This is a genomic window from Spirillospora sp. CA-128828 (genome assembly GCF_050945415.1).
Lineage (GTDB): Bacteria > Actinomycetota > Actinomycetes > Streptosporangiales > Streptosporangiaceae > Spirillospora.
This window is the reverse complement of the sequence record NZ_CP191986.1, coordinates 659,389-887,962: the sequence shown is the minus strand read 5'-3', so window position 1 is coordinate 887,962 and position 228,574 is coordinate 659,389. Positions and strand designations below refer to the sequence as shown.

Sequence of the window (228,574 nt, the reverse complement as noted above, 5' to 3'; positions counted from 1 at the left end):
TCTGGCCGCCCACGTAGACCCTGAGCGTGCTGCCCTTCTCGGCCGGCGGGATCACGTCGTGCCGCAGATGGCCGATGAGGTCCGCGGTCTGCTTGGACTGCGGCGAGGTCTTCGGGATCACCTGGACGATGCCGACCTTGGCGCCGGGCTTGGCCGGCATCGCGACGGCGGCGGCGACGCCCTCCGTGCGGGAGACCTGCCCCGCCAGGTTCCGCAGGGCCTGCTGATCGGACGCGGCGGGCGTCTCGGCGACGAGCTGGAGCGGTCCGTTGAAGCCCGGCCCGAAGCCGTCCGCCAGCATGTCATAGGCCTTGCGGGTGGTCGACGAGGACGGGTCGTTGCCGGCGTCGGAGGAGCCCAGCCGCAGCGAGAGCACCGGCAGGGAGAGGACGGCGATCAGCGCCAGCGAGATGACCGAGAGGATCACCGGGCGCCGTTCGACGACCCCGGCCCAGCGTGCCCAGACCCCCGGCCGGTTCGAACCGCCCGCGGCGTGCGCACGGCGCTCGCGACGGCTCAGCGCCCGCATCCCGATGAAGCCGAGCATCGCGGGCAGCAGTGTGACCGCCGCCAGGACGGTGCAGACGACGGTGACCGCCGAGGCCACCGCCATGCCGTTGAGGAAGCTCATGCCGAGCACGAACAGGCCGAGCAGAGCGATCACGACGGTGCCGCCCGCGAACAGCACCGCGCGGCCGGAGGTGTCGATGGCCTTGACGACTGACGACTCCACGTCCATGCCGGACTTCAGGTTCGAGCGGTGCCGGGTGACGATGAACAGCGCGTAGTCGATGCCGACGCCGAGACCGATCAGCGCGCCGAGGATCGGGCCGATCTCGCCGATGCTCATGACATGGGTCAGCAGCGTGACGGTCAGCAGGCCGGTGCCGACGCCGGCGATCGCGGTGCCGATCGGCAGCAGCATCGCGAACAGTGAGCCGAACGCCACGAACAGCACCACCGCGGCGGCGAGGATGCCGACGAGTTCGCTGCTGCTCGTCCCGGGTTGCTGCAACTGCCCGATCGGGTCGCCGCCGAGCTCGACCTTCAGGCCGTCGCCGCGGGCCGCCTCGGCGGTGTCGACGAACTTCTGGAGATTCGCCTTGTCCAGCTCGTTGGCCTGCTTGGTGAAGTCCACCGAGGCGTACGCCGTGTGCCCGTCCGCGCTGATCTGCCGCGCGCCCTGCGCACTGTACGGGCTGGTGATCCCGCCCACGTCGGGCATCTTCGCGAGCTCGCCGAGGGTCGCGGTCATCTTGTTCTTGACGGCGGGGGCCCGGACGTCGCCGGTCGACCGCCACACCACGCTCGCGTTCGCGCCGGACTGGGCGGGCATCGTCGCCTTCAGCAGGTCGAGCGCCTTGGTCGACTCGGTGCCGGGCAGGGAGAAGCTGTTGCTGGTCTTGGAGCCGGCGGCGGTCGAGGCGACGCCCAGACCGGCGAGCAACGCCACCCAGAGCAGGACGACGAGGAGCCGGTGGCGATAGCACCAGCGGGCGAGGGCGGACAAGGGGACTCCTCACGGGCGATGCGACAAGATGCCTTCCAGCCTTGTGCGCCCTGACCGCCGACTTGTCCGCCTCACGAACGGTTTCGGGCGTACCGCGATCGCGGTACCCGCCTGCGCGCCCTACGCCACAGGAGGTGAACCGGGACGGACGAGGCCCGTCTCATAGGCGAGCATGACGAGCTGGGCCCGGTCGTGCGCGTCGAGCTTGGCCTGCGTCCGGTTCACATGGGTCTTCGCGGTCTGCGGGCTGATCCCCAGGCGCTCGGCGATCTGATCGTTGCCGAGCCCGGCCGCCACCAGGATGAGGATCTCCCGTTCCCGCTCGGTGAGCGCCGCCACCCGCTCGGCGACGGCGCCCACGTCCTGGGCGGGCCCCCGCAGGAACCGGCCGATCAGCGCGCGCGTCGCGCCGGGGGACAGCAGCGCCTCACCCCGGGCGACCAGGCGGATCGCCTGCTGCAGCTCCGTCGGCTCGACGCCCTTGCCCAGGAACCCGCTGGCCCCGCCGCGCAGCGCGGCGAACACGTACTCGTCGATCTCGAACGTGGTCAGCACCAGGACCCGGACGTCCGGCAGCGCGGAGGTGATCTGCCGGGTGGCGGTGAGGCCGTCCGAGCCGGGCATCCGGATGTCCATCAGCACGACGTCGGCCCTGGCGGCGAGCCGGACCGCCTCCCGTCCGTCGGACGCCTCGCCCACCACCTCCATGTCGGGCGCGGCCTCCACCAGGACCTTGAAACCGGCCCTGACCAGCGCCTGGTCGTCGACGAGCAGTACCTTGATCGTCACGTCCCCGTCCCCTCGTGCGGCAGGAGGACGCGGACCTCGAACCGGCCGTCGGCGAGGCCCGCCGCGAACGTCCCGCCGAGGGCGTGGGCGCGTTCCCGCATGCCGAGCAGCCCGTGGCCGCCCTCCCCGAGTTCCACCGGATCGAGACCGCTGGAGGACCCTGGCCACGCCGCGGGATCGGCCGGGTTGCGAACGTGGATCCGCAGCGCGGACGGCAGGTATTGAAGTTCCAAGTCCGCGTACGGGCGGGACGCGTGCCTGCTCGCGTTCGTCAGTGCCTCCTGGACGACCCGGTACGCCGTGAGCCCCAGTGCCACGGGCAGGTCCACGGGCGTCCCGGAGACCTTCTGGTCGACGATCAGGCCGGCCGCGGTGAAGCCCGCGATCAGGTCGGGCAGCCCGTCCAGCCCGGGGGACGGCTCGACGGCCGCCTCGTCCGGGTCGTCCGGCTGGCGCAGCAGCCCGATCGTGGTGCGGACCTCCTCCAATGACGACCGGGCGGCCCGCCGGATGTGCGCCAGGGACTCCCTGGCCTGGTCGGGTTCCGTCTCCATCATGTGGGCCGCCACCCCCGCCTGCACGTTGATGAGCGCGATGTGGTGGGCCAGGACGTCGTGCAACTCCCGGGCGATCCGCAGCCGCTCGTCGATGACCCGGCGGCGCGCCTCCTCCTCCCGCGTCCGCTCGGCCCGCCGCGCCCGCTCCTCGACCGCTGCGACGTAGGCGCGCCGGTTGCGGACCGCGATCCCCACCGCCACGGCGAACGCGCTCTGCGCGGTCAGCGCGATGATCTCCGGGCCCAGCCACCCCCGGTTGCCGAACACCACGCTCATCCCGGTCAGCAGCGCCGCCACGGCGGCGGCCTCCAGCACCGCCTCGCGCCGCGGCCGCCTCAGCGCGCACGTGTACATCGCGATCATCGTGGCCAGCATCAGCGGACTCTTCTGCCCACCGGACACGACATAGGCGGCCATCCCGGAGGCGGTCACGGCGAGCACCGTCACCGGCCAGCGCCGCCGGAAGGCCAGCGAGGCGCAGATCACGGCCCCGACGATCGCGCCCCGGACCGTCAGCGGCTCGGTGTCGCCGTTCTCGTCCAGGACCGGCACCAGCAGCGAGATCCCGAACACGACAACCGCCAGCAGCGCGTCCGTGGCCGGCGGACTCAAGCGCCCGCGAGATGTTCGAGTCAACGCTCACCTCCAGGTGATCGGCCCCGCCGACGTCGCGGCCCCTGACCACCCCGGGCAGGTACCTCTCCACCGGAGCGTCCAGTCGCACTCGGCCCTCACCTGCCAGCTGGAGCACGATGGTCGCGACGAAGGCCTTGGTCGTGGAGCCTATTCGCACGAGTCCGTTCGCCGGCATGGGGCGTCCGGTCCGCAGGTCGCCGGTTCCGCTTCGCAGGGTGATGGACTCGGCGCCGGTGACGGACCGGCCGCGGCTGCCACAAAGGACTGCCGGACGTCCATGCGCTGCGTCACACTGCGTCCTGGGGGCATCTAAAGAACATCTATGTCTGCTAGAAAGTCTGCGATGTCTCCGAGCCCAACGACGGGTGAAAGATGGAACCGCTGCGCCCTGGCGATCCCCTGCGGATCGGCCCCTACCGACTGGAAGCCCGGCTAGGTGCGGGCGGCATGGGTCAGGTGTTCCTGGGAACCTCCCCCGGCGCCCGCCGTGTCGCGGTCAAGGTCATTCACGCCGAGCACGCCGAGGACGATCGGTTCCGGCGGCGGTTCGCCCGCGAGGTCGAGGCCGCGCGCCGGGTCGGCGGGTTCCACACCGCGCAGGTCGTGGACGCCGACCCCGAGGCCGTATCGCCCTGGTTGGTCACCGCGTACATCGCCGGGCCGTCCCTCCAGCAGGCGGTCGCCGAGCGCGGGGCGCTCGATCCCGACGCGGTCCGGGCGCTCGCCGCGGGGCTGGCCGAGGGCCTGGCCGCGATCCACGCGTGCGGGCTGGTCCACCGCGACCTCAAGCCCGGCAACGTCATCATGGCGGCGGACGGGCCCCGGATCATCGACTTCGGTGTTGCCCGTGCGACCGACGCGACCGTGTTGACCTCCCACAATGTGGTCGTCGGCACCTACGCCTACATGTCGCCGGAGCAAGTGCTGGGCGAGGTGTCCGCGCCGCCCGGCGACGTGTTCTCGCTCGGCTGCGTGCTCGCCTACGCCGCGACCGGTTCCGGCCCCTTCGACGCCCCCACCATCCCCGCGATCGTGCACCGCGTTCTGCACGAAGAGCCGGACCTGTCCGGGCTGCCCGACGACCTGCGCAACCTCATCGCCGCGTGCCTCGCCAAGGACTACACGAAGCGCCCCACCGTGGACACCCTCACGACCGCGCCGCAGAGCATCGTCGCCCCGGCTCCGGGACCGGCCCGCATGCTCCCGCCGGAAGACGCCGTCGACACACACGCCAACGCCACACTCGTCGCGACCCGGCGGCAGGACGGCCCGGCTGTCGCGCCGGCCGGCCAGCCCCACGTCGGCCGCCGGGCGCTGCTCATCGGAGCGGCGGTCGCCGCCGTGGGCGTTCCGGCCGCGTTCCTCCTGACCCGGGGGGACGGGGAGCAGAAGGCCACCGCGCCGCCCGCGGCGCCACCTCGCCCGAACGGCCTGGCCTCCCCGAGCGGTTCACTCAGCGCCGAAGGCGTCAAGAACCTCAGCGAGATCGCCATCACCGGCGACGGCCGGACCCTCGCCGCCGGCGGCCTGGACGCCACGATCACGCTGTGGGACCTCTCCACCGGGCGGGTCCTGCGCACGATCGACAAGACGGGCTGGGTGAGCGCGCTGGCGTTCAGCCCGGACGGCAGGTCCCTGGCCAGTTCCGCCAGCAGCGCCGGCGTCCTGCTCATCTGGGACGCCGCCACGGGCCGGATCAAGGTGAACGTGCGGACCGGCCAGTTCGGGTTGAACTCGGTGGCCTACAGCCCGGACGGCCGCATGATCGCGGGCGTCAACCCCGACGCCCGGCTGTTCGACGCCGCCGGCGGCCGCACCCAGGCGACGTTCGACCTCGGCCACAGCGGGGTCAACGCGGTCGCCTACAGCCCGGACGGCAAGATCGTCGCGGTCGGGGTGGACGGCTACTACAAGAAGTCCCCTGGGAACACCGTCCAGCTCCTCGACGGCCGGACGCTGCGCAAGCTCGGCCAGCTCGTCGGCCACACCGAGAACGTGACCGGCGTGGCGTTCAGCCCGGACGGCAAGCGGGTGGCCAGTAGTGGTGCGGACCAGACCGTCCGGATCTGGGACGTCGCCACCCGCCGCGCGGTGCGCGTCATCAGGGCCGGCGAAGCGACGGTGAAGGACGCGAAATTCTCCCCGGACGGCTCGACCGTTCTCGGTGCCTGCTCCGACCGGACCGTGCGGATATGGAACACCGCCACCGGCGCGCTCACCGCGACGCTCGTCGGCCACTCCCAGGCCGTCGAGAGGATCGTCCTCACCCCGGACGGCCGAACCGTGGCAGGCGTGGGCGGCAGCAAGCCCGACGGCACCGTGACGCTCTGGAAGGTCTGACCAGTGGATCCGCTGCGCGATGACGACCCCCGACAGGTGGGCCCTTACCGGCTGGGGGGCCGGTTGGGCGCGGGAGGCATGGGCGAGGTGTTCCTCGGGATCTCGCCGGGCGGACGCAGGGTCGCGGTGAAGGTCGTCCGCGCCCAGTACGCCGCTGACCCGGAGTTCCGCCGGCGGTTCGCCCGCGAGATCGAGGCCGCCCGCAAGGTCGGCGGATTTCACACCGCGCAGGTCGTCGACGCCGACCCCGAAGCCGAGTCTCCCTGGATGGTGACCGCGTTCGTCCCCGGCCCTTCCTTGCGGCAGGTCGTGCTGCGCCAGGGGCCGCTCGCGCCGGGCGCGGTACGCGAACTGGGCGCGGGGCTGGCCGAAGGACTGGCCGCGATCCACGCGTGCGGGCTGGTCCACCGCGACCTCAAGCCCGGCAACGTCATCATGGCCCCGGACGGCCCCCGGGTCATCGACTTCGGCATCGCCCGCGCGGCGGACGCGACCGCGCTGACCTCGGCCGGGGCGGTCGTCGGCACGTTCTCCTTCATGTCCCCGGAGCAGGTGCGGGCCGATGTCACCGGCCCGGCGAGCGATGTGTTCTCGCTCGGCTGCGTGCTCGCCTACGCCGCGCTCGGACACGGCCCGTTCGACGCGACGACCATCCCGGCGATCGTCCGCAAGATCGTTGGTGCGCCGCCCGACCTGGCCGGCCTCACCGCCGACCAGCAGCTGCGCGACCTGATCGTCCGCTGCCTGGAGAAGGACGCCGCGCGACGCCCGTCCGTCAAAGACGTGCTGGCCGGGCTCGCCGCCGATCCCCCGCGCCGGTTCCACCGCCGGGCCGTCCTGCTGGGCGGGGCGGCCGTCGCGGCGACCGCCGCCGTCACCGTCCCGTCGGTCCTGCTGTGGCCCTCGGACGCTCCCGCCGCCAGGCGGCGGAACGCCCCGAAGACCCCGATCGGGGTGCCCACCGCCTTCACCCTGCCGAGTTCGGAGGTCGCGGTGTCGGACCTGGCGTTCTCTCCCGACGGCAGGACCCTGTGGGGCGCGGGATTCGCGTCGATCCTGCGCTGGGACCTGGCCACCGCGCAGGTCACCTCGCACGAGATCGAGGACACCAAGACCTATCGGCGGCCCATGGTCTTCAGCCCGGACGGCAAGACCCTCGCCACCGGCGCCGAGGACGGGGCCGTCCACCTCTGGGACGTGGCGTCCGGGCGGGTCCGCAAGTCCTTCACCAAGGCGCGCGGTGTCCAGGCGCTCAGGTTCGGTCCCAACGGCCGGTCACTTGCCATCAGCAGCGGAAACGGATCGCCGTACGTCCAGATCTGGGACGCCGTCACCGACAAGTCCGTCTCGATGAACATCGACTACACCGCCAACGCGCTGGCGTTCTCGCCGGACGGAAAGACACTGGCCGGCGCCCGGTACCTGTCCGGGCGCTACACCCTCTGGGACGTCTCGGACGGCAAGGGTGTCGAGGTCTCGTCCGACGGCAGCGAGATCCCCTGCCTCGCCTTCAGCCCGGACGGGAGGACCGCCGCGGTCTCCAACGGCAGCTACTGGGGGATCGAGCTCCGAAGCGCGACCGACGGCCGGCTCCACGCCACCCTCAAAGGCCTCCAGGGCGAGGTCCGGGCCCTGGCGTTCAGCCCGGACGGCGACACCCTGGTCAGCGCCGACGAGAAGAACATCCGGCTCTGGCACGTCCCGACACGGCGCAACACCGCGGCGCTTCCCGGTGACTCCGACCAGGACCAGACCGTGACGTTCGCCCCCAACGGGCAGAGCTTCGCCACCACGAGCGGAGCCGGAACGACCCGGTTCTGGACCTTTCGCTAGCCCACCAGGCCGGCTCGTCCCCGGAACGCCGGATCAGGCCACGGAAGGTCCGGTTTCTGGAAGGCTGGGGACCGGTCTGCCGGAGAACCTGGCGGGCCTGTTGGACGCCTGCCTTTCCAAGACCTCCCAGAACCGGCCTGGCATCACCGAACTGCTCGACCGGCTGACCGCACCGGCCGAGGACGCCACGCGATGGCTCCCACCCGAGGTCACCGTGATGATCACAAAGCTGGAGCAGGACGTCCGGTCCGCGGCCCCGTCGCCGTCGGACGTCGAGCAACCACCCGCGCGGCACGGCACATGATGCGGCGCCGACACCGACGGCCTTCGTTTCGCCGGCATCGGTCCGCCTGAGGGAAGGGCGGGCGTGCTCGACCTCGCCCTTCCCTCTCTAGCGAGGACGTCCTACATCTTTTGCAGGAGTGCCCGCATCTTGGCGATTTCGGCGGACTGCGAGGAGACGATGCCGTCGGCCATGGCCTTGGCCATGGGGAACTCGCCGGAGGCCTGTTCGGTCTTGGCCATCGTCACGGCGCCCTGGTGATGCTTGATCATCATCTCCAGGAAGGACTTGTCGAACGCCTGGCCCTTGGCGGACTCCAGCTCCTTCATGTCCTTCTCGCTCATCATGCCGTCCATGCCGCCATGGTCCATGCCTCCATGGTTCATGGAGCCCATCCCCGGCGAGGGCGTGGACGCGCCCCAGGAGGTCAGCCAGCCCGTCAGCTGCTGGATCTCGGGGTCCTGGGCCTTCTTGATGTCGGAGGCGAGCCGCTTCACCTCGGCCGAGGAGGCCCGGGTGGCGGCGAGGCCGGCCATCTCGATCGCCTGGCGGTGATGCGGGATCATCATCTGGGCGAACATGACGTCCTGGTCGTTGTGCGCTTGCGCGCCCGAGGACGGAGACGCACTGGCCGACATTGAGTGACCGGACATCGAGCCGGAGTCGTTGTCGTCACCGCACGCGGCCAGAGAGATCGCGAGTGCAGGAACGATGGCAAGCGTGACTACACGCTTCATGGTTGGTTGGAACCTTTCGTGGTGAGGGTGTGTTCAGGGCCGTTGGCGCACACGGAATGCGCCGAGGGCCTGTCACAGCCTCAGCACGCTCAGCCGGTGGAGGGACGGTCTCGGCGGCGGCCGGCCGACGAGCAGAATCCGTGTCCTGGTCAGGATCTGCACGACCACCGCGGTCGGCTTCAGCCCGCTCAGGGCTACGGCCGTCATGACGAGCAGCAGCATCGTCAGGATCGCCAGGCAGATCCCACCGCCGGGGTGATCATTGTGGTGGTCGCCGCCGGGCTGGTCGTCGCCTGCAGCCCGGTGGTTCGCCGCCGCCGTCGGTGCCGGGTCATGGTGGCCGGCGCTCATGGACGTCAGCGGGACGCCGGTCATCTCCGTCGGGCTCGGCGACGCCTGGAAGCCGTGCATCGCGAGCACGCAGAAGAGCAGAAGCAGACCGGACGGCAGCTTCGAGAATCCTCTGCGCGGACACCGCTCCGGCACCTGCTTCAGTCCTCCCACCTGCTCGGTCGATGCGGTCAGGCGACTCTGACCCCGCCGGCGAAGGGGCGTCCGGCAATCGGGGCGATCTTGACGACGTCGCCGGTCTGCGGCGCGTGGACCATCTTGCCATTGCCGATGTACATGCCCATGTGGTGCAGGTCGCTGTAGAAGAACACCAGGTCTCCGGGCTTGAGCTGGCTCATGCTCACGCGGGTCCCGGCGTTGTACTGGCTGCCGGTGTAGTGGCCGAGGCCGATGCCGACCTGGGCGTAGGCGTACAGGGTCAGTCCGGAGCAGTCGAAGCCCTTGATGTTGGCGCCCTGCGCGGTTCCATAGGAGGGGCCCGACGCGTTGCCACCGCCCCAGGAGTAGGGGACGCCGAGCTGGCTCAGGGCCGCCCGGACGGCACCCATGGCCTTGGCCGAGGCGCCCCCGGCATCCACATTGGGAACGGGCCCGCCGTTGACGCGACCGGCAGGGCCGGTCCCCAGTTTGGCCTCGACCTTCTTCAGCTTGGCCTGGAGTTCGCGGCGCTTCTTCTTCGCCTCGTCGGTGATCTGACGGACCTGGTTCGCGCGCGCTTCGGCCGACTTGCGGGCGCGTTCGGCGGACTGCATCGTCTGCAGCAGCTGGGCGACGCGGCCGCCGTCCTGGCGGGCGAAGTAGTTCAGTGTGGCCGAGCGGTCCAGGATCGCCTGCGGGTCATCGGCGGATGCGAAGGCGGCCGCCGGGTCGGACGGCCCGTTCTTGTAGCTGTCCGCCGCGACCTTGACCATGCGGGCGCGGGCCTCTTCCAGCGCCTTCTTCTGGCGGGCGGCATTGCCCTCGGCCACCTTGGCCGCGCGCTGCGCCTGCCGCAGGCGCTCCCGCAGCCCGTTGTACTGCTCGCTGAGCTTTTCCGTCTCGTCGGCGAGCTTCTTCTGCTGCGCGGTCAGCTCTTTGCGGGTGGGCTTGGGCTCCGCCCAGGCGGGGGCGGCGGGCAGAAGTCCCGCGAAGAGGGCCACCGATGCCGTCAATGCCGTGATCCGGCGGCGGGCCGGCGTGCGTTCTCCGGCAGCTCGTCGCGGCATGAAGTGTCCTCTCCAGTGACGCCCACGGGGCGCGGCCATCGCCGTCCCCGGCGGGAACGTCACGCGATGCCTCCTACGGAGCGTAGGAGATCATGACCTCATACGCCACCCAAGTGGACGATTCGGCTCATTCGCCCCGGTGGCCTCAGCAGACGGTGGACAACTCGGCGATCGCCATGGCGACCACGGCAAGAGGTGTCGCGACCGCCGCCATGACGAAGACGGAGGCGGTCATCCGCAGCACCTTGCGCGGCTTCGCCGGCTCGGCCGACTCCAGCCGCCGCACGCGTTGCACCAGCGCCGCCGGGCCCGATCCGCCCGTCGCCCCCAGAGCTCCGGCCGCGCCCGGCGCCGCCGCAAGCCGGCGCAGGGCGTCCACCAGTGGCCGCCTCCCCCAGGCCCGCGCCGCGGCGTCGTCGGCGGCCATCTCCAGCAGCAGCGGCAGCCTCGCCCTGGCCCGCCGGACGGTCGGCGGCCACGGCAGCAGTGCGTGCGCCAGATCGAGCATCAGCAGCAGCGCGTGGTGCCGCTGGCGCAGATGGGCTCGCTCATGCGCCAGGACCGCCCCGAACTCGGCGGGGCTGAGCGCGTCCTGCGCCCCGGTGCTGACCACGATCGCGCGCCGCCGCGCGGGCAGCGAGTAGGCCACCGGGACGGGATGGTCGAGGACCAGCACATCGGCGTGCCGCCCGTCCTGCCTGGCGACCAGGCGCAGCATCTCCCAGTGCCGGCGCCGATGCCGGACGGCCCGGACGAGCCGGGGCAGGCCGCGGGCCAGCCGGGAACCGCAGGCCGTCAGCAGCACCAGGCTCGCGGCGGCCGCCATGATGATCGCCAGATCCCCATGGTGGGGCAGGCAGTCGCGCAGCCACTCCAGAAACCCGTGGCCGGGCCCCGGCGGAGAGAGCAGCGCGATCGCGACCACCCCGCCGCCGGCGATGAAGGTGCCGGCGAGAGCGGCCATCCAGCAGGCGATGGCGATCCCGGGGACGGCGGCGGAACGCTGCGACCGGTCCAGGACGGGTCCGGCCAGGCACCCGAGCAACAGCGCCGACGCGATCAGCCCGGCCACCAGGAAGATCACGTCTCGCCCTCGTCGGACGCCCGCCGGCGCAAGGCGTCCAGCAGATGGCGGGCGTCCTCGGCGGGAACGCTTTCGGCGAACCTGGCAAGGATGGCGCCGTGGTCGGACGTCTCCGTCAGCGCGTCCAGCATCAACTCGACCGCGTACTCCTCACGGGCACGGGTGGGGCTGTAGCGGAAGGCGATCCCGTCCTGGGTGCGCTGCAGCAGACCCTTCTGCGCCAGACGTTCGGCCACGGTCTGCACGGTGTTGTAGGCCAGCGTCTTGTCGGCATTCTCGTTCAGCTTCGACAGAAGCTCGCGAATCCGAAGCGGGCCAGGCGCCGCCCACAGCACGTCCATGATGGAACGCTCAAGCGATCCGCCCAAGCCGGCCACACGCCACCTCCGTCCTTGCCCACATTGTGCCGGAGAGCCGGCGCACCACGGGAAACAGGACAACTCCGGCACCCTGGTGTCAGTGGTGGTACTGGTGAACCACGGCGTGCCCCTTGCCCCGGCCGATCATCCAGCGATTGACCGGCGTGGTGACCACGAAGGCGACGGCGAAGGCGACCGTGAGCGCTCCCCAGAACAGCGGATCCCCCAGACCGGCCTCCATCGCGCCCGGGATCACCATCATGCTCGCATTGTCCAAGACCTCCATGACCGCGATCGACACGGTGTCCGCCGCCAGCGCCACACCGAAGGCCGCCCGCAGCGACAACCCCGCCTTCAGGACGCCGCGCATGGTCAACGCGTACCCGAACACGAACGCCAGGATCACCGCCGCGACGATCGTCGCCATGTTCGACCACCCCATCGCCGTCCCGATCACCATGCCGAGCACCTCGCCTATGGCGCACCCGGTCAGGCAGTGCAGCGTCGCCTGCGCCGCCATCGCCCAGGACACCGGCCCGGCATGCCCGTGCGCGCCATGCCCGCCCTCATGGTGTTCATGTTCGCCGTGCCCCACGGCGGTGTGCTGATCGGATCCATGGCCGTCATGTGGGGTCATTCGATGCCTCCGCGACTCTCAACGATCAGGGCGAGTACATCCTACAAATTGTAGGAGGTCGCCACTCGCGCCTCGGGGGGCCGCGGCCAGCGGCCCCCCGAAGCTCGCGAGCGGAGACGCGCCACGGATGGAGCGACCGCGAGATCGCCGAGGTCATCGGCTCGGCACCGGAAGGTGCCCGTGCGGCTAGCCGGTCTGGATCGACGATGCTCCCGATTCGGAGAGCCCGGCCTGCGCCGGCTGCCCGGTGTGGCGGCCGTGCCGGCGCAGGGATCCGGAGAGCGGCGACAGCCGGTAGGTCAGCAGGTAGACCACGGCGGCGGCGGCACCGCCGATGTAGTAGGACACGTCGCCGAGGCCCGGGTGGGCGTGGGCGATCGGGCCGGTCCAGGCGTTGGACGTCCAGAACGGCAGGGACGCCGCGCAGCCGATGAACCAGGCGAGGAAGCCCCACTCCACGGTGCGCGAGCGGTCGTACAGCTCCTTGATCTTGTGGACTCGGCCGGCGAGGAAGTAGTCGAGGAAGACGACGGTCACCCAGGGCGCGATGAGGTAGCCGGACGCGACGAGGAAGTCGTGGAACTTGGCGTAGATGTCGCCGCTCAGCCACAGCGAGAGCACCATCGTCAGGACGGTGGCGATGACCGCGGCGGTCCTGCGCGAGACCGGGGCCCGCAGCGTGAGCAGTGAGATCGCGCCGCCGTACAGGTTGAGGCCGTTCACCGGGAACGTCGAGACGACGATGGTGAGCATCGCCAGCGGGGCGAAGTCGCCGGTCAGGTGCTTGACCGATTCGATGACGCCGGCCTGGCCGACGGCGCTGGCGACCAGCGCCCCGACGGCGCCGAGCCAGAAGATCGCGCAGAAGTTGCCCGCCGCGGTGTTGAGTCGGACCCGCCGTCCGGACGTGCTCGCGGGCAGGTAGCGGGAGTAGTCGGAGGCGAAGGGCGCCCAGGCCAGCAAGAAGGAGAAGAAGTATCCGGCGGAGGTGATCCAGCCGCCGGTCGTACCGACGAAGAACGGCGCGTGCGGATCGGAGTGCGTGGTCCAGTGCGCCTTGGTCAGCGCCACCACCGTGATGGACAGGAACAGCACGCCCAGCAGGACGCTGCCGATCCGGTTCACGAAGTGGATCATGTTGTACCCGAACACGACGAGCAGGCCCTGGAGCACCGAGATGGCGACGATCCCGACCGAGGACGGGACCCCGAGCAGCTCGTGGAGGGCCTGCGCGCCGATGATCGTGTTGACCACGGCCCAGCCGACGGCGGCGAAGACGTTGACGATCGCCACGGGCGGATAGTTGCCGTAGTACCCGAGCGGTCCCCTGGCCTGCACCTGCTGCGGCAGGCCGAGCCGGGTGCCCATGGCGGCGAGCACGCCCATGAGCAGGGCGCCCGCCGCGGTGCCGGCGGCGATGGCCAGCAGCGCCTCGGGCAGTGAGAGGCCGAAGTAGATCGGCCAGAACCCGAGCAGGAGCAGCGGCAGGGTCAGGTTCCCCCCGAACCACGTGAAGAACTGTGAGCTGGGCCTGCCGTGCCGTTCGCTGTCGGGGATGTGGTCGACGCCGTACGGCTCGACCTTGGCGATGGCGTCGCGGTAGCCGCGGTCCCCGGTCTCGGCAGCAGAGTCGATGTGGGCCATGGGGCGCTCCGTATCTCTACCGGCTTGCATGGTAGAGATGAGCGTCGGGCTCCATCAGGGTGATGTCAATAGCTGAGTGAGAATCGGCTGCAGATGATCTACCTGAGGAAACATCATGACATCGAAGGCTCTTGACGACTCCAGTGAAGCCGACCTACCTTCTTGTACCATGCAAGAGCCTCTCAAAGCGGCTGAGTCCGGTCGGCGGGCGCGGTCCAACGGCGGTGTCAGCATTCAGGCCGGTGTCGCCGACGAGCTTCGCCGGAGGATCACCATGGGCGACCTCACCCCGGGGGTGAGTCTGTCCGAGGTGGCCCTCGCCGAGGAGTTCGGCGTGAGCCGCACACCGATCCGCGAGGCGCTCAAGCAGCTCCAGACGGAGGGGCTCGTCGAGATCCGGCCGCGGGTGGGGACCTTCGTGTCCGCCCCGTCCCGCCGCGAGATCACCGAGCTGTTCCAGATGAAGGAGCTGCTGGAGGCCGCCGCGGCGCGCCTGCTGGCGTTCCGCGGCCAGGTGCCCGAGCTCGATCTGCTGCGCGCCAGCGTGCGCGCGTCGGACGCGGCGGTCGCCGCGGGCGACACGGAGCGCTACGCGGAGCTGGTGCACGAGTTCCACGAGCTGCTCATCAAGGGCGCCGACAACGGCAAGCTCGAAGCGCACTACCGCACCTTGATGAACCAGCTGGCCTACCACCGCCTGGTGCGCACGTCCCTGGCCCAGCCGAGGCGCCTGGCCAACTCCAACGCCGAGCACCACCGCGTCCTTGAGTACATCGAGGCCAAGGACGGCGACGGCGCCGAGCGCGTGATGCGCGAACACGTCCGGGCGAGCCACCAGGCGCTCGTGGCCGGCATCGACGACCGGGACCGCTCCGGCGGGGACGGAGAGGAAAGGTGACCCCCATGCGTTTCTCGATCTTCCACAACCTCGGCGCGCCGGGCCGGCTGGACGAGTACGACCAGGTCATGAACGAGGCGCGGGAGTTCGCGTGCGCCGCGGACGAGGCCGGGTTCTGGTCGATCTGGTACACCGAGCACCACTTCGGCCACGAGGGGATCGAGATCACGCCGAACCCCGTGCTGATGGGGACGGACATCGCCGCCCGGACGAGCCGGATCCGGATCGGGCAGGCGGCCAACATCGCGACCTTCTGGCATCCCCTGCGGCTGGCGGAGGACATCGCGATGCTGGACCGGCTGTCGGGCGGACGGGTGGAGGTCGGCGTCGGCCGGGGCCTGTACGGGCGGGAGGCGCTGAACCTGAACGCGCTGGCCGACCCGCGCGACGAGGAGCAGAACCGGGCGCTGTTCGAGGAGACCCTCGACATCATGCGGCGGGCCTGGAGCGGGGAGTTCTTCGACCACAAGGGCAGGTTCTACGAGTTCCCGGCCCCCGGTGTCAGGTGGAGCAACCCGCTGTCCCCGTCCACCCCGGACTTCACCCGGGACGGCGTGATCACGAAGATGGCGGTCACCCCGTCGCCGCTGCAGTCGCCGCTGCCGCTCTGGCAGGTGATCGACTCGCCGCGCTCGATCCGCTGGGCGGCCGAGCGCGGCGTCCAGGGCATGTTCTGGCTTCCGCCGGTCTCGGCGCTGAAGGAGCGCTTCGAGCTGTACCGCGATGTCGCGAGCGAGGCGTCCGGTCGTGAGTACGCGCTCGGAGAAGGCATCGGGCTGGTCCGCGACGTGTACGTCGCCGACACGATGGAGCAGGCCCGGCGGGAGTTCGAGGAGGCGGTGATGACCTCCTACCGCTGGATCATGCACTGGCGGGGCCTGCGCAACCTCATGAACGCCGGTGAAGAGCTCACCGACGAGCACGAGCTGTCGTTCGACTTCCTGTTCCCGCGCAACATGCTCGTCGGCACTCCCGAGTACGTCGCCGACAAGATCGCCGAGCTGCGCGACGAGGTCGGCCTCCGGCACCTGCTGCTGTGGACGACCCATCCGGGGCTGCCGCACCGCGACGCCATGCGGAGCCTGGAGCTGTTCTCCGAGAAGGTCATGCCGCAGTTCTCCGGCCCGCAGGGCGGCTGACGTGGCACCGCTCATCCGCAAGATCGTCGTGATGACCGAGGACGTCGTCGCCGAACTCGGCCGCCCGGTCGACCACGTCGCCAGGCGCGCCGTCGCGGCCGCGGTCATCCGCAACCCCTGGCACGGCCGCGGGTACGTCGCGGACCTGCAGCCCGAGGTCCGCGAGGTGGCCCCCCTTCTCGCCCGGGAGCTGACCGCCCGGCTGGTCGAGGCGCTCGGCGGCGCCGGCGAGGTCGAGGCGTTCGGCAAGGCCGCCATCGTCGGCGTCGACGGCGAGGCCGAGCACGGCTCCGCGCTCATCCACACGCCGTACTTCGGCGACCTCCTCCGCGACGCCGTGGACGGCACCTCGATCATCGTCTTCTCCGAGCAGCGGGCCGCGCCGGGCGCGCCGCTCACCGTCCCGCTGTGGCACAAGAACGCGAGCGCCACCCGCTCGCACTACCAGACCGTGGAGGTCCGGGTCGGCGACGCCCCACGGCCCGGCGAGATCGTCGTCGTCGCGGCCGCGTCGTCCGGCGCGCGGCCCAACGCGCGCATCGGCGACCGCACCACGGACCCCGCCGTCGAGATCATCGAGTTGGAGGCCGCCGCGCCATGAACGTCCGGAAGATCGTCACGTTCGTCGAGGAGATCCACGCCGAGGGCGGGGCCGACGTCCGGCCCGCCGCCCGCACCGCCGTCGTCCTCGCGGTCATCGAGAACCCCTGGTCGGGCGGGGAGTTCGTCGACGACCTGGCCCCGCTGATCGACAAGGTGGCGCCCGAGCTGGGCGCCCTGCTCGCCCCGCGGGTCGTCGAGGCGCTCGGCGCGCCCGTCGAGGCCTACGGGAAGGCCGCGATCGTCGGGCTGGACGGCGAGATCGAGCACGGCTCGGCGCTGATCCACACGCTGAAGTTCGGCGACCACTTCCGCAAGGCGGCGGGCGCCACGACACTGCTGCCCGCGGTCGAGAAGCGCGCTCCGGCGGGGACCGTGTTCGACATCCCGCTCAAGCACGTCACCGACGCGACCACCCGGTCGCACCACCAGACCGTGGAGGCGCGGGTCGCCGACGCACCGCGCGCCGACGAGATCGTCATCGGCCTGGCCGCCGCCGCCCAGGGACGGCCGCAGGCGCGGCTGGCACCGCTGTCGACCGAGCAGTGACCGCTCACCGGACGGCCGGGGACGGCCCGGACCTCGTGCTGATCCACGGCGTCGGGCTCGACCGGACGATGTGGGACCGGTGCCTGCCGGAGCTCGCCCGGCGGCACCGCGTCACGGCCGTCGACCTGCGCGGCCACGGCCGCTCGCCCCGGGCCGAGCCTGGCACCACCTTGGCGGACCTGGCCGCGGACGTCGCCGACATGACGGCCGGGCCGGCCCACGTGGTCGGCTTCTCCCTCGGTGCCCTGGTCGCTCAGGAACTCGCGCTCGCCCTTCCCGGCCGCGTGCGCAGCCTCACCCTGGTCAGCTCGGTCGCCCGCCGCGGGCCGGAGGAGGCCGCGGCGGTCCGCGCCCGGCTCGAACGGGCCGCCGCCGACTTCGACGGCTCGGCCCGCGCGGCGGTGGACCGCTGGTTCTCCGCCGAATGGTCGGCCCGGGAGCCGGAACTGCGCGAGCGGGTGCTGACGACCCTTCTCTCCAACGACCGGACGTCCTACCTGGCCTGTTACGAGATCTTCGGCACCGCCGACCGGCTGCTGTGGCCCCGCCTCGGCGGAGTCGCCGCACCCACCCTGGCCGTCACCGGATCGGACGACCCCGGTTCGACGCCCGCCATGACCCGCCGGCTGGCCTCGGCGATCTCCGGTGCCCGATCCCTCATCATCCCCGGAGCACGGCACCTGCTGCCGCTGGAGCGGCCCGCCGAGCTCTCCCACGCGATCGAGAACCATGTCAGGAGCGCCAGTGCCGACATCCGCCATGACCGATCTTCCGCGGCACCAGCACCACATCGGCGGTGAACAGGTCGCCCCGGAGAGCGGCGGGTACTTTCCGAGCTTCAATCCCGCGACCGGCCGCCCCTGGTACGAGGCCGCCGCCGGATCCGCCGCCGATGTGGACCGCGCCGTGCGCGCCGCCCGCGCGGCGTTCGACGATCCGCGCTGGCGGGGACTGACCGCCACCCGGCGGGGCCGCCTGCTGCGCCGCCTCGGCGACCTGATCGTCGAGAACGCCGAGGAGCTCGCCCGCTGCGAGACGCTGGACAACGGCAAGCTGCTCCGCGAGATGCGCGGGCAGCTCGCCGTGCTGCCGGAGTACTTCTACTACTTCGCCGGGATCGCCGACAAGGTGGGCGGCGAGGTGCTGCACACCATGGATCCGGCGATCTTCAACTACACGCGGCGGGAACCGGTCGGCGTGGTCGGCGCGATCACGCCGTGGAACTCCCCGCTTCTGCTGACGTCCATGAAGCTCGCCCCCGCGCTGGCGACCGGGAACACCGTCGTCGTCAAGCCGTCCGAGCACACCTCCGCGTCCCTGCTGCGGATGGTCGCGCTGCTGGACGAGGCCGGCTTCCCGCCCGGAGTGGTCAACGTGGTCACCGGGCACGGGCACACCGCCGGCGCGGCGCTGGTCGAACACCCCGGCATCGACAAGATCGCGTTCACCGGCAGCACCGCGACCGGGCAGGCCATCGCGAGCGTCGCCGGGTCACGGCTGGCGCGGGTGAGCCTTGAGCTCGGCGGCAAGTCCCCGAACATCGTCTTCCCGGACGCCGACCCGCGCAGCGCGGCGATGGGGATCGTCGCGGGGATCTTCGCGGCCGGGGGCCAGACCTGCGTCGCCGGGTCCCGCGCCTTCCTGCACGAGGATGTCCACGACGAGGTGCTGAGCCTGGTCACCGAACGGGCCGCCGCGATCCGGCTGGGCGATCCGCTGGACGACACCACCGAGCTCGGCCCGCTGGCGCTGCGCGAGCAGCTGGAGAAGGTCCGCCACTACGTCGCGCTCGGCCAGGAGGAGGGCGGCAAGGTCGTCCTGGGCGCCGCCGAACCCGAAGGACTCGGCGACGGCTGGTACTACCGGCCGACCATCTTCACCGACACCGGCAACGAGATGCGGATCTGCCAGGAGGAGATCTTCGGGCCCGTGCTGACCGTCATGCGCTTCCGGGACGAGGAGGAGGCCGTCGCCCTCGCCAACGCCACCCCGTACGGGCTGGCCGCCGGCGTCTGGACCCGCGATCTGGCCCGCGCCCACCGCATGGCGGCCGCGATCGACGCGGGCACGGTGTGGGTCAACACCTACCGCGCCATGTCGCCGCTGTCCCCGCTCGGCGGCTTCAAGCAGAGCGGACTCGGCAAGGAGAACGGGTCCGAGGTCATCCACGAGTACACCCGCGTCAAGAGCGTCTGGATCAACACCAGCGACGAGCCCATGGCCGACCCCTTCATCATGCGCTGACCGCACGGAGAGATCATGAACCCCATCGATGACCGCAAGCGGCGGATCGCCGACGTCTGGCACCGGACCTGGAACGACGGCCGGGTCGACGCCCTCGACGAACTCCTCGCACCCGGATACGTGCGCCACACGCAGTCGGGGGACCAGGACGCTGCGAGTTTCAAAGACTCCATCACCATGGTCAAGAAGGCGTTCCCCGGCCTGAGCACGGTCATCGACGACATGGTCGGCGAGAACGACAAGACGGTGATGCGCTGGCACAGCGTGGGCACCCACCAGGGGGAGTTCCTCGACGTGCCGCCCACCGAGCGCGAGGTCACCGTCTCGGGGATCACCATCGCGCGTTTCGACGGAGCCCGCATCGCCGAGGAGTGGGTCACCTGGGATCCGCGCGATCTCCTCACCACCCTCGGCATCCTCACCCTCCGGGACATCACATGAACAACGCCGTGAACACCGCACCGTCCGCCGTCGACGCCGACCAACTGCGCGCGTTCCACCGCAAGTTCGTCACGGGCGTGACCATCGTGACCACCATCGACCGCGGCGCACCCCGCGGCCTCGCGGTCAACGCGTTCTCCAGCGTCTCGCTCGAACCGGCGCTGATCCTCGTGTGCGTGGCCAAGACGTCGTCCACCTACGAACCGCTGTTCCGTGCGGAACGGTTCGCGGTGAACCTGCTGGCGAGCGACCAGGCCGGTGTCGCCCGGCACTTCGCGACCAAGAACCCCGACAAGTTCCGCGACGTGGCCTGGCACACCGGCGAGAACGGCTGCCCCATCCTCGACGGCGCCTGCGCCAGCATCGAGGCCGAGGTCCGTGAACGCGTCCGCGCCGCCACGCACACCATCTTCATCGGCCGGGTCCTCACGGCGGCCTGCGCGGACGCGGCGCCGCTGGTGTACATGGGGTCCGACTTCCACGACGGCGCGCACCTCAAGCCGATCCCGCGTCCGGCCCCATAAAACGAGAACCCCCGGTCGGACAGCGAAACGCTGCCCGACCGGGAGTCCATTACTGCTCAGGTTCCGCACACCGCGCGGAACCTTCTGCGCCTCCGCCTATCAGGCGGCGCGCATGCTGACGGCCTCGACAACCTGCTCCGCCGTGTTGACGACGGACAGGAGCTTGAGGTCGTTCTCGGAGATCTTGCCTGCCCTCACGAGGCCGTGGATGTCGGACATCCAGGAGTCCCAGAAGTAGTCCCCGACCAGCACGATCGGCCTACGGCCGATCGTCTTGGTCTTGACCTGGGTCAGGGCCTCGAAGAGTTCGTCGAGCGTTCCGAACCCTCCCGGCGTGACGACGATGGCCTGCGCGCACCGGACCAGGAAGAACTTCCTGGTGAAGAGTTCCTTGAACACCACCTCGATGTCGAGATAGCGGTTCATTTGCTGCTCGTTCGGCAGCACGACTCCCAGGCCGACCGACAGGCCGCCTTGGGACCTGGCGCCACGGTTGGCAGCCTCCATTGCGCCGGGTCCACCGCCCGTCATGACCGCGAACCCGGCCGTGACCAGCTGGGCACCGATGTCGACGCCGAGCTGGTACTCATCCGAGCCGGGCACGGTTTGGGCGCTGCCGAACACGGTGACCAGCCGCTGGACGCCGTTGAGGGCGGTGAAGCCCTCCCGGAACTCCGCCGCGACTGCCTGGATCCAGGCTTCGTCGAGGCCGAGCAGGTGAGCGCCCTCCTCCCCTGCTGAACCGGGGGGGTGAATCACTTTTGTCATCGTTGAACCTCATCTTGCTCGCTTACGACACCCGAGGCATCGCAAGGGCACCCGGCCATCGGGTGCCACTCATGATCGTCCGCTTACGCCGACCGCTCGCCACCGTCCGTGACCGATGAGTTTCGCGGCGGACCGTGACCGGGCGTGCGCGATCCGCGATCCGCCCGGCCGGCCGTCGTGCCTTTTGAAGTCGTGTCAGTGCGAGCAGGGGCGGGCCCGGCTGACCGTGCTCGGCAACCGGTCCTTCTCGCGTTGCGTGAAAGCTCGGTCTCCTTCTTCGCACAGCCGTGCGAACCACTCGTCCGGATCGAATCGCAGGGACCGCACGGACCCGACGGGTGCGTCCAGCTCCAGGTAGGAGAGCTCGTCGCCGTGCAACCAGCTCCACCGCCCGACGAGGCCGGGCACGGTGACGGTCGCGACCAGTTCGGCCTGCTCCCAGCGCCAAAACTGGATCTTGCCGCTGACGTCACCGAGCAGCAGCATCGGGCCCGCGAAGCCGACCACGTTCAGCGCCTGGCTCGGGATGGACGGCAGAGCGCGGGACGTGTCCACGTCCCACACCTCCACCTCACCGCGCGCCCGGGACACCGCGGCCAGCCGGGTGCCGTCGGCGTTCAACGCGATCGCCTGCGAGCCGCCCGCCTTCACTTCGCCCTTGAGGCGCACGATCCGGCTCCGCTTGCCGACGTCCCAGATGTCCACGCCGGCCTCCGTGTCGGCGACGATCTGACCCGGGTGGCCTGGCCGGGCGTGAATGCCCACCTGGTCGTTCGACCCTTCGTCCAGCTGAATCGGGCCGGCCACCGATCGGCCGGTGTCCAGGTTCCACCGGGTGAGCACGCCGTCCTGCAGGAAGGCCGCCTCGTCATCGGAGAGCGCGACGACCTCCGAGCGGCTGGTCGCGGGGGCGTCGCGTACCCGGATCTCTCGCTCCACGCTCAGATCCGGAACCCGGTAGATCCGCAGTTCGCCCCCGGCACCGCTGAGCGCGCGATCGCCGCTCGGGGTGAACACCAGGTTCGGTTCATGATGCTTTCCGGGTACCTCGGCCAGCCGCCGCCCGGTGACGGCGTCGGTAAGGACCAGATCGTCGTTCTCCCGTGCGCTCAGCCATCGGCGATGCTCGGGGTCGAACGCGGGAGCGGTGACGAACGGGGATTTCTTCCCTTCGTCGGGTGGGTCCGGTTTCGCGGCCCGTGCCTGCGCGAAGGTGTCGCCGTTGTGCACCACCATGGTCAGGCCGCCGCCGGCGTCCAGCATTCCGACCGCTCCCACGGTCTCCGACTCAGAGGGCAGCGGCGCACGGATCGTGTAGCGCCTGCCGGTCGGCCAATGCAGAAAGGTGTACATGCCAACACCGGACGTGCCGCAGGAGCCCACGACGCAAAGAAACTGGCCCGTGGCGTCCGTCATGAACGGAGTCCCGCCGTTGCATGGTGGTGGGGCCGGGGACGGCGTGCGGTCGGCGCCCGTTCGCGCGTCGCGGATGCGCAGGCCGGCGGGCTCGCAGACGGCTATGTCCGAGCCGGCGCCAAGGGTGATCGACCCCTTCGGGAAGTCACGCAGTTTCTCGCCGGTGACTCTGTCGCGCACCACGACCTCACTGGACCCGAGGGCGCCCGTCTGGGTCACCACTGCGTCTCCGCCTCGGAGAGGGACGGCGTCGTTGAGGGACGTCTTCGAACCGATCGCGGTCGGCAGCGGCCGGCGCTTCCGGACGTCCCACACCTCGACCCGCTTCAGGTCGATGTTCTCGGCGAGGTACCGGCCGTCCGCGTCGAACCGCAGCGTGGCCGGCGGGTCGCCGGACCCCCGCTGCCGCAACGGGAACGGGCCGGCGCGGTCGGCGATCGTCCACAGCAGCACCGCGCCGTCGAAGGTACTGATCGCGAGCGACCCGCCGTCCGGGCTCACCGCGAACGAGGCCGCCTCCTCCGTCGTCGGAACCCATCGCCGCGACCGCTCCGGCGGGCCGTCCCACACCACGACCCGGTGCTCCCCACCGCCGACCAGCGCCGCCCGGACGCGGCCGTCCGTGCTGGCCTGCGACCGGCTGAGCGGGCCGCCCTCCTCCGGAGGGTAGATCCGCTCGGCGAAGCGCCACTTGAGGTACTGAGCCAGCAACGCCTCATATGCACCTGAATTGCCCGGCTTCTCCCGCCATGCCGCCAGAGCGAACTGCAATGCCGACGACGGATGGTCGTCCACCGCCCTCTGCGCCTCCTGGGCGAGCAGCGTGGCGTTGGCGTCGTGGAGCTGCCCGGCGAGTTCGTCGCTGCGCTGCACCACCACGACGGACAGGACGCTCGTGGCCAGCGCCAGCGCGGCGACCAACGCGGTCACCGCGCGCCAGCGCCGGACACCCCGAAGCCGGTGCCTGCGGCTGGCGACGACGTACTCCCGCTCGGCGGCGGTCAGATCCTCGGGGCCTGCTGCCAGCCACTGCTCCGCGGTCGCCAGCGGAGCGCCGCGCAGCAGACCGCCGGAGTCCTTGTCGGACGCCTGCCACTGGCCGAGCGTGACCCGAAGCTGCTCCTGCCAGGTGCGGAACTCCTGCGCGGCCACCAGCCAGTCGTGCAACCGTCGCCATGCGTGGACGAGCGCCTCGTGGGCGAGCGCGACGACCTCGGGCTGGCCGACGTCCTGGCGGATCACGACCAGGCGGCTGTATCCCAGCTCCGCGGCCGGCTCGCGGAGCTCCGGCGGCAGCCGGTCCAGGCGGGCCGGCGCGAACCGGAACGAGCCGTCCTCGCCGGGCCGGGCGAGCTGCACCAGCAGCCGCCGGGCCAGCGGCTGCCGGGCGGCGGGCAGCCGTCCGGTGTAGAACTCCTCGGCGTACGCGGCCAGAGCACCGCCGACGCCGCCCATCTCGTCGTACGCCTCGTGGGTGAGCAGCCCGCCGCGCCGTGACTCCCACAGCCGGGTCAGCGCGAACTCCACCAGCGGCAGCTGGCCGGGCGCGCCCTCCGCGTCCCCCACGATCCGCTCGACCAGCCCGGGCTCGAACTCCACGTGACCCGTCGCGGCCAGGGGTTCGGCGATCGCGGCGCGCAGCTCCGCCGGGCCCATGGCGCGCACGTACACCGTGGACTCCTCCAGGACCGCGGCCAGCTCGGCGGTGAGCACCTCGTCGACGCCTGCCGAGCGCATGGTGAACACCGCGCGCAGCGCCGGGGGCCGGCCGGGTCGGCGGGGCGCCGCGTGCACCAGCTCGGCCACGAGGTCGAACAGCTCCCGGGCCGCGGCCGGATCCGTCCCCGCGAGCTCCTCGAACTGGTCGACGCAGAGCACCAGCTCGCCGACCTCCTCGGCGATCGGGTCGGCGAGCAGCGCCAGGTCGCCGTCCCGGTCGTCGAGCCGGTCGTGCCGGCCCGGTCCCAGCACCGTGCGCAGCGCGTTCATCAGCAGCGCCCGCGGTGAGACCCCGGCGATCGGACGGAACACCGCCAACGCCGCCTCCTCCCGCCGCAGCACCGGCCAGAGCCCCGCGCGCACCAGCGACGACTTCCCGCTCCCCGACGCGCCGGCGACCACGACGACCGGCCGGTGCGCGACCAGACGGGTCAGCCGGGCGATCTCCCGGTCGCGGCCGTGGAAGACCTCGGCGTCCTCCTCGCGGAACGGCTGAAGCCCGCGGTACGGGCACTGGGCCGAGTCGTCCTCGGGCGACACCGGCACGGGGCGCGGCTCCTGAAAGCCGGGGACCAGCTCGGCGAGCTCGTCGAGCAGGCGGGCGATGTCGCGGTCGTCGTTCCGGTGGTGCAGACGCAGGTACTGGCATCGGGCCAGGCGGGCGATGTTCAGCGGCAGGTCGGACTCGTCCAGCCGCGGTACCCGGTCGAGGAGCACCGGGATGACCCGCAGCCCGTGCTTCAGCGCCGCGATGATCTCCCGGTTCACCCAGTCGTCCGGGTCGTCGATGCGCGGCCGCCCGGCCCGGTCGGTGATCGCCGGCCAGCGCGTGCCGATCACGGCCAGCAGCACGTCGCACTCGCGCAGCCGGGCCTCGATCCGCTCGGCGAAGTCCTCGCCGAGGCGGATCGACTTGCTGGCCAGGAAGACGTTGTGCGCGCCGAACCGGGTGGCGAGCTCCCGTGCGATCAGCGTCGCGGCCCAGTCCCCGTCACCGGTGCGGTAGTTGACGAACACCCCGCCCAAGTCATCCCTTTCGCCGTGGTCACCGAACGGGCACGTGCAACGCCGCGGCCAGCCTCGGTTGCAGCTCCCGCACCGGCGCGTGGTCACGCCATCTGGTCAGCGTCCGCGAGAGCCGCCTCAGGTCGACCCGGATGGTGGCCGAGTCCACCAGCTCGATGTCGTCCAGCACCAGGCCGACCAGGTGGCAGGCGTGGTCGAGCTCGCCGGCCGCGGCGTGCGCGAGCGCCCGCCGCGCCCCGAACCGGGCCCTGGCCCGCTCGGCGCCGGCCGGCATGCGGGGCACCTGGTCGTCCAGGATCTGCGCGGCCATGGCCGGACGGCCCAGGTCGTACAGGCACCAGCCGGTGACGACCGGACCCATGTCGGCCACGCTGGCCGGGCCGAGGGCGAGGCCGCCGTCCTGCCCGGTCGACTGTGCCCGGTCCAGCAGCGCGGCCGCCCGGTCCAGTGCCCGGTGGCACCGCCGGTCGTCGCCGGCCAGCGCGTGTCCCTGCGCCTCGCGCAGCGCCGCCAGGCCGCGCACCCGGGGCGACACCCTGGTGTCGGCCTGCGCCAGGCCAGCCAGCTCGACGGTCTGCGCCGCGTCCTCCTGCAGCATGGCGACCAGCGCTGTGCGAACCAGGCCATGCGCGGCGAACTCGTGGTCGCCCGCGGCTTCCGCCATGCTCACCGCGGTGCGGGTCCACCATGTGGCCGCCTGGTCGTGTCCGGCCTCCTGCGCCATCCACCCGGTGAACTCGGCATAGCGGGCGGCGAGCAAGAGCAGCCGGTTCCGCGCCGGGGGCCGGGCGGCGGCGGCCAACTCCCGCAGGGTGTGGGTCTGCGCGATCAGGCTGGGCAGTACCGCGGCCGGGCTCATCGTCCGGCCGAGCCGGCGATGCAGCTCGAACATGGCCGCGAACGTGTCGTACGTGGGTTCCTGCCGCATGGCGGCCGACCCGCCGGACGGGTTCACCTCCAGCGTGAGCAGCGCGGCGGCCCCGGTGGACAGCGCCGCCCTGCGGCTCATCGGCGCGAACCAGCCGGGACCCCGCGGTGCCAGGCTCATCACCCAGGCCTCGTCCTCGGCCGTCTGGTCGCCGGGCGGCGCGACGCCGGACGTCGCGTTCTCGGGAGACGCGGGTCCGACCAGCTCACTGAGACGTCCGCCGGTGCCGAGTGCCGCGTCACAGCGCCGGGCCAGGTCCACACCGGGCGGCTTCCGCCCGGTCTCGATCTTGCTCAGGTAGCCCTTGCTGTAGTGAACGATCCGGGCCAGCCCGCCGAGCGAGAGGCCGGCGGCCAGCCGGGCCCGCCGTAACTCAGCGCCGAACGGTCTCGGTTGGTCGCCCATGCCATGCTCACCTCAGGTGTTGCCCGTTGCCTCTTCGCCGGGTCTACGGTCAACCCCTCCCGTCGCGCCCCGAGCGCCGTGCATCCTCGGCTCAGACCCGAACATGTGGATATTACATATGGACGAAGCGATCCAGTAAATGGTTTGTAACGACCTACGGGGATCTGACTCTACGAAGCCGGACGTGATCAGCGAAAAACGCTTTCGGGGGCGATGTGGAAACTCGTAACGGGGAATCGGGCGCCGTGTTCAGCGCCGTGCTACCGCTCGGGGACGGTCCGTCGCCGGACCATGCCAGGACGCCGGAGGAATTCATGGTCCGGCTCCGCCAGCTCAGGGAATGGACCGGCCTCAGCTATCGCGAACTGGAGACGCGCAGCAGGAACATGGGGGCCTTCGTGCCGCGCAGCACGCTCGCCTCGGCGCTCAGGCGGAACGCACTCCCGCGCCAGGAGTTCGTGGTCACCGTGGTGCGGGCCTGCGGCCTCGACCCGGTTCCCTGGGCACGGGCCCGCAGGCGGCTCGCCGTCCGTCTCGCGACGTCCGGGCATCCGGCGGAACCGGCTCCCGCGCAGCACGGCCCGGCGCCGCATCAGCTTCCGCCGTCCCCGGCCGTTCTGGTGGGGCGCGACGAGGAACTGGGGCGGCTCGTCCGGATGCTCACCACGACGCCCGTCACGGTGGTCAGCGGGCAGCCGGGGGTCGGCAAGTCCGCGGCGGCCCTACGCGCCGCCCACCGGATCGCCCATCTGTTCCCGGACGGGCAGCTCTACGTCGACCTGCGGAAAGAGACCCCGGGCGCCGAGCCGCCGGGCCCGGCGGAGATCGCGGCCCTGCTGCTGCGGAGTCTCGGGACCGAAGGCTCGCAGGTGCCCGCGGACGCCGGGGAGGCGGCCGGGCGGCTGCGCACGATGCTGTCCGGCCGCCGCGTGCTGATCCTGCTGGACGACGTCGCCTCGGCCGCGCAGGTCCGGCCGCTGGTGCCGTGCGGCGGGCAGAGCACGGCGATCCTGACGTCCAGGACACCGCTGACCTCGCTGGACTGTGCCGGACACATGCGGCTCCGTCCGCTCTCGCGCGATGCGGCGATGGAGGCGCTGGAGCGGTTCCTCGGCGCGGAGCGCGTCCAGGCCGAGCCGGAGGCGGTGCGGACGCTGGCGGACCTGTGCGATCGCCTTCCACTGGGACTGCGGATCGCGGCGGCGCGGCTGGCCGCCCGCCCCGAATGGCCGGTGCGCGTCCTGGCCGAGCGGCTGGCCGACGAACGGCGCCGGCTCGACGAGTTCCGGGTGGACGACATGGATGTGCGGGCGAGCCTGGCCCTCAGCTTCGAGGATCTGGCCGGGAGCGCCGACGAGCAGAACCGGCTCGCGGTGTGCGTGCTCGGCGTCGTCGCGGCGCTGCCCGCGGGGCAGGTGCGGCTGGGTGAGGCCGCGGCGCTGCTCGACATGCCCCAGGACACCGCGGAGCGAGCGCTCGAACGGCTGGTGGACGCCAATCTGGTGGAGAGCAGCACGCCGGGAAGCTACCGCGTTCCCGACCTGGTGCGGCTCTTCGCACTGGAACGCAGAACGAATTGACTGTTTCCCCTCGCGAATAAAGCCGCCTGAGGCCAACCGCTGGGGGCAGGCGGTCACCGGGTGTCTCCGGCCGGTCGTGCCGGTCGGGTGGCGCGCCGGGGGGTCCAGGGCAGTGGCAGATCGTCGCCGTCCTGGCGGGGCACCACATGCAGGTGAAGGTGGAACACCGTCTGGGTCGCGGCGGCACCCCTGCTGGTGATGACGTTCGCGGCGGGCAGGCGTCCCGCCAGCTGCGCGGCCGCCGCCATGGCCTGTGCGGACACCGCCGGGTCGGTGCCGACATCGGTGACGTGGACCCGGGGGACGACCAGCACGTGCCCGGGAGTGACCGGATGGCGGGGCAGGATGGCGATCGCCTCCGGCCACCGGCCGACGACCGAGGCCGGGGCACGGCCCGCGATGATCTCGCAGAACACGCAGTCCCTTGCCCCGTGCGGGCTCGGGGTGCCGGCCGGGTCGCGGATGATGTCCATGGGGGTGCCTCCTGCCGTCGCCAGGACCTGGACAAAAGCCTCCAGGCGGTACTGGCTACCTACCCCCGGTACGCCCGCCCGGAAAGCGCGAGGCCCCTGGTGGTCGAGGCGGGCGCCCGCCTCGGCCACCAGGGGCCTTCTGCGATCACGTCGTCGGGCTGGTGGATTCAGCCCGGTGATCTGGAGTCTTCACCATGACCCCGTTCGGGGCCGGTCCGTCGGCCGGCCCCGGACGTGGCAGGATCAGCCGCCCGCCGTCCAGCGGTACGCGCCGTTCCGGTAGCCGCGGACGTTGGCGTACGGGTAGTAGTTCTTGCCGTTCCCCGTGTAGTAGAACTTGACCTGGGCGTAGGACGTCGCGTAGGACCAGTTACTGGCGTGGGTCAACGACTTGTGGACCCACTTCCTCGGCACGAACTTGTACTTGTTGTAGGTGTAGTACTTGAAGGTCGCCTTGGCGTAGGTGACACGGCTGCCGTTGTAGCACCAGTAGAGCTTGTTGCCCACGTAGCCGACCCAGGCGCCGTTGGAGAACTTGTAGCCCTGGTACCGCGTGTAGGAGCGGCAGTAGGTCGCCGCAGCGATGGCCTGCTGGTCCTTGGCCGTCACGCCGCCCGACTTGTTGGCCTCGGCGACGAGGTCCTTCTTGGAAATAAGCCCCTGGGAGACGGCGGACGCCTCCTTGAAGGGGGCGGCCGGCTTGGCCTGCGCCTGCGCGGCCGGGCCCGCAGCGAACAGGCCGGCGGCCAGTGCTCCGGTGAGGACGGTCACAGATGCGACACGCCGCATGTGTTCCTCCATGCTTGGAATGGGGGGAGCGCGCGGGCACCGGAAGGCTGCCGGTACCACTCGCGCCTTTTCTCGCTCAGTGTGATGCCTGTGACCCTCGGTTGGTTCCGGGTACAGGGATGTTTTTTTGTGTTCTCTGTAACAGGAGTTCTGATCAGACGCACAATGGGCGTTTTTTCGCGATGTTTTGCGCCGTGAGTCCCATTTGTCCGAATCTAGAGTCGGTGCTGGTCAGGAGCACGCGGAGGAAGGATTCGCAGGATCGCGTTCAGGGCGGCTTCGACGGCGTGGTCCGGCGGGGTCGCGTAGCCGACGACCAGACCGTCCTCGGGCGGGAACGGCGCGTCGGGGTGGCGGAACGACGACAGGCCGTCCAAGGCGATGCCGGCACGGGTGGCGGCATCGACGGTGGTCGCCTCGGTGCCGGCGGGAAGGCGCAGGACGGCGTGCAGCCCGGCAGCGATCCCCGTCACATGGACGTGCGGCGCGTGTTCGGCCAACGCGGTGACGAACCGGTCGCGCCGGGCGCGGTACCGCTGCCGCATGCGGCGGACGTGCCGGTCGTAGGAGCCGGAGGCGAGGAAGTCGGCCAGGGTCAGCTGGTCCAGCACGCCCGCCCACGCCTCGCGCTCGCCCTTGGCGGCCAGCACGCCGTCCACGAGATGGTCGGGCAGGACCATCCAGCCGAGCCGGACGGCCGGGGAAAGGCTCTTGCTGACGGAGCCGATGTAGATCACCCGGTCGGGGTCCAGGCCCTGCAACGCGCCTATCGGACGGCGGTCGTAGCGGAACTCGCCGTCGTAGTCGTCTTCGAGGACGAGCCCATCTGATGACCGCGCCCAGTCGACGGCGGCCGTCCGGCGGCGCGCGGGGAGGGGCCCTCCCGTCGGGAACTGGTGCGCGGGTGTCAGGAGCACCGCGCGTTCCCGGCCGGTCAGTTCGTCGACGCGTGCACCGTCGCCGTCCACGGTGAGCGGCCGGGTGCGGATGCCGGCCTGCGACAGCAGCCCCCGGTGGAACGCCAGGCCGTAGCCCTCCACGGCGAGCGGGCCGCGCAGCACCCGGCCGCCGAACAACAGCCGCAGGGCATGCGCGAATCCGGAGCAGACCACGATGCGCCCCGGAGCGGTCCGGACGCCGCGGGTGCGGGCCAGGTACTCGGCGAGCGCGTGGCGCAGTTCGGGTCTGCCGCGTGGATCCCCCGGGCCGAACGCCTCGTTCGGCGCGGCGGTGACCGCCCGGCGCGCCGACGCCAGCCAGGAGGCGCGCGGAAAGGACGACGCGTCCGGCTGCCCCTGCCGGAGATTGTGCACCGGCCGGCCTGTCTTTGCGGGGCGTCGTCCGCCCACAGGAGACGGCTCCAGTCGTGGGGAGCGGCGCGGCAGGGAGGGCTCCACGCGGTCCGCCACCCGGGTCCCCGAGCCCTGGAGTGCGGTCAGCCAGCCCTCGGCGACGAGTTCGGCGTAGGCGTCGGCGACGGTGTTGCGGGCCAGGCCGAGGTCGGCCGCCAGCGACCGGTAGGGCGGCAGCCTGCTGCCCGGGGCCAGCCGCCCGGACCGGACGGCCTCGCGCAGCGCCCGCGTCAGGGCGGCGCGGCGTCCGCCCTTGCCGGTCAGCTCCAGGTGCAGGTCAGCGCCGATCCGCTCCGCCAAATTGACCCAGCTTTTCGCCATGGAATTGCACCCTACCGCGGGTCTTTTCTCCTCCTAGCTTCGTGTGCAGGGCCCCGCGCTGTGCGCCGCCTGACTCGACTCGGAAGAGAAGGATCATCATGAACGCTCTGCGATCCGCCGTCCGCGGCGACGTCCTGCTGCCCGGGGAGCCCGGCTTCGAGGCGTCCCGCCGTCCCTGGAACCTCGCCGTCGACCAGCCGGTGGCGGCGGTCGTCGAGGCCGCCGACGCCGATGACGTCGCCGCCCTCGTCCGGTATGCCCGCTCCGCCGGACTGGGCGTCGCCACCCAGCCCAACGGGCACGGCGCCACCGGGCGCACCGACGGCACCATCCTGCTGCGCACCCGGCGGCTGGACGAGGTGCGGATCGACCCCGCCGCCCGCCGTGCCCGCGTCGGTGCGGGAGTACCGTCCGGACGCCTCCAGGCCGCCGCCGCACCGCACGGCCTGACCGGGCTGCCCGGCAGCTCCCCCATCGTCAGCGTCACCGGCGTCGCCCTCGGCGGCGGGCTGAGCTGGTTCGGGCGAGCCCACGGCTGGGTCGCCGACAGCGTCACCGCCATGGACATCGTGGACGCCGATGGACGGCGGCGGCGCATCACCGTCGGCACCGACCCCGACCTGTTCTGGGCCCTGCGCGGCGGAGGCGGCGACTTCGCGATCGTGACCTCGCTCGAACTCGCCCTGCACCCGGCACCGCACCTGTACGGCGGCCGGATGCTGTGGCCCGCCGAGCACACCGCCCGCGTCATGGACGCCTACCGCCAGATCACCGCGGAGGCCCCTGACGAGCTCACCGTCTGGCTGGACCTGCTCCATTTCCCCGGCTCTGACCCGATGGTCGCCGTGGACGCCACCTACCTCGGCGACGAGCACCGCGCACGCAATCTGCTCAGCCCTCTCGACCGTGTTCCTCATCCGCTGTCCGACAGCAGGCGGACCATGACGGTCGCCGAGCTCGGCACCATCACCGCCGAGCCCACCGACCCCGGTGCCGGTTCCTCACGCGCCGAACTGCTGACCGACCTGGACGACGCCACGGCCAAGTCGTTGTCGGCCGACCCGATCGCGCCCTTGCTGAGCGTGCAGATCCGTCACCTGGGCGGGGCGTTCACCCGGCCGTCCGACTCCCCGCACGGTCCGCTGACCGAGCCCTACGCGCTCTACATGTTCGGCATCCCGTCCGACCCGGCCGCGGCCGAGGCGGTCGACGCCAGGCAACGCGCCCTCAGCGGTTCCGTCGCGGTGAGCGGCCGCAAGCCCTTCACCTTCCTCAACCCCGCCGAAACCGTGGCGGACGCCTTCGCCCCCGCCACGGTGAACCGCTTGCGGCGCATCAAGGACCACCACGACCCGCACAACGTCTTCCGCAGCAACTTCCCCGTCCACGCCTGAACGTCGCTCAGCAGACGGGTTCGAGAGCCATGTCGGTCGTTTCCGAGGGAGCGCCGGCCGCCGCGGGCTCTTCGGCGGGCTTCGTCCGCTTCGGCAGCAGGAGGGCGGTCGCGACCATCACGAGGGCCAGCGCGGCGCTGATGACGAACGCCAGCCGCATGCCGTCGAGCTGGGCGACCGTCCGGGTGACTCCGTCGGCGATCCGGCTTTCGGCCCGGCCGGCCATCACGGTCACCACCAGCGCCGTGCCGAAGGCCGCGGCGACCTGCTGGAGAGTGCCCAGCATCGAGCTGCCATGGGAGTACAGCCGGGACGGCAGGGCGCCGAGGCCGTGGGTGAACACCGGGGTGAACGTCGCGGCCAGCGAGACCATGAGCAGCGCGTGCAGGCCGAGCACCTGCCAGTACGGCATCGTCGTCGAGACCTGAGTGAAGCCGGCCAGGGCGAGCACGATGCCGATCGACCCGGGAATGATCAGTGCCCGGGCGCCGAGGCGATCGAAGAGCCGTCCGACGACCGGTCCGAGCAGCCCCATCGCCAGCCCGCCGGGCATCACGAGCAGGCCGGTCTGCAGCGGGCTGAGGCCCCGCAGGCTCTGCAGGTAGATCGGCAGCAGGATCATCGAGCCCATCATCGCCATGAACCCGAGCGACATCAGCAGCAGGGACAGGGCGTAGGCGGGGTGCCGCAGGACGCGCAGGTCCAGGAGCGGAACGTCGCGGCGCTGCAGCCGGAGCTGGCGGACCGCGAACACCGCGATCATGACGAGCCCGGTCAGGACGATCGCCGCGGGCACCGCCGTCCCGCCCCCGCCGAAGCGGCTCAGCCCGTACACCAGGGAGCCGAAGCCGGCGGCCGCGGCGACGACGCTGAACCAGTCGATGGAGCCGGGCTGCGGCTCCCCCACGTTCTCCAGCCGGGCCAGGCCCCGCCAGGTGACCAGGGCCGCGACCGGCAGCACGGCCGCGAACAGGAACCGCCACGAGCCGAGTTGCAGGATCAGCCCCGAGACGGCCGGGCCCATCGCGGGCGCGACCGAGATCGCCATGGTCACGTTGCCCATCACGCGGCCCCGGTCGTGCTCGGGCACGACGGTCATCAGGGTCGTCATCAGCAGCGGCATCATGACGGCCGTCCCGGACGCCTGGACGATCCGGGCGACCAGCAGGACCTCGAAGACCGGCGCGACCGTGGCCAGCGCGGTCCCGGCGAGGAAGACGCCCATCGCGGTGGCGTAGGCGCGCCGGGTGCTGACCCGCTGGAGGAACCAGCCGGTCACCGGGATCACCGCGGCCATGGTCAGCATGAACGCCGTGGAGAGCCACTGCGCCGCCTGCTCGGTGACGTTCATGTCCGTCATCAGCCGCGGGATCGCGTTGATCATGATCGTCTCGTTGAGGATGACCACGAACGTCGCGAGCACCAGCAGCCGGATCACCGCGGGCGTCCGGCCGGCCTTGGGGGCTCGTCCGGTCGGCGCGTTCTCAAGGTCGGGGGGCGGGAGTTCGCGGCTCGGCGTCCGGTCTGCGGGCTCATGTGTGGTCGTCATGCCGGATTAGACCGGCTTCGCCGCCGGAACTCATCGCTCTCGCCCGGCGCCTTGCCGCGAACCGCACGGCGGCGCGTCCTACCAGCCCGACAACGAACATGACCGCTCCCGCCGCAACGGACTGCCAGGGGAGGGTGGCGACCAGGACCAGGCAGCCGGTGACACCGAGCACGTTGAGCCAGCGCGGCCAGCGGCGCTGGCCGGACGGCTGCGTGAACGCCGCGGCGTTGGCGATCGCGTAGTAGATCAGCACCCCGAACGACGAGAAGCCGATGACGCCGCGCAGATCGACCGTGGCCACGAGAGTGCTGACGACGACGGCGAGGGCGATCTCGGCATGGTGCGGCACCCGGTGCCGGGGGTGGACAGCGGCCAGCCAGGCGGGCAGATCGTGATGACGGGCCATGGCCAGGCCGGTGCGGCCGATACCGGCGATGAGTGCCAGTAGCGCGCCGAGAGCGGCCAAGGCGGCGCCCACCCGCACCACCGGGGACAGGACGCCCGCACCGGCGTCCTGCACCGCGGTGGTCAGCGGAGCGGAGGCGGTGGCGAGCCGGTCCGGCCCGGCGGCCAGCAGCGCCGCCACCCCAACCACCACGTAGACGCCGACGGCGAGCAGCAGCGCCATGGGAATGGCGCGGGGAATGGTGCGATCGGGCTCGCGGACCTCCTCGCCCATGGTGGCGATGCGGGCGTACCCGGCGAACGCGAAGAACAGCAGCCCGGCGGCCTGCAGGATGCCGTAGGCGCCGCCCGTGCCGAGGGCGGACCAGCCGCCGAGGTTCGCCGTACCGGCGTCGCCTCCCAAGGCGATCCCGGCGACCAGCACGGACAGGACGGTCAGGCTGGTGGCGACCAGGACGCGGGTCAGCAGGACGGTCCGGGTCACACCCCGGTAGTTGAGCGCGGTCAGGGCCAGCACGCCCGCGACCGCCGCGGCGCGCTGCGCCCACCACGGCCCGGGGACCGCGTAGGAGGCGAAGGTGAGCGCCATCGCCGCGCAGGAGGCGGTCTTGCCGGCCACGAACCCCCACCCGGCCAGGAAGCCCCACCAGTGCCCGAGCCGCTCGCGGCCGTAGACATAGGTACCGCCCGAGGTCGGATACACCGCCGCCAGCTGCGCCGACGCGGTGGCGTTGCAGTAGGCGATCAGCGCCGCGAGGGCGAGCCCGATCAGCAACCCGGTCCCGGCCGCGCGGGCGGCGGGGCCGAACACGGCGAACACGCCGGCCCCGATCATCGACCCCAGCCCGATGACCACCGCGTCGCCGGTGCCCAGCCGGCGCGCCAGGCGGCCTGCTCCCGGTACGGACACCATCGCTCCAATTTCCATCAAGCCGTTTTGATGTATCGTGGGCGGTATGGCACCGCCGGGTCAAGCCCCGCCGTTCGTCCGCCTGGGCGCCCATCCGCTGCGCTGGCGGCTGCTGACCGAGTTGGCCGCCGGCGACCACCGCGTGCGCGAGCTCACGGCCCTGGTCGACGAACCACAGAACCTGGTCTCCTACCATCTGCGGGTCCTGCGCCAAGGCGGGCTGGTCACCGTGCGGCGAAGCAGCTTCGACGCCCGCGACAGCTACTACCACCTGGACCTGGACCGCTGCGCGCAGGCGCTCACCGCCGCCGGCACCGCCTTGCACCCCGCGCTGCGCCCCACCCTGCACCCGGGCCCGCCACCACCGCCGGTCCCCCCTACCGGACGATCGGCTCGGCTCCGCGTCCTGTTCACCTGCACCGGGAACAGTGCCCGCTCACCGATCGCCGAAGCCCTGCTGACCCGGCGCGGCGGCGGCCACGTCGAGGCGGCCAGCGCCGGAAGCCACCCCAAACAGGAAATCCACCCCCATGCCGTCCGGGTTCTGCGCGAGCGCTACGGCATCGAGATCGCCGATCGGCGACCGCGGCACCTGGACACCGTGACCGGCCGCCGCTTCGACTACGTGATCAGCCTGTGCGACAAGGTCCGCGAGGTCTGCCCGGAGTTCCCCGGCCACCCCCGGCTGGTCCACTGGAGCATCGCCGACCCGTCCGCCCCCGGAGACGCCGGCGAAGACGCCGGCGAAGACGGCTACGCGGTCTTCTGCCGCACCGCCGCCGAAATCGACACCCGCGTCCGCCATCTGCTCGCCGCTCTCGTTCACCCACAGGAGGTGCGACCATGACCGCAACCGACGAACTCGCCAGCGTCCGATACCTCGTCGACGACGTCCAGGCAGCAGTCGACTTCTATACGGGCCATCTCGGATTCACCGTGCGCAGCAACGTCGCGCCCGCCTTCGCGGACGTGGTCCGCGGACCACTGCGGCTGCTGCTGTCCGGGCCGGCCAGCTCCGGCGCCCGCGCGACCCCGGCCGACTCCGCGACCGCGGGCCGCAACCGCATCCACATCATCGTCGGGGACCTCGATGACGAGATCGGCCGGCTGAGCGCGGCCGGGTTGTCCTTCCGCGGTGATCCGGTCAGCGGTCCCGGCGGGCGGCAGATCCTGCTCACCGACCCCGCCGGCAACCTCATCGAGCTGTTCCAGCCCGCCCGGCCGACGGAATGATCAACAAACCGGGGTGACCGTCCGACACCGCTGTTAGCCTCCCCCAGGTGAAGATCGCCGCCATTGAACAGACCCTGCGCGTGGACCCCGGCGACCTCGCGTCGTGGCTCGCCTACGGTGACCGGCTCCTGGAGCAGGGCGACGCCCGGGGCACACTGATCCGTCTCGAACAGCGCCGCGACCGCCTCCGGCCCGCCGACCGCGCGGCCGTGGAGAGCGATATCGCGGCGCTGGTCGCTGAACATCGGCAGGGGTGGGACGCGGCGCTGCCGCCGGGTGCGACCGTCCTCGAACGCCGGTACGGGTTCGCGACGAAGGTGGCCGTCGAATGGTCCGACGCCGCCCCCGTGCAGATCGAGCAGGCTCTGCGGGGGCCCTTCGTGACCGGACTGCGGATCACGCCTCCGCCGAGCGAAGGTGACGACGACTACGTGTACTGGGAGGACGACCTCGACGACGACGGCGAGCCGAACCCGGCCAGGTCCGTCGACACGGGCGGGCTCGCGACGCTCGACCTCGGCCGGCTCACCGAACTCGACCTGTCGTACCTGCGCATCGGCGCGCTCGGCGCCAAGACCCTCGCCGTCTCGGCGTACCTGCGCGCCGAGGCCGGTGACGTCAAGACCGCCGGGTCCCGCCTCGAATCGCTCGATCTGCGGTACTCGCGCGTCGGCAACACCGGCCTGGCGGCCCTCGCGGCGTCCCCGGCCTTCTCCGGCGTGCGCCGCCTGCACCTGCAGCGAAACGTGATCACCGAGAAGGGGATGCCCTCGCTGCACCGGTTCGAGAACCTGACCGAGCTCGACCTGCGCTACAACGAGATCGGCACGGACGGGGCGCGGGCACTGCTCGCGGCGCCGTTCGCCGGCGCGCTCAAGCGGCTGTACCTGTACCGCGAGGACGTCGGCGGCGACGGCGCGGCGCTGCTCGCCCAGGCCCCCCAGCTCCCGCCCGCACTGCGCAGCTATTGGAGAAGCGCATGAGCATCGAACTCCGCGACCGGTTCTTCGCCCTGTCGACCGGCCACGCCCCCGCCGAGGAGGTCGCCCGGTACCGCGCGCAGGTCGACGCGACCGACACCGAACCCGCGGCGACGGTCGACGGGCTCGCGGTCTCCTGGCATCCGACGGCGCGGTTCAAGCAGGTGCGTTTCGTTGACGCGGAACACATCGAGGGCGAGGCGCGGGACCTGTTCGCCCGGCCCGTCGAGACCATGCCGGATCTCGCCGCCGTCTTCGCCGACCCGCGCGAACTGTCGTTCCGGACGTTCGAGAACATCCTCCCGCTCGACCGGCTCTTCTCCGACGTCCCGCTGGACCTCGAACTCACCGGATGCGAGGAGTTCGCGAAGGGCGCGTACACGCTTTCGCTCGGGCTTCCGGCCCCCGCCCGGTCCCGCCTTGAGGACCTGGACTCCCTGAACCTCTACGTCCCGCCGCTCAATGCCTCGTCGCGCGGCGGTGAACGCTTCATCTTCCATTCGGGCCTGCTCGCGGAGGCGCTGACCACGGCGGTGCGCAAGGCGATGCCGGAAGCGCTGCTCGACGGCTTCTCCCACGTGAACCCCGTCTTCCGCTGCAACCGTTTCGAGCCCGACGACGCCAATTTCCATCCGCACCTCGACACGCCCTACTACGACGCCGCGCGGAACCACGTCTCCCGTTACACCGTCCTGCTCTATCTCACCGGCGGCGAGGGTGAGCCCGCGCTCGACCTCGCGGACGGCGGCGCGCTCACCGCGATCGAGCCCTTCACCTGCGTGGTCTTCGACCAGCGGTACGAGCACGAGGGCGCCCCCTACCGCGACGGCCGCAAGGTGTTCCTGCGCACCGAGCTGATCTTCACCGACACCGGGCTCGGGCACGATCCGGAGATCGGCGCGCTGTTCGGCAAGGCCTGCTACTGGACGGGCGAGAGCGTCTTCGCCCCCGAACTCGCCCGGCACGCCGACGCCTACTACAACCGGGTCGCGGCCGCGCACTGGAACGGCCTGGCTCCGGCGTCCGGCAGCGAGCCGTTCGTCCACAAGCGGTTCCGCGGTGTGGACTACGTCGCGAACGGCTATGACTTCTGGTTCGCCAAAGACGGCGGGCTATCGCCGACCGAATGCGCCGCGATCACGCTGCTCGACTATTTCAACTGCAAGGTCGGTGGCGCCGCCTTCCGGTCCCTCTGCGATTCGGAGGTGATCGAGGCCGACGGCACGGACTGGATCCCGGCGTTCCTCAAGGGCAAGAGCGGCGAGTCGCCGGTCGTGCCGTTCGACAAGTCCATGCTGTTCCCGGAGCCGGAGCAGCCCAACACCGACGAACTGCCCGACTGCGCCTGCGGGATCTGCAGCGGCGACGTCCTCGGGCCTCACTTCGACACGACGCGCAACGGCGACGTCATCAAGCAGTACACCCACGCTCAGGACGCCGCGAAGGCGGACATCATGCCCGCACCGATCCTGATGCTCGGCGAGGAGGTGCTTCTCGACCCGGACATGTTCGTCGTCGAGGGCAACCGCATCCACGTTCTCGGCAAGGAATCGCCGGCGCCGGTGAACTTCGCCGCCTGCCAGGGCGGGCCGCCCTTTCCCTCGGCCAAGACCTTCATCGCCACCGCGGCCACCGTCGACGCGGCGCACTTCCTCGTCCCGCCGATCCTGTTCGCCGAGTCCGGCGGCTGCCACCACCTGACGTTCGACTTCTTCCGCAACTCCTGGATGGTGGACCACGAGCAGTCCACCGTGTCCGTCCCGATGATCCGCCGGTTCGACATCGAGGCGGACCTCGACGAGGACTGGGAGGACGACGTCTGCGGTTGCTACTGCGATTGCGAGTGCGACTGCGAGGAGGACGACTGCGTCTGCGGCACCGACTGCGAGTGCGATTGCGAGTGCGCCGATGAAAAGGACGAGGAGGACGAGCGCGAAGAGGAGGTCTCCGGCTCCTAACGGCGCACGGACAACTCGGCCATCCGGGCCAGGGCGGCCACCCAGAAGCGCTGACGCTCCGGGGTCTGCCCGACGACGTACGTGGCCCGCAGCTTCGGCGGCAGGTAGGGCAGCAGCCGGGCCACGAGGTCGAGATGCCGTTCGAGCTGGGACACCTCGGCGTTGGAGAACACCTGGTGGACCAGGTCGGTGTCGTCGGTGCCCTCGGCGGACGTCTCGGCCGCGGCCGCCAGCCGCGCCTCCCAGCTCGCGCGGTTCCTGGCGATCTCGACCAGGCCGATGTTCTTCCGGCCGGCCAGCCGCGCCTCCAGCGCGGACAGCGGCACCGGGGCGTACTCGCCGTCACCGAGATAGATCAGGCCCGGCTCCAGCGGCATGTCCGCCTCGTGCAGCTTGATCAGCCGCTCCAGGGTGCGCTTGGTGACCCAGTCGCGGCCCTCGTCGTCGATGTCGTTCTTCCACCACTCCAGGACCGTCTCGGCCGTCTCCCCGTAGGTCGAGATCAGCCACTCGTTGGCCGGGATGTCGTCCGGGCGCACCTCGTAGCTGATCGTGAAGCGGCTGGCCTGCGCCACGTTGTTCGCGGCGACGAGCAGCTTGCGGCCCAGGTGGTAGGGCGGGTTCTGCAGCGCCACCTGGGCGCGGAGGTTCGGGATCCGGCGCCCGGCGAGCGTCCATTCCTGGGTGACCTCCATCAGCTTGGCGAAGGTCGCCTTGTCCTTCGGCCGGTTGTACTCGTCCCAGACCAGCACCTTGGGCTCCGGGTCGAGCAGCGACCGGGCGAGCATGGCGCTCAGCGAGCCGTCCGGGGCGGGCACCGGCACGCACAGGTCCTCGACGTTGGTCACCGGCAGCGAGAAGTAGACGGGGGCGCGTCCGGTCTCCTCCCGGGCGATCTGCTTGGTGATCTCCGTCTTGCCGCATCCCGGCGGCCCCTGGAGCAGCACGGCCCAGCGGTGGGTCATCGCGGCCCGCAGGATGCGGCGGACGGGGTCGGTGACGGTGGCCGGGTTGCTCGCCCCGACCGCCGCGGCGATGGCGTCCAGCACGTCCGCCGTCCGGTCCCGGCCCGGCTCGCCGTCCTTGCCCTCCTCGGTCAGCGAGAGCCGGGCGCCGTTCAGCAGCGGCAGCCCCCAGGCGAGCGGGAACCCGGCGCGGGCGCAGTCGAGCACGTGCTGCAGAGTGCGCGGGGAGAGCAGGTAGCGCAGCCGCGGGCTCAGCGAGGCCCACTCCCGGAACACCTCGCGCAGATCCCAGTCGGGGAACCGCGCGGCGAGCGCCTGCCGCCAAGCGGTGTCGTTCGGGCCCAGCCGGATGGTGACCATCCGGTCCAGGATCGCCAGGTCGGAGCGGCGGACGCTGGTCTCGGCCAGCGACTCGTTGTCGGTGAGGAACACCCCGACGCAGCCCAGCTCCCGCAGGTCGTACTCGCCCAGCGTCCAGTTGCAGGCGATCTGCATCAGCTGCGACTGCACGGTGCTGCCCGCCTGCAGCGAGTCGTCGATGAGCAGGACGAACGGCCTGCCCGGGACGAGCTGCCGCATGACGAGCTGGCGCAGCACCAGCTCGCCGCTGTGGTCGTCGCGCACCGGGGCGTTGACGAGCAGGTCGTCGGGGGTGAGGTTGGCCGCGGGGACGACGACCAGGGTCGTGCCGGGGAACCGCTTCGGCACGTACGACACGAACGTGGACGTCTTGCCGATCCCGTGCTCGCCGAAGATCTGCCCGGTCTGGCCGGTGGCGACCATCGCGTCGATGAACTTCTCCAGCTTGGCGGTGGGGCCGTCGTCCTGCGGGTCCGGGTAGGTCGCGGTCGGCCGCCACCGCCGGCCCGCGATCCGCTCCGCCTCGGACGGCTCGGCCTCGGACGGCTCCGTAACGGTCACTGCTGCTCTCTCCTCGATCATCGTCCGGACGTGACGCGGTGGCAGGCCATCGGGGGGTCGTGCCGGTCCGGCCAGTCGTCGCCGCCGTCGGTGATGAGCCAGATCCACCGGTCGGGGTCGGCGGGGGTGACGTGCGGCGCGTACCCGTCGGTCACCATGATGATCGCATCGGGCTCCACCGCCAACGGCTTTCCGCCCACCTCGGCCCGGCCCTCGGCGTAGTCGACGACGTTCTGGAAGTTGGTCCCTCCCCCGCCCACCACCCGCTCCCCGGGCACGAACGGCGTCACGACCCCGTCGAAGCTCAGCCAGTGGCTCTCCACCCCGTCGGTCTGCCCGACCAGGGTGGTGAGCCATTCGACCACGGAGTCCGGCATCGACCCGGACGTGTCGAACGCGATGAGCACCACCTTCGTCCGCTCCGGCCCGCGCCGGGTCAGCATCGGGTCGTGGCCGAGCGCCAGCAGGATCGCGCCGTGCTTCTTCGGGTAGATCAGCCGGTCGCTCTCGCTCAGCTTCGAGGCGAGCACGTCGACGAGCCACCGCTGCCACCAGTCGACGCGGCGGGTCTTCGGAGTGGTGCCGCGCAGCTTCTCCAGGCCGAGTGTGCCCCAGAGCCGGCTCAGCCGCTCGCCGCCGTCGGCCGTCCGGTCGGCCAGGTCGAGCAGCTCGGCACGCGCCGCCGGGTCGCCACGGAGCGCCGCCTGCATGACCTGACGCAGCACCTCGTCCCCCAGCCGCTCCACGGTCTCGGGGTCGAGCGGCACGCCCGGCCGGTCGTCCGCGTCACCGCCCAGGTGGATGCAGAACCTCGGCGTGGGCTCGTTGAACGCCTTCATCCGCCGCAACTCGCCGTATACGGTCAGGTCGGTGTAGATGAACTCGTCGTACGGCAGCGGGGACAGCCCTTGCCCCTGCAGATCCTCCCGGTACTGCTCGTAGACCTTCGTGGGGTCGACGCCGACCGGCTCCCGGGCGCCCTTGCCGCCGTCCGACGGGACCGTGGGCAGGCCGGACCACCGCAACCGTTGCAGGGCCACGTGGTTGATGGCCACCTCGGCGGCGAGCGTGAACGCCGGGTCGCTGCGCAGGTCCTCGTCCACGTGCAGGTGCCGGTGCATCAGGTGACGGGCCTCGTGGAACAGGACGAACTTCACCCCGTCGAAGTCCAGCTCCATGAAGAAGTACGGGTTGTAGAGCAGCGCGCGGGCACCGTCGCCGAAGGCGACCACCGCGGCGGTGGGGATCGCGGTGGTCGGGATGTGGTGGTGGCACTTGGCGTACAGCCAGGACGCCACCGTGCTCTGCCCGACCCCGAAGTCCAGCAGTGCCGACTCCTTGCGCCGCCGGGCCTGCTCGACCACCTCCGGGTCGGCGGGCTCGGCGGCGAGAAGCCGGCGCAGGTCCGGCAACCGCGGTCGCCCCGAAGACACCCGAACCCCCCGCTTCCCGTCTCATCGCGGCAAAACCCCTTACCGCTCAAGGCACGATAGCGAGCCGGGGCCGGCGAAGCAGACGCTGTCCACGAGGTGCGCACCTGGATCGCCGCCGCCGGGGCGGGCGGCGGCGGGTCAGGGCCATCAGTTGTCCGCGGAGATCCGCAGGTTCGGGGGGACGATCTCCTCGTAGGCGGGCAGGCGCTTGACGAGTCCCGTGGTGCGGTGGAACTCGATGGCCGAGTCGAAGGACGCGCGGGTGAAGCCGATCTGCGCCGGGATCTCCCGCTGGACGATCGGGGGCAGGTCCGTGAGGGCCTTCGGGTCGGTGCCCTTCAGGTAGGCGGCCAGCAGGCCGGGGATCTCGTCCGGGTGCTCGTGGATGTCACGCTGGGCTCGGGCCAGGGCCCGCTGGAATGCCGCGATCTCCTTCTGCTTCTTGTCCATGAGGCTTTTGGTCGTGAAGACGACGCCGTGCACGGTCTTCTCGAAGCCCGGAATGTCACCCCGGGACGGGGAGATGTAGAGGGATCCGGCCCCGGCGGCCTTGGCCTGCTGCGCGATGGGCTGGAAGAACGACAGCGCGTCCACCCTGCCGGTCTTCAGGGCGCCGATAGCCGAGGTCGACTGCGCGCCGAGGTTGACGAGTTCGGCGTCGCGGTCGGAGCGCATCCCGACCCGCTGGAACAGGTAGGTGATGAGCGCCTCGGTGCCGCTGCCGGGCCCGGTGATGCCGATCTTCTTGCCGCGCAGCGCGCGGATCCGGTCGTCGAGCGAGGCGGACGCGGGCGCGCTTCGGAAGTCCTCGCCGACGATGATGTCGACGTAGTACCGGTCGACGAGGTCGCCGACGAGGCGCGTCCCGTCGTCGATGCGGGCGAGGTTGAGGGCGTCGGTCAGCACGGCGGCGATCACGCTCAGCACGACGAGCGTGGCGAACACCCCGGCCGTGTCGAACTGCGCGGCCGCGTCGTTGATGAGGTAGCCGAGGCCGCGGTTGGACGCGACCAGCTCACCGATCACGGCGCCGATCAGCGCGTACGGGATCGCGACCTTCATCCCGGTGAGGACCCCGGTCATCGAGGCGGGCAGGACCACCTTGAGCGTGACGTGCCACCGGCCGCCGCCCATCAGCCGGACGGCGTCGACCAGCCCGCGGTCCACCTCCCGGACGCCGGCGACGGTGTTGAGGAACACGAGGAAGAAGACGGTGGCGGCGGCGAGCAGCACCTTCATGTGCATGCCGATGCCGAACCAGACGATGAACAGCGGGGCGAGCGCCACCTTCGGGATCGAGTACAGGGCCATGATGAACGGGTCGAGGACGCGGTAGAGCACCGTCGCCGACGCGAGCAGGAACCCGGCGAGGACGCCCGCCGCCGCGCCCAGCCCGAACCCGTAGACGATCTCCTGGATGGTCACCCAGGTGTTGGACCAGAGGACGCCGTCCTGCTGCCACTCGACGAGGCGGTTCCAGATCTCGGACGGGCGGCTGGTGAAGATGACGTCGAACCACCGGTCGGCCGCCCACTGCCAGACGAGCAGCAGCGCCGCCACGAGGACGACCCGGGCGGTCCACACGCCCACCGAGCCGCCGTGCCTCCCCCAGAAGCCGCGTTCGATCGGGACGGTCTGCGGCGCGTCGTCGTCCTCGACCTTCGGGGCGGGCCGGGTCTCCGCGTTCATCGGGCCCTGCCCTTCTGGGGGGCGCCCCCCAGACCCCCGGGACCGGGAGCCCGACGATCCTCGCTTCGCTGCGGTCATCGGGCTCCCTCCCTCAGGGCGTCCGTCAGCTTCCGGTGCAGGGCGACGAACCGGGCGTCGACCCGCATCTCGTCGGGGTCGCGGGGGCGGGGCAGGTCGATGTCCTCGTCCAGTACGACGCGGCCGAGGCGGCCGAGCACGACCACCCGGTCACCGAGCAGCAGCGCCTCCTCGATGTCGTGCGTCACGAACACCACGGTCTGGCCGCTGCCCTGCCACAGCCGCAGCAGTTCCTTCTGCAGGTCGGAGCGGAGCTGGGCGTCGAGGGCGCCGAACGGCTCGTCCATCAGCAGGGTCTCGGGCTCACCGGCCAGCATCCGGGCCAGGCCGACCCGCCGGCGCATGCCGCCGGACAGCTCCCGCGGGTAGTGCCGTTCGAACCCGCGCAGGCCGACGCGTTCGATCAGCTCCGCGGCCCGTTCACGGCGCTCGCGACCGGGCACCTTCCGCAGCTCCATCGGCATCTCGATGTTGCGCCGGACGTCCCGCCACGGCATCAGCGTGTCGGACTGGGTCAGGTAGCCGACCTCGACGCGCGGCCTGGAGACCGGCTGCTCGCGGTAGTACACCTCGCCGGACGTGGGCGGGACGAGCCCGGCGAGCAGGTTGAGCATCGTGGACTTGCCACAACCGCTGCGGCCGAGCACGCTGACGAAGCCGCCCTCGGCGACGTCCAGGTCGAAGTCGCGCAGGGCCACGATGCCCTTGTCATCCTTGACGAACTGCTTGGTCAGGTTTCTGATCTTCAGGACCTGGGTCATGAGCCGGCCTCCCCGGCGCGGTCGGCGCCGGCGAGCCGGCGGCTGTTGCGGACGGCCATGGTGCGGACGGCCTCCTCGGTGAAGCCCTCGGCGAGGAGCCGGTCGGCCATCAGCGCCAGCCCGTCCTCCACCGGGGGGTTGAACGGCTGGCCGAGGTCGCTGGACAGGACGGAGTGCTCGGGCCCGACGGCCCGGATGTTCTCCACCCAGACGTCCCAGGAGACCTTGCCGGTGTACGGGGTGGTGAAGCAGCGCTCCATCAGGGCGCCCTTCGCCGCGAGCTCCCGCTGCCGCTCGACGCCCACGCGCTGGGAGGTGAACTCGGGGTGGGTGACGACGATGCGGCGCACCCCCTCGGCGACGGCCGCGTCCACGACGGTGCCGATCTCCGCGGTGCTGAGATGCCCGGTCGCCAGCGTCATGTCGTGCTTGGCGATCACCTTGAGGACCTGCCGGGTGGCCTCGTTGACCTTCCCGTCGGCGCCGAGGACGTCCACCGGGTCGGCGGCCATTCCGTCCGCGCGCAGTTCCTCCTGCAATAGCGCCCACATCGGAGGGCGCGCCCCTTCGGGATCGTGCGCCGTGCACTCGCGCTGGTTGGCGCTGTCCACGGTCGGCAGCCACACGAACTGTGCTCCGGCGCGTCCGGCGAGCTCGACCGCGACGGGGTTCATGCCGCCGACCGAGCCGTTCAGCGTGATGGCTCCGACCGCGCCGAACCCGGGAAAGGCGGCCCGCACCACCGCGGCGCGCTCCGCCGTGGGGAAGTAGTGCGACTTCAGCACGAATCCGCCGAGCCCCACCTCCGCGAACCTCGGCGCGAGGGCGAGGTCGTCGATGCGGCGCCGCATCACGTCCGGGGCCACGTGGATGTGCACGTCGTACGCACCCCGCACAAGCTCACGCGCCCGATCGGACGGCTTCGGGTGTTCGGTCATCCCAGCCCCTTGTGTCGCCACTACTGATGCCGAGATTGTTAACAATTTCGGCAACAACGTCAATAGCCCCTGGTCACAAGAGAGGCTTCACGTAGCGAAGGACGGGGACGTCGACGACGCCCGCCGCGGTGGGCGCCGCGTAGGTCATCGGCCCGGCATCGTGCCATCCGTGGAACTCGTAGAAGCGCCGCGCCCGCGTGTTGCCGGGGACCACCGCGAGCCACGCCTCGTCGTGCCGCCCCGAGAACCGCTCCTCCGCATGGCGCAGCAGGGCCCCGCCGACACCGCGCCCGCGGGCCGACCGCGCGACGGCCAGCTGGACGACCTCGCCCTCGTCGTCGCCGAGGATGATCAGGCCGAGCAGCTCGCCGTCCTCGCTCGCCACGGTGGTCGAGCCCGCGTACTTCTCCGCGTGCGCGGCGAAGTGCTCGGGCCCGCGGGCGTCCATCAGCGCGCCGGGCACGTGCCCGGCATGCCCGTCGAGCCAGGCCGCCCGCCAGAGCACGGCCAGGCGCGGCGCCTCGTCCGGCCGGGCAGGTCGAAGGATCACGGTCCCCACCTCCATGTCAGCTCGTTGATGCCAGGCACACGGTAAGCGGATGGGCTGGTCAAGGGGAGGGCAAGAGGTCGTGTTCGGGCGGCTCGCTGGACCGGTGAGCGGGGACGGCGGGCCGTAGGGTCCCTGCGAATCGGGCTATCGGGGGAGGCCGGTATGTGGGGGCGTAGGAAGGTGTCGGCGGCCGTCGCCGGAGTGGCGGTGGCGGCGTGCGGTTCCGCGGCGTGGCCGGCCCGGGCGGACGGCGGGTGGGTCCTCGTCGCGCACGAGGGGTTCGACCGGCCGCTGCGGGTCGACGGGAGGCCGTGGCGGCTGGACCCGCAGGGGAAACGCAGCCCGTGGCACGTCGACGCGTTCGACGATGACGGGGAGGCCTGGAAGAAGATCAGCGGGCCGTTGTTCGGGCGGGAGCTGGACACGCTGAACGTGTTCCGCAAGCGCGTCGCGTTCGGGCGCAAGGGGTGGCTGACCGCCGAGGTCGCCGCCGTGGACAAGGACAAGGACGGGCGTCCCGACTCGCGGCCGGGGGTCTCGAACGCGTCGCTGCCGGGCGGGCAGAAGGTCGCGCGGATCTCCGAGCCGAGCTGGGACGCCGGGGTGCTGATCCGGCCCACGCGCCCGCTCCCGGCGCACTACCGGGTGGAGATGACGCTGCGCGGCATCGACTTCGGCGGCAAGCGGCACGGCACGTTCGACTACAACGGCAGGCACAACGGCTACACGAAGGACCCCTGCAAGACCCGGTATCCGTGGACGTTCCAGGGCGCGCTGCCCGGGAAGTCGCGCTGCCAGTATCCCGACGTGACCAGGGAGAACGGGTTCTACTACCTGACGATCCTCGACTACGCGACGCCCGCGCCGCACGGCAACCCGGGCATTCACTTCCGCCGCAAGGTCATCATGGACGGTTACTACAGCGACGACGACCGCTGGAAGAACGCCGCGACCTGCAATCCCAAGACCCGGAAGCTGTACCGGACGTTCGACGGCACGTTCAACGGAGTCAACGCGCTGTTCCCGCGCGGCGACATGTTCCGCGAAACCGCCAACAACAACATCAGCAACGAGTACTTCGCCAAGACCGTCTGCGGAAATGCGTCAATGGACAGGCGGTACGGGCCGCGCGGCCGTTTCGAAGGTCATCTGACCAGCGCCGAACTACGGCCGGAACTGCTGCCGAAGGCCGCCTACCGGTTCGCCATCGAACGGGACCGCACCGGGTACACGCTCGAAATGAGCGGCCCGTTCCTCCACATCGGGCAGGCAACGCTGCGCGTCCATCACGACTTCGTGGAGAACGGCCGTCCGATCTGGCACTACAACCAGACCCCAGGCGAGTACGACGGCCGGTTCGACCGCAGGCTCGTCCACAAGGGCCCGGCCGGGACGTACACGACCGAGCACAGCTGGCCCAAGGGATCGGCCTACCCCGATTCCTTCATCATCGGCGACCCGCACCTGAACTACTACGAGGGAGAGGCGTACGTCGACGACATCCGCCTGCACGTGCCGAAGAACGAGAAGTGACCCGTCGCCTGTCAGCAGCGGCCGACCCAGGAGCACTCGAGTTGCGGGCCGCTCCGCGACGTGAGCATGCTCCGGGCCGGGGCGGGTTCTCCACCGGCCAGCCGGATCGCGATCTTGTCCTCGATGTCCTTGGGCGCCCCGCCCTGGTAGCCGTTGAGGACGACCGAGAAGAGCAGCCGGTGTCCGGACTCGTCGGTGACGTATCCGGAGAGCGCGCTGGCCCCGCTCAGCGTGCCGGTCTTGGCGTGCACGTTGCCCGCGGCCGGAGTGCCCCGCATCCGTGAGGTGAGCGTGCCGCCGGTCAGGCGGTCGGGGTCACCGGCGACCGGCAGCGCGCCGTACCAGGTGGAGAACCAGCGCGCGCTCTGCGCCCGCCTGAGCATCGTGGCGACGTCCTGGGCGGTCGTGCGGTTGCCGCGCGACAGCCCCGAGCCGTCGACCATGTCCAGCCGTCCGACCGGGACGCCCTGGGCGCGGGCGTACCGCTCGATCACCGGCAGCCCCGCCGTCCAGCTGCCCTTGCCCGCCTTCTTCCGCCCGATCGCCTTGACCAGGCTCTCGGCGATCATGTTGTTGCTGAGCTTGAGGAACGGGACCACCAGCTGCGACAGCGGCATCGAGGAACGGTAGGCGACGGCCCGGACGCCCTTGGGCGTCCTGCCGCGCTCGGTCGTGCCCCTGACCTGGACGCCGTGCGCCCGCAGCGCGTTGCGGAAGACGTCCGCCGCGTACATCGTGGGGTTCTCGACCGTGCGCAGGGTGGTGTAGGCGGCCCCGCCCGCCGGGTAGGAGCCGCTCACCACGATCGTGTTCGTGCCTTTCGCCCGGTTGACCGACAGCGTGGACGCCGAGCCGGGCTTCCCGGTGACCGCCTTGTTGTCGATCTTGACGACATGGGTGGCGGGGGTGAGCCCGACCTTCACGGGTTCGCCTTCGGCGCCCGGCGCGACCTTCACGTTCACGGATCCGGCGTCGAAGTCGTCGTTCGGTGCGACGGTCAGCGCGGACGTCTGCCCGGCGTAGTAGTACTGCAGGTCCGTCGGGTCCCATGAGGCGGGCGTGCGGACGGCGTCGAACCAGGTGTCGTCCGCGACCAGGTCGCCCTCGACGCGCCGGACCCCCCGCGCCGCGACCTGGGCGGCGAGCCGGTCGTAGTCGGCGGCCCGCGTCGTCGGGTCCCCGGTCCCCTTCAGGTACAGGTCGCCCTTGACCGACGACCCGGACACCGACCCGGCGTACACGCCGGTGCGGAAGCGGTACCCGGTGCCGAGCAGCGACAGCGCCGCGCCGGAGGTGTAGATCTTGAGGTTCGAGGCGGGCAGCACCGGCGCGGTGGCGCCCCGCGAGTAGCGGACGGCGCCCGTCTTCGCGTCCCGCACGACGACGCCGACGGTGGCGCCCTTGAGGCGGGCGTCGGCGAGGATGGCGTCGAGATCGGTCTTCAGTTCGCCTGGTGCGGCGGCCCGGGCCTGCGGATGCATGGCGGGAGCGGCGAGCAACGAAACTCCGGCGAGCAGGACGGACGTGATTCGCACCAGTGATCCACGCATGGGGTGTGATCGTAGGGCACCGGACGGGGCCACGGCGTCGAAATGACACGGACCGTATTCACCACATCGCGTCGAGCAGTTCCGTGACCGCGTCGGCGTCCGGCGGGCGGGGGTTGGGGTACGGCGCCGCCACCACCCGCTCGGCGACCTCGCGCAGCCGATCTCGGGGCACCTGTAGGGCGGAGAGGCGCGTGGGACCTTTGTGGCGGCGGGCCAGTTCGGCGACGGCCGCCACCGGATCGGGCCCCGCCACCCGGGTCAGCCGGGCGGACGCCTCCGGCGCCCACGGCAGGTTGAACGCCATCACGTGCGCCAGGAGCATCGTGTGCAGTTCGGCGTGCGGAAGGTCGAAAGTGCCGCCGAGGATGTGCGCGAGCTGGTGGTGCAGGCCCATCCGGGTCTGCGCCAGGCAGACCCCGGCCAGCCACGCTGCGGACTGAAGGCGTCCGCGCCCCGGGAGCCCCGACGGGTCGTCCAGCACCTCGGGCAGCGCATTCAGGATGTCGGCGACGGCCTCGGTCGCCAGTGCGTCCGTGACCAGAGTGGCGTCCGGCGCCCACAGGGCCTCGACGGCATGCGCGAGCGCGTTCATGGCGCTCGTCAGGGTCAGGCCGGAGGGCATGCTCAGGGTGAGGACGGGGTCGTAGACGATCGTTCCTGGAGCGAGGGCGGGGTCGCGGCGTGTGGTCTTCACACCGTCCTCCGTCTCCCCGAGGACGGGCGTCATCTCGGAGCCCGCGTAGGTGGTCGGCACGGCGACCTGCGGCATCCCCGTCCGGGCCGACACCGCCTTGGCCAGGCCGATCGCGGATCCGCCGCCGATCGCGACCACGCAGTCCGCCGCCGCGTCCTCGGCCACCGCCAAGGCCCGCGCGGTCACGGCGACCGGCGTGTGCGGCGCCGGACGGTCGAAGCGCGCCGCGAGCCGCGAACCCAGCGCCTCCGCGATACGGCCGGCGGCCGTGCCGGCGGACGGGGTCGCGACCAGCAGCACCCGCCGCTCGCCGAGCCGTGCGATCTCGTCCGCGACGAGGTCACATGCCCCCGGCCCGATCAGCACGCGCGCCGCGAGCGTCTCGTGGACGGTGACCCGGGCATCGGCCCCTCGCTCCATGTGGCTCACCCCTGCTCCACCTCCGGTTCGACTTTCTCATGCGAGCAGGCCCGGAGACGATGAGCAGCGGATCATCCCGGGCCAGCGCTTCGGTGGTGGCGCGGGCCAGCCGCGGGTCGTGTGGGTGTCGCGTTCGACGGTCGTCAGGAACGCCTCGTAGCCGTCCAGCCCGTCGAGCCAGCCGGTCGCGGCGGGGCCTTGCACGGCGGCGGCGGTCGCGTAGACGTCCGCCCACATGAGCCGGGGTCCCGTGACGGTGACCGCGCGCACCGCCGCGGCGGGCCGGCCGGTGTGCGGATCGATGATGTGGGCGCCGCGATGGGCGGTGCCCGAGGTCGCCACCGCGCCGCTGCGCAGGCGCACGACCTGGGTCACGCGGCCCGGGTCTTCCGGGTCCTCGATGCCGACCCGCCAGGGCGCCTGGCCGACGGGAGCGTGCACCACGACGTCGCCGCCGGCGTTGACGCACCATCCGGCTCCGTCCAGACCGGCGAGATGCCGGGCCGCCCGCTCCACCGCCCAGCCCTTGACCAGGCCGGACGGGTCGTATCTGGGACCGCCGCCGCCGCGCGGGTCGGGCAGATCACGCGGATCGAACCGGCCGTTGGTGCGGGCCCGTGCGAGGTCGCACAGCGCCATCACCTCGGCTAGCGCCGGGTCGGCTTCCCCGAACGCGAGGTCGCCGCGCTCCCAGCGCGACAGGTCGCTGTCGTCCCGGTAGGGGCTGAGCACTGCGTCGGCATGGCACAGGTCGGCGAAGACGGCGGCGACGCGTTCCTCGACGTCCTCGCCCGCCGGATCGCCGCCGCGCACGTGCACGCTGATCGGCATCCCCATGATCTGCTCTACCCACGCCCTGCGCGGAATCCCGGCGTTCATGGCTGTGCTCCCTGTGGCGTGGCGACCCCACACCCTCCGGTTCGCTCCGCTCATGACAGGTGGGCGGCGTCGATGGCGGACTGCAGCGATTCCACGTATCCGTCGCTGGTCACGGTGGCGCCGGAGACGGTGTCGATCTTGGCGCTCTGCGCGGCCAGCACCTCCTGTTTCAGGGCGGGCAACGCGAACGCGTTGATCTCCTCGTCCCGGTGGTTGCCGTTCGGGTAGACCGGCACCGCGACATCCGTGATCTTCCCGTCGGACACGGTGATGGTGACCTGGATCGGCCCCCACTGCGTCTGCGCGACCGACCCGGTGTACGTCTTGTTCCCACTGCTCGCCGACCCGGACGACTGCGTGGCGCTCGGGGTCGGGGTCGTACTGGTCTGGGGTGTCACGGTGGTGTCGCCGGCGGTGGTGGTCGCGGTCGCGCCGCCGATGGTGCTCGTCCGGTAGCTGAACAGCAGCACGACCGCCGCGACCGTGGACATCAGCCAGCAGGTGATCCGTCTCATCGTCATCGTCCTTCGGGTTACCAGGCGAACTGTTCGGTGTGCAGGTGGCCGGCGCGGACGCCGGCGGCCCGGGCGGCGGTGCGCACCGTGTCCGTCCATGCGTCCGGGCCGCAGATGTACACATGGGAGCCGGCGATGGCCGGCGCGGCCCGGCGCAGGGCCTCGACGTCGCCGAGCCCCGCGAGAGGCCGCGGCAGCCATGACGAGCGGTCGGCGCGCGGGCCGAGCGCGTACACGATCCGCACTCCCCTGTCCGCCGCCAGCCGGTCCAGCTCCTCGCGGAACGCGACCTCCTGATCGCTGCGGGCCCGGTAGACGAGCGTGGCGTCGCCTGGCCGGTAAGGCAGGTCCCAGAGGAGCGCCAGCAGGGGTGTGATGCCGATGCCGCAGGCCAGCATCACGACGGGCCCGCCCGTGTAGGTCTCGCCGGTGAGCTTCCCGTACGGCCCCTCGATGAGCGCCCTCGTCCCCGGCTTGAGGGACGCGACGCGGGCGCTGCCGTCGCCGAGGTCCTTCACGGTGATGCGCACGAGATCACCGCGCGGGGTGCCGGACAGGGAGTAGGGGTGCGCTCGGGACCAGCCGGGGCCGTCCATGAAGCGCCACTGGAAGAACTGCCCGGCCCGCACCGGCAGCCTGTCCAGCCGGCGGCCGCGCAGATAGACCGAGGTCAGGCCGGGCCCCTCCGGGACGACGTGGCTGACGGTCAGCCGGTGCCGCCGGCTCCGCCACACCGGCACCCCGATCCGGAAGATCAGGACCGCGCCCGCCGCCACCGCGTACAGCGTCCACCAGTACGCCCTGGCCCAGGGTGAACCCGCGAAGTCAGTGCCGGTCCAGAGCTGGTGCGGCAGCGCGAGCCCGATGCCCAGGTAGGCGTACAGGTGCAGCAGGTGCCACGACTCGTACCGCAGCCGTCGCCGCGCCGCCCGCAGCGAGGTGACGACGACCATGACCAGCGAACCCGTGCCCGCGACGGCCAGCAGCATCCCCGGATAGGACACGACCATGTCCCACGTCTCCGCGAACACGTTGGCATGGACGGACCCGGCATAGCCGAAGACGATGAGCACGATGTGCACCACCATCAGGTGGAACGAGGCGAAACCCGTCCAGCGGTGCCAGCGGGCCAGCCGGTCTTGTCCGAAAGCCCGCTCGACCAGCGGCACGCGCGCCATCAGCAAGGCCTGCGACAGCAGCAGGTCCGACGCCCAAAGACCGGCCAGGCGCCCCAGGGCCGACACGGCGCCCGGGCCGCCGGCCAGCGTCTGCTGGACGCCCTGGCCGTGCACCCAGAGCGCGGTGACGATCAGCAGGCCGAGCCCGGCGCCCGCGGCCGCCGCGTCCGCCCACCAGCGGGGCGTCGGGCGTGGCGGGGCGGCGGGACGAGGCGCGCGGGCCGTCTGGGGCCGAGGTGAGGCTGTGGCGGTCATGCCCACACCATCGGCGGGGCCTATGAAGGATCCTGTCGGCTTTCCTTAACGTTCGATGAGAACACCGGCACCGCGTCGGCGCTGGTCAAGCCCCATCCCGGAGCCGCGCTTCCGCCGTAGACCAAGCGGGTGCCGTGCTCGCGGCGGTCGGCTAGAGGGTCGTGGCGGTTCGGATCAGGGTGGCGAGGGCCTGGGAGCGGCTGTGTGGCGGCCAGGCGATCACCGTTGTCACCTTCGGCGCGTCCGGGAGGGGGACGGCGGCGAGACCGTCGTGCAGATGGAGCCGGACCGACTCCGGCAGGATCGCCGAGGCCCGGCCGAGCGCGATCAGTTGCAGCAGTTGCACATGGTCTCGGACCTGCGGGCCGGGGCCGTCCGGGTACGTGCCGTCGGCGCAGGGCCAGCGCGGCAGCGGCAGGTCGGGCAGCGCGGAGACGTCGGCCGTCCGCAGGTGACCCCGGACGGTGAGGGGGTGCCCGGCCGGCAGGATCACGACCTGGCCTTCCGTGCGCAGCTCCTCGGTGTCCAACCCGGCCGTCGAGTCGAACGGCCGGTGCAGCAGCGCCACGTCGGCCCGTCCGTCGCGCAGCAGCCGCCCCTGCTCGCCGGGTCCGCACAGGAGCACGTCGACGGTTACCGCGCCCGGTTCGGCGGCGTACGCGTCGAGCAGCTTCGCCAGCAGTTCGCCGGCCGCCCCGGCCTTCGAGGCGAGGACGAGGCCGGGCCGGCCGGTCGCGGCGCGACGGGTCCGGCGGTCGGCGGCGGCGACCGCGTCCAGGGCCGCGCGTCCCTCGCGGAGGAGGACCGCCCCGGCCTCGGTCAGCGCGACACTGCGGTTGGTGCGCTCCAGCAGCGTCACCCCGAGCCGCCGTTCGAGCTGCGAGATCGCCCGCGAGAGCGGCGGCTGCGCCATCCCGAGCCGCTCGGCGGCCCGCCCGAAATGCAACTCCTCGGCGACGGCGACGAAGTACCGCAGCTCCCGCGTCTCCATGCCGCCACGATACCCGGGAGGTATCACCGGCCACCCGAACGGTGTTGGAGGCCCGGCCCGGGGTGCGCCCAGGATGGAGGACATGAGCGAACAGCAGATCGCGCTGGTCACCGGCGCGAACAAGGGGATCGGTTACGAGATCGCGGCCGGACTGGGCGCCCTGGGCTGGGCCGTCGGCGTCGGCGCCCGGGACGAGGGGCGCCGGGAGACCGCCGTCGAGAAGCTGCGCGCGGCAGGTGTGGACGCCTTCGGGGTGGCGCTCGACGTGACCGACGACGCGAGCGTGGAGGCCGCCGCCCGGCTGGTCGAGGAGCGGGCCGGGCGCCTCGACGTGCTCGTCAACAACGCCGGCGTGACCGGCGGCATGCCGCAGGAGCCGACCAGGGTCGACCCGGAGACCATGCGGACGGTCGTGGAGACCAACGTGATCGGCGTCATCCGCGTCACCAACGCGATGCTGCCGCTGCTGCGCCGCTCGGCGTCACCGCGGATCGTGAACATGTCCAGCGGCGTCGGCTCCCTCACCCGGCAGTCCACCCCCGGCGCCGAGACGGGCCCGATCTCGGCCGCGTACTCGCCGTCGAAGACCTTCCTCAACGCCGTCACCGTCCAGTACGCCAAGGAGCTGGGCGACACGAACATCCTGATCAACGCCGCCTGCCCCGGCTACTGCGCGACCGACCTCAACGGCTTCCGCGGCTTCCGCACCGCCGAACAGGGCGCGGCGATCGCGATCCGGCTCGCGCGACTGCCCGACGACGGCCCGACCGGCGCCTTCTTCGAGGACGCCGGCGTGGTGCCCTGGTAACGCCCCGGCGACTAGCTCCCACCGACGCGGACGGGGAGGGTCCGCGGGCCGCGCACCTGGCCGGCGGCCCACGTGACCGCCGACGGGTCCTCCAAGGTGAAGGCGGGGATCCGTTCCAGCCAGACCTCCAGGGCTATGCGCAGTTCCATCCGCGCCAGGTGGGAGCCCACGCAGCGGTGGATGCCGAGGCCGAACGCGGCATGCCGGTTGACCTCCCGGTCGATGACGACCTCGTCCGCCCGGTCGAACTGCTCAGGGTCGCGGTTGGCCGCGGGGAACGACAGCAGGATCCAGTCCTCGGCCTTCATGTCGACGCCGCCGAGGCGCGTGTCCTCCCGCACCAGGCGCGCCATCGTGACCGGCGCGTAGACGCGGAGGAACTCCTCCAGCGCGGTCGGCAGCAGCGACGGTTCGGCGACGAGGCGCTCCCGGTCGGCCGGGGTCTTCGCCAGGTGCCACAGCGACGCGCCGATCGCGCTCCACGTCGTGTCGATCCCGGCAATCAGCAGGAGCGCCATCGTCCCCGAGACGTGGGAGGGGTCGAGCTTGCGCCCGTACAGCTCGGCGTCGATCAGGTAGGTGGTGAGGTCGTCGCGCGGGTCGTCGACGTGGTCGCGGATCTGGTCGAGGAGGTAGTCGAACAGCTTGTCCATCCGCGCGATGCGCTCGTCCGGCGGCAGGTTGACGCCTTCGAGGGTGTTCTCGACGAACTCGCGGAACCGCGGGCCGTCCTCGGGCGGGAAGCCGAGCATGTCGGCGATGACCCGTATCGGGATGTGCTGCGCGTACTCGTGCGCCGCGTCCACCACGTCCCGGCCCTCGAAGGAGTCGATGAGCGTGTGGCAGTAGGCCCTGGTCGCGGGCTCCAGCCGCCGCACGGCGGACTTCGTGAACGCGGGCAGCAGCAGCTTGCGCGCGTCGTGGTGGAACGGCGGGTCGGACGAGATCGGCGGTGTGACGCCCATCGGCTCCACCTCGCGCGGCGGCCGGAAGTTGCTCATGACGACCGAACGGGACGTGAAGCGCTCGGTGTCGTAGGCGATCGCCGCGACGTCCTCGTACCGGGTCGGCAGCCAGCCGCCGCCGAACCGCTCGGTCCGCGCGACCGGGCAGCGCCGCCGCAGGTCGTCCTGGATCGGATACGGGTCGGCGGCCCATTCGGGTTCCAGATGGGAGAAGTCGGTCGCCCAGTCGGCCACCGGGCCGGTGATCACCTCGTTGCGGGTGCCGAGCGGACGGTTCTCCCGCGCTTCCTCGTAGCCCTTGTCGAAACGGTCGTCGACGGTCATCACGCCCTACCTTTCTGGGGGCGACCCCCAGACCCCCAGGCCGGGAGGCCCGACGATCCTCGCTTCGCTGCGGTCATCGGGCCTCCTTGAGCACGTCGATCGCCCGTTCCGGGCAGTTCGCCACCGCGAGGCGGGCGTCGTGCTCCGCCCCCTCGGCCACGACGCCGTCGCCGAGGACCGTCCCGTAGCCCTCGTCGTCCTCGCCGAACAGGGCGGGGGCCAGGTCGTAGCAGCGGCCATGCCCCTGGCACCGCTCCGGGTCGATCCGCACCTTCAATGCGTTCCCTCCGTCTTCTGCGGGGCGGGCGGCACGAGCGCGGCCACGATCCGGGTGATCAGCGCGGACCACTCCTCGTCGCCGACCGCGTGCATGTCCGGCGGGACGAGCGCGCTGCCCATCCCCAGCAGGAGGCAGAGATGGGCGAGCGCGTCCGGGGACAGCGCCGGGTCCATCTCGTCGCCCGCCTGCGCGACGCGCATCAGGTCGGCGAGCCAGCCGCCGCGTTCGGCCACGTAGTCGCGCATGGGCCGGGCGACGTCCTCGTCCCGGCGCGCCGCGACCAGCGCCTCCACGACGAGGTGGCCGCGCGGCTCCCGCCGCCGTGGCAGCCCTCGTCCGATGGCGAGGAGCAGGTCGACGACCGGACGGTCCGGATCGGCGGCGAACTGGTCGGCGAGCAGCCGTTTGCCGTGCACGCGCAAAGCGGCCACCAGCAGCTCCGCCTTCGAGCCGAAGTGCGCGTACAGCGCGCCGTTGCTGACGCCCGCGGCCCGCGCGATGTCGGCGACCCGCGTCCCGTCGTACCCGCGCTGGGCGAAGACATCGGCCGCCGCGCTCAGCAGCCTTTCCCGTGTCTCCGCGCGGGTGACGCCCGCGATGCGTCCCATAGCTGAATTAAAAGACCGTTCATTTGATAGGTCAAGGCGTCCGGGGCGACGCCGGACGCCCCGGGGAACGCCGCGTCCCTCACCGGACGGAGGCGGGGGCGGAGTACGACTCCGCGCGGTCCCCTCTGCCGACGGTGAAGAAGCCGATGAACGCGGCCACGGCGGCGACGACCTCCCCGGCGAGGCTGATCGTCTTGTCGCTGTACCACGACGGGTCGTACATCCGCGGGATCGGGCCGAGCTGCCCGAAGTCGACGAAGTAGTACAGCAGCACGGCGCCGGCCGCGCTCGCGGCGACGATGAACGCGATCGCGTACGTCCACTTCCGGGCCCAGAACAGCACGAGGAGCCCCGCGACGGCCGCCGCGACGGCCTGGCCGCGGAACAGGTCGTCCCCGGGGATGACGTCGCTCGGAGTATGGGGCCCTGGAGCCATACCGGGTGCGAACCGCCAGTGCACGACGGCGTCGGCCGCGAGCCCCGCGGCGACGAGTAGTCGAAGAAGTATGCCCATACCCATTGCACGGTGATACCCGCTCCACGGATCAAACCGCCGGAACATTTCGGCAAGGCCGGTAACGGCCGCGGCAAAACGCCCGCCGATCAGCCGGCGCGGCCGGCCTTGACCCGGCGATGGCTCCAGTACAGAAGCGCGAACAGGATGAATCCGGAAAGGATGAGCCCGGACCCGGTGCTCCATCCGCCGAGCGGCAGTTCCGGCACGAGCCCCCAGGCGACGCCCGCGCCGATCAGGGCCAGCCCGGTCAGGATCGCGCCCGTGAGGCGCCACCACGAGGTCACGCTCTCCTCCGCCGCCTGGATCGCCCGCTCCCGCACGGGCTCGACGTAGCGGTTCACGGCCGGGAACTCCCGGGAGAGGATGAGCAGCCCCGCCAGCACGAGCAGCAACCCGGGCCCCGGCAGGACGAGCAGGGCGCCACCGGCCAGCAGCACCGTGCCCCCCGCGATGACCACCGCGACGCGCCTGGTCGAGCTTCCGTACCCCATGCCTGTCCCCCCGGTCCGCTCCGTCTCTGTCTCCCTACCCGAAGATCCGGCCGACGTCCGTCCGTGACGCCGGGACCGCGACCTGTGACTTTGGGGGTTCTGGAGTGATTGGTCCGATATGCTCCACGAGCCCCTCTCTGGATCAGAGTTCTCTCCATGACACAGACACATGAGGCGTCGGCCATACCCGAGTTAACGGTGGAACGATCCGCCGGACGTCCGCCGGAAACGCGGCCGGCGCCGGCCGGCGCGGCCCCCCGGAGCCGCGACCCGCACCTGGACAACGCCAAGTTCCTGGCGATCCTCCTCGTCGCCGGCGGGCACGGCCTGTCGGGCCTGCGGGACGTCCCGCTGGCCGCGGCGCTCTGGAACTTCGTCTACCTGTTCCACATGCCGCTGTTCGTCATGATCAGCGGCTACCTCTCCAAGCGGTTCACGCTGACCGACGAGAAGGTCTCCCGGCTGGTCGGCTCGACGCTCGCGCCGTACCTGATCTTCCAGTGCGCCTACAGCCTGTTCGCCTGGGGGGTCGACGGCCGCAGGTTCCAGTTCGACGTGCTGGACCCCTACTACCTGACCTGGTTCCTGCTGGCGCTGTTCGTGTGGCGGCTGCTCACCTCGGTGTGGCGGAAGCTCAGGTATCCGCTGGCCACGGCCGTGCTCGTCTGCCTGCTCGGCTACATGAGCGACATCGGCAGCACACTCGACCTGTACCGGATCCTGGGGCTGGTGCCGTTCTACGTCCTCGGGCTCACGCTCTCGCCGGACGTGCTGCAGATCGTCCGGCGGCCGGCCGCGCGGATCGCCGGCGCCGTGCTCCTGGCCGCCGCGTTCGGTGCCGCGTTCGTCACCCACGACCATATGAACGCGCGCTGGCTGAACTGGGACACCTCCAACGCCGATCTCGGCGTGGACGAACTGACCGGCACGATGATGCGGCTGGCGCTGCTGATCACGGCGACGGTGCTCCTCATCGCATTCCTCGCCGTTGTCCCGTCCCGGCACACCTGGTACAGCGACCTCGGCGCCGCGACCCTTTACGGTTATCTGCTGCACGGGTTTCTGACCCGGCTCTTCACCTTCGAGGGCTGGCAAAAGCTCGGCTGGTTCGACACGATTCCGGGCGTCCTGTCGGTGGTGCTCGCGTGCTTCGTCATCGTCACACTCCTGAGCACCGCACCGGTGCGCCGCGTGACCCGCTGGGCGGTCGAACCCAATCTGCGTCCGTTGTTCGGCCGGTGACCGATCGCGCCATTGACTGCGCCCTGTCACACCGAGGTTACGGGAATCTGGAAGATCGCTGAATTCGCCACAAATTCCCACAGACCGGGTATAGTTAGGCCGCAGTTTCTCCCCCGTGTGGATCGTCTAGCCCTGCGATTGCCGCGCCGCCCGCGCCCCTTCGAGATCCCACGGGTCACTGCAACACGTTCGGTTTCGGCAGCCCTTCCGGCTGCCAAGAAGTCAAAGGACGGTCGCATTGGTCATGGCGCCGCAGGGCGAACACCGCGTCATCGCCGTCATCCTGGCGGGTGGCAGCGGGCAACGCATGGGACTCAGTACGCCCAAACAGCTTCTGAAGATCGCAGGAAAGACGATCCTTGAGCACACACTGAGCGTGTTCGAGGAGGCACCCGACGTCGACGAGATACTCGTTCTGATGAACCCCGGTTTTCTCCAGGACGCCGCGGAGTGCGTGAAAAAGGCCGGCTGCACGAAAGTCAAAGCAGTGCTTCCCGGCGGGACGTCCAGGAACGCGACGACGCAGCTCGCGCTCGACGCGCTCGCCGACCATCCGGCCGAGACGACCAGCGTGCTGTTCCACGACGCGGTCCGCCCCCTCCTGTCGCAGCGCATCATCCGCGACTGCGTGACCGCGCTCCACGAGCACCGGGCCGTGGACGTCGCCATCCCGTCCGCCGACACGATCATCAAGGTCGACGAGGACGTGATCGTCGACGTCCCGCGCCGGGCGAACCTGCGCCGCGGGCAGACCCCGCAGGGGTTCCGCCTCGCCACCATCCGCGCCGCCTACGAGAAGGCGTGGCAGGACGAGAACTTCGAGGCGACCGACGACTGCTCGGTGGTGCTCCGCTACCAGCCCGGCACCCCGATCTACGTCGTCCCGGGCGACGAGCACAACATGAAGGTCACCGAGCCGGTGGACATGTTCGTCGCGGACAAGCTGTTCCAGCTCGCCTCGTCGGACGCCCCCGACCTGTCCGAGGACGAGTACGCCGAGGCGCTCGGCGGCAAGACCATGGTCGTGTTCGGCGCCAGCCAGGGCATCGGCGCCGCCGTCGCCGAACTCGCCCAGCGGTTCGGCGCCCGCGTCTTCGGCTACAGCCGCGGCGCCACCCGCACCCACGCCGAGCGGCCCGACGACGTCGCCGCCGCGCTGGCCCAGGCCTACTCGGCGACCGGACGCGTCGACTTCGTCGTCAACACGGCGGGCGTGCTGCGCATCGGCCGGCTCGACTCGATCGACCCGGAGGCGATCGAGGAGGCGCTGCGGGTCAACTACCTCGCGCCGATCCACATCGCCCGCGCCGCGTTCCCGTACCTCGCCAAGACCGGCGGCCAGCTGCTGCTCTACACATCCAGCTCCTACACGCGCGGACGCGCGGACTACAGCCTGTACTCGTCGGCGAAGGCGGCCACGGTCAACCTCACGCAGGCCCTCGCGGACGAGTGGTCGGCCGACGGGGTGCGGATCAACTGCATCAACCCGGAGCGGACGAGCACCCCCATGCGGACGGCGGCGTTCGGGCAGGAACCCCCGCACACCCTGCTCAGCGCCGACCAGGTCGGCCGGACGTCCCTGAACGTCCTGCTGTCCGACCTCACCGGACAGGTCATCGACGTGCGCCGCGAGGACCCGCTCAGCGGCGCCCGTCCCAGCTGACTTCCCCTCCCCCTGCACGCGCCCGCCCGGCCCGGCGGGCGCATGTCACCCCTCACTTCCCACCCTTCGCCGCCCCCAGGGGCCGCGCTGATCAGACGGAGGTGTGCCGTGCGGCGTCTCATCCCTCGGTACTCGACTCTCATGCGGTATTCATCGGTGTTACTGCTGCCCGCCGCACTCGGGCTGCTGCTCGTGGCGGCCCTGGCCGGGGCGCCCGCCTGGTTCCTCGCCGCCGCCGCCCTCTGCTACGCGGCCGAGCCCGCGGTCGAGCGGCTGCTGCCGGACGCGGCGAGGCCGCTGCGCTGGGGCCAGATGGGCGTGGGCGCCCGCGTGCTCGTCCGGCAGGCCGCCCTCGTGCTGCTGCTCGTCCAGTCCGGGGACGTCGGCGACCCGACGATCGTGCTGGCCGCCCTCGGTTTCCTCCTCGTCGACTGGCTGCGGGCCGTCGCGCTCGCCGGCGCGGTCGCCGTCCGCCGGGTCAACCGGCTGCCGTTCGTCACCCGCAACCTCGGGCCGGGCGAGCCCGCCCTCCCCGCCGACGCCCCGGCCTGGCAGGCCCGGCTGGTCGGCCTGCTCGAGTCCCACGCCGACCTCCTCCCGCTGCTCTTCGGGTCCGTCGGCCTGCTGGTCGACTTCCCGCCGCTGCTGGCCGCCGGCCTCACCGCCACCGCCGCCGCCGCGCTGGTCGTCCACGCCGGGCAGACGCCACGGCTGCGCCGGATGCGCGCCCTCCTCAACGCCGACCGCGTGGGACCCGACGCGCAGCGCCGCGTGGACCGCTACAGGCCCGAGGTCGTCCTGTACTTCAACGGTCCCCCCGCGACCGTGTACCAGGCCAACATGTGGCTCGACGCGCTGGAGCGGCTGGACCGCAAGGCGATGGTCCTCCTCCGCACGCCGGAGGTCGTGGGCGCCCTCGCCCACACGCCGCTGCCGGTCCTGTGCATCACCCGGGCCGAGGACATGATGAACTTCGACCTCGGCACGGTGAAGGTCGCGCTCTACCCCGGGAACACCGGCAAGAACCTGCACCTCCTCCGCGAGGAGCACATCAAGCACGTGTTCGTCGGGCACGGCGACAGCGACAAGGGGCCGAGCTCCAACCCGGTCAGCAAGGTGTTCGACGAGGTCTGGGTCGCCGGTCCGGCCGGCCGCGACCGCTACCACAACTCCGACGCCGGGGTGCGCGACGAGGCCATCGTCGAGGTGGGCCGCCCGCAGCTCGGAGAGATCACCACCGAGCCGTCCGGCGGGCCGGTGCCGACCGTCCTGTACGCGCCCACCTGGGAGGGCTGGGACAACGAGCACGGCTACAGCTCGCTGCTCGGCATGGGCGAGAAGATCGTCCGCACCCTGCTGGAGCAGGGCCCGCGGCTCCGCGTGGTCTACCGGCCGCACCCCTACACCGGGCGGCGGCTGCCGAAGGCGGCCGCCGTGCACGAGCGGCTGGTGCGGATGATCGAGCAGGCGAACCGGAACGGCGCGGGCGGCCACCAGGTGGTGACCGGCGCGGACGCCTCCCTCTACGAGTGCTTCAACCGGTCGGACATGCTGGTCACCGACATCTCCAGCGTGATCTCCGACTACATTCCAAGCCTGAAGCCGTATGTCGTAACGAACCCGGAGGGGATGGACGAGTCGGTCTTCCGCGCCGAGTTCCCGTCCGCGTCCGCGGCCTACCTGCTGGGCCCGGACTGCGCCGAACTGGCCGACATCCTCGCGGTCGCCGCGACGCCCGGCCAGGACCCGCTGGCCGGGGAGCGGCGCACGCTCCGGGACTACCTGCTCGGCCCCGAGCACCCGGACGCGATGACACGGTTCGCCGCCGCCGTCGACGCACTGGCCGCGGCCGGCCCCCGGTCGACGATGTACGGCACATCCGGCCCAGCGATGACCACGGCGCCGGAGCCCGCATAGAGTGTCCCCTGCACTCGCATGCCGACGGGTAGAGGGGCCATGAGGCAACCCCTGGTCAGCGTGATCGTCCCTGTCTTCGACTGCCGGGACACGGTGGGCGGGGCGCTGGAGTCGGTCTTCGCCCAGACCCTGCCCGCCGCGCAGGTCGAGGTCATCGCGGTGGACGACGGCTCGTCCGACGGCAGCGCCGAGCTGTTGGACGAGCTGTCCCGCGCGGACGACCGGTTGACGGTCGTCCACCAGCCGAACTCGGGAGGCCCGGGCGCGCCCCGCAACCGCGGCCTGGAACAGGCGTCCGGGAAGTACGTGTTCTTCCTGGACGCCGACGACCGGCTGGGTCCGGAGGCGCTGGAGCGGATGACGGCGATGGCCGAACGCAACGGCACCGACATCGTCCTCGGCCGGCAGGTCGGGACGGGCGGCCGCAAGGTGCCGCAGGTCTTCGACCGCACCATCGAGCGCACCCACGTGCTCGACCCGGACTGCGACCTGTTCCCCCGGATGTCGATGGCGGCGCTCCAACTGTTCCGCCGGTCGCTGATCGACCGTGCCGGGCTGCGCTTCACCGAGGGCATGCTCTCCCACGAGGACCAGCTGTTCACCGCCGGCGCGTACCTCAACGCCGGCGGTGTGTCCGTCCTCGCCGATTACGACTGCTACTACTGGGCCGCCCGGGACGACGGGACCAGCAGCACGCAGGTCGGCGGCGCACCCACCGCCGACGTGCACGCGATCACCGGCCGGGCGATGGCGTTGGTCGCCGAGCACGGCGAGCCGGGAGCGCTGCGGGAGCGGCTGCACCACCGCTACCTGCAACTGGAGGTGTTCGGGCGGCTCGAGCGCCTCTACCTCGACTCCGCCGACGACGAACGCAAGATCGCTCTGGACGGGTGCCGCGAACTGCTGACCGCCTGGCTCACCCCGGGGCTTCTGGCCCGCTACATCCCGCTCCGCCGGGTGCTCGCCCACTGCCTTCTGCACGACCTCGACGAGGAACTGGAGGAGGTCCTGCGGTTCCATCGGAGCGCCGAACGTCCCCGCGTCCTGCTGGAGGCCGGGCGCGCGTTCGTCCGTTACCCCTTCTTCCGGGACGTGGACCGGAAGATCCCCGACACCTGCTACGAGACGTCACCGAAGCTGCGGTCCGCCCTCGACGGAGTCACCTGGGAGGGCGCCGGCCTGACGGTCGGCGGGACCGTGCTGGTTCGTGACGTGGACGAGGGTTCGCCGGTCGTCCATCTCGTCGTGGAGAACGACGGCGACCGCCACCGGATCCGGTGCGCGACCGCGCCCGGCGGCATGACCGAGGAGGGACGGGCCACCGCGTTCACCGCGACGTTCCACCCGGCGCCCGGCTCCTGGCCGGACGGCCGCTGGACGATGAGCATGGAAGCGGTCATCGAAGGCCACGTCCTCACCGTCGCGCTCGTCAAACCGCGTGGAATGGCGGTACCGCGCGCCGGGCTCGTCCATGCGGAGGGTCGCTGGCGTCTCGTCCGGCCGCTGCCCGGCCGAGAGCGGGGCGCGCTCTCGCTGGAGGTCGGCGGAGGCCTGAGTCCCGCCGACCTCGGCGACGTCGAGGTCGGCTGGGGGCCGGGACGACGGCTGCGGGTGCGGTGCCAGCCGCCGCCGGTGGTGGCGTCCGGCCCGCCGCCGCGCATGAGCGTCCTACTCCAGCGGTCCGGCGGCGACGGCACCGTGCTCCGCGCGCCGCTGGTGGCCGGCCCGGGCGGTCCCGCCAGCGCCGACCTCCCCCTCACCCGGGCCCGGCCCGGCCGCTGGCGGGCGTCGTTCGAGATCGACGGGCTGGACGGGCCCGCCCGGGTCCGCGTCCCGGACGGCGGGGGGCTGCTCGGCCCGACGACCGCGTCGCTGCTGCCGCCCCGCCGCATGCACGTCCGGCTCGACCGGAACCCGCTGACCGTGCATGTCACGGTGCCGCTGGCGGCACGGCTGCGGCGGCTGCGGCGGAAGCTGACGCCCAGGACACCGGGCGACGACCAGAACACCGAGGAAGGCAGCGCATGAGTCATCGGATCACGCCGAGCGCCCAGGTCGACCCGAGTGTGGAACTCGGCGACGGCACGACGGTGTGGGACCTCGCCCAGATCCGCGAGGACGCCAGGCTGGGGGCGGGCTGCATCGTGGGACGCGGCGCGTACGTCGGCGCGGGCGTGCGGATCGGCGACAACGTCAAACTGCAGAACCACGCGCTCGTCTACGAGCCGGCCGTGCTGGAGGACGGCGTGTTCGTCGGCCCGGCCGTCGTCCTCACCAACGACCGGGAGCCGCGCTCGGTGGATCCGGACGGGAAGCTGAAGCGCGGCGACGACTGGGAGGCCGTCGGCGTGCACGTCGCCGAGGGCGCGTCGCTGGGCGCCCGGAGCGTGTGCGTCGCGCCGGTCCGGGTCGGGCGCTGGGCGATGGTCGCCGCGGGCGCGGTCGTGACCCGCGACGTCCCCGACTTCGCGCTGGTCGCGGGCGTGCCCGCCCGCCGGATCGGCTGGGTCGGCCGGGCAGGGGCGCGCCTCACCGAGCGCCCGGACGGCACCTGGGAGTGCCCGCGGACCGGCACCCACTACGTGGAGGCCCCCGCCGAGGACGGCTCCGGAACGACGGTCCTGGCCGAGAAGGGCTGAGCGACGGGTCAGGGCTTGGCGTCAAGGCTCCTGACCTGCCGCGTCGTCACGACGAGGTCCGGGTGCAGGCGGGCGAGCCGGCGGCCGAGCGGCACCGACGTCCGGTCCATCACGATGACGCGGACGAGCAGGCCCGTGTCGATGTCGCGCAGGACGCGCCGCCGCGCGATGCCGGCCAGCAGGTGCGGCCGGACATGCCGGTAGAAGGGCACGAAGAGCCGCCGGTGGACGGCGCGGGAGACGCGGGTCCGCACGCGCTCCAGCAGGGCGCCGGGACGGCCGAGCCGCGCCACCGGCCGGACGACGATGCGCGGCACCCTGATCACGAGCGTGTGCTCCAGCCAGGGCAGGGGATGCCTGGCCTCTGCCTGGTCGAGCCGGTGCAGGCGCACACGCTCGTCCAGCTTCTGCCAGCCGCCCGGTTCGGCCGTCACCAGGTCGACCTCTGCCCCTTCCTCCGCGACGAAGTGGCCGGCCAGCCCGATGATGCGCCTGTACTGGCGTTTGACGGGCACGGCCGGATCGGGGTCCATGGTCAGCCTGGGGTCCATGGCGAGGACCAGCACCCGGGGGGCTCGCGCTCCGTTCACGTCACCGTCTCCCACCGCGTTCACCCGGCCACGGCGCGCCTGCGGGCGGCCAGTTCGGTCAGCCGCTGCACGAGCGGCTCCAGCGTCATGTTCCGCTCGAAGCGGTCCGCGTACTCGCGGGCCTCGGCGACCTGCCGCTCGTCGAGGCCGGCGGCGGCCTTCGCCGCCTCGACCATCGAGGCGGCGATTTCCGCCGGGTCGAGGCCGCCCGGGTTGAACCACAGCGGGTAGCCCCGGAGCAGCTCCTCGGCCGCCGACCCCGGCGTGTGGACGGACACGATGGGCCGTCCCGCCGCCATGTACTCGAAGATCTTCCCGGAGGTGACGTAGCGTCCGCCGCCGTTGAGGAACACCAGGACGTCGGAGTCCCGGTAGACGTCGGCGAGGTCCGTCTTGGACACCGGCCCCCGGTCGTGTACTCCGGGGGCGAGGGTCCGCCCATCACCGCCGGCGCCACCATCCGCTGCGGGCGCGTCCTCACCGGCCGCGGCGGCGAAACGCTTGCGGAGCTTGTTGTCGGAGCCCTTGAAGAACCCGAAGTACCCGTAGAAGTTCAGGGTGGCGTCCGCCATGTCGGAATGCACCCGCGCGCGGGCGAACCCTTCGAGAAGTTCCTCGATGGGCTGCTTGTCGGTGACCGTACCGACGAACGAGAACCGGGGCGCGGGCTCCTCCGCCTCCGCCCGGGCGGAGGGCGGCGGCTCGGCGCGCTGCGGGAGCGTATCGGCGTCCCAGCCGTTCAGGACCGTCATCATGCGGTCGGCCACGCGGGGGTAGCGATCGGCGTGCCAGGAACGCTGGGCATCGTTGACGTACAGCGAGTTCGCCGCGGACCTCAGCACCCGGCGTTCCCAGCGCCAGGCGGGATGCCCGTCCTCGAACATCGGCTCCTCGCTGAACTGGTCGAGGGTCCAGGAGTCCCGGTAGTCGATGATGTAGGGGGTGCGGGTCAGCTTGTGGAACAGCCAGGCCGCGGCGAACGACGCGTACGGGTTCCCCGTCGCGAGGACCACGTCGAACCTGCGCCGCGCGTGCATCCGCAGCGCCCGCCGGACACTGTCACGCGCCCAGGAGGCGTAGTGCTCCGGGAAGACGTGCTCCTGTCCCCACGTGTAGAGCGACTGGGCCAGCTGCGGGAACGTCCCACGAAACCTGCTGTACTCGCGCAGGTTCGTCTGCCACACGAACCTGTTCAGCTCCGGCCGTACCAGTGTGATCCGCGGGTCGACGGTCTCCATCAGCTTGTCGTCGACCGAGCCGATCGTGTCGTACAGGAACGGCAGCGGCGCCGCGAAGACCGTGACGTCCCAGCCCAGCTCGGTCAGCCGGTTGGCGGTCGCTCGCGGGCGGTACACACCGCTGGCGCGCGACGGCGGAAAATAGAAGGCGAGATACAGCAGACGCGGGCGGCGTTCGGTCATGGAATCATCCTCTGGCGTGGCCGGCCGGGGGTCTTTCATGAGCTGTGGAGTAAGAGAGTTTCGCTCCCGCCCCGGTAATCGCGTCCGCGAGTTCGGCCACGATCACGAGCGACTGCGGGTCCGCGACGACGACGAGATCGACGGATCGGCCGCGCAGCAGCTCGCGCTCGACCATCCGCCGGCGCACCACGACGGGATCCCGGCGGTAGAAGCGTGCCAGGCGGCGGTCGATGGGACGGGCGGCACGCCGCCGGTACGCGGAGTCGACCCGGATTCCGAGGCCGCGGAACGGTCCGGGAAGGCACACCCGCAGCAGCAGCCGCGGGAACCGGTAGAGCAGCAGTCGCACGGCGGCGGGACGGTAACGGCGTTCGAGGGCGGGCAGCTCGACCGCCTCGACACCGGCCGGCAGCGGGTCCTTCGCCCACGACGACGTCTTGCGGACCAGCACGGCGGCGGTGCCGCCGTCCGCGACGACCTGCGCGGACTCCCTCACGACCGCAGGCCGGCGGGAGGCGCCGAGGGCCACGAACAGCACGTTCACGCTTCTTCTCCCTCGTCGGCGGCCCCGTCGTCCGCGCCGGCCTCCGGGAACCAGTGCCGGTGGTGCGCCTCGGCCACCGTGCGGTACCCGAAGCGCTGGTCCAGGACCTCGCGTGCCTTCGCCAGGTCGAGGCCGTCCGGGAAGCGGTCGCGCAGCCGGCGGTAGCCCGCGACGATCGACTCCGAGTTCTCCTCGACGTCGATCATCTCCCCGGCCGCGGTCTCGATGCCGGCCAGGGTGCGCTCGGGGCCGCCGCAGCGGGTGACGAGCACCGGCAGGCCGGCCGCCACCGCCTCGATGATCGACACTCCGAAGGTCTCCCACCGGGCGGGGTGGACGAGCACGTCGTGCTCCCGCATGAGCCGGATGGCCTCGTCCGGGGCGACCGCGCCGAGGAACGACACCGCGTGGTCGACCCGGAGCTCCGCGGCCCGCTCCGCGAGCCGCGCGGCGAGGACGCCCGGCCCGGCCATGGTCAGCGTCAGCTCCGGGTCCTCGGCGTGGCAGTCGGCGAACGCCTCCAGCAGCCAGTCGACGCCCTTGCGCTCGACCAGGGTGCCGACGTACAGCCAGCGGCGCAGCTCGGTGACGGGGCTCGGCCGCGGCTGCCCGAAGGAGATCGGGTTGGAGATCATCTCGATCTTGTGCGCGAGCGACGGGAAGGCCCGGGCGAGCTTGTCCCGCAGCACGTCCGTCACCACGAAGAAGCCGGTGCAGCGGTCCAGGACCCGCTCGTACATGTCCCGCGAGTCCGGCTGGTCGAGCACCTGGTCGAGGAAGGAGGCGTGCTCGGTGACGAACACCCGCGCGTCCGGGCGGGCGTTCTCCAGCGCCGTCCAGCCGCCGCGCAGCCCCACGTGCGCGTGGACGACGGGAGCCGGGATCGGCTCGCCGCCCAGCGCCTCGCGCAGCCACAACGCGTGCTGCTCGGCGAGCTCGGCGAAGGTGTAGTCCGGCACCGTCGGCACCGGGACGCGCACCAGCCGGGCGCCCGCCACCGCCGGCGCGGGATGCAGCGCGAGCGGCAGGAGCCGCCGGTGCGCCTCGCGCGCCGCCTCGACCTCCGCGAGCGGTTGCCGCATCAGCCACGCCTCGGTGTGGTAGACGGTGACGTCGCCGCAGCCCGGGGCGGTCGCCTCGACCATCGCCTGGACGAAGGCGCCGGCCCACTCCTGCTTCGGGTTGGGATACCAGGGCGTGACGACGGCCACGTCCCTGTCGGTACGGTCTGGTGCCATCCTCAGTCCTGGGCGCCGATGAGGTGATCGCCGGACGCCGCCGGGGCCGCCTTCGCGGCGGCGGGCAGCAGGCCGGCATAGACGCCGTCCAGGACTTCGGCCGCCGCCTCCCACGTCCACTCGCGGAGCAGGTCGGGCCGGTCGTCGTACACGGCGCGGTACCGCTGCGGGTCGCCGAGCACGGCTTCGACCGCACGCACGTAGTCGTCGAGGTCCTCGGCGTGGAAGACCTCGCCCTGCCCGGTCGACTTCACCATGTCGCCCATCGCCTGCACGTCGCTGACGATGATCGGCAGCCGCGCGTGCGAGTACTCGAAGAACTTCGTGATCAACGCGATCTCGTGGTTCGGCCAGTGGTGGATCGGGATGACGCCGATGTCGGCGGCGGCCAGGAACGGGACGACCTGGTCGAACGGCACGTACGGCACGGTGTGCACCCGGTCGGCGACGTCGAGCTCCGCGGCGCGGGCGAGCAGGCCCCGGACGTACTCGGACCGCGCGGACGAGACGACCAACGCGACGTGCAGCCGGGGCATCCGCGGGAGCGCCTCGATCATGATGTCCAGGCCGCGCTGCACGGAGGCGCTGCCGCTGTAGACGGCGATGGGGGTGTCCGGGCCGACGCCGCACAGCTCCCGCATGTCCGGGACGGGGTCGGTGCTGGTCGGCTCACCGCCGGTGATCGGGGCGTTGAGTACGACGGTCGGCTTGTGCCGCAGACCGTGGCGCTCGACGAGCCGGTCGCCGAGGGCCGCGGAGACCGTCACCACCGCGTCGGCGTCGCCGGAGTACTCCAGCTCGTGCGCGCACATGGCGGGAAGCCAGCGCGGCCCGGCCCCCCAGGGCCGGATGCCCGGCAGGAACTCGTGCGCGTCCCACACGAGCTTCACCTGCCGGCCCTTCGCGCGGGCCCGCCGCACGGCGCGCGCCCCGACCCCCAGCATCCGGAAGTCGTTGGCGTGGATGATGTCGGGTTCGAGCTTGTCGATGACCTTCCCGTACGCGCTGTCCCAGTCCCACAGGTTGCGGTCGAGGACGCGCCAGGCCCGGTCGCCGAGGAGCGTCTGCCAGAACTTGATCGCGGACCGCTCCACCGGCGAGCGCGGATTGTTGCGGGCCTTGGCGAGCGAGTCGGTCTGGCGCACCCGGAGCGCGACCCACCGCGACTGGAACTTCGCCGTCACCCGCCGGGCCAGCAGCCACGCCTTGCGCGCCGGTCCGCGTGAACCGGGCGCGAGGCGGGCGGCGGCGAGGTCTGCCCGCCGGGACTGGACCAGCCGGCGCCGGTAGTTCGCCACGTTCGGGTGCCCGTACGCGAGCGGGCGGCGGAGCGTCGCGCGCAGGACACCGTGCTGGTTCCGCAGGAGCGTGTGCTGCAACGGCAGGAGCCGCACGCGGGCGTCGCCGAGCATCCAGGAGCGGCGCTTCTTGGCCGAGGTGCAGCCCAGGAGATGCACCTCCCAGCCGGCCGCGGCGGCCGACGTCGCGGCCTTCTGCACCCGGGAGTCGCGCACGACGTCGTTGTCGACGAGCATGACGACGCGGCCGCGCGACGCGCCTGGGACCGTCTCGTCTTCGATCTGCATTCGAATACTCCAGTTGTGGTGGACCGGGGCCGTCGACGTCCAGTGGCGGAATGCGCGGATCCCCGGAAAGGAAGGCTCGCTCAGCGGGATGTAGTGCGGTCGGCTCCATCGCCCGGCCCGCCGATGACGACGCGTTCCACGCCGGGCCAGCGCGCGGGGTCGGTGACGCGGCGTCCGTCCACGAGGGCCTTGACGCCCGGCAGGTCGTCCGCACCCAGTTCGCGGTAGGCGGCGTGGTCGGACTGCACGATCGCGGCGGTCACCGCCTCACCCCGGTGCGGGGGAAGGCCCAGGGCCTCCAGCTCGTCGGACGTGTACAGCGGGTCGGACACGTACGGGACGGCCCCGCGCGCCCTCAGCGCCTCGACCGTGGGGAAGACGCCGGAGAACGCCGTCTCCTTGACGCCGCCCCGGTAGGCCGCGCCCAGCACCAGCACCTCGGCGCCGGTGAGGTCGCCGTAGGCGCCGGCGAGGAGACCGACGGCGTAGCCGGGCATGCCCACGTTGGCCTCGCGGGCGGCCCGGACGACCGTCGCGGCCGGGTCGTTCCACAGGTACATCCGCGGGTAGACGGGGATGCAGTGGCCGCCGACGGCGATGCCAGGCCGGTGGATGTGGCTGTACGGCTGGCTGTTGCAGGCCTCGATGACCTTGGTGACGTCAACCCCGACCGTGTCGGCGTAGCGGGCGAACTGGTTGGCGAGGCCGATGTTGACGTCGCGGTAGGTGGTCTCGGCGAGCTTGGCGAGCTCGGACGCCTCCGCCGATCCGAGGTCCCAGACGCCGTTGGGGCGCTCCAGGTCCGGACGGTCGTCGAAGTCGAGCACCTGCTCGTAGAACTCGACGCCGTGCCGGGCGGACGCCTCGTCGATGCCGCCGACGAGCTTCGGGTAGCGGCGCAGGTCGGCGAACACCCGCCCGGTCAGCACGCGCTCCGGGCTGAACACCAGGTGGAAGCCGGTGCCGGCGGTCAGGCCCGAGCCCTCCTGCAGCATCGGCGCCCAGCGGCCCCGGGTGGTGCCGACCGGCAGCGTCGTCTCGTAGCTGACGAGCGTCCCCGGACGCAGGCCCTCGGCGATCGACCGGGTCGCCGCGTCCATCCAGCCGAAGTCGGGCGTGCCCGCCTCGTCCACGAACAGCGGGACGACCACGACGACCGCCTCCGACTCGGCGACGGCCGCCGCCGTGTCGGTCGTCGCCGTCAGCAGCCCGGCCCGGACCGCCTCGCCGAGGTGGACGCCGAGCTCCGCCTCGCCGGGGAACGGCTCGCAGCCGGCGTTCACGTCGGCGACGACCCGTTCGCTCACGTCGGCGCCGACCACCCGGTGGCCCTTGCGGGCGAACTGCACCGCCAGCGGGAGACCGATCTTGCCGAGCGCGACCACGCAGATCCGCATGTGCTACCTACCTCCAAGGGACGTCGCCCGCCGGACCCGCTGGGCGACGGCGCGGGCCGGACGGACCGGACGCGTCTCGATGACCGTGCCGTGCCGGTCGTCGCCGGTCACCGACAGCCGGTGGGGCCTGGCCCGCTGCCAGACCAGGTCGTCGCTCGGCCCGGGCAGGTCCGCCGGGACGGCGACGTCGTGCGTCTCTCCGGACGCGGTGAAGATGAGCCGGAGGTCGTGCCGCGTCCGGCCGGCGCCGGCGAGCAGCGCGACGGGGATCTTCGCGGTCACGTGCATGCCGTTCTCGCCCGCTTCGCGGGTGACGCCGGCCTCGTCGAGGTGCACGCGTTCCTTACCGCCGCGCGGAGCGAGCGCGAGCCGGACCGCGTCCCGGTCCTCGGTGCCGAGGCCGGTGAACGGGGTCCGCACGGTGATCTCGACGGTGTCGCGGTCGCGCCGGGCGCCGACCGTCCGCACCTCCTGCGACAGCCGCCTGCGCATCCCCTTGGTGATCTCGAACAGGTCGTCCGGCAGGCCGAGATCCCGGTCCTCGAAGCCCTGGTAGGCCAGGTAGGTGCGGCCGTTCTTCACCGCGATCAGGTAGGGGCGCTCCTCCAACGCCGCCCGGATGGCCTCGCACAGCGGCTCCACCTGGGCGTGCTGGGCCAGCCGCAGCCGTACCCGGCGGATGATCGGCAGCGTGTAGAGGACGTCGTCGGTCACGTAGTGCTCGACGAGCCTCCCGACGCGGGCGCAGACGTCGTCCTGCGCGTCGCGGTCGAGTTCGAGGAACCCCTCCCGCGTCGGCATGGTCAGCTCCCAGCGGGTGTGCCGCTTCAGGATCGCGTCCCGGTGCGGCCCCGGTTCGAGGAGGCCGGTGACGACCGCGAAGAGGCTCTCCGCGCATTCGAGCCGGGTGTAGACGTCCACGGCGCCCTGCGTGATGTTGCCGCCGTCCTCGCGCAGCACCGCGTAGTAGCAGGTGTAGTCGGCCAGGACCGAGATCCTTTCGGCGCGGACGCACGCCTCAAGGGTGAACGGCTGGTCGCTGCCGATCCGCATGTGCTCGGGAAAGCGCAGCTTGTGCCGCTCCACCAGGTCGCGGCGGAACAGCTTGCAGTTCGACAGGACCCACGGGAGAACCGAGTCGTACAGGTCGATCTCGGCGCGGTTCTCGGCGAAGATCTCGGGACGGCGCACCGCGCGGCCGTTGACGCCCTCCATCTTGCCGACGAGGACGTCGGAGCCCCACTCGTCGGCCGCCGCGACCATCCGTTCCAGCGCCTCGGGCCCGAGGTAGTCGTCGGCGCCGACGAAGTAGACGTAGCGTCCCTTCGCCACGTCCAGGGCCCGGTTGCTGGGCACGGCCGGGCCGCCCGAGTTCGGCTGCCGCAGCACCGTGAGGACGTCCGGGTACTCCTCGGCGAACCGGTCCAGCTCGGCCCCGCTGCCGTCGGTGGAGCCGTCGTCCACCGCGACGACCTCCATGCGGTCCCGGCCGATGCTCTGCTCGACCAGCGACTTCAGGCAGGCGGTCAGGTACGGCATCGTGTTGTAGACCGCGACGACCACGCTCACGTCGGGCGTGGTGGCTTCAGACACTGGCCACCTCCTGCAGCGAGACCGTCGTACCGAGCTTGGCCGACCGGAGTAAGGCGGCCGAGACCTTGACCGTCCACAGCCCCTGGCGCAACGTGACGATGTCGCCGTCGCCGCCCGCGCGGAACGCGTCACGGAACTTCTCGTGCTCCACGAGCAGCGGCTCGCGCTTCGGTATCGCGTACCGGATCATGTCTCCCTCGGAGACGCCGCGGAACGCCCGCAGCGCCTCCCACTCGGTGTTCGTCTCGCCGTTGGCATAGAACGTCAGGTCCGCGGTGAGCGTGTCGGCGACGAAGCATCCGCGGTCGCCCGTGACGACCGTGGCGCGCTCCTTGAGCGGGCTCAGCCAGTTCACGAGGTGGCTGACCATGGAGCCGTCGCTGAGCCGCCCGACGGCCGCCACCATGTCCTCGTGCGGCCGGCCGCTGCGCGCCATCGTGTGCGCGGAGATCGACACGTAGGTCTGGCCGGTCACCCAGCCGGTCAGATCGATGTCGTGGGTGGCGAGATCCTTGACCACCCCGACGTCGGCGATCCGGTGCGGGAACGGGCCCTGGCGGCGCGTGACGACCTGGAACACCTCGCCCAGCTCACCCGCCTCCAGCCGGCCCCGCATGCTCTGCAGCGCCGGGTTGTAGCGCTCGATGTGTCCGACGCCGGCGAGCAGACCGCGCGACTCGAACGCCGTGACCAGACGCTCGGCGGCCTCCACCGAATCGGCGAGCGGTTTCTCGATCAGCGCGCCGACCCCGGCCTCGGCGAGGGCCAAGGCGACCTCCTCGTGCAGCGCCGTCGGGCAGGCGACCACCGCGTAGTCGATGCCGAGCGCCAGCAGGTCCGGGAGCGTCTCCAGCAGCGGAACCCCGTACGGGGCGGCGTCCGGGCGTCCCGCCGGGTCGACGACGCCGACGAAGTCCACGCCGTCGAGCCCGCTCAGGACGCGCGCGTGGTTTCGTCCCATCGCGCCGAGCCCGACCAGGCCCGCGCGCAGCGGCGCGCTCACGACGCGGCCCCGTTCACGCCGTCGGCGACACGCGCCAGCTCGTCCTCGGTGAGGGTGGGGTGCACCGGCAGCGACAGCACTTCGGCGGCGGCCCGCTCGGTCTCAGGCAGGTCCCAGCGTGGATCCGGCCGCCCGTCCTTCAGATAGGGCCTCAACCGGTGGACCGGCGTCGGGTAGTAGACGGCGTTGCCGATCTGCCGCTCGTCCAGGTACCGCTGAACGGCCGCACGCTCCTCGACCCGGACGGTGTACTGGTGGTAGACGTGCCGCGCGCCGGGCGCCACCGGCGGCGTCACCGCGGCGGTGATCTTCGCGTCCAGGAACTCCGCGTTCGCCCGGCGCCGCTCGGTCCAGCCGCCGAGCCGCTTGAGCTGCTCGCGTCCGATGGCGGCGGCGACGTCGGTGAGCCGCATGTTCGCGCCGACGATCTCGTTGGCGTACCGCTGCTCCATGCCCTGGTTGCGCAGCAGCCGCAGGGTCCGGGCGGTCTCCGCGTCGGCGGTGGTGATCATGCCGCCTTCGAGGGCGTGCATGTTCTTGGTCGGGTAGAAGCTGAAGCATCCCAGCGTGCTCATGGCGCCCGCCGGGGTTCCCCCTAAGGCGGCGCCGTGCGCCTGGCAGGCGTCCTCCACGACGGCGAGGCCGTGCTCGTCCGCGAGCGGCCGGATCCTGTCCATCGCCGCCGGGTGCCCGTACAGGTGCACCGGCATGACCGCCGCGGTCCGCGGCCCGATCGCCGCCGCGACGGCGTCCGGATCGACGCAGAACGACTCCGGCTCGATGTCGGCGAACACGGGCTCGGCGCCCACGAGCCGGACCGCGTTGGCGCTCGCGGCGAACGTGAACGACGGGACGACCACCTCGTCCCCCGGGCCGATCCCGAGCGCCAGCAGGCCGAGATGCAGGGCGGACGTTCCCGAATTGACGGCGACGCAGTGCCGTCCCCCCACGATCTCGGAGAACTCCTCCTCGAACGCCGCGACCTCCGGCCCCTGCACGACCCGCCCGCTGCGCAGCACCCGCACCGCGGCCTCGATCTCGGCTTCACCGATCACGGGCTTGGCCGCAGGCACCGGCCTTTCCGATTTAACGGGCATGCACAAGCTCCCCTCAAAGCATGACGATATGAACGTGCGGCTTCCTTGCGGGGAAAGCGGAGCGCGACCAAATGCATACAATTAGCGAAAGCCTCGCCTAACGGACAAATACTAGCCAAGTCGGACGGCAGGCAAGGCCATTCGTTGATCTATCCCCCGCCCACTTCCGGGCGTCTACCCTGTTTAATGGCGCGCATGCTCGACGATGATGTGCGAACCTGCCTGCGCGTTCTCGCGGAACTGGCGGAGGCGCCGGACGGCGATCCCGACCTGGAACGCGTGCGCACCGCCGTCGGCACATTCGTCAAACGCACCCGTGAACGGGAGCGGGCGGCGGCCAGAAAGCGGCGCGCCGCGGCCGACGCCGAGGTGCTGGCCGGAACGGCCACGGGCGCCGCCGACCGGGTGGAGGGCGCCCCGGTGGAGCCGCCCCGGGAAATCGTCCGGTCGTCCGTTCAGGGAGCGCGGACACCGCTCGGCGGGCTCGTCAGCTGCTACGTGTGCAAGGCGCATTTCCGGGAGGCCGACGCCTTCTACCACCGGCTGTGCCCGCCGTGCGCCGAGGAGCACCACCGGCGCCGCGCGGCACGCGCCGACCTCGCCGGACGGCGTGCGATCGTCACGGGCGGCCGGGTGAAGGCCGGTTTCGAGCTGGTGCTGAAGCTGCTGCGCGACGGGGCGTCGGTCACTGCGCTCACCCGGTTCCCGGCCGACGCGCGCCGCCGCTTCTCCGCGGTGCCCGACCGCGAGACCTGGCAGGACCGGTTCACCATCACCGGGATGGATCTGCGCGACATCCCGGGCCTCGTCCGCTGGTGCGACGCGCTGGCCGCCGAGGGGCGGCCGCTCGACATCCTGGTGAACCTGGCAGCGCAGACGCTCCGGCATCCACCGGAGTCGTACGACGAACTGCTGGCGGGCGAGGGCACCGCCGCCCTGCCCGCACCGACGGCGCTCGAGGTGACGACGACGCATTCCGGCGCTGTGGACGTGGCGGGGCTGCTCCCCGACCCGTCCCCCGGCAACTCCTGGACGCGGCTGGTGCACGAGGTCGATCCGGTCGAACTGCTGGAAGTGCAGCTCATCAATGTGACGGCGCCGTTCGTCCTGCTGGGCCGGCTGCGTCCGCTGCTGGAACGGTCTCCGCATCCCCGCCGGTACGTGGTGAACGTGTCGGCCGTCGAGGGGCAGTTCGCCTCCGCCTACAAGGGCGCCGAGCACCCCCACACCAACATGGCGAAGGCGTCGCTGAACATGCTGACGCGCACGACGGCGTCCGAGCTGGCGGAGCACGGAATCCACGTGACCAGCGTCGACCCCGGATGGTTCACCGACCAGCAGCCCGCGCCGGACCGGGCGCGCCGCGCCGCCGCCGGGTTCCGTCCCCCGCTGGACGTCGTGGACGCCGCCGCCCGCGTCTACGACCCGATCGTGCGCGGCGAACGGGACGGCGACCCGGCGCACGGCTGCCTGCTGAAGGACTACCGGATCGTCAGCTGGTGACCGCGCCCGCGGTTTCGATCAGCTGCGGCAGCGGCCCGGCGAACCCGTCCTCCAGCAGTTTCAGCGCCACCTTCCAGGCTTCGGGACGTCCGCCGAGATGCCGGTCGACGTGCTCGGCCAGGCGGCGCAGGACGCGCGGGTCGGGGAAGGCCCCGGGCTCCGGGGCGAGGAGCCGGTCCACCTCGGCGACGGTGAGCATCACGTCGGCCGTGACGCTCCCTTCGCGCAGCACGCGCGCCGCGTGGGTGCCGTAAATCGTCTCGGGGTCCCAGTGCCGTTGCGTGCCCGGCTCCCGCAGGCGCCTGGTGCGGCCGTGGCCGGTCTCCTCCACGAACACCGGGGCCAGCGGGACGTCCCCGTCCCGCCCGAGCAGCGCCCGGACGCGCGCGGTGCCGCGCAGGCCCGGCAGCCACAGCGACTCCGCCAGGTCCGCGAGCGCCTCGTCGGGGACGGCGCCGACGACGAACTCCGCGGTGAGCGTGCCGGCGACCAGCCCGTTCCCGGCGACCTTGAGCAGCACGTCCGCGCCGGGCCGCGCCCCCTGACCGCACAGGCCGGCGAGCAGCTCTGGGGCGGGGTCGCTGATGAACACGGCGACGCCGGGATGGTCGGCGACCACCGAGCGCGACAGGTCGAGCGGGACGTCGGTGCGTTTGGCGATGAACCGGGCGGCCCTGCGGGGGACGGGTCCCTCCTCGGCACGCCGGCGCGGCTCGTCCGCCAGGACGGCGTCCCAGCCGACGCGCGGGACACCCGGGTGGCGGCGATGCACGACCGTGCGCACGGGCGGCCGGCCTAGCCAGGGCTCGCATCCCGCGGCGTCGCCGATCTCCGCGATCGTCCGCAGGAACTCGGCCTTGCGCACCCGCTCGGAGAGATCGCGCAGCCGCCACTCTCCCCGCGCGGTCTCCAGCGCCGCCTGCGCGTACGCGAGGACGCTCGGCAGCGATCCGTCCGGCCCCCACCGGTACGCGGGCAGCCGCCCCTGGTCGACGAGCTGCCGGATCTCGTGCTTGCGATGCGCGTCGAGCAGCGTCCGGCAGGCCTGGAGAGCGCCGTGCGGGTCGGCGCCCGCCCCGACGAACCGCAGCGCCGTCCCGGCCACGTCGGCATCGGCCGCGAACAGCAGCGCGTGGTCGACGGGCCCCGGCGTCCCCTCCTGCGACAGCAGCGCCCGCCGCATCTCGGCGGGCAGCGGGCGCGGCGTGACGCCGTCCCGCCGCGAGGTCTGGTGGGCGAGCTGGCGGCGCAGATTCCGCGGGAGCGGGGCGAGCGCGCTCTCCGCGGTCAGCAGGGTCGCGTTGACCTCCGGGTCATCCAGATCGAGGAGGCGCCCGAGCAGGGACGGCGGATCGTCGAAGCGCAGCGCGTGCTGGACGAGCAGATCGAGATCACCGGCCCTCCCGCGCCGCAGCAGCGCCTCCAGGACGACCCGGTTCGGCGTTCCGTAACTGCTCACGGCACGCCGGACGCGGTCATCGGGCAACTGCCCGGCCAGAACGTCCATCTCGCCGGGCGTCGCGAACCGAAGGAGTCCGGCCGTGCAACGTGCGATGTCCTGCGCGCGAGTCGTCTTCCAGCCGAAGCGTTGGGGGGCCATGGGCCGCCACCGTAGCGGCCGCACCCGATCGCTCGCCATCGACCGGCTCAGCACGAGGCCCGGCCGCAGCCCTTTCATACGGTGCCGTATAGTCCCATTCATACGGCAGCGTATAAGCGGCCGCCGGCCCGTCCACCGAACGAGGGGGAACGATGAAGCTCCCGGACACCTCCCACACGTCCCGTCCGTGGCGGATTCACGAGATCGCGCACGACTTCCGGCTGGAGGACGTGTGGGCGCTCCCCACACCGGGCGGCCCGGACGACCTCCCGAAGCTGGTGGAGCAGATGGCCTCCGGCGGCGGCGGGCTCCCCGGCGTCGCGGGCGTGCTGTTCGGCATCCGCTGGAAGCTCGGGAAGCTGCTCGGCTGGGACCGGAAGGGCGCCGGCCTCGGCGTGCGGGTGCCGACGCTGCGCGACCGGCTGCCGGACGACCTGCGCGACCGTCCGCACGGCCCGGACTTCCGCTCGCTGCCCTTCCGGCCGCTGTACATGACCGGTGACGAGTGGGCGGCCGAGCTGGCCAACCGGACGGTGCACGGCGTGATGCACATCGGCTGGGTCCCGGACGGCTCCGGCGGGTATCGCGGCCAGATGGCCGTTCTGGTGAAGCCGAACGGCCTGTTCGGCAAGCTCTACATGGCCGCGATCCTGCCCTTCCGGTACGTGTTCGTGTATCCGGCGCTGATGCGGCTGATCGGACGCGGGTGGCGGACGCGGCAGCCGTCCACGGGCTGACCGGCCGGGGGCATGGAGGCGGCCCCGTCCCGGGGGCGTGAGGAGGACGGGGCCGCAGGGGCCGCGCGGGACCGGGCGACGGTCGCCCGCGCGGCAGATCTTCAGTACTCCACTGTCAGTGCTTCGCCGCCACCTCCGCGCCCGCCCCGGTGAGGGAGCGGACCTCGATCTCGGCGTACTTCTCGGCGTTGTGCTCCTTGCTGAGCATCGTGCCGAGCCAGCCGCACAGGAAGCCGAACGGGATGGAGATGATCCCGGGGTTGTCCAGCGGGAACCAGCTGAAGTCGGCGTCGGTGAACAGCGCCTTGTCCGAGCCCGACACGACCGGCGAGAAGGCGACCAGGACGATCGCCGAGCCGAGGCCGCCGTAGATGGCGGCGACGGCGCCGGTGGTGTTGAACCGCTTCCAGAACAGGCTGTAGAGGATCGCGGGCAGGTTCCCGGACGCGGCGACCGCGAAGGCCAGCGCGACGAGGAACGCCACGTTGAGGCGCTGCGCGTAGATGCCCAGGACGATCGCGACGGCGCCGATCACGAAGGCCGAGATGCGGGCGACGCGGACCTCGTCCCGCTCGCTGGCCTTGCCCTTGCGGACCACGTGCGCGTACAGGTCGTGGGAGACCGACGAGGACGAGGCGAGGGTGAGGCCGGCCACGACCGCGAGGATCGTCGCGAACGCGACCGCCGCGATGACCGCGAGCAGGATCGTCCCGCCCGTGTCCCCGAAGACGATCTCACCGATGCGCTGGGCGAGCTGCGGCGCGGCGGTGTTGCCGGCCGGGTTGGCCTTGGCGATCTCCTTGGACCCGACGAGCGCGGCGGCGCCGAACCCGAGGACGAGGGTGAGCAGGTAGAACGCGCCGATGATGCCGATCCCCCACAGCACCGACTTGCGGGCGTCGCGGGCGGTCGGGACGGTGTAGAAGCGGATCAGGATGTGCGGCAGCCCGGCGGTGCCGAGGACGAGCGCGAGCCCGAGGCTGATCAGGTCCAGCTTGCCGGTCAGCCCGTCCTCCGCCGTGGCGTAGCGCAGCCCCGGCTCCAGGAACGCGCCGCCCTTGCCGCTCTGGTCGGCGGCGTCGTTCAGCAGGCTTGACAGGTTGAACCCGGAGTGGCCGAGCACCAGCAGCGTGATGAGGGTGGCGCCGGTCATCAGCAGGACGGCCTTGACGATCTGCACCCAGGTGGTGCCCTTCATTCCGCCGAACACCACGTAAACGATCATCAGCACGCCGACCAGCGCGATCGTCGCGCCCTTGGCGAAGTCGCTGGTGAAGCCGAACAGCAGCGAGACCAGGGCGCCCGCGCCGACCATCTGCGCCAGCAGGTAGAAGATCGACACCACGATGGTGGAGACCCCGGCGGCGGTGCGGACGGGGCGGGGGCTCATCCGGAACGCCAGCACGTCCGCCATCGTGAACCGGCCCGAGTTCCGCAGCAGCTCGGCGACCAGCAGCAGCGCCACGAGCCAGGCGACGAGGAACCCGATCGAGTACAGGAAGCCGTCGTATCCGTACAGCGCGATCAGCCCGGCGATGCCGAGGAAGGACGCGGCGGACATGTAGTCGCCGCCGATGGCGAGCCCGTTCTGCGCGCCGGTGAACGACCGTCCGCCGGCGTAGAAGTCGGTGGCGCTCTTGGTGTTCCGGCTCGCCCACACGGTGATCGCCAGGGTGGCGGCCACGAAGATGAGGAACAGGGTGATCGACAGGGTCTCGTCGCTCATCGGGCGTCCTCCGCGACATCGGCGTCGGGGGTGCCCCCGGCGCGCTCGGCCTCGATGCCGGCGCGCAGCTTGTCCGCCACCGGGTCCAGGCGCCGTTCGGCGTGCCGCGCGTACCAGTACGCGATGGCGAAGGTCGACACGAACTGCAGCAGCCCGAACACGAGCGCGACGTTGATCGACCCGAACAGGTCCTTGCCCATGAAGTCGCGGGCCCAGCCCGAAAGGACGACATAGAGCAGGTACCAGCTGAGGAACGCCGCGGTCATGGGGAATACGAATCGGCGGAATCTGCGCCGGAGTTCCTGGAACTCCGTGGTGCCCTGGAACCGTTCATAGACGGTGCCGGTGGCGTTCTTATCGACGGACACGACGGCCCTCCTGTTTTGTGACGCCGGTCACGCGCCACGGTAAAGAGCCTGATCGGGGCGGGCGAGAGGGCGCCGCCGGGCGTGCGGCCAGCCGCCGTCCACCATCGCCGACGGGTTGAACCCGTCGGTGAGCGGTCGGTCTGGCGCGACGAACGGTCACACCCGGCGGGGACTCCACGTGCCCCGGTCGACCGCCAGCGACTCGGGGGTGTGCAGGCGCACCATCATGCGCGCGACGCTCGGCGGCACCCGGCCCGGCGTGCACAGCGACACGACGATCATGACGGTGAACGCGATCGGGACCGTCCAGGCGGCGGGCTGGGCGAGCAGCGCGCCGAGGAGTCCCGGCGGCGGCCCGGCCGCGATCGTCACGACCACCGCGGTGCCCGCGAGCGCGCCGCCGATGGCGAGCCCGGCGAGCGCGCCCGGCACGGTGAGCCGCCGCCACCAGACGCCGAGCACCAGCAGCGGGCAGAACGTGGACGCGGCGACGGCGAAGGCCAGCCCGACCACGTCCGCGACGGCGAGGGACCGGGCCGCGATCGCGAGGCACAGCGGGACGACGAGGGCGAGCAGCGTCCCGACGCGGAACGAGCGCACGCCGCCGCGCAGGATGTCCTGCGCCAGCACGCCCGCCACCGACACGGTGATGCCGGACGAGGTGGACAGGAACGCCGCGACCGCCCCACCCGTCACCAGCGCCCCGAGCAGGTCGCCGCCGACACCGCCGATGAGACGTCCGGGCAGGGTGAGGACGACGGCGTCCGCCCGCCCCGTCATGAGCAGCTCGGGTGTGTAGAGACGCCCGAGTACCCCGTACAGCGCGGGCAGCACGTAGAACGCGCCGAGCAGCGACAGCACCATCACCGTCGTGCGGCGCGCGGCCCTGCCGTCCGGGTTGGTGTAGAAGCGGACGAGGACGTGCGGGAGCCCCATCGTCCCGAGGAACGTGGCGAGGATCAGCGAGTACGTGGCGTAGAGGGAGTGGTCGCGTCCGTGGAGTGGCAGCACCCATTCCCGGTCCGTGCTGACCGGCCGCCCGCGCACGTGGGGGACGTCCGCGCCGGCCGGGAACGTCACGGACGTGTTCTGGTCGAAGCGGTGCAGCCCCGGCTGGAGGGTGACGGCGCCACCGCCGTGGGTGCGGCCGTCGACCCGCCCGTCGACGCTCACCTGGACGGGCGTGGTGACGTTCACCGTGACGGCCATGCCGACCGCGACGGTCGTCCGGTCGCCGAACCGGGGCGGGGCGTCCGACGACAGGCCGGGCGACCCGTCGAACCGCCACGCCATCAGCAGGAACACCAGGGGGACGGCCAGCGCGGTCAGCTTCATCCAGTACTGGAACGCCTGGACCATGGTGACGCTGCGCATGCCGCCGACCAGGACGTTGCCCGCGACGACGACGGCGATCAGCACGCCGCCCGTCCACACCGGCGCGCCCGTGACCGTCCGCAGCACGAGCCCGGCGCTCTGGAACTGGGGCAGCAGGTAAAGCCAGCTGATCAGCACGACGAGGACGCTCGCGACGCGGCGCACCGCCATCGACTCCAGCCGCGCCTCGGCGAAGTCCGGCAGCGTGTAGGCCCCGGAACGGCGCAGCGGCGCCGACACCAGGACGAGCAGGACGAGGTAGCCGCCGGTCCAGCCGACGGGCAGCCACAGCATGTCGGCCCCGTACGCCAGGATCAGCCCGGCGATGCCGAGGAACGACGCCGCCGACAGGTACTCGCCGCCGATCGCCGACGCGTTGCGCAGGGGCGAGACCGTCCGGGACGCGACGTAGAAGTCGGACGTCGTCCGCGAGATCCGCACCCCGAGCACGCCGATGAGGACGGTCGCGACGACGACGAGCAGGACGCCCGCCAGCCCGTACGCGGCGCTCACGCCCGTTCCCCGGCCTTGTCGGCACGCCCGGAGTCGGCACGCCCGGAGTCGGCACGGTCCACAAGGTCGGCGAAGTCGTCCTCGTTGCGCTCGGCCTGCCGGACGTACCACCAGCCGCACGCGACGAACCACGGGTAGATCAGCCCGCCGAGCACCACCCACGGCAGCGGCAGCCCCAGCAGCTCCCGCTCCCGCACCTCGGGGAACACGGCGAACAGCAGCGGCAGGCCGAGCACGACGACGGCGAGCACCAGGCACAGCCGGGCCGCGAGCCGCAGCTGGGTGCGCACCAGCGACCGCATGTACGCCTCGCCGAGCCCGGTCTGCTCGTCGATCTCCCGCGTCACGGGGTAGCGGGGCCGCCGGACGGTCCGGGTCCGCGGCCCGGTCACCAGCGTCCGGCCAGGGGCCGGCTCCTCCGAGGTCGGCTTCTCGGAGGTCGGCTTCTCGGAGGCAGGGCCGTGCGGCCGTTCGTCCCCGCTCAGGGGGATCGCCTCGCCCGGCGCACAAGCAGGTCGCGCAGCTCGCGCACGTGCCGGCGGGCGACCGGCAGCTCGGTGCCGCCGACGACGATCGTGCAGCGTCCCGAGTCCAGCCGCAGCTCCTTGATCGCCGACAGCGCGACGAGGTGGCTGCGGTGCACCCGGACGAACCCGGCGCCGCTCCACCGTTCGCCGAGCGCGGCGAGCGGGATGCGCACCAGATGGCTGCCGCCCGACGTGTGCAGCCGCGCGTAGTCGCCCTGCGCCTCCACGTACAGCACCTCGGCCGGGTTGACGAACCGGGTGACTCCGCCCAGTTCGACGGGCATCGGCTCGGGCTCGGACGGCGCCGGGACCTCGGCGGCGCCGGTGTCCCAGCCCGCCTCCTCGGCGGCCTCCGTCACCCGCCGGATCGCCACGGCGAGCCGCTCCGGCCGCACCGGTTTGAGGATGTAGTCGGCCGCCTTGATCTCGAACGCGTCGACCGCGTGGTTCTCGTAGGCGGTGACGTAGACGATCTGCGGCGCGCGGGCGAACTGGTGGAGGACGCGGCCGAGGACGGTGCCGTCCAGGCCGGGCATCCGGATGTCGAGGAAGACGGCGGCGATGGGGCGCCCGTCCGCGAGCGCCCGGTCGAGCTTGCGGAGCGCGGAGGCGCCGTCCCGGGCGGTGTGGATCTCGCCGATCCGGGAGTCGGCGCGCAGCAGGTGGACGAGGTCGTCCAGCGCGGGCGCCTCGTCATCCACCGCCAGGACACGCAGGCCCACCACACCGTCCTTCCCGTGCCGTTCGCCACATTCCAGTCGGCGGACGGGCGGGGCGTCAAGAGGCCGTGACCCCGGGCCGGTACTTCGGGACGCGCACGGTCACCTTCGTCCCGGCGCCGGGCCCGGTCTCGACGGCCAGCCCGTACTCGTCGCCGTAGACCTGGCGGAGCCGGTCGTCGACGTTGGCGAGCCCGATCCCGGGCGCCTCCGTGTCGCCCGGCATGCGCCGCTCCCCGGCGAGCAGGCGCCGGACGTCCTCGGGGTCCATGCCGATCCCGTCGTCCTCCACGCTGATCACGCAGTCGGACCCGGCGTCCTCCGCCACGATCGTGATGAGGCCGGGCTCGGACCGGTCCTGCAGCCCGTGCCGGACGGCGTTCTCCACGAGCGGCTGGAGGCACAGGAACGGGACGGCGACCGGCAGCACCTCGGGCGCGATCCGCAGCGTCACCCGCAGTTCCTCACCGAACCGCGCCCGCTGCAGAAGCAGATACCGGTCGATCGACCGCAGTTCCTCCGCCAGTGTCGTGAAGTCGCCGTGCCGCCGGAACGAATAGCGGGTGAAACCGGCGAATTCCAGCAGCAGTTCCCGTGCCCGCTCCGGATCGGACCGGACGAACGACGCGATCGTGGTCAGCGAGTTGTAGATGAAGTGCGGCGAGATCTGCGCGCGCAGCGCCCGCATCTCCGCCTCCATGAGCAGCGTCCGTGAATGGTCGAGTTCGGCCAGCTCCAGCTGGGCGTCCACCCACTGCGCGACCTCCTCCGCCGCGCGGATCAGCCCCGCCGGCACCTCCTCGCCGTACGCGGCGAGCGTCCCGACCACCCGGTCGTCGGTGGCGAGCGGGACCACGACGACCCGCCGGATGAGGCAGTCGAGCCGGTCGCAGCCCACGTCGTGCACCTGTGTGCGCCCGTTCCCCAGGGTGGCCTCGGCGTGCCCGAGGACCTCCGCGGAGTGGTGGTCGTGCTCCCCGTCCCACGCCAGCAGCCGCTCGCCGTCCGTGATCGCGACCGCCGCGCAGCCGAGCAGCACCAGCAGATGCCGCGCCGCCTTCTGCGCGCCCTGCTCGGTCAGCCCGGCCCGGAACGCGGGTGCCGCCCGCGACGCGGTGTGCAGCGTCTCGAACGTCGCCCGCCGCGCGGGCCCGCCGAGGTCGCCGCCCCGCCCCTGCCGCCGCCACCACAGCAGCGCCGGAACCCACGTCACCACCAGCGTCGCGGCGACGGCAACGACCACGTCCATCCGGCAAAGCTACGCCGCCCGAACGCGCTCAGGGGAGGCCCTCCGGGCCTCGAACGGAATTGAGTCAGGGTCCGGAATGGAGATTTCGGTGATCGCTTTCGCCTTCTGGTCCGCCGCTGGAGGGGCACGTCAATCGGTCTTCGGGGTGATCTTCCGGGGCGGATGTCGGCTCCAGTGGTGGATCACGGGGACAAGTGGTGCAAACGAGAATCAGGGGACCAATCCGCGCCTTGCGCGGGAAAGCATCGATCCCCCCGAAGGGAACCGAATGCGCCTCAGACACAGGATTCTCGCGGCCGGCGTGGCCGGTGTGGCGCTCGTGCCCGCCGCTGCCGTCACCGCCCTCGCCGCCCCGGCCGCCCCCGGCGCCCGTGGCGGCGACACGACGAGCCCGGTCGAGAAGAAGCGCGTCGACCGTGTGCCCACCCCGAAACTCGGCTGGTACAAGTGCTACGGCGACGCCGAATGCGCGACCGTCCGGCTGCCCTTGGACTACGACGATCCGAAGGGCGCGACCACCGAGGTCGCCGTTCTGAGGATGAAGGCGCGGAACCCCAAGAAGCGGATCGGCAGCCTGTTCGTCAACCCGGGCGGGCCCGGCGGCCAGGGCACCGCCCTGGCGTACCAGGCGCCCGCCTTCCTCGGCGCGGACGTCCTCGACCGCTTCGACATCGTCGGCTTCGACCCCCGCGGCATCGGGTTCAGCTCGAACGTCGCCTGCTTCAAGTCCACCAGGGACCAGACGCTCGCGCTGGCGGGGATGGATGTCGCCTTCCCGGTCGGCGCGAAGCAGGAGGCGGCCTACATCAAGTCGGCGAAGGCGCTCGGCAAGGGCTGCTCGACGACCGGGAAGAAACTGGCGGGCTCGATGTCCACCGCCGAGGCGGCGCGCGACATGGACGTCCTGCGCCGCGCGGTCGGTGACAAGAAGCTGTCCTACCTGGGCTTCAGTTACGGCACCGCACTCGGCCAGTACTACGCGAACATGTTCCCCGACCGGCTGCGCGCCGTGGCCGTGGACGGCGTCATCAACCCCGTCTCCTGGGTCGGCACCCGCAAGACGTCGGGCCAGATCCTGGACGACCGGCTGCGGTCCGCCGACGGCGCCTACAAGGCGCTGAGGGAGATCCTCGTCCGGTGCGGCAAGGCGGGCAAGGCGAAGTGCGCGTTCGCGGCCTACGGAGACCCCGTCAAGAACTTCGACGTCCTCGCCAAGCGGCTGAAGGCGAAGCCCGCCAACATCGAGGGACAGAAGATCACCTACGCCGACCTCGTCGGCGGCACGCTCGGCGAGCTGTACGACCCGAGCGGCTACGAGATCATCGACGAAATGGTCACCGACCTGTGGAAGGCGACCTCGCCCGCCTCGACGGCGGCGCAGGCGGCCGCGGCGCGCAAGGCCCTCGCCGGCCGCATCGCCGAGCGCCGGGCCGCGGTCAAGCGGCAGAAGGAGTCCGCGGAGAAGGTCGCGGCCAAGGACTTCCCCTACGACAACGGCTTTGACGCTTTCAGCGGTGTCACGTGCACCGACGGCCTGCACCCGAAGAAGGCGGGGAAGTGGCCCGCGCTGACGGCGGCTTCCGACAAGCGGGCGCCCTACTTCGGGCGTGCGTGGGGCTGGGGCAGCGTTCAATGCGCCGGTGACGCCTGGAAGGTCCGCGACGAGGACGCCTACACCGGTCCCTTCAACCGGCGGACGAACGCTCCCGTCCTGTTCGTCGGGGACTACTACGACCCCGCCACGAACTACAACGACGCGGTCTCGTCCAGCAAGCTGCTGCCCAACAGCCGGCTGCTGTCCAGCAACAGCTGGGGGCACACCGCCTACGGCACCTCGGCGTGCGTGACGAAGGCGGTCGACGCCTACCTCGTCCGCGCGGCGCTGCCGCCCGCGGGCAAGGTGTGCGTCGGCGACATCCAGCCGTTCGCGGACAACCCCGAAAAGGCGCCCGCCAGCAGAGGGCCGGCGGACGCGAGCGCGATGGCGACCCAGGTGAAGGCCGCCGGGCAGGGCACGAAGCTGCCGCCGGTGGCGACGCGGGTGCCGTCGTCCATCCTGCTCGGGACGCGGTGAACTGAGCGGTCGTGACGCCAGGATGACGCCCGGCCGGGGTTCGCCCCGGCCGGGCGTCCTCTTGAATCAGTCGAGGTGGAGGCCGGCGGCCAGGCCGTCGTAGTGGAGGTCAGCGTCGCCGAAGGACAAGGACGTGGTCATCGCATGTTCGGAGAACAGGTACAGGTCGTGTTCTTGGGTGAAGCCGATCGCGCCGTGTACCTGGTGGCCTAGCGAGCACACCCGTTCGTACGCCTCGCTCACCCATGCCTTGGCCATCGCGACCTCGGGTGCCGCGTCACGGTTCGCCGACAGCAGCCAGATGGCCTCGTAGGCGATGAACCGGGAGCCCAGGACGTCGATCGCCATGTTCGCGCAGTGGTGCTGGACGGCCTGGAACGACCCGATGGCGCGGCCGAACTGCTCGCGTTCCGTCGCGTACTGGACCGTCATGTCCAGCACATGCTGGGCCGCGCCGACCATCTCCGCGCAGGTCGCGGCGGCCCCGAACAAGGAGATCGCTTCGGCGGCGTCGGGGCCGAGAGCGTCCTCGGCCCGAACTCCGTCCAGTTCGACGTGGCAGGGACGGTCGGCGCCGATCGTCCCGAGGGGTGTCAGGGTCACGTCCGCGGCGTCCACCCAGAAGGCGTGCGGCTCGTCGTCGAGCCGCGCCACCACCAGGAGGTGCTCGGCGGAGGCTGCGAACGGGACGAACGTGGCGGTGCCGTCCAGGACGAAGCCGCCGTCGGAACGAGACGCCACCGGCCCCTCACCAGGACGGTCCCAGGGAAGCGGCGCCGCGGTCACGATCTCGCCGTTCGAGATGGCGCCCAGCCAGCGTTCCTTCTGATCGGACGTCCCGAACCGCGCGATCGGCATCCCGCAGCACGCCACCGCCATCAGCAGCGGGCTGGGGACCTGCGCGTATCCCAGCTGCTCGAACAGCAGGCAGACGTCGAGGAAGTCGCCGCCCACGCCGCCGTGCTCTTCGGGGAAGGCCAGGCCCGTCCAGCCGAGCTCGACCATCTCCTTCCAGAGCGCGGCCGAATACCCCGCGGGGACGCCGTCCAGCGCACGCGTCCCCGCCGTCGCGGCGCGGGACTCCAGCAGCTCGCGGGCCGTGGAGGCGATGAGCTCCTGGTCCTCGGTCAGGCTCAGGTCCATGGCGGCGGCACCTTGTCCGAGCGGACCCACACGCCCGGCCGCTCCTCCCAGAACAGCTGGACGAGGATGCCGCCGGTGTGCTTCGGGTGGATGAACGTGTGCTTCCAGGCGGCGCCGTCCGTCGTACCCTCCTCGTCGTCGAAGGTCGGCGTGCCGTGGTGTTCGCAGGCGGCCATCGCCTTGTCCCAGTCGTCCACCTCGAACGTGACGTGGTGGGCACCGGGGCCGCCCTTTTCGAGGAATCGCTCGATGAACGAGTCCTCGCCGCGCGGCATGATCACTTCCCAGCAGATCGCCGAACCCGGGATGTTCAGCACGAGGTCGGCCATGTCGGGATGCTCGTCGTCCGCGGTCCGCCAGACCTGCACGAATCCGGCGAGCCCGTGGTACCAGCGGGCGAGCTCGTCGCGGTCGTGGAACGCCTGGCAGATGTGGTCGAGCGCCATGATGCCGAGGGACGGCCCGTCCGCGGCACCCGTCTCGACAACCGAGGCGGACGAATCGCCGCACATGTCCAGGCTGCCCGGCCCGCGGAGCCGCCACAGCACACCCGGGCCGTGCTCGGGCGGGCTCAGCGACGCCTCCAGCCAGCGCCCGCGCGCCCCGTCCGTCGGCTTGATGCCGCGCACCTCCAGCTCGGCGCGGACGGCCTCCAGGTCGGGCACTTCGGCGCCGACGTGATGCAGTCCGGGGCGCCCGGCGTGTTCGTCCAGCCAGGTCTGGAGCGCGGAGCCGTCCCCGGAGGGCGAAACGACCTCCCACGCCTGGCCCCGGCTGCCGGGGATCTCCAGCCGGGCCCCGCGCACGCCCTCGCCCGGGTCGTCCCAGCTCCGGACGCGCCGGAACCCGAACAGCCCCTCCAGCAGGGCGACCTGCGCGTCGAGATCGGGGGTCACCTGCGCCACATGATCGATGCGGTAGATCTGCACGGTTCCTCCTAGCTCGGGTGGGGCTCGATCCAGTCGTAGCCGTAGGTGACGAGCTCCTTGACGAGCCGCAGGTTGTAGCGGTTCATCGCCGCGATCCGCTCGGCCAGCTCGCCGATCCGCTTGTCGAACTCGTCCGCCGGGTACACGTCGTTGACCAGGCCCAGCCGCAGCGCGCGGTCGGCGTCGATCCGGGCGCCGGTGAAGAGCAGTTCCTTGGCGCGGGCCTTGCCGATGCGTTCGGGCAGCCGCTTCACCCCGCCCCAGCCGGGCGCCGACCCGCCGAACTCGGGCTGGTCGGGATCGCCGTCCTCGGTCATCTTCGGCCGGTACGGCGGCCGCGCCGACAGCGTGATCTCGACGAGCCCCATCTTCGCGTTGTCGGACGCGATGATGAAGTCCGCCGCGAGCGCAAGCTCCAGGCCGCCGCCGACCGCGTACCCGTGCACGGCCGCGATCACCGGCACCGACGTCCGCTCCATCATCGCGAACGTCTTCTCACCGAGCCGGCCCTGCTCGATCCGCTCGCGCGGGGTCAGCTTCTCCGACCAGGCCAGGTCCATCCCGGCGCAGAACGCGCGCTCGCCGGCGCCGCGCAGCACGACCACGCAGACGTCCTCGTCGTCGTCCACGCGGGTGAAGATGTCGCGCAGCTCCGTCATCGTCGTGGGCGTCAGCGCGTTGAGCTTGTCCGGCCGGTTGAGCGTCAGCCAGGCGACCCGCTCCTCGATCTGCAGGTCGACGGTCTCGTAGGCGTTCTCGTCGGGCATGTGCGCGTGCTCCTCCGGTGGATGGTCAGCTGCGGGGCAGGTTCAGGCCCCGGGTGGCGATGACGTTGCGCTGGATCTCGGTGGTGCCGCCGAGGAAGGTGGACGCCACCGAATCCCGCCGCATGTGCGTGAACACGGCGTCGAGCGGCGCGCCCTCGCGGTCCCAGAGCGCGGCGGACCGCCCGAACGCGCGGGCGCCCGTGCGGGCGAGCCGCTGGTGCAGCTCGGCGCCGAACAGCTGGTTGATGGACGCCTCGAAGTCGGGCTCGTCCCCCGCCGCCTGCCGCGACACGGTGTAGCGGGCGAGGTTGTAGAGCACGCGGATCTCGGTCTGCCGGCGGGCGATCTCCTGCTTCAGCGCGGGGCTCGTGCGCGCGGACCGGGCGCCCTCCGGCGACCCCAGGTAGGTGACCAGTTCGGCGAGCGCCTGCTCGTACTTGATGGTGGCGCCGATCCCGGCGCGCTCGAAGCCGAGCGCGGACATCGCCACGTACCAGCCCCGGTTCTCATCGCCGACCCGGTTCGCGACCGGTACCCGGACGCCCTCGAAGAAGATCTCGCAGAACGGCGCGGCACCGCGGATGTCGGCGATGGGGCGGATCGTCACCCCGGGCGCGTCCGCCTCGATGAGCAGGAACGTGATGCCGCGGTGGGGCCTCTCGGCGTCCGGGTCGGTGCGGACCAGGACGAACAGCCAGTCGGCGTACTGCCCGAGGGACGTCCACACCTTCTGGCCGTCCACGACGTAGACGTCCCCGTCGCGGACGGCGCGGGTGCGCAGCGAGGCCAGGTCGGAGCCCGAGCCCGGTTCAGAGAAGCCCTGCGCCCAGGTCGCCTGCCCCGTCGCGATCGGCGGCAGATGTGCGGCCTTCTGTTCCTCGGTGCCGTGCACCAGCAGCGTCGGGCCGAGGAGGAACGCGCCGATGCCGTTCACCGTCGGCACCCGAGCCCGCATCATCTCCTCGTGCAGGATGAACTCCTCCAGCGCCGGCAACCCGGCGCCGCCGTACTCGACCGGCCAGTGCGGGGCGATCCAGCCGCGTTCGGCCAGTGCCGCCGCCCACGCCCGCGCGCCCTCGCGGCGTCCCGGATCGTCCGCGACCCGGTCGACCGGCCAGTTGTAGCCCGCGACGTCCTCCGGTTCGAGGCTCTGCTCCTCGTTCGCCGCCGGACGATAGGACGCGGGGAACCGCTCCTCGACGAAGGCGCGGACCTCCTCGCGGAACGCGGCCTGCTCCGGCGTGTCGTCCCAGTTCACCGGCCGCCCGCCTCCCGGTCCCAGGTCGCGGGCGTGACCCCGGCCTCGCCCTGCGCTCGCAGCTTGTACTTGGCGACCTTGTCGGTCGGGGTGCGGGGCAGCGCCTCCACGAACTCGACGTAGCGCGGCACCATCGAGCGCGGCAGCCGCTCCTCGCAGTAGGCCACCAGCTCCTCAGGGTCGAGCCCGGTGTCGGGTTGCACGACGATCGAGACCTTGATGTCCTCGTCCTCCAGTTCCGAGGGCACGCCGATCGCGGCGCACTCCAGCACCGCCGGATGCTGATTGATCTCCGTCTCCAGGTCGAAGGCGGAGATGTTCTCCCCGCGCCGGCGGATGGCGTCCTTCATCCGGTCGAGGAAGAAGAAGTACCCGTCGTCATCGCGCCATACCCGGTCTCCGGTGTGGAACCACATGTTCCGGAAGCAGTGCGTCGTGGCCTCCCAGTTGCCGTAGTAGCCGGTCGTCAGGACGAACGGCTGCTTCGGCCGCAGCACCAGCTCGCCGGGCTCCCCCGGCGGGAGTTCCCGGTCGTACTCGTCCACGACCGCCACCTGGAACCGCTCCTCGTGGGCCTGCCCGCAGGACCCGACCCGCCACTCCCCGTACGGGCTGCCTGTCGCGATGCCCGCCTCCGTGCTGGTGTAGGTCTCCACGGAACGGACGCCGAAACGCTCCCGCAGCGGCTCGTCCAGGTTCGACTTGCCCATGTAGAACGTCTCCAGGCGGTGGTCGCGGTCCCGGGACGTCGGCGGGCGGTTCAGCAGGATCGGGATCATCGAGAACACGCTCATGCACACCTGCGCGTCGAAGCGGCGCACGTCGTCCCAGAACCGCGACGCGCTGAACCGTTCCACGATCGCGATCGAGCCGCCGCCGAGCAGGGCGGACAGCATGCCGTCCCAGAGCGCGGCGGCGTGGAACAGCGGCAGCGGGCAGTAGACCGTCTTGCCCCAGCGGTCCAGGAAGTCGAGCGAGTCGTAGGCGCAGGTCAGGGCCAGCGCGTGCGGGACCATCGCGCCCTTGGACGGGCCCGTGGTGCCGGACGTGTACATGATCGCCTGCATGTCGCCGAACCCGACCTCGACGTCGACCCGGCCGTCGCCGTCCGCCGGCAGGCTGCGCAGCTCCCGCGCCGGCTTGCCCAGCCGGTCGAGCAGCACCCCGGACGCGGCGGCGTCCCGTACGATCACCCCGCCCAGCTTCGGCAGCCGGTCGGCGATCTCGGGGATCCGCTCGGCGTACGGCCCGTCGATGATCAGCCGGCCGGAGTCGGAGCTGTCCAGGACGTGCCGCAGCAGCTCCCCGCGGTACGCGATGTTGATCGGCACGGCGACCGCGCCCAGCCGCGCCAGCGCGAAGATGACGTGCACGATGTCGGGGCAGTTGGGCAGCATCACGCCCACGTGGTCGCCGCGCCCGATGCCGGCGCCCGACAGCGCGCGGGCCAGCCGGTCGGCGGCGGCGTCCACCTCGCCGTAGGTGATCTCTCCGTCGCGGAACTTGAGGAACGTCTGCCTTCGGTGAACCTGCGCCTGTGACCGGAGGACGTCCCCGAGGACGAAGCTCTCCAGCGTCTCCTTGCGCATCCGGACCTCCGCTTTTCGCTTGCGTGGCGTGGGTCGTCGGTCGGCTGGGCGGGTGGCTGGGCGATTGGACGGCGGGTGGGCGGCGGGGCGGAATCGGCCAGGAGCGATCCGCAACCGGACATTGCCTTAAATAGAGGAACACGAAACGCTATTCACGGCAACACTGGCTAAAAGGGAACAGATCTGTTGAAGGGGGTATCCCCTGAGGCGCGCGGCAATCAATGTGACGAACGCCACATCAACCTCGGGACCCTGTTTCGGACACCCGCAGCCGGGGATCAGGGACCGCCGAGACGGCGGAACGCCCGGCCGGGCATGAGCCTGACCGGGCGTTCCGAGACCTTCGGATCAGTGGACGACGCCGGCGATCCAGCGGTGGTAGTACCCGACGCTCGTGTAGATGTCGGGCGTCTCACCGCAGACGTCACCGACACCGCGGGAGTCGACCCCGGTGATGACCCAGCGACCCTTGACCTTCGTCAGCAGCGGCGACCCGGAGTCGCCGTTGCAGGGCCCGCGGACACCCTCGGGGTTGTCGGTGCAGATGTCGTTGTCGCGGTAGCCCCAGGAGTCGTCGCCGTTGGCGTCGACCCTGCACTTCTCCGTCGCCGGCGCGATCACCTTGGTGTCGAGCTGCTGCAGCTGGACGGGCAACTGGCTCGGGTCGTTGTCACTGGTGGACGTGTAGCCCCAGCCGATCTGCCGGACCGGCGTCCCCGGCGCGGGGATCGTCGTGGCCCGCCGGACGGGCGTCTGCGGAACCGCGGTGTCGAGGTGCAGGAGCGCGATGTCCTTGCCCTCGGAGCGGTCGTCCAGGTACTGGTAGCCGGGGTGGACGACGATCTCCTTGAGCTTGGCGACGCTGCCGCCCTGCGTCCGGTCGTTGGAGCCCACCCGGACGTGGAACAGCGCCGGGTCCATGACCGTGTACGGGGCGCCGCCGGTGCCCGCCTGGGTCACGCAGTGGGCGGCGGTCACCACCCATTCCGCGTCGATCAGCCCCGTACTGCAGGGAGGCCTTGACCTCCTCCACCGCCTACTGGCGGGGAAGTACAACCGTCGCCGGTTGGATTTCCTGCTTCGTCGCCGTCTGCCCGCCGGGCGTGCGCCGTTTGGGTCTTACGTCAGCTCCACAGGCAGACACCGCCAGCCCGGCGGCCAGAATGCTCTTTGCGGCGTTGACGTCGCGGTCATGCCAGACACCGCACCCGCCGCATTCCCAACCCCTCACGTGAACAACTACCGCCAGTCGGGCGGCGGCGGCTTCCCGCACATCGCCACGGCCCCGGTCGTCTACAACGCCCAGGTGGCGATCCGCGAGGCGATCGTCGAGTACGCGTCCGAAGCGGGCACCATCGACCCCGCGACCTTCCACGTGGACAACTGGAAACTCGTCCGCGAAGGCACCCCGGTCTTCTAGCTCAGGCTAGGGCCTGGACGAGAAGGTGCGGCGGTAGGTGGTCGGGGGGACGCCCACCGTGCGGGTGAAGTGGTGGCGGAGGTTGGCCGGGCTGCCCAGGCCGGTGCGTTCGGCGATCTGGTCGACGGGGAGGGACGTGGTCTCCAGGAGTTCGCGGGCGTAGTCGACGCGGATGCCGCGCAGCCAGGCCATGGGGGTCGTGCCGGTGGCCGCGTGGAAGCGGCGGATCAGGGTGCGGGTGGTGACGTTGGCGCGGCGCGCCAGGGCGGCGACGGTCAGCGGCTCGTGCAGGCGCCGGCGGGCCCAGTCGAGGACGGGGCCGAGTTCGTCCGCGTCCTGGACGGCCGCCGCGTCGATGTACTGGGCCTGGCCTCCGGGGCGGTGGGCCGGCATGACCAGGCGCTTGGCGAGGGCGCTGGCGACGGCGGCGCCGTGGTCGTTGCGGATGACGTGCAGGCACAGGTCGAGTCCGGCGGCGGTGCCCGCGCTGGTCAGGACGTCGCCGTCGTCGATGTAGAGGACGGACGCGTCCACCAGCACCTCCGGGTACCGGGCCGCGAGCTGGGCGGCGTGCATCCAGTGGGTGGTCGCCGGGCGCCCGTCCAGGATGCCCGCGGCCGCCAGGACGAACGCGCCGGTGCAGAGGGAGACGACGCGGGCGCCGTTGTCGTACGCGGCTCGGACGGCTTCGACCAGGTCGGGCGGCTGGTCGTCGATGACGCTGGAGCAGGCCGGGACCACGACCGTGTCGGCCTCCGCGAGGGCGTCGAGGCCGTGCCGGTCCTGTGGCGCGAACCCTGCGGCGGTGCGGGTTCCGGGGGCGGCGCAGAGGCGGAAGTCGTACCAGGAGTCGGTGAGCCCTGGGCGCTCGTATCCGAAGACCTCGCAGGGGATCGCCAGCTCGAAGATCGGCACTCCCTCGGCCACGGCGACGGCCAGCGTGTGCATGTCACTATTTTAGCGATGATGGTCGATCCTGCCACTTGGGCCGGGGTCGGGCGTGCGCGAAGGTCGGGGCATGGACGACTTCCCCGTTGGACGAGCCTCCTTCGACCCGCCCGGACCTGCGGTCGAACAGGTGTGGCGGCACGTCATCGACCTGCTCGACGGCGAGCGCGAACGGATCGCCGGACGTACCGTGAGCGCGCCCGTGGACGTGCGCGCACTGAGGGCCGCGATCGGCGCGTACGGCTTCGACCGTCCGGCCGCGCCCGCGGATGTGATCGATGACGTGGCGGAACTGCTGCGGGCGACCACCGTCCACACGACGCATCCGCGGTATTTCGGGCTCTTCAATCCGACACCGACGCTGATGGGGGTGGTCGGCGAAACACTGGCCGCGGCCTTCAACCCCCAGATGGCCGCCTGGTCACACGCTCCGGCGGCCGCGGAGATCGAGGCTCACCTGCTGCGTTTCCTGGGCGGACGGCTCGGCTACCCGCCCGGGACCGTCGCCGGGTCGTTCACTAGCGGCGGCGCGGAGGCGAACCTGACGGCGGTGCTGCTGGCGCTCACCAGGACCTGGCCCGAGTACGGCGAGCGGGGGCTGCGGGCGCTGCCGGGACGCCCGGTCATGTACGCGTCGGCGGAGAGCCATCTGGCCTGGCTGAAGATCGCGCACGCGACGGGCATCGGGCGGGACGCCGTCCGGCTCGTCCCGGCGGGCCGTGACCTGCGGATCGACACCGGGCGGCTGATCGAGCAGGTGGCGGCCGACTGCGCGGACGGCGACCTTCCGTTCCTGGTCGTCGGGACGGCCGGGACCACGGCCGCCGGTGTGATCGACCCGCTGCACGCGCTGGCCGACCTGTGCCGCGACTCCGGCCTCCGCCTGCACGTGGACGCCGCCTACGGGGGTGCGGCGGCACTGTCCGACCGGCTCCGGCCGGCCCTGGACGGCATCGGACGCGCCGACTCGATCACCGTGGACGCGCACAAGTGGCTGAGCGTCCCCATGGGCGCGGGGGCGCTGCTCACCACCGACGCCGAGGGACTGGCGGAGACGTTCCGGGTCACCACGTCCTACATGCCGGCCGACGTCCCCGACACCGTCGACCCGTACACGTCCAGCCAGCAGTGGTCGCGCCGGTTCATGGGCTTGAAGTTGTTCCTCAGCCTCGCCGTAGCAGGCCGCGAGGGCTACGCCGAGCAACTCGAACGCGATGCCGACTTGGCCGATGTCCTCCGCGAACGGCTCGCCGGGACCGGCTGGGACATCCTCAACGACACCCCGCTCCCCGTCGTCTGCTTTGCCGATCCCGGCACCGGGACGTGGGAGCACCACGACGCGCTCGCCCGGAAGGTCGTCGGCGGCGGGCGCGCGTGGATCAGCCCGGTCCGGCTGGACGGGCGCGCCGCCCTCCGCGCCTGCGTGATCAGTCACCGCACCACGCTCCAGGACGTCGAGGAGCTCGTCCGGGCCGCGAACGAAGCGCGCAAATGAGTCAGGGAACGCGGGCGACGGCGCAGTTCATGGAGACGTCCTCGATCGGGGGACGCCCCTCCGGCGGCACCTCGGGACGCCACTCGACGACCGAGGTCAAGCCCGGCGGAAGCACCTCCAGGCCGTCGAAGAAGCGCGCGAACTCGTCCCGGGAGCGGAGCCGGAACGGCACGCCGCTGCGGTTGTTCGCCTCCACGCTCTCCGCGTACTGCTCGGGCGTGAGGTAGTCGCCGGTCGCGTGGGTCATGACGAGGTGGCTGCCTGAGGGCAGCGCCGACAGGAGCCGGGAGACGATGCCGTACGGGTCGTCGTCATCGACGATGAAGTGCATCGTCGCGACCACCATCAGCGCCACGGGTCGCGTGAGGTCGAGCGTGCGCGTCAGGTCCGGGTTCGCGAGGATCTTGTCCGGGTCGCGCAGGTCGGCCTCGATGTAGGCGGTCCTGCCCTCGGGTTCGCTCGTCAGCAGGGCCCGGGCATGCACGAGGACCACCGGATCGTTGTCGACATAGACGATGCGGGACGCGGGGTCGATCGCCTGCGCCACCTCGTGCACGTTGCCGGCCGAGGGGAGCCCGGTGCCGATGTCGAGGAACTGGCGGATCCCGGCCTCGCCCGCCAGATGCCTCACCGCGCGCTTGAGGAACGCGCGGTTCTCCCGCGCGGAGAGGTAGACGGTGGGGAAGGCGGACGCGACCACCTCCGCCGACGCCCGGTCCGCGGCGAAATTGTCCTTGCCGCCGAGCCAGTAGTTGTACCGGCGGGACGGATGCGCCTTCGTCGGGTCGATCCCCGGAGGAACGGACTCGTCCACGGCGCCCTCGTTTCGTTGCCCGCCGCGCCCCCGCGGCGGAGAGAAGATCACAATGCCCCATTGTGCAGCGCCGACACCGGCGTCGCATCCCAAGAGTGCCCCAGAACGGCGTCCTTTGTGGAATGGTTGCGAATGTGGATCTCTTCTACAGTCCGTTCGACTTTGCGATTCAGGACGACCCTTACCCGGTGTATTCGGAACTGCGCGAGAAGTCACCGGTTCACCGGAACGAAAATGACGACTTCTGGGCGTTGTCGCGGCATGCCGACGTCCTCGCGGCGCTGAAGGATTCGGACCGGTTCTCCAGCCGGAACGGCCTGCGGATCGAGCCCGCGTTCTGGGGCCCGGACGCGGAGAGGTTCTTCTCGTTCGTCGCGATGGACCCGCCGAAGCACACCCGGATGCGCGGCCTGGTGGCGCGGGCGTTCACGCAGAAGCGCGTCCAGGCGCTGGAGCCGCGGCTCCGCGAGATCGCGCGCGACTGCCTGCGGCCACATCTGGACGGCGACTCGTTCGACCTGATGACCGACTTCGCGGCCCGCTTCCCCACGGACGTGATCTCCGAGCTGGTCGGCGTCCCCGAGTCCGACCGCGACAGGGTCCGCGACCTCGGCATGGCGATCATGTACCGGGACGAGGCGGGCGGCGACCTGCCCCCGGAGGCGCTGCAGGCGATCGGCGCGCTCGTCGGCTACTACACCGAGCTGACGGTCGAGCGGTCCAGGGAGCGCCGGGACGACCTGCTGTCCGGCCTGCTGGACGCCGCCGAGGGCGCGGACCGGCTCACCCCGGAGGAGATCGTCGGCGTGCTGATCCTGCTCGTCGGCGCCGGCATCGAGACGACGATGCTGACGCTCGGCAACGCCTGGCATGCCGCCTGGCGGCACCCGGACCAGCGGGCGAAGGCGTTCGGCGGACGCGTCGAGGACTGGATCGAGGAGACCCTGCGCTGGGACCCGCCGACCCAGGCGCTCGCCCGCACCACCACCGAGGACGTCGAACTGCACGGCGTGACGATCCCGGCGGACGCGCGGATCCTGCTGCTCGTCGGCGCCGCCAACCACGACCCGGACGTGTTCCCGGCCCCGGAGCGCTTCGACCTCGACCGCGACACGGGTTCGTCCCTCGCGTTCGGCAACGGCCGCCACCACTGCCTGGGCGCGAACCTCGGCCGCCTGGAGGCCCGGATCGCGCTCGGCGAGATCGCGAACATCGTCGCCGACTACGAGATCGACATCGAGAACGCCAAGCGAGTCCGCTCCTCGAACGACCGCGGCTTCGCGTCCCTCCCCACCCGCATCACCGCCCGCCGCTGACCGTCCACCACGGGCGGACACCGTCAGGGACGATACTGGACGATCTCGTCCAGCCGGCTGATCAGCGCGGCCAGCAACACCATGAGCTGGTCGGCCGGCGCCCCAGGTTCACTCACCAGCGTCCTGCCCGTGGAGGGGGCGACGACCAGACCCACCCACGGTCATGAATCTCCTTCACCCGAACAGGCACGCAGGTGAACGCGGACGGCTCGATCACCCCGACGCTGTAGGCGACGACCTCCTCGTAGTCGTCCATGGGGCGCTCCGGAACGCCGGCGACTACTCGACCGCTACATCGAGCGGGACGTGATCTACCTCCTCGGTGAAGAGGACGCAGACCCCGGGGCTGCCCTCCTGGAGGCCCATCCGGCTGCCGAGGCCCAGGGGCGGACGCGGCGGGAACGCGGCGAGTTCTACCATCGCTACCTCCGCCACAAAGCACATCGCGACGTGCACAAACTGGTTCACGTCCCTGGTGTGGGACATGACGCGGCGGCGATGTTCGGCTCGCCGCAGGGCCGGGAGCACCTGTTCCTCCCACGCCGCCGGTCGCGCCTTTGGTTCACGGGCGGGGCCGTCAGACGATCGGGCGGTTCTTCCTGATACGGCGCCGGACGTCGTGGAGGTAGAGGTTGAAGGGGAACTCGCGGGCCGGGCGCGGGAGGGCGCGGTTGGCCAGCGCCAGGAGGCGGGTGAAACGGTCGAAGCGGGCCTGGTCGCGCGGCGTCCAGGGATAGCCGAGCTCCTCGCGGAACGGCTGGGGCAGGAAGCCGAGGGTCAGGAACCGGTGCGACCGGCCGAACGTCCAGCGGAGCGGGGCCGGGAAGAGCCGCAGTTCGGTGAGGTCGCGCAGGTAGGTGCGGGTGACGTCGTCCATCTCGATCTTCGCGAGGCCGGCCTGCCAGTAGTCCTCGAAGGCGTCGCGGTCGGCCGGCCACATGTCCTCGGTGACCTGGAGGGTGGTGCCGAAGCGGGCGCCGTACCGGTACATCTCGGCGGCCTGCGCTTCGGACGGCTCCCCGTAGAGCACGGTGTAGATCATCTCGATGCCCTGGTAGAGGCAGGCGGCGACCCAGAGCTGGAGGTCGCGGTCGAAGGCGTTGTACGGGACGGGTTCCTTCGCGCGGACGTGCCGGTGGGCACGGTTGACCTCATTGCGCATCGCGAGCCGCTCGGACTCGCTGCCCAGCATGGAGACGGCGATGTAGCTGAGGGTCGTGCGGGTCCGCTTGATCGGGTGCTTGTCGACCCTGCCACTGTCGACCGTGCTCTCGGCGACGCCGTGCCCGATCGGGAGCCGGGAGAGCTGCATGATGACGTTCGACGCGGCGGCGGCGAGCGCGAGGCCGCTGATCGAGTCGAGGACGACCCTCGGGGGCGCCTCCTCCGCGGTCGCTGTCATACCGGCCTCACTTTCCGAGACGAAGAAGCGAATTTCGTCTCAGCGTGCCAGTGTAAGTGAATGCTTGCAAGGGTGCCCGCGCGTGGGCACCCTCACACGCCGGCATCAGGCATAGGGATCGGACCGCTCCTTGACGCGGCCGGCGAACTCCTTCAGCGCGTCCAGGGCCCGCAGGTAGGGCATCGGGCCGTAGGAGACGCGGGCGACGCCCATCTCCGCCAGCTCCGCCGGCGAGGTGCCCGGGAAGTTGTTCGCGTTGATCGGCCCCGGGAGGCCTTTGACCAGGGACGGGACGGCGTCCGGCGGCGCGGTGATCGGATACACGCAGTCGGCGCCGGCCTCGAAGTACAGCCGGCCGCGGGCGATCGCGGCGTCCACCGGGTCCGGCGTCTTGGCGATGAACGTGTCCACCCGGGCGTTGATCACCAGGGCGTCGCCCGCGGCCTCCCGGACGGCGGCGAGGAACTCGGCCTGGGTCTCGGGCTCGGCGAGCTCACCGGCGTAGGTGTCCTCCAGGTTGCAGCCGGCCGCGCCGATGGCGAGCAGCCGCTCGACCAGCTCGGCGGGCTGCAGCCCGTACCCGGCCTCGGCGTCCACGGTGACGGGGACGGTCGCGCCGCGGACGACCCGCTCGGCCGCGGCGAACATCTCCTCGGCGGGCGCCCCCTCGTGGTCGGGGTAGCCGAGCATGGCGGACACGGCGGCGCTCGCGGTGGCGAGCGCGGGGAACCCCGCCTCCTCCACGATCTTCGCGCTGGCCACGTCCCAGACGTTCGGCAGCAGCAGCGGGTCACCGGGACGGTGCAGGGCACGCAGGCGTTGTGCGTTCTCGCTCATGGTCGATCTCCTTCGCGTCGTCATTCAGACCACTCGAACCACCGGAAAGTGACACCGCCCACGCGAGTGCTACCCGCCGCGGGCATGGGTTAGCGTCAAGTTGATCATCCACCCGCGATGAGGGAGTGCGTATGCTGCCGTGGTCCACCGAGCTCGCCGGACGCCTCGAAGAGCACATCGTGAGCAGCGAGCTGCTGCGCGGCAACCCGCTGAAGGACCCGCACGAGCGGCCGGTCCTGGTGTACGTCCCGCCCGGCTACGACGACGAGCCGGACCGCCGCTACCCCAGCGTGTACGTGATCACCGGGTTCACCGGGCACGCCGGGATCTGGCGGAACCGGATGCCCTACCGGCAGCCGTTCCCCGAGACGGCCGACGCGGTGTTCGCGAACGGCGAGGCCCCGCCCGCGATCGTGGTGTTCGTGGACGCGTGGACCGCGCACGGCGGCAGCCAGTACGTCGACTCGCCCGGCACGGGCCGCTACCACTCCTACATCTGCGACGAGATCGTCCCGTGGGTCGACGCCCGCTACCGGACGCTCGACGCGCCCGGGCACCGCGCGATCAGCGGCAAGTCCAGCGGCGGCTACGGCGCCATGATCACGCCGATGCTGCGCCCCGACCTGTTCGGCGCGCTCGCGACGCACGCCGGGGACGCCCTGTTCGAGTACTGCTACCTGACCGAGTTCCCGAAGTGCGTCCGGCACCTGCGCAAGTACGACGGCGACATCGGGCGCTGGTGGAACGACTTCACCTCGCGCACGTCGTTCACCAAGCCGGAGGACATGGACCTGCTCAACATCCTCGGGATGGCGCTCTGCTACTCCGCGCGCGAGGACGGCACCCCGGAGCTGCCGTTCGACCCGGTCACCGGCGTGCTCCGGCAGGACGTCTGGGAGCGCTGGCTCGCCTGGGACCCGGTCCGGATGGTGCTGGAGCACGCCGCGGCGATGCGGTCGCAGCGGGCGATCTGGATCGACGGCGGGACGCACGACGAGTGGTACCTCGACATCGGCGCGCAGGCGTTCCAGCAGGCTCTCCTCGACGCCGGGGTCGACGCGGACGCGATCCGCTTCGAGCTGTTCGAGGCCGGTCACGGCGGCATCGACTACCGCTATCCGCTCGCGCTCGCCTGGCTCTGCCGCAAGATCGCCCCCTGAGACCGGAGCCCGGACGCACGCCGGGCGGCGATGGTTCCCGACCGGACGGGCCGGGCCGGCGTGACCGGCCCGGCCCGTTCGCGCTGGCCGGCACGTCTTTCCAGTGGTTCCATTGACAGCGCGACAAAACTTGAAAATCCAGTACCAAATGGATTTATTGACACCTTTCACAATTCAGAGTGCACTTCGGGTCAGCTCATCCGGATGAGTCCCCCATCCCAACCCCCGCCGGGCGGGCGGCGGCCGCGGAGTGCTCCCACAAGGACCTCCACGCGCCACTCCCCTCCCCCGCCCGGCACGTGGAAGGAGCACCCCCGTGAGACACCAGACCGCGATCGGGGCGGCGGCGCTGTCCGCCGGCCTCGCCGTGGCGATGTCGTCCCCCGCCACTGCCGCGTCACCCCGCACCGCCCCCGCGAAGCCGGACCCGCGCACCGTCGCCGCCGCCTCGGCCGACGGCATGGTCTCCGCCGCACCCGCGGCGTTGAAGATGTCCCCCAAGGACCGGATCGTCCGGCGCGGGGTCACGTCCGGCCTGCGCGGCCTCCAGTACGTCGCCTATGAGCGCACCTACGACGGCCTGCCCGTCTACGGCGGCGACTTCGTCGTCACCACCGACGCGAACGGCGGAGTGCTGGGCACGTCCGTCAACCAGACCAAGAAGCTCGACGTGTCGACCACGGCGACGATCAGCGCCGCGAAGGCCGCGAAGACCTCGCGCGCCCGCGTGTCGACGATCGACGGCGCGACCGCTCCCCGGCTGACGGTGCTGGCCGAGGGGTCGGGACGCCTCGTCTACGAGACCGTCGTCAGCGGCACCCGCAAGAACGCCCCGACGAAGCTGCACGTGCTCGTCGACGCCAAGTCGGGCGAGGTCGTGACGACCTGGGACGAGGTCCGGGACGCGGCCGACGACCGGAGCTACTACCACGGGCCCGTCGACCTCAGCACCGCCGCGACGTCCATGAGCGACCCGAGCCGCTCCGGCATCCGCTGCGGCGGCCAGAACGGCTCTACCTACACCGGCAGCGACAGCGCGTGGGGCAACGCCAGCGGCACCAACCTGGAGACCGCCTGCGTCGACGCCCTCTATGCCGTCCAGAAGGAATGGGACATGCTGCGCGCCTGGCTGGGGCGCAACGGCATCAACGGCAGCGGCGGCGGATTCCCCCTCCGCGTCGGGCTGAACCAGGCGAACGCGTACTGGAACGGCAGCTACACCAACTTCGGCCACAACCAGGCCGGCACCAAGCAGGCGACATCGGTGGACGTCGTCGGCCACGAGAACGGCCACGCGGTCTTCAGCACAACGCCCGGCGGTGACAGCGGCGGCAACGGCAACGAGAAGGGCGGCATGAACGAGTCGGCCGGCGACATCTTCGGCGCGCTGACCGAGCACTACATGAACGAGCCCGCGAACCTCGACCCGCCGGACTACCTGGTGGGCGAGGAGGTCGACCTGGTCGGGTCCGGGCCGATCCGCAACATGTACAACCCGTCCGCGCTCGGCGACCCGAACTGCTACTCGTCCTCGATCCCGCGCACCGAGGTGCACGCGGCCGCCGGCCCGCAGAACCACTGGTTCTACCTGCTGGCCGAGGGGTCGAACCCGGGCGGCGGCAAGCCGAGCAGCCCGACGTGCAACGGCTCGACCGTCACCGGCATCGGTGTCCAGAAGGCCGGCCAGATCTTCATGGGCGGGCTGAGCCGCAAGGTCACGAACTGGAGCCACGCCCGCGCCCGCATCGAGACGGTCAACGCGGCACGGCAGCTGTTCCCCGGCTCCGCCACCGAGTGCAACGCGGTGAAGGCCGCCTGGAGCGCCATCAGCGTCCCCGCGCAGAGCGGTGAGGCGTCCTGCACGTGAGGTCCTGACCGCCCCCCGCCCGCGGCCCGCGACGGGGCCCGCTCCCCCGTCGCGGGCCGCACCTTCCCTCTGGAGACCCGCATGAGATCGCGCACGACGGCGACCTTGGGTGCGGCGGCCCTGGTGGTGTCCGCACTCCTTCCCACGGGCGGCGCGTCCGCCGCCCCGGCCACGCTGGCCACACCCGACATCTCGCTCACGAACGTCAAGGCGCACCTGTCCCAGCTGCAGAGCATCGCGACCGGCAACGGCGGCAACCGCGCCCACGGCCGTCCCGGCTTCCGCGCCTCGATCGACTACGTGAAGGGCAGGCTGGACGCCGCCGGCTACCAGACCAGCGTCCAGTCGTTCACCTACAACGGCGCCACCGGCTACAACCTCATCGCCGACTGGCCGGGCGGCGACACCGGCAACGTCCTGATGACCGGCGCGCACCTCGACAGCGTCAGGGCCGGGCCCGGCATCAACGACAACGGCTCCGGCTCGGCCGCCAACCTGGAGGTCGCGCTCACCGTCGCCCGGCAGAACTACCGGCCCCAACGGCACCTGCGGTTCGGCTGGTGGGGCGCCGAGGAACTCGGCCTCGTCGGATCGACCAACTACGTCAACAACCTCTCGTCCACCGAACGATCGAAGATCAAGAGCTATCTGAACTTCGACATGGTCGGCTCCCCGAACCCGGGCTACTTCGCCTACGACGGCGACGGCTCCAGCGGGAGCGGCGGCCCGGCCGGGTCCGCCGAGATCGAGCAGGTGCTCCGCGCCTACTTCCAGACGATCAACGTCCCGGTACAGGACACGGCGTTCGACGGACGCTCCGACTACGGCCCCTTCATCCGGCGCGGCATCGCCGCCGGCGGGCTGTTCACCGGCGCCGAGGGACGCAAGACCACCCAGCAGGCACAGCTGTGGGGCGGCCAGGCCGGCGTCGCGTTCGACCGCTGCTACCACTCGTCCTGCGACACGACGTCCAACATCAACGACACCGCGCTGGACCGCAACGCCGACGCCATCGCGCACGCCGTCTGGACGCTCGGCGGCAACGCCGGCGCACAGGGGCCGTAGCCGCGGCTCAGCGGCGGCTTTCAGGGTTTTCCACGACCCCGTTCACACAATTGAAAATCCAGTGGCGGATGGATTCGTTGACACCCCGCCGCCCGCCGCGATGCACTCGTGGGCAGCCCTCCACCCCCACCCCCAGGGCTGACCACCGGCGGCGCACGGGACGAATCTCGGCCCGGACCGTGCACCGCCCGCGGGGTCCCCGCCCCCCGCCCGCCCCCCGGCACCTTCCTCTCCGTCGGTGCCGGGGGGCGAAACTCCGCGCGACCCGGGGGTTGTCGGAGGGCGGGGTCACAATGGGGGTATGTGCCGCAGTATCAAGACGCTTCGCGCGCCGTACGCAGACGACGTGACCGACGAGGACGTGCGGGCCGCCGCGCTTCAGTACGTTCGGAAGATCTCCGGGTTCCGGGCGCCCGCGTCGCACAACGCGGAGGCGTTCGAGCGGGCGGTCGAGGAGATCGCCCGGAGCACGGCCGCCCTCCTCGGATCCCTGGAGGTGCGAGGAGGGCGGGCGCGCTAGGCCGGCGTTCTACTCGGCGGCCACGATCTCGGCGATCTGGACGGTGTTGAGGGCGGCGCCCTTGCGGAGGTTGTCGCCGGAGCAGAAGAGGGCGAGGCCGTTCTCGACGGTCTCGTCGCGGCGGATGCGGCCCACGTAGGTGGGGTCCTGGCCGGCGGCCTGGAGCGGGGTCGGGACGTCCGACAGGACGACGCCGGGCGCGCCGGAGAGGAGCTCGCTGGCCCGCTCGGGGCTGACTGGACGCTCGAACCGGGCGTTGACCTGCAGCGAGTGACCGGTGAAGACCGGGACGCGCACGCAGGTGCCGGACACCTTCAGGTCCGGGATCTCCAGGATCTTGCGGCTCTCGTTGCGGAGCTTCTGCTCCTCGTCGGTCTCGGCGAGGCCGTCGTCGACGATCGAGCCGGCCATCGGCAGCACGTTGAACGCGATCGGCCGCACGTAGACGGACGGCTCGGGGAACTCGACGGCCGTGCCGGAGTGGGTCAGCCTGTCGGCGCTCTGGACGGTCTTGGCCGCCTGGTCGTGCAGTTCGGCGACGCCGGCGAGCCCGCTGCCGGACACGGCCTGGTAGGTGGAGACGACGAGGGCGGTCAGCCCGGCCTCGGTGTGCAGGGGGCGCAGCACCGGCATGGCGGCCATCGTGGTGCAGTTCGGGTTCGCGATGATGCCCATGGGACGGTTCACCGCGGCGTGCGGGTTGACCTCGGCGACGACCAGCGGGACGTCCGGGTCCATCCGCCAGCCCGAGGAGTTGTCGATCACGACCGCGCCGGCGGCGGCGACCTTCGGGGCCAGCGCCTTGGACGTGGTCTTGCCCGCGGAGAACAGCACGATGTCGAGACCGGAGTAGTCGGCGGCCTCCGCGTCCTCGACGGTGATCTCGGTGCCGTCCCACGGGAGCCTGCGCCCCGCCGAACGTGCCGAGGCGAACAGCCGAAGCTCGTCGACCGGGAATCCGCGTTCGGCCAGGATTTCGAGCATCTTGGCCCCGACCTGTCCGGTGGCCCCGACGATGCCGACTCTCATGCCGCTCCCTCTGGTAGATCGCTGGACCGGGCGAGTCTGCCCAGGTCCGGTGCAGGACGTCCAATCAATAACCCTACGTGGAGGGTTCAAGCGCTCCTTAACCGAACGCCGCCGGCCGCGGCGCCGCCCGCCTTCGTCGGGGGCGCACCCTGAGCGACCAGGGGTGCACTCAGGGGCGAATCAGGGCGAATCCGGATGTCAGAGTTCACCGCCACTGGGCATCATCGAGACATGGACATGGAGAAGAGCACCAGCAAGCAGCTACGCCGTACGCACGAAGGCCGGATGATCGCCGGCGTCTGCTCCGGCGCCGGGCGGTACCTCGGTATCGACGCCAACCTCGTCAGGCTCGGCCTCGCCGTGTTCACCGTCTTCGGCGGCGCCGGCGTCGCGCTCTACGCGATCGCCTGGCTGCTGATACCCGAGGAGGGTGCGCCGAAGTCGGTCGCCGAGGACCTGTTCAAGAAGGCGAGCGACTCCCCGGGCGTCCAGGACGCGGTCAAGAAGACGAAGGACGCGGTCAACAAGAACCGCACCCACGCCTAGGACGCCGAGCGCCCGATGCCGGACAGCTCGTCGCCGCCCGTGGAGGACGGGGTGACGACGACGGGCTCGACGCGCTCACGCGACCCGGCGATGACGCCGCCGCGGACCTGGTTCCAGCACAGCGTCAGCATCGCGGCGGCCGACAGCCCGAGGACCCCGGCGAGCGCCACCACCGTCTCCGGCCCGAGGACCTGGGCCGCGGCGCCGCCGACGAGGATGCCCGCGCCCTGTCCGGCGAGGATGCCGGACTGGGCGAGCCCGAACGCCTGCCCCCGCCCGGACGCCGGCACGGCGGCCACGAACGCGGTGTTGGCCGCCAGCTGGTAGGCGCCGCCGACGCCCGACAGCGCCCACAGCCCGACGACCCACCACAGCGGCGGGTGCGCGCCCGCGGCCACCAGCGGCAGGCACGCGAGCATCGACATCCACCCCATGGCGTGCAGCCGGTTCGCCGGGCGGACGAACCGGCTGAACAGCAGCGCCCCGACCACCATCCCCGCCGGCATCGCCGCCAGCAGCAGCCCGGCCGTCACCGCGCCGCCGCCGAACGTCGCCGCGTACGGGACGGCCAGGCCCTCGGGGATCACGTAGAAGGCGCACAGCCACGCGAACAGCACCAGCGACCGCAGCACCGGATCGCCGAACACCAGCCGGGCGCCGTCCCTCGTCCCGCGCCACAGCCCGAGCGACTCGCGTTCCCTCAGTCTCGGCGCGGGCCGCCGTTTCAGCCCGCCGATGAGGATGACGGCGGACGCGCCGAACGTCAGCGCGTCCAGGGCGAGCGCCTCGTACGTCCCGACGACGGCGACGGCCGCGCCGCCCGCGAGGAACCCGAGGACCTGGGTGATCTGATGGGTGACGTTCGCGATCGCCGAGCCCGCCACGTAGCGGTCGCCCTCCAGGACGTCCGGCATGACGGCCGCGCGGGCGGCGGAGAACGGCGTCCCGAACAGGACGGTCAGGAACACCAGGATCGACAGCACCCCGACGGGCATCGGCACCACCGCCATCAGCGCCACCAGACCCGCCCGCAGGACGTCGCAGACGACCATGACCGTCCGGCGGGGGAAGAGGTCGGCGAGCCCGGACAGCACCGGCCCGCCCACGATCGGCGGGATGTAGGTCAGGGCGTACACCAGCGCGGTCAGCAGCGTGGACCTCGTGTGGTCGTACACCAGGACGGCCAGGGCGACCTGCGCCAGCTGGTCCCCGATGAACGACAGCGCCTGGGCCAGCCAGATGGCACGGAACTCTCCGACCGCGAACACCTCGCGGTAGGTCGCCTGTTCCTCCGGCGGACGACGATGCCGGCCGGTCTGCCTTCCCGCCACGCACGCTCCAGTTCAGCCCACCCGATGCCGGGCGCCCTCCCCTATTAACTCACGCTGTGTGGCAGTCGCGTGACCTACAGTGCGCATTTCCCGGATCAATATCCGAGCTCGTGCAGCCGTTCGTCGTCGATCCCGAAGTGGTGGGCGATCTCGTGCACGACCGTTATCCGGACTTCTTCCACCACGTCATCCGCGGTGTCGCATATCCGGAGAATCTCATTGCGGTAGATCGAAATGTGATCGGGCAGGACGGCCCCGTACCAGTCGCCGCGCTCGGTGAGGGGTACGCCTTGGTACAGGCCGAGAAGGCCGCGCTCGGGCGCGTCGTCCTCGACGAGGATGACTACATTGCGCATGTGGGCGGTCAGCTCGGCCGGGATGCTGTCGAGGGCCTCGCCCACGAGATCCTCGAACGCCTCTCGCGACAACTCGATCACACTGGTCATTCTGCTCGACAGAAGGGGAACACGTGCCCAAGGTCCGTGCCGCGTCGACCCACGCCCTCGCGATGCTCACGGCTCTGCGCACCCGCGCCCGCGACGCGGCCCGGGTCACCCGCATCGCCCCCGCGGCCCGCCGCGTCCGTGCCCTCGGCGCTCCCGTCGCCCGCGGCGCCAAGCCCGTCCTCACCAGCCGCTGGACGCGGTTCGCCCTCGTCATCGCCATCGGCCTCGCCGGGGGCTACATCGGCCTCCTCCTCGGCGGACGCTACGTCACCCCGGTCGGGCCCACCGACGTCCAGCTCACCCTGCACCCGTCCCTGCACGGCGGCACGACGCTGAAGCTGCCGCCCCTCGGCTCGCTCCGGCTCGACACCCACGGCGGCCCCGTCTCGCTGGAGGCCCGCCTCACCGACCTGCGCCCCGAGCAGGCCAAGAAGCTGATCGAGGACGACGCCGAGCTCGACCGGCTCACCGACCAGATCGCCGGCCAGATCCGGCACGGCATCGTGGAGCTCCTGATGCGCGCCGCGCTGGCCGCGCTGGCCACCGGCTTCGTCGCGTCCCTGCTGCTCTTCCGGTCCTGGCGGCGCGCGCTGCTCAGCCTGACGTCCACCGCCGTCGGCCTCACCGCCGTCACCCTCGTCACCTGGGCGACGTTCAACCCGCAGTCCATCGCCGAACCCCGCTACACCGGCCTGCTCGCCAACGCCCCCCAGGTCGTCGGCGACGCCCGCAGCATCGTCGAACGCTTCACCGCCTACCGCGCCCAGCTCGCCCGCCTCGTCGGGAACATCTCCGAGCTGTACGCCACCACCTCGACGCTCCCCACCTACGAGCCGGACCCGTCCACCATCCGCGTGCTGCACGTCTCCGACATCCACCTCAACCCCGCCGCCTGGAGCGTCATCAAGTCCGTCAGCACCCAGTTCAAGGTCAACCTGGTCATCGACAGCGGCGACCTCATGGACCACGGCAGCAAGCCCGAGGACAAGTTCGCGAACTCGATCGCCGGCCTGAAGATCCCCTACGTCTACGTCCGCGGCAACCACGACTCCAAGGAGACCCAGAAGGCCGTCGCCGGGGAGAAGAACGCCATCGTCCTCGACGGCCAGACCCGAGAGGTCGGCGGCCTGCGCATCTACGGCCTCGGCGACCCCCGCTTCACCCCCGACAAGAGCACCCGCGACGACTTCGTCGGCGCCGACCAGCTCCGCGCCGAAGGACTCCGCCACGCCGAGGAGCTCCGCAACTCCGGAAACCTGCCCGACATGGTCGTCACCCACGACCCCAGCGAGGGCGAGGCGTTCTCCGGCGTCAGTCCCCTGGTCCTCGCCGGCCACACCCACGCCCGCTCGACGAAGCTCCTGCCCACCGGCAGCCGCCTCTTCATCCAGGGCTCCACCGGCGGCGCCGGCCTGCGCGGCCTCGAACACGAGCAGCCCACCCCCATCGAGCTGTCCGTCCTCTACTTCAGCCGCGCCACCCACCGCCTCCAGGGCTGGGACGACCTGCGCCTCGGCGGCCTCGGCCTCACCTCCGCCCAGATCGAACGGCACCTCGAACCCGCCCCGGACCGCGTCGTCAAGCCGCAGCCGCCGGCCTCGTCCCCGCCCGCGTCCCCGACCTCGCCGTTCCCGTCGGAGTTCCCCTCCGACTGGCCGTCCCGCACCCCGTCCCCCACCCGCACCCCGTCCCCCACCACCGAACCGCGGTAACCGTTTGCGCCGCGCCCCGCTGCGTCCTCTACACTTGACCGGGTCGAGTGGCGGTCAACCCCGCCACCCCGGGCCCCCTTCGTCTAGCGGCCTAGGACGCCGCCCTTTCAAGGCGGTAGCGCCGGTTCGAATCCGGTAGGGGGTACCACACAGCCGGCTGCGGCTTTCGCGGTCACCGGTGCTTGGCGGTGAAGGTCAGGTGGGTGACGCCGCTCGGCGTGGAGACCGCCTCGATGTCGTATGCCTCCTCCAGCGACTCCAGGCCGTCCCAGAGCCGGACACCGCGGCCGAGCAGGATCGGGACCTGGACCACGTGCATGTGATCGACCAGGCCCTCGGTGAGGAAGTCGCGTACGACCGAAGGTCCGCCGCCTAGGCGCACGTCCTGGCCACCGGCCGCTTCGCGGGCCGCGTTGAGCGCCTCGGCGGGTGAGGCGTCCAGGAAGTGGAACGTGGTGCCGCCCTCCATCTCGATCGATGGCCGCGGCCGGTGGGTGAGCACGAAGACCGGGGTGTGGAACGGCGGGTCGGCACCCCACGCGCCCTTGTAGCCCGGGTCGTCCTGCCAGCCGGGCGGGCCGAACTTGCCGGCGCCCATGATCTCGGCGCCGATGCCGTGACCGTGCATCGCGGCGAACGCGTGGTCGGCGCCGGCACTGCCGCCCTGGGCGCCGCCCATCTCGTACCAGAACCGGGTGGCGAACATCCACTCGTGCAGGCGTTCGCCGGCGTGACCGAACGGGGCGTCCGGGGCGTGACCGGCGCCGGTGGCAAAGCCGTCCAGCGAGATCGAGAAGTTGTGAACGCGGACGTCGGACATCGGAGTGCTCCTTCCATCGATCGGCACACCCTCCGGTGCCGTCACAAGAAGGTCGGAGCCGACCCGGCCGTCTCGACATCACAACGTTGGTGGTTGGTCAGGGGCATTGGCGTCCTATTCTAGTACTAGAATAGGAGGGTGGCTGCCGACCTGACGCCCGCTGAGCTGACTCTGCTCGGCCTGCTCGTAGAGAAGCCGAGACACGGCTACGAACTGGACGAGATCATCAGCACCCGCGGCATGCGCGAGTGGACCGAGATCGGCTTCAGCTCGATCTACTACCTGTTGGCCCGGCTCCGCGACCGCGGCCTGATCAGCGAGGTCGACGCGCCGCGAGCGGCGCGAGGAAAGGCCCGCCGGGTATACGGCCCGACGGCCGAGGGACGCCGGGCGTGCGCGCGGTCGGCCGAGGCCGCTGTGGCCGAACTCCGGCCGGTGTTCCCGCCCGTCCTGATCGGTCTGGCCAACCAGCCGGTCATTCCGCCCGAGCGCCTGCGGGCCGCGCTCGACCGGCGGGCCGCGGCCCTGACGGAAAGGATCGCCGCCATCGGAGCGGCCCGCGACGCCCAACCCGACGTGCCCGGTTTCGTCCGCGCCATCTTCGACTACACGCTGGGCCAGCTGGCCGCAGAACAGCATTGGCTGGACGCCTACCGGGCGGAACTCGCCGAACTCGGCAACCAATCCCCCACCAGGAAGGCAGACGGCCATGACCCGCTATGACGTCAAACGAGAACGCAAGCAGTGCTACGCGCCGAGGAACACGGACTGGGCGCTGGTCGACGTGCCCGCGCAGCAGTTCATCGCCATTGACGGTCACGGTGACCCCAACACCAGCGCCGACTACTCCCGCGCCGTCGAGGCGCTCTACGCCGTCGCCTACACGATCAAGTTCACCAGCAAGAACGCCCTCGGCCGGGACTTCGTCGTCGCGCCGCTCGAAGGACTGTGGTGGTCGGACGACCCCGAGGTGTTCGTCACCCGCGCCAAGGACGCCTGGCACTGGCGCATGCTCATCAGCCAACCCGACTGGATCACCGAAGACCTCATCGACGAGGCCAAACAGGGCGCGCTCGCGAAGAAAGGCCTCCCTGCGATCGCCGAGATCCGCCGCGAGAGCCTGCACGAGGGCACCAGCGCCCAGCTCCTGCACGTCGGCCCCTACGACGACGAAGGACCCGTACTCGCCAAGCTCCATCACGAGTACCTCGCCGCCAACAACCTGCGCATGTCCGGGCACCACCACGAGATCTACCTCGGCGACCACCGTCGAACCGAGCCCGCCAAACTCAAGACCGTCCTCCGACAGCCCGTTCAAACGGCGAACTGACGCAGCGAGGACCGGGCTCGGGTGGCCCCCCTTTGGCGATCAAGCCCTCCGTCGCATGGAGTTGCTGCCACGCGTGAAGGCCAGCCGGTTCAGGCTGCGCCAGTCCAGCATCGGCTTCGCGCGGAGCGCGCGGCGACGGTGGCGCGGCACCCGCACGCGCAGGGCGGCCGCTTGAATCCTGCAGGTCACCGGGGTGGGCAGGGTGAGCGTCTCACCGTCGACACCGACCGGGATCTCGGCGGCATCGGCATCGACGGTGACCTCGTCCGTGGTCAGCGCTGTGAGGCCGGGGCCGCGCCGCCCGCGGAGCAGGCCGGCGGCCTGTGCCGCGCTGTCGACACTGACCGCCAGGACGCCGAGGACGCCGGACTCCAGTCGCTCCCGGCGGCCGAGACCGGCGGGATCGCCGCCCTGATAGGGGTTGTTGCTCACCAGGACGGCCTGGTTGCGGGTCCCGGCCGCGATGACCATGAACGGCACGCCGTGCCGCGCCGCCACCTCGGCGACGAGCGCCTGGGTCCCGTCACCGCCCGCCACACCGAGCAGATCGGCGCCGTCGGCCACGGCCCGGCGTGCCAGCTCGGCGACGTCCCGATGATGGTCAGGGTCGAGCACGACGACGTGGGCGCCCAGCTCGCGGGCCTTGTCGGCGAGCCGGAACCGCTCCACCTTCCCCCCGCCCGAGCGCGGATTCATGATCAGGAAGGGTTGTGCGGGGGGCGGAGCCGGGTACGGCGCCGAGGCGGCGCCCTGGACGCCCGTTCTCAGCGCGGCCCGTCCGGCCCCCACCGCCAACGCCCACAGACCAGCGGACAGAAGGACCACCCACAGCAGGCCCAGCGCTACGTAATACAGCGCGACGGCCAGCGGCATGGCCACGGCCAATGCGCCGGCGAGCACCCGGACCAGAGCCCGCCGCGTCAGCACCCACCAGAGCGCGGCCGCGGTGACGACCAGCCCGGCCAGTCCGGCCCCCAGCAGCACAAGGCTTCTGAACCCGGCGGCCAGCAGCAGGGTCAGTACCGCCGCGCCCCCGGACGCGAGGGAGAGGCGCGCCATCCGACGCCGGGCGGCGCGGCCACGCCATCGGGCCGTACCGTTCAAACCGCGCACAAGTGCATCCTCAATGCGACAACAGAGTCTTCAGAGCGACGACGGCCAATCCAAGGAACAGATTGACCAGGCCCGACACGACGACCGTCCTCGCCGGCGCACCCACCTGGAGCGAGGCCGCGACGCCCCAGCCGACCTGGCCGGCCAGCGCCGCCAGGAGCGCCAGCCATGCGGTCGTGGCGTCGGCCAGCTCCAGGAGCCAGCCCGCGCAGGCCACCGCGGCCGGCGGGAAGGCGGCCTGGACCAGCGGCCACTCTGCGGAGCCGACAGCCCTGATCTCCGTCCACTCCCACGCCGCGCCCCGCGCACGATCCCCTGTCAACCGGGCGTAGACGTGCGCGAGCCAGAAGACCAGTCCCGTGGCGAGCAGGAGGGCCACCAGGGACCGGGCCGGGATCGGATGGTCGCCCGAACCGGTCCCGGCGATCACTGAGGCGGCCAGCAGCGATCCGTACACCGCGTCCGAGTAGTCGGCGCGCGCGGGGGCGCCGGCACGGTCCCGGAGCGCCCTCATCCCCAGGTGTCGGCGGCGGCCTGCCTTGAATACCTCGCCAGAGCCCAGATCACCGCGATGTCCAGAGCGATCATCACTATGGACCACACCGGGTAGTACGGAAGGAACATGAAGTTCGCGACGGCGCTCAGCAACGCCAGGGCGATGCCGATGACGCGCGCCCAGGCCCGTCCGCTGAACACGGCGATTCCGGCCGCGATCACGATGATCCCGAGCACCAGGTGGATCCAGCCCCATGCCGTCACGTCCCACTTGAAGACGTAGTCGCCGCGGATCGCGTACAGGTCGTCATCGGCGATCGCGGCGATCCCCGCGATCGCCCCGAACAGCCCGACCATGATCATCATGCAGCCGGCGAAGACGGCGAAGCCGACGGCCCAGCCGCTCACCGGCGCGCGGTCGGCGTCGACCTGAGGATGCACACTTCGGGTCATGGCGGCCCCCCTTGAACGAGTCCAATCCACCTCTAGCGTGCGCCGGAACGGCCGTGCCCAGATCACCCCCGGCGGATGAGTTCGCGGAGCCGCGCGGCCCCACGCGAGGCGATTCCGCCGCGCCGCTGTCGGCCGCGACTCACCCGCCAGGGATGATGCGGGCTCGGGCGCCGACGCGGTGCACTTGGCCCGCAACCGGCTCCATCGAGACATGTGGCGGGGTCGGGCGAGCAGGGGGATCTCATGACCTCAGCGCCATCATCGGCAGCGGCGGCGAGCCCGCGGGCGTCCGGGCGGGTTCACCAAGCGGCTGGCGACCGGCGCCTGGGGTGTCGGCGCGGCCGCCGGGATCCTCTCGGCGCTGCTGGGCCTCGCCATCGTGACGTGGCCGGACGCCACCATCCGTGTCGTGGCCTTCCTCTTCGGTCTCAAGCTGGTGATCCACGGTGTGTACCGGATCGTGCAGGCCATCGCGGCGGACGAGGCAGGCGGAGGCGCCCGCGTACTGTTCACGCTGCTGGGCGTGCTGTCGCTGGCCATCGGCGTGCTCGTCATGCGCGACCCACTCCAGACCGTCCAGATCCTGGCCCTCCTCTTCGGCCTGTTCTGGTTGATCAGCGGCACGGTCGGACTCGTCGCCACGCTGGCGGAGCCGTCCCTGCCGGGACGCGGCGGGGCGGCGTTCCTGGCGGGCCTGTGCATCCTCGCAGGGCTCCTACTACTGCTGTGGCCCGGGATCACCCTGACCGCACTGACATGGCTCGTCGGCCTGTGGCTCATCACCTGGGGACTGCTGACCGCGGCCCTCGCCCTCTGGATCCGTCACGCCGACAACCAAACGGAGGTGTCGACCCCGGGAGGCTCGTGATGGGCGTCGGACACACGGCCGGTGAAGGCGCAGATGACGAGCGGGCGCGGAACGAGGGTGTCAGCGACGAGCCCACCCTGAACAAGGGAGCTCAACGCGAATCCAGCGGGGCCGCGCACGGCGACGGGCCGGGTGGCGACGAGGAGGAGGTGCGGCGCCTGCGCGCCGAGGTGGCCGAGCTGAGGGCGCGGCTGGCTGAGCGCCCGCCTGCCCGGCTCGTCCGCGCACACCCGAATTGGCCGCGGGTTCGCAGGACGCTTGCGGCGCTGCTGGTGGCGCTGGCCGGGTTCGGCCTGGTGGCCTCGGTCGTCGGCGTCTGGGGTGCTCGGACGTCGGTGAACACCGACAGGCCCCCTCTCCAACTCCGTCCACGATTACCTGCGCGGGCGGGTGCAAGAGTTCATGAGCACCGAGCAGTTCCGGGAGCTGTGGGAGCTGTGGGAGCAGGCGAACCGGTCCGCGCACGCCCGGATCATGGCGATCGTCAAGGGCGAGAGTGAGACGGTCAGCGCCCAGGACGGCGTCGTGACGCTCAACCTGCTGCCGATCATCAACGACGTGCTCGTCACCGTCTCGCGCGAGCTGCCGACGCTGTTCGGCAAGCAGCTCGACCTGCCTGCCGTCACCTCGGGCCGGATCCCGCCCGACCTGCAGGCCAAGGTCCAGCAGGCGCTCGGGGTGACGCTGCCCGCCGACTTCGGTCAGATCACCATCTACCACCACAGCGATCTCACCGGCTTCCAGGACATGGTCCTGGCCTTCAAGAAGGGTCCTGCCCTGCTCGTGGCCGGCACCTTGATGTGCCTCGTGCTGGCGTTGGTCGTCTCGCCCGGACGGCGACGCACGGTGCTGCAGTTCGGCGTAGCCACCGCGGTGAGCGCCACGGTGCTGTCGGCGGGAATGCGGGCGGTCCAGAACCGCCTCCTTGAGCACATTCCCGAGGGCGTCTACCGGCAGGGCGCCTCGGTGGCGGTGGACGAGATCTTCTCGTCCCTGCGCACGCACGGCGACCGGCTGCTGTGGTCAGACACCCCATGTCGTTGGATGTCAAGCGGCCTGGGGTTGGGCGTGATGTGACCAGGCGGTTGCTTCGTCGTAGAGGGTTCGGGTCTTGAGGCATCCGTGGAGGATGCCGACGAGGCGGTTGCCGAGTTGGCGCAGCGCTGGGTTGAAGCCGGCCTCGCGGGTGCGTTGTTTGTCGTAGTAGCCGCGGGCGCCCGGTGAGGCCCGCAGTGAGGCGAATGCCTGGGTCTGCAGGGCGTCGGCGAGCCGGTTGTTGCGCACGTAGCGGGCCTGGACGGTGTGGATCTTGCCGGAGGCCCGGGTGATCGGGCTGGTGCCGGCGTAGTTCTTGCGGGCTTTGGCGGAGGCGTAGCGGGTGGGGTCGTCTCCGAACTCGGCGAGCACCCGGGCGCCGGTGATCTCCGCGATGCCGGGCATCGAGAGGTAGATCTCAGCGTCCGGGTGCGCTCGAAAATGGGCCTTCACCTGCTCCTGCATCGCGGCTATCTGCTCGTTCAGCGCGATGATCACACGGGCGTGAGCGGTGGCGGTGGCAGCGTAGGCGGCGGTGAGTGGCTCGGGCAGGCCGAGCTGCTGTTGGCGCAGCGCGGTCTGGATCGTGGCCGCTTTGGCGTCCCGGTTGCGTCGGCGGGCGCGGGTCAGGACGGCCGTGATCTGGGTGCGGGTCAGCTTCGCCCCGGCCGCCGGGGTGGGTGCCTTGATCAGCAGTTCCAGCGCGTCCGTGCTGGTCAGGGCCAGGCTGGCGTAGGCGTTCAGGGCGGCGGGGAAGTACTCCCGCAGCGTGCTGCGCAGCCGCTGGAAGGTGCGGGTGCGTTCCCAGATCAGAGTCTGGTGGGCGCGGGCGACGACCTTGACGGCCTGGGCCTGGGCGCTGTCCCCGGCCACCGGCCGCAGCTGGGCCCGGTCGATGCGGACCATATCGGCCAGCGCGTGCGCGTCGCCCTTGTCGCTCTTGGCGCCGGAGGAGGCGTACCGCTCCTTGAACCGTGCGACCTGCCGGGGATTGATCGCGTAGACCTGGTATCCAGAGGCGACCAGAGCCTGCACCCACGAGCCTCGGTCGGTCTCGATTCCCACGATCACGTCGGCCGGGTCGAGAGCCTCGCCGCCGTACTTGGCGACAAGCTCGTGGAGCCTGGCGACGCCGTCCACACCCTCGGGAAGCCGGGCGGCGGCCAGCTTGCGGCCGGATGGGTCCTGGACCTCGACATCGTGGTGGTCCTCGGCCCAGTCATCGCCGATCAACAGCAACGGATCTCTCCTGGTCAGCTACTTCGCTTGTCGTGCAGCCTGCGGAAGACACGGCTCGCGGCCTAATGGATCCAGTGCTCACGCCACACCTGGCGGGCACGCCACCCCATCAGCGGTCTGGCCCTCCGGCCGACCAGCAGGGGCACGGTCTGACCACAGAAGTCGACTGCTTCCGGCGTCGATAGTGCTCACCTGCTGGCGGCTACGGCACCGAGTCTCTCCGACCCGGCAGCTCCCATTAGGCGTCTGGTCCTCGCCGTCCTGGCCTACCTGGTGGGACCCGGCAGGCTGCCGAGGGCGCTGCGCCGCCACACCGTGTCGGGCGCCCGCGCGCTCGCCTCGACCACCGGTTCCATCGCCACCGGCGAGCGGCCGCGGCAGCAGGCCGCGAGACACCTGGACGCGCTGCGCATCGCGGGCCTCGTAGCGGCGGCGCTGGTGGCGCTGCTGTTCGCGTCCTGGACGGCCTTCCTGGTAATCCTTCTCGTCCTCTCGGCCTACGAGTTGGGCGTGACGCTGTTCGCCCGCCTAGCCGGAACCGGGTGATCACGGGCGGCGTCGTACTGATACCGCGAGAAGGGACCACGGTGACCAGTTACCTGCAGACACTCCCACTCCACACGATCACCGAGGTCTACGGCGAGGCGGGACTCCGCGACCGGTTCTCCCGCGAGATCCTGCGCTTCCGGGAACCGGACTGGCGGCGGCTGAGCACCGCCCTGGCACTGGCGAGCGACCTCCACCGCCAGGACCGGCGCGTCCGCGAGCCGGTGGTGAACCATCTGCTCCGCGTGACGCTCCGCGTGATGTGCCACTACGAGGTGGACGACGTGGACCTCCTCGTCGCCGCGCTGCTGCACGACTCGGTAGAAGACCACCCCACGGAGCTGGCCGGCGACGGGCACGAGGACTCCACGGAGGGCGCGCTGCACACGCTGGCCACCGAGTTCGGCCCGCGCGTCGCCGACCTCGTCCGCGCCGTGACCAACCCCGTCTACGACCGCAGCCGCGACGTCCACGCCCAGTACCGCGCGCACGTCACCGAGAGCCTGGACCGGCACCCCGCGGCGCGGATCATCAAGGTCTCGGACTTCACCGACAACGGCGTCGGCCTGATCCACACCACCGGCCCCAAGCTGCGCAAGCTGGCCCGGAAGTACCGGCCGCTCGTCCCGGAGCTCAAGGAGCTGATCACCCGTCCGGACACCCCGCTGAAGGGCCGGATCAAGCGGCACATCACCGGCCAGCTCGACCGCGCCGAGGGACGCTTCGCGGCCATCCTCCAGGACCACACCGAGCCGAGCCTGGCAACCTGACCCCAGGCCACGCCCCGCCGGGTTATCGTCGTCACCGCTTCATTACCGGTCGGCAAGGGCCTCGACCCGCTTCGGTCGACTTCGGCGGCTGGGGTCGGCGGTGCGGGCGGTGGTTGCGGCGGGCGTTGTGGCGAGGAGACCGCCGAGCCACGGCTCTGGCGGTCCTCAGCGCGGGTCGTATGCCTTCGGCAGGCGCATGCCGCGGTCGGCCATGATCTGGCGGACGCGGTTCGGGTAGTCGGTGATGACGCCGTCGACACCCATGTCGATGAGCGCCTCGACGGTGGCCGGGTCGTCGCAGGTCCACGGGACGACCTTCAGGCCCCGGGCGTGCGCCGCGGAGATCATCGGCTTGGAGACGTAGAAGCGGAAACCCGGGTCGCCGATCTTGCCGTTCTGCGGGAACCCGTACACGGGCGACAGCGCCCGCACGCCCGCGATGGTGGCGGCGGCCCTCACGAAGTCGCCGTCGTAGTCGTCGGCGTCGATCCCGCCGAGCCACGGAGACGCGCCGGGACGGCCCACCTGCAGGAAGTCGTAGTTCGTCAGCGCAACCAGCGGGTAGGAGGGCGCGAGCCGGTGCATCTCCTTCAGCGCGCCCCAGTCGAAGGACTGGATGGTGACCTGGTCCTCGATGCCCGAGGCGTGGATCTCCTCGTAGACCCGACGGACGAACAGCTCCCGCGGCGCCGTCTGCTCGGGGGCTCCAGCCTCGACCTTGGTCTCGATGTTCAGCTTGACCTGCTTGGCGTGGTAGCTCTTGACCAGGTCGAGGACGTCCTTGAGCTCCACCATCCGGAAGCCCTTGATCTGTTCCTGCTCCGGGAAGCCCGGAAGGCGCTGGTACCCGCAGTCCATGGTCTTGATCTGGGCCAGGGTCAGGTCCTTGATGTACTTGCCGACATACGGGTACATCGGGTCCCCGGGCGTCGCGGGCGCGGTGTCACGGCATTTCTGGGCGCTGACCTGCCGGTCGTGGTTGACGACGACCTTCCGGTCCTTCGTCACGTGGGTGTCGAGTTCGAGCGTGGTGACGCCCAAGCGCATCGCCTTTCCGAACCCCTCCAACGACTCCTCGGTCGTCATACCGAGGCCGCCACGGTGCGCCTGCAGATCGAAATGAGTCTTCTGCGGCGGTACGCGCCACCCACCGCCCGGCGATGCCTGCGCGGCCGTGGGCCAGGCGATCACGGAGGCAAGGGTCAGGCCTGTCAGAACATGTCGCAGCGACATAGGAACCTCGATCTCGGAGCTCGTGTTGCCCCGAGAAGCTAAGACCGAGGTCCGGCCCGGATCAGGAACCGAATATGAGGGAACGGTGAAGATTCGCGGAACACGCCGCCGGCGGCTGGTGCGGTGTTGAACGAATGATGGCGCGTCTGGTGGACGCGCCATCGGGTGGGCACTCTCCGGCCGTGAACCGGCCGGTGAGGATCTTGAGGGACGATCGGGCGGCGGTCGAGCCGCCCGATCGCCGGTGCGCTACGTGCCGTAGGACGCGTTAATTCTCAAGGCCGAACACCGTGGACACTTGCCGCGCGAGTTCTCCCTCGGCGAGTGTGATGTCGACCCCGAGCGTTTGGAGGCCCAGGTCTCGGGTCTGGTCGGCGAGCCGGTCGGTGAACAGCGCGTCGCGCTGAAGCAGGTTCTGCAGCGCGCGCTGCGGGTCGCCGGTCTTGGCGACGAACCCCCAGTGGGCGCCGCCGCGACTGTCGAACACCATCTGCCGGAACGCCGGAGTGGGCAGCAGCCACAGGGCGTTGCGCACATCGGCGAGCAGGGGGCGGACGAGGTCCGGCAGCAGCCGGAACCCCTCGACGATCACCGGCCGGTCGTCGGGCATAGCGAGCAGGTCCTCGACGATCAGGTCGAAGCCCTCGCCGTGGAACCAGTGGAAGGTGTCGAGCATCTCGTGCGGGTCTCGGGTCACCCACCGTTCGTCCATGTCCATGGCGGCGAACCTGGCCAGGTGAGGAGCTCGTGCCGCCGGCATGCGGCGGGCGTGGACGGCCATGGACTCGTCGGTGTCGTACCGGTACATGTCGTACTGGTCGGCGAGACGCCGGGCGGTGGTGGTCTTCCCGGCCCCGGTGCCGCCGCCGAGCCAGAGGACATGACTCAGCCGCTCCCGAAGGACGTCGGCGAACGAATCGGTGCCCGTGGAGTCGGTGCCCGCCGAATTGACGGACCCGTGGTGCGGCTCATCGCCACGATTGTGGTGCGGAGCGTCCATGTCGCTGTTACGCGGCATAGGGCGGTCCCCCTTAATTTGAGTTGGCCTTGTCCTGCTGATGACCAGCCGGACCTTATGCAGTGAGCCAGTCGGATCACGGCATCTGCAGCCCATGGTGCCACACGGCCGCCGCCGAGTCATATGCGAAGTGGGTCGCACCCGGAATCATGAGTTCGATATGGCCACGGCCTGCGCTAATTACTCCGGGTAAGTCTCCCCTTATGAGTTGACCCGGTGTTTATGGGCGAGCCGGTGCCGCCCCCGCCACCGGCCTTGTCGGTTTCAGGGAGCCACGACGAGACAGGCGGCCTCACCTGCACAGAAGCCTCCACTCGCCCCGTCGAGCGCACTTGGAGACAGGTTATTCGGCTGTCCGAAAACGCGCCGCATCAACCCATCGGTGTAGCCTCCTGCTCGCTTCCGGACTCATTCTCCGCATCACGGTTTCTTGGCAAGCAAGCGCTTGCAATCCACGAAAGATTGCGTCAAGATCACCCACAGACTCGCTGCGGGCGATGGCTCCCTCAAACCCGGCTCGCAGTGCGACGCATTTGTGCGTGACCACCTGCAACTACTGGCAGCTGGGAGGCACCGAGTGGATGAATCCGACCTGCAAACAAGCGACTTACTGCACCGGACTGATGATCAGTCCTTCACCGCCGGTACGGACATGCGCGCGGCATTGGAAGTGCTGCAGACCTCGCCGTATCTGACATTGGTCCGCCCGGGTGAAGTGAGCCCGGTGGTGTACGCGGTCGACGAACTGGTCCCGGTGCGTCCGGACGTGCGAGCGCCCGGCCGCGCCGCCTTCGGGGTGATCGGCCTGGACAGGTCCGTCGTCTGGCACCGGGACGCCGCCGCCTTGGACGCCCTGCACGACGCCGCGGCCGCTCCGGTCGATCGGTCGGTGCTCGCGGCGGCGCATGGCGGCGCGGTCATCGATGACCTGGTCCACCGCGGCTGGCTGCAGCGGCCGGCGGACCTGTGCACGGAGTACCTGCTGACGACCGCCCAGATCGAGGTCACGGCGCACTGCAACTGGGGCTGCTCGTTCTGTCCGGTCTCGCTTGACCGCAAACCGCCGGTGACGATGCCGATGCCGCTGTTCGAAGAGATCATCGGCAAGATCGCTCCGTACGACACCATCCGGTACGTCACGTTCCACTTCTACAACGAGCCGACGCTGGACCGCTTCTTCGCCGAGCGTGTCGCCGTACTGCGCGAGCACGGGTTGAAGCTGCGGCTGTTCACGAACGCCAGCAACCTCTCGGAGGAGAAGATCGCGCTGCTGCGGCAGGGCGACACCCTGTTCCAGCTCGTGGTGAACCTGCCGGCGATCGACGAGAGCTCCTTCCGCGACCTGACCGGCTCCAGGCGACTCGATCGGACGCTGGCCAACACCGAGGCCGCGCTCGACGCCGGGCTGCCGATCGAGATGGTGGTCAACGGGGGCGGCGGCGACGCGCAGCGCCGGCTCGACGAGCTGCGTGCGCGGTTCGAGCCGCGCGGGGCCACGGTGCGCTCGACACTGCTGTCGGACCGGGCGGGAGCGCTGGTGGAGGACTACCACCAGGACGTCCGCGTCGAGGGCAGGCTGCGGGGTTGCGGCTGGCCGGTGAACCACGCGCACTTCTCGGTCGCCGGCGACATGTTCATCTGCTGCAACGACTACTACCAGCGCGAGAAGTTCGGCAACATCCGCGACGGGTCGGTGCACGAGCTCATGACGAGCAGGGAAGCGGTCCTGCTGCGCCGCAGGGTGTTCGGCGTCGCGGAAGCGCCCGACGACTACATCTGCCGCATGTGCCATGACCAGCTGCTCGACTTCCCCCGCAGGCAGTTCCGCCCGCCGGCCAGCTTCCCGATGGAAGGCTGCCACCGCGGGGGGAGCCGTGCCTGAGAGCGTTCGCATCTGGTACGTGTCCGGGCAGCGGCTGTGCAATTTCCGGTGCGCGTACTGCGTTTCGGTCAACGACTACGCCAAGAGCAACGTCGCCGACTGGCCGGCCGAGGATCAGGCCCGCTTCGAGCAGATCGTGGACTGGATCGCCGAGCGGCCGTTCCGGCTCGGGGTGCGGCTGGCGACGCTGGGGGAACCGTTCGCCTCCCGGCCGTTCCTGACGAAGGCGGCCCAGCTGAGCACCCGCCCGAACGTCGACTTCGTCGAGCTGCTGACCAACGGGTCGCTGCTCAAGCGCCGCCTGGAGCAGCTCGACCGGGAAGGGGACATCAGCAAGATCTCGCTGTGGGTCACCTACCACCCCACGGAGATCCCGTTGGCGCGGTTCATCGCCAACGCGCGGTTCGCCCAAGAACACTTCGGGTGCTTCGTCGTCGTCAACGGCCTGCTGTTCCCGCACAACGAGCAGGAGATCGTCGATCTGAAGCAGGCGGCCGAGCAGGCAGGGCTGCGCTTCAACCTCGACCTCGGGTACGACCCGCTCACACCCCACGGCGTGCACACCGAACTCGGGGCCATGGTGCCGATCCTGCGCGAACGCGGGGAGGACGGCATCGCCCGCGCGGTCCGCCTCGGCGCGCACCCCGAGCTCCTCGACCTCAACATGGCCGCGATGCGGGACCTGCGGGGCGAGTTGTGCAGCGCCGGCCACAACTACTTCTACATCGGCATCCGCGGGGACGTGTACCGGTGTTCGCGCTACCAGGCCCTGGACAAGGACCGGATCGGCAACGTCCTGGACGACGGCTTCGAACTCCGGTTGTCCAGCGAGCCGTGGACCGTCTGCGGGGCCGGGTTCGGCTGCGGCAACAAGGAGGACTTCCTGCACCTGCGACGACGCGACACCGGTGGCGGGCCACCGCCCCCAAGCCTCGGCTGGGTCGACCGCGATCCTCCCCCGTCCGCCGACCGGACCGGCCGCGGCGGCGAGCCGGGCGCACTCGCGCATGTGGTCTCGGCCGGACGTCCCGCGCCCGGGCCCTCCACAGAGGAGACACGCTGATGCGCATAGCCGACATGACCTGGCAGGAGTACGACGAGCAGATCGGACGGCGGATCGTCGTCCTGCCGATCGGCTCGATCGACGGCCACGGCCCCCACCTGCCGCTCTCCGCCGACACGATCATCTCCACCTACCTCGCCGAACAGCTGGAAGAGCAGCTGGACGTCCTGGTTCTGCCGCCCGTGGCCTACGGCCTCGCCACCGACCCGGCGGCCGCCGGGGGCCGGTTCCCCGGCGTGACCAACGTGCGGGCCGCGACGTTCACCAGCCTGGTGCTCGACGTCCTGCGCGCCTCCTACCGGCACGGCGCCCGCCGGTTCGTGCTGCTCGACTCGCACAAGGTGAACCTGGGCGCGCTCAGGGAGGCGGCCGAGCTGTTCGCCGAAACCGCGCCGCAGGCCCAGGTCATGGCCGTCACCTGGTGGGACGTGGTCACCGAGGACAGCCGCAACGCGATCGCCGCCGAAACCGGCGTCGGCCGCCACGAAGACCACCACGCGGCCATGGTGGAGACCAGCCTGGTGATGCACGCCGCGCCGCACCTGGTCCGGAACGAGCTGCTCGCCGACGACGACGTCCCGCGCCGGGCGCGCTACTTCATCCTCCCCGTGCCGCAGGACCTCCGGACCAAGACCGGCGTGGTCTACCGGGCTGCGGCGGCGAGCCCCGCGATCGGCGCGCGGCTGATGACCGAGATCGTCGCCAACCTGGTCGCCGCGGTCACCCTCGAACTCGGCGAAACCCCGCAGGAGGTCCTCCCGTAATGCTGATCATGGCAATGAAGCCGGGCCACGACGGGTCCATCGCCGTGGTGGAAAACGGCCGGCTGCTGTGGTGCCTGGAATCGGAGAAGGACACTTTCCCCCGGTACGCACCGCTCACCCCGACGACACTCCTGGAGGTCGCCCAGCGGCTGGACCGCATGCCCGACGTGGTGGCCTTGGGCGGCTGGGCCAAACCGCGCACGGGCGGCGCGATCGGGGCCGGCTACGCGGGTGTCTCGGCGGTGCGGCGCGGCGGGATGCGATTCTTCGGCGCCGAACTCGACTTCTTCACTTCGTCGCACGAGCGCTCCCACCTCATGACCGCCGTCGGCATGGCGCCGCCGGGGGACGAGGAGTTGAGCACCGTCCTGGTGTGGGAAGGCGTGATCGGTTCCTTCTACCTGGTCGACCGGAACTGGCAGGTGGTTCGGACCGTGCCGGTGCTGCCTCACCCCGGCGACCGCTACGCGTTCCTGTTCTCCCTGGCCGACCCGACGTTTCCCGATCACGGGCAGACGCCCCGGACGGACGGCAGCGGCAAACTGATGGCGCTGGCGGCGTTCGCCGAGGCGAAGGACGCCGACGCCGACATCGAGGCCGCCGTCGACCGCATCCTGGCCGCGCCGGCCGTCAACCCGGCGCCGAAGGCCGACTTCGCCGACACCGTCCTCTACAACGCCGGGGTCCAGTCGAAGGCGGCGAAGACGGCCGCGGCCCTGCTGACCAAGCGGATCTTCGACATGTTCGCCGAGGTCGCGCTCCGCGAGCTGCCGGCCGGCACGCCGTTGCGGATCTCGGGCGGTTGCGGGCTGAACTGCGACTGGAACGCGGCGTGGCGCGAGCTGGGGCATTTCAGTTCGGTGTTCGTTCCGCCGTGCACCAGCGACTCCGGGTCGGCGATCGGGACGGCGATCGACGCGCTGGCCCATCACGGCCGCACCACGCCGATCGACTGGTCGGTGTACGCCGGGCTCGACTTCGTGCTCGACGCCCGTCCCGATCCGGGGCGGTGGCTCGACCGGCCGCGCGACGACCGCGCTCTCGCGTCGGCGCTCGCCGCCGGCCGGATCGTCGCCTGGGTGCAGGGGCGCTGGGAGATCGGTCCCCGCGCGCTCGGCAACCGGTCCTTGCTTGCCGAGCCCTACTCGGCGGCGACCCGCGACCGGCTCAACCAGATCAAACAGCGGGAGTCGTACCGGCCGATCGCACCGTGCTGCCGCGAGCAGGACCTCGCGGAGGCCTTCCACGAGGACTTCCCCGACCCGTACATGCTGTACTTCCGGCGGGTCCGGTCGCCGAAGCTGGCGGCGGTGACGCACGTCGACGGCTCGGCCCGGGCCCAGAGCGTCACCGCGGCCGGCAACCCGCCGCTGCACGGCCTGCTGAGCGCGTTCGCCGGCCGGACCGGGCTGGGCGTGCTGTGCAACACCTCGCTCAACCACCTGCGACGAGGGTTCATCAACCGGATGTCGGACCTGGTCGCCTACTGCGAGGACCGCGGCATCGCCGACATGGTCGTCGGCGATCGGTGGTACACGCTGCTGACGGCCGGGCATGATCCCGGCTCGCCGGCGGGAGGACCGCCGCTCCCGGGAGGCGGTCATGGCGGCTGACCCGCGAAAGACCCGCTCCCGTCCACTGGTCAGCGTCGTCATCCCCACCCTGAACCGAGCCGACACGCTGGACGCGGCGCTGCACAGCGTCATGGCGGCCGGCCGGAGGCTCTCCGACGACGTCGACGCGGTCGAGGCCGTCGTGGTCAACGACGGCGGCCGATCGGTCGGCCACCTCGTCGAGACCTGGGAACGAAGGCTGCCCCTCACGGTGGTCGAACTCGACCGGTGCTCCGGCGGGGCCTCGGTGCCGCGCAACGTCGCCATCGAGGCGGCTCAAGGCGAGTACATCGCGTTCCTCGACGACGACGACATCTTCCTGCCCCAGCACCTGGCCGTCGGCTGCGAACCGCTACGGAAAGGCGACGCGGACTTCGTCTACTCGGGCGCCGTGGTGTCCGAGCGGCGACTGGACGCCCTTCCGGCGGACCTCAGCGGATACCGGCTCAAGGCGTACCCCTACGATCCGCGCTTTCTGATGGTGGCGAACTACCTGCACACCGGCGCGATCATCGTGCGCAACTTCCGGCATACCCAGGTCCGGTTCGACCCGGATCTGGACGTGTGCGAGGACTGGGACCTCTGGATCGCGCTGACCACCGTGCTGCGCTACCGGGTCACGTTCGTCGACGAGATCACTTCCGTCTACCACCAGGTGCCCGACACCAGCGGAATGGTGTCCGGCGCCCAGCTGATATCACCGTCGAAGTTCGCCATGGCCCGCGACTACATCAACGCGAAATGGCCGGTAGCGGATCCGGTCGTGGAGGGATACCGCGCCTGGACGGTCGCGCTCGAACGGTATCGGGACGACCTCATCGCGCGGCACCGGCGCATGCCGAACCTGCTCTTCGACGAGATCCTCGGCTACCTGCACGAGCGGATCAGCCGGCGGCTGCCACCCGACCACGCCCATATCGGCCGGTTCTTCACCAGCGTGGCCGCGCCGGTGGGACCGGAGGCGATCAGATGAGCCGGCGGTCCGACGAGCCGCTGGGCCTGCTCTTCTCGCCCGCGTCGAGCTATCCCACGCCGGTGGCGTACGTCGTCGATCGCGATGGGGCGATCCTGCACACCTGGAGCCACACGCACGGCCAACCCCGGCCCCAGGACGACCCGCCCAGCTACCTGCGTGGCTGGAACCATGTCGAGATGGACGATGCGGGCAACCTGTTCGCGATCGTGCCGCTGCACGCGCTGCTGAAGCTCACCCCCGACTCGCGGCTGGAGTGGGCGTGCGACGTGGCCGCGCACCACGATCTCGCGGTCACCGCCGATGGCACCGTCCTCGCCCTCGGCGAGGACCCCCGCCGCGTGGACGACGGTGGGTCCGGCCAGGTCGTGCTCGACAATCCGATCTCCACGATCACCGCCGACGGCGTCATCAAGAGCGAGGTGTCGCTCTACGACGTCCTGCGGACGGACCCCGCGCTGCGACGGCTGATCGACACGGCGGTGCGGCGGCGCGGGACCGCGTTCCGGCGGCGCGGGTGGCCGCTGCGGGACGACGGCGTCCCGGACGAGACGGCCGCCGAGACCCGCGCGATCCTGCGGACGGGACGCCACGACGGCGAGCGGCGCCGCGCCCTGAGACTCCTCCGCGCCCTCCCCGGATCCCCATGCGACGTCCTGCACACCAACACCATTGAAGTGCTGCCGCCCCATCCCACCGGCCTCTGGTCGCACGGGAACGTGCTGGTCTGCATGCGGGAGCTCGACGCCATCGCCGTGGTCGACCTCGCCGGCCACCGGGTGGCGTGGTGGTGGGGGCCCGGCGAACTGTCACGGCCGCACCAGCCCACCCTGCTCCCGGACGGGCGAATCCTGATCTTCGACAACGGCGTGGAAAGGCGGCGCTCGCGCCTGGTCATGGTGGATCCGGTCGCCGGCGGCATCGTGTGGAGCTGGACGGCGTCCCCACCGGAATCGTTCTTCTGCCCGCTCGCCGGCGGCGCCGAGCCGCTGCCGGGCGGCGCCCTCCTGGTCACGAACTCCACCGCCGGTGCCGCCTTCGAGGTGACCGCCGGAGGAGAGATCGCCTGGGAGATGTCCCTGCCCGTCGAGGTGTACGGGGCCGACCGCGGCCGGGTCTCCATCTACCGGATGTCCGCCGTGCCCACCGGTGCCCTCGCCCAGGGAGCGGCAGGCCGTGCGCCGGCGGGGGCCGGGCCGGCTGAGACGGAGCGGGTGACGTCATGAAGACCTTGATGATCATGAGGAGCCAGACCGGGGTTCCCGGCCGGGCCGGCGTGCCCGGCGGTCAGATCGGCATGATCCAGATCGCTCGTGCGCTGCCCTCCCTCGGGGCCCAGGTGAAGCTGTTCGTCGGCGGGCCGCGGATGGCCTACTTCGCGGGCCTCGATGACCTCGATCCGAGCTATCTGCGCTGGCCGACCTGGCTCGACACCGCCATCGCGGCCGCGCCCGGCGGCGTGCGCACGATCGGACGCCGCCTGCGGCGCCGCCGGTGGCTGGCCGCGGTGACGGCGCTGCCGGGCCTGGCGGACGCGGACGTGATCCACGTCCAGGGACTGGAGGACGCCGAGGCGCTGATCGGACGGGTCAGCGGGCCGATCGTCGTCACCCACTGGGGACGGGTCGGCCGCTGGCTTCCCACCGGCACCGACCCGCGCGCCGACGAACTGCTGGCCCAGCGGCTCGGCCGCATCCGCGCCAACGCCAAGATCGTGGCCATCGGCCAGGCGCAGGCCCGGGCACTGGCGGACGCGGATCTGCCGCCTTCGGCCGTCATCCCGCCCGGCATCGATCTGCAGCATTTCACCCCGGGCGACCGCGACGACGCCCGCGGCATGCTGGGACTGCCCTCCGACGACAAGATCGTGCTGTACGTGGGGCGCCTCGCCGGCGACAAGAACGTCGAGACCGTGCTGACGGCCTTCGCCGGCATCAGGGGGAAGGTCAGGAACAGCCGGCTGCTCATCGTGGGCGACGGCCCGACCCGCCAGGACCTGCAAAGCGCGTCCATCCGGCTCGGCATCGACGAGTCGGTGTCGTTCCTGCGTTTCGTCCCCCACCATCGGCTGCCCGCGTACTACCAGGCCGCCGATGTCACGGTCGTGCCGTCGAACCTGCTGGAGACGTTCTGCATGGTCGCTCTGGAGGCCATCGCCTGCGGCTGCCCGCTGATCGTCACCGACCAGGTTCCGGAGATCCTGAACGACTTCCCCGACGTCCCGTCGGTGTCCCCCTACGACGTCGCCGGATACCAGGAACAGCTGGTCACGGCGCTGGCCGGACGGTTGCCACCGGCCGACGACGCGCGCGTCGGCGAGTACGCCTGGAGCGGCATCGCCCGTAAGTACGCTGACCTCTACCAGACCGCCCACCGCCGCGGCAGCGGTCACGTCACGGGCCGATAGGCACTCCCGAGGAGCCAACGAATGCACTCTGCACTGCATGACGGGACTCATCCCGACGTCCTGCGGGAGCGGTTGAGCCACGTCTACTGGATCGGCGGAGGCAGCGGATCCGGGAAGTCCACCATCGCCCGCCGACTCGCCGACCGGCACGGGATGCGGCTGTACGACACCGACGCCGTCATGCCCGACCATGCCCGCCGAATGCCGCCGGAACATGCTCCCTACCTGGGCAGGTTCGCCGCCATGGACATGGACGAACGATGGGTGAGCCGAAGCCCGCACGAGATGCTCGACACCTTCCACTGGTTTCATGGCGAGGGCTTCGACCTGATCGTCGAAGATCTTCTCGCTCTCCCGGCCGACCGGCCGGTGATCGCCGAAGGATTCCGGCTGCTGCCCGATCTCGTCCGGCCCCTGCTCGCCGAGGTGGGCCACGCCGTGTGGCTGCTGCCGACACCCGGTTTCCGCCGGGAAGTGTTCGACGGCCGTGGCGGCCCCGCATGGGGTTTCATCGCCAAGACCGGCGACCCGCAGCACGCCCTGCGGAACCTGTTGCAGCGCGATGCTCTGTTCACCGACCGGCTCACCGACCAGACCCGAGACCTGGGCCTCCACACGCTCGGCGTGGACTCCACGGTCGCCGAGGAAGACCTCGCGCGGCAGGTCTCCGCGGTGTTCGGCCTTGAAGGCTAGGTGGCGACGGGGCGGCCGATCCGGGTCAGGTCGCACCGGGTCAGGTCGCACCGGCCACGGCCATCGGGGACGGCCCCCGGCGAACGCGACCTGTTCAGGCGCGCCCGTCCAGCAGGCGTTCCAGATATACGCCGACGCCGTCCTGCACGTTGGCCAGCGTCACTTCGCCTGCCGCGGCCCGCACCTCCGCGTGTGCGTTGGCCACGGCCACCGACCGCCCGGCCCACCGCATCATGGGCACGTCATTGGGCATGTCGCCGAACACCAGTGCGTCCGCGGCCGCGATGGCCAGCTCGCCGGCGACGGTCGCGAGGGCACTGCCCTTCGTCACTCCGCGCCGGCTCATCTCGACCAGGCCGCGGTATCCCTGCCGGGTCACCTCGACCAGGTCACCGACGGTTTCGGCCACCAGCGCCGTGAACCGTTCCGGCTCCCGCCCGGGTGCCCGCGCCTGCAGCTTCACCACCGGCCCGCCGGCCGCGTCCGGCAGCGCGGCCGGCGCGCACCCGTCCTCGCTCTCGCGGCGCCGGGGCCAGCCCGGCTCGTGCAGCACCCGGCCACCGCAGTCCACGTGGGCGGCGAACACCACCTCGGGCACCCGCTCCCGAAGCCGCGCGCACACCTGGCGAACATGGGCGGGACGCATCGGCCGGCAGGCGAGCACCCGCTCCTCGACCGGCTCGTACACCACGCCGCCGTTGGCGCAGATCGCCAGGTACCGGGCACCGAGCTGGGCATAGATCTCCCGGAGCCGGGGCTGCGACCGTCCGGTCACCAGCATCACCGTGGCGCCGGCATCGGCGGCTCTGCGCAGCGCAATGGCGTTGCGGGTGCTGACGGCGCCCCCGGCCCCCAGCAGCGTCCCGTCGAGATCGGTCGCGATCAGGCGCGGAAGCGCCGGGAGCCGGGGGGAATGCGTCACGCCGCGACGATAGCCCGCGGCGCGACGGGCGGGTCGGCCCGACGCGCGATGCGCGTACGCGGGAGGGCCTCGTGACCAGCACGTCCTACCGCTCCCAGGAGCTCACCAGCGAGGCGTCGCTGAATCACGTGGTCCTGGGCCCGGCCGCCGCGATCGGCGTCGAAGGGCGGCTGGCGGAAGACGCGTGCTCCCGAAACGCGCTGTGCGCCCTGGCCGCCGAATTCGGTTTGACCGGCCTGCGGCCGGACCACCTGGCGGACGATCTCGCCATCACCGTGGCGTCGCCCGATGCCGGGGCGGCTCGATCGGCCGCCGCGGCGCTGCGGTCCTTCGGGATGCGCCTCGGAGCGCTGATCGGGACACTGCGCGATCCGGCGACCGCCGACCGGCAGGGGACCACCCCGTACCGCCGGGCCTTCCTCGCCCGCTGGACGACGGTCGACGGCATCTGGCTCGCCGGCGGTCTGCTGGCGGGCAGGTGCGGACCGCTCATCCTGGAGGGCGTGGAGGCGGCCACCGCCCGCACACCCGGCGCATGCCCCGTGGCCGTGCTGCCCCGGCCGGAGTTCGCCCCGCTCATCGGCGCGGCCCGGCACGTGCCCGCGGACTCCGGAGGCGAGGCCGCGGTGGTGGCCGACCTCGGACACACCCGCATCAAGACCGCGGTCGCCGACCGCCACGGCCGCACCTTGCGGCGACTCCGCCGCGTTCGTGCCCGTCCCACGCCCCGGCGGCCCGGAACGGGCGATGTCGAAGCCGCCGTCGGTACCGCTCTGGTCCAAGCGGTGCGGGACGCCGCGGACTCGACGTCGAACCGGGTCCGCGTCATCGTCAGCGTCGCCTCGTTCGTGCAGGACGGACTGCCCGTCGATGACGGGCAAGGCGTCTACGGATATCTCACGAAGCGGGCCCCGGTGCTGCTGCGCGGAATCCGCAGCGCCACCGGCGTCAGCGCGGACCTGCGCTACCTGCACGACGGGACGGCGGCGGCCTCGGCGGGCACCGCGGGCAGCGCCACCATCACGGCGGGAACGTGGCTGGGCGTGGGCTTCCCGCCCGTGGGAGGGCCGCCGCTGCTCAGCGTGCCGGAGCAGCGCGGGCTGCCCGTCACCTGGGCGGACGACACCGGCACATCGGCGAGCACGCTCGGTTGAGGATCGAAGGGGATGGACGACGAGGTGGCACACGGTGACCGTAGCGACGCCAAGGGCGAGGACTCGGCGGACGCCGCCGGGGATCCGGCCGGGGCGTCCGGTGCGCCGCCGGCCGGCGGTGCGTACCGGCCGACCCTTGTCATCGTGAGCGGACCGCCCGGCTCGGGCAAGACGACCATGGCGGGCCTGCTCGCACGGACGCTGCCGTGCCCTCTAGTGTCGCGCGACGACATCAACGAGGGCATCTTCCACACCTTCCACCACGACCTCGATGTCGCCGGTAAGGAGTCCGTCGCCCGCATGGCGTTCGACGCCTTCTTCCAGGCAATCGATCTGCTGCTCTCGTCGAAGGTCACCGTTGTGGCCGAGGCCGCCTTCCAGGACCGGAGGTGGCGTCTAGGGCTGGACTCGCTCAAGGCCGAAGCGGACATCAAGGTCGTGCATTGCGTGATCGACCTCGGGCTGGCGCGCCGGCGCGTGGTCGAACGGCACCGCGAACTGCCCGACAGCCCGAGTTCCCGGCGCGCGGCGTCCGCTCGGCGCACGGGAGGCGGCCGCGGGGCCGTGAACGGCTTCGAGGAGGTGTCACTTGCGGTTCCCTCGCTTCGCGTCGCCACGGCGAGGGGCTATGACCCGGACATCGACGTCATCATCGACTTCATCCGTGCGCAGCGTGGATTCGGCACTCAGTAGAGGGTGACATAGGTGAATACATTATCGACGGTCGTAGTGATCGGGGGAAGCGGCTTCATCGGGTCACACCTGTGTGAGCTGCTGTTGAACATGGAATGCCGGGTGTACTGCGTGGACAACTTCGCCACCAGCGGGGCACATAACGTGGCGCACATCGCGGATCGGCCCGGATTCACACTGATCGAGCATGACATCAACGAGGTTCTTGATCTGCCGGGCCGAGTCGAACTCGTGGTGAACCTCGCTTCACTGCCCAGCCCGGTCGACTATCTGGCGCGGCCTGTGGAGACCCTTCGTGTCGGTTCCCTGGGCGCACTCAACGCACTGGACTTCGCCCGGGTGAAAGGCGCCCGATGTGTGTACGCGTCGAGCAGTGAGGTTTACGGTGACCCGTCCGTACACCCGCAGACCGAGTCGTACCACGGCAATGTGAACCCCATGGGGCCGCGCTGCTCCTACGACGAGTCCAAGCGATTCGGCGAGGCAGCCTGCGAGGCGTATCGGAATGTGTACGACGTGGACACCGTGGTGCTGCGCATCTTCAACACCTATGGCCGTCGAATGCGCGCTCAGGACGGCCGGCTCGTACCCACCTTCATCCAGCAGGCGCTGGCCGACCGGCCCATCACCGTGCACGGCACCGGACGGCAGACGCGGTCACTGTGCCATGTGGACGACACCGTGAATGCCCTGCTGAAAGCCGCGATGGCGAGGCACCCCGGGCCGCTGAACATCGGAAACCCCGACGAGCTGACGGTCGTGGCCATCGCCGAACTCATCCGGGAACTGTGCGGATCACGGTCCCCGATCCAGCACCTCGAAGCCCGCCACGAGGACCCCGCGAGGCGGCGCCCGGACATCAGTCTGGCCCGCCGGGCACTCGGCTGGGAACCGCGAGTGAACCTGCGAACCGGATTGGTCGAGACGATCGCCTGGTTCGCAGATAATTCGTCTATGGCCACAACAAATCTTTGACCTTTGATTTTGTGAGGCGGGGCATGGCTGAGCCATGCCAGCTGCGCTTATGTGAAGCCTCAACCGAAGGGAGGGCGACGGCCGAGTCCGGTCACTGGGTTCGAGTTGCGGATCGGCTCCGCTTTCGGACGACGCCGATGACCGGACGAGGTCGGCGCCATTTGTTGTTGATCAGTTGACCTGGGAAGACGACGACCCGGCCTGCCTCACCAAAGGAGTTTCTCCAAACGCAGAGCCGGGCCGCCGTCTCCCGTGCGCCCCTGCCGACGGGTGAACAGTCCGCCGCTACAGATGAGGGGCTTGCACACCGACGAGAATACCACCGGAACCGATGGACATGTGTTAGCGTCATATTTACGTAACTCGACAAATTAGGGACCCAATCCTGGTCCTCATCGAGTTGCGCCCTTCAAACAGGGTGCGACCGAGGAGGCCCGGGATTGAACACCCCGGACCTCCTCGGTGAGCCCCCCTCACCAAAGGAGGAGGTCTCCTTGCGGAACCTCAACGAGCGCGAAAAAGCGCATCGTTCACACCCCCCCACTGGCACTGGGTGGGTGCTGACACCCATTATGGCCCTCTTCGGCTGGTTGCCGAAGCGGGTCGGGTCCGCCACCGCGTGGCTGCGCCACGAGGTGACCGGACCCGCCAAGACGCGGCGGCCGGGCATCGCCTGGACGTTGGCCGTGACCGCGATGATCGTGGGAACGGGCAACAACGTCCTGCTCATCAAGTCCGGAGCAACGGGCATGCCGGCCTTCGTCACGGCCTTCCTCACCGACATAGCGGCCTCCGTGGGCCTGTGGACGGTCATCCGTCCCAAGCTCCGCGAGATCGACTGGTCGGTGAAGCGCGCCGGGCTGATATTCGGCGCCAGTTCGGCGGTGAGCATCTGGTCCGGGCAGGAGGCGCTGCACCACGCGCCGTACGCCATGATCGCGGTCCTCGCCCTGGTCATCGGGCCGATGGTCGCGGCTCTGGTGAGCGCGTGGAAGGTGTGGCAGATCGTCGCATGGGTCTGCGTGTCCATCGCCGGCGCGCTGCTCGTGTTCGGTGTCGCGTTCAAGATGCTGTCCGTCATGGGCGCGGTGAGCATCTTCCTCAACGGGTCCATGTACTGGATCATGGTCCGGACCTTCACCGGTCTCGGGCGAAAGGAAGAAGGATCGGACAAGGACGCCGTCCTGGCGGCGAGCGCGGTGAGCAAGCTGGTCACCGTGCCGGTCCTGTTCACCGCCTTCATCCTGGCCGACGGGCCTTCCCGCATCGGCCAGAACAGCGCCTGGGCCACCATCGGTGCCCTGGGCGTCGGCACGCTGGCGACGATCAGCGCGCTGTGCTCAAGCGCCGCCTGGAAGCGGGGACTGAACACTTCCGCTCATGCCCAGCTCCAGCCGGCGAAGCCGGTGCTCGCCCTCATCTGGGGGATGGTGGCCGGTCAGAAGCCGCACGTCGCCCTCAACACCGTGGTCGGGTACTTCCTCGTCTGCCTTGGCGCGGGCGCGGTCGGCCGGCTCTTCGTCGAGGCAAAGCAGAAGGAAGAGAAGGCAAAGAAACTGCTCGAAAGCTCCGACCTGGTCGGGGCCGACAAGGCCGTCTGAAAGCGGCCGTCGCTTGACCAGTGACAGGGACGGTGCCTGACACCGTCCCTGGTCGAATCGAACGGCGGGAGGCCCTGCGCTTCCCGCCGTTCTTTTGCCGCCGGGACGAGGCCCGGCCATATCGGTCTTCGCCGGGTCCGGCGCGACCGATCGCCCAACAGAAGATGATCTTGCGGAGAATGATGAGTAACCTGAGATAATGAGTTCAGCTAACGAGTACGGTGAACTCGCAGATCACAAGTCGCGCCAGGCCGGCCCAGGACCCGTGCCTCTCGATCGGGCGGCCGCAGGAGCGGCCGGTGTCCGGGAGCCGGCCCCCGTCGAAGGCGGTGCCGACGCCCGAGGCGGCTCGCGGCTGATCCGGCTCCTGGCGGCGCCGATGTTCCGATCACTGCACAACCGCAACTTCCGGTTGTTCACTGCCGGGTCACTCGTGTCCAACACCGGTTCGTGGATGCAGCGGGTCGCTCAGGACTGGCTGATGCTGGAATTGAGTCACAACGACGGCACGGCGCTGGGCATCACCGTCGGCTTGCAGTTCCTGCCGATGCTGCTGTTCGGGCTGTGGGGCGGCGTGGTCGCCGACCGCTACTCCAAGCGCCGCGTACTGGTGATCACACAGGCGTCGATGGGCCTGCTCGCGCTCGCCCTCGGGGTGCTGGCCATCACAGGCAGCGCACAATTGTGGCAGGTGTACGCACTGGCGTTCGGATTGGGCATCGCGACAGTGGTGGACAACCCGGCCCGGCAGACCTTCGTCGTGGAAATGGTCGGCAAGACCGATCTGCCCAATGCGATCGCACTGGGCGGCGCCTGCTTCAACATCGGCCGGGTGCTCGGCCCGGCGGCGGCGGGACTGCTGATCGCGGCGATCGGCACCGGCCCGGTCTTCCTGGTCAACGCGGCGTCGTTCGTCGCGGTGCTGGCCTCCCTGGCGTTCATGCGGGCCGACGAACTGCACACCGCCGAGCCTGTGGCCCGCGCCAAGGGTCAGCTTCGGGAGGGCCTGAGATACGTACGGGCTCGCCGCGACCTGGTCATGGTGCTGCTGCTGGTGGGGTTCGTGGCGACGTTCGGGATGAACTTCGCGGTCACCACCCCGCTGATCGCCAAGGAGGTCTTCCACACCGGGGCGTCCTCGTTCGGGCTCGCCTCCACGATGCTGGCCCTCGGCGCCCTGATCGGCGCGCTGGTGGCGGCCCGCCGGGTACGCCCGACCGGCAGGCTTCTGATCGGTTCGGCGGTGCTGTTCGGGACGCTGGAGGTGGCGGTCTCGCTGATGCCGTGGTACTGGCTGTTCCTGGTGCTGCTGGTGCCCACCGGCACCGCGGTGCTGACGTTCACGACGTCCGCCAACGCCACCATGCAACTCGATGTCACAGCGGCCATGCGCGGGCGGGTGATGGCGCTCTACATGCTGGTCTTCCTGGGCACCAACCCGCTCGGCGGACCGCTGATCGGCAAGCTGGCCGAACTGGTGGGGCCGCGCTTCACGATGACGCTGGGCGGCGCGGTGTCCGCCCTCACCCCGCTGGTGGTGGCGGCCGTGATGCTCCCCCGGAAGACCCTCACCGATGCCGCGGCGGAACTGCCCCGATGGACCAGGATCCGGCGGTAGCCGGGGCGGGACGGGTGGGTGCGTCCGAGGGGTCCGGTGGCCATGGCGCTGATGAGCGTCTGGGTGACCTGGGTGACGAACCGGCGTCCCGCCTCAGTGACGCCGTGGCCGCAGGCGGGACCGCGCATGGCGCAGACCCAGCCCAAGGTGCCGGTCGCGAACACGCCTGCGCCCCGGTCGGTGGTGTAGTACGAGGCGTGCGCCACCGCCTGGCGGTTCCCGCAGGTGATCCGCGAACTGGCGACGATCTCCAGCGTGGACGGGGTGGGGCCGTCGCGGTTGAGCGCGTCGGCCTCGGGGCCGACGATGCCGGGGAACCGTGTTCCTGCGCGCACACCGGTGCCCTTGAAGAGCCAGAAGCCGGGCCGCCGGACGGTGAAGGCGCCCTCGGCCGCAAGGCACATGTACTGGATCCCGATGAGGTCGCTCTCCGGCCGGGGCTTCGGCGGCAGCCGCCAGTCCTGAGTCGACTCGGCCGGGTCGGTACGCGAGACGGGGTCGGCGGCGGCGTCCTTGTAACAGACCACCAAGCGGTTCGCCCCCAGCGGAGTGGCGGCGAACCGGATGTGCCGGTTGACCGCGTTGGCGCCGAGGAAGGCGATGTTGACGCCCTGGTCGCGAGCCTGGGTGGCGTACTGCCGCATGGCGGACGACCAGTACTCGTCATGGCCGAGGGTCAACAGGCCTCGCGCGTCATTGAGCAGGCCGGAGTCGGCGTGCAGGTCGTTGTCGGTCGCGTATGCCAGCGGCACGCCGAGCCGCTCGGCGAGCGCTATCACCGGCTGCTCGTAGACCAGGAACTTGCCCGCACCGTAACCGTCGTAGGGCCGGTCGAAACTGACCGCGGTGGCCCGGTCGTCCGGCCCTCCTGATGGCCCCTTGTACAGGTCGTAACCGCCCCACAGGTTGTAGGCCTGCCAGGTGGTGGTCGCGTTCAGCACGACAAGGCGCCCCGCCGCACTTGGCGAACGGACGGTCACCGGCACGTACCGCCGCGCGCCCGAGGCGGCGGTCAGCATGATCAGATAGCTGCCCCCTGGCCACCCGGAGGTGGAAACGGTCAGTGACGGCCGCCACGGAGCCGACACCGTCCGGGTGGTCTTGTCGACGTGGGCGCCCGCCTGCCGGACGCCGGGATTGACCCCGGACCTCCATACCCGGCGCGCCTGCGCGCCGCCGTACCAGCCCATCCTGAACGCCTGGGCGGTGAACCCAGAGGTCGTGGTGGAAACGAACAACCGGAAACGCTCACCCGGCAGCACGCTGACGTGATCGGCGTAGCCCTCGATCTCGTGCTCGGATCCCATGTCCCGGCGGCGGATCCGCCAGTCCGCGTCACCGTGTTTCCTGTTCTCGGCAGGCGAGGCCGCCGTCTTCACCGCCTCCTTCCCGCCGGAATCACGGCCGTGCGTCCCGGAGGAGCAGGCGCCGACCAGGATGAGCAACACGACCAGCACTGGCAGGACGCGTCCTCGAAGTGCTCGTCGCGCCCTTTTTGGATGATCCGCCGTATCCACCATCACCACGGCGCGACCGCAAAATCGGTCGCGCCGCGCACATCGTTCCCCACGACGACTCCCCCGCTGATCGGCTGCTGCCGATGTAATCCCCGTCCCGGCCGGACAAGAATCCGAAAATACTGACCAAAGCAATTGAAATAGCAGGTCATCCACCGCGGGGCACGGGGAGGAGCGGGAATGGCACGGTGCTAGCGAGCGGGGGCGGCGACGGTGTCGAAGAGCAGTTCTTTGAAACCGGCCTCGTCCACGCGGCGGACCAGGGTGAGGTTGGGAGGCGGAGCGGTCACCCGACGGTCGATGACCATCTGCCCGCGGGTCAGGCCGTCCGTGGCGATGTCGACGTAAGCCTGTTCCTCCTCGATGACCAGCTCGGGCATGAGTGCGACGGCCATGGCCACCGGGTCGGGCAGGTCGTAGCCGGCCAGGCCGGTGACGTCGCGGGCCCAGTCGGCCACGGTGCGGTTGATGTGATGGGCGAATGTGGCCATGGGGGTGCCGATCTGCTCCAGGCGCCGCTGATCGGCCGGGGTCATCACCGCGTCCCGGCGGGAGACGTCCCAGCCGATCCACGTCACCTTGTCCGGGGTGGCGGCCTGGGTGACGACGCGGGCGGCCTCGGGATCGGCCCAGACGTTGAACTCGGCGGTGGGTGAGACGTTGCCCGCCAGATCGGCGGCGCCGGCCATGCAGTAGACGTGCCTGAACCGCGACAGCAGCAGCGGGTCGCGCAGCAGAGCGGCGGCGATGTTGGTCAGCGGCGCGAGCGTGACCAGCGTGAGTTCTCCCGGGTGCCTGCGCGGCAGGGACAGCAGAACCTCGACCGCATGCACTCCCTGAGGCGCGCCGAGGGGGTCGGGCAGGCCGATGTCCCCCATGCCGTCCTGGCCGTGGACGTGCTGGGCGCTGGACAGGGCACGCGTCATCGGGCGTTGGCAGCCGGCATACACCGGGATGTCGGAGCGACCCGCGGTCTGCAAGGAGATCAAGGCGTTGCGGGTGCCGGTCTCCACCGGCACGTTGCCCGCCACCGTGGTCACCGCGCGGATGTCCCCCATGCCACTGGCGGCGGCAAGCAACAGGGCGACCGCATCATCGGAGCCGGTATCGGTGTCAATGACCAAAGGCAGGGCTGACATGCTCACGCGGGGCGCTCCGCCGCGGCTCGCACGCCGTGGAGGATCCGCAAGGCCCGTTCGAGGTCGAGCCGAGACTCCGGTGCCAGCGTCATCGGCACGAACTCGATCATCACGATGGTCGTGGACGTCATCGAAGTGCAGGCGACATCTTTGGCGGGAGGCGTACACACGGCCGAACCGCCGTTGGGGCCCGGGTCGACGTCGCGCAGTGCGCTGGGCAAGCCCGCCTCGCGAAGCAGCCGCGCCATGCCGGACTTCAACTTGCGCGGGGAGAGCCCGCTGCCGGTGAGGCCACGGAAAATGACCAGCCTGCCATCGGCGGGGTCGGCGTAGACGGCTCCCACGAGGCCGGCGTCGATCTCACCGCCCAGTTCCGCCTCGTACCGCCGCCGACTGTAGGCGTCCTGTTCCATGTTGTAGGTCCTGTACTCCTCGGTCTGCCCCTGGTCGATGGGCAGGCCCGCGGCGGTGGCCGGGACGGTGAGCCGGTACGGCCGGGTGCCGTCGTCCGAGACGACGGCGGCGCCCGCGACGGCCGCCAGGACGACGCCCATGAACGTGATGACCACGACCGAGCCCCTCCGATCTCTTGTGACCAACGGCACGACAAGGCCCCCACTTCGCCTGCTGTACGGTGACGCCAAGGACCGTAGGTCAAACGTATGATGTCCGTCAATACAGGCGATTTAGGCTACGGACGTTATACGTTCGATGTGGCCGGAAGGGAGCCGTGGCTGGTGGAGGTACTGCCCCGGGCGCAGCCCAAAGCAGAGCTGCATCTACATCTGGACTGCTGCGTCAGCTACGCCTGTGTCGCCGCACTGCGGCCAGGGACGACCCTGGCCGAGTACCTGCGCGACTACGTCGCTCCCGCAAAATGCGCGAGTCTGGTCGACTTCCTCACCAGACCCCCCAGGATCGTCCAGCTCATGCAGACACCGCAGGCACTGCGCCTGGTCACCGATGACCTGTTCGCGCAACTGGTCGCGGACAATGTGGCCTACGCCGAGATCCGGTTCGCGCCGCTGCTGCACACGGCAGGTGGGATGCGACCCGAACAGGTCGTCGAGGTAGTCGAGTCCGCAGTCGCCGAAGCAGTCGCCGCGACAGGTGTGCAGGCCAGCGTCATCCTGTGCACGCTGCGGCATTTCGACGCCGGCGCGAGCATGGCGACGGCCCGCCTGGCCGCCGCGCGGCTTGAGGGCGGCCTGGTCACCGGGTTCGACCTCGCGGGCGACGAGGCGGGATTCGGGCTCGGCCCGCACATCGCGGCGGTCCGCCACGCACGCGAGCACGGGGTGCGGATCACGGCGCACGCCGGCGAGGCACGTGGCGCGGACGGCGTCGACGACGTCCTCGATCACCTGCGTCCCGAGCGGATCGGGCACGGGGTGCGCTGCATCGAGGACGAGCGCACCCTCGAACGCCTCATCGCCGGGGGCGTCCATCTGGAGGTATGCCCCACGTCCAACGTCCAGACGATGGGTGGTCTGATGCCGTCCTACGCCGATCACCCGGTCGACCGGCTCAGAAGGGCCGGGGTCGCACTGTCCATCAGCACCGACGCGCGCACCGTCGCCAACGTGACTCTCGACCAGGAGTACGAACGCCTGCGGCGCGTCTTCGGCTGGACGTCCGCCGACCTGGACCGCTGCAACCTCACCGCCGTCGAAGCGTCCTTCGCCGCCCCCGCGGTCCGGCGCGAGCTGATGCATACGTTCGCGGCCGCCCACCCCGGCCCGGGTTCCGGCTAGGATCGCCGCGCCATGACCGACAGCACCACCGGCCGATCCCCGCGCTCACCCGAAGGCGCGGGCGCCGCGCACCGCCGTCCGACCGGACATGACGTCGCCGAGCTGGCCGGTGTGTCGCAGTCGACGGTGTCCCTGGTGTTCTCGGGCAAGACGGCCGGACGAGTCTCGGCCAAGGTGGAAGAACGCGTGCGGCACGCCGCCGCGCGACTCGGCTACCGGCCGCACGCCTCCGCCAGCACCCTGCGGGCCGGACGCGCCCGCACGGTCGGCCTCTTGGTGCCGGACGTCACCAACCCCTTCATCGGCCACGTGCTGCGCGGCGCACAGCGGGCCGGGCGCGCGGACGGAGTCACCGTCGCGCTCATCGAGCCCGGCCCGGAGAGGACCTGGCAGCTCACCGCGATGGAGGCCCTCAACGCCGCGGCCATCGACGGGATGATGCTGTTCGGCATCGAGCCGCCGGCCTCCACCGCCCTAGGACCGATCGTCCTCATCGAGGCGGTCGCCGACGGGTTCACCAGTGCTCTCCTCGACGTCCGGCAGGGCACCGCGGCGGCTGTCGGGCACCTGCTCGAACTCGGCCACCGCCGGATCGCGCACCTCGGAACCGATCTGCCGCCCACGACCTTCAAGGCCCGGGCCTCCCGATGGCGCCGCGAGCTCGACCAGGCCGGCATCGGCGCCGCCGAGAGCCCGGAGGTGCTGGCGGGTTTCAGCCTGCAGGCCGCGCGCGGTGCCGCCCACCAGATCCTGTCCCTGACACCGCGGCCGACCGCCCTGTTCTGCGACGACGACCTGCTCGCCGCCGGTGCGCTGATGGCGGCCCACGACCTGCGCATCGCGGTCCCCGGCGAACTGTCGATCATGGGCTTCGCCGGCACCCTGCTCTCCGAGGCCGCAACGCCTCAGCTCTCCACCGTCGTCGCACCCGCCGAGGAACTGGGCGCCGTCGCCCTCCAGACGCTCCTCCAGACGCTGGACGGCCGGGCCACCACGCCTCGCCCCCTACCGATGACCTTGGTGCCGCGTGCGTCCACCGCACCACCACACCGGCCACCCGATCGGTGAAGACCAGCCCCACCGCATCAGAAACCCGGCTACGTCCCGTTCTGGTCCGAACCTTGTGTCCAGTCGTAATAGTCGAGGACCCTTGCCACCGTCGGCAGATCGATGCGATCAGCTCCCTGGAAGTGTGAGCGGACGACATCGGTGAACCCGGCCGGTGTCGTGCATCTGACCGGAAAGATCGACAGGGAGGGACCGTCACCGAGCACGACTTCACCCGCGCTGTCGGCAGTTCGTCCGACGACGAGGACGACCTCGACGTCGGAATACTTCGGGGCGTCCTCCTGGTAGCTCTTATTGATCTCATAAGCCCATGTGCGTCGAGCGGCGTCGAGTTGTCCGATCTCCCGCACCCCTGCGGAGCAGGAACGCCCGTCTCGCAGCACTTCTTTGTAACCGACATCCCGGTAAATTCCGGGGGGCCACGTCGTCGCAGAGATCAGCAGTACTTTGGGCCCGCATACGGCTGCGATGGGGAAGGGGTGCTCTCTTTGCAGGCGAAAGAAGCGAGCGGCCGGAAGTTCTGCGAGTAGATCCCCGATGCCCGGTAGCAGGGGGTCTTCATAGGGCTCACCGAACCAGACCGTGGTCGCCATGGTTTCGGCGATCGCCTGGTACCGCCGCCAATTCCCCAGCCCCAAGGATTTCATCCCGGACTCATAGGAGTGGATCCACCTGGTGGTGAAGGCGGTTGTGAAAGCGACCAGGCCGGTCATGGTCCACAGCAGCATCAGCCAGCGATCGTCACCGGCACCGATCACCACTCGAACGCCGTAGAACACCGCGGCCACGAGCAGGCCGAGCCCGACCAGCAGTCCGGGAGCCAGGCCGGGTCTGCTGGGCAGTTCATCGCCGTTCCCGGCCGAGGATCGGCGATCCGAGTACTCCCAGTCGGAGAACGCCATGGCTCCTAGTGAATAGGTGCCGAAGATAAGGCAGAACAGCCCGAATATACTCCGATCCCCTGGCAGTTGATACCAAATCTGGCCAGCGATGATCAAGAACCACGCGGGGGCGGACACCATTGCCGCTCGGACGATCCACGGGCGCGGCTCGCGGATTTCAGGCCACGCGAAAAGGTCCGGGTCGGGCGGCTCTCGCCTCGTCGTCGCGCGTGGGGGCGACGCCGGCCGCTCGAAGCGTGGAGATCCGCCGCCGGGACCAGGGCTCGGCCGAGGGGAGGTGTCGCCGTGGTGCCCGTCCGAACCGGTCTGCCGGGCAAGCACCGGAAGCGATCGAGCCCTGACGGGCTCGTCCCGTCCGCTGCGAAGCGCTGTGAGCAGGTCACGGAGCATGGCGGCGTCGGGCCTTTCGGCCGGATCAGCAGCGAGCAGTCGCAGAAGCAGATGCTTCAGTCGCGATGGAATGTCGGGTCGCGCCGAGACGAGACCCTGGGACACGTCGTCCGGCGAATTACTGGACGGCTGTTCGCCCGTCAGCAGCACGTGGAGAGTGCAGCCAAGCGAGTACATGTCGGCACGAGGGGCGACCACGCCATTGAATTGCTCGGGCGCGATGAACCCCGGGGTCCCGGGAACACCCCGGCCGGTGATGGTCGTGGTGTCGGGCAATCGCGAGATCCCGAAATCGCAGATCTTCACACCGCCCCCGGACAGCGCCATCAGGTTGGCCGGCTTGATGTCCCGGTGCACCAGACCCCGGTCGTGCGCATATGCCAGTGCATCGGCAACCTTGATCGCGAGTTCCATTACCTGGTCGACGGGCAGGCCCTCGGGGCTGCCGGCGACGAGTTCTCGGAAACTCCGCCCATCGAGCAGCTCCATCACCACATACGGAGACCCGTCATCCTCGCCGATGTCGTAGACCGCGGTGATCCCCGGATGCTGAAGTCTCCCTGCGGTCTTGGCCTCGCGCCGCAACCGCGCGATCAACTCCGGTATCGCGGACGGGGGCACGTTCTCGGCGACGACGACCTTGATCGCTACCGGCCGCTCCAGCTCCAGATCGCGGGCCGACCAGACCTGCCCCATACCGCCCTGGCCGAGCACCTTCACGAGCTTGTACCTGCGGTTCAGCACCTGCCCAGGTCGAGGCTTCACCGTCCCGTTCCGCCCTCTCGCCGTCACCTGCGACGCATTGTCGATGAACACTGCGGTGAGTGACGTCCCGTGCACTCAGAACGAATCATCGCAGAAATCGCCATCACGTCCAGTGCGATGGAACCGGTCGACTACAAGGGCGCGCACCGGCTCCCTGGGCCCGGCGAACCGGCACTCGGGCGTGCTCCGCGGCGCCGGCCGCATCACCACCGTCCGCCGGGGCGCGGGGCATCGTGCACCCCGTCCAACCGGGGCGCATCGCTTGTCAACGCTCCCGCGCGGCGGCGACCGGCATCCTGAGGCCCGGCCATCCGCACCGGCGCGGGGCCCGCCGGCCCCCGATTCCGGCGGGCGGAGGACCTACCTGAGCTTCGAGTTCTGCGCGACCCGCGCCGGGTCGCCGGTGACCTGCCGCGTCACGTACTGCGGAACCGGAGCGCCGTCGTCACCGGTGTCGCGGACCAGCCCGTACCGGACCCATCCGATGCGCGCGGGGTCGGCGGGGCGGGGAGTGGTGATGTCGGCGGTCACCTCGTCCCACGTCACGGGCGTGGCGGTGATGTTGTAGTCGGCGCCGCGCTCATGGTTGGTCAGAGTGACCTCGCCGTCGAGGTAGAAGAACTCGTTCTGCCACATCTGTTGCGCGCCTTTCGGGAGCACGACGTAGCCCTTGCCCGGCTCGCCCATCCACGTGTAGGCGGAACTCTGGCCGGGCTTCGCGTCGTCCATACGCCGCAGGCCGCCGGAAGCGACGTGGAAGAGCCTGCCCTGGAGGCCCGTCCAGGTGGGCATGACCATGCTGCCGGGCCGGTTGAACCACGCGATCTCGTACCTCACCCGGACGTAACCGCGGCCCTTGAGGGTCACGTTGTCGTCTCGGTGCATCATCACGTACTTTCCGCCGATGTAGCCCTTCACGGGATTCTGGTACTTCCCGGCGACCGCGGTGACCTCACCTGCCGGTCGCCTGGGCAGAGAGCCGGGACGCCGCGTCCTCGGCGGCGCCGAGTCGGCCTTGTCGACGTTGACGCCATATGCGGGGGCCGCCTTCCGGAGCGCTCGTGCGGAGTGCGATGGAGTCGGCGTGGCGGACGACCTGGCCGCCCGCGTGCGGCGGCTCGTGGGCGGAACGGGGCTGTGGCGCGGCCGGTGCGTGGCGTCGGCCACGGACTTGTCGTGCATCCGGGGCGAGTCATGCCGGTCCCACCAGCCCGCCCGGGGCACCGACGCGTACGCCGCCGTGCCGGCGACGGCGGTGACGGTCACCACCCCGGCGGCCACCGCCGCCGACCTGCGGGTTCGCTTAGGATTCCTTGTCGATCGACGCATCTGGCGTCTCCCTTCCCGATGCCGGTGCTCGTCCTGCCGGCCCCAGGACCGGCCCGGGGGTGGAGACGCGCCACGTCCAAGCCGATAACAGAAATCCGTTATTCGCCTCGTCCTCACTCGTCTCCTCAGCATCAGGGTTCGTGAGCCGAGGCGGGAGGAGAGGGATGCGCTCGACGGAGCTGCCGGATGCCGGCATCGTGGCGGCGGCCAAGGCGGGCGACCAGCGCGCGCTGGACGCGCTGGTCGAGGGTTGGCTGCCGCTGGTGTACAACATCGTCGGCCGGGCCCTGGACGGCCACGCGGATGTCGACGACGTCGTCCAAGAGACCATGCTGCGGGTCGTCCACGGCCTGCCGGATCTGCAGAATCCGGACCGGTTTCGTTCCTGGCTGGTGGCGATCGCGATGAGTCAGGTCCGCGACCGGTGGCGCGCACGGCGGAAGCGGCCCGCCGCGGAGCTGCCCGAGGAGGCCGCCGACCCTGGCGCCGACTTCGTGGACCTGTCCGTTCTCCGGCTGGGCCTGACCGGGCAGCGGCGCGAGGTCGCGGAGGCGACCCGCTGGCTGGAGCCGGACGAACGGCAGCTTCTGTCGCTGTGGTGGCTGGAGGCCGCCGGGGAGCTCACCAGGGACGAGCTCGCGGCGGCATGCGAGATCACACCGCGGCACGCCGCCGTCCGGGTGCAGCGGATGAAGGCCCGGCTGGACGCCGCCCGTGCCGTCGTCCGGGCACTGCGGACGACGCCGAGCTGCCTCGACCTGCAGGCGGCGGCAGCGGAGTGGAACGGCAAGCCCTCTGCCCTGTGGCGCAAGCGGCTGGCTCGGCACACTCGCGAATGTCCCGAGTGCGCCGGGCACTGGGCCGACCTGCTGCCCGCGGAGGGGCTGCTGGCCGGCCTGGCGCTGACACCGCTGCCCGTCGGCCTCACGGCGGGCGCACTTCTCGGCGGCGGGGGCGGAGGTGCCATCGGCGGCGCGCACGGCGCGGGAGTGGCGGAACGGCTGGTGCACGCGGTGCAGGCGCTGTGGGCGAAGCCGGTCGCGGTGGCGACCGCGGGGGCCGTCACCGTGGCCGGTGGTGCCGCGGTCGTCTACGGCACCATTCCTCACGACGTCGACCGCGGCGACGCGGCCGCGCCGCGCACGAGTGCGTCGGTCACGGCGCGGGCGGTCCCCACCGCACCCACTCCGTCCCGACGAACGGCGCGCCCCGGTAAGCGGCCGGTGTACGGCGAGACCGTCGATGAAGCCGACGCCGCGCCGCCACCGAACCGGCGGCCCCGCACCCTGCCCAGGCGCCCGACCGGCCGGGCGCTCACCGTCACCGGCCGCTACGACTCCCTGCCCCCGGGACGGGCCTATGCGATGGTGCACCGCGGCGAGCAGCTGACCGTCGCCGGGAAGGGGTACTTCCAGGTCCGCTGGCAGGTGGCCTTCGCGCAGCGGGCGGGGCACATGCAGATGCCCGCCTGGACGGGCCTCAAAGGCAGGCTCTTCCACGTGGCCTCCGGGGGCGGCCACCGGATGGACGACGCCAAGCCCGGCCAGAGCTCCACCTTCACCTGGATGGGCCAGCCGGACGCGGGATACACCGTCCTCCCCGGCGGCGCCCAGCAGATGTGGCAGAACGAGTTCTACTACGTGGACGGCAGCGTGACGCTGCACCAGAACGAGAGAGGAGCCGACTACAACATCTACCTGATGCCCGTGACCCGGGCGGAGATCGTGGACGACGTCAACGAGCCACCGTCCGGCCCCGGCCATCCAGTGCGCTACGGACTGGTGCGGGACACCGGCGGAGACGACGCCCCCGTCCCGCAGTACCTCACACGCGCGGCACCGGTGGATCCGATGACGGTCCGCCAACGCACGAAGATCGGCCCTTCGTAGCCGAGACGTGAACGGCGGGGAGGGTGAACTCCCCGCCGCCGGGTCAGTCAGAGCCGGCTGCCTTCCGACTCTGGATCATCGCCGCCCCGCAGGAGGCGATGATGATCAGGCCCATCGCCGCCAACCCCAGGGGGCCGGGGGCAACCTGTGCCACGACCATCCCCAGAGAGGTTCCGAGGAGGGTCCGCAGCGGCAGGAGCATCGCGGTCGTCGACGTACGAAGCCCCTTCTTGTAGGCGTTCACCATGACGACTCCGTTGAGACGCGAAAGGAGCATTCCACTCCCCGCGCATACCAACAAGTATGGCCAGTCGCCAATGGTCACGCCTCCCCAACTGCCTTCCATGAGCCACGTGCCCACTGCGAGAATGGCGAAAGCGGGGATGCCGGAGAGGGTGTTGACCTTCCCCTTGAGTTCCCCACTAAGCGTCTCCAATTGCCTGTTCCAGAAGGCGTATGTGGCGGAAGTCAGGATAATGACGCTCATACCCAGGGCCCAATCCGGAATGGATTGGTCCAGGACATGGACATGCGGTACCTTATCGGTGAAGGCCCCTCCAGCTGCCCCGCCGGCCGTATCGTGCACCAGGCCCCAGATACCCAGCACGGCCAGGACCGGCAACAGCACGGTCGAGTAGTTCCCGTTCCTGACGTCCCGCACGACCTCGCGGCGGAGCATGATGCCGGCGCTGAACAAGAACGCCAGCGGCTCCATGACCTGGATACGAACCCACCGCAGGGCGTACTGGAAGGCCACGTTGTTCACCCCCAGAGCGATGCCCACGAGGATGGACGGCCCCCATACGTCGGACCAGCGACTCCGCAACGACGGCCTGAAATACCACCAGAAGACCGGCGTTCCGAAGAGTACGCCGATGAGAACCGACGTCACCGGCCCCACATGTTTCGTCGTGTGCGTGGCCACCAGAAGGTAGCCATTGGCGATGCCCGCAACCTGTGCGGTCATCACCATTTTGAGCACCTTCTTGTCCGCAGCGCGGAGATCGCCTAACAGTGTCTCCAATCGCTTGCGGAGCCCTGCGAGCAAGTCTCGCAGGCGCCCTTTTTTCATCTCGAGATCCCCTTAGTTTGTCGGGGGCGCACAAAGGGAATCCCGAGAGCGTCAGCCCCGGCCCCTTCGCTGCGCCCGCATTCGCGGAGCATCCGAAGAGCCGGGACGGCTTTTCAGTTGAAAATTACATAACCATCTTACCAGAACGGCCGATGAAAATATAGCGAGACCACATGGACCCAAAGGCGGGCCAACTATCGAGCACACTTGACGGCCATTTTCAATGCGTGTTGTCTCCTTCGGGCCGGAGCACACGCGACGCATGCACCGGAGGGCGTCGTCCGCCCGGCGTCGACGCGGAGGCCGTGCACCGGCACGTGACCGACATCACGGCCGTCGCGCGGGCATTCTCACGCCCCACCACCAGGGCAAACGAGGACGGGCTCGGTTCACTGAGCGTCACGGTCTGGCGACTCCGGTCATCTTCCTGTAAAACAGACGACGATGTTCTTTTGACCCTGTGGCCGGACGACCGGATCCCGCGCACTCTCGCCCAGGGCAGCTGTGCCAAGGGCATCTCCCCGTTCACGTGAGTCGACCTGGAAGGCATCGGCGCATGACACCTCCATCGGACGAGCAGGACGCGACGACCGGCGGGACCTCCCGCCGCAGGTTCCTCAAGATCGGCGCCGGTGTCGCCGTGGGGGCCGGAGTCGTCGGGGCGGGCTGGGCCGGGCTCAGCCAGAACGCCCAGAAGAAGGCCGCGGTGATGACCGCCGGCGGACCGGGCGACCCGTCCAGCCCGACGCTCGCGACCAAGGTGAAGAACCTCAGCGGGCCTGCCGAGACCGGCCCGTTCGCCTCGCCGTGGACCGACCTCGGCATCCCCGTGCGGTGCCCGGACGGCACCATGCTGTTCGTCTGCGGCGACACCTTCAACGGCGACCACGTGCCGAACCCGGGCGAGCCCGCCGACGACTGGCGCGCCCCGGTCGGCCTGCGTTCCAGCAACGGTGACGTGAACAACCTGCACATCGACGGAAGCGTCGGCGGCGGCCATGCCAGAGCCCTCGTCGACGAGCCGCACAACCCGGTCGGCGACAAGGCGACGACGGCGATCCCGTCCGACGCGTTCGTCGTCGACGGCGTGATGTACATGCACCTCATGCGCGGCGTCATCTACGACACCCATCACACCGACTTCTGGCGCTCCACCGACAACGGCGAGACCTGGGAGTACCTGTGCCAGTGGCCGGGTGACCTGCACGGCGGCCAGTTCCAGCAGAAGACCTACGCCGTGGCCGACGACGGGTACTGCTACGTCCTTTCCACGGTCTTCAACCGCGAGGTCGACTCGGGGATGCTGCTGCACCGGGTGCGTAAGGACAGCCTCGGCAACCCGGACGCCTACGAGCCGTGGGGTTTCGTCGACGGTGACTGGCGCTGGGGCGCTCCCGCGCCGACGACCGTCTTCGGCGTTCGCAAGTGGGGCGAGATCTGCTTCCGCGCGATGGACGGCAAGTACGTTCTCACGTGGCTGAACATGAACCCGCTGTCGATCCGTTCCATGGTCTTCCCGCTCCCGACTGCGGACCTGACCAAGACGCTGGAGCAGACGATGATCGTGCCCTCCGCCCCCGGGGCGGAGACGGCCAACCTCGTCGCCAGCCCGTACGGCGGGTTCGTCGTCCCCGGCTCGACGTTCGGCAACTTCCACATCATCGTCAGCCAGTGGTACAACTCGACGAACTACCGGGTCATGCAGTACAAGGTCAACATGCTGTCCTGAGTCAGGGCATCGCGCCGGGCGCCGTCCCAGGACGGCGCCCGGTCCCTCGCGGGTGGCCTGCCGGCAGCGTTCACAGTCCCCGGAAGGACGCATGATGCCGCACGCCCGGACCCGTGCCCAGGACGGCACGCTGCTCGCCTACCAGCATGAAGGCGGTGGACGGCCGCTGGTGCTGCTGGCCGGCCAGGCCAACGACCACCACTGGTGGGACGGCGTGCGCGAGGACTTCCACACCACGCACGGCACCATTACCGTCGACTATCGCGGCACCGGTGACAGCGACCGGCCCGACGGCCCCTACTCCACTCAGGTCTTCGCCGAGGACGTGATCGCCGTCCTGGACGACCTGGGAATCGAGCGCGCCGACGTGTACGGCACGTCCATGGGCGGCCGCGTGGCCCTGTGGATCGCCATCCGCCACCCCGGACGGGTCAGACACCCCATGTCGTTGGATGTCAAGCGGCCTGGGGTTGGGCGTGATGTGACCAGGCGGTTGCTTCGTCGTAGAGGGTTCGGGTCTTGAGGCATCCGTGGAGGATGCCGACGAGGCGGTTGCCGAGTTGGCGCAGCGCTGGGTTGAAGCCGGCCTCGCGGGTGCGTTGTTTGTCGTAGTAGCCGCGGGCGCCCGGTGAGGCCCGCAGTGAGGCGAATGCCTGGGTCTGCAGGGCGTCGGCGAGCCGGTTGTTGCGCACGTAGCGGGCCTGGACGGTGTGGATCTTGCCGGAGGCCCGGGTGATCGGGCTGGTGCCGGCGTAGTTCTTGCGGGCTTTGGCGGAGGCGTAGCGGGTGGGGTCGTCTCCGAACTCGGCGAGCACCCGGGCGCCGGTGATCTCCGCGATGCCGGGCATCGAGAGGTAGATCTCAGCGTCCGGGTGCGCTCGAAAATGGGCCTTCACCTGCTCCTGCATCGCGGCTATCTGCTCGTTCAGCGCGATGATCACACGGGCGTGAGCGGTGGCGGTGGCAGCGTAGGCGGCGGTGAGTGGCTCGGGCAGGCCGAGCTGCTGTTGGCGCAGCGCGGTCTGGATCGTGGCCGCTTTGGCGTCCCGGTTGCGTCGGCGGGCGCGGGTCAGGACGGCCGTGATCTGGGTGCGGGTCAGCTTCGCCCCGGCCGCCGGGGTGGGTGCCTTGATCAGCAGTTCCAGCGCGTCCGTGCTGGTCAGGGCCAGGCTGGCGTAGGCGTTCAGGGCGGCGGGGAAGTACTCCCGCAGCGTGCTGCGCAGCCGCTGGAAGGTGCGGGTGCGTTCCCAGATCAGAGTCTGGTGGGCGCGGGCGACGACCTTGACGGCCTGGGCCTGGGCGCTGTCCCCGGCCACCGGCCGCAGCTGGGCCCGGTCGATGCGGACCATATCGGCCAGCGCGTGCGCGTCGCCCTTGTCGCTCTTGGCGCCGGAGGAGGCGTACCGCTCCTTGAACCGTGCGACCTGCCGGGGATTGATCGCGTAGACCTGGTATCCAGAGGCGACCAGAGCCTGCACCCACGAGCCTCGGTCGGTCTCGATTCCCACGATCACGTCGGCCGGGTCGAGAGCCTCGCCGCCGTACTTGGCGACAAGCTCGTGGAGCCTGGCGACGCCGTCCACACCCTCGGGAAGCCGGGCGGCGGCCAGCTTGCGGCCGGATGGGTCCTGGACCTCGACATCGTGGTGGTCCTCGGCCCAGTCATCGCCGATCAACAGCAACGGATCTCTCCTGGTCAGCTACTTCGCTTGTCGTGCAGCCTGCGGAAGACACGGCTCGCGGCCTAATGGATCCAGTGCTCACGCCACACCTGGCGGGCACGCCACCCCATCAGCGGTCTGGCCCTCCGGCCGACCAGCAGGGGCACGGTCTGACCACAGAAGTCGACTGCTTCCGGCGTCGATAGTGCTCACCTGCTGGCGGCTACGGCACCGAGTCTCTCCGACCCGGCAGCTCCCATTAGGCGTCTGGTCCTCGGCTGCACCTCCCCCGGCGGCCCGCACGCGGTCGAGCGCGACGCCACCGTCCGCCGCGCCCTCGCCCAGGCCGATCCCGCCGCGGCACGCGAGGCCCTGCTCGACCTCATGTACACCCCGTCCTGGCTTGCCGGCCATCCGGGCCCGTACACAACGCTCGGGGATCCCGGCATGCCCCCGTACGCGCGGCGTGGACACCTGGTGGCCAGCAACGGGCACGACGCCTGGGACGCGCTCCCCCAGATCACCGCCCCCACTCTGATCCTGCACGGCGATCAGGACCGGCTCACCCCACCCGACAATGTCGCGCTGCTCGCCGGCCGCATCCCCGACACCCGGACGCACCTCTTCCCAGGCGCTCGGCATGCCTACTTCCAGGAATGCCGTCCACAAGCCAGCACCGTCGTCGCCGAGTTCCTCGCTGGTCTTCAGTAACCCGCGCGCGAAGGGCCTTCAGCCAGGAACGCCGTCACGAACTTCCAGGTGGTGTGTGGTCAGGGAGCCACACGCGCATCGGGGCGGGGCCCCTGTTGCCGCGAAGGTGGTACGGGACGAGGGTGAGGGGCACCGGACCGTCCTCCGGCGGTGCGGTGTCCGGGCCGTAAGGCCACTGGCGAGGGTCCGGGCAGGTGACGTGCGCGTTCGCTGTCAAGGTGACCGCGTCGCCCAGGGGCGGGCATCCCTGCTCGGCCGGCACCGTCGAGGTGTCCACGCCCAGCGAGTTCAGCGGGACGTCCTCGTCAACGGCCTCGGCGCAATAGACGAGCGGACCTCGCTCCACGGCGACGCTGCCGCGTAGCGCGTCGATGCGGGGGTCGGGACGGGTCCAGCGGGCCCGCATCGGCAGGTCGAGGCGGATCTCGTCCCCCGGCCGCCAGGAGCGCTCGACCGACACGACACCGGAGCGCACGGTGTCGCGCGTCCCGTCGTACGAGACGCGGGCGCTCTCGGCCCACTGCGGTATGCGGACACCGATCCGCCAGGGGCCACCGGGTGCTTCCTCTACGCGCACGGTCACCGATCCCGACCAGGGGTAGTCCGTCTCGACGCGGAGACCGATCCGCTTGCCGCCGGAGAGGACGGTCCTGACGGTGCAGGCGGTCAGCTGGTGCAGCTGCACGCCGTGGTCGTCGGCGGTGGCGACGTAGGCGGCGAGGCCGGCCAGCGTACGCGCGAGGTTGGTCGGGCAGCACGACACCGAGAACCAGGGGGCTCTCAGGCTCGTCTCGGGCCGTGGGCTCGGGGTATCGGACGACGGCGGCGTTCCCGGGACGCGCTGCTGCAAAGGGTTGGCGTAGAAGAAGGCATGTCCGTCAAGAGAAGGACAACCGGCCACCACGTTGTAGAGCGTCCGCTCGGCGAGGTCGGCGTAACGGGGCTCACCGGTCGCCAGGAGGAGCCGCCAGGCGAGCATGACGGAAGCGATGCTCGCGCAGGTCTCGGCATAGGCGCGGTCAGGGGGGAGTTCGAAGTCGTCACCGAACGCCTCACCGGTGTGGCGCGAGCCCATTCCGCCGGTGAGGTGGGTGCGGGTGGCCACTGTGTGCTCCCACTGTGCAATCACTGCTTGCAGCAGTTCGTCGTCACCGGTCTCGACGGCCACGTCCACCGCCCCACAGGCCAGGTACAGCGCCCGTACGACATGGCCGCGGAACGTACGGGCCCTGCGAACGGGTATGTCGTCCTGGAAGTACGTCCGCCCTAGCTCGATGTCGGCGAGCGCGGGGGCGCCACGGCGCTCGACGAAGAGCCGTGCCTGCTCCAGGTAGCGGTCGTCGCCGGTGGCCCGGAACAGTTCGACCAGGGCCATCTCGACCTCCGGGTGCCCGCACACACCGGCACGGTCGAACTGCCGGCAGACGTGATCGGCCGCCCGGCGGCCCACCCGCGTCAGGTCGTCCTCCCCGTGCGTGCGCAGCCGCGCCACGGCGGCCTGGATCAGGTGGCCGTAGCAGTAGAGTTCGTGCCCCTCTTCCAGGTCGCTGTAGCGGGAGTGGCCGAACTTCGTGTTGAGGTAGCCGTCGGGTTCCTGGGCCGCAGAGATGAGACGGGTCAGCTCGCCGAGCTGCGGCGGAGCCTGGCCCGTGCGTCCGGCCTCCCAGGACATCGCCTCCGCCAGCTTGTAGACCTCGGAGTCGGAGAACTCGCGGCCCCGGCGTTCGCCCGGCGGTCCGTGCCCGGCCGCGAGCTCGAAGTTGCGGATCCAGCCCGAGCGGGTCATCCACGCGTGGCAGTGGCCGATGATGGCGGACGCGTTCAGTTCCTGCCGATCGCCCCAGAATCCCGGGGCGATGCGGACCTCGTCGATTCCGAGCGGGCGCAGCACGCCCCGGGCCGGCTGTACCGGGACTTCAGCCACGCAGCGCTCCCGACATGAATCCGCGGACGTAGTGCCGCTGGAGGATGAGGAAAAGGACCAGGCAGGGCAGTGCCATCACCATCACGCCCGCCTCCAGCGCCCCGTAGTCGATGGCGCCGAACGTGCGCTGCCGCATGCTGACGGTGGCGACCGGCAGGGTGAACTTCGCCGCGTCGTTGATCAGGATCAGCGGCGCGAAGAAGTCGTTCCACGAGGCCAGGAAGGCGAACAGGCCCACCGTGATCAGCCCTGGCCGGACAGCGTGCAGCAGCACCCGCAGCAGGGCCGTGAACGTCGTGCAGCCGTCCACGAGCGCGGCCTCCTCCAGTTCCCGCGGGACGGCCTCGAAGGAGTTGCGCATCATGAACACCGCGAACGGCAGCTGGAACATGATGAGCACGAGGCTGAGCCCGACCAGGGTGTCCTGGAGACCCAGGTGACCGAGCAGCACATAGAGCGGTATGAGGATCGTCGCGTACGGCACCATCAGGATCGCCAGCGTGGCCAGGAACAGCAGGTCCTTGCCGGGGAACGAGAACCGCGCGAACGCGTAGCCGCCGAGGGCCGACACCGCCAGCGTGCCCGCCACGGTCATGGCGGAGACGGCCAGGCTGTTCCCGAGATAGGTGGGCAGGCCCTCGCCGTAGCCGGCCATCCGGGTGTAGTTGCCGAATCCGAAGCCCTCGGACTGGCCGCTGCCCGGCTGGCCGCGGAACGAGGAGAAGGCGCTCCACCCCAGCGGGAACAGGAACAGCACCGCCAGGGAGGCGCCGGTGAGATGGAAGCCCAGGCCGCCGCCCCTCATGTGGTCCCTCCCCCCGTCCAGCGGCGCAGGACGCGCAACTGGAGCAGGTTCAACACGACGAGCACCCCGAGGACGACCACCGACAGCGCCGCGGCGGAGCCGAGGTCGAAGCGGAAGAACGCCTCCCGGTAGATCACCATGACCATCGACAGCGTGCTGTTGTCCGGTCCGCCCTGGGTGAAGATGAAGAACTGGTCGAAGGCCAGCAGCGAGCCCGTCACGGTGAGGACGAGCATCAGCGCGATCGCCGGGCGCAGTAGCGGCAGCGTGATGTGGAGGAAGACCCGCCGACGGGAGGCGCCGTCCACCCGCGCCGCCTCGTACACCTCCACCGGGATGGACTGCAGGCCGGTCAGCAGGATCAGCATGTTGAACCCGGCGAACCGCCAGAGGACCAGGGTGATGGTGGAGAACAGAGCCATGCCGGGTGTGCCGATCCACGCGACCGGCTCGTCCACGATGCCCAGGCCGCGCAGCATCGGATCGAGCGGCCCGATCGAGTTGCTGAAGAACCCGTAGAACAGCAGCGACGCCGAAGCGAAGCCGAGGGCGCACGGAAGGAAGAACGCGGTCCGGTAGAAGCCGGTGCCGGGCCTTCGTTCCTGGACGAGCAGGGCGAGCCCCAGTGCCGCCCCGCTGAGCAGGACCGTGATGATGAGCGTGTACTTGAGGGTGAACCAGACGGAGTCGCGGAACAGGTCGTTGTGGCCCATCCGCGTGTAGTCGGCGGGGAAGTTCATCGTGGGGTTCCCCAGCAACGGCCAGCGGTTCAGCGACATCCAGAACACCATGACCAGGGGGACCAGGAACAAGACGACGACGATGACGGCGGTCGGCGACGCGTAGGCCAGGCCCACGAGGGCGCGCGACCGCCACCACGGTCGGCGCGGCGTCCGGACGGTGTCCGGGCGGGCGGTGTCGTCCGCCGCGGAAGGTGCCGGTGTCACCGTGTTCATGGCTGCTTGAGCGAACCGGTGAGCTTCTGCGCGCCGGTGCGGAGCGCGCCGCCCACGTCGTTGCCGAACACCGCGGAGCGCGCGACCTGGAGCCAGGGTCCGTTCGGGTCGTTGTAGGTGGGGCCGAAGTTCAGCGAGAACGGGGTCCTGCCCTTGGCGACCAGCCCGTTGATGAGGACGATGCGGGGATCGGCCGAGGAGTACTTGTTGCTCGCCAGGTCAGTGCGGGCGACCACGTCCTTGTTCTTGGCGACGACCTCGACCTGGGCCTGGTCGGAGACCGTCCAGGAGATGAAGTCCCAGGCCGCGTCGGCGTGCTTGCTGGTCGCCGAGATGCCGACCGAATCGCCGCCGACGAACGTGGACTCGCCGCCGTCCGGTCCGGGGATGGGGGCGACGCCCACCTTCACCTTGTCGTTGTCCGGCATCAGCCCCAGCGTCGTGGACGGCATCGGCAGCAGGCCTGTCTTGCCCTTGGGGAAGACGCCGGTCCACGTGGCTCCCGTTTCGGGCTTGGCGGCGGGGTCGACGACGCCGTTCCTCCACAGGTCGTTGTAGATCTGGAAGACCTGCTGAGCCTGCGGGCCGTCGATGGTGGAGCGCGTCCCCTGCTCGTCCATCACGTCGCCTCCGGCGGCCCAGACGGACGGCCAGTAGGTGAAGACGTAGCAGCCGCCGCAGCTGCCGCCGAAGAACGTCCCGTAGGTGTCACCACCGACCTTCTTGCGGATGGTGGTCGCGTGCCGCGCGAACTCCTTGAGGGTCTTCGGCGGCTTGTCGGGGGCGAGTCCGGCCTTCTTGTAGAGGACCTTGTTGTAGAAGAGCACCGACAGGTCGAGGGTGTGCGGCAGCGTGTACTTGCGGCCTTCGTAGGTGCCGAGCCGCATGTGGGACGGTGCCAGCGCGGCGGCGGTCGGCAGCTTGGCGATCCGGTCGGAGATGTCGAGGAACAGCCCCTGCGAGGCGTACTTCGGCACGAAGACGACGTCGGAGGCGAAGACGTCCGGCAGCTTCCGCGCGCCGGCGGCCGCGGCGATGCGCGGCTGGTAGTTGTCCACGGGGATGACGGTCAGCTTCACCTTGTTCCGGTGTGACGCGTTGTAGGCGTCCACCAGCCGCCGGGACTGCGCCTCGGTGGGCGAACGCGTCCACATGGTGATGGTGACGCCGTCATCGGAGGAGCCCGAGTCGTCTCCCCCGCACGCGCTCAGCGCGGTGCCCGCCAGTAACAGCGCCGCCACTGCCGCGGACGCTCGCAACGCGATCATGGCTGTCCCTTCCGGCCGCTCCAGCTCCGTGAGAGCGCTCCCATGCCGGAGGGCCGCGGCGTTCCGGGACCTGCCATGGTTCGCTCACTCCTCAGTTCGCGAGCTTTACCGAAAGAACCTAAAAGGTTTTCGGTAGCTTTTGTTAAGCTATAAGCCTGTCTCAGATGTCTGTCAACCATCGACCGCAAAGGTTTTCCGCACCTGTGGAACACAAGCGCGCACCCACGATCAACGACGTCGCCGCGAAGGCGGGCGTCTCGGCCGCCACCGTGTCCAAGGCGCTGAACGGCCGCGACCAGGTGCGCGCCGAGACGCGCGCGCGGGTGCTCCGGGTCGCCGAGGAGCTCGGCTTCCGGCCGAACGCGCTCGCCCGCGGGCTGCTGACCGGCCGGACCCGGACGGTCGGCCTGCTGACCGGCGGCGTCGACCGGTTCAGCCTGCCGGTGCTGCTCGGCGCCGAAGACGCCTTCGGCGCCGGGGAGATGTCGGTGCTGCTCTGCGACGGCCGGGGCGACGCCATCCGCGAGCAGCACTACATCCGGATGCTGCTCGCCCGCCGCGTGGACGGCCTGATCGTCGTGGGGACGAGCACCGACCCCCGCCCATCGATCACCGCCGGTCTGCCCATCCCCGTCGTATACGCCTACGCGCCCTCCGACGACCCGGCGGACGTGTCGTTCGTCCCCGACGACCCGGGCGGGGCGGCGCTCGCCGTCCGCCACCTGATCACCCGCGGCCGGCGGCGCATCGCCCACGTCACCGGGCCGATGGACTACCTGGCCGCCCGCGACCGCGCGGCGGGCATGCGCGCCGCGCTGGAGGAGGCGGGGCTTCCGCTCGCCGGCGGCGAGGTGCTGCACGGCGCCTGGTCGCAGCGCTGGGGCCGCAGGGCCGCCGAGCTGCTGCTCGCGGCCGACCCGAAGGTGGACGCGGTGTTCTGCGGCAGCGACCAGATCGCCTACGGCTTCGTCGAGACCGCCCACGAGATGGGCCGCGACGTCCCCGGCGACATCGCGGTCGTCGGCTACGACAACTGGGACGTGTTCGCCACCGAGGCCCGGCCGCCGCTGACCACCGTCGACATGAACCTCGACCGGCTCGGCCGCGCCGCCGCGCAGCACCTGTTCGCGGCCATCGACGGCGACACCGGCGCCGGGGTCCACCGCATGCCGTGCCGTCTGGCCGTCCGCGACTCCTGACAACCCGCACGAGGCGCGCCGGTCCCTTGACCAGAGCGGTCAAGGTGAGAATTTTTCAGAAACGCGTGCCGAGTCGCGCTCGCCCGTGTTTGGGTACTCAGCGTGAGCTCGACACCGTTGCATCTGGCCGATCGCTACCGGCTGTACGAGCAGATCGGAACCGGCCGCTTCGCGACGGTCTGGCTCGCGTGGGACGAGGTGCTCGGCCGGCTGGTCGCGGTCAAGGTGGTCAAGGCGTCCAAGGCCGCGGTCCCGGTGTTCCGCACCCGGTTCGTGGAGCAGGTGCGGCAGGCGGCCCGGCTGTCGCATCCGGTGATTGTCACGATCCACGACTTCGGCGAGAGCGGGGCGGCCGAGGGCGTACCGCTGCCGTTCGTCGTCATGGAGTTGCTGAGCGGCGAGACCCTCGCCGCCCGGCTCGGCCGGAACCCGCTGCCCCGGCGCGAGGCGCTCCGCCTCTGCGAGCAGGTGGCCTCCGCGCTCGCCCACGCCCACGCGGCGGGGACCGCGCACTACGACCTCAGGCCCGGCAACGTCTTCCTCACCGACGACGGCCCGAAGGTGCTCGACTTCGGCACCGGCAAACTGCTCGGCGGGCTCGTCGCCGACGCCGCCGCCGAGGACGTCCGCGCGCTCGGCCTGCTGCTGTCGGCCGCCGTGACCGGCCGGCCGGACTCCGAGGCCGAACTGCCGTCCGAGGTGCCGCACGAGGTGGCCGCCGTCCACGTGCGGTGCCTGCTGCCCGACCCCGCGTCCCGTCCGTCGGCCGCCGAGGTGGCCGCGGTGCTCGCCGGGTCGGCCGAACCGCGCCGCGCCGCCGTGCCGGGCGGCGCCGGGATCCTGGCCGAGCGGGCGCGGCGGGCGGTCCACCGGCGGGCGCGGCGGGCGCACCGGGCGGTCCGGCGGGCCCGCGTCCGGCGGCGCGCGGCCGTCCTGCTGAGCGCCGTCGCGGTCGCGGCGATCGTCATCCTGGTCTTCCGGGGCGGTTCGTCCGACCGCGGCATGGCGCCGCCGACGATGGAGGCCAAGGTGCCGACGGACGTGTCCCGGACGACGACGGAGTCCGCCGACCCGTCCCCCACCGGAAGCGCACCGGAGTCAACGCCGGCGTCCGCCTCGACCGCCTCCGGTCCCACCCCGATGGACACACCGAAGCCCACCCGTAAGGCCGAGCCCACCCCACCTCGTCCCACCTCTGCCGCGGACCCGGACGAGGTGCTGTCACGCGCCGAGCGCTCCGTGGACGACGGGGTCGCGGCAGGCGAGATCCGCTCCGACGTGGGCCTGGACCTCAACAACGTCCTCGGCAACCTCCGCCGCGACCTCCAGCAGAACCCCTCGGTCGACCTGCACGCCCGGGTCGCCGAGATCCACAACAAGATCGACACCCGGCTGGGCGAGCAGGCGCTCACCGCTTCCCGCGCCGCGCGCCTCCACGCGATCCTCAACGAGATCCGCTGAGCCGCGGGGCCGTCGGATCCGCCGGCTACCGCGGCGTGAGGGTCATGTGGATGTCGTCGGCGGCCCACAGGACGAAGCGTTCGATGGGCGTGACCGTCTGCCCGGGCACCGCCTCCAGCCGGAACCGCTTGAGCACGGCGGCCAAGACCAGCTCGGCCTCGACCATCGCGAGGACGGCCCCCTCGCAGCTGCGCGGGCCGATCCCGAACGGGATGTAGGCCAGCCGGGGCCGGTTCGCCGACGCCTCGGGCGTGAACCGCTCGGGGTCGAACGCCTCCGGCTCCGGCCAGTACTCGGGGTTCATGTGGACGGCCCAGAACGGGTAGAAGATCGTCGTGCCGGCGGGGACGGTGTAGTCGCCGAGCTCAAGGTCCTCGGTGGCCTCCCGCGCGCCGTACGGCCCGGGCGGGTACAGCCGCATGGCCTCCTTGAGCGCCATGTCCAGATAGGTCAGCCGCTTGAGGTCGCCGTACTCGGGGACGGCGCGGTCGCCCAGCACCTCGTCCAGTTCCTTGGCGACGCGGCCGGCCACCTCCGGGTGCTTGGCCAGCAGGTAGAGCGTCCAGGAGATGGCGACGCCGGTGGTGTGATGGGCGGCCAGCATGGTCATCAGGACTGTGTCGCGGATCCGCGCCGGGGACTCGCCCGCCGCGGCCAGGGCCGCGATCAGGTCGCTGCGGTCGGCCTGCTCGGCGTCGCCGCGTTCGCGGTGCGCGACGAGCACCCGGTCGACCGTCGCGCGAAGATAGGCCAGCGCCTCGTCGGCCCTCTCCTTCCCAGGGCCCGCCTGCGTCATGAACTCGGTGAGGACGGTCTCGAACGCGGACACGACCCGCCCGGCGGAGCCCGCGGACTCCAGGCCGCTCCCGAGCGCGTACTGGCAGATCATGCGCAGCGACAGCTCGCTCAGGTCCTTCTGCAGGGCGATCGGGCCGTCCTGGCTCGCCCAGCGGTCGGCGAGTTCGGTCGTCAGCGCGGTGAACTGCGCGAAGTGCGCCTCGTGTGAAGGCCGCCCGGCGAGCACCGAAAGCATCACCCGGCGCCACGGGCCGTGCTCGCCCGCCGGGATGGTCTGCAGGTTGCCCGCCTCCTGCAGCGGGGCGAGGAACTCGAACAGCTTCTCCGGCCGTTTGTCGATCTTCGCGGTGGCCTCCAGCAGCACCGGGTCGGCGACCGATACCGCCGTGTCCGCGCCGGGCAGCGGGAAACGCACCACCGGCCCGTATTCGGCGTGCAGTTTCAGCTGGTAATTGTGCAGTCCGCCGGCCGCGGCGATCGCCTCGGCACCGTCGCCCAGCGCGGGCGGTCCGGGGATCTGCGATGGGGTGCTGCCGTCGCTGGGCATCTGCGCTCTCCCGGCATGAGGATCTTCGATTGGGTTGTCCCCGAGTTGATCACAATGCTTACATGTTCGTGAATACTTCGCGATATACGCCGGTCGCGAATTGCCGACATCACCGACATTGCCGACTCCGTCGGCAGGGAGCAGACACTGGACGCCGTCGATCCGCACACGCCGAACGTCCCGCGGATGTACGACTACCTGCTCGGCGGCAAGGACAACTACGCCGCCGACCGGGAGGCCGCGGACGAGGTCATCCGGCACGCCCCGGACACGCCCTTCCTCGCGCGCGAGAACCGCGCCTTCCTGCGGCGCGCGGTGCGGTTCCTCGCCGAGTCCGGGATCCGGCAGTTCATCGACATCGGATCGGGCCTGCCCACCCAGGGCAACGTGCACGAGATCGCCCACCAGGTCGCCCCCGAGTCCCACGTCGTCTACGTCGACCGGGAGCCGGTCGTGCTGGCGCACGGGCGGGCGCTGCTGGCCGGCACGCCCGAGGTGACCGTCATCCAGGGCGACGCCCGCCGTCCCGGCGACATCCTGGACGACGCCGAACTGAACCGGCTCATCGACTTCGACCGGCCCGTCGCCGTCCTGATGCTGGCGGTCCTGCACTTCATCGGCGACGGGGACGACCCGCCCGGCATCGTCGCGCGGTTCCGCGACGCGATGGCGCCCGGCAGCCACCTGGTGGTGTCGCATGTGACCGGCGACTTCGACGCCGACAGCCGCGTCCAGAACGCGGGAGCGGTGTACGAGAAGGCCACCTACCAGATCACGCTGCGAAGCCGCGCCGACGTCACGCGGCTGTTCGACGGCTTCGAGTTCCTTGAGCCCGGCCTGACCACCCTGTCGATGTGGCGCCCCGACCCGGGCACGACCATCCCGCCCCGGGCCGACCAGCAGTGGTGCTACGCGGCCGTGGGCCGCAAGGGGACGGCTCAGGGGGCCGGGGAGTAGCTCTGCAGGTCGCCTTCGCGGGCTTGGATCGGGGCGTTGAGAGAGCCGCTGCCCGATCGCTTGAAGCGGAGGGTGACCGCGACGAAGTCGCCGGAGTTCAGCGGCTGTTTGAGGCCGCGCAGGACGATCTTGGCCGCGGGGCCGATCCGGACGTTCTGCCCGGCGGGCAGGGACACCGGCCCACCGATGATCTTGACGGAGGTGGCCTGCGGGGACGAGACCGACGTCAGCGCGTCGGTGCCGGCGTTGGGATCGGGGGCATCGGACGGGCCCAGCGTCTCGACCTCGCCGGGCGAATTGACCAGGGTCATGTAGACGGGCGCCGACCCGCCCTTCTGGATCGTCGCGCCCCCCTCGCCGCCGAGGACGAAGAGGTCGCGGATGGAGATCTGGCCGATCTGCCCGGCAATGCCCGAAGCAGGGGACACATCGGTCTCGGTGGGGTCGTCGCTGCATCCCATCAGCAGCGCGCCCGCCAGCAGCGCCGACGCGACCGGGGCTCCCACGGCACGGACGGTGTGCGCGAAGTTCATCGTCTCCCCGATCTGACGCCATCTCGACCAGGCGAAAGATCCCTCGGGGCGGTGCTGATCAAACTCATGGGCGCGTAAAGGCAGCCGAACGTCCGGTTCCGGGCCCGCCGGGTCACCGGGTGACGCGGATTTTGGATTGGCCGTGGGGAAGCTCTTCCCAGTCGTCCATGAAGCGGGCGGAGAAGCCGTGGCGTTCGGCGAGGGCCGTCAGGGTTTCGGTGCGGTAATAGAAGTCCTCGCGCAGGACGTGGTGCTCGGTTCCCTCGGTGCGGTCGAAGGTGAAATCGAAGAAGCCGCCGGGAGCGAGGACCCGGCCCACATGGGCGAGACATTCGTCGATGACCTCGATGGGCGAATGGCTGAACACGCTGTGGGCGTGGACGACCGTGAAGTGGCGGGACGGGAGGAACCGCAGCTTCAGATCACTGACCAGGGCCAGGTGCGGAAGCTTCTCGCGCAGGTCGTGGCGGACGAGGGTGTGCTGCGCGGCGAGCAGGATGTCCGGCGAGATGTCGATGCCGTAGTAGTTGCCTGCGTCGAGGTAGTCGATGAAGCGCCAGCCGGCGCGCAGGTTGCCGCAGCCGATCTCCAGGATCCGGTCGTCCGGCTTGAGCCCGTGCCCGACCAGGTAGTCGAACTGCATCTGGCCGAGGGCGAGCCAGCGTTCGTGGGTGCGGCTGCCGACGGCGGCCTCCGGGTTCCGCGCCGTGTCGGACTTCATGACGGCCCGGTAGTAGGCGACATGGTTCCTGCTGGAAACGCGGAATTTCAGATCGCGGGCGACGCGCGACAGATATGACCTGATCTTGTCCGGGTTCTGGGCCGCGTATCGGAGTTTGTAGGTCAGGCTCGCGCGATTCCTGCGGACGGATGGCGGCGGTTTCGTCATCGGACTCGTCCCCCATGAGCACTACGGTGAATGCCGGATGCCCTACCCCGCCGCCGCGCCCGGTAAGCCGGACGGCGGCGAACGGCCGCCGTCCGGACCATGCCGGCGCATTCACGGATGGACGGGCGGGAGGCCGAAGTACTCGAACAGGCCCTCGTCGAGGAAGGTCGACATGTGCGCGATGCCCGCACGGGTGAGGGTCAGCACCAGAATGGAATGCGCGTGCAGGGCACCGTCCTCGCGGCGCTGGTAAACGGCGAAGGCGGGCTGGCCGTTGGCCCGGGTGGGCACGAGCTGGTTGCGGCCGCAGCCCTCGGACAACCGCGTGGCGAGCAGCCTGCCGATGGCCTCCCGTCCGACGAACCACTGGGGAACCGGCGGCATCTCCAGGGCCGCCTGCTCGGTGAGCAGCCGGGTGATCGCGAGGATGTCGGCGGCCTCGAACGCCCTGGCGAACCGGTCGAGGATCTCCCGCTGCTCCGGCTCGTCCGGCTCGGTGATCTCGTCGCTGGCGGGGACGAGCCGTTCCAGCCGTGAACGGGCCCGCAGCAGCGTGCTGTTCACCCCCGCCTTCGTCATCCCGAGCAGTTCGGCGACCTCGGCCGCCGACCAGGCCAGCACGTCCCGCAGGATCACCACGGCCCGCTGCCGGCCCGGCAGGTACTGCAACGCGGCGATCAGCGCCAGCCGCAGCCCGGCCCGCGACGCCACGACCGCGGCCGGATCCTCCGGCACGCCGCCGGCCAGCCGCTCGGAGAACGGTTCCAGCCAGGTCACCTCGGGAGCCCGCACGGTCTGGGCCGGGTCGTCGGACGGCGAGGCCAGCCCGGAGGGCAGCACCCGCCGGCTGCTGTGCTCCAAGGCGTTCAGGCACGCGTTCGTCGCTATCCGGTACAGCCACGTCCGCATCGACGCCCGGCCGTCGAAGCCCGCGTACGAGCGCCATGCGCGCAGGTAGACCTCCTGCACCAGATCCTCGGCGTCGTGGACGGAACCGAGCATGCGGTAGCAGTAGGCCAGCAGTTCCCGCCGGAACGGATCCGTCAGCCGCGCGAACTCATCGGCCACGGAATTTCTCTCATCAGTCTTCATAAGGCGCACCTCCCCATGTACTGACCGGACGCGGCGGCCGAAGTCGTCGGCCTCCGTCCGCTGAATCCCGCCGACCCGGCCGGTTTGTACGGATGACAGACATTCATCCGAGAACCGCTGAGGGACGCACATGGCACAGAGGGGAAGCGGCTGGCTGCTCGGCCTGACCGCGACGGCATCGCTGATGGTGGCGCTGGACGCGACGGCGGTGGCGACCGCGTTGACGAGGATCCGGCTGGACCTGGCCGCCACCATGGAACAACTCGAATGGACGGTGAACGCCTACAGCCTGAGTTTCGCCGTCCTGCTGATGACCGGGGCCGCGCTCGGCGACCGGTTCGGGCGCAGGCGGATGTTCGTCGCCGGGCTGGGCCTGTTCACGGCGGCATCGGCGGCGTGCGCGGCCGCCCCCGGCATCGGCTGGCTGATCGCCGCCCGGGCCGTCCAGGGGTGCGGGGCCGCGATCGTGATGCCGCTGGCGATGGCGCTGCTGAGCAACGGGTTCCCGCCCGAGCGGCGCGGCCGGGCGCTGGGGATCTTCACCGGGCTCACCGGGCTGGCCGTGGTGGCCGGGCCGGTGGTCGGCGGGATCGTCACCGAGGGCCTGGCCTGGCAGTGGATCTTCTGGCTCAACGTGCCGATCGGCCTGGTCAGCATCCCGCTGGTCCTGCGGCGCGTCCCGGAGAGCCGGGGCGGCGGGGCCTCCTTCGACCTCGGCGGCGTCCTGCTGGTGACCGGCGGCGCCCTCGGTCTCGTCTGGGGCCTGATCCGCGCCGACGGTTCCGGCTGGGGCGCGTTCGAGGTGGACGGCGCGCTGGCGGCCGGGGCGGTGCTGCTGGCGGGGTTCGTCGCCTGGGAACTCCGCGTCCCGCAGCCGATGGTGCCGATGCGGCTGCTGCGCTCGCGCGGGTTCTCCGCCGGCAACGCCTCCGGCCTCTTCATGTACGCGGCGCTGTACGGCTCGCTGTTCTTCGTGACGCAGTTCTTCCAGACGGCCCTAGGGAACGGGCCGATGGCGACCGGCCTCAAGCTGATCCCGTGGACGGCGACGGTGACCGTGATCGCACCGGTCACGGGGGTCCTGGTGAACCGGATCGGGGCCCGGGCGTTCACGGTCGCCGGGCTTGCCCTGCAGGGAGTCGGGATGGGGTGGATCGCGCTCATCGCGGATCCGTCGACGAGCTTTCCGCGACTGATCGCGCCCATGATCATCGCTGGTGCCGGGGTCAGCATGGCGATGCCCGCCGCGCAGACCGCGGTCATCAACGCCGTCGCGGCACCGGAGATCGGCAAGGCGTCCGGCGTCTTCAACACCCTGCGGCAGCTCGCCGCGGTGGTCGGCGTGGCCGTCGCCGCCGCGGTGTTCACCGCCAAGGGCGGCTACGGCACCGCGCAGACGTTCTCCGACGCCTTCGCGCCCGCCATCGCGGTCAGCGCCGCGCTGTCACTGGCCGGCGCGCTCGCCGGCCTGTTCATTCCCGGCCCGGACAGGGCGGCCCGGATCTCTCCGGTGTCGGCTGTCTCCCGTCCCGCGCCCGAACCGACCCGCTGAACTGGAGTGCGTGATGAGTGACCTCGCAAGCGCCGCCGCCCAGCTGCGGGCGATGCACGAGCCAGGCGATCCGCTCGTGCTCGTGAACGCCTGGGACGTCGCGAGCGCCGAGCGCGCCGTGGCGGCCGGAGGGCGGGCCGTGGGCACGTCCAGCGTGGCGATCGCCGCCTCGCTCGGGCTGCCGGACGATCCGTCCGCTCCCGTCGGGCCCCTGTTCGAAGCGGTCGGACGGATCGCCAAGGCCGTGGAGGTGCCCGTGACCGCCGACCTGCTCAACGGGTACGGGCTCGATCCGGCCGAGCTCGTCGACCGTCTCCTCACGGCCGGGGCCGTCGGATGCAACATCGAGGACTCCGACCACGGCCGTCCCGGAAGCCTGCTCGACTCGGGTGAGGTGGCCGAGCGGCTCGCGGCGATCCGATCCGCCGCGGCCAGAGCCGGGGTGGACATCGTGATCAACGCCCGTGTCGACGCCTATGTTCACGACGGCCCGGACGCGACGCCGGATGTCGTCGCTCGTGGTCGGCGATATCTCGATGCCGGAGCCGACTGCGTCTACCCGCTGCGATTGACGGACCCGGCGGTCGTGCGGGACGTCGTCGGGGGGTTGGACGCGCCCGTCAACGCCAACTTCGGCGCGAGCGTCGCGGATCTGGCCGCAGCCGGGGCCGGACGCGTCTCCATCGGGCCCCGGGGGTTCTTTTCGGCCCTCTCGGCATTCGAGGGCTTGGCCGCCGAGTTGCTGGTAGATCAGCGCAGACCGGCTGTGTAGTCGGCGAAGCGTTCGTCGATCTCGTCCGGGGTCAGGCCGAAGTCTTCGAGCGAATACCTGTGGGCCGGTTTCGCCGCGCCGGTGGAGCTCTCGTTGTGCAGCTCCGTCATGGCGGTCCGGGCCTCGTCGGTGAACGGCAGGCCGAAATGCGTGTAGACGCCTTCGACGGTGCCGATGGGGTCGCGGACGAAGTCGTCGTAGTGGACGTCCGCGAACTGCTCGGGGTTGTGGCGTGCGCGTTCGGCACGGAATCGGTCGAGGCCCCGGCTCCACAGATCGAGTTGGTCGCGGCCGAGCGTGGCACCGGTGAAGACATTCGACCATCCGGCGGTGGCGTGGGCGGCGAGGCTGCACATGGACGCCATCGCGGTGCGGGGCGTGCGGTGCGTCTGGACGATCAGCGCGTCGGGGTAGACGTCGAGGAGCGCTCCCAGGGCGAAAAGGTGGCTGGGGTTCTTGAGTACCCAGCGGCGTCCTTCGTCGTTCAGGCCGATGAGTTGCAGGTTGCGGCGGTGCCTTCGGTAGGCGTCCGTCCAGTTCTGCTCGGCCAGCCAGGACGAGTAGGTCGGCAGGTGGGCCAGGGATTCGAACGAGATGGAGAGCATGCTCTGGCGTAGGAGCTGCCAGCATTCTTCGACCGAGTCCGCTGAGATGTAATGGACGCCCATGAATTCGGGGTTCTCGATGTGGTGTCGGCGATATCCGGCGTCGATCGCCTGGAAGACCGGGTCGTTCGGCCACGTTTCGCGCGGTGGGCGGGGCTGCGGCACCTCGGCTAGCCAGAGGTCGAGGCCCTGATGGGCGGGGTCGGCGGTGAGCAACCGGTGCAGGGCGGTGGTTCCGGTGCGGGGCAGGCCGGTGACGAAGATGGGCCGCTCGATGGGGGCGTCGGCGTGCTCGGGATGCCGCCGCCAGGCGGCTTCGGAGAATTGGCGGGCGGCCAGAGCGCCGCGCAGCATCGCGCGCTGCGCCTTGTTGCCCAGGGGTGTGAGCTCGGCTTCGTTGGCGAGCGACTCAAGGAGGACTTTCAGTCCGTCCATGTATTCGTCGCCGCCGAAGTCGTCCATGCCGGTGACTTTCCTGGCGGAGGCGTGGAGGTCGTCGACGGTCCCCACACTGTCGCGGCCATCGGTCATCGGTACGCCCTTCCTAGTGGTGCCACTCGCCGGAATTGACGTCCAGGCATTGCCCGGTGACGGCGCGGGCCAGCGGCGACAGCATGAACACGACGGCGTCGGCGACCTCGTCGGGCTCGGGCAGTTTCCGCAGGTCGGTGGTGGCGGCGTTCTCGTCGTAGACCTGCTGCGGCGGGACGCCGCGCTCCTCCGCCAGGTGGTTGAAGTACCACTTGAGATTGGGGGCCCAGATGTATCCGGGCGCGATCGTGTTGACGCGGATTCCGCGCGGGCCGAGCTCGGTGGAGAGGTTCTGCGCCATGGCGAGCAGGGCGGCCTTGGCCATCTTGTAGGCGCCGAACGTCCGCCGGGAATGGCGCAGCACCGCCGAGTTCACCATCACGACGGAGCCGCGGTGCTCTTCGAGCGCGGGGACGAACAGCCTGGTCAGATGCAGCGCGGCCAGCACGTTGGTTTCGAACCCGGCGCGGACCGCGTCGATGTCGACCGTGGTGAGGTCGGTGAGCGGTGGGGTTGCGAAGGCGTTGTTGATGAGGCCGTCCACCCGCCCGAACGCCTCTCGCGCCGTTTCGGCGAGCCGTTCGCAGGCCGTCGCGTCACGGATGTCGGTCGGGACGGTGACGGCCCGCCGACCGATTTCCTCGACTTCCTTGGCGACCTCGACAAGGCGCTTTTCCTTGCGAGCGGCGAGGACGACGTCGGCACCGGCCTTGGCGCATTGGAGGGCGAGGCCGCGCCCCAGCCCGGGGCCGACCCCGGAGATGACGATGACCTTGTCTTCGAGGAGTTCGGCGCCCATCAGCCGAGCATCCTCTTCGCGACGGCGGTCTGGCGGACGGCTATCTTCTTCGCCCACTCGTCCTTGGTGACGCACTGTTTCTCGTGGAACGGCAGGATGCGCGGCAGTTCGTCGAACGGCACCACCTCGGCGCTCGGACCGTCCTCGGGCTTGAGGTCGCGAGTGACGCGCTGCCAGCGGAACTGCAGGTAGCCGCGGCGGTGACCGGTCCGCTCGATCCAGTTGGCGAGGCCGGGATCGCGCTCGCTGACGATGTAGCGGATCATGCCGTCCTCGTCCACGCGGGCCTGGTCGCTGGTGAGGCTCGTCTGGTGGTTGATGTAGTCGAGCGAGATGTACCACATGCTGCCGAGCTGAAAGCCCTGGTAGGGGGCCACCTCGCGGTCGGCGGCCGGGGCGGTGATGACCATGACCTCGTCGTCGTCCAGGTCGTAGTGGCCGACGGACGAGAACTGCGTGGCGAGACCGCCCGGCGTGAGTCGCGGCTCGGTCATCGTGTTGACCGGCAACTGCAGGTAGTGCCATTCGGGGAAGGCCAGGAAGGTGCGAATCCTGGACACGAGCATCTTGCCCGCGATCTCGTACCTTCGCGCCATCCGGTCGGATGGGACGGTCAGCGGGGAGGTCCCGAGCGTGTCGGCCCGGTGAATGCGGATCTCCCCCGGCCCTTCGTTCTCCCAGTCGCTGAACACCTCCCGGACGATCAGCATCGCCGACCCCGGAGGGAGCGCGACGTAACCAGGCCCGGCGTCCTTCTTGGGCGGGCCGAAGCGCAGCCGGAACGTCCCGTCGGCGGCGATGTCCAACTCACGGTCGTCGAAGGCGGTGAGGCTGTCGGGCGACTGGGTGGGCGAGTAGTCGCCGTTCATGACCTGGAAGCTGAGGTCCGCCGTCGTCCCGCGCCGGCCGGTGACGACGTATTCGGCGTCGTCCCTTATGTAGGCGTGGAAGTAGAGCGTGTCGGGATTATCGAGCCCGAGCTTGGTGTAGGGGCCGGTGGACGAGGCGAAGAACGGATAGTCCTGCTGGTAGGCGGCGACCATGTGCAGGGACGCTTTGATGCTCCCGGCGAGATAGTCGAGACCCTCGGCCAGGTCCTGGTCGGTCTTGACGTGGGGCGCGGTGCGGATGATGCGCTCGGCCTCCACGACCGCGTCCGCGAACGAGCGCGTGGCGGCGTCAAAGGTCTTGCGTTCGGCTGAGTCGGTGGCCACCGGGCTCTCCTGAGATTCGCGGGCGCGAAGCCGTGCTCGGGCGAAACGGACGCTAGAACTCGTTCTATGCGGAGGTCAACGGCCGGGTCCCGCTCAATGGGAGGTGGTGAACTTCAGGCTTGGCGTGTCATCCAGCGACACCATGTACTCGTACGTCCGCCGGTGCCCGGTCTTCTCGACGCGCCAGGTTCCATCGCCGCCGCGCCGGTAGGTGTCGTAGTAGTAGGCGGCGCCCCGGATGAGCAGGTTGTCCCCGGGAAGGATGATCGTGTCGTCGAGGGACCAGATGCCGGTCGCGCGGTCGCCGTCCACGTCGATCTCCGGGCAGCCGGCGGTGTGCGTGGAGATCTTGTCGGGCCCAAGGTTGCCGCGCATGTAGTCGATGATCGCGTCCCGCCCCTCCAGCCGGAGGGTCTTGCCGAGGACGGGGGCGTCGTACTCGGCGACGGCGTCCTCGGTGAACACCTCGGCGAACTCGTCCCACAGCTTGAGGTCGACGCAGCGCAGGTAGCGGTACTTCAGCCGCCGGATCTCTTCCAGAGCAACCAAATCCATGCGACACAGCCTGCTCGCTGCGCCGCCGGAAGACAAGAACAGGTTCTACTCCCGGACGAGCCGCTTGCCCGGGGCGAACCGCTCGATGGCACCGTCCAGCCCAGACGGCGGGCCGGCCAACTCGATGACGTACCGCTTACCGTGCAACTTCGGCGCAGGGGCCTGAGCATTGACGACCATGGCGTCCAGCGGAGTAGCCGGACCGGAGGTCTTGATGGCGTTCGTTGGAAAGAGTTCAACGAACGGCCGCGTCGCCTCCGTGGCGGGCACCGACGTGGCATCCCCCTCTGCCACCACATGGATCGCGGCGATCTGCGGCCAGGCCAGCCCATCCCGAATGCGTCCACCGAAGACGGGCCAGACCCCGACCTTGTCGATGGCCAGGTACGGACGCAGGAGCCGCCGACGGACCGATGCCCAGACGGCGTAACCGAGGACCAGCATCCAGGGAATCCAGATGCCCAACGCTTTGACCTTCTCGCCAGTCGAAACAGGCCCCTTGTCGCCCGCGTCGTTGACCAGCCCCGGGACAGAAGTGCCGAAGAGCACATACAACGGCGGATAGACGGTCAGAGCAACGACGAAGAACACGACCACCACGACGAGCGGCCCCGCAAGGACCCATTGCGTCCGGCCCATCTGCCTCCACGCCCGTCGGCTCACCGCACGCCGGCGTTCCCGGGACAGGTGCTTGATCTCGACCAGGACGGCCTCAGCGTCAGGTTTGCGCACCCTCGTCCGCCGATCATCAGACATCCATCGAACGATAAGGCGACCCGGCGAGCGACGCCACGCGGGACCTCAGCCGAAAGAGTTCAGACGGGCGGCCACGTCCCTCGCCAGCACGTCGACCTGCTCCCGCTCTTTGGGGCCCGGCTGGTCATGCGTGCGGGCCGACACATCCAGCACCGCGTTAGAGACCCTGAACTTCGCGTGAATATCGAAGACGTCGACCCGAGCGAGGATGATGACGTAGGTGGCCTGGTCAGTGATCCCATAGCCCCTCTCACCAATCTTGATCGGCGTCACCCGCGCGCCACGCCGAACGCGGTTGTCATACCAGTTCTGGAGCACATGGGCGGCAGCCTCAGGGCCGGTCTCATCCGAGTTCGCATGCTTCGTCTGGACGTGAACACGCACCGTCCGGAACGGACGATCGATACCCGCCGGCACGCTGCTCCATTTGCACTCCGACGAAGTGTCACCGCCAAGCCCGAGAAGCGACCGAGGCTTGGACGCCCCCGGCTCTCGCCGCCCGTCCGACACCAACGACGCAAGCTCCCCCGCCTCTGGCATGAGCTCACAAGCATCGAGGTCGTCAAACCGCCCATTCGAGTTGAAGAGCCCAAGCCTCCACGCAACCGCAACCCCACACCCGCCCACGACCGCGACGAAGACCGACGTAATCGCAACCCCAAGCCGCCACCGCGACCGTCCCACCGAAACCGCATCAACCACGCACACAGCGTGACACACCCACCCCATTCCCACTCCCCCAACAAGCCACTGAGGCCAGCGACCCGCTTCGCCCGCCCACAACGCGCCCCCAAGAGCCTCGCTGCCATCCAACGCCGAAGCCTTCTCCAGCTCTGGCGAGTTCTCTAGGCGGACGCCGTTTGTCACGGCCGGCACAAGGCGATCCGCGCGCCGCCGACCGCCCGGAGGTCTCGTGAGCCCCATGCCCGAACGCATGTCCGCCCACTGTGGTGGCGCCCAGGCGTGTGCCCCGGCCGACGCCTCCTTCGAGGACGAGATACCGGCAACAGGTCGAGGCGATGATCCCCGGGGGCGGGCCCCGCCACCTCGCCGCATCGTCCCGATCGAGGTGGAGTTCGGAAAACTGTGGATGCACAGCGGACGCCCTCGACCCGCGCCCCGAACCAGCAGCCCTGCGCATCGTCCGAATGCACCTGATCGCGCAGCAGAGAATCGGGCACCTCTACCGCTGGGAGCGGCTCGCGACGGCCACTCTGATGGGGCTGAACTCATTTCTCCGAAGACTTCCAGCCGTGCACATCGACTTCACGCTAACGGTAGGTATCAGCGGGAGTTATGCCGCGTTCCATGTTCAGGGGCGGCGAGGTGGCCCTGATTCTGCGGGACGGCCAAAAGAAGCCCCGGCAGCCGGCGGATCGCAGTCGACCCGACGGCCGCCAGGGGCTTCAGTTCTCAACTACTATAGGTCAGGCACCTGGACCCCCTTACTGCGGGTCAGGCACCTCGACCTCTCCCGAACCCTGGCACACGGAGCAGCTCTGCTCCGGGACGATCACGTTGCCGTCCGCGTCCACGAGAGGGGGGATCTTTCCGTTGCTGCAGGATGTAGTGAAAGACCACCGCGATTGCGGGAAAATATGGCACAGCCATACCTGTCTGTCAATTGAGATGACTTAGGTCACACTTCCCATATTTTTGGTCAAGCGGCACGGCAATAGCGAGGCGCTACCATGCGGTCGCTTTTAGTAGGGGACGCGGATCCCGAGGCACCATGGAGTATACCGGCGACGCGGTCGCAGACCTTTCGGGAGCTGAATTATAGCTGGCCTCACGAGCGCGTTGCTTGCCATAGCATCGAGGAGGCCCACGGACAGAGAACGCCTGGATTGCAGATCAGTGAGCCGGTCGTTGCACTACGTAGCGAGCCTGGGAGTATCGCCCCCTCTGCCTCCATCAGTTGCACTTGACAAGTCACGCGACCTGATCGCACAGAAGATCCGGGAAGTTACACGACCCCCTCACATGGCAGCCAGCACGTAACTGGCGCTGACCTGCCGGACGTCCGGTGGCGCAAGAGCGGATCGCGGCTTGCCAGCCGTTTCGAACGGACTGGCGCTCTGCAAGATTCATCACTCCGCTTACGACGAAAATATCCTCGGCATACGCCCAGACTTGACGATACAAGTGCGCAAGGACATTCTTCTAGAAGAAGATGGCCCTATGTTGAAGCACGGCATTCAAGAGATGAATAGAGTGACGCTCACTCTGCCCAGAAGGCGAATGGATCGCCCTAACTTGGAAGCCATCGAACAGCGTTACGAAAAATTCCGGGCGGCTGGGTAACACGTCAGAGCGCTTGACCGTCCGCGAGTTTTGCCTGACGTGTTTGCGTTCCGGTTGGCAAGCCGGTAGGCCCCCGGCTGCCGCACGGCCCGTCGTCCGGCGGCCGCGGCGTCATGTTCGTCGGGCAGGTGCGTGTCCATTCCCCGCTCCGGACCGGGCTCGGCCGTATGAGCGGTAGGTCTCGTCGTGTGAGACCCGGCGGCGCAGAAGAGGCGTTCAGGCACTGGTCGGCGTGATGATTCCGCCGGGTACTCGACACTCACGTCCGGGGCAGGCGGTCCTTCGTGCCGAGTTCCGTTGCCGGCGAGGATCTTTCGTGCGGATGTTCTGTGGGCTCACACTGCCGGTGTCGGTCGGCGTTGTGGCTTGGTGCGTCACGATGGTTGTGAGCTGGTCGGATTGGGCGCAGTGTGAGGCGTCGCACCAGGCTCGTTGGTGGCGTGTCAGCACAGGTGTCGCACGGTAGCCCCAGGCCTTGTCATTGAGGACCGGGCCGCCTTGATCGATGGCACTTCCATCGGCCAGGGCAAACAGCAGATCACCAGAGGTGATTTTCCAATGAGTGGGTCCAGCACGAGCTCCTCATACCTGCCTATCGCCGTCGGCGTCTCTGTCGGCGTCAACACGAGCCTCGCTGCCTCGACGCACGGCTCTCACATCCTCATCGCTTCCCTCGCCGGCTGCCTCACCGGGCTCGGTGTCGGTATCGCCATCTCCAAGGCGGTGGAGAGCGACGAAGAGCCTCCGCAGGGCAACGAGAACAAGTAGGGGCCCTGGCTGAAGTAGCCAGGCCCCCACCATCAATCTGCGGTGGGCCCTCAGTGAGGGGCCACCGCAGATTCTCCACGCCACGACCGTTCGTATCTGGAGACCCGGTCGGCGACTGGCCGCTCGCTGCTCGCCTGGACGCTGACAGCGTCGATCGCATACCGCGCCCCGCCCTGTTGCCCGTGCGCCCGGCTCGTCCAGCAGCAGCTGGGCTCAGCGCACAACCGCGTCCACCCGGTGAGGCGCGGGTGCGCAGTGGACCGCGACCTCTCGCCACCAGATGAGATGGGTGCAGCTCGTTCCGAGGAGCAGGCCGAGGTCTGTATTCCTAGGCTGATTGCCTGATGCCGGGTGCGTTAATGTGCGTGTTCAATCGTTCCAAGATCAGGAGAGTTCATGGCGTACCCGTTCGATCCGGAGCAGCCGTTGCCCGACCCGCTGACCCCGGACGCGGCGACCCTCGTCCGCGACGAGCGCCGGGAACTGCTGCCGACCTGGGTCGAAGCGAGTCGTGAACTGGTCGTCCACCTGGGCGGACTGTCCCGTTGGGATCCGCCCGAGCTCCTCCTGGAACACCCGAGCCACGGCCTCATGCACATGAGCACGATCTGCGCGTCCGGGGACCTGACCCCGTTCGAGATGATCGGCTACAAGCCTTTCGATCTGCTTCTGACCGCGTACTGCGCCGAGTACATGTTCAGCGACGTCGGCGGCAGGTGGGTGCTCGACGAGGACCCGGGCTCGCCCACCTTCGCCCGGTTTCTCATGGGCGAGTACGACGCGGACCGTCCGGACGCGACGGTGGACGTCTACGCCGCCGTGACCAAGTTCCTGAACGAGCCCGAGGGGCGCGACCTGGAGGTCCTCCTGGAGTCACTGCAGGAGGCGATGGGCGCCCCGGTGGGGGTCCACGACACCTCCTACCCCTGACGAGGTGGGCGGTGACCGCAAAAGCGCCGTCCCGGTGATGCGGGACGGCGCTCGGGGCGCCAGGGCGGCGCCGTGCTCAACCGTCCAGGCCCGCCTTGCGGGCTAGTGGTCGGTTCATGCTTGGCAGATCGGCCACCAGGCCGATCTCTGGAGTCAGCGTTGCCGTGGCTTGCGCCGCAGGACGTCGCCGCCACTGGCGACGACGGTGCCGACGAAGGCGAAGAGAACGCTGCCGATGAGGGCGCCCAGGGTGCCGCCGAAGGCGATTCCCCCGCAGCCACCAATGAGGGCACCGGTGCCGCCGCCAGCGGCGGCCTCGAACCCGTCGCGGCGGGCGCCGAACACGACGCTGCTGATGAGGACTACGGCAACGATGCCGACAGCCCAAGGGCTGATGTAGACCATGAGATCTCCGGTTGTGAGTGACCCGCGTACCTGGCACGCGGACGTTGATGGTTACCCTGACCGCCGCCCCCGGCACGGGAGCGACGGTAGTTACCGTACGCCGACACGTTCGCCACGCCACAACGTCGCGTACGCGCATTCGGCTCTGCGCCAGTCCGCATCGGGCCGGATGGCCCCTGCACGATCCCGCCTTGGCGCTGCGCAGTTCCTTCTCTCCACCGTCCGGTCGGCCGGTGTGGTCAGTTCGCAATTCGGTACATGGTGTACCGTTATGGTCATGGCGACAGAGACGCAAACCTGGCCGGACGGTCTTGCGGTGGCGCAGGTTCGGGTCGCGCGGCCCACCGACAAACTGGACGAAGTGGTCACCTTCTACAAAGACCACCTGGGCCTGGCTGAGCTCTACCGGTTCAGCGGCCACGCCGGCTACGACGGCGTGATGCTCGGCCTCCCTGGCACCGACTACCACCTGGAGTTCACGTCCCACGCCGACGGCAGCCCGTGCCCGGCGCCCACCGACGACAACCTGCTCGTGCTGTATTTCGCGGGCGAGGCGCGGATGTACGACGTGGTCGAACGGCTTGCGGCTGCCGGGCACGAACCGGTGCCGGCGGAGAACCCCTATTGGACCGAGAACGGTGCTCTGACCTTCGCAGACCCGGACGGCTGGCGCGTCGTCCTGGTGCCCAAGCCCGTCTTCTGATGGCTGGACGCGCCCGCGACCCGCGCATCGACAGCGCCGTGCTGGCCGCCACTCTCGAGCTGCTCGGCGAGGTCGGCTACCCCGCGCTGTCGATGGGCGCCGTCGCCCAGCGCGCCGGAGTGCATCGCCCAGCCGTCTACCGCCGCTGGCCTTCCAAACGCCACCTCGTGGTCGACGCGGTCGCCGACGGCCTCGGCCTGCGCCCCACCCCCGACACCGGCGACCTGCGCGCCGACCTCATCACCGGCATCACCACAGTGGTCGACTCCCTGGCCGGCACACCCCTCGGCCGGGTGCTGCCCGCTCTCGTCGCGGACCTGCACACCGACCCCGAACTGTCCGAACGCTTCCTGGACCGGGTGTTCCACCCCCGCCGCGCCACCACCGCCGCCACGCTCCGCTCGGCCGCCGAACGCGGCGAGATCCACGCCGACTTCGACCTGGACTTCGTCCTGGACGCGCTGGCCGCCCCGCTCTACTACCGCATTCTGTTCGGCCACCTACCACTGACCCGCTCGGTGGCCGAACAATCCGTGGACACCGTCCTCGCGAGCCTCCGCAGTGGGAGAACCGAACGCGCCCCCAAGCAGGACGGCGCCCAGACCTCCCCCCCTGAGTAGCGATGGCTCAGGCGCCAGGAGTTCTGGAGCGTAGAGCCGGACAGGGGCTGTTGGTGGCTTTGGCCGACGGTTGTGCGACCGTGACGGCACTCTTGGACCGTCAGGTCAATGGGAGGGCGACCGCTGGCGGCATGTCGTCCTTCCGCTTGTCGTGGAGCGTGGTTCTGTGGTCGACAGCGCGGTTGAGGACGTCCCGGCTGAGGAGGGTGAGGGTGTGGACGGGGAGGCTTCCTGGTTGGGGCGTGGAGTTGCGTTGTTCACGCCCGTGTTCGCTGTTGCGGCCGGGTGGCTGGCTGGGATCGTGGCGCAGCTTGTACCGGGAGCTCATCTCGATGAGACCCAGGTGACCGCGTTCATGGTCGCCGCCACTACCGCGACGCTTGGGTCCGGGTGGAAGTGGCTCCAGGGGTGGCAGCAGCATGAGCGGCTCGTCGCGGAAGGGAAGTCCTCGCCCGTTAAGAGCAGCCGGCAGCGGCGGAGTCGCAAGGCGAACTGAGTCGGGTGGGGCGGACTCACGACGTCCAGCACGACGGCCTGAGAGGTAGAGGTAAGCCCACCGGAATGCGGGGTTCACGCCCACGGACAGCCCCGGGCCGGCCCGGCAGAGTTTCACGCAGATGCCAGCCCCAAGCTCTTACAAGAGAAGGGTGTCTCGTGGACACAGTTCTTGCTCGTCGCTTCACCGGGTGGTCGTGCCTTGCCGCCGCTGCCGCGTTCATCGTCGAGGTTCCGCTGTACTTCGTTTACTCGGGGCCGCCGCCGGACGCCAATGTTCTCGGTCGGCTCTTGATCGGGATACTGGCCCTTGGATTCCTGCTCATCTTCGTGACGACGTTCCGGGAGTTCATCAAGAGCGTCGACTCGCGGTACGAGTGGGTCGGCAATCTGGCGTTCGCGACCGGGCTCAGTTACGTCGTGGTCACCCTGGTTTCCAGTGGGCTGGAGGCCGGGGCGGTCATCGAGGCCGACCATCCGATCGACCCCACCATCGCCGTCAGCGGCACCTACATCCTCTACGGCTCGATCGGGCGCATGCTGCTGGGCTTCTTCCTGGTCGCCCTGGGCTACGCCGTCACCAAGAGCAACGTCCTCCCGCGACGGACCGGCCTCTCGGCCTACGTGCTCGCGGCGGTCAACTTCGCCTTCATTCCGTCGCTCTTCTTCGGCAATGAGCCCTCGTTCTTCTACGCCGCCAACGGCTGGGGCACGACCGCGTCGATGGGGGCCATCCTCAGCTACTGGCTCCTCATGATGGGCATCGTCACGCTGAGGAGCACGCGGAGTCGCACCCATCGCCTTTCGGACGGCGCGCACGCCTGAACCTCCCATCGCGAAGGCCGGTGGCCGTCGTGGGTTCTCGCCCCCGGCGGCCATCAAGCTGTCCGGACCAGAACGCGGCGGCCCGGCTCCCGGATCTCGCTTGACGGACGTATCAGCTAACCGCTAACTATTAGCTAGCCGTTAGGGGTGATGCATGCAGGACGCGGTGCTGGCGATGCTCGCGAAGGAACCGTCGCACGGGTACCGCCTGCGCGAGCGGCTGCGGCGGGCGCTCGGTCCCCTCGGGGAGTCGATGAACGCGGGTCAGGTCTACGTGACCCTGGCCCGGCTGGAAAAGGCGGGACTGGTCGTCTGCGAACGCGCGGAAGGGCTGCCGGACCGGCCGGACCGCAAGGTGTACGCGCTGACGCCGGCCGGGCAGAAGCGGGTGGCGGCCTGGCTGGCCGAGGTGAGCTGGCCGAAACCGAATCTGGCGGAGTTCCACCTCAAACTCGCCGCGGCGGCCGCGGGCCGGCTCGCCGATCCGGTGGAGCTGGTGGACGCGCAGCGCCGCGAGCTGCTGCGGCGGTTGGGGGAGGCGCAGCGCGCGATGCTGGCCGAGCCGGACGGCTCGACCGCCGGCCTGTTGCTGGAAGGGGTCGCGTTGCGGCTGCGGGCGGACCTGCGCTGGTTGCAAGCCTGCGAGCGAGTCTGGTCGAGGGTCGAGAACGAATCCGAGGGCGCATGAACGAGGGCGACGATGTGCTGCAGGCCCGCGGCCTGTCCAAGCAGCATGGCCAGGGGCAGGGCCTGGTCCGGGCGGTCGATGAAGTCGACCTGGACGTACCGGCGGCGCAGGTGCTGTCGGTGACGGGGCCCAGCGGCTGCGGGTGTCCACCCTGCTGCATTTGCTGGGCGGACTGGAGCGGCCCACCGGCGGGGAGGTGTGGCTGGCCGGCCGGCGGATCGACACCCTGAGCGAGCGGGCGTTGGCCCGGCTGCGGCGCCGGTCGGTGGGGTTCGTCTTCCAGGCCTTCCATCTGGTGGAGGAGTTGTCGGCGGCGGAGAACGTGGAGCTGCCCGCGCTGTTGGCCGGACGCTCGCCGCGCGCGGCCAGGCGCCGCGCGGCCCTTCTCCTGGAACGGGTCGGGCTCGCCGACCGCGCCCGGCATCTGCCCTGGGAGCTGTCAGGGGGCCAGCGGCAGCGGGTGGCCATCGCCCGCGCCCTGGCCAACGAGCCGCTGATCTTGTTGGCCGACGAGCCGACCGGGAATCTGGACACCGCGGCGACGCTCGATGTGCTGAGGCTCTTCGAGGACCTGCGTGCCGCAGGGCAGACCCTCGTGATCGTCACGCATGACGAGCGGGTCGCGGCCACCGCGGACCGGGTGGTCTCGATGCGCGACGGGACGTTCGTCGACGACACCCGGCTGGCGGGCACGGGGCCGGCAGGCACGGGGCGGCTCGACGGACTGATCGGGCTGGAGGGCTGAACGCCGTGGGCCGCATCCTGCTGGTGTTCCGCCTCGTTGTCGCCGACGTGCGCCGGCATCCCGCGCAGGCCGCGATGCTGATCGCCTCGATCACCGCCGCCACCGCCACATTGGCCCTGGGCATGTCACTGAACGGGGCGACCGACACGCTCTACCAGCAGACCCGCGCGGCCACGGCCGGACCGGACGTGGTGGCGCTCACCCCTGGCAGCGGCCGGACCGCGACTACGGCGATGGCGGCGTTGGAGCGTGCTCCCGAGGTCACCGACCACAGCGGGCCGTACCGCCAGTACTACACGACGCTGACGGCGCACGGCCTCACGTCGCGCGCGGTGGCGCAAGGCGCCGACGCGAAGCCGGGGACGATCGATCGCCCGCTGGTCACCTCGGGCACCTGGGTGCGTCCCGGCGGGGTGGTGCTCGAACGCGGCTTCGCCTCCGCCCTGGGGGTTCGGGTCGGTGACCGCGTCACCCTCGCGGGTCGCTCGCGTCCCGTCGTCGGGATCGCCGTGACCGCGGCGCACACCGTCTACCCGTGGGCGGCGATGAACGGCCCGGGCGGCGGACCGGACGACGCCAACGGTCTCGTCTGGGTGAGTAAGACCGACACCCGGGCGCTGGTGGCCGCCGACCTTCCGGTGACCTCACTCCTCTACCTGAAGTTGCGGGACCCCGCCGCCGCTCAGGAGTTCGTGGTCTCCCGCCGTCCCTACAGTGACCAGTACCCGACGAACTTCTTCACCTGGCAGTTCATGGCCACGCAGGACAAGGTCATACTCAGGCAGAGCCAGCCGGTCCTGGTCATCGGCAGTTGGCTGCTCGGCTTCCTGTCCATCGGCGGTGTGGCCACGCTGGCCGCGGGACGTGCCGCCAAGCAGACCCGCCGGGTAGGGCTACTCAAGGCCGTCGGTGCCGCGCCCGGCCTCATCGCCGCCGTCCTGTTCGCCGAATACCTGACCCTGGCGCTGCTCGCCGACGCGCTGGGCTTGACGATCGCACGGCTTACCGAGCCCTTGGTCGTCAATCCCACCGCGAGCCTGCTCACCAGCGCCACCGGTCCGAGCGGCGACACCGTCCTCCTCACGATCGTCGTCGCCCTGGCCGTAGCGGTCCTGACCACCCTCGGACCGACCGTCCGGGCCCTGCGTACCGAGACCGTCGCCGCGCTGGCCGACACCGCCCGCCTCCCAAGGCGCCGGGCCCGGCTGAACAGGGTGTCGGCGTTGCTGCCGACCCCGCTGCTGCTCGGGCTGCGCCTGATCGCCCGCCGCCCCGGGCGCGCGGTCCTGCACGCGTGCAGCATCGCGATCACGATGGTCGGTGCGACGGCCCTGCTGATGTTCTACGCCCAGCCCGTTCACAACTACGGCCTGGGCTCTTCAGATCTCGGCAATGTGCAGGTCGAGCTAGGACGCCACGTATTGCTGGCCGTCACTTTCGCGCTGGCCGCGCTCGCCGCGGTGAACATCATCACGATCACCTGGACCACCGCGCTGGAAACCCGCCCGACCATGGCCATCGCGCGCACCCTCGGCGCGACCCCCGGGCAGATCACGGCCGGACTGTCCACCGCGCAGCTTCTGCCCAGCGTGCCCGGCGCCGTCATCGGCGTCCCCGTGGGCATCGTCCTGTCCGGAGATGTGATCATGCCGCCCGCCTGGTGGCTGTTCACCGCGGTGCTCGTGTCGCTCCTGGTGACGGCGGCGCTCACAGCCCTGCCCGCGCGCATCGCGGCCCGCCGTTCCGTGGCACGAACCCTCAGCGCTAGTGTTTGAACGTGTTCAAACAACGTGCGTTGGGGTTCTGGTCCGGCTACACACTCGGAATGTTTCGGTGGCTGCCCCGCTCGGCCGCCGCGGCGGCCGGTGAGCACGTCCACCACGTGCACGACTACCTCAGGACCTATCGGCGGCGGTTCACGATCCTCGACGACCGCCTCGAACTGTGGTTTCTGGGGGCCGCGACGGCGGACCTCGTCCCCCTGCTGTTCGGCGAGCGGTTCGCCGCGGTCTGGTACCGCGGTGTCCTGGTCGATCCCGGCTCGGTCAGGATGCGCAGGTCACTGCGGTCCCATCTGACGGCGCGCCCTTCATGGCCCGTCACAGCGGTGACCGCGACCCACGCACACGAGGAGCACACGGGGAACCTGCGCTGGGCGGCGGACCACCGTCAAGCCTCCCTCCATCTCCCCGGCTCGGTCGCCGGACAAGTCCGCGCGCCGACTCGGCTTCCGGCCATTCGCGCCTTCGCCTTCGGGACCCCTGCGCCTGTCACCGGCACCGTCCACGACAGCAGCGAAGCCATCCCTTTTCCCGGTGGACGGTTGGAGGTCATCCCTGCGCCCGGGCACAGCAGCGACCATGTCGTCCTCTACGACCGGCAGCAGCGGATCCTGCTGGTCGGGGACACCTTCATCGACACCTACTTCTCGGCCTCCAACGCGGAGACCGACGGAACGGCGTGGCTGGCCACCCTGGAGCGACTGCTGAGCCTGGACTTCGATCTCATGGTCGAGGGACACGGACGGGTCCACACGCTCCGGCGCGACGTACCGGACATCCCCGGCGTCGTGGTCCGCGAGGACCCGCGTCGTCTCATGGAGAACAAGCTCCGCTTCCTGCGGGGACTGGCCGAACGGGCCCAGCACGCCCGCGACCGGGGCCTGTCCTTCAACCGCGCCGTCGCCGAGGCGTTCCCCTGGGAGCAACGTCCCAGCTGGGAACGCCTCATCCCCGACGAACTGGCCCGCCTGACCTCATTTGGGGAATTCTCCCGCCACCGCCTGGTCCGCTCCCTCCTCGCCTCCGGCCAGCGGTAACGCGGCCGTGTGGGTTCCCTAGGGTGGCGGCGAGGGGATTGCGGAGGAGGTGAGCCGGGGTGTTGACGCCTGAGGAGGTCCGGGGGCTCTCGAAGGACGAGCGGGCCACACTGCTGCGAGCGTTGATCGCGGCCGGGGATGCGGATCCTCTTGAGGAGCCTCAGTATCGGCGGCGGCGCTGGCTCGCGCTGGCATTGCTGGTGAGCTGCTGCGCCTGGCTCGTGCCCTGGACGGTCGTGCTGGCGTTCACGCTGCCGCAGCACTTCACGGCGGGGCAGTGGGCCGTCGCCTGGATCGGGTTCGACGTCGCGTTGACGCTGGCGATCGGCGCCACCGCGTTCGCCGTTTGGAAGCGGCTGCAGATCGCCATCTTCGGGCAGGTCGTCAGTGGGACGTTGCTCGTGTGCGACGCATGGTTCGACGTTTGGCTCTCGTGGGGATCGGGCGAGTTCGTTCTGAGCGTCCTCACGGCGCTGCTCGGTGAGTTGCCGTTGGCCGTCCTGTTGTTCCTCGGTGCCCGGAAGCTCGTGCTGCTGACCATCCACGCCCTCTGGGTGCGGGAAGGGCGGGTCGGGCCCGAGCCCCGGCTATGGGAAGTGCGGCTCGTCGCCATCGGCGCCCCGGAGAAGCGTCGATAGGTTCATCTGCCGGCATTGCGCGGCCGTCGTGCGTTCATCTGACGGTCGGTTTCCACCGCTAGCCATGGATTGTGCGTGCCATTTTCATGTTCTTAGTTTTGGCTCTTGGTCTCGTCGCATGTGCGACCGCAAGGGCCTCGGTCAACGGTAAAGACGTCATCGTCGTCGGCGTGAAGGCCGACCAGCCAGGGCTCGGGTTCAGGAAGGACGGGGTCCTCCGGGGATTCGAGGTCGATGTCGGGACGTACATCGCCCGGCATCTCGGGGCCTCCCAGGTCGCCTTCCAGGAGGTCAGGTCGGACAACCGGGAGCAGAAGCTCAACGATCACGTCGTGGACCTCGTCCTGGCGTCGTACTCCATCACGCCGGATCGGGCCAGGCTCGTGAGCTTCGGCGGGCCCTACTACGTCGCCCACCAGGACGTCATGGTGCGGCGCGGCGACACCCGGATCAGGGGTGTGCGCGACCTGGCGGGACGGAAGATGTGCGAGGCCAGCGGATCGGTGTCGACCGAACGCGTGGTGACCGGTCTGAGCATTCCGGCGCGACTCGTCCCGGGGGCGTCCTACAGCGATTGCGTCGCGAAACTGCGTGGCGGGGCGGTCGATGCCGTTTCCACCGGGGATCTGGTCCTGGCCGGGTTCGCGGCGCCGGATCTGCGGATCCTGAACGCGCCCTTCACGGACGAGCAGTACGGGGTGGGGATGCGAAAGGGCGACATCGAGGGATGCGAGCGGGTGAACCGCGCCATCACGACGATGTACCAGGACGGGACGGCCGGCCGGCTGCTGCGGAAATGGTTCGGGCACAGCGGGATCGAACTGGTCGAATCCGTTCCGCAGTTCGAAGGCTGCACAGAGTGACGACCCTTCCCGGGCCAGGCATCCGGTCTACTCATTCAGGGGAATCGAAAGATTGAGTATTGCGTGACCTGCTGGGCCGGTTCACTCTGAAGGCGCTCGTTCACCGGTGATCTTTCGGCCCCGATCGGAGCCTCCCTCCGACCGAAAGGTTCAGCATGCGGTCACGACGTTTCCGCACGATCGCCGCGTCCCTCGGTATCGCCACGCTCGCGACGACCGGAGCCCTCGTCACCGGCTCCGCAGCCCAGGCGGCCACCGCCGCCTGCTACGACAACGAGAAGACCTTCTCCCTGCCGGGCAAGCCCGACGTCTGGGTCGGGATCGAACTGTGCATCCACCACACCAGCGCCGACCGGCGCGTCGCGCACGCCGACGTCTCGTGGGACGGGTCGTTCCTCGGCGGTAAGCGGTTCGACGGGTTCGAGGTCCTGATCCGCATCGAGCGGAACGACACCGTCTACGACTACGAATGGTGCGACTTCACCGACACGATCAACAGCGAGCCGAGCAGCAGCCACTGGTACTGCTCGGTCGCCTACACCTCGACCGCCGACGGCGGCTGGACCGCGGACGGCGCGGTCATCTACAACGTCAACAACGACGGGGACGGCGACAAGGTCTGGGACCTGCACGGCACGCCGAAGGTCACCTGACCTCTCCCGCAGGGGCGGGCGCGCTCCGCCCGCCCCTGCGACCGGCATGACCCGTAATGTCGGTGCCTCTGGCTATGGTCGAGTCGTGGCTGAGGACAGGGTTGCTTGGGACGAACTCCTGGCGGCGGGCTTCCTGCATGCCCTCCGGGAGGCCCATCGCGAGGCGACGCTGGCCGTGTTCGGTGGGTTGAGCCGCGCGGCCGGGTTCACGGAGCGGTCCTACGGGGTCAGCGCGTTCGACGTGCTGGCCACGCAGATCGACCGGGTCTTCGAGGACGAGCCCCAGGTCGTCCGGGACGATCTGAACGGCTCGCCCGGCTGGCGGTACGGCCGCTACCGCATCCTGCTGAAGCGGCACGAGTTCGGAAACGTCCGGGGAATCCGGTGGGACAGGGACAGCCCCACCAAGCAGGCCGTGGCGCGGCAGAGCTACATCGACGACCCCCAGCTCACCCTCCCGCTGGGCATCGAGGGGCACGACACGCCCGGGGCCGTGACCCTCGTCCTCGCGCACAGCGCCACCGAAGCACCGCTGGAAATGGAGCTCTTCCTGGGGCGGGCCAGGTGGAACGCGGACGGCGGGACGGCCTGGCACTGGGTCAAAGCCGTGGACGACACCATCGGCCCCGATCCACGTCGTAAGCTCGTCGAGCGGACGATGCCGCTCTGGGAGGACGAGCAGGAAGACGTCCCCATGCGGCTCCGCGAGGAGAGGAAGACGGCCTAGCGACAAGGGTGGGGCAGGGTGCTGTTCGACTGCGAGCGGCTGACGCTTGCCCGGCGGCTCAGAGGATTGCGCAAGAACCAGCTCGCGCAGGCCGTGGGGACGACGCCGAAGGCGATCGGGCAGTACGAGGCGGGCGTGCAGAAGCCCGAAGAGCTCACCGTCAGACGCCTCGCCGTCGCGCTGGGCGTGCCCGTCGAGTTCTTCCGGACCACGCGCACCCCTGTCTCCATGGACGGAGCCCACTTCCGCTCATTGCGGTCCACCAGCCAGATCGAACGCGACCAGGCCCTCGCATACGGGCGCATCGCCACCGATGTCGTCGCCGTCCTGGAGAACCTCGTCGACTTCCCCGAGGTGGATCTGCCCGAATACCCGGTCTCGCCGGATGAGATCGCCGGCAGCGGACCCGTCGAGGCGGCCCGGCTCACGCGGAAGGCACTGCTCGACGAACCCGGGCCCGTCCCCCATGTCGTCCGGCTGCTCGAAACGCACGGGGTGCTCGTTCTGGTGCTGCCCCAGGCGGCCGAGCGGGTCGACGCGTTCAGCGTGGGCGTTCACCCGCGGCCGATGGTCTTCTTCAACCCGGCGAAGGGCGACTACTGGCGCAACCGGTTCGACGGGGCGCACGAACTGGGGCACCTGGTCATGCACGCCGACGCCGAGCCCGGAGAGAAGATCGTCGAAGATCAGGCGCACCGCTTCGCGGCGGAATTCCTCATGCCCGCGGACGATATCGCCGGTGAACTGCCGGCCACCGCCGATTGGGAGCGGCTGACCGCGCTAAAGGAGAGATGGCGCGTCAGTATGTCGGCGCTGCTCTACCGCGCCCGGACGCTCGGCATTATGAAAGAGACCGCGTACCGGAACGCCATGAGCACGATGAGTTCCCGCGGCTGGCGGCGGCAGGAGCCGGGGCCGGCGAAGCCGCTGGAACAGCCGACCATGCTGACCCGCGCCATCGAGATCGTCGCCCAGGCCGGAACCGGCCGCGACCAGGTGGCCGAGCGGGCCGGGGTGCCGAGATCCGACCTCGACCTTCTGGTTCCGCGGCGATGAGGCCCACCCACGAGGTCCCCTGGCGGCCCCGCCGGATGGAGCGATCCTGCCGCGGCGTTTAACACGAAGATGTGATTTGCACAACGCGGCAGACCAGTTAGATATGTCTGTCCGGAGGTTTCCTGCGCAACCGCCATTGCCTGTGAGACGCTCCGATGGTTGCCGGGACGAACGTACGGGACGCTGGAGATCTTGTGCTTGACAATCGGCAGACGGGTCCGACCGCGTTGCGCATGCAGATCGGGGCGCGGTTACGGCGTATGCGGGAGGAGAGGGGGTTAAGCAGGGCGCAGGCGGGTGAGATCATCCGCGGTTCGGCGTCCAAGATGAGCAGGCTGGAACTCGGGCGGCACGGCTTCAAGGCCCGGGACGTCCTCGAACTCCTCACCCTCTACGGCGTCGACGACGAGGACGAGCGCAAGAGCTTTCTCGACCTCGTCCAGGAAGCGAAGAAGCCCGGCTGGTGGCAGAGCTACGGCGACGTCATACCCGGCTGGTTCGAGCAGTACCTCGGGCTCGAACAGTCGGCGACGACGATCCGCAGCTACGAGGTGCAGTACGTTCCCGGCCTGCTGCAGACACGTGACTACGCGCGGGCCGTCATCGGGCTCGAACACCATGACGCCGCGTATGACGGGCTCGAACGGCGCCTCACGGTGCGGATGAGACGGCAGGAGATCCTCCACCGCAGGACCGGCGCCGCGACGATGTGGGCGGTGATCGACGAGGCGGCGCTGCGGCGGCCGATCGGCGGGCCGGAGACGATGCGGGGCCAGATCGAGCACCTGATCGCCGTGTCGGAGGGCATGCGCAACGTGAACCTGCAGCTCCTGCCGTTCTCCGCGGGCGGCCATCTGGCGCTGGGCGGCCCGATCACGATCGTGCGGTTCGCCGAACACGATCTGGAAGACGTGATCTACCTGGAGCAGCTGACCGGCGCCCGCTACCCGGAGGGCCAGGAGGCCGTCCGCTACCAGAAGATCATGGACCTGCTGGCGATCCGCGCGGCCCGTCCCGCCCGGACCACCGCGTTCCTCAAGGACCTGCTCGCGGAATTCTGAACCCCCCCGCCGGCACGAACAGGCCCCGGCGACCGGTCCCCCGTCAGGACGAACAAGTCCCCCGCAAGCGGGAAGAAGACCGGACCCCGCGCTCCATAGCGTCGCCCGCGACGGAAAAGCGAGACTGCGGGCGGTGGCGGAGTGGGTACTACGACGACGGTTGTCGCGTTCATCACGGGCACGGCGATCAACACGTGGGTCATGGCGTACGGGGCGAGAAGACTCCTCAACGTCCGGTTCTCCCTGGTCAGGACGGCGATGGCGGGTGCGGCCGGGCAGGCGGTCGCGAGCCCGATCATCAGCGCACTGATCGGTGACATGGGCGTGCGCCGGGAACTGACGCCCTTGCCGTGGTTCATCTGCCTCGGCTTCGCCTGCGCGCTCCTGGTCTCGATGACCGTCCTGGTGCTGTGGGAGGCGTTCGTCCCGACCGGCACCGTCCCGTCGCCGCTGTACTGGTTCGGCGGGGTCCGGTCGCGGATCGCGCGCACCCGCCGCTACTGGCGGATCACGTTCGTCTTCCTCCGCCACGGGCTCGGCCCCTACCTGCGCGGACGCGCCCGCCCGAGCACCCAGACGGCCCGCTCGTTCACGCACGCCCTCGAACAGGGCGGCGTCGTGTTCGTCAAGCTCGGCCAAGTCCTGTCGACCCGGCGGGACGTCCTGCCCACCGAGTTCGTCCAAGAGCTGGGACGGCTCCAGGACCGCGCCACCCCTGTCCCCTGGCCGGAGATCGAGCGCGTCATCAAGGAGGAGCTGGGCGACCCGCAGGACGTCTTCGCCACGTTCGACCGCACTCCGCTCGCCGCCGCGTCCATCGCGCAGGTGCACAGGGCCACGCTCCCGTCCGGCGAGGACGTCGTGGTCAAGATCCAGCGGCCGGGCATCCGCGCGGTCGTGGAACGCGACCTGGACATCGTCGGCCGCCTCGCCCGGACGCTCCACGACCGCGCCGGATGGGCCAAGGCGTTCGGCGTCGTCGAGCTCGCGGACGGCTTCGCGACCGCGCTGCGCGAGGAACTCGACTTCCGTGTGGAGGCAAGGAACATGGCGTCGGTGGCGGCGACCGGCCGCAACACGGACGTCGTCATCCCCCATCCGTATGACGACCTGTGCACGAACCGCGTCCTCGTCATGCAACGCCTGGACGGCGTCCCGCTCGGCAAGGCCGGCCCACGCATCGACGCGCAGGGCATGGACCGGACGAAGCTCGCCCACACCCTCCTCGACACGGTGCTGCGCCAGATCGTCCTGGACGGGGTCTTCCACGCCGATCCGCACCCCGGCAACATCCTGCTGCTGGAGGACGGACGTCTCGGCCTGATCGACTTCGGGTCCGTCGGACGGCTCGACACCGAACTCCGCGGCTGCCTCCAGCGCATGCTCCACGCCATGAACCGAGGCGACGCCGTCGCGGTGACGGACGCGTTCCTGGAGGTCGTGGCCCGCCCGGACGAGCTGGACGAGCAGGCCCTCGCCCGCGCGCTCGGCGCCTTCATGGCCCGCCATCTCGGCCCCGGCACCACCCCGGGCATGGCCATGTTCACCGACCTGTTCCGGCTCGTCGCGCGGTTCGACCTCGCCGTCCCGGCGGAGATCGCGGCCGTGTTCCGGGCGCTCGCGACCCTGGAGGGCGGGCTGACGGAGCTGGCGCCCGGCTTCGGCATCGTCACCGAGGCGCAGGCGTTCGGCGAGTCCTACCTGCGGGAACGGCTCCAGCCCGGCTCGCTCCAGCAGGCCGCGAACGACGAGCTGCTCAGCCTGCTGCCACTGCTGCGCCGCCTCCCCCGCCGGCTGGACCGCATCACCGCCGCCGCGGAGGCCGGCCGCCTGACCATGAACATCCGGCTCTTCGCGGACGAGGGTGACCGGCGCACGGTCACGGGTCTCCTCCAGCAGGTGCTGCTCACCATCCTCGCCTCCACGGCCGGGGTGATGGCGGTGATGCTGCTCGGTCTGAGGGGCGGCCCGGCCATGACGGCGGACGTGACCCTCTACGAGTTCTTCGGCTACTGCGGCCTGGTGATCTGCTCGGTTCTCTCCCTCCGCGTACTAGCAGTGATCTTCCGCCGCTGACCGCGCTGAAGATGGACGGGGACGGCTAGGAAGGTGACCATCACCACAGGCGGTACCCCGCTCGCGACCTTGCCAACAGAGCAAGATCCCAAACGGTCCTAGTCGCACCCTCACTTCCGAGGGATGCCCGGCCGACCTCCCGGAGCAGGGGGCTTCCAGCGGCGCGTCGGAGAGCTCTCCGACGATCCACGTCGAGACCAAGGGCGGCACCACGGTCCGGACCGACACCAGCGGTCCGCGTCCGACCCACTGAACGATTCGATCGGGTCCATCGTGACCCGATGATTCGTTCCTGAGATAGGTCCCGGTGTGGGGTGGCTCAGCCGCCTCACACCGGGATCTTTTCGTTGTAATGGCGGCCGGCCCGAGACGGAGACACCTGATCGAACACATGTTTGACCTGCCCGGTACAGTAAGGGCATGTTCCAAGGGTCGCTGCTGGATCGCACGGACGAGAGTGGTCCGCGTCCGCTGAGTTCGGCGCGGCGCACGCGGCTGGAACGCGGTGCCTGGGTCGACGTCCTGCCCGGCTGGATTCCCGCGGCGGACGCGCTGTTCGAGCGGCTCCTCACGTCCGTCCCCTGGCGTGCCGAACGCCGCCGCATGTACGAACGGGTCGTGGACGTCCCTCGCCTGCTGTCGTTCTACGACGAGGACGCGGAGCTGCCCGACCCCGTCCTGGACGAGGCGAAGGCGATGCTCGACGAGCACTACGCCCCCGAACTCGGGGAGCCGTTCCGCACCGCCGGGCTCTGCCTCTACCGGGACGGCCGCGACAGTGTGGCGTGGCACGGCGACACCATCGGACGCGGCGCCACGCACGACACGATGGTGGCCATCCTCTCGGTCGGCTCGCCTCGGAGCCTTCTGCTCCGCCCCCGCGGCGGCGGAGCGACGGTCCGGCACGAGCTGGGCCACGGCGACCTCATCGTGATGGGCGGGAGCTGCCAGCGGACGTGGGAGCACGCGATCCCGAAGAGCACCCGTGTCAAAGGCCCGCGGATCAGCATCCAGTTCAGGCCGCGAGGGGTCCGCTGAAAAAGCGCGAACCCCTCAACTCATGGCACCATTAACGGTGATTCATGAGGAGGCCCGTTGCATCGTCTGGTCGTGTCACTGACCTCCCCCGGGGCGTATCGGACGGTACTGGAAGCGCTCAACGCGCCGTTGCCGCCTTACGCACCGCCCGGGCGGCACATCCTGATCGAGCCGGGCTCGTACCCGAACACGGGGTTCAAGAGTTCGGGCGACTTCGTCATGACCGCGGTGGGCGGGCCGGGTTCGGTCACGCTGGACGGCCGCACCGTAGCCACGATCGAGGTCACCGGTCAGGTGACGCTGCAGGGCCTCGTCGTCCGGAACTGGAGTGACGACGGCCTGGCTCTGGAGGTCGCGGAAGGCACCGTCCTGGCGGAGCAGTGCGAGTTCACGACCAAGAACTCTGTCGCCGTGCGGGCGGCGCAGGGCGCCCGGCTGGCGATCCGGGACTGCCAGATCCAGGACGGCGCGGTCGTGTACAGCGCCGCGGCCGGGGTCATGGAGGGCACCTCGGTCACCGGGACGAGCGGCAACGCGGTGGCGATCCGCAGCGGCAGTTCGGTGACCATCCGGTCGTGCAAGGTCAAGGACTCGGGCGGGCACGGCATCTGGGTGACCGAGGGGTCCAAGCCGCTGATCGAGGCGTGCACCATCAGCGACCCGGCCAGCGCCGGCATCAAGGTCGACGACCGTGCGGACGCGGCGATCCGAAACTGCACGTTCTACAGCTCGGGCGAGACGTCCCTGGTCGCGGCGGACAAGGGCGTCATGCTCGCGGAGGACTGTCAGATCGTGCGCCCCAAGGTCGACGGGGTGTGGGTCACGAGCAGCGGCTCGCTGACCGCCCGGCGGGTCAAGATGGAGTCGGTGCACCGGACCGGTGTGGTCGTGGACAACAAAGGTGTCGCGCTCCTGGAGGACTGCGAGGTCGTCGGCGCCGGCAGCAACGGTTTCTCCCTCACCGAGCGGGCGAACGTCACGGTCGTCCGGGGACGGGTCGCCGACGCGGGGCAGGTCGGCGTAGGGCTGGGCACCGGCGCCCGCGTCCTGCTGGAAGGGATGACGGTCAGCGGCAGCAAGCTCGCCGGCGTGAGCGTGGAACCGGAGGCCGAACTCACCGTCCGCCGCTGCACGGTGGCGGACAACCACGGCCGGGGCGTCCTCACCTGCGTCGGGTCGAGCGTGGAGATCGACGACCTGACGAGTGTCCGCAACGGGCAGCCGGACCTGTTCGACTACGAATGGTCGCCCACGACCGCTCAGACCGCGAAGCCGGCGCCCGCCGAGCCCAAGAGCGAGGCTCCGGCCCAGCCGGTGAGTCAGGCGCCGTCCGAGCCCAAGAGCGAGACGCCCAGCGGCGAGACGCCGAGTGGTGCGTCGGCGGAGGTGCTGCTGGCCGAATTGGAGGCGATGGTCGGTCTGGCCGGGGTCAAACGTGAGATCCGCAAGCTGACCAATCTGCAGAAGGTGGCCGAGCGGCGGCGGCTGGCCGGGCTGCCGCCCGGGCCCTCCATTGGTCGGCACATGGTGTTCGCCGGCCCGCCCGGGACCGGCAAGACCACCGTGGCGCGGCTGTACGGCGGCATCCTGGCGGCGCTGGGCGTGGTCGACCAAGGCCAGGTCGTCGAGGTCAGCCGCGCCGACCTGGTGTCGGAGAACATCGGCGGGACCGCGCTGCGGACCACCGAGGCGTTCGAGCGTGCCCGCGGTGGGGTGCTGTTCATCGACGAGGCCTACACCCTCTCACGCAAGGCCACCGGCACCGATTTCGGGCAGGAGGCCATCGACACCCTGGTCAAACTGATGGAGGACCACCGCGACGAGGTGGTGGTGATCGCGGCGGGGTATTCGGCGGAGATGCGCGAGTTCCTCAACGCCAATCCGGGCCTGACGTCGCGGATCTCCCGGACGGTGGAGTTTGAGAACTACACCCCGGCCGAACTGGTGCAGATCGTGCAGGCCCAGGCCGACTCCGACGGCTACCGGTTGGCCGATGACGCCCGCCAGGCGATCCTGGCGCATTTCACCTCGATGAAGCGGGACGCCTCGTTCGGTAACGGGCGGGCGGCGCGGCAGGTGTTCGAGGCGGCGGTGGAGCGGCAGGCGCAGCGGCTGGGCGAGATGGAGGAACTGCCCTCGGCCGAACAGTTGTCTGAGCTGGTGGCCGAGGATCTGGACGTCGACACCGGTGGTCTGGCGGCCCGGTTCGGGGAGGCCCGCGACGCCGGGCAGGTCGACACCGTGATGGCCCGGCTGACCGCGATGACCGGGCTGCAGGAGGTCAAGACCGACATCCGTGACCTGCTGAACCTGATCGCCTCGGCGCGGCGGCGGCGCGCGGCCGGGCTGGAGGCCGAACCGTTCACCGGGCATCTGATCTTCGCCGGCCCGCCCGGGACGGGCAAGACCACCGTGGCCAGGTTGTACGGGGAGTTGCTGACCGCGCTGGGGGTGCTGGCGCAAGGGCAGGTCGTCGAGGCGGCGCGGGTCGATCTGGTCGGGCAGTACATCGGGCACACCGCGCAGAAGACCGCGGAGGTGTTCGAGCGGGCCCGCGGGGGGGTGCTGTTCATCGACGAGGCCTACACCCTGTCCCGGCAGGCCGGATCGGGCAACGACTTCGGCCAGGAGGCCATCGACACCCTGGTCAAGCTGATGGAGGACCACCGCGACGAGATCATCGTCATCGCCGCCGGATACACCGCCGAGATGGAAGGGTTCCTGGCGACCAACCCGGGCCTTGCCTCACGGTTCGCCCGCACCCTGAATTTCCAGCCCTACGAGGTCGACGGCTTGGTCTCCATCTTCCTGGGCAAGGCCAAAGCGGCGGACTACCGCGTCCCCGAACCCACCCAGCAGGCCCTGGCCACCTATCTGGCGGCCAACCGCGACCGGTTCCGGGTCGGCAACGGACGCGAGGTCGACAAACTGTTCCGCGCCGCCGTCACCGCACACGCCCGCCGCACCGAACAACTCGCCAACGCCGGCACCGAACTCACCACCGAACAACTCGCCACGCTCGTGCCGGAGGACATCACGTCGCAGTGATGTGAAGTGCCACTTGGGCCCGGCCACCGGAGGCGGCCGAACGCGCGGCCGAGCAGGCCGGTTCGTCGCCCGCCGGGCTGAACTTCCGCTGAAAGGACGCTTTGATGATCTTGGTTGCGGGTTCCACGGGAAACATCGGCTCCGAACTGGTGTCCATCCTCGCCGCGTCCGGCGAACCGGTGCGGGCGCTGGTGCGCAAGCCGCCGCCTTCGGAGGCGGCCGGCGTCGAGTACGTCACGGGCGATCTGGACGACCCCGCATCGCTGGCGCCCGCGCTGGACGGAACGAACGGCGTCTTCCTGCTTCCCGGTTACCGCGATATGCCGGGTGTTCTGGCCGAGGCCCGCCGCGCCGGAGTCGAGCGGATCGTCCAGCTTTCGGGAGGTTCGGCGGGCAGTGGTGACATGACCAACGCGGTCAGCCGCTACATGATCGTCACCGAGCGGGCCGTGCACGAGTCCGGCCTGCCCTGGACGATCCTGCGGCCGACCGCGTTCATGTCCAACGCGCTTCGCTGGCTTCCGCAGCTCCAGGCCGGCGACACGCTGCGGCTGCCGTTCGCGAACGTCCACACCGCCGCCGTCGACCCGCACGACATCGCCGCCGTCGCCGCGAAGGCCCTGCTGGAGGACGGTCACGCAGGCCAGATCTACTACCCGACCGGCCCTGAAGCGACCCGGCCGGCCGACCAGGTGTCCGTCCTGGCCGATGTCCTCGGGCGTGACCTGCGCTTCGAGGCGCAGCCGGACGACGAGGCCCGCGCCGAGATGAGCGAGCAGATGCCGGTCGAGTACGTCGACGCGTTCTTCGACTTCTACGTGGGCGGCTCGCTCGACGAGTCGGTCGTCCGCTCCACCGTCCAGGACGTCACGGGGAGGCCGCCGCGGACGTTCCGGCAGTGGGCCGAGGCCCACGCCGACGCCTTCGCGTGACCCCGCTCGCGGAGATCGAGGCCGCGACCCGGAGCCTGCTCGCCACCGCCGCGCGGCTCGACGACGGCGGCGTCCGCGCGCCGTCGCTGCTGCCCGGCTGGACGCGCGGCCACGTCCTCACCCACGTCGCCCGCAACGCCGACGGCGGCACCCGCCTGCTGACATGGGCCCGCACCGGCGTCGAATCCTACGAGTACCGGAGCCTTGAGGCCCGCGCCGCCGAGATCGAGGACGGTGCGGGCCGTCCGGCGGGCGCCCTCCTGGCGGACGTCCGGGACAGCGCCGGCAGGTTCGCCGAGGCCTACGCGCTCATGCCGGACGAGGCGTGGGAGCGGACCGTCCAGTGGACGACGGGCGCCCGCCACCCGGCCGCCCGTGCCGCCGACGCCCGTCTCACCGAGGTGCTCGTCCACCACGTCGACCTGGACGCCGGTTTCACGCCCCGCGACTGGCCCGCCGGCTTCACCACCCGGATGCTGGCGAGCGTCACGGCGTCCTACGCCCGCCGGGACGACGCCCCAGACCTCCGGCTGCGCGCCACCGACACCGGCGAAGAGCACGGGCGCGGCGACCTTCTGGTCACCGGCTCTGCCACGTCCCTCCTCGCCTGGCTGATGGGACGCTCCCCCGGCACCGGCCTGACCGGCGCCGGCGGCGTCCAACTCCCCTTCCTCTACTGAGCCGGGCAGGTCTTGCCGCGCGGCGGGAGCTTCAGGGAGATCAGGTAGGCGTCGATCGTGTCCTGCATGCAGGGGCCCCGGCCGTAGCTGCCATGGCCCGCGCCCTCATAGGTGAGGAGGCGTCCGGTCCGGCCGAGCTGGCGGGTGACGTTCTGCGCCCAGGCGTAGGGCGTGGCGGGGTCGTGGACGGCGTTCGACAGCAGGATCGGCGCGCTGCCGCGGACGTCCAGACGGTGCTGCGGGTTGCGGACGGGCTGCGGCCAGCCGAGGCACGCGGAGATCGCCACGACGGGACGCGCGAACGTCATGTCGGGCGCGACCTTCTCCGTCCGCCGCATGAGCTGCGCGTACTCCCGGTAGTCGCGGACGGGGAGGCTCCAGTCGGAGCAGAACTGGGCGGTGAACGGGTCGTTCACGGTCTCCGCGGAGGCCGGTGCAGCCGCCGGCTGCGGCGAGGGCTTGAAGGGCCCGGCCGCGTTCAGAGCGGCCAGGTTCTGGGCGAGCATCGCCCAGTCGGGGCCGTAGAAGCTCTTGTAGGCCATCAGCACCAGGTTGAACTCAGGCAGCGCGGTGCCCGGCTCGGACGGGTCGGGCAGTTCACCGCGGGCGGAGCGGGCCCTCAGGTCGCGCCAGATGGCGCGGACGTCCTTGCCGTGCAGGGCGCAGTCCGATGTCCGTCCGCACCAGGCCACGAACTGGTCGAACGAGTCCTGGGCGGCGGCGAGTTCGGACGTCAGGAACCGCCGGGCGTCGGGGACGCTGTGGTCGTCGACGCTCTCCAGGACCATCGCACGGACCCGCTTCGGATACGTCTCGGCGTACATCTCGCCCAGGAGCGTGCCGTAGGAGCTGCCGTGAAAGGTCAGTTTCTGCTCGCCGAGGGCCGCCCTGATCGCGTCCACGTCCCGGACGGTGCTGAGCGTGTCCGCATGGTCGTAGAGCGGCCCGGTGCGTTCGCGGCAGTCGGCCCGCAGCCGCGCGTTGTGGACGAGGGTCGCCTGGAACTCCTCCGCGCTCTTGATCATCGGGGACGGGCCGGCCTTCACGAGGTCGGCCGAGCAGGTCACCGGGTGGCTGGCGCCGATCCCGCGCGGATCGAAGCTGACGATGTCGAAGCGCTCGCGAAGCCGGTCGCTGAAGCGGTCGATGCCGCCCTTGAGCTTGGTGACGCGCTGGACGCCGGAGTCGCCGGGGCCGCCCGGCCCGAACACGAGCGTGCCGACGCGGGCACCCGGGTCCAGGGCCTTGCGACGAGCGATGGCCAGGCCGAACGTGGGGCCGTCCGGCCGAGCCCAGTCGATCGGCAGCCGCAGGGTCGCGCATTCGGCCTTGCCGTCGTCACCGCAGGCGTGCCAGTCGATCGTGGACGCCACGGGGGCCGCGGCGGCGAGGCTCGACCGTACCGGGACGGCGGCGCCGGCCAGCGCCACCACCCCGGCCGCGGCCGCGCCCACAAGGGCGAGCCTGTGTTCGCGCAGCATGAAGGTCCTTCCGGTGAAGGGACGTCAGATGGGCGCGCGGGTCGGGCGGCCGGAGGGCGCTCAGCGCCCGGAGGTCGCCCGACCCGCCGGGAGGGAGGCCGTTTCACGAGACGCGGAGCGGATCGGGAAACGGTCTTCCGCCCGTGACGGGGGTTCCAGGGGGTCGCCCCCCTGGACCAACACTGACGATCAAGCTAAGGGCGGTTCCTTCACCGGAACAGGGTGATCAGGGGTGGTTCAGGGTGGACTCAGGGTTCACTCAGGGATACGCCGGAATCCGCCCGTTCCGAGCGTCCTGTCAAGAGTCGCCAGTCAACACTTCACAGCGCTGTGGTATCCGACAATTCTTGAAAGAGGCGGGGAAATGAGTCTGGTGACTCAACGGCGGTCCGGGGCGCCGTCGTGGATGGCGTTCAGGAGGGCCTTCCACTGAGCGGGCCCGAGAGCGAGAACGCCGGCGGAGCGATTGCGCGAGTCACGGACCAGCACCGACGAGCCCTGGGACGCCACTTCGACGCAGTCGTCCTCGTCCTTGCTCGCACTGCTCTTCCGCCAGTTCAGCGCAGCCTCCGTGTCGGACAGGTACACCATCCAGCAACCCTCCATCCAATGCCGACGGGTGCCGTCATGCCCCGCCGATCGGGCGAGGGCACCCACCGGGCGAACACCAAGTAGGGCACAACAAACCACGACCTTGTGGATAATTTCCCGATCCAGAGTGTAAACGGTTCTAGTTATCCCGCCTACAAGGGAACACAAGATCACGCAGAGTGTTATGACGGCCACTCGCCTTGGGGATGCTGGATGCCGCTGTCACCTCCGGATGAGTTGCGGTATGGAAGTCAGTCAGGCCATGAGGTCCTCGGCGGTCTGCCGCATCAGCGCGACCGACTCCTCGGCCGACAGCGCCTGTTCCAGCAGCAGCTCGAAGCTGTCCCGGTACTCGGGGATCCGGGTGTCGTCCCCGGTGATCATGAGGCTGGCGCCCGGCCGGCCCTCCAGGTAGAGGATGTCGTCCAGGTCGCCTTCGAACTCCAGGAGACTGAACGGGCCGTCGAGCCCGAGATGCGCCCCCGACCGGAACGGGATGACCCGTACGGTCAGCAGATCGTTGCTCTCGGCCGCGTCGGCGATGTGGTTGAGCTGGGCGGGCATGATCGCCGGATCGATCTTGATGCCGACATGGCGGCGGATCACGGCCTCGTCGATGATGTAGTGCTGGCGCGGCGGGTTCTCCCGCTTCCCGAGCTCCTGCTGCCGCTGGATGCGAAGCTTCACGGCGAGCACACGTCCCGTCGGCGACGACTGGCCGGTCGAGAGCACCTCCGCGTACTCGGGCGTCTGGATCAGCCCCGGGATGACCGTCCCGTGGAACTGCCGGATGTAGGCCGCACCCGCTGAATAGCCAACATAGTTAAGGAAACCGGCGTCCAGCTCACCCCTGTACGCGTTCCACCACGCGGGCTCACGGGCGCCTCGGGCCAGCGCCTGCAACCGCTCCTGGCGCCCTTCGGACGTCACGCCGTAAGCCCGGAGAAGCGCCTGCAAGTCGGTCCGGGTGATGGCGTTCTTGCCGCCCTCGACCCGGATGAGCTTCGACGGGGACCACTCCAGCTCCCGCGCCACCTGCTCCTGCGTCAGGTTCTTCTCTTTGCGCAGGCGGACGAGTTCGGTGCGCAGCAGCGCACTCTGGACTATCGGCCCCTGGTCACTGGTCATCGTGCTCGCTCACTGTAAGTAGTCGCTGCCACCCACCTGGATGCTACATGGCATATCGAGACCTCGCATCACACTCGACGTCATAGCGCCACCTGCTTGGTCAAGGACCCCCACACCCGGAGGACAAAACCTCGCCATACAACCTAAATCTTGCGGTCGTAGCTACCAGACTGCTGCATACCCTGAGTCCATGTACTAATGTGCTAGGTAGCAGAATAGTAGAAGACTAGTTGCAACCGGGCAAGGTGCGAGCGTATCGTCAGGACCTACGCTGACACACAGTGAAGGGCTCGGACGGGACCGCACGCGTTCCGGTGAGCGGTCCGCCGGCGGACACGGGGCCACGGGCACCGCGGGCGGACGGAGAACGAACCTGGCATGCGCCGGACGGGAGGCCACTAGAGGACACGAGACTTCGGCAATGCCAGAGAAGAGAACAGAGTCGCCCGCCGCTTCCCGCCGATCACCGGTCTGGCAGCCAAGACGATCGAGGGAGAGCGGAGAGCGACTCCCAGGGCCGCACGACGACGTTCCGGCCGGTCTGCGCCGACACTCCTGCGAAAACGCAGAAAGATCCGGGCTGACCTGCCAAAACGTTTCTGCGGACTCACCCAGTCTAACCGCGATCACGCGGTGCGGGCTATAGGTGATGTGACTTCGGCCACGCCGCCGGGCGCCGGGCGCCCCCGCCGGCCGAGCGGAATCCGGAGTCGCGATTCGAGGCATGGGGTCCCCTGACATGTCAGTACAGCAGATCACTTCCCCTACCGTCGCCGTCCACCCCGCGAACCCCACGGGCGCGCACCTTCCCGGAACACCGAGCTCAGAGCGGGTGGTCCGATGAACGAACACGCCCGCCACCACGACCCGGACCAGATCGTCCCCGCCGGGATCGTGTCGCCGCCGCGGACCCTGCGGCCGGCCGTGTCCGACCGGCAGGCCGGGTTCTGGGAGCAGCTCACCACCATCGAACGGGCCGCGTTCCTCGCGTCCGCACGAGAGGTCGTCTACCCGGTCGGCACGGTCCTGTGGGCCGAGGGCCAGGCGGCCGACACCACCATCGTGATCAAGTCGGGCTCGGTGCGGATCTCCGTGGAACGCGGCGGACGCGAGCGGTTCGTCGCGTTCCGGGGCCCGGGCGACATCATCGGTGAGCGTGCCGCGCTGCTGCTGCGCCGCCGCTCGGCCACCGTCGTCGCGATGGGCACCCTGCACGCGCTGCTCCTGACCACGCAGGAGTTCGTCACCTACCTGAGCGACCACCCGCGCGTCGTCGCCGTCCTGGAGCGCGAGGTCTACGAGCGGATGACGGAGCAGCAGAACTCCGCGCAGCCTCCGGAGCAGGTCCAGTACGCCGCCGGCGCGACGCACCCGTACGGCCCGGCCGCGCAGTACGGGCCGCCGCAGCAGTACGCGACGGCTTACGTGGAGGTCCTTCCGCACTACCACTACGCGATGGCCGGCCCGTTCACGGTCACCGGCTCGTACACGATGCCCGATCCGCGCGCCGGAGGCGCGGCGTACGCCATGGAACGAGCCGGCGCGTCCGCCCCCTCGCCCACCGTGCCGGCCCGCACCAGGCCGAGCCATGCCGCTGCTCCGGGACGCTCGCTGGAGGGAGTCGTGGTGCCCTCCTGCGAACAGCCGACCCAGCCCATGAACCTCGCGTCCCGCGAGGACCGGTCATGGGCGGGCCAGAACTGCACCATCGTGTACACCGACGTCGCCCGGTTCAGCTCGCCCGAACGCAACGACGTGGACCGCATCGACGTGCGCCATGCCATGTACCGCGCCCTCAGAGAGGCGTTCGAGGACGCCACCGTCCCCTGGAGTGCCTGCCACGTCGAAGACCGCGGCGACGGCGCGCTCATCGTCGTCCCGGCCGAGGTGCCCACGGGCGCCGTGATCGACCCGATGCTGGAGTCGCTCGGTACGCGGCTGGGACGGCACAACCGCGGGTCGAGCGGGGCCGTCCGCGTCCAGCTCAGGGTCGCGGTGAACGTCGGCCCGGTGATGCCCGACCCGCCCGGCGTGTCCGGTTCGTCGATCATCACGACGGCCCGTCTCCTCGACGCGCCCCCGCTGAAGGCCAGGCTCGCCGCGACCGGCGCCGACCTCGGCGTCATCGCGTCCCGGTTCGTCTACGACTCGGTGATCGTCCCCGGCCCCTTCCATGTGAGCGCCGCCGCGTACGAGCGGATCAGCTGCCGGGTGAAGGAATCGGACGTCGAGGGCTGGATCCGCCTGCACGGCCAGCCCGCCCTGCCGGCGATCTGACCGGCGGCCCGGCCCGTCCCCCGCACGGGCCGCCCCTCAGCCCACGACCCCGCGTGCCTCACCGCCGCGGGGTTTCTCGCGTCCGGCACCCGGCGCACCCCTCCTCGGACGCCTCGGGTCAGGTGGCCGGGGGGCCGTTGTGGTTTCGCGGCATCCGCAGGACGAACCTGGCGCCGCGGGCGCTGTCCTCGATGGTGAGGGTGCCGCCGTGCAGCCGGGCGATCTCCCGGGCGATGGGCAGGCCGAGGCCGGTGCCCGCGGGGTCGCGGAGCTTGCTGTCCTCCAGCCGGGCGAAACGCTGGAAGACGAGGTCGCGGGCGTTCTCGGCCACGCCCTCGCCGTCGTCGAGGACCTCCAGCACCGCGACACCGTCCTCCCGGGCGACGGTGATGTCGACTCGCGACTCGGCATGCCGCTCCGCGTTGTCCAGCAGGTTCGTCAGCAGCCGGACGAGCCGGAGCCGGTCGCCGAGCACCGTCACCCCGTCCTGGAGGTGCGGGACGATCCGCTTCGTCCGGTCGGACCTCGCCACCTCGATCGTGACCAGGGCGCCGAGATCGATCATCTCGATGTCCTGCCAGGCGGCCGCGTCCAGGCGGGCCAGCTGCAGGAGGTCCGTCACGATCGCCTGCAGCCGTTCGAGGCTCTGCAGGACGGTCCGCGCGGTCTGCGGCCAGTCGACCTCGTCCGGATACAGCAGCGCCTCCTCGATCTGTGCGCGCGCGGCGGCGATCGGGCTGCGCAGGTCGTGGGACGCGTCGGAGGTGAAGCTGCGCTGCCGTTCGAGGGCGCCGTCGAGGCGGTCGAGTGTCGCGTTCGCGGCCTCCGCCAGCCGCCTGATCTCGTCCCGGTTCTCCGGCACCGTCACGCGGCGGCCCGACTGGTGGGCGGTGATCTCCGCCAGCTCGGCCCGGATCGCGTCCACCGGGGCGAGGGTCTGGTCCACCGTGCCCCAGGCGCGCAAGCACACCAGCAGCACCACCAGCAGGGACAGGCTGGTCAGGAAGAGCAGCAGGCTGGAGCTGACATACCAGGGCGTGGTGGGGATGACCGCGTACACGACCCAGTCGCCCTCGGGCTGGTAGACGCGGAAGGCGATCACCCACCTGCAGCCCTTGAGCCCGCGCGGCGGGCAGAGCACCTTCGTCCGGTAGACGTCGGACCTCCGCGGGAGGAAACGGGCGACCGGCGGGGCTTCCAGCATGTCGCGCGTGCCGGCGACGACCTTGCGCCTGTCGTCGAGGAGCTGGAGAGCGACGTCCTCCGGCGCGCTGAGCTCGCCCCGCACCGGCCCCAGCCTGACCTCGTAGGTGACCTTCAGCGCCGAGGACTCGGCCTGGTTCCGCTTGTACTCGGCCGCGCTGCCGCGCAGCCCGACGATGATCAGGGCGGTGAGGATGGCGCAGATCAGGGCGGCGACCGTTCCGGCAATCACGGTCATCCGCACCCGTATGGACCATGTGCGCCGTCCGTTCACCCGACCTCCCGCAGGTGAGGTAATCACCGCCCAGGCCGGAATCAGTCCTCCGAACAGTGGTGACGCACCCAAGAGAAGCCAAAGAAATGGTTGCCGGGTCCGGCGGTCCGGCAGAAGCCCGGGCGCTGGACGGGCGCGTAGCTAGCATGTCCGGTTATGGAGCTCCGCCAGCTTGAGTACTTCGTGGCCGTCACCGAAGAGGCGAGCTTCACCAAGGCGGCCGCCCGGCTGCACGTCGCCCAGCCCGGCGTGAGCGCCCAGATCCGGCAGCTGGAACGGGAGCTCGGGCAGCCGCTGCTCGACCGGTCCGGGCGGACCGTCCGGCTGACCGAGGTAGGCGCCGCCGTCCTGCCCTTCGCGCGCGCCGCGCTCGCCGCGGTCGAGGGCGCGCGGCTGTCGGTGGACGAGCTGACCGGCCTGCTCCGCGGACACGCCACGATCGGCACCATCGACTGGATCCGGTCTCTCGACCTTCCCGGCATGCTGGCCGGTTTCCACCGCGACCATCCGAACGTGGAGATCACGGTCATCCAGGAGGACACCGCCACGCTGACGGACGGACTCCACACCGGACGGATCGACCTCGCGTTCCTCAGCCTCGGCGCCGAACCGCCCGAGGGCATCGCGACCCGGGTCGTCATCGAGCAGGACCTCTTCGCCGCCGTGACCCACGGGCACCCGCTGGCGCGGCGGTCCACGATCCCGTTGCGGGCGCTCGCCGACGAGGACCTGATCTGCCTGCCCAAGGGGAGCGGGCTGCGGGCCGTCCTGGACGGAGCCTTCGCGGACGCCGGCCTCCACCCGCGCATAGCGTTCGAGGCCGGCGAACCGCCCGTGGTGGCGCAGATCGCCGCGCACGGCCTCGGCGTGGCGGTGCTGCCCGAGTCCGCCGCCCGCGGCCTGCCGGACGACCTGCACGCCATGCCGATCGTCCGGCCGAGGCTGAGCGGGCGCATCGCGCTCGCCTGGCGCGCCGAGGGCCCGCGCAGCCCGGCGGCACGGGCCCTGATCGCCCGTGCCCGCCGGCGTCTGTCCCCCTGACCGGCCTTTCCCGGTCAGGCGGCTCGTTCGTCCGAGTCGTCGAGGACGTTGTGGAGGACGTCCGGTTTGTTGGTGATGATCCCGTCCACGTCGAGGTCGGCGGCCTTCTCCATGTCCTCGGGGTCGTTGACCGTCCAGGTGAGCAGGTCCATCCCGGCGTCGTGCACGTCGTCGACGTAGGACTCGGTCAGGTCGCCGAACGTGGGGTTGATCTGGTCGGCGTAGGTCGCGAGTTTCGGCAGGTCGGCCGCCTTCGGGGTGCCGAGCAGGCCGGTCGGCACCCGGGGCAGGACGGCGTGGAAGCGGCGCACCGACTCCCAGTCGAACGACTGGACGACGAGGCGCCGCTCGCGCGGGTCGTACCGCAGCCAGGACGGCGAGCGCCGCAGCGCCGCGGCGATGCGCCTCTCGATCCCGGGGTAGAGCGCCGGGTTCTTGATCTCCAGCAGGAGGCCGAGGCCCTTCCCGCGCATCGCGGTCAGCACCCGGTCCAGCGTCGGGACGCGCTCGCCCTCGTACTTCGCCGCGAACCACGACCCCGCGTCCAGTCGCTCGATCTCGGCGAGGGTGAAGTCGGCGACCTTCCAGGGCCTGCGGTCCGGGTAGAGGTCCTCGACGTTCGTCGTCCGGCTCAGCGTGGCGTCGTGCATGATCACGAGCTGGTGGTCCCTGGTCTCCTGGACGTCCAGCTCGAACATGTCCGCGTGCCTGGGTTTGGCGAGCCTGAACGCGGCGAGGGTGTTCTCCGGCGCGTACGCGGAGGCGCCGCGGTGCGCGACGTTGAGGACATCATCGTCCTGGACGGCGGTCGTGCTCGGGCGCGGTCCGGGGGCTATGGGCAGCAGGGACCGGATCGGGCGGGGTTCGGCGTCGGCGGCCGTCGCCGGGACGGTGATCGCCACCGTCGTCAGGACGGCGGTGAGGGCGAGACGATTCCGTCGGTGCATCAGTCACCTCTCGGGAGCCGGGGCTGTCCGCCCCAACCCTCGGATCGTCCGGTGACACCGAAGTTACGGGCCGATAGCAGACCGTGTACAGTCGGCGACGATACGCATCCGGCCGGGTCCGGGACGAGTCAGACACGGCGGTTTCGGCGAACGGCTACCCGACGTCGTCCGGCTTGTCCGGATCCGCGGCACGTGTGCTCTTGGCCGCCCTGGACAGGATCAACGCGCCGAGCAGCAGCCTCCGGCTGCGCCGCAGCGGCCGCGGCAACCGGCTGATGGACGAACCGGGCCCCGGCCTGGGTGCGGAAACCTCATGACGGCGGGGCGTGCCCAGCCGGGTCGGGCGGCTCCGCCCGCGCAGGGTCACCGACCGGCCGACGTCCCACTCGCCGGACTCGGCGAGGTGCGCCAGGTCGAGGACGGCCGCGGAGGCGAGGACCCGCCCGTCCGCCTCCTTGGCGAGGTCGCTGAGGCGGGCCGCCTCGTTCACCGGGTCGCCGATCACCGTGTACTCGAACCGCTCCTCGGCGCCGATGTAACCGGCGACGACCGGGCCCGCGGACACGCCGATCCCCGCGTCCAGCATCGGCACCTCGGCGCGCAGCCGCACCGCCAGCTCGCGGGCCGCGCCCAGCGCGCCGCCGGCCGAGTCCTCCAGCTGCGTCGGCGCCCCGAAGATCGCGAGCGCCGCGTCCCCCTCGAACTTGTTGATCCAGCCGCCGTGCGCCGCCACGACGCTCACCACGACGCCGAAGAACCGGTTGAGCAGGCCGACGACCTCGTCCGGGCTGCGCGTGTCGGCCAGCTTCGTGGAACCCGTCAGGTCGACGAACAGCACCGCCACCTCGCGCGTCTCGCCGCCGAGCGTGATGGCGCCGCGCTCCAGCGCCAGGTCGGCGACCTCCTCGCCGACATGCCGTCCGAACAGGTCGCGCAGCCGCTCGTTCTCGCGGAGCCCCGCGACCATGTGGTTGAAGCCGGCCTGCAGCTGCCCGACCTCGCTCGCGTCGTACACCTCGACCTCGGCGCGGAGATCACCCCGCTCGACCTGCGCCATTCCCCTGCGGACCGACTTGATCGGGTCGGCGATCGCCTGCGTCGCCATGTAGAGGACATAGACCCCGGCTATCAACGCGGCGCCGCCGAGACCGAGGATGGTGATCGCCAGCTGGGTGACGTTGATGTCGGGCGCGGCCAGCGCGGCGATCGCCACGCAGATCAGCCCGAACACCGGGATCGCCGTCCCGAGCGCCCACGCGAGCATCAGCCGCGTCGTCACCCCGGGCAGCCGATGCTTTTTCGGACGTTCCGCCCCCAGCACCAGCGCCGCCGCCGGCCGCAGCAGCCGCTCCGACAGCAGGTAGACGATCGTGCAGGTCGTGGCCGCGCCGAGCAGGCACGTCAGGCCCGTCTTCACGGCGAGGCGCCCGGTGAACAGGACGAGGTCGAGCCCCGCCCAGCCGAGCGCGCCGACCGTCCACAGCGCGCCGATGAGCAGCGTCAGCCGGAGCGGCCCGAGCAGCACGGCCCGCCGCTGCCGCCGGTCGGGGTCTCCCCCGTCCCGGACGAACGTGACGACCGGCCGCCACAGCCAGAGCCCGCAGAGCAGCGCCGCCGGCGCCGCGACCACGGGATAGCCGAAGAACGCCACCGCGTTCACCAGATGCACGTAGTCGCGGTCGTCCAGCGGCGGATCGGGGACGACGAACGTCGCGAACAGCAGCACGACCAGCGAGCCGACCACGTTCGCGACGCTCACGACGACCAGCAGGACCCACCGCACTCGGATCTCGAGCATGCTGGTCATGCGCGCCTCCGGAGGGATGGAACCGCCATGAGGGATCATCCCACGGCAGGCGCCGGCGCGCGCTCAGGCGCTGGTGCTCTCCTCTGCCACGGCGACCCGCACGCGCTCGCCCTGCGAGGCGCGCCGGACGAACGGCCAGCCGATCAGGATGAGAACCACCCAGATCGCCATCACGTACAGCGCGATCCGCGTGTCGGCCTCCCAGGCGATCGTCACGGTGACGAACGCGAAGAACGCCAGCACCACCCAGTTCGTGTACGGCGCCCACGGCATCCGGTAGGGCGACTTGGGCAATTCCCCGGCACTCGACCGGCGCCGGTAGATCATGTGCGCGACGAGGATGACCGTCCACACCAGCAGGGCGCCGCCGGTCGACACGGACGTGATGTACTCGAACGCCTTCTCCGGCACCACGGCATTGACGATCACGCCGATCCCCATGACCAGCGCGGAGATGACCACCGTCAGCATGGGGACCCCGCGCCCGTTCAGCCGTCCGAGCGCCTTCGGGCCGTCCCCGTTGACGCCGGCCGTCCGCAGCATCCGGGACGTCGAGTAGAGCCCGCCCGCGTTGCAGGACGACAGCGCCGCGGTCAGCACCACGAAGTTGACGATGTCCCCGCCGCCCGGAATGCCGATCTTGTCGAACGCCAGCACGAACGGGCTCGCCCCGCCCTTGAACGCCGTCCACGGCACCACGGCCAGGATGACCAGCAGCGACCCCAGGTAGAACAGCGCGAACCGCAGCGGCAGCGCGTTGATCGCCCGCGGGATGTTCTTCTCCGGATCCTTCGCCTCGCTCGCCGTCACGCCCACCAGCTCGACGCCGAGGTAGGCGAACATCACCATCTGGAGCGTCATGATCGTGGCGCTGTACCCCTCGGGAAAGACACCACCGTGGTCCCACAGGTTCCCGACCCGCGCCGTCTCCCCGGCGTCACTGAACCCGAAGATCAGCACACCGAGCCCGACCAGGATCATCATCACGATCGCCGCGACCTTGATCATCGCGAACCAGAACTCCAGCTCGCCGAAGAGCTTGACCGAGATCAGGTTCACCACGAACAGGACCACCAGCGCGACCAGCGCCGTCTGCCACTGCTCGACCTCCGGCCACCACTTCTGGATGTACTTGCCGGCCGCGGTCAGCTCCGCCATGCCGGTCGTCACCCAGATGATCCAGTACGTCCAGGTCGTGGCGTAACCCCAGAACGGCCCCAGGAACTCCCGGGCATACCCGGCGAACCCACCCTCCGCCCTGCGGTACGTGAGCAGCTCACCGAGCGCCCGCATGACGAAGAACAGCGCCAGCCCCGCCACGGCGTACGTCAGGATCAGGCCCGGCCCGGCCTTGGCGATGTTCTCACCGGCACCGAGGAACAGCCCGGTCCCGATCGTCCCGCCGATGGCCAGCATCTGGATCTGGCGGGTGCCAAGCCCGCGCTGGTAGTCCTCCGCGCTCTGGTCTGGGAGCTTTGCGACCACGCGGCCTCCCTCACATTTCATGCCGCCCCTCGCGGGCGGGCGTCACCCTCCGATCACGCACAGTCGCGCAACCCGGACAGACTAGGAGCCCCAACCACAAACGCGATACACACCCGCCCATCCGGTATCGGCCCGGTATCTCTCCGTTACGATCTTGCCCCCGCCCCGCCCCGGGTAATCGAGTTGGCGACCTCCTCGGCCATCGCGTATGCTCTCGGACGTCGCCAAGCGCCGGACACCCGGCCGCGACACCCCTCCCGAGCCGATAGGCTCGGAGCAGCAAGGTCCTGTGGAGCAGCTAGGAGTGCTCGCCACCCTGTCAAGGTGGAGGCCGCGGGTTCAAATCCCGTCAGGACCGCCAGACGCGCCGACGCGCGTCCTGGGCAGGTAGCTCAGTCGGTACGAGCGTCCGCCTGAAAAGCGGAAGGTCGGCGGTTCGACCCCGCCCCTGCCCACCACCCAAGCAGCAAAGAACGGCCCCTGACCGGCGCTTGTGCGGTCAGGGGCCGTTCTTGTCCGTCCGGCTGTCCCGGACGGTTTGCGAGTGGCCGTGCGGAATACGTGCGGAGAATCAGCCGCCATCGTGAGCGTGCGCCATCTGAGTCAGGATTCCTGACCGCGCTCGACTCGATCCGCGCGGCAACTTCCTTGTCGATTCTCTACTTGCCCAGGTCCCATCCAGACCACGCCATCAGGAGTCTTCGACCTCGAAAACCGTAAAGATCTGATCGAGATCCGGCTTCAGGCCGGTAGTGCCCTTGATCACATGCCAGAGGGAATCCTCGTCCGGGCCCCAGGAAGGAATCTCGGCACCCGATTCCGATGGCAGCGGGTCACCGGTCTCCGTCGTGGCCTTGCCGTTCTCGAACCAAACATGGCGGACCAACTCGGCGTCATCGTAGAACCACAGGGCATAGGTGCTCATCACGCTGGAGAACGCGACGGCCAAGGCCTGCCTCCCTCAGCGTTTCGAGAACGTCCATGGCCAGCCACCGGTCGACATTGAGAGGGAGCCGCTGGTCCGGATCCCACATCTGGCACCACCCACCGTTGTCGGCCAGTTAGAGGCGCTCACCGGGAGACTGCGACCACGCAAAGTCGGCGCTCACACGCTCATCGCACGGCAAGTAGTCGACGACGTCCGGCAGGCTGTTCACGACGTCGTCCACGGACCGGTCGCGCACGAACAATGCTGATGTGTTCCATCCCATGGATGATGATCTTTGTGCCGCCTGACTCAACGCGTCAACCGGGACGGAACGATCTAGGCTGTGCCCTCCGAAGGGAGCGATCGGTCCGTCGACATCCCTGTTGCCGGCCGCCTGGGCCGATCTGCTCCGCCGTCTGGACCGTACCGACGAGGTCGCGGCGGCCTACCACCAGGCGCTGGACCTGGCGGTCACCGACAGCGAGCGGCGTTTCCTCTCCGCAGGCTGGCCGAGTTCAGGGCTAGCTGAAGTCTCTCCGGTGGGCTGTCGATTTCTCCGGCGGCCGTTCGTCGGTGGGGTGACCTACCAACGAACGCAGGAGGCGTGACATGCGCAAGCTCATCGCAGCGATGAAGATCTCCGTCGACGGCAAGACGGAAGGCCCGGAAGGCTACGCGGACTGGGTGGCGGCCTGGTCCGACGACTACGACCTGACCGCGCAGGTGGACGCGTGCCTGCTCGGCGCAGGGATGTACGGGGGCTACGAGTCGTACTGGACCGCGATCCAGAACGAGCCCGAGGGGGACCACTGGATCACCGGCCGGCCGCCCACGCCGGGTGAGCTGGCCTGGGCGCGCTTCGCCGCGCGGACCCCGCACTACGTGCTGTCGAGCACCATGGAGTCGGCGCAGTGGCCGAACACCTCGTTTCTGCGCGACCTCGACGAGATCGCCGCGCTCAAGGAGCAGCCCGGCAAGGACATCTACCTGATGGGCGGCGCTCAGATCACCGCCAGCCTGATCGACGCCGGGCTGGTGGACGAACTCCGCCTCATCGTCTACCCGCTCATCGCCGGGAAGGGAAAGGCCCTCTTCTCGGGGACGCAGCAGCGGCACGGACTGGAACTCCTGAGGGTCGAGCAGTTGCCGGACGGCCTGGTGAGCCTCATCTACGGTTCAGCCAGGTGAACGACACGGTGGCTTGCGTTGGTGTGGGTGACTCAGCCGCGAGTAGGGCCAGAGGCGGCCTCTTGGACGATGAGGCGCGGTCGCCCGTTGTCTGGCCGGTCCTGCGGTCCCCGGTCCGCTTGGCCTCTGATGACGGGGGGCTTCTCCGAGTTCCATGAAGCCCTAGGCCAGCGCATACGCGGTCATGGGCCTGGTCTGCAGGCTGCCCGGGTCATGCTCTGGAGAAGGTGGCCGAACCGGCCGGGCTGCGTTTGCCAGAATGATCTCCATGCAGTTGGACAGTCAGAACGCCGTCATTCCACTCATACGGGCTACCCTCCCGCGAGACTCGGGCGCCACGGGAGAAGGCCCGACTCCTGTCAGCCAGATCATCGAGGCCGTCCGGGACAGCGCGGAGGGCGAAGCCGGAATCGCGAATCTCGCTGTCGGCACGGCCGCTGCCGCGGGCGCGGTGACCGAGGGTTGGGCGGCGGCACGCGGCGGCTCGGTGACCGACTTCCTCGAACTCCTCCCGAGACACACACCGGACTTCGCCGGGCATGTCCCTGAGATCATGCGGGCCCTCTTCGACCCCGACCCGCAGCGGCCTTTCTTCGCCGTGATGGGAGACCTCGTCGGCCGGGGAGAGGTCACCGTCGTCGAGCTGATCACTTCCCTCGCCGAGTACTCGGCCGGCCTGGTAGCCGACCTGGAAAGGGACGGGATCCGTACCGCCGACGAGTGCCTGGCCGAGGCCGAGGACGTCCTACGCGAGTGGGCCGCACGCGGCTGAGTCAGGGCCTTGCACGACCACCCGACGGGGAGTCCTCTGAAGTTCGGGCCTTGATCAGTGATGAAGCTGATCTGAAGCCATTGTGAAGCTGCCGGCTGTTTGGCTGAGTGGGCCCGCACCGTACGCTCCGCACCGAGGGAGAGCCGTGCAAATGCCAAGACGAGGGGTCCCGGCGGCCGGGAGCAAGAAAGGAAGGTTCGCCGCAACTCTTGTCGCGGCATTCACCTTGCTGCTCGCAACGATCGCCGTCGCGCCGAGCGCCTACGCCGATCCGTACATTGGTCCTGGAGGTGAACCGAAGGTCGAGGGCGTCTCGGGGCCATGGAAGAAGATGGACCGGCCGCGTGGTGAGGAATCGCGGGGCTACCTGCCCGGATGCCCCAAGGCCTACGTCTGCCTGTACGTCCTCTCGAACCAGACGAGCGCGAGGAACTACTGGTACATCTTCAGGTTGTACGAGGAGAGGTCCTACAAGGTCTACGACTTCAACTACAACAGCAGTCTTCAGTGGATCATCAACAACCAGATCGGCGGCGTGGACGCGATGACGTTCGACGGAGGCGTGATCGGCGACTTGATCGCGTGCTATGACGCCCCTGCCATTGCGTCCGAAACCTCCTGGGCCTTCAAATCCGCCAACTGGTATCCCGTCTGGTGGGTGGCCACGGACGGCGACTGCAACGCCTGATCGACGCAGGGCATGGCCTCCGCTCCTTCCCCAAAGGCGGGGGCCACGGCCAAGATGCCGCGTGATCGCCCGATGCGCCCGAGAAATACGTTCGCCTTTCCCGGACTGCCTGAGGCAGCATGGGAAAGGCAGCGGAGCGGGAAGGCGGTTGGCTGTGCTAGGAGTACGAGGTGGCTCCAGGGACGGCCGGTCGCCCCGGCAGCGAGCGGTTCTGCTCGCCCTGCGCTATTACGGCGATGTGCTGCGCCGTCAGTGGCGGGTCTCGCTGCCGGCGATGACTTTCCCGGCGCTCGGGAACACCTGCCTGTTCTACCTGACACCGCTGGTGGTGGCCGCTCTGGTGGGGCACCTGGCCGACGGCGGGGAAAGCGACGTCGTCGCGCTCCTGCCCTACGTCCTTGCCTTCGCCGGTCTGATGCTGGCGGGGGAGGTGCTGTGGCGAGGGGGTCTCCACTTCCTCAACCGGACGGACGGCCGAGGCATCGAGCAGCTCGGAATCGTCGGCATGGATGAGCTGCTCGCCAAAGACACCGCCTTTTTCCACGAGAACTTCGCCGGTTCACTGACCAAACGGATACTGAGTTTCTCCGGCGGGTTCGAAAACTTCGCCGACACTCTCACTTTCTCGATCATGGCGAACGTGATCCCGCTGTCCTTCGCCTCGGTGATCCTGTGGCGATATCACCCGCTCCTGGTCGTCGTCCTGGTGGGACTGATCGTCGTCACCGGATTCGTCGTCAGCCCGTTCATCCGCCGCCGGCAGATGCTGGTGGACGAGCGCGAGGCCGCCAAGGTGCGAGTGTCCGGCCACGTCGCCGACGTGCTCACCAACATGGAGACGGTCCGTGCGTTCGCCGCCGAGGAGCGGGAGGCCACCGAGTTCCGTGGCCGGATCGCCGAGCAGTACCGCCTGTCGCTGCGCTCCTGGGATTACGGCAACCTGCGGGTGGACACGATCGTCGCCCCGATGTCGATCCTGACCAGCGCGCTGGGTCTGCTGGCCGCGGTGGCGCTCCGCGGCGGACTCGGCGTGGAGGCCATCGTGGTGACGTTCTCCTACTACACCAACGCGACCCGGATCATGTTCGAGTTCAACCAGGTCTACCGGCGGGTGGAGAGCACGCTTACCGAAGCCGCGCAGTTCACCGAGTTGCTCCTGACCCCGCCGACCGTCGTCGACCCGCCCGACCCGCAGCCGTTGCGTCCGGTGGACGCGGCGGTCCGCTTCGACCGGGTGTTTTTCGCGCACGGCGACGGCCCGCCCCTGTTCGACGGACTCGACCTGGAGATTTCCAGCGGCGCCAAGATCGGCCTGGTGGGCCGGTCCGGTGGCGGCAAGACGACCCTCACCCGGCTGCTGCTGCGCCTCATGGACGTCGACGGCGGCCGGATCCTCGTGGGCGGCCAGGACATCGCGCGGCTACGCCAGAGCGACCTGCGCAACCTGATCGCGTACGTCCCGCAGGAACCCGCGATGTTCCATCGGTCGGTGCACGACAACATCGCCTTCGCCCGGCCGGGTGCCACCGAAACCGAGATCCTCCAAGCCGCGCGGGCGGCACACGTCACCGAGTTCATCGACAGCCTTCCGAACGGGTTCGACACGCTGGTCGGCGAGCGAGGCGTCAAGCTCTCCGGCGGTCAGCGGCAGCGCGTCGCGCTCGCCCGCGCCATCCTCCGGGACGCCCCGATCCTGCTACTGGACGAGGCCACCAGCGCCCTGGACTCCGAGAGCGAACTTCTCGTCCAGGAGGCCCTGTGGCACCTGATGCGCGACCGCACCGCACTGGTCGTCGCGCACCGCCTGAGCACGGTCGTCCGCATGGACCGCCTGGTGGTCCTCGACCACGGCCGCGTCCTCGAAGAGGGCTCCCACGGAGAACTCCTCCAGGCCAAGGGGGCTTATGCCCGCCTCTGGCACCACCAGTCCGGCGGCTTCCTCACCGAGGAGACCATTCCGGACGCCCCGGACGCCGCCCAGCATGACCGGAGATCACAGTCGGCGATCGGCTGACGCGCCGCGCGCCGTAACCGGCCATCGACCGCACGCAGCGACCGTCACTATGGCCGTGGGCACCGGTCGGGGAGAGTGACTCTTCCCGGGGTGTGCTCGAACGTGTTCATCACGAGCCACTCGTCCAGTTCAGGGTCGTAAAGGTTCTGAACGCCGAATTGGAGGACCTGCCAGAAGGTCGCGGGGTTCCGTTGATCGATGTAGATGTCGCCGAGTGCGAGCGGAAACCGAAGGAATTTCCCCGGAGGCAGCTGCGGAACGACGACACCGACCCTCCAGTGATTCACCTGGCGTTGCGGATTCCGCTGCAGGACCTCCGGCCCGACGAACCGCGCCGTCCTGAGCTTCTGGTTCAGAGTGTCCAGGTTGAACCCTGGGATGCGCGAGCATTCGTGATCGTTGAGGCCGGGCCATTTATAGGTCAGCGTGTAGAGCGAGTTCCGGTAGATGAGGTTCGTGAACCAGATCGGGTAGCGCGGGCCTCCCGCGACCATCTGGCTGTCACCGTTTCTTCCCGCCCAGGTGAACGGAACTGTGATTCCCAGATCCCGGACGATCCATTTGCCCCTGCCATGAAAATTTCGTGGGAGCCTGGGCGGTGGTGGCGTGGGGTTACCGGTCCGTTTCGCGGCAGTAGTGTCGCCTGACGGCGTCTTCCCGGTCCGCTCTGCGGCGACCGCCGAGGGCAGGCCCAATGAGGCGATCGATCCGGCGAGTGCCGCCAAAGTGGCCACCCGACGTGTGCGTGTCCAACTCATGACTCTCCCCGGCTGCCGCGCGCCGCGCGCCGCGCGCCGCCCCGGCGCAGCATCCCGACGCAGCGATGCTCCTGCACCGTCCCCGGCATCGGAGTGAGGAAAAACCACAGGCAGGTCACGGTCTGCCCTTGCCCGGTGACTACCCGCCCATCAAGTTGCGGTCGGGAACGCCCAGCCCCTCATGAGCCAGCCACATGCGCAGTGCCAACAGATACAGGCCGAAGACGAGCACCGGGGACAGGAGCGCGCACAGTCGCGAGCGGGTGCCGGCCCAGCACAGGCCCGCGAATGCCAGGATCGCCAACGAAGAAAAAGTCAGCCCGAGGACTTCGAGTACCCGGCCTGGTCGATGCAGACAGAGAAATGTGCCGACGCCCCCTGATCCGCCGCAGACTGACCCCGCGTTCTCGTTGAGAAGGGTGTAAGGCATGAACGCGTAGACCAGAATATTGAACAAACCACCAACAAAGCATGCGACAACGCTCACCGTCAGGCCGGACACTTGATAACCGTCCAGTCCCTGCCTGTTACGGCCTCCAATCACGAGCTCGATCACCGCCACGCCCGCCAGCGTCCCCACCACGACCAGAACGGCCAGCGTTCCAAGCCCCCAGCCGGCGCTTGACACGAGAAACGAGGACCCGCTCTCTGCCCCCGTCCAGGTCATTACTGTCAGAACGAAGAGGAACGGTATCGCCAGACAACAGACACCGGCAGTCACATTGAGCGATTGCCTGATTGTCATGTTGTCCACTCTCTCCATATGGAGAACCGTACCGCCGAGGTACACCGCCGCGACCTCATGCGGGCATGGTCGAGGCACTACGATCTCGGTGGTCTCTTGTCTCCGGTGAAAAGGGCCGTCAATGGTCACGAACTCCGAACTCGTCCGGGTCTTCGGTACGGACGGCGTCATCACGCTCGACCGCGACCAGCTCGAGGAGCGCGGCTTCCGGCCGGAGGACGTTGAGCTGCTGTCCGAGGTCGGCCTGCCGGTCACCGCCGGCATTCTCTTCACGATGCACGTGAACGGTCCCTTCGATGCCCTGCAGGTCTTCGAGGCCGAGACGCCGGAGCGAGCCGCGCGTTTCATGGTCCTCGGTAAGGGCCGTACCGACGACCGGATCCGCTACACGGTGGAGCTGGAGAGCAGCAATGTCTTCCTGCTCGCACTGGAGGACGGCGTGCCCACCCCCGAGCCCGAGACCATCAACACCTCGCTTGGGGCGTTCGTTGAGTTCCTGTACCGAAATGAACTGTGCGCGCAGGGGATGGGCGGGGCGCCTCTCGAAAAGACGCGCCCGTACATCGAGAGGCTCATCGCCGACCTGAGGTCCCGTGACGAGCGCGCTTTCGCGCCGGACACGTTCTGGGGCGGGCTGATGGACGCCTACCTGAACGGAGGCGTCCCCCGACAGCGTGAGGGCAGCCGAGAGGCGATCGCCGCCGCGCTCCAGGCGCACCTTCCCGATGACAAGCCGCTGCGCTGGGCGACCAACATCCCGTTGGGCGAGGGCGTCCAAGAGCTGAGCGCGCACCGCGCGGACGGCTATTGGCTGCTCGTCACGTGGGGTTTCAGCGACCTGGACGGGCTTTTGGACGTCGAACCCGAACCGGGTGCGAGCGGTCTCGGTTTCGAGCTGACGATGCGCGTCCCGCGCGACGAGGACGACGAACTGCCGCCCGGCTGGGCGCTGGCGACGCTGCAGAACCTCAGCGAGTACGTGTTCGGCGAGGGGTACCCGTTCGCCGATGGGCACCGGATGGGTGTCGCCGGGCCGCTCGGCCCCAAGACCAGCAGGCTCAACGCGCTGGTCTTCGTCACCGACCCGCGCTTGGGCGTGATCAACGCCCCGGACGGCGAGGTCGAGTTCATCACCGCCGTGGGCGTCACCCGAGAGGAACTCGCCGAAGCGAAGGCCACCGGCAACGACGCGCTGCTCGCCCGCCTCACCGGATCGGACCGCGTCCCGATCACCGACGTCACTCGGTGATCCTCGACTTCGGGCGAGCGACGCGTGGTCACCGGCGGTAGTGTTCGGCGACGGCGGTGAAGGCGGCCTTGGGTTCCCACGTCATGTCGGGGTAGGTGTCGCCGCGCCGGTCCTGGAGGACCTTGACGATGCCGGGGCTGGCGAGGTCGAGGTCGTCGCGGGGATCACCGTCGGGGCGGTGCGGGAAGCCGTCGAGCGCGAAGAGGAAGACGAAGGTGCCGTCGACGCCTTCGGTGTCGAAGATCTCCAGCACCTCGGTCAGATAGGCGGCCTGGCCGGGCTCGTCGCGAACGTACTCGCCGTTCAGCCGGATCGGCTCGCCGGTGTCCTCGTCATACTCGACGATCTCCATCCCGCGAGCGCCCCTGTCACCCGCGCCACGGTAGGTGGACGCGCCGAAGCCGGTGATCGCGACCGGTTTGCCCGCCGCGACGAGCCTGCGTACGCCGTCCTGGAACTGGTCGGCGACCTCGGCGGCCCGGATGAGTTCGAACGACGTGATGTCGAAGCGTGTCCAGTCGACCCGCTCGAACGGTATGGCGCAGTAAGTGATCTTGCCTCGGAAGCGTTCCCGCACCATGCCGACCGCCTCGCCGAGGAAGTCGTTGAGATGGGTGCTGACCTCGGTGAACCGTTCAGCGCGGTCGGGTCGGCCCAGCAGCAGCCCGAGCCGCTCATCGATGCTGTCACCGGGCAGGAATCCCTTGTTCATCAGCGTCAGTTCGACGCCGGTGACGAACACGACCTCGGCCCCCGCCTCCCTGAGCCGCTCCGCCCGTTCGGCGCAGTCGGCGAACAGCGACATGATCTCGCCGGCCGTGAGCTCCAGCGGGTACGGCGAGAACCAGACCTCCAGCCCGAGTTCGGCGGCGTGCGTCGCCGCCAGCTCCAGCCGGTCCGGATCACCGGTGGTGATCTGAACGGCGTTGCAGTGCAGGTCATCGCGGATGATGGCCAGCTCACGCCTGACCACCGCCGGATCGAAGCGCTCTCTGGAGATCTTGCCGTTCCGGACGAAGCCGGTGTCGTACGTCATGCCCTTGGCTCGCACGATTCGTTCCTCCATGGTCCGTTCCTCGGATACGCGGACCGAGGGTAGGAAGAAAAGTGCGTGCACGCAAGTTTGCGTGCACGCACTCAATCATGGAATGCTGGCCACCGTGACCACACGACGGCCGGGGTTGCGCGAGCAGAAGAAGCAGGCCACCCGGGAGGCGCTGCGCGCGGCGGCGCTCCGGCTGGCGCTGGAGCGCGGGCCGGAGCATGTGCGCGTCGATGACATCGCCGAAGCCGCCGGGGTCTCACCACGCACCTACAACAACTACTACTCCAGCCGCGAACAGGCGATCGTCGCCGCCGTCACCGCCGAACGGGAGGCGCGGGTCGCGGCGGCGGTGGCCGCCCGGCCCGCCGATGTCCGCCTCGCCGACGCCGTCATCGGGGCGATCGTGGACCAGTACACCGATCCCGGCGAACACGGCCGTGACGAACTGTTGCTGATCACCAGCCGCCCCATGCTGCGCGACGCGTTCGTGAACACCGCGACCACGATCGAAGACCCTCTCGCCGACGCGATCGCTCGCCGCCTCGACGACGAGAACACCGCCCGTGTCCTCGCGGCGAGCGTCGCCGCCGCCGTCCGCGTCGCTCTCCAACGCTGGATACAACCGCATCCCGCGTCCTCCGCGACCGGTGGGCTCGTCACACTGTCCGGCTCGCTACCAGACCTGATTCGCGCCGCGCTCGCGCCGCTCGCTCCCGCATTGGACGCGGCGGAAACGAACAGCCCGGCGGGCTCACGGCGTCGGGAGTGAGAGTGGGGCCAGTGCGGTGGGTCGCACTGCGCCGGCGGCGGACGAGCCGAGGAGCAGTTCGGTCAGGTCATGGGGCTGTGCGTGTTCACCGGTCGGAACCGCCGCCGCGATCCGGTCCAGCCGGAAGCCCCGGCCGGCCCGGCGCGTGCGGCACCAGGCGATGAGGTACCAGCGGCCGCCGGCGGTGAGCAGTCCGGCCGGTTCCACGACGCGGTCGCTTTCGTGTCCTGCCGCGTCGGTATAGGACAGCCGCAGCACCAGGCCGTCGGCGAGGGCCTGCTCCACCGCGGCGCGGATCGCGGAGTCGCAGCGCGCGGGCAGGGTGACGATCCGTGCGGCGAGGTCCCGGGCCGCCGCCGAGGCGGGACCCGCCATCGAGGCCGCGATCTTCTGAGCCGCCGTGCGGGCCGCGCCGGCATAGGGGGTCGAGGCGTCGGCCGCGGCGAGCACGGCGGTGAGTGCCGAGGCCTCACCGGCGGTGAGGTGGATTGGAGGCAGGGTCATCTGCGGGTCGATCGACCAGCCGCCGCCTCGCCCGGTCGTGGAGCGCACCGGGACCCCGGCCTGCATCAGTGTCTGCAGGTCGCGCTGCACCGTGCGTGCGCTGACCTCGAACCGCGCGGCGAGCGCCGGGACCGTCAGCGGCCGCGGCGCCGCCGCGCGCAGTTCCTCCACCAGCGCGTACAGCCGGGCAGTTCGGTTCATTCCGCCGACGCTACTGTCCCGCGGAGACCAGGAAGTCCCGCTCGCGCCGCTGTTCCCGCTCGGTGATGGTCAGCGGGAAGAGGGTGAAGCCGTGCATCGCGCCGGCGACGACGTCGAGCCGCACAGGCGCGCCCGCGGCCTGCCACCGTGCGGCGAGGAACAGTGAGTCGTCCAGCAGGGGGTCCTCGGTGCCGACGACGATCCGGGCGGGCGGCAACTCGGCCAGATCGGCGAACAGGGGCGAAACCTCCGGGTCACGGCGCTGCTCGTCCCCCATTCCCGGCGTGAACAGTTCATAGCTGCCCCGAAGCGAGTCGGTGTTGCTCAGCAGCCGCCGGGGGCCGAACGTCCGCTGGCTCGGTGTCATCGAAAGGTCGTAGGGGCCGAAGAGCAGGTGGGCCGCCCGGAACGCGCCGGTGATGCCGTGCCGGTCGCGAAGTCGCAGCAGCGTTACGACGCTGAGGTGGGCACCGGCCGATTCACCGCCGATCAGCAGCCGTTCGGTGCCGAACTCGGCCGGGGCGTGTTTCAGCAACCATCGGGCGGCCGCTTCGCAGTCGTCGGGCCCGGCGGGGAAAGGGTGTTCCGGCGCGAGGCGGTAGTCCACGCTCGCCACGGCCAGCCGCGTCCGCTCGGCGAGCCGCCAGAGCCGCTCGTCCTGCCCGTCCGCGGAACCGAACGCCCAGCCGCCTCCGTGGATGTGCAGGTACACGCCGTCGACGTGCTCCGGAACGAAGACCCGTACCTTCACCCCGCCCTCGACGACGCGGTCCTGGCCTTGAGGCAGTCGTACCGGTGGCGTGTCGCCGCCGAGCCGGTTGCGCCGCAGCAGCGCCAGCGCGGCCGCGTTCGGCGCCTTCCCGCGAGCCGGACGGCTCGCGGCGGCGGCCTCGAACTGCTCGTTGAACGCCAAGGTCTCGAGGAGGCAGTCCTCATCTGTGAGCGTCATGCCGTCGACGGTCGCAGCTGCCCGCGACAGCCTCGTGTCACCCTTCTTTTGTGAACCGCATCACATCCCGCCACCGATGCCGAACACGCATGGGGCCGGATCCGCGCCGTCCTTGAAGACGACCGGTACAGCGAAAGGGGCCGTCCCTGGTGAGGACGGCCCCTGTCTGAGTGAGGGGTCAGAGAGCGACGGGTTCGGCGACGGTGCGCTCTTCCGGGGCGGACTTGTCGGTGGGGCCGCCGCGGAGCGGGGTCTCGCGGATGAACCAGGCGGCGACGATGGCCAGCAGGGTGAACGCGGACGCCCAGAGGAAGACGTTGTGCACACCAGAGGTGACCGCGTGCTCCACGGCGTCGCGCACGTTGACCGGCATCCGCTTGAGCAGGGCCGGGGTCAGCTGGCCGCCGCTGCCGGAGATCGACTCGCCGGTGCGCTCGCCCAGCCGGTCGGTCAGCGCGCCGGTCAGGTGACTGCTGTAGATCGCGCCGAGGATCGACACGCCGAGCGAGCCGCCGATCGTACGGAACAGCGTGGCCGCGCCGCTGGCCGCGCCCATGTCCTTCATCTCCACGCTGTTCTGTGCGATGAGCATCGTGTTCTGCATCAGGAACCCCATGCCGGCGCCGAGCACGACCATGAACAGGCCGGTGGTGAGCTGGGTGGAGTCCACGGTGAGCTGGGCCAGCAGCAGCATGCCGGCGGTCATGAACAGCCCGCCCACGATGGGGTAGACGCGGTAGCGGCCGGTACGGGTCACCAGTTGCCCGACGCCCATGGCGGTGACGAGCATGCCCATCATCAGCGGCAGCAGGAGCAGGCCGCTGTTGGTGGCCGAGGCGCCCTGCACCAACTGCTGGAACTGCGGCAGGAAGGTCACCGCACCGAACATCGCGAAGCCGACCAGGAAGCCCAGCACCGAGGCCAGCGTGAAGTTGCGGCTGCGGAACAGGCTCATCGGCAGGATCGGGGACTCGGTACGGAGCTCCCACAGCACGAACAGGGTCAGCGCGACGACGGCGCCGACGCCCAGGCCGATGATCGTGACGGAGGTCCAGTCGTACTCCGTGCCGCCCCAGCTGGTCATCAGCGACAGGGAGACGATGCCGGCCGTCAGCAGGATCGCGCCGACGTAGTCGATGCGGGTGTTGCCGCGCGGCCGCTTGGGCAGATGCATGGTCAGCGCTGTGACCACCAGGGCGAGGGCGCCGAGGGGCAGGTTGATGTAGAAGGCCCACCGCCAGCTGAGGTGGTCGGTGACCAGGCCGCCCAGCAGCGGGCCCCCGATGAAGGCAAGCGGCATGATCGCGGCCATCAGCCCCTGGTAGCGGCCGCGCTCGCGGGGCGGCACCAGGTCGCCGATGATGGCCATCGCGCCGACCATCAGACCACCGGCGCCCAGTCCCTGGACACCCCGGAAGGCGATCAGCTGCATCATGCTGTGCGCCATGCCGGCCAGTGCCGACCCGGTCAGGAACAGCACGATGGCGGCCATGAACATGCCCTTGCGGCCGTAGATGTCGCCGAGCTTGCCCCAGATCGGCGTCGCCGCGGCGGTGGCCAGCGTGTAGGCGGTGACCACCCAGGACAGGTGCGCCAGCCCGCCCAGCTCGCCGACGATCGTGGGCATCGCGGTGCCCACCACCATGTTGTCCAGCATGGCGAGCAGCATCCCGATCATCAGCCCGCTCATGACTATGTAGATCTGGCGCTTGCTCTGGGGAGGCGCCGCCGTTCCGCTGTCCGTGGCTGTCGTACTCATCTCGATCCTCGTTCCGTCCGCACTTACCTGCCGCCCGGCTAGTTTGCTTACTTGTCGTACGGTAAGCTACAAACTAGCCGGGCGTCAAGTAAGTTTGGGAGGACGCAATGACCCGCCGACGAAGCGACACCCGCGAGCAGATCCGCAGAGTCGCCCTGGAGTTGTTCGCCGAGCAGGGCTACGAGAAGACCTCGCTCCGCGAGATCGCCGAACGCCTGGAAGTGACCAAGGCGGCGCTGTACTACCACTTCAAGACGAAAGAGGACATCGTCGCGAGCCTCTTCGAGGACTTCCACGCCGAGGCCGAGGAACTGCTGGAGTGGTCACGCGGGCAGGAGCCCACCCCGGCGTCACGCCGGGAGTTCGTGCGCCGCTATGCCGAGATCATCCAGGGTCCCGGCAGGGAGATGCTCCGGTTCATGCAGCAGAACGAACCGGCCGTCCGGGACCTGAAGGGCGGCGCCGACCTGCGCGCGCGCATGCAGTTGTTCGCCGAGTTCCTGGTCGACAAGGATTCGAGCCTGCCCGACCAGATCCGGGCCCGCATGTCCATCTTCAGCCTGCACCTGGCCCACTTCGCCATGCGCGACACGGCCGTCGACGAGGACGAAGTGCAAGCCGCCGCCCTGCAGGTCGCGCTCGACCTCATCCCGGAAGACTAGGCACCCGCTCGAACCGGCCCCGTCCGGTCACCGGCCGTGCGCGGCACTCGGACGAACCCAGCGGTGATAGTCGTCCAGGTCGACGTTGCTGCCGCAGATGATGGTGACCAGGTCGCGACCGGCGAAGCGGTCGGGGTCTTCCAGGACGGCGGCGACGCCCAGGGCCGCTGAGGGTTCGACGACCAGGCCCGCATGCTCCAGAAGCATCCGCATGCCCGTGACGATGGACGCCTCCTGGACCAGGACGGCGTCATCGGCCACCTTCAGCAGGTCGTCCAGGACGGCGGGGATGGGGTACCGGCCGGCGACGCCGTCGGCGATGGTGTCGGCGGAGTCGGTGGTGATGACCTGGCGCCGGCGCCAGGAGCGGGTCATCGCAGGCGCGCCCTGGGGCTGCACGCAGATCACCTCTGCTCCGGGTGCTAGAGCCTTCAAGGCGTAGCCCACGCCGGTGGCCATGGCGCCGCCTCCCAGCGCGATCAGGACGGCGTCGAAGGAGGACGCCCGCTCCGCCAGTTCGAGGCCGATGGTCGCCGCGCCCTCGCAGGTTTCGATGTCCAGGCTGTCCTCGACCAGCCGGATGCCGCGCCGCTGGGCGATGTCGACCGCCCGCTGCCGGGCCGTCTCGAAGTCGCCGTCGACCACCTCCAGCGCCACCCCCAGGGCGCGGATCCGGTCGAGCTTGGCGGCGGGCGCCCGGCGCGATGCCACGACCGTCACATCCAGGCCGCGGCGGCGGCCCGACCACCCCAGCGCCCAGCCGAGGTTGCCGGCGCTGGCGCATACCGCGGCCGTCCGGCCCTGGTCGCTCAGCCCGCTCGCGACCAGCTCGGTACCCCGCGCCTTGAAGCTGCGGACCGGGTTCGCCGTCTCCAGCTTGATGCTCACCGCGCAGCCGAGCGCGCGTCCCAAGGCCTCGCACCGGAACAGCGGAGTGTCCAGGAACATCGGGTCGATCACGCGGCGAGCCGCGCGGATCCGGTCAAGATCAAGGCGCGTCTTCAGCACGACGTGACAACGTACCCCACGGACGGCGAGCGGCGGGCACCCCACCGACCCGAATGGTCCGTTTGACTTCAAGTGAACTTTAAGTCGCAAGATCTCGGACATGAACGAGAACCAGACGACAGGCCGTACCAGCGACGACACCGACGCACTCATCGCCCTGCTCGACATCGCGGACGACATGCCCGGGGCGAGCGAACTGCGCGCGCATTCCTACGAGTTGCTCGGCATCGCGCCGGATGCGGCGGTCGCCGACGTCGGATGCGGGTCCGGCCGCGCGGCCGCGGAGATGGCCGGGCGGGGCGCACGGGCGGTCGGCATCGACGCCGACGAGCGGATGATCGGTGTGGCCGTCGAGCGCTGGCCCGCCGCGGACTTCCGCGTGGCGAGCGCCTACGACCTGCCCTTCGCCGACGGCGCGCTGCACGGCTACCGGGCCGAGAAGGTGTACCACGTCCTGGACGACCCCGCCCGCGCGGCCGTCGAGGCGCGGCGCGTGCTCGCCCCCGGTGGGCGCATCGTGCTGATCGGGCAGGACTGGGACACCTTCGTCATCGACTCCGACGACGCCGCGCTCACCCGCACCATCGTGCACGCCCGCGCCGACCTGGTCCCCACTCCCCGCGTCGTCCGCCGCAGCCGCAACCTCCTACTCGACGCGGGCTTCACCGACATCACCGTCGAGGCCCGCACCAGGATCTTCACCGACGCGACGATGGTGCCCGTCCTGGCCAACCTGTCCGAGAAGGCGCGCTCGGCGGGGGCGATCAGCGAGGCGCAGGCCGAAGCCTGGATCGCCGAGCAGCGTGAACGGGGACGGCGCGGGCGGCTGTTCCTCGCCCTCCCGCTGTTCGTGACCGCGGCCACCCGCCGATGGACCGCCCGCCGGCGGCTCTGCCCATGACGAGGCGGCCTCCGCAGAGGCCGCCTCGACTTGTGGTGCCGACCAGCCGGGCGTGATCATTGGCCGGTCGGTTGCTCAGGAATCAGGGAAGTGCTTCCGATACGCTTCCCGGGCCTTGCGGGTGTTGGATGTGGACAAGCCGTCCGGGTCGCTCAATGTTTCCCAGATCGGTCGTCCGGCTGCTTCCTTGTCCTTGAAGCGGGCCAGTTGCTCGGCACCTTCCCTGACGCCAGGATCCAGGGCTATGACGGCCAAGACCATGTAGCGCGCGGCCTGATTCCTCAGGAGAGCCAGTTGGCTTTCCCCAGCCGACTGGGCCAACTTGGCCAGTTCTCTCCGTCTTCTTTTTCTGCGTGAAGCCATGATGGCTCCCCCTCGCGGTCTTGATTGGCGTGGACGAGAACGGCTCTGCCGTCCTGCCGATTACCGTGTCGCGAGGGGGGCGGTTGTCAGAGGGCTTGGCCCTCACCGGTCAGCCGCGTTGCGGGGTGACGAGGCCGGATTCGTAGGCGAACACCACGAGCTGCGCGCGGTCCCTGGCGTGGAGCTTGGTCATCGCCCTGCTGACGTGCGTCTTCGCGGTGGTCGGGCTGATCACCATGTGGGCGGCGATCTCGTCGTTGGACAGGCCGCGGGCCACCAGCGCGGTGACCTCGCGCTCGCGGTTGGTCAGCACGTCGAGCCCCTCGGGCACGGGTTCGGGGCGGCGCGCGACGTACTCGCTGATCAGGCGGCGGGTGATCGCGGGAGACAGCAGCGCGTCGCCGCGGGCCGCGACCCGGACGCCCTGCAGCAGGTCGGCGGGCTCGGTGTCCTTGACCATGAAGCCGCAGGCGCCGGCGCGGAGCGCGTTGAAGACGTACTCGTCGAGGCCGTAGTTCGTGAGG

208 protein-coding genes, 3 tRNA genes and 3 pseudogenes (2 of these 214 running past the window's edge) are annotated in these 228,574 nt (G+C 70.4%); 100 read left to right on the top strand and 114 right to left on the bottom strand.

Features of this window, described 5'->3' with window-relative positions; genetic code table 11:
- The 4 genes and pseudogenes from ACQPXG_RS04615 to ACQPXG_RS04600 all read right to left on the bottom strand — a co-directional run.
- A protein-coding gene (locus tag ACQPXG_RS04615) for an MMPL family transporter (RefSeq protein ID WP_433466364.1) crosses the window boundary here: on the bottom strand, window positions 1-1,510 show its 5' portion. It extends 683 nt beyond the left edge of the window; 1,510 of the gene's 2,193 nt are visible here — the first part of the coding sequence; the start codon lies at window positions 1,508-1,510; its stop codon lies off the left edge, out of view.
- A 120-nt stretch (window positions 1,511-1,630) separates the two neighbouring features.
- Complete coding sequence (locus tag ACQPXG_RS04610; RefSeq protein ID WP_433466363.1) at window positions 1,631-2,299, bottom strand: response regulator transcription factor; 669 nt, start codon at window positions 2,297-2,299, stop codon at window positions 1,631-1,633.
- Window positions 2,296-3,468, bottom strand: coding sequence for a sensor histidine kinase (locus ACQPXG_RS04605; RefSeq protein ID WP_433466362.1), 1,173 nt, complete (start codon window positions 3,466-3,468; stop codon window positions 2,296-2,298). Before ACQPXG_RS04605 ends, ACQPXG_RS04610 begins: the two co-directional genes overlap by 4 nt.
- Window positions 3,469-3,514: 46 nt before the next feature.
- Window positions 3,515-3,706: pseudogene (locus tag ACQPXG_RS04600) on the bottom strand (serine hydrolase); the annotation flags it as partial.
- Between the two features lie 158 nt (window positions 3,707-3,864).
- Here ACQPXG_RS04600 and ACQPXG_RS04595 point away from each other — a divergent pair.
- The 3 genes from ACQPXG_RS04595 to ACQPXG_RS04585 all read left to right on the top strand — a co-directional run bounded on the left by ACQPXG_RS04595 (window position 3,865) and on the right by ACQPXG_RS04585 (window position 7,969).
- On the top strand, window positions 3,865-5,832 hold the full coding sequence (locus tag ACQPXG_RS04595) for a protein kinase domain-containing protein (protein WP_433466361.1): 1,968 nt from the start codon (window positions 3,865-3,867) through the stop codon (window positions 5,830-5,832).
- 3 nt (window positions 5,833-5,835) lie between these two features.
- Complete coding sequence (locus tag ACQPXG_RS04590; RefSeq protein ID WP_433466360.1) at window positions 5,836-7,665, top strand: WD40 repeat domain-containing serine/threonine protein kinase; 1,830 nt, start codon at window positions 5,836-5,838, stop codon at window positions 7,663-7,665.
- A gap of 100 nt (window positions 7,666-7,765) precedes the next feature.
- Window positions 7,766-7,969, top strand: coding sequence for a hypothetical protein (locus ACQPXG_RS04585; protein ID WP_433466359.1), 204 nt, complete (start codon window positions 7,766-7,768; stop codon window positions 7,967-7,969).
- A gap of 101 nt (window positions 7,970-8,070) precedes the next feature.
- Here the strand turns inward: ACQPXG_RS04585 and ACQPXG_RS04580 are convergent, their stop codons facing one another.
- The 7 genes from ACQPXG_RS04580 to ACQPXG_RS04550 all read right to left on the bottom strand — a co-directional run bounded on the left by ACQPXG_RS04580 (window position 8,071) and on the right by ACQPXG_RS04550 (window position 13,965).
- On the bottom strand, window positions 8,071-8,685 hold the full coding sequence (locus tag ACQPXG_RS04580) for a DUF305 domain-containing protein (RefSeq protein WP_433466358.1): 615 nt from the start codon (window positions 8,683-8,685) through the stop codon (window positions 8,071-8,073).
- A gap of 72 nt (window positions 8,686-8,757) precedes the next feature.
- Window positions 8,758-9,189, bottom strand: coding sequence for a DUF6153 family protein (locus ACQPXG_RS04575; protein ID WP_433466357.1), 432 nt, complete (start codon window positions 9,187-9,189; stop codon window positions 8,758-8,760).
- A gap of 17 nt (window positions 9,190-9,206) precedes the next feature.
- The gene (locus ACQPXG_RS04570; RefSeq protein ID WP_433466356.1) at window positions 9,207-10,241 is read right to left on the bottom strand and encodes an NlpC/P60 family protein; all 1,035 of its coding nucleotides are present in this window, start codon (window positions 10,239-10,241) and stop codon (window positions 9,207-9,209) included.
- Between the two features lie 145 nt (window positions 10,242-10,386).
- Window positions 10,387-11,325 carry a M56 family metallopeptidase gene (locus tag ACQPXG_RS04565; RefSeq protein WP_433466355.1) on the bottom strand — a complete coding sequence of 313 codons (939 nt, stop codon included), beginning with the start codon at window positions 11,323-11,325 and terminating at the stop codon, window positions 10,387-10,389.
- Window positions 11,322-11,702 carry a BlaI/MecI/CopY family transcriptional regulator gene (locus tag ACQPXG_RS04560; RefSeq protein ID WP_433466354.1) on the bottom strand — a complete coding sequence of 127 codons (381 nt, stop codon included), beginning with the start codon at window positions 11,700-11,702 and terminating at the stop codon, window positions 11,322-11,324. Before ACQPXG_RS04560 ends, ACQPXG_RS04565 begins: the two co-directional genes overlap by 4 nt.
- 79 nt (window positions 11,703-11,781) lie before the next feature.
- Entirely contained in the window at window positions 11,782-12,321 is a 540-nt protein-coding gene (locus ACQPXG_RS04555) for a DUF4396 domain-containing protein (protein WP_433466353.1), read from the bottom strand.
- 186 nt (window positions 12,322-12,507) lie between these two features.
- The gene (locus ACQPXG_RS04550; protein ID WP_433466352.1) at window positions 12,508-13,965 is read right to left on the bottom strand and encodes a purine-cytosine permease family protein; all 1,458 of its coding nucleotides are present in this window, start codon (window positions 13,963-13,965) and stop codon (window positions 12,508-12,510) included.
- Window positions 13,966-14,134: 169 nt separating this feature from the next.
- Here ACQPXG_RS04550 and ACQPXG_RS04545 point away from each other — a divergent pair, with 169 nt between their 5' ends.
- From ACQPXG_RS04545 to ACQPXG_RS04510, 8 genes are read left to right on the top strand one after another with little or no spacing between them, the layout of a single operon-like run.
- Entirely contained in the window at window positions 14,135-14,863 is a 729-nt protein-coding gene (locus ACQPXG_RS04545; protein WP_433466351.1) for a GntR family transcriptional regulator, read from the top strand.
- 5 nt (window positions 14,864-14,868) lie between these two features.
- A complete protein-coding gene (locus ACQPXG_RS04540; RefSeq protein ID WP_433466350.1) occupies window positions 14,869-16,002 on the top strand; it encodes an LLM class flavin-dependent oxidoreductase in 1,134 nt (377 codons plus the stop codon).
- Between the two features lies 1 nt (window position 16,003).
- Window positions 16,004-16,603 (top strand): amino acid synthesis family protein, encoded by a 600-nt coding sequence (locus ACQPXG_RS04535; protein ID WP_433466349.1) that lies wholly within the window; start codon window positions 16,004-16,006, stop codon window positions 16,601-16,603.
- The gene (locus tag ACQPXG_RS04530) at window positions 16,600-17,151 is read left to right on the top strand and encodes an amino acid synthesis family protein (RefSeq protein WP_433466348.1); all 552 of its coding nucleotides are present in this window, start codon (window positions 16,600-16,602) and stop codon (window positions 17,149-17,151) included. The genes ACQPXG_RS04535 and ACQPXG_RS04530 overlap by 4 nt, the downstream gene beginning before the upstream one ends.
- The gene (locus ACQPXG_RS04525; protein WP_433466347.1) at window positions 17,148-17,951 is read left to right on the top strand and encodes an alpha/beta fold hydrolase; all 804 of its coding nucleotides are present in this window, start codon (window positions 17,148-17,150) and stop codon (window positions 17,949-17,951) included. The genes ACQPXG_RS04530 and ACQPXG_RS04525 overlap by 4 nt, the downstream gene beginning before the upstream one ends.
- A complete protein-coding gene (locus ACQPXG_RS04520; RefSeq protein WP_433466346.1) occupies window positions 17,896-19,395 on the top strand; it encodes an aldehyde dehydrogenase in 1,500 nt (499 codons plus the stop codon). The genes ACQPXG_RS04525 and ACQPXG_RS04520 overlap by 56 nt, the downstream gene beginning before the upstream one ends.
- A gap of 15 nt (window positions 19,396-19,410) precedes the next feature.
- On the top strand, window positions 19,411-19,836 hold the full coding sequence (locus ACQPXG_RS04515) for an ester cyclase (protein WP_433466345.1): 426 nt from the start codon (window positions 19,411-19,413) through the stop codon (window positions 19,834-19,836).
- Entirely contained in the window at window positions 19,833-20,360 is a 528-nt protein-coding gene (locus ACQPXG_RS04510; protein ID WP_433466344.1) for a flavin reductase family protein, read from the top strand. Before ACQPXG_RS04515 ends, ACQPXG_RS04510 begins: the two co-directional genes overlap by 4 nt.
- 99 nt (window positions 20,361-20,459) lie before the next feature.
- Here ACQPXG_RS04510 and ACQPXG_RS04505 read toward each other — a convergent pair whose 3' ends face one another.
- The 3 genes from ACQPXG_RS04505 to ACQPXG_RS04495 form a co-directional block, all read right to left on the bottom strand.
- The gene (locus ACQPXG_RS04505) at window positions 20,460-21,128 is read right to left on the bottom strand and encodes a TIGR00730 family Rossman fold protein (RefSeq protein ID WP_433466343.1); all 669 of its coding nucleotides are present in this window, start codon (window positions 21,126-21,128) and stop codon (window positions 20,460-20,462) included.
- Between the two features lie 195 nt (window positions 21,129-21,323).
- On the bottom strand, window positions 21,324-25,280 hold the full coding sequence (locus ACQPXG_RS04500; protein ID WP_433466342.1) for a TIR domain-containing protein: 3,957 nt from the start codon (window positions 25,278-25,280) through the stop codon (window positions 21,324-21,326).
- Window positions 25,281-25,308: 28 nt separating this feature from the next.
- Window positions 25,309-26,622, bottom strand: a complete 1,314-nt coding sequence (locus ACQPXG_RS04495; protein ID WP_433466341.1) for a helix-turn-helix domain-containing protein — start codon at window positions 26,620-26,622, stop codon at window positions 25,309-25,311.
- Between the two features lie 314 nt (window positions 26,623-26,936).
- Here ACQPXG_RS04495 and ACQPXG_RS04490 point away from each other — a divergent pair, with 314 nt between their 5' ends.
- Window positions 26,937-28,202 (top strand): NB-ARC domain-containing protein, encoded by a 1,266-nt coding sequence (locus ACQPXG_RS04490; RefSeq protein WP_433466340.1) that lies wholly within the window; start codon window positions 26,937-26,939, stop codon window positions 28,200-28,202.
- A gap of 53 nt (window positions 28,203-28,255) precedes the next feature.
- Here the strand turns inward: ACQPXG_RS04490 and ACQPXG_RS04485 are convergent, their stop codons facing one another.
- The 3 genes from ACQPXG_RS04485 to ACQPXG_RS04475 form a co-directional block, all read right to left on the bottom strand.
- Window positions 28,256-28,675 carry an HIT family protein gene (locus ACQPXG_RS04485; RefSeq protein WP_433466339.1) on the bottom strand — a complete coding sequence of 140 codons (420 nt, stop codon included), beginning with the start codon at window positions 28,673-28,675 and terminating at the stop codon, window positions 28,256-28,258.
- Window positions 28,676-28,918: 243 nt separating this feature from the next.
- Window positions 28,919-29,464 carry a hypothetical protein gene (locus ACQPXG_RS04480; protein ID WP_433466338.1) on the bottom strand — a complete coding sequence of 182 codons (546 nt, stop codon included), beginning with the start codon at window positions 29,462-29,464 and terminating at the stop codon, window positions 28,919-28,921.
- A 215-nt stretch (window positions 29,465-29,679) separates the two neighbouring features.
- Window positions 29,680-31,137 carry a PLP-dependent aminotransferase family protein gene (locus tag ACQPXG_RS04475; protein WP_433466337.1) on the bottom strand — a complete coding sequence of 486 codons (1,458 nt, stop codon included), beginning with the start codon at window positions 31,135-31,137 and terminating at the stop codon, window positions 29,680-29,682.
- A gap of 98 nt (window positions 31,138-31,235) precedes the next feature.
- Between ACQPXG_RS04475 and ACQPXG_RS04470 the strand changes: the two genes are divergently transcribed.
- Window positions 31,236-32,531: an FAD-binding oxidoreductase gene (locus tag ACQPXG_RS04470; protein WP_433466336.1), complete on the top strand. Its 1,296-nt coding sequence runs from the start codon at window positions 31,236-31,238 to the stop codon at window positions 32,529-32,531.
- A 7-nt stretch (window positions 32,532-32,538) separates the two neighbouring features.
- Here ACQPXG_RS04470 and ACQPXG_RS04465 read toward each other — a convergent pair whose 3' ends face one another.
- Both ACQPXG_RS04465 and ACQPXG_RS04460 read right to left on the bottom strand, forming a co-directional pair.
- Window positions 32,539-34,080 (bottom strand): MDR family MFS transporter, encoded by a 1,542-nt coding sequence (locus ACQPXG_RS04465; RefSeq protein ID WP_433466335.1) that lies wholly within the window; start codon window positions 34,078-34,080, stop codon window positions 32,539-32,541.
- The gene (locus tag ACQPXG_RS04460; protein WP_433466334.1) at window positions 34,064-35,398 is read right to left on the bottom strand and encodes an APC family permease; all 1,335 of its coding nucleotides are present in this window, start codon (window positions 35,396-35,398) and stop codon (window positions 34,064-34,066) included. Before ACQPXG_RS04460 ends, ACQPXG_RS04465 begins: the two co-directional genes overlap by 17 nt.
- Window positions 35,399-35,441: 43 nt before the next feature.
- Between ACQPXG_RS04460 and ACQPXG_RS04455 the strand changes: the two genes are divergently transcribed.
- The 4 genes from ACQPXG_RS04455 to ACQPXG_RS04440 are packed head-to-tail and all read left to right on the top strand — an operon-like array spanning window position 35,442 to window position 39,566.
- Window positions 35,442-36,242, top strand: a complete 801-nt coding sequence (locus ACQPXG_RS04455; protein ID WP_433466333.1) for a helix-turn-helix domain-containing protein — start codon at window positions 35,442-35,444, stop codon at window positions 36,240-36,242.
- Window positions 36,239-36,628, top strand: a complete 390-nt coding sequence (locus ACQPXG_RS04450) for a VOC family protein (RefSeq protein WP_433466332.1) — start codon at window positions 36,239-36,241, stop codon at window positions 36,626-36,628. Before ACQPXG_RS04455 ends, ACQPXG_RS04450 begins: the two co-directional genes overlap by 4 nt.
- A gap of 47 nt (window positions 36,629-36,675) precedes the next feature.
- On the top strand, window positions 36,676-37,611 hold the full coding sequence (locus ACQPXG_RS04445) for a hypothetical protein (RefSeq protein ID WP_433466331.1): 936 nt from the start codon (window positions 36,676-36,678) through the stop codon (window positions 37,609-37,611).
- Window positions 37,608-39,566: a hypothetical protein gene (locus ACQPXG_RS04440; RefSeq protein ID WP_433466330.1), complete on the top strand. Its 1,959-nt coding sequence runs from the start codon at window positions 37,608-37,610 to the stop codon at window positions 39,564-39,566. The genes ACQPXG_RS04445 and ACQPXG_RS04440 overlap by 4 nt, the downstream gene beginning before the upstream one ends.
- On the opposite strand, the gene ACQPXG_RS04435 is transcribed toward ACQPXG_RS04440, so the two are convergent.
- From ACQPXG_RS04435 to ACQPXG_RS04410, 6 genes are all read right to left on the bottom strand, one after another.
- Window positions 39,563-41,452 (bottom strand): AAA family ATPase, encoded by a 1,890-nt coding sequence (locus ACQPXG_RS04435; RefSeq protein ID WP_433466329.1) that lies wholly within the window; start codon window positions 41,450-41,452, stop codon window positions 39,563-39,565. The two genes, ACQPXG_RS04440 and ACQPXG_RS04435, sit on opposite strands and share 4 nt — an antisense overlap.
- A gap of 17 nt (window positions 41,453-41,469) precedes the next feature.
- On the bottom strand, window positions 41,470-42,864 hold the full coding sequence (locus tag ACQPXG_RS04430) for a DUF2201 family putative metallopeptidase (protein ID WP_433466328.1): 1,395 nt from the start codon (window positions 42,862-42,864) through the stop codon (window positions 41,470-41,472).
- 168 nt (window positions 42,865-43,032) lie between these two features.
- Window positions 43,033-44,574: an ABC transporter permease subunit gene (locus ACQPXG_RS04425; protein ID WP_433466327.1), complete on the bottom strand. Its 1,542-nt coding sequence runs from the start codon at window positions 44,572-44,574 to the stop codon at window positions 43,033-43,035.
- 74 nt (window positions 44,575-44,648) lie between these two features.
- Window positions 44,649-45,413 (bottom strand): ABC transporter ATP-binding protein, encoded by a 765-nt coding sequence (locus tag ACQPXG_RS04420; RefSeq protein ID WP_433466326.1) that lies wholly within the window; start codon window positions 45,411-45,413, stop codon window positions 44,649-44,651.
- Window positions 45,410-46,351: a DUF6282 family protein gene (locus ACQPXG_RS04415; RefSeq protein ID WP_433466325.1), complete on the bottom strand. Its 942-nt coding sequence runs from the start codon at window positions 46,349-46,351 to the stop codon at window positions 45,410-45,412. The genes ACQPXG_RS04420 and ACQPXG_RS04415 overlap by 4 nt, the downstream gene beginning before the upstream one ends.
- A gap of 73 nt (window positions 46,352-46,424) precedes the next feature.
- Window positions 46,425-46,901 carry an N-acetyltransferase family protein gene (locus ACQPXG_RS04410; protein WP_433466324.1) on the bottom strand — a complete coding sequence of 159 codons (477 nt, stop codon included), beginning with the start codon at window positions 46,899-46,901 and terminating at the stop codon, window positions 46,425-46,427.
- Window positions 46,902-47,063: 162 nt separating this feature from the next.
- Between ACQPXG_RS04410 and ACQPXG_RS04405 the strand changes: the two genes are divergently transcribed.
- A complete protein-coding gene (locus ACQPXG_RS04405; RefSeq protein ID WP_433466323.1) occupies window positions 47,064-48,434 on the top strand; it encodes a hypothetical protein in 1,371 nt (456 codons plus the stop codon).
- 11 nt (window positions 48,435-48,445) lie between these two features.
- On the opposite strand, the gene dacB is transcribed toward ACQPXG_RS04405, so the two are convergent.
- The 6 genes from dacB to ACQPXG_RS04375 form a co-directional block, all read right to left on the bottom strand.
- Window positions 48,446-49,984 (bottom strand): D-alanyl-D-alanine carboxypeptidase/D-alanyl-D-alanine endopeptidase, encoded by a 1,539-nt coding sequence (gene dacB, locus ACQPXG_RS04400; protein WP_433466322.1) that lies wholly within the window; start codon window positions 49,982-49,984, stop codon window positions 48,446-48,448.
- A gap of 58 nt (window positions 49,985-50,042) precedes the next feature.
- A complete protein-coding gene (locus tag ACQPXG_RS04395; RefSeq protein ID WP_433466321.1) occupies window positions 50,043-51,098 on the bottom strand; it encodes a maleylacetate reductase in 1,056 nt (351 codons plus the stop codon).
- A 36-nt stretch (window positions 51,099-51,134) separates the two neighbouring features.
- A complete protein-coding gene (locus ACQPXG_RS04390; RefSeq protein WP_433466320.1) occupies window positions 51,135-51,977 on the bottom strand; it encodes an FAD:protein FMN transferase in 843 nt (280 codons plus the stop codon).
- 50 nt (window positions 51,978-52,027) lie between these two features.
- Window positions 52,028-52,492, bottom strand: a complete 465-nt coding sequence (locus ACQPXG_RS04385) for an FMN-binding protein (protein WP_433466319.1) — start codon at window positions 52,490-52,492, stop codon at window positions 52,028-52,030.
- A gap of 17 nt (window positions 52,493-52,509) precedes the next feature.
- Window positions 52,510-53,925, bottom strand: coding sequence for a ferredoxin reductase family protein (locus tag ACQPXG_RS04380; RefSeq protein WP_433466318.1), 1,416 nt, complete (start codon window positions 53,923-53,925; stop codon window positions 52,510-52,512).
- Window positions 53,926-54,076: 151 nt separating this feature from the next.
- Window positions 54,077-54,916 carry a LysR family transcriptional regulator gene (locus tag ACQPXG_RS04375; RefSeq protein ID WP_433466317.1) on the bottom strand — a complete coding sequence of 280 codons (840 nt, stop codon included), beginning with the start codon at window positions 54,914-54,916 and terminating at the stop codon, window positions 54,077-54,079.
- A gap of 82 nt (window positions 54,917-54,998) precedes the next feature.
- On the opposite strand from ACQPXG_RS04375, the gene ACQPXG_RS04370 reads away from it, so the two are divergent.
- Entirely contained in the window at window positions 54,999-55,724 is a 726-nt protein-coding gene (locus tag ACQPXG_RS04370) for an SDR family oxidoreductase (protein ID WP_433466316.1), read from the top strand.
- 11 nt (window positions 55,725-55,735) lie between these two features.
- On the opposite strand, the gene ACQPXG_RS04365 is transcribed toward ACQPXG_RS04370, so the two are convergent.
- The 5 genes from ACQPXG_RS04365 to ACQPXG_RS04345 all read right to left on the bottom strand — a co-directional run bounded on the left by ACQPXG_RS04365 (window position 55,736) and on the right by ACQPXG_RS04345 (window position 58,909).
- Window positions 55,736-57,013, bottom strand: a complete 1,278-nt coding sequence (locus tag ACQPXG_RS04365; protein WP_433466315.1) for a cytochrome P450 — start codon at window positions 57,011-57,013, stop codon at window positions 55,736-55,738.
- A gap of 73 nt (window positions 57,014-57,086) precedes the next feature.
- Window positions 57,087-57,284, bottom strand: coding sequence for a ferredoxin (locus tag ACQPXG_RS04360; RefSeq protein ID WP_433469893.1), 198 nt, complete (start codon window positions 57,282-57,284; stop codon window positions 57,087-57,089).
- 2 nt (window positions 57,285-57,286) lie between these two features.
- Window positions 57,287-57,901 (bottom strand): TetR/AcrR family transcriptional regulator, encoded by a 615-nt coding sequence (locus tag ACQPXG_RS04355; RefSeq protein ID WP_433466314.1) that lies wholly within the window; start codon window positions 57,899-57,901, stop codon window positions 57,287-57,289.
- A 79-nt stretch (window positions 57,902-57,980) separates the two neighbouring features.
- Window positions 57,981-58,415, bottom strand: coding sequence for a hypothetical protein (locus ACQPXG_RS04350; protein ID WP_433466313.1), 435 nt, complete (start codon window positions 58,413-58,415; stop codon window positions 57,981-57,983).
- A gap of 89 nt (window positions 58,416-58,504) precedes the next feature.
- Window positions 58,505-58,909, bottom strand: coding sequence for a PGPGW domain-containing protein (locus ACQPXG_RS04345; protein WP_433466312.1), 405 nt, complete (start codon window positions 58,907-58,909; stop codon window positions 58,505-58,507).
- A 156-nt stretch (window positions 58,910-59,065) separates the two neighbouring features.
- On the opposite strand from ACQPXG_RS04345, the gene ACQPXG_RS04340 reads away from it, so the two are divergent.
- The 5 genes from ACQPXG_RS04340 (at window position 59,066) to ACQPXG_RS04320 (ending at window position 66,370) form a co-directional block, all read left to right on the top strand.
- Window positions 59,066-60,151 carry an acyltransferase family protein gene (locus ACQPXG_RS04340; protein WP_433466311.1) on the top strand — a complete coding sequence of 362 codons (1,086 nt, stop codon included), beginning with the start codon at window positions 59,066-59,068 and terminating at the stop codon, window positions 60,149-60,151.
- Window positions 60,152-60,395: 244 nt separating this feature from the next.
- The gene (locus ACQPXG_RS04335) at window positions 60,396-61,814 is read left to right on the top strand and encodes an SDR family NAD(P)-dependent oxidoreductase (RefSeq protein WP_433466310.1); all 1,419 of its coding nucleotides are present in this window, start codon (window positions 60,396-60,398) and stop codon (window positions 61,812-61,814) included.
- Between the two features lie 141 nt (window positions 61,815-61,955).
- Window positions 61,956-63,731: a CDP-glycerol glycerophosphotransferase family protein gene (locus ACQPXG_RS04330; RefSeq protein WP_433466309.1), complete on the top strand. Its 1,776-nt coding sequence runs from the start codon at window positions 61,956-61,958 to the stop codon at window positions 63,729-63,731.
- Between the two features lie 39 nt (window positions 63,732-63,770).
- Window positions 63,771-65,759 (top strand): glycosyltransferase family 2 protein, encoded by a 1,989-nt coding sequence (locus ACQPXG_RS04325; RefSeq protein ID WP_433466308.1) that lies wholly within the window; start codon window positions 63,771-63,773, stop codon window positions 65,757-65,759.
- Window positions 65,756-66,370 (top strand): DapH/DapD/GlmU-related protein, encoded by a 615-nt coding sequence (locus tag ACQPXG_RS04320; RefSeq protein ID WP_433466307.1) that lies wholly within the window; start codon window positions 65,756-65,758, stop codon window positions 66,368-66,370. Before ACQPXG_RS04325 ends, ACQPXG_RS04320 begins: the two co-directional genes overlap by 4 nt.
- Window positions 66,371-66,378: 8 nt before the next feature.
- Here ACQPXG_RS04320 and ACQPXG_RS04315 read toward each other — a convergent pair whose 3' ends face one another.
- The 9 genes from ACQPXG_RS04315 to ACQPXG_RS04275 all read right to left on the bottom strand — a co-directional run bounded on the left by ACQPXG_RS04315 (window position 66,379) and on the right by ACQPXG_RS04275 (window position 76,815).
- Complete coding sequence (locus ACQPXG_RS04315; RefSeq protein WP_433466306.1) at window positions 66,379-66,960, bottom strand: hypothetical protein; 582 nt, start codon at window positions 66,958-66,960, stop codon at window positions 66,379-66,381.
- Window positions 66,961-66,980: 20 nt separating this feature from the next.
- A complete protein-coding gene (locus ACQPXG_RS04310) occupies window positions 66,981-68,381 on the bottom strand; it encodes a glycosyltransferase (RefSeq protein WP_433466305.1) in 1,401 nt (466 codons plus the stop codon).
- A 4-nt stretch (window positions 68,382-68,385) separates the two neighbouring features.
- Window positions 68,386-68,925, bottom strand: a complete 540-nt coding sequence (locus ACQPXG_RS04305; protein ID WP_433466304.1) for a hypothetical protein — start codon at window positions 68,923-68,925, stop codon at window positions 68,386-68,388.
- On the bottom strand, window positions 68,922-70,163 hold the full coding sequence (locus ACQPXG_RS04300) for a glycosyltransferase family 4 protein (RefSeq protein ID WP_433466303.1): 1,242 nt from the start codon (window positions 70,161-70,163) through the stop codon (window positions 68,922-68,924). The genes ACQPXG_RS04305 and ACQPXG_RS04300 overlap by 4 nt, the downstream gene beginning before the upstream one ends.
- Window positions 70,164-70,165: 2 nt before the next feature.
- Window positions 70,166-71,749, bottom strand: coding sequence for a glycosyltransferase family 4 protein (locus ACQPXG_RS04295; protein ID WP_433466302.1), 1,584 nt, complete (start codon window positions 71,747-71,749; stop codon window positions 70,166-70,168).
- 80 nt (window positions 71,750-71,829) lie between these two features.
- A complete protein-coding gene (locus tag ACQPXG_RS04290; RefSeq protein WP_433466301.1) occupies window positions 71,830-73,146 on the bottom strand; it encodes a nucleotide sugar dehydrogenase in 1,317 nt (438 codons plus the stop codon).
- Between the two features lie 3 nt (window positions 73,147-73,149).
- Window positions 73,150-74,739: a glycosyltransferase family 2 protein gene (locus ACQPXG_RS04285; protein ID WP_433466300.1), complete on the bottom strand. Its 1,590-nt coding sequence runs from the start codon at window positions 74,737-74,739 to the stop codon at window positions 73,150-73,152.
- Entirely contained in the window at window positions 74,732-75,742 is a 1,011-nt protein-coding gene (locus ACQPXG_RS04280; protein ID WP_433466299.1) for a Gfo/Idh/MocA family protein, read from the bottom strand. The genes ACQPXG_RS04285 and ACQPXG_RS04280 overlap by 8 nt, the downstream gene beginning before the upstream one ends.
- A complete protein-coding gene (locus tag ACQPXG_RS04275) occupies window positions 75,739-76,815 on the bottom strand; it encodes a DegT/DnrJ/EryC1/StrS family aminotransferase (protein ID WP_433466298.1) in 1,077 nt (358 codons plus the stop codon). The genes ACQPXG_RS04280 and ACQPXG_RS04275 overlap by 4 nt, the downstream gene beginning before the upstream one ends.
- Window positions 76,816-77,034: 219 nt before the next feature.
- Between ACQPXG_RS04275 and ACQPXG_RS04270 the strand changes: the two genes are divergently transcribed.
- Entirely contained in the window at window positions 77,035-78,342 is a 1,308-nt protein-coding gene (locus ACQPXG_RS04270; protein WP_433466297.1) for an SDR family NAD(P)-dependent oxidoreductase, read from the top strand.
- Here ACQPXG_RS04270 and ACQPXG_RS04265 read toward each other — a convergent pair.
- Entirely contained in the window at window positions 78,332-79,942 is a 1,611-nt protein-coding gene (locus ACQPXG_RS04265; RefSeq protein WP_433466296.1) for a hypothetical protein, read from the bottom strand. The two genes, ACQPXG_RS04270 and ACQPXG_RS04265, sit on opposite strands and share 11 nt — an antisense overlap.
- A 152-nt stretch (window positions 79,943-80,094) precedes the next feature.
- Here ACQPXG_RS04265 and ACQPXG_RS04260 point away from each other — a divergent pair, with 152 nt between their 5' ends.
- Window positions 80,095-80,679, top strand: coding sequence for a DUF2867 domain-containing protein (locus ACQPXG_RS04260; RefSeq protein WP_433466295.1), 585 nt, complete (start codon window positions 80,095-80,097; stop codon window positions 80,677-80,679).
- Window positions 80,680-80,794: 115 nt separating this feature from the next.
- On the opposite strand, the gene ACQPXG_RS04255 is transcribed toward ACQPXG_RS04260, so the two are convergent.
- From ACQPXG_RS04255 to ACQPXG_RS04230, 6 genes are all read right to left on the bottom strand, one after another.
- The gene (locus ACQPXG_RS04255; protein ID WP_433466294.1) at window positions 80,795-82,405 is read right to left on the bottom strand and encodes a solute symporter family protein; all 1,611 of its coding nucleotides are present in this window, start codon (window positions 82,403-82,405) and stop codon (window positions 80,795-80,797) included.
- Entirely contained in the window at window positions 82,402-82,773 is a 372-nt protein-coding gene (locus tag ACQPXG_RS04250; protein ID WP_433466293.1) for a DUF485 domain-containing protein, read from the bottom strand. The genes ACQPXG_RS04255 and ACQPXG_RS04250 overlap by 4 nt, the downstream gene beginning before the upstream one ends.
- A 156-nt stretch (window positions 82,774-82,929) precedes the next feature.
- Window positions 82,930-84,660, bottom strand: a complete 1,731-nt coding sequence (locus ACQPXG_RS04245) for a cation acetate symporter (RefSeq protein WP_433466292.1) — start codon at window positions 84,658-84,660, stop codon at window positions 82,930-82,932.
- The gene (locus tag ACQPXG_RS04240; protein ID WP_433466291.1) at window positions 84,657-85,052 is read right to left on the bottom strand and encodes a hypothetical protein; all 396 of its coding nucleotides are present in this window, start codon (window positions 85,050-85,052) and stop codon (window positions 84,657-84,659) included. Before ACQPXG_RS04240 ends, ACQPXG_RS04245 begins: the two co-directional genes overlap by 4 nt.
- A gap of 89 nt (window positions 85,053-85,141) precedes the next feature.
- Complete coding sequence (locus ACQPXG_RS04235) at window positions 85,142-85,912, bottom strand: LytR/AlgR family response regulator transcription factor (protein WP_433466290.1); 771 nt, start codon at window positions 85,910-85,912, stop codon at window positions 85,142-85,144.
- 52 nt (window positions 85,913-85,964) lie between these two features.
- Window positions 85,965-87,155, bottom strand: a complete 1,191-nt coding sequence (locus tag ACQPXG_RS04230; RefSeq protein WP_433466289.1) for a sensor histidine kinase — start codon at window positions 87,153-87,155, stop codon at window positions 85,965-85,967.
- Window positions 87,156-87,423: 268 nt separating this feature from the next.
- Here ACQPXG_RS04230 and ACQPXG_RS04225 point away from each other — a divergent pair, with 268 nt between their 5' ends.
- On the top strand, window positions 87,424-89,229 hold the full coding sequence (locus ACQPXG_RS04225; protein WP_433466288.1) for an alpha/beta hydrolase: 1,806 nt from the start codon (window positions 87,424-87,426) through the stop codon (window positions 89,227-89,229).
- A 66-nt stretch (window positions 89,230-89,295) separates the two neighbouring features.
- Here ACQPXG_RS04225 and ACQPXG_RS04220 read toward each other — a convergent pair whose 3' ends face one another.
- From ACQPXG_RS04220 to ACQPXG_RS04195, 6 genes are all read right to left on the bottom strand, one after another.
- Window positions 89,296-90,372: an acyl-CoA dehydrogenase family protein gene (locus ACQPXG_RS04220; protein ID WP_433466287.1), complete on the bottom strand. Its 1,077-nt coding sequence runs from the start codon at window positions 90,370-90,372 to the stop codon at window positions 89,296-89,298.
- Window positions 90,363-91,301 (bottom strand): VOC family protein, encoded by a 939-nt coding sequence (locus ACQPXG_RS04215; protein WP_433466286.1) that lies wholly within the window; start codon window positions 91,299-91,301, stop codon window positions 90,363-90,365. Before ACQPXG_RS04215 ends, ACQPXG_RS04220 begins: the two co-directional genes overlap by 10 nt.
- Before the next feature lie 8 nt (window positions 91,302-91,309).
- Window positions 91,310-92,068, bottom strand: coding sequence for an enoyl-CoA hydratase/isomerase family protein (locus ACQPXG_RS04210; RefSeq protein ID WP_433466285.1), 759 nt, complete (start codon window positions 92,066-92,068; stop codon window positions 91,310-91,312).
- Window positions 92,069-92,093: 25 nt separating this feature from the next.
- On the bottom strand, window positions 92,094-93,326 hold the full coding sequence (locus tag ACQPXG_RS04205; RefSeq protein WP_433466284.1) for an acyl-CoA dehydrogenase family protein: 1,233 nt from the start codon (window positions 93,324-93,326) through the stop codon (window positions 92,094-92,096).
- The gene (locus ACQPXG_RS04200; RefSeq protein ID WP_433466283.1) at window positions 93,323-94,915 is read right to left on the bottom strand and encodes an AMP-binding protein; all 1,593 of its coding nucleotides are present in this window, start codon (window positions 94,913-94,915) and stop codon (window positions 93,323-93,325) included. Before ACQPXG_RS04200 ends, ACQPXG_RS04205 begins: the two co-directional genes overlap by 4 nt.
- Window positions 94,916-95,263: 348 nt before the next feature.
- Window positions 95,264-95,971, bottom strand: coding sequence for a S1 family peptidase (locus tag ACQPXG_RS04195; protein ID WP_433466282.1), 708 nt, complete (start codon window positions 95,969-95,971; stop codon window positions 95,264-95,266).
- A gap of 175 nt (window positions 95,972-96,146) precedes the next feature.
- Between ACQPXG_RS04195 and ACQPXG_RS04190 the strand changes: the two genes are divergently transcribed.
- The gene (locus ACQPXG_RS04190) at window positions 96,147-96,335 is read left to right on the top strand and encodes a hypothetical protein (protein ID WP_433466281.1); all 189 of its coding nucleotides are present in this window, start codon (window positions 96,147-96,149) and stop codon (window positions 96,333-96,335) included.
- Window positions 96,336-96,341: 6 nt separating this feature from the next.
- On the opposite strand, the gene ACQPXG_RS04185 is transcribed toward ACQPXG_RS04190, so the two are convergent.
- Window positions 96,342-97,283 carry a GlxA family transcriptional regulator gene (locus tag ACQPXG_RS04185; protein ID WP_433466280.1) on the bottom strand — a complete coding sequence of 314 codons (942 nt, stop codon included), beginning with the start codon at window positions 97,281-97,283 and terminating at the stop codon, window positions 96,342-96,344.
- 70 nt (window positions 97,284-97,353) lie between these two features.
- Here ACQPXG_RS04185 and ACQPXG_RS04180 point away from each other — a divergent pair, with 70 nt between their 5' ends.
- Window positions 97,354-98,778, top strand: coding sequence for a pyridoxal phosphate-dependent decarboxylase family protein (locus tag ACQPXG_RS04180; RefSeq protein WP_433466279.1), 1,425 nt, complete (start codon window positions 97,354-97,356; stop codon window positions 98,776-98,778).
- 1 nt (window position 98,779) lies between these two features.
- Here the strand turns inward: ACQPXG_RS04180 and ACQPXG_RS04175 are convergent, their stop codons facing one another.
- A complete protein-coding gene (locus tag ACQPXG_RS04175) occupies window positions 98,780-99,592 on the bottom strand; it encodes an SAM-dependent methyltransferase (protein ID WP_433466278.1) in 813 nt (270 codons plus the stop codon).
- Window positions 99,593-99,780: 188 nt separating this feature from the next.
- Here ACQPXG_RS04175 and ACQPXG_RS04170 point away from each other — a divergent pair, with 188 nt between their 5' ends.
- Window positions 99,781-100,908, top strand: a complete 1,128-nt coding sequence (locus ACQPXG_RS04170) for a cytochrome P450 (protein WP_433466277.1) — start codon at window positions 99,781-99,783, stop codon at window positions 100,906-100,908.
- Window positions 100,909-101,020: 112 nt separating this feature from the next.
- Here ACQPXG_RS04170 and ACQPXG_RS04165 read toward each other — a convergent pair whose 3' ends face one another.
- From ACQPXG_RS04165 to ACQPXG_RS04150, 4 genes are all read right to left on the bottom strand, one after another.
- Entirely contained in the window at window positions 101,021-101,164 is a 144-nt protein-coding gene (locus ACQPXG_RS04165; protein WP_433466276.1) for a hypothetical protein, read from the bottom strand.
- A gap of 23 nt (window positions 101,165-101,187) precedes the next feature.
- Complete coding sequence (locus ACQPXG_RS04160) at window positions 101,188-101,328, bottom strand: hypothetical protein (protein WP_433466275.1); 141 nt, start codon at window positions 101,326-101,328, stop codon at window positions 101,188-101,190.
- Between the two features lie 157 nt (window positions 101,329-101,485).
- Window positions 101,486-102,310: an oxygenase MpaB family protein gene (locus ACQPXG_RS04155; RefSeq protein WP_433466274.1), complete on the bottom strand. Its 825-nt coding sequence runs from the start codon at window positions 102,308-102,310 to the stop codon at window positions 101,486-101,488.
- Window positions 102,311-102,415: 105 nt separating this feature from the next.
- Window positions 102,416-103,147, bottom strand: coding sequence for an isocitrate lyase/PEP mutase family protein (locus ACQPXG_RS04150; protein ID WP_433466273.1), 732 nt, complete (start codon window positions 103,145-103,147; stop codon window positions 102,416-102,418).
- A 131-nt stretch (window positions 103,148-103,278) separates the two neighbouring features.
- Between ACQPXG_RS04150 and ACQPXG_RS04145 the strand changes: the two genes are divergently transcribed.
- The 4 genes from ACQPXG_RS04145 (at window position 103,279) to ACQPXG_RS04130 (ending at window position 107,759) form a co-directional block, all read left to right on the top strand.
- A complete protein-coding gene (locus ACQPXG_RS04145) occupies window positions 103,279-104,307 on the top strand; it encodes an alpha/beta hydrolase-fold protein (protein ID WP_433466272.1) in 1,029 nt (342 codons plus the stop codon).
- Between the two features lie 316 nt (window positions 104,308-104,623).
- Window positions 104,624-106,174: a M4 family metallopeptidase gene (locus ACQPXG_RS04140; protein WP_433466271.1), complete on the top strand. Its 1,551-nt coding sequence runs from the start codon at window positions 104,624-104,626 to the stop codon at window positions 106,172-106,174.
- Between the two features lie 81 nt (window positions 106,175-106,255).
- The gene (locus tag ACQPXG_RS04135; protein WP_433466270.1) at window positions 106,256-107,239 is read left to right on the top strand and encodes a M28 family metallopeptidase; all 984 of its coding nucleotides are present in this window, start codon (window positions 106,256-106,258) and stop codon (window positions 107,237-107,239) included.
- A gap of 301 nt (window positions 107,240-107,540) precedes the next feature.
- The gene (locus ACQPXG_RS04130; protein ID WP_433466269.1) at window positions 107,541-107,759 is read left to right on the top strand and encodes a DUF2277 domain-containing protein; all 219 of its coding nucleotides are present in this window, start codon (window positions 107,541-107,543) and stop codon (window positions 107,757-107,759) included.
- 9 nt (window positions 107,760-107,768) lie between these two features.
- Here the strand turns inward: ACQPXG_RS04130 and ACQPXG_RS04125 are convergent, their stop codons facing one another.
- Entirely contained in the window at window positions 107,769-108,788 is a 1,020-nt protein-coding gene (locus ACQPXG_RS04125) for an aspartate-semialdehyde dehydrogenase (RefSeq protein WP_433466268.1), read from the bottom strand.
- A gap of 231 nt (window positions 108,789-109,019) precedes the next feature.
- On the opposite strand from ACQPXG_RS04125, the gene ACQPXG_RS04120 reads away from it, so the two are divergent.
- The gene (locus tag ACQPXG_RS04120) at window positions 109,020-109,334 is read left to right on the top strand and encodes a PspC domain-containing protein (protein ID WP_433466267.1); all 315 of its coding nucleotides are present in this window, start codon (window positions 109,020-109,022) and stop codon (window positions 109,332-109,334) included.
- Here ACQPXG_RS04120 and ACQPXG_RS04115 read toward each other — a convergent pair.
- The gene (locus tag ACQPXG_RS04115; RefSeq protein WP_433466266.1) at window positions 109,331-110,665 is read right to left on the bottom strand and encodes an MFS transporter; all 1,335 of its coding nucleotides are present in this window, start codon (window positions 110,663-110,665) and stop codon (window positions 109,331-109,333) included. The two genes, ACQPXG_RS04120 and ACQPXG_RS04115, sit on opposite strands and share 4 nt — an antisense overlap.
- A 95-nt stretch (window positions 110,666-110,760) precedes the next feature.
- Window positions 110,761-111,111, bottom strand: a complete 351-nt coding sequence (locus ACQPXG_RS04110; protein ID WP_433466265.1) for a metallopeptidase family protein — start codon at window positions 111,109-111,111, stop codon at window positions 110,761-110,763.
- A gap of 23 nt (window positions 111,112-111,134) precedes the next feature.
- Here ACQPXG_RS04110 and ACQPXG_RS04105 point away from each other — a divergent pair, with 23 nt between their 5' ends.
- Both ACQPXG_RS04105 and ACQPXG_RS04100 read left to right on the top strand, forming a co-directional pair.
- Window positions 111,135-112,823 (top strand): metallophosphoesterase family protein, encoded by a 1,689-nt coding sequence (locus ACQPXG_RS04105; protein ID WP_433466264.1) that lies wholly within the window; start codon window positions 111,135-111,137, stop codon window positions 112,821-112,823.
- A gap of 72 nt (window positions 112,824-112,895) precedes the next feature.
- Window positions 112,896-112,971, top strand: a tRNA-Glu gene (locus ACQPXG_RS04100).
- Window positions 112,972-112,995: 24 nt separating this feature from the next.
- On the opposite strand, the gene ACQPXG_RS04095 is transcribed toward ACQPXG_RS04100, so the two are convergent.
- Window positions 112,996-113,643, bottom strand: coding sequence for a dihydrofolate reductase family protein (locus ACQPXG_RS04095; RefSeq protein WP_433466263.1), 648 nt, complete (start codon window positions 113,641-113,643; stop codon window positions 112,996-112,998).
- Between the two features lie 138 nt (window positions 113,644-113,781).
- Here ACQPXG_RS04095 and ACQPXG_RS04090 point away from each other — a divergent pair, with 138 nt between their 5' ends.
- Together ACQPXG_RS04090 and ACQPXG_RS04085 are read left to right on the top strand one after the other, a co-directional pair.
- Window positions 113,782-114,366: a PadR family transcriptional regulator gene (locus ACQPXG_RS04090; protein ID WP_433466262.1), complete on the top strand. Its 585-nt coding sequence runs from the start codon at window positions 113,782-113,784 to the stop codon at window positions 114,364-114,366.
- Window positions 114,353-114,973 carry a GyrI-like domain-containing protein gene (locus ACQPXG_RS04085; RefSeq protein WP_433466261.1) on the top strand — a complete coding sequence of 207 codons (621 nt, stop codon included), beginning with the start codon at window positions 114,353-114,355 and terminating at the stop codon, window positions 114,971-114,973. The genes ACQPXG_RS04090 and ACQPXG_RS04085 overlap by 14 nt, the downstream gene beginning before the upstream one ends.
- 39 nt (window positions 114,974-115,012) lie before the next feature.
- On the opposite strand, the gene ACQPXG_RS04080 is transcribed toward ACQPXG_RS04085, so the two are convergent.
- The 3 genes from ACQPXG_RS04080 to ACQPXG_RS04070 all read right to left on the bottom strand — a co-directional run bounded on the left by ACQPXG_RS04080 (window position 115,013) and on the right by ACQPXG_RS04070 (window position 117,034).
- Window positions 115,013-116,032 carry a diacylglycerol/lipid kinase family protein gene (locus ACQPXG_RS04080; RefSeq protein WP_433466260.1) on the bottom strand — a complete coding sequence of 340 codons (1,020 nt, stop codon included), beginning with the start codon at window positions 116,030-116,032 and terminating at the stop codon, window positions 115,013-115,015.
- Window positions 116,033-116,096: 64 nt separating this feature from the next.
- A complete protein-coding gene (locus ACQPXG_RS04075) occupies window positions 116,097-116,600 on the bottom strand; it encodes a hypothetical protein (RefSeq protein WP_433466259.1) in 504 nt (167 codons plus the stop codon).
- On the bottom strand, window positions 116,597-117,034 hold the full coding sequence (locus ACQPXG_RS04070) for a DUF7144 family membrane protein (RefSeq protein WP_433466258.1): 438 nt from the start codon (window positions 117,032-117,034) through the stop codon (window positions 116,597-116,599). Before ACQPXG_RS04070 ends, ACQPXG_RS04075 begins: the two co-directional genes overlap by 4 nt.
- A gap of 310 nt (window positions 117,035-117,344) precedes the next feature.
- Here ACQPXG_RS04070 and ACQPXG_RS04065 point away from each other — a divergent pair, with 310 nt between their 5' ends.
- Window positions 117,345-117,902: an HdeD family acid-resistance protein gene (locus ACQPXG_RS04065; RefSeq protein ID WP_433469892.1), complete on the top strand. Its 558-nt coding sequence runs from the start codon at window positions 117,345-117,347 to the stop codon at window positions 117,900-117,902.
- Between the two features lie 402 nt (window positions 117,903-118,304).
- Window positions 118,305-118,979 carry a hypothetical protein gene (locus ACQPXG_RS04060; RefSeq protein WP_433466257.1) on the top strand — a complete coding sequence of 225 codons (675 nt, stop codon included), beginning with the start codon at window positions 118,305-118,307 and terminating at the stop codon, window positions 118,977-118,979.
- Here ACQPXG_RS04060 and ACQPXG_RS04055 read toward each other — a convergent pair.
- Window positions 118,950-120,176 carry an IS110 family transposase gene (locus ACQPXG_RS04055; RefSeq protein ID WP_433464118.1) on the bottom strand — a complete coding sequence of 409 codons (1,227 nt, stop codon included), beginning with the start codon at window positions 120,174-120,176 and terminating at the stop codon, window positions 118,950-118,952. The genes ACQPXG_RS04060 and ACQPXG_RS04055 overlap by 30 nt on opposite strands.
- Before the next feature lie 273 nt (window positions 120,177-120,449).
- Between ACQPXG_RS04055 and ACQPXG_RS04050 the strand changes: the two genes are divergently transcribed.
- Entirely contained in the window at window positions 120,450-120,722 is a 273-nt protein-coding gene (locus tag ACQPXG_RS04050) for a hypothetical protein (protein WP_433466256.1), read from the top strand.
- A gap of 41 nt (window positions 120,723-120,763) precedes the next feature.
- Window positions 120,764-121,492, top strand: coding sequence for an HD domain-containing protein (locus ACQPXG_RS04045; RefSeq protein WP_433466255.1), 729 nt, complete (start codon window positions 120,764-120,766; stop codon window positions 121,490-121,492).
- A gap of 165 nt (window positions 121,493-121,657) precedes the next feature.
- On the opposite strand, the gene ACQPXG_RS04040 is transcribed toward ACQPXG_RS04045, so the two are convergent.
- Together ACQPXG_RS04040 and ACQPXG_RS04035 are read right to left on the bottom strand one after the other, a co-directional pair.
- Entirely contained in the window at window positions 121,658-122,683 is a 1,026-nt protein-coding gene (locus tag ACQPXG_RS04040) for a glycerophosphodiester phosphodiesterase family protein (RefSeq protein ID WP_433466254.1), read from the bottom strand.
- Window positions 122,684-122,993: 310 nt separating this feature from the next.
- Complete coding sequence (locus ACQPXG_RS04035) at window positions 122,994-123,743, bottom strand: hypothetical protein (RefSeq protein WP_433466253.1); 750 nt, start codon at window positions 123,741-123,743, stop codon at window positions 122,994-122,996.
- A gap of 715 nt (window positions 123,744-124,458) precedes the next feature.
- Here ACQPXG_RS04035 and ACQPXG_RS04030 point away from each other — a divergent pair.
- Genes ACQPXG_RS04030 through ACQPXG_RS03995 form a run of 8 tightly spaced genes read left to right on the top strand, consistent with a single transcriptional unit; the run spans window position 124,459 to window position 133,138 of the window.
- A complete protein-coding gene (locus tag ACQPXG_RS04030; protein WP_433466252.1) occupies window positions 124,459-125,625 on the top strand; it encodes a radical SAM/SPASM domain-containing protein in 1,167 nt (388 codons plus the stop codon).
- Window positions 125,618-126,688 carry a radical SAM protein gene (locus ACQPXG_RS04025; RefSeq protein WP_433466251.1) on the top strand — a complete coding sequence of 357 codons (1,071 nt, stop codon included), beginning with the start codon at window positions 125,618-125,620 and terminating at the stop codon, window positions 126,686-126,688. The genes ACQPXG_RS04030 and ACQPXG_RS04025 overlap by 8 nt, the downstream gene beginning before the upstream one ends.
- Window positions 126,688-127,452 (top strand): creatininase family protein, encoded by a 765-nt coding sequence (locus ACQPXG_RS04020; protein WP_433466250.1) that lies wholly within the window; start codon window positions 126,688-126,690, stop codon window positions 127,450-127,452. Before ACQPXG_RS04025 ends, ACQPXG_RS04020 begins: the two co-directional genes overlap by 1 nt.
- A complete protein-coding gene (locus ACQPXG_RS04015; RefSeq protein ID WP_433466249.1) occupies window positions 127,452-129,065 on the top strand; it encodes a carbamoyltransferase C-terminal domain-containing protein in 1,614 nt (537 codons plus the stop codon). Before ACQPXG_RS04020 ends, ACQPXG_RS04015 begins: the two co-directional genes overlap by 1 nt.
- Window positions 129,055-130,038 (top strand): glycosyltransferase family 2 protein, encoded by a 984-nt coding sequence (locus tag ACQPXG_RS04010; protein WP_433466248.1) that lies wholly within the window; start codon window positions 129,055-129,057, stop codon window positions 130,036-130,038. The genes ACQPXG_RS04015 and ACQPXG_RS04010 overlap by 11 nt, the downstream gene beginning before the upstream one ends.
- On the top strand, window positions 130,035-131,264 hold the full coding sequence (locus ACQPXG_RS04005) for an arylsulfotransferase family protein (RefSeq protein WP_433466247.1): 1,230 nt from the start codon (window positions 130,035-130,037) through the stop codon (window positions 131,262-131,264). Before ACQPXG_RS04010 ends, ACQPXG_RS04005 begins: the two co-directional genes overlap by 4 nt.
- A gap of 14 nt (window positions 131,265-131,278) precedes the next feature.
- Window positions 131,279-132,445 carry a glycosyltransferase family 4 protein gene (locus tag ACQPXG_RS04000; RefSeq protein WP_433466246.1) on the top strand — a complete coding sequence of 389 codons (1,167 nt, stop codon included), beginning with the start codon at window positions 131,279-131,281 and terminating at the stop codon, window positions 132,443-132,445.
- A 21-nt stretch (window positions 132,446-132,466) separates the two neighbouring features.
- On the top strand, window positions 132,467-133,138 hold the full coding sequence (locus ACQPXG_RS03995; RefSeq protein ID WP_433466245.1) for a shikimate kinase: 672 nt from the start codon (window positions 132,467-132,469) through the stop codon (window positions 133,136-133,138).
- A gap of 94 nt (window positions 133,139-133,232) precedes the next feature.
- Here ACQPXG_RS03995 and ACQPXG_RS03990 read toward each other — a convergent pair whose 3' ends face one another.
- Window positions 133,233-134,060 (bottom strand): HAD family hydrolase, encoded by an 828-nt coding sequence (locus tag ACQPXG_RS03990; RefSeq protein ID WP_433466244.1) that lies wholly within the window; start codon window positions 134,058-134,060, stop codon window positions 133,233-133,235.
- A gap of 71 nt (window positions 134,061-134,131) precedes the next feature.
- Between ACQPXG_RS03990 and ACQPXG_RS03985 the strand changes: the two genes are divergently transcribed.
- The 5 genes from ACQPXG_RS03985 (at window position 134,132) to ACQPXG_RS03965 (ending at window position 140,101) form a co-directional block, all read left to right on the top strand.
- Window positions 134,132-135,214 carry a hypothetical protein gene (locus ACQPXG_RS03985; RefSeq protein WP_433466243.1) on the top strand — a complete coding sequence of 361 codons (1,083 nt, stop codon included), beginning with the start codon at window positions 134,132-134,134 and terminating at the stop codon, window positions 135,212-135,214.
- A 12-nt stretch (window positions 135,215-135,226) separates the two neighbouring features.
- Entirely contained in the window at window positions 135,227-135,907 is a 681-nt protein-coding gene (locus tag ACQPXG_RS03980) for an AAA family ATPase (protein WP_433466242.1), read from the top strand.
- Window positions 135,908-135,919: 12 nt separating this feature from the next.
- Entirely contained in the window at window positions 135,920-136,882 is a 963-nt protein-coding gene (locus ACQPXG_RS03975; protein WP_433466241.1) for an NAD-dependent epimerase/dehydratase family protein, read from the top strand.
- Window positions 136,883-137,439: 557 nt separating this feature from the next.
- Window positions 137,440-138,483 (top strand): hypothetical protein, encoded by a 1,044-nt coding sequence (locus ACQPXG_RS03970; protein WP_433466240.1) that lies wholly within the window; start codon window positions 137,440-137,442, stop codon window positions 138,481-138,483.
- Between the two features lie 265 nt (window positions 138,484-138,748).
- Window positions 138,749-140,101, top strand: coding sequence for an MFS transporter (locus ACQPXG_RS03965; RefSeq protein WP_433466239.1), 1,353 nt, complete (start codon window positions 138,749-138,751; stop codon window positions 140,099-140,101).
- A gap of 134 nt (window positions 140,102-140,235) precedes the next feature.
- On the opposite strand, the pseudogene ACQPXG_RS03960 reads toward ACQPXG_RS03965, so the two are convergent.
- From ACQPXG_RS03960 to ACQPXG_RS03950, 3 genes and pseudogenes are all read right to left on the bottom strand, one after another.
- A pseudogene (locus ACQPXG_RS03960) lies at window positions 140,236-141,408 on the bottom strand (N,N-dimethylformamidase beta subunit family domain-containing protein); the annotation flags it as partial.
- A 401-nt stretch (window positions 141,409-141,809) separates the two neighbouring features.
- The gene (locus ACQPXG_RS03955; RefSeq protein WP_433469891.1) at window positions 141,810-142,757 is read right to left on the bottom strand and encodes a nucleoside hydrolase; all 948 of its coding nucleotides are present in this window, start codon (window positions 142,755-142,757) and stop codon (window positions 141,810-141,812) included.
- Between the two features lie 2 nt (window positions 142,758-142,759).
- Window positions 142,760-143,326, bottom strand: a complete 567-nt coding sequence (locus tag ACQPXG_RS03950; RefSeq protein WP_433466238.1) for a hypothetical protein — start codon at window positions 143,324-143,326, stop codon at window positions 142,760-142,762.
- Window positions 143,327-143,494: 168 nt separating this feature from the next.
- On the opposite strand from ACQPXG_RS03950, the gene add reads away from it, so the two are divergent.
- Together add and ACQPXG_RS03940 are read left to right on the top strand one after the other, a co-directional pair.
- Complete coding sequence (gene add / locus ACQPXG_RS03945; protein ID WP_433466237.1) at window positions 143,495-144,511, top strand: adenosine deaminase; 1,017 nt, start codon at window positions 143,495-143,497, stop codon at window positions 144,509-144,511.
- Between the two features lie 12 nt (window positions 144,512-144,523).
- On the top strand, window positions 144,524-145,579 hold the full coding sequence (locus ACQPXG_RS03940; protein ID WP_433466236.1) for a LacI family DNA-binding transcriptional regulator: 1,056 nt from the start codon (window positions 144,524-144,526) through the stop codon (window positions 145,577-145,579).
- Between the two features lie 29 nt (window positions 145,580-145,608).
- Here the strand turns inward: ACQPXG_RS03940 and ACQPXG_RS03935 are convergent, their stop codons facing one another.
- Together ACQPXG_RS03935 and ACQPXG_RS03930 are read right to left on the bottom strand one after the other, a co-directional pair.
- Window positions 145,609-147,687, bottom strand: coding sequence for a serine/threonine-protein kinase (locus ACQPXG_RS03935; RefSeq protein WP_433466235.1), 2,079 nt, complete (start codon window positions 147,685-147,687; stop codon window positions 145,609-145,611).
- Between the two features lie 309 nt (window positions 147,688-147,996).
- Complete coding sequence (locus ACQPXG_RS03930) at window positions 147,997-148,965, bottom strand: hypothetical protein (protein WP_433466234.1); 969 nt, start codon at window positions 148,963-148,965, stop codon at window positions 147,997-147,999.
- Window positions 148,966-149,129: 164 nt separating this feature from the next.
- On the opposite strand from ACQPXG_RS03930, the gene ACQPXG_RS03925 reads away from it, so the two are divergent.
- A complete protein-coding gene (locus tag ACQPXG_RS03925; protein WP_433466233.1) occupies window positions 149,130-150,854 on the top strand; it encodes an RNA polymerase sigma factor in 1,725 nt (574 codons plus the stop codon).
- 43 nt (window positions 150,855-150,897) lie between these two features.
- Here the strand turns inward: ACQPXG_RS03925 and ACQPXG_RS03920 are convergent, their stop codons facing one another.
- Complete coding sequence (locus ACQPXG_RS03920; protein WP_433466232.1) at window positions 150,898-151,926, bottom strand: hypothetical protein; 1,029 nt, start codon at window positions 151,924-151,926, stop codon at window positions 150,898-150,900.
- Between the two features lie 556 nt (window positions 151,927-152,482).
- Between ACQPXG_RS03920 and ACQPXG_RS03915 the strand changes: the two genes are divergently transcribed.
- Together ACQPXG_RS03915 and ACQPXG_RS03910 are read left to right on the top strand one after the other, a co-directional pair.
- Complete coding sequence (locus tag ACQPXG_RS03915) at window positions 152,483-153,655, top strand: DUF4185 domain-containing protein (RefSeq protein ID WP_433466231.1); 1,173 nt, start codon at window positions 152,483-152,485, stop codon at window positions 153,653-153,655.
- Between the two features lie 91 nt (window positions 153,656-153,746).
- Window positions 153,747-154,178, top strand: a complete 432-nt coding sequence (locus tag ACQPXG_RS03910) for an alpha/beta fold hydrolase (RefSeq protein WP_433466230.1) — start codon at window positions 153,747-153,749, stop codon at window positions 154,176-154,178.
- Here the strand turns inward: ACQPXG_RS03910 and ACQPXG_RS03905 are convergent.
- Window positions 154,111-155,337, bottom strand: coding sequence for an IS110 family transposase (locus ACQPXG_RS03905; protein ID WP_433464118.1), 1,227 nt, complete (start codon window positions 155,335-155,337; stop codon window positions 154,111-154,113). The two genes, ACQPXG_RS03910 and ACQPXG_RS03905, sit on opposite strands and share 68 nt — an antisense overlap.
- Window positions 155,338-155,763: 426 nt before the next feature.
- On the opposite strand from ACQPXG_RS03905, the gene ACQPXG_RS03900 reads away from it, so the two are divergent.
- Entirely contained in the window at window positions 155,764-156,027 is a 264-nt protein-coding gene (locus ACQPXG_RS03900; protein ID WP_433466229.1) for an alpha/beta fold hydrolase, read from the top strand.
- A 34-nt stretch (window positions 156,028-156,061) separates the two neighbouring features.
- On the opposite strand, the gene ACQPXG_RS03895 is transcribed toward ACQPXG_RS03900, so the two are convergent.
- From ACQPXG_RS03895 to ACQPXG_RS03880, 4 genes are read right to left on the bottom strand one after another with little or no spacing between them, the layout of a single operon-like run.
- Window positions 156,062-157,951 (bottom strand): glycoside hydrolase family 127 protein, encoded by a 1,890-nt coding sequence (locus ACQPXG_RS03895; RefSeq protein ID WP_433466228.1) that lies wholly within the window; start codon window positions 157,949-157,951, stop codon window positions 156,062-156,064.
- Window positions 157,944-158,756 carry a carbohydrate ABC transporter permease gene (locus ACQPXG_RS03890; RefSeq protein WP_433466227.1) on the bottom strand — a complete coding sequence of 271 codons (813 nt, stop codon included), beginning with the start codon at window positions 158,754-158,756 and terminating at the stop codon, window positions 157,944-157,946. The genes ACQPXG_RS03895 and ACQPXG_RS03890 overlap by 8 nt, the downstream gene beginning before the upstream one ends.
- Entirely contained in the window at window positions 158,753-159,712 is a 960-nt protein-coding gene (locus ACQPXG_RS03885) for a carbohydrate ABC transporter permease (protein WP_433466226.1), read from the bottom strand. The genes ACQPXG_RS03890 and ACQPXG_RS03885 overlap by 4 nt, the downstream gene beginning before the upstream one ends.
- Window positions 159,709-160,980: an ABC transporter substrate-binding protein gene (locus ACQPXG_RS03880; RefSeq protein ID WP_433466225.1), complete on the bottom strand. Its 1,272-nt coding sequence runs from the start codon at window positions 160,978-160,980 to the stop codon at window positions 159,709-159,711. The genes ACQPXG_RS03885 and ACQPXG_RS03880 overlap by 4 nt, the downstream gene beginning before the upstream one ends.
- A gap of 203 nt (window positions 160,981-161,183) precedes the next feature.
- Here ACQPXG_RS03880 and ACQPXG_RS03875 point away from each other — a divergent pair, with 203 nt between their 5' ends.
- Together ACQPXG_RS03875 and ACQPXG_RS03870 are read left to right on the top strand one after the other, a co-directional pair.
- A complete protein-coding gene (locus tag ACQPXG_RS03875; RefSeq protein WP_433466224.1) occupies window positions 161,184-162,179 on the top strand; it encodes a LacI family DNA-binding transcriptional regulator in 996 nt (331 codons plus the stop codon).
- A 102-nt stretch (window positions 162,180-162,281) separates the two neighbouring features.
- Window positions 162,282-163,640 (top strand): protein kinase domain-containing protein, encoded by a 1,359-nt coding sequence (locus ACQPXG_RS03870; protein WP_433466223.1) that lies wholly within the window; start codon window positions 162,282-162,284, stop codon window positions 163,638-163,640.
- 25 nt (window positions 163,641-163,665) lie between these two features.
- Here ACQPXG_RS03870 and ACQPXG_RS03865 read toward each other — a convergent pair whose 3' ends face one another.
- The gene (locus ACQPXG_RS03865) at window positions 163,666-164,985 is read right to left on the bottom strand and encodes a cytochrome P450 (RefSeq protein WP_433466222.1); all 1,320 of its coding nucleotides are present in this window, start codon (window positions 164,983-164,985) and stop codon (window positions 163,666-163,668) included.
- Window positions 164,986-165,057: 72 nt separating this feature from the next.
- Here ACQPXG_RS03865 and ACQPXG_RS03860 point away from each other — a divergent pair, with 72 nt between their 5' ends.
- The gene (locus ACQPXG_RS03860) at window positions 165,058-165,942 is read left to right on the top strand and encodes an SAM-dependent methyltransferase (protein WP_433469890.1); all 885 of its coding nucleotides are present in this window, start codon (window positions 165,058-165,060) and stop codon (window positions 165,940-165,942) included.
- Here the strand turns inward: ACQPXG_RS03860 and ACQPXG_RS03855 are convergent.
- From ACQPXG_RS03855 to ACQPXG_RS03845, 3 genes are all read right to left on the bottom strand, one after another.
- Complete coding sequence (locus ACQPXG_RS03855) at window positions 165,924-166,475, bottom strand: hypothetical protein (protein ID WP_433466221.1); 552 nt, start codon at window positions 166,473-166,475, stop codon at window positions 165,924-165,926. The genes ACQPXG_RS03860 and ACQPXG_RS03855 overlap by 19 nt on opposite strands.
- A gap of 112 nt (window positions 166,476-166,587) precedes the next feature.
- Window positions 166,588-167,364, bottom strand: coding sequence for a class I SAM-dependent methyltransferase (locus tag ACQPXG_RS03850; protein ID WP_433466220.1), 777 nt, complete (start codon window positions 167,362-167,364; stop codon window positions 166,588-166,590).
- A 111-nt stretch (window positions 167,365-167,475) separates the two neighbouring features.
- Complete coding sequence (locus tag ACQPXG_RS03845; RefSeq protein ID WP_433466219.1) at window positions 167,476-168,456, bottom strand: sigma-70 family RNA polymerase sigma factor; 981 nt, start codon at window positions 168,454-168,456, stop codon at window positions 167,476-167,478.
- Between the two features lie 130 nt (window positions 168,457-168,586).
- Between ACQPXG_RS03845 and ACQPXG_RS03840 the strand changes: the two genes are divergently transcribed.
- Together ACQPXG_RS03840 and ACQPXG_RS03835 are read left to right on the top strand one after the other, a co-directional pair.
- The gene (locus ACQPXG_RS03840) at window positions 168,587-170,008 is read left to right on the top strand and encodes an MFS transporter (protein WP_433466218.1); all 1,422 of its coding nucleotides are present in this window, start codon (window positions 168,587-168,589) and stop codon (window positions 170,006-170,008) included.
- A 13-nt stretch (window positions 170,009-170,021) separates the two neighbouring features.
- Entirely contained in the window at window positions 170,022-170,780 is a 759-nt protein-coding gene (locus tag ACQPXG_RS03835) for an isocitrate lyase/PEP mutase family protein (RefSeq protein WP_433466217.1), read from the top strand.
- Here ACQPXG_RS03835 and ACQPXG_RS03830 read toward each other — a convergent pair.
- The 6 genes from ACQPXG_RS03830 to ACQPXG_RS03805 all read right to left on the bottom strand — a co-directional run bounded on the left by ACQPXG_RS03830 (window position 170,759) and on the right by ACQPXG_RS03805 (window position 176,107).
- A complete protein-coding gene (locus ACQPXG_RS03830; RefSeq protein WP_433466216.1) occupies window positions 170,759-171,916 on the bottom strand; it encodes a sulfotransferase family protein in 1,158 nt (385 codons plus the stop codon). The genes ACQPXG_RS03835 and ACQPXG_RS03830 overlap by 22 nt on opposite strands.
- 13 nt (window positions 171,917-171,929) lie before the next feature.
- A complete protein-coding gene (locus tag ACQPXG_RS03825; protein WP_433466215.1) occupies window positions 171,930-172,715 on the bottom strand; it encodes an SDR family oxidoreductase in 786 nt (261 codons plus the stop codon).
- Window positions 172,715-173,929: a hypothetical protein gene (locus ACQPXG_RS03820; RefSeq protein WP_433466214.1), complete on the bottom strand. Its 1,215-nt coding sequence runs from the start codon at window positions 173,927-173,929 to the stop codon at window positions 172,715-172,717. The genes ACQPXG_RS03825 and ACQPXG_RS03820 overlap by 1 nt, the downstream gene beginning before the upstream one ends.
- Before the next feature lie 93 nt (window positions 173,930-174,022).
- Window positions 174,023-174,484 (bottom strand): nuclear transport factor 2 family protein, encoded by a 462-nt coding sequence (locus ACQPXG_RS03815; RefSeq protein WP_433466213.1) that lies wholly within the window; start codon window positions 174,482-174,484, stop codon window positions 174,023-174,025.
- A gap of 45 nt (window positions 174,485-174,529) precedes the next feature.
- On the bottom strand, window positions 174,530-175,216 hold the full coding sequence (locus ACQPXG_RS03810; RefSeq protein ID WP_433466212.1) for a hypothetical protein: 687 nt from the start codon (window positions 175,214-175,216) through the stop codon (window positions 174,530-174,532).
- A 69-nt stretch (window positions 175,217-175,285) separates the two neighbouring features.
- The gene (locus tag ACQPXG_RS03805; RefSeq protein ID WP_433466211.1) at window positions 175,286-176,107 is read right to left on the bottom strand and encodes a hypothetical protein; all 822 of its coding nucleotides are present in this window, start codon (window positions 176,105-176,107) and stop codon (window positions 175,286-175,288) included.
- A 1,995-nt stretch (window positions 176,108-178,102) separates the two neighbouring features.
- Here ACQPXG_RS03805 and ACQPXG_RS03800 point away from each other — a divergent pair.
- Both ACQPXG_RS03800 and ACQPXG_RS03795 read left to right on the top strand, forming a co-directional pair.
- Entirely contained in the window at window positions 178,103-178,312 is a 210-nt protein-coding gene (locus tag ACQPXG_RS03800; RefSeq protein ID WP_433466210.1) for a hypothetical protein, read from the top strand.
- 396 nt (window positions 178,313-178,708) lie between these two features.
- On the top strand, window positions 178,709-179,242 hold the full coding sequence (locus tag ACQPXG_RS03795; protein WP_433466209.1) for a hypothetical protein: 534 nt from the start codon (window positions 178,709-178,711) through the stop codon (window positions 179,240-179,242).
- Between the two features lie 153 nt (window positions 179,243-179,395).
- Here the strand turns inward: ACQPXG_RS03795 and ACQPXG_RS03790 are convergent, their stop codons facing one another.
- A complete protein-coding gene (locus tag ACQPXG_RS03790) occupies window positions 179,396-179,647 on the bottom strand; it encodes a hypothetical protein (RefSeq protein ID WP_433466208.1) in 252 nt (83 codons plus the stop codon).
- A gap of 277 nt (window positions 179,648-179,924) precedes the next feature.
- Between ACQPXG_RS03790 and ACQPXG_RS03785 the strand changes: the two genes are divergently transcribed.
- The 19 genes and pseudogenes from ACQPXG_RS03785 (at window position 179,925) to ACQPXG_RS03695 (ending at window position 199,313) form a co-directional block, all read left to right on the top strand.
- Window positions 179,925-180,350 carry a VOC family protein gene (locus ACQPXG_RS03785; protein ID WP_433466207.1) on the top strand — a complete coding sequence of 142 codons (426 nt, stop codon included), beginning with the start codon at window positions 179,925-179,927 and terminating at the stop codon, window positions 180,348-180,350.
- Entirely contained in the window at window positions 180,350-180,970 is a 621-nt protein-coding gene (locus tag ACQPXG_RS03780; protein ID WP_433466206.1) for a TetR/AcrR family transcriptional regulator, read from the top strand. The genes ACQPXG_RS03785 and ACQPXG_RS03780 overlap by 1 nt, the downstream gene beginning before the upstream one ends.
- A 166-nt stretch (window positions 180,971-181,136) precedes the next feature.
- Window positions 181,137-181,466, top strand: a complete 330-nt coding sequence (locus tag ACQPXG_RS03775; protein ID WP_433466205.1) for a hypothetical protein — start codon at window positions 181,137-181,139, stop codon at window positions 181,464-181,466.
- A 158-nt stretch (window positions 181,467-181,624) separates the two neighbouring features.
- The gene (locus tag ACQPXG_RS03770) at window positions 181,625-182,290 is read left to right on the top strand and encodes a hypothetical protein (RefSeq protein WP_433466204.1); all 666 of its coding nucleotides are present in this window, start codon (window positions 181,625-181,627) and stop codon (window positions 182,288-182,290) included.
- 154 nt (window positions 182,291-182,444) lie between these two features.
- Window positions 182,445-182,978 (top strand): PadR family transcriptional regulator, encoded by a 534-nt coding sequence (locus tag ACQPXG_RS03765; protein ID WP_433466203.1) that lies wholly within the window; start codon window positions 182,445-182,447, stop codon window positions 182,976-182,978.
- Window positions 182,975-183,723 (top strand): annotated as a pseudogene (locus tag ACQPXG_RS03760) (ABC transporter ATP-binding protein). The gene ACQPXG_RS03765 and the pseudogene ACQPXG_RS03760 overlap by 4 nt, the downstream one beginning before the upstream one ends.
- A 5-nt stretch (window positions 183,724-183,728) precedes the next feature.
- Window positions 183,729-185,498 (top strand): FtsX-like permease family protein, encoded by a 1,770-nt coding sequence (locus tag ACQPXG_RS03755; RefSeq protein ID WP_433466202.1) that lies wholly within the window; start codon window positions 183,729-183,731, stop codon window positions 185,496-185,498.
- A 50-nt stretch (window positions 185,499-185,548) separates the two neighbouring features.
- Window positions 185,549-186,541: an MBL fold metallo-hydrolase gene (locus ACQPXG_RS03750; protein WP_433466201.1), complete on the top strand. Its 993-nt coding sequence runs from the start codon at window positions 185,549-185,551 to the stop codon at window positions 186,539-186,541.
- 59 nt (window positions 186,542-186,600) lie between these two features.
- The gene (locus tag ACQPXG_RS03745; RefSeq protein ID WP_433466200.1) at window positions 186,601-187,179 is read left to right on the top strand and encodes a hypothetical protein; all 579 of its coding nucleotides are present in this window, start codon (window positions 186,601-186,603) and stop codon (window positions 187,177-187,179) included.
- A gap of 170 nt (window positions 187,180-187,349) precedes the next feature.
- Entirely contained in the window at window positions 187,350-188,042 is a 693-nt protein-coding gene (locus tag ACQPXG_RS03740) for a glutamate ABC transporter substrate-binding protein (protein WP_433466199.1), read from the top strand.
- A gap of 155 nt (window positions 188,043-188,197) precedes the next feature.
- The gene (locus ACQPXG_RS03735) at window positions 188,198-188,695 is read left to right on the top strand and encodes a hypothetical protein (RefSeq protein WP_433466198.1); all 498 of its coding nucleotides are present in this window, start codon (window positions 188,198-188,200) and stop codon (window positions 188,693-188,695) included.
- Window positions 188,696-188,780: 85 nt separating this feature from the next.
- Entirely contained in the window at window positions 188,781-189,422 is a 642-nt protein-coding gene (locus tag ACQPXG_RS03730; protein ID WP_433466197.1) for a hypothetical protein, read from the top strand.
- 18 nt (window positions 189,423-189,440) lie between these two features.
- The gene (locus ACQPXG_RS03725) at window positions 189,441-190,478 is read left to right on the top strand and encodes a helix-turn-helix domain-containing protein (protein ID WP_433466196.1); all 1,038 of its coding nucleotides are present in this window, start codon (window positions 189,441-189,443) and stop codon (window positions 190,476-190,478) included.
- A gap of 155 nt (window positions 190,479-190,633) precedes the next feature.
- The gene (locus ACQPXG_RS03720) at window positions 190,634-191,539 is read left to right on the top strand and encodes a helix-turn-helix domain-containing protein (RefSeq protein WP_433466195.1); all 906 of its coding nucleotides are present in this window, start codon (window positions 190,634-190,636) and stop codon (window positions 191,537-191,539) included.
- Between the two features lie 141 nt (window positions 191,540-191,680).
- Window positions 191,681-193,615, top strand: a complete 1,935-nt coding sequence (locus ACQPXG_RS03715; protein ID WP_433466194.1) for an ABC1 kinase family protein — start codon at window positions 191,681-191,683, stop codon at window positions 193,613-193,615.
- 420 nt (window positions 193,616-194,035) lie between these two features.
- Window positions 194,036-194,653, top strand: coding sequence for an alpha-ketoglutarate-dependent dioxygenase AlkB (locus ACQPXG_RS03710; protein ID WP_433466193.1), 618 nt, complete (start codon window positions 194,036-194,038; stop codon window positions 194,651-194,653).
- Window positions 194,654-194,725: 72 nt separating this feature from the next.
- Window positions 194,726-197,701, top strand: coding sequence for a right-handed parallel beta-helix repeat-containing protein (locus ACQPXG_RS03705; RefSeq protein WP_433466192.1), 2,976 nt, complete (start codon window positions 194,726-194,728; stop codon window positions 197,699-197,701).
- A 104-nt stretch (window positions 197,702-197,805) separates the two neighbouring features.
- Complete coding sequence (locus ACQPXG_RS03700) at window positions 197,806-198,633, top strand: NAD(P)H-binding protein (protein ID WP_433466191.1); 828 nt, start codon at window positions 197,806-197,808, stop codon at window positions 198,631-198,633.
- Window positions 198,630-199,313: a maleylpyruvate isomerase N-terminal domain-containing protein gene (locus ACQPXG_RS03695; protein ID WP_433466190.1), complete on the top strand. Its 684-nt coding sequence runs from the start codon at window positions 198,630-198,632 to the stop codon at window positions 199,311-199,313. The genes ACQPXG_RS03700 and ACQPXG_RS03695 overlap by 4 nt, the downstream gene beginning before the upstream one ends.
- Here ACQPXG_RS03695 and ACQPXG_RS03690 read toward each other — a convergent pair.
- From ACQPXG_RS03690 to ACQPXG_RS03680, 3 genes are all read right to left on the bottom strand, one after another.
- Window positions 199,307-200,794, bottom strand: coding sequence for an alpha/beta hydrolase (locus tag ACQPXG_RS03690; RefSeq protein ID WP_433466189.1), 1,488 nt, complete (start codon window positions 200,792-200,794; stop codon window positions 199,307-199,309). The two genes, ACQPXG_RS03695 and ACQPXG_RS03690, sit on opposite strands and share 7 nt — an antisense overlap.
- Before the next feature lie 378 nt (window positions 200,795-201,172).
- Window positions 201,173-201,385 carry a DUF397 domain-containing protein gene (locus ACQPXG_RS03685; protein ID WP_433466188.1) on the bottom strand — a complete coding sequence of 71 codons (213 nt, stop codon included), beginning with the start codon at window positions 201,383-201,385 and terminating at the stop codon, window positions 201,173-201,175.
- 255 nt (window positions 201,386-201,640) lie between these two features.
- Entirely contained in the window at window positions 201,641-202,513 is an 873-nt protein-coding gene (locus ACQPXG_RS03680; RefSeq protein WP_433466187.1) for a helix-turn-helix domain-containing protein, read from the bottom strand.
- An 840-nt stretch (window positions 202,514-203,353) separates the two neighbouring features.
- Here ACQPXG_RS03680 and ACQPXG_RS03675 point away from each other — a divergent pair.
- On the top strand, window positions 203,354-204,790 hold the full coding sequence (locus ACQPXG_RS03675) for a Crp/Fnr family transcriptional regulator (RefSeq protein WP_433466186.1): 1,437 nt from the start codon (window positions 203,354-203,356) through the stop codon (window positions 204,788-204,790).
- A 118-nt stretch (window positions 204,791-204,908) separates the two neighbouring features.
- Here ACQPXG_RS03675 and ACQPXG_RS03670 read toward each other — a convergent pair whose 3' ends face one another.
- Complete coding sequence (locus ACQPXG_RS03670) at window positions 204,909-206,231, bottom strand: sensor histidine kinase (RefSeq protein WP_433466185.1); 1,323 nt, start codon at window positions 206,229-206,231, stop codon at window positions 204,909-204,911.
- Between the two features lie 192 nt (window positions 206,232-206,423).
- Here ACQPXG_RS03670 and ACQPXG_RS03665 point away from each other — a divergent pair, with 192 nt between their 5' ends.
- Window positions 206,424-207,308: a LysR family transcriptional regulator gene (locus ACQPXG_RS03665; protein ID WP_433466184.1), complete on the top strand. Its 885-nt coding sequence runs from the start codon at window positions 206,424-206,426 to the stop codon at window positions 207,306-207,308.
- A 14-nt stretch (window positions 207,309-207,322) separates the two neighbouring features.
- On the opposite strand, the gene ACQPXG_RS03660 is transcribed toward ACQPXG_RS03665, so the two are convergent.
- The 3 genes from ACQPXG_RS03660 to ACQPXG_RS03650 all read right to left on the bottom strand — a co-directional run bounded on the left by ACQPXG_RS03660 (window position 207,323) and on the right by ACQPXG_RS03650 (window position 211,547).
- The gene (locus ACQPXG_RS03660) at window positions 207,323-208,255 is read right to left on the bottom strand and encodes a glycerophosphodiester phosphodiesterase (protein ID WP_433466183.1); all 933 of its coding nucleotides are present in this window, start codon (window positions 208,253-208,255) and stop codon (window positions 207,323-207,325) included.
- Between the two features lie 154 nt (window positions 208,256-208,409).
- Window positions 208,410-210,062, bottom strand: a complete 1,653-nt coding sequence (locus ACQPXG_RS03655; RefSeq protein WP_433466182.1) for an adenylate/guanylate cyclase domain-containing protein — start codon at window positions 210,060-210,062, stop codon at window positions 208,410-208,412.
- Window positions 210,063-210,125: 63 nt separating this feature from the next.
- Window positions 210,126-211,547: an amino acid permease gene (locus ACQPXG_RS03650; RefSeq protein WP_433466181.1), complete on the bottom strand. Its 1,422-nt coding sequence runs from the start codon at window positions 211,545-211,547 to the stop codon at window positions 210,126-210,128.
- A gap of 283 nt (window positions 211,548-211,830) precedes the next feature.
- Between ACQPXG_RS03650 and ACQPXG_RS03645 the strand changes: the two genes are divergently transcribed.
- Together ACQPXG_RS03645 and ACQPXG_RS03640 are read left to right on the top strand one after the other, a co-directional pair.
- A tRNA-Asp gene (locus ACQPXG_RS03645) sits at window positions 211,831-211,908 on the top strand.
- A gap of 20 nt (window positions 211,909-211,928) precedes the next feature.
- A tRNA-Phe gene (locus ACQPXG_RS03640) sits at window positions 211,929-212,005 on the top strand.
- Between the two features lie 233 nt (window positions 212,006-212,238).
- Here the strand turns inward: ACQPXG_RS03640 and ACQPXG_RS03635 are convergent.
- Complete coding sequence (locus tag ACQPXG_RS03635) at window positions 212,239-212,496, bottom strand: hypothetical protein (protein WP_433466180.1); 258 nt, start codon at window positions 212,494-212,496, stop codon at window positions 212,239-212,241.
- A gap of 588 nt (window positions 212,497-213,084) precedes the next feature.
- Between ACQPXG_RS03635 and ACQPXG_RS03630 the strand changes: the two genes are divergently transcribed.
- The 4 genes from ACQPXG_RS03630 to ACQPXG_RS03615 all read left to right on the top strand — a co-directional run bounded on the left by ACQPXG_RS03630 (window position 213,085) and on the right by ACQPXG_RS03615 (window position 217,137).
- The gene (locus ACQPXG_RS03630) at window positions 213,085-213,663 is read left to right on the top strand and encodes a dihydrofolate reductase family protein (RefSeq protein ID WP_433466179.1); all 579 of its coding nucleotides are present in this window, start codon (window positions 213,085-213,087) and stop codon (window positions 213,661-213,663) included.
- Between the two features lie 268 nt (window positions 213,664-213,931).
- Window positions 213,932-214,435: a hypothetical protein gene (locus ACQPXG_RS03625; protein WP_433466178.1), complete on the top strand. Its 504-nt coding sequence runs from the start codon at window positions 213,932-213,934 to the stop codon at window positions 214,433-214,435.
- A 151-nt stretch (window positions 214,436-214,586) separates the two neighbouring features.
- Window positions 214,587-215,123, top strand: coding sequence for a hypothetical protein (locus ACQPXG_RS03620; protein WP_433466177.1), 537 nt, complete (start codon window positions 214,587-214,589; stop codon window positions 215,121-215,123).
- Window positions 215,124-215,277: 154 nt separating this feature from the next.
- Entirely contained in the window at window positions 215,278-217,137 is a 1,860-nt protein-coding gene (locus ACQPXG_RS03615) for an ABC transporter ATP-binding protein (protein ID WP_433466176.1), read from the top strand.
- 47 nt (window positions 217,138-217,184) lie between these two features.
- Here ACQPXG_RS03615 and ACQPXG_RS03610 read toward each other — a convergent pair whose 3' ends face one another.
- The gene (locus ACQPXG_RS03610; protein ID WP_433466175.1) at window positions 217,185-217,862 is read right to left on the bottom strand and encodes a hypothetical protein; all 678 of its coding nucleotides are present in this window, start codon (window positions 217,860-217,862) and stop codon (window positions 217,185-217,187) included.
- 172 nt (window positions 217,863-218,034) lie between these two features.
- A complete protein-coding gene (locus ACQPXG_RS03605) occupies window positions 218,035-218,658 on the bottom strand; it encodes a hypothetical protein (protein ID WP_433466174.1) in 624 nt (207 codons plus the stop codon).
- Between the two features lie 103 nt (window positions 218,659-218,761).
- Between ACQPXG_RS03605 and ACQPXG_RS03600 the strand changes: the two genes are divergently transcribed.
- Window positions 218,762-219,889: a suppressor of fused domain protein gene (locus ACQPXG_RS03600; protein WP_433466173.1), complete on the top strand. Its 1,128-nt coding sequence runs from the start codon at window positions 218,762-218,764 to the stop codon at window positions 219,887-219,889.
- 28 nt (window positions 219,890-219,917) lie between these two features.
- Here the strand turns inward: ACQPXG_RS03600 and ACQPXG_RS03595 are convergent, their stop codons facing one another.
- Entirely contained in the window at window positions 219,918-220,955 is a 1,038-nt protein-coding gene (locus tag ACQPXG_RS03595) for a hypothetical protein (RefSeq protein ID WP_433466172.1), read from the bottom strand.
- 94 nt (window positions 220,956-221,049) lie between these two features.
- On the opposite strand from ACQPXG_RS03595, the gene ACQPXG_RS03590 reads away from it, so the two are divergent.
- Window positions 221,050-221,703, top strand: a complete 654-nt coding sequence (locus tag ACQPXG_RS03590; RefSeq protein WP_433466171.1) for a TetR/AcrR family transcriptional regulator — start codon at window positions 221,050-221,052, stop codon at window positions 221,701-221,703.
- Here ACQPXG_RS03590 and ACQPXG_RS03585 read toward each other — a convergent pair.
- From ACQPXG_RS03585 to ACQPXG_RS03575, 3 genes are all read right to left on the bottom strand, one after another.
- A complete protein-coding gene (locus ACQPXG_RS03585; protein WP_433466170.1) occupies window positions 221,686-222,408 on the bottom strand; it encodes a helix-turn-helix transcriptional regulator in 723 nt (240 codons plus the stop codon). The two genes, ACQPXG_RS03590 and ACQPXG_RS03585, sit on opposite strands and share 18 nt — an antisense overlap.
- 10 nt (window positions 222,409-222,418) lie before the next feature.
- On the bottom strand, window positions 222,419-223,357 hold the full coding sequence (locus tag ACQPXG_RS03580) for an alpha/beta hydrolase (protein WP_433466169.1): 939 nt from the start codon (window positions 223,355-223,357) through the stop codon (window positions 222,419-222,421).
- Window positions 223,358-223,535: 178 nt separating this feature from the next.
- On the bottom strand, window positions 223,536-225,116 hold the full coding sequence (locus ACQPXG_RS03575; RefSeq protein ID WP_433466168.1) for an MDR family MFS transporter: 1,581 nt from the start codon (window positions 225,114-225,116) through the stop codon (window positions 223,536-223,538).
- Window positions 225,117-225,223: 107 nt separating this feature from the next.
- Between ACQPXG_RS03575 and ACQPXG_RS03570 the strand changes: the two genes are divergently transcribed.
- On the top strand, window positions 225,224-225,778 hold the full coding sequence (locus ACQPXG_RS03570) for a TetR/AcrR family transcriptional regulator (RefSeq protein WP_433466167.1): 555 nt from the start codon (window positions 225,224-225,226) through the stop codon (window positions 225,776-225,778).
- Between the two features lie 27 nt (window positions 225,779-225,805).
- On the opposite strand, the gene ACQPXG_RS03565 is transcribed toward ACQPXG_RS03570, so the two are convergent.
- Window positions 225,806-226,786, bottom strand: a complete 981-nt coding sequence (locus tag ACQPXG_RS03565) for a threonine ammonia-lyase (protein ID WP_433466166.1) — start codon at window positions 226,784-226,786, stop codon at window positions 225,806-225,808.
- A gap of 100 nt (window positions 226,787-226,886) precedes the next feature.
- On the opposite strand from ACQPXG_RS03565, the gene ACQPXG_RS03560 reads away from it, so the two are divergent.
- Window positions 226,887-227,687 (top strand): methyltransferase domain-containing protein, encoded by an 801-nt coding sequence (locus tag ACQPXG_RS03560; RefSeq protein WP_433466165.1) that lies wholly within the window; start codon window positions 226,887-226,889, stop codon window positions 227,685-227,687.
- Window positions 227,688-227,762: 75 nt separating this feature from the next.
- Here the strand turns inward: ACQPXG_RS03560 and ACQPXG_RS03555 are convergent, their stop codons facing one another.
- Both ACQPXG_RS03555 and ACQPXG_RS03550 read right to left on the bottom strand, forming a co-directional pair.
- Window positions 227,763-228,050 carry a hypothetical protein gene (locus ACQPXG_RS03555; protein ID WP_433466164.1) on the bottom strand — a complete coding sequence of 96 codons (288 nt, stop codon included), beginning with the start codon at window positions 228,048-228,050 and terminating at the stop codon, window positions 227,763-227,765.
- Window positions 228,051-228,159: 109 nt separating this feature from the next.
- Window positions 228,160-228,574: the 3' portion of a response regulator gene (locus ACQPXG_RS03550; protein WP_433466163.1), read on the bottom strand. Its footprint extends 245 nt past the window's final position; the window shows 415 of its 660 coding nt (coding positions 246-660); its start codon lies beyond the right edge, outside the window; the stop codon is at window positions 228,160-228,162.

Coding starts and splice junctions, on each gene's coding strand:
- ACQPXG_RS04595 (WP_433466361.1), top strand. CDS start 3,865: ATGGAACCGCTGCGCCCTGGCGATCCCCTGCGGATCGGCCCCTACCGA.
- ACQPXG_RS04580 (WP_433466358.1), bottom strand. CDS start 8,685: ATGAAGCGTGTAGTCACGCTTGCCATCGTTCCTGCACTCGCGATCTCT.
- ACQPXG_RS04570 (WP_433466356.1), bottom strand. CDS start 10,241: ATGCCGCGACGAGCTGCCGGAGAACGCACGCCGGCCCGCCGCCGGATC.
- ACQPXG_RS04555 (WP_433466353.1), bottom strand. CDS start 12,321: ATGACCCCACATGACGGCCATGGATCCGATCAGCACACCGCCGTGGGG.
- ACQPXG_RS04550 (WP_433466352.1), bottom strand. CDS start 13,965: ATGGCCCACATCGACTCTGCTGCCGAGACCGGGGACCGCGGCTACCGC.
- ACQPXG_RS04545 (WP_433466351.1), top strand. CDS start 14,135: ATGCAAGAGCCTCTCAAAGCGGCTGAGTCCGGTCGGCGGGCGCGGTCC.
- ACQPXG_RS04540 (WP_433466350.1), top strand. CDS start 14,869: ATGCGTTTCTCGATCTTCCACAACCTCGGCGCGCCGGGCCGGCTGGAC.
- ACQPXG_RS04530 (WP_433466348.1), top strand. CDS start 16,600: ATGAACGTCCGGAAGATCGTCACGTTCGTCGAGGAGATCCACGCCGAG.
- ACQPXG_RS04515 (WP_433466345.1), top strand. CDS start 19,411: ATGAACCCCATCGATGACCGCAAGCGGCGGATCGCCGACGTCTGGCAC.
- ACQPXG_RS04510 (WP_433466344.1), top strand. CDS start 19,833: ATGAACAACGCCGTGAACACCGCACCGTCCGCCGTCGACGCCGACCAA.
- ACQPXG_RS04505 (WP_433466343.1), bottom strand. CDS start 21,128: ATGACAAAAGTGATTCACCCCCCCGGTTCAGCAGGGGAGGAGGGCGCT.
- ACQPXG_RS04495 (WP_433466341.1), bottom strand. CDS start 26,622: ATGGGCGACCAACCGAGACCGTTCGGCGCTGAGTTACGGCGGGCCCGG.
- ACQPXG_RS04490 (WP_433466340.1), top strand. CDS start 26,937: ATGGTCCGGCTCCGCCAGCTCAGGGAATGGACCGGCCTCAGCTATCGC.
- ACQPXG_RS04485 (WP_433466339.1), bottom strand. CDS start 28,675: ATGGACATCATCCGCGACCCGGCCGGCACCCCGAGCCCGCACGGGGCA.
- ACQPXG_RS04480 (WP_433466338.1), bottom strand. CDS start 29,464: ATGCGGCGTGTCGCATCTGTGACCGTCCTCACCGGAGCACTGGCCGCC.
- ACQPXG_RS04475 (WP_433466337.1), bottom strand. CDS start 31,137: ATGGCGAAAAGCTGGGTCAATTTGGCGGAGCGGATCGGCGCTGACCTG.
- ACQPXG_RS04470 (WP_433466336.1), top strand. CDS start 31,236: ATGAACGCTCTGCGATCCGCCGTCCGCGGCGACGTCCTGCTGCCCGGG.
- ACQPXG_RS04465 (WP_433466335.1), bottom strand. CDS start 34,080: ATGACGACCACACATGAGCCCGCAGACCGGACGCCGAGCCGCGAACTC.
- ACQPXG_RS04460 (WP_433466334.1), bottom strand. CDS start 35,398: ATGGTGTCCGTACCGGGAGCAGGCCGCCTGGCGCGCCGGCTGGGCACC.
- ACQPXG_RS04455 (WP_433466333.1), top strand. CDS start 35,442: ATGGCACCGCCGGGTCAAGCCCCGCCGTTCGTCCGCCTGGGCGCCCAT.
- ACQPXG_RS04450 (WP_433466332.1), top strand. CDS start 36,239: ATGACCGCAACCGACGAACTCGCCAGCGTCCGATACCTCGTCGACGAC.
- ACQPXG_RS04440 (WP_433466330.1), top strand. CDS start 37,608: ATGAGCATCGAACTCCGCGACCGGTTCTTCGCCCTGTCGACCGGCCAC.
- ACQPXG_RS04425 (WP_433466327.1), bottom strand. CDS start 44,574: ATGAACGCGGAGACCCGGCCCGCCCCGAAGGTCGAGGACGACGACGCG.
- ACQPXG_RS04420 (WP_433466326.1), bottom strand. CDS start 45,413: ATGACCCAGGTCCTGAAGATCAGAAACCTGACCAAGCAGTTCGTCAAG.
- ACQPXG_RS04415 (WP_433466325.1), bottom strand. CDS start 46,351: ATGACCGAACACCCGAAGCCGTCCGATCGGGCGCGTGAGCTTGTGCGG.
- ACQPXG_RS04405 (WP_433466323.1), top strand. CDS start 47,064: ATGTGGGGGCGTAGGAAGGTGTCGGCGGCCGTCGCCGGAGTGGCGGTG.
- dacB (WP_433466322.1), bottom strand. CDS start 49,984: ATGCGTGGATCACTGGTGCGAATCACGTCCGTCCTGCTCGCCGGAGTT.
- ACQPXG_RS04395 (WP_433466321.1), bottom strand. CDS start 51,098: ATGGAGCGAGGGGCCGATGCCCGGGTCACCGTCCACGAGACGCTCGCG.
- ACQPXG_RS04390 (WP_433466320.1), bottom strand. CDS start 51,977: ATGAACGCCGGGATTCCGCGCAGGGCGTGGGTAGAGCAGATCATGGGG.
- ACQPXG_RS04385 (WP_433466319.1), bottom strand. CDS start 52,492: ATGAGACGGATCACCTGCTGGCTGATGTCCACGGTCGCGGCGGTCGTG.
- ACQPXG_RS04380 (WP_433466318.1), bottom strand. CDS start 53,925: ATGACCGCCACAGCCTCACCTCGGCCCCAGACGGCCCGCGCGCCTCGT.
- ACQPXG_RS04375 (WP_433466317.1), bottom strand. CDS start 54,916: ATGGAGACGCGGGAGCTGCGGTACTTCGTCGCCGTCGCCGAGGAGTTG.
- ACQPXG_RS04370 (WP_433466316.1), top strand. CDS start 54,999: ATGAGCGAACAGCAGATCGCGCTGGTCACCGGCGCGAACAAGGGGATC.
- ACQPXG_RS04365 (WP_433466315.1), bottom strand. CDS start 57,013: ATGACCGTCGACGACCGTTTCGACAAGGGCTACGAGGAAGCGCGGGAG.
- ACQPXG_RS04355 (WP_433466314.1), bottom strand. CDS start 57,901: ATGGGACGCATCGCGGGCGTCACCCGCGCGGAGACACGGGAAAGGCTG.
- ACQPXG_RS04350 (WP_433466313.1), bottom strand. CDS start 58,415: ATGGGCATACTTCTTCGACTACTCGTCGCCGCGGGGCTCGCGGCCGAC.
- ACQPXG_RS04345 (WP_433466312.1), bottom strand. CDS start 58,909: ATGGGGTACGGAAGCTCGACCAGGCGCGTCGCGGTGGTCATCGCGGGG.
- ACQPXG_RS04340 (WP_433466311.1), top strand. CDS start 59,066: ATGACACAGACACATGAGGCGTCGGCCATACCCGAGTTAACGGTGGAA.
- ACQPXG_RS04335 (WP_433466310.1), top strand. CDS start 60,396: ATGGCGCCGCAGGGCGAACACCGCGTCATCGCCGTCATCCTGGCGGGT.
- ACQPXG_RS04330 (WP_433466309.1), top strand. CDS start 61,956: ATGCGGTATTCATCGGTGTTACTGCTGCCCGCCGCACTCGGGCTGCTG.
- ACQPXG_RS04325 (WP_433466308.1), top strand. CDS start 63,771: ATGAGGCAACCCCTGGTCAGCGTGATCGTCCCTGTCTTCGACTGCCGG.
- ACQPXG_RS04320 (WP_433466307.1), top strand. CDS start 65,756: ATGAGTCATCGGATCACGCCGAGCGCCCAGGTCGACCCGAGTGTGGAA.
- ACQPXG_RS04310 (WP_433466305.1), bottom strand. CDS start 68,381: ATGACCGAACGCCGCCCGCGTCTGCTGTATCTCGCCTTCTATTTTCCG.
- ACQPXG_RS04300 (WP_433466303.1), bottom strand. CDS start 70,163: ATGGCACCAGACCGTACCGACAGGGACGTGGCCGTCGTCACGCCCTGG.
- ACQPXG_RS04295 (WP_433466302.1), bottom strand. CDS start 71,749: ATGCAGATCGAAGACGAGACGGTCCCAGGCGCGTCGCGCGGCCGCGTC.
- ACQPXG_RS04290 (WP_433466301.1), bottom strand. CDS start 73,146: ATGCGGATCTGCGTGGTCGCGCTCGGCAAGATCGGTCTCCCGCTGGCG.
- ACQPXG_RS04270 (WP_433466297.1), top strand. CDS start 77,035: ATGCTCGACGATGATGTGCGAACCTGCCTGCGCGTTCTCGCGGAACTG.
- ACQPXG_RS04265 (WP_433466296.1), bottom strand. CDS start 79,942: ATGGCCCCCCAACGCTTCGGCTGGAAGACGACTCGCGCGCAGGACATC.
- ACQPXG_RS04260 (WP_433466295.1), top strand. CDS start 80,095: ATGAAGCTCCCGGACACCTCCCACACGTCCCGTCCGTGGCGGATTCAC.
- ACQPXG_RS04255 (WP_433466294.1), bottom strand. CDS start 82,405: ATGAGCGACGAGACCCTGTCGATCACCCTGTTCCTCATCTTCGTGGCC.
- ACQPXG_RS04230 (WP_433466289.1), bottom strand. CDS start 87,155: ATGGACGTGGTCGTTGCCGTCGCCGCGACGCTGGTGGTGACGTGGGTT.
- ACQPXG_RS04225 (WP_433466288.1), top strand. CDS start 87,424: ATGCGCCTCAGACACAGGATTCTCGCGGCCGGCGTGGCCGGTGTGGCG.
- ACQPXG_RS04220 (WP_433466287.1), bottom strand. CDS start 90,372: ATGGACCTGAGCCTGACCGAGGACCAGGAGCTCATCGCCTCCACGGCC.
- ACQPXG_RS04210 (WP_433466285.1), bottom strand. CDS start 92,068: ATGCCCGACGAGAACGCCTACGAGACCGTCGACCTGCAGATCGAGGAG.
- ACQPXG_RS04200 (WP_433466283.1), bottom strand. CDS start 94,915: ATGCGCAAGGAGACGCTGGAGAGCTTCGTCCTCGGGGACGTCCTCCGG.
- ACQPXG_RS04185 (WP_433466280.1), bottom strand. CDS start 97,283: ATGCACACGCTGGCCGTCGCCGTGGCCGAGGGAGTGCCGATCTTCGAG.
- ACQPXG_RS04180 (WP_433466279.1), top strand. CDS start 97,354: ATGGACGACTTCCCCGTTGGACGAGCCTCCTTCGACCCGCCCGGACCT.
- ACQPXG_RS04165 (WP_433466276.1), bottom strand. CDS start 101,164: ATGGACGACTACGAGGAGGTCGTCGCCTACAGCGTCGGGGTGATCGAG.
- ACQPXG_RS04160 (WP_433466275.1), bottom strand. CDS start 101,328: ATGGTAGAACTCGCCGCGTTCCCGCCGCGTCCGCCCCTGGGCCTCGGC.
- ACQPXG_RS04155 (WP_433466274.1), bottom strand. CDS start 102,310: ATGACAGCGACCGCGGAGGAGGCGCCCCCGAGGGTCGTCCTCGACTCG.
- ACQPXG_RS04150 (WP_433466273.1), bottom strand. CDS start 103,147: ATGAGCGAGAACGCACAACGCCTGCGTGCCCTGCACCGTCCCGGTGAC.
- ACQPXG_RS04145 (WP_433466272.1), top strand. CDS start 103,279: ATGCTGCCGTGGTCCACCGAGCTCGCCGGACGCCTCGAAGAGCACATC.
- ACQPXG_RS04135 (WP_433466270.1), top strand. CDS start 106,256: ATGAGATCGCGCACGACGGCGACCTTGGGTGCGGCGGCCCTGGTGGTG.
- ACQPXG_RS04130 (WP_433466269.1), top strand. CDS start 107,541: ATGTGCCGCAGTATCAAGACGCTTCGCGCGCCGTACGCAGACGACGTG.
- ACQPXG_RS04125 (WP_433466268.1), bottom strand. CDS start 108,788: ATGAGAGTCGGCATCGTCGGGGCCACCGGACAGGTCGGGGCCAAGATG.
- ACQPXG_RS04120 (WP_433466267.1), top strand. CDS start 109,020: ATGGACATGGAGAAGAGCACCAGCAAGCAGCTACGCCGTACGCACGAA.
- ACQPXG_RS04110 (WP_433466265.1), bottom strand. CDS start 111,111: ATGACCAGTGTGATCGAGTTGTCGCGAGAGGCGTTCGAGGATCTCGTG.
- ACQPXG_RS04095 (WP_433466263.1), bottom strand. CDS start 113,643: ATGTCCGACGTCCGCGTTCACAACTTCTCGATCTCGCTGGACGGCTTT.
- ACQPXG_RS04085 (WP_433466261.1), top strand. CDS start 114,353: ATGACCCGCTATGACGTCAAACGAGAACGCAAGCAGTGCTACGCGCCG.
- ACQPXG_RS04080 (WP_433466260.1), bottom strand. CDS start 116,032: ATGGCGCGCCTCTCCCTCGCGTCCGGGGGCGCGGCGGTACTGACCCTG.
- ACQPXG_RS04075 (WP_433466259.1), bottom strand. CDS start 116,600: ATGAGGGCGCTCCGGGACCGTGCCGGCGCCCCCGCGCGCGCCGACTAC.
- ACQPXG_RS04070 (WP_433466258.1), bottom strand. CDS start 117,034: ATGACCCGAAGTGTGCATCCTCAGGTCGACGCCGACCGCGCGCCGGTG.
- ACQPXG_RS04060 (WP_433466257.1), top strand. CDS start 118,305: ATGAGCACCGAGCAGTTCCGGGAGCTGTGGGAGCTGTGGGAGCAGGCG.
- ACQPXG_RS04035 (WP_433466253.1), bottom strand. CDS start 123,743: ATGCCGCGTAACAGCGACATGGACGCTCCGCACCACAATCGTGGCGAT.
- ACQPXG_RS04020 (WP_433466250.1), top strand. CDS start 126,688: ATGCGCATAGCCGACATGACCTGGCAGGAGTACGACGAGCAGATCGGA.
- ACQPXG_RS04015 (WP_433466249.1), top strand. CDS start 127,452: ATGCTGATCATGGCAATGAAGCCGGGCCACGACGGGTCCATCGCCGTG.
- ACQPXG_RS04010 (WP_433466248.1), top strand. CDS start 129,055: ATGGCGGCTGACCCGCGAAAGACCCGCTCCCGTCCACTGGTCAGCGTC.
- ACQPXG_RS04005 (WP_433466247.1), top strand. CDS start 130,035: ATGAGCCGGCGGTCCGACGAGCCGCTGGGCCTGCTCTTCTCGCCCGCG.
- ACQPXG_RS04000 (WP_433466246.1), top strand. CDS start 131,279: ATGAGGAGCCAGACCGGGGTTCCCGGCCGGGCCGGCGTGCCCGGCGGT.
- ACQPXG_RS03995 (WP_433466245.1), top strand. CDS start 132,467: ATGCACTCTGCACTGCATGACGGGACTCATCCCGACGTCCTGCGGGAG.
- ACQPXG_RS03980 (WP_433466242.1), top strand. CDS start 135,227: ATGGACGACGAGGTGGCACACGGTGACCGTAGCGACGCCAAGGGCGAG.
- ACQPXG_RS03955 (WP_433469891.1), bottom strand. CDS start 142,757: ATGTCAGCCCTGCCTTTGGTCATTGACACCGATACCGGCTCCGATGAT.
- ACQPXG_RS03940 (WP_433466236.1), top strand. CDS start 144,524: ATGACCGACAGCACCACCGGCCGATCCCCGCGCTCACCCGAAGGCGCG.
- ACQPXG_RS03930 (WP_433466234.1), bottom strand. CDS start 148,965: ATGCGTCGATCGACAAGGAATCCTAAGCGAACCCGCAGGTCGGCGGCG.
- ACQPXG_RS03925 (WP_433466233.1), top strand. CDS start 149,130: ATGCGCTCGACGGAGCTGCCGGATGCCGGCATCGTGGCGGCGGCCAAG.
- ACQPXG_RS03920 (WP_433466232.1), bottom strand. CDS start 151,926: ATGAAAAAAGGGCGCCTGCGAGACTTGCTCGCAGGGCTCCGCAAGCGA.
- ACQPXG_RS03915 (WP_433466231.1), top strand. CDS start 152,483: ATGACACCTCCATCGGACGAGCAGGACGCGACGACCGGCGGGACCTCC.
- ACQPXG_RS03910 (WP_433466230.1), top strand. CDS start 153,747: ATGATGCCGCACGCCCGGACCCGTGCCCAGGACGGCACGCTGCTCGCC.
- ACQPXG_RS03900 (WP_433466229.1), top strand. CDS start 155,764: ATGCCCCCGTACGCGCGGCGTGGACACCTGGTGGCCAGCAACGGGCAC.
- ACQPXG_RS03890 (WP_433466227.1), bottom strand. CDS start 158,756: ATGAGGGGCGGCGGCCTGGGCTTCCATCTCACCGGCGCCTCCCTGGCG.
- ACQPXG_RS03885 (WP_433466226.1), bottom strand. CDS start 159,712: ATGAACACGGTGACACCGGCACCTTCCGCGGCGGACGACACCGCCCGC.
- ACQPXG_RS03880 (WP_433466225.1), bottom strand. CDS start 160,980: ATGATCGCGTTGCGAGCGTCCGCGGCAGTGGCGGCGCTGTTACTGGCG.
- ACQPXG_RS03865 (WP_433466222.1), bottom strand. CDS start 164,985: ATGCCCAGCGACGGCAGCACCCCATCGCAGATCCCCGGACCGCCCGCG.
- ACQPXG_RS03855 (WP_433466221.1), bottom strand. CDS start 166,475: ATGAACTTCGCGCACACCGTCCGTGCCGTGGGAGCCCCGGTCGCGTCG.
- ACQPXG_RS03850 (WP_433466220.1), bottom strand. CDS start 167,364: ATGACGAAACCGCCGCCATCCGTCCGCAGGAATCGCGCGAGCCTGACC.
- ACQPXG_RS03845 (WP_433466219.1), bottom strand. CDS start 168,456: ATGAAGACTGATGAGAGAAATTCCGTGGCCGATGAGTTCGCGCGGCTG.
- ACQPXG_RS03840 (WP_433466218.1), top strand. CDS start 168,587: ATGGCACAGAGGGGAAGCGGCTGGCTGCTCGGCCTGACCGCGACGGCA.
- ACQPXG_RS03835 (WP_433466217.1), top strand. CDS start 170,022: ATGAGTGACCTCGCAAGCGCCGCCGCCCAGCTGCGGGCGATGCACGAG.
- ACQPXG_RS03830 (WP_433466216.1), bottom strand. CDS start 171,916: ATGACCGATGGCCGCGACAGTGTGGGGACCGTCGACGACCTCCACGCC.
- ACQPXG_RS03825 (WP_433466215.1), bottom strand. CDS start 172,715: ATGGGCGCCGAACTCCTCGAAGACAAGGTCATCGTCATCTCCGGGGTC.
- ACQPXG_RS03815 (WP_433466213.1), bottom strand. CDS start 174,484: ATGGATTTGGTTGCTCTGGAAGAGATCCGGCGGCTGAAGTACCGCTAC.
- ACQPXG_RS03800 (WP_433466210.1), top strand. CDS start 178,103: ATGAGTGGGTCCAGCACGAGCTCCTCATACCTGCCTATCGCCGTCGGC.
- ACQPXG_RS03795 (WP_433466209.1), top strand. CDS start 178,709: ATGGCGTACCCGTTCGATCCGGAGCAGCCGTTGCCCGACCCGCTGACC.
- ACQPXG_RS03790 (WP_433466208.1), bottom strand. CDS start 179,647: ATGGTCTACATCAGCCCTTGGGCTGTCGGCATCGTTGCCGTAGTCCTC.
- ACQPXG_RS03785 (WP_433466207.1), top strand. CDS start 179,925: ATGGCGACAGAGACGCAAACCTGGCCGGACGGTCTTGCGGTGGCGCAG.
- ACQPXG_RS03780 (WP_433466206.1), top strand. CDS start 180,350: ATGGCTGGACGCGCCCGCGACCCGCGCATCGACAGCGCCGTGCTGGCC.
- ACQPXG_RS03765 (WP_433466203.1), top strand. CDS start 182,445: ATGCAGGACGCGGTGCTGGCGATGCTCGCGAAGGAACCGTCGCACGGG.
- ACQPXG_RS03750 (WP_433466201.1), top strand. CDS start 185,549: ATGTTTCGGTGGCTGCCCCGCTCGGCCGCCGCGGCGGCCGGTGAGCAC.
- ACQPXG_RS03735 (WP_433466198.1), top strand. CDS start 188,198: ATGCGGTCACGACGTTTCCGCACGATCGCCGCGTCCCTCGGTATCGCC.
- ACQPXG_RS03720 (WP_433466195.1), top strand. CDS start 190,634: ATGGTTGCCGGGACGAACGTACGGGACGCTGGAGATCTTGTGCTTGAC.
- ACQPXG_RS03710 (WP_433466193.1), top strand. CDS start 194,036: ATGTTCCAAGGGTCGCTGCTGGATCGCACGGACGAGAGTGGTCCGCGT.
- ACQPXG_RS03700 (WP_433466191.1), top strand. CDS start 197,806: ATGATCTTGGTTGCGGGTTCCACGGGAAACATCGGCTCCGAACTGGTG.
- ACQPXG_RS03690 (WP_433466189.1), bottom strand. CDS start 200,794: ATGCTGCGCGAACACAGGCTCGCCCTTGTGGGCGCGGCCGCGGCCGGG.
- ACQPXG_RS03685 (WP_433466188.1), bottom strand. CDS start 201,385: ATGGTGTACCTGTCCGACACGGAGGCTGCGCTGAACTGGCGGAAGAGC.
- ACQPXG_RS03680 (WP_433466187.1), bottom strand. CDS start 202,513: ATGACCAGTGACCAGGGGCCGATAGTCCAGAGTGCGCTGCTGCGCACC.
- ACQPXG_RS03675 (WP_433466186.1), top strand. CDS start 203,354: ATGAACGAACACGCCCGCCACCACGACCCGGACCAGATCGTCCCCGCC.
- ACQPXG_RS03670 (WP_433466185.1), bottom strand. CDS start 206,231: ATGACCGTGATTGCCGGAACGGTCGCCGCCCTGATCTGCGCCATCCTC.
- ACQPXG_RS03665 (WP_433466184.1), top strand. CDS start 206,424: ATGGAGCTCCGCCAGCTTGAGTACTTCGTGGCCGTCACCGAAGAGGCG.
- ACQPXG_RS03660 (WP_433466183.1), bottom strand. CDS start 208,255: ATGCACCGACGGAATCGTCTCGCCCTCACCGCCGTCCTGACGACGGTG.
- ACQPXG_RS03655 (WP_433466182.1), bottom strand. CDS start 210,062: ATGACCAGCATGCTCGAGATCCGAGTGCGGTGGGTCCTGCTGGTCGTC.
- ACQPXG_RS03630 (WP_433466179.1), top strand. CDS start 213,085: ATGCGCAAGCTCATCGCAGCGATGAAGATCTCCGTCGACGGCAAGACG.
- ACQPXG_RS03625 (WP_433466178.1), top strand. CDS start 213,932: ATGCAGTTGGACAGTCAGAACGCCGTCATTCCACTCATACGGGCTACC.
- ACQPXG_RS03620 (WP_433466177.1), top strand. CDS start 214,587: ATGCCAAGACGAGGGGTCCCGGCGGCCGGGAGCAAGAAAGGAAGGTTC.
- ACQPXG_RS03605 (WP_433466174.1), bottom strand. CDS start 218,658: ATGGAGAGAGTGGACAACATGACAATCAGGCAATCGCTCAATGTGACT.
- ACQPXG_RS03600 (WP_433466173.1), top strand. CDS start 218,762: ATGGTCACGAACTCCGAACTCGTCCGGGTCTTCGGTACGGACGGCGTC.
- ACQPXG_RS03595 (WP_433466172.1), bottom strand. CDS start 220,955: ATGGAGGAACGAATCGTGCGAGCCAAGGGCATGACGTACGACACCGGC.
- ACQPXG_RS03585 (WP_433466170.1), bottom strand. CDS start 222,408: ATGAACCGAACTGCCCGGCTGTACGCGCTGGTGGAGGAACTGCGCGCG.
- ACQPXG_RS03580 (WP_433466169.1), bottom strand. CDS start 223,357: ATGACGCTCACAGATGAGGACTGCCTCCTCGAGACCTTGGCGTTCAAC.
- ACQPXG_RS03575 (WP_433466168.1), bottom strand. CDS start 225,116: ATGAGTACGACAGCCACGGACAGCGGAACGGCGGCGCCTCCCCAGAGC.
- ACQPXG_RS03570 (WP_433466167.1), top strand. CDS start 225,224: ATGACCCGCCGACGAAGCGACACCCGCGAGCAGATCCGCAGAGTCGCC.
- ACQPXG_RS03560 (WP_433466165.1), top strand. CDS start 226,887: ATGAACGAGAACCAGACGACAGGCCGTACCAGCGACGACACCGACGCA.
- ACQPXG_RS03555 (WP_433466164.1), bottom strand. CDS start 228,050: ATGGCTTCACGCAGAAAAAGAAGACGGAGAGAACTGGCCAAGTTGGCC.